This window comes from Paraburkholderia solisilvae (genome assembly GCF_902859875.1).
Classification (GTDB): Bacteria; Pseudomonadota; Gammaproteobacteria; order Burkholderiales; family Burkholderiaceae; genus Paraburkholderia; species Paraburkholderia solisilvae.
In genome coordinates, this window is record NZ_CADIKF010000001.1 from 115,343 (window position 1) to 307,122 (window position 191,780).

General features: G+C 63.9%; 186 protein-coding genes and 3 pseudogenes (1 of these 189 cut by a window edge). 87 read left to right on the forward strand and 102 right to left on the reverse strand.

Translation table 11 applies throughout. The annotated features are described in order from the left end of the window. Both HV675_RS00525 and HV675_RS00530 read left to right on the forward strand, forming a co-directional pair. On the forward strand, positions 1 to 45 hold the 3' end of the coding sequence (locus HV675_RS00525; protein ID WP_175108783.1) for a LysR family transcriptional regulator. It extends 915 nt beyond the left edge of the window; only the last 45 of its 960 coding nucleotides appear in the window; its start codon lies off the left edge, out of view; its stop codon occupies positions 43 to 45. Positions 46 to 275: 230 nt separating this feature from the next. Next, entirely contained in the window at positions 276 to 560 is a 285-nt protein-coding gene (locus HV675_RS00530; RefSeq protein WP_175108784.1) for a hypothetical protein, read from the forward strand. A gap of 54 nt (positions 561 to 614) precedes the next feature. Here HV675_RS00530 and HV675_RS00535 read toward each other — a convergent pair whose 3' ends face one another. Continuing rightward, entirely contained in the window at positions 615 to 1,445 is an 831-nt protein-coding gene (locus HV675_RS00535) for a helix-turn-helix domain-containing protein (protein ID WP_343056743.1), read from the reverse strand. 465 nt (positions 1,446 to 1,910) lie between these two features. Between HV675_RS00535 and HV675_RS00540 the strand changes: the two genes are divergently transcribed. The 3 genes from HV675_RS00540 (at position 1,911) to HV675_RS00550 (ending at position 5,466) form a co-directional block, all read left to right on the forward strand. Then, positions 1,911 to 2,489, forward strand: a complete 579-nt coding sequence (locus HV675_RS00540) for a flavin reductase family protein (RefSeq protein ID WP_175108786.1) — start codon at positions 1,911 to 1,913, stop codon at positions 2,487 to 2,489. A 172-nt stretch (positions 2,490 to 2,661) separates the two neighbouring features. Beyond that, positions 2,662 to 3,525: an alpha/beta fold hydrolase gene (locus HV675_RS00545; RefSeq protein ID WP_175108787.1), complete on the forward strand. Its 864-nt coding sequence runs from the start codon at positions 2,662 to 2,664 to the stop codon at positions 3,523 to 3,525. Positions 3,526 to 3,738: 213 nt separating this feature from the next. After that, the gene (locus HV675_RS00550) at positions 3,739 to 5,466 is read left to right on the forward strand and encodes a tetratricopeptide repeat protein (RefSeq protein ID WP_175108788.1); all 1,728 of its coding nucleotides are present in this window, start codon (positions 3,739 to 3,741) and stop codon (positions 5,464 to 5,466) included. Between the two features lie 27 nt (positions 5,467 to 5,493). Here HV675_RS00550 and HV675_RS00555 read toward each other — a convergent pair whose 3' ends face one another. Next, entirely contained in the window at positions 5,494 to 6,375 is an 882-nt protein-coding gene (locus HV675_RS00555) for an SDR family oxidoreductase (RefSeq protein WP_175108789.1), read from the reverse strand. An 81-nt stretch (positions 6,376 to 6,456) separates the two neighbouring features. Here HV675_RS00555 and HV675_RS00560 point away from each other — a divergent pair, with 81 nt between their 5' ends. After that, the gene (locus HV675_RS00560) at positions 6,457 to 6,948 is read left to right on the forward strand and encodes a winged helix-turn-helix transcriptional regulator (protein ID WP_246270028.1); all 492 of its coding nucleotides are present in this window, start codon (positions 6,457 to 6,459) and stop codon (positions 6,946 to 6,948) included. 91 nt (positions 6,949 to 7,039) lie between these two features. Beyond that, entirely contained in the window at positions 7,040 to 7,663 is a 624-nt protein-coding gene (locus HV675_RS00565) for a glutathione S-transferase family protein (RefSeq protein WP_175108790.1), read from the forward strand. 78 nt (positions 7,664 to 7,741) lie between these two features. Here the strand turns inward: HV675_RS00565 and HV675_RS00570 are convergent, their stop codons facing one another. Together HV675_RS00570 and HV675_RS00575 are read right to left on the reverse strand one after the other, a co-directional pair. After that, positions 7,742 to 8,152: a DUF934 domain-containing protein gene (locus tag HV675_RS00570; RefSeq protein ID WP_175108791.1), complete on the reverse strand. Its 411-nt coding sequence runs from the start codon at positions 8,150 to 8,152 to the stop codon at positions 7,742 to 7,744. Next, positions 8,149 to 9,939: a nitrite/sulfite reductase gene (locus HV675_RS00575; protein ID WP_175108792.1), complete on the reverse strand. Its 1,791-nt coding sequence runs from the start codon at positions 9,937 to 9,939 to the stop codon at positions 8,149 to 8,151. The genes HV675_RS00570 and HV675_RS00575 overlap by 4 nt, the downstream gene beginning before the upstream one ends. 219 nt (positions 9,940 to 10,158) lie before the next feature. Between HV675_RS00575 and ltnD the strand changes: the two genes are divergently transcribed. Beyond that, complete coding sequence (gene ltnD / locus HV675_RS00580; protein WP_175108793.1) at positions 10,159 to 11,049, forward strand: L-threonate dehydrogenase; 891 nt, start codon at positions 10,159 to 10,161, stop codon at positions 11,047 to 11,049. Between the two features lie 111 nt (positions 11,050 to 11,160). On the opposite strand, the gene bamA is transcribed toward ltnD, so the two are convergent. The 3 genes from bamA to HV675_RS00595 form a co-directional block, all read right to left on the reverse strand. Further along, on the reverse strand, positions 11,161 to 13,464 hold the full coding sequence (gene bamA / locus HV675_RS00585; protein WP_377700767.1) for an outer membrane protein assembly factor BamA: 2,304 nt from the start codon (positions 13,462 to 13,464) through the stop codon (positions 11,161 to 11,163). A gap of 116 nt (positions 13,465 to 13,580) precedes the next feature. Next, positions 13,581 to 13,979, reverse strand: coding sequence for a hypothetical protein (locus HV675_RS00590; RefSeq protein WP_175108795.1), 399 nt, complete (start codon positions 13,977 to 13,979; stop codon positions 13,581 to 13,583). Positions 13,980 to 14,398: 419 nt separating this feature from the next. Next, the gene (locus HV675_RS00595; protein ID WP_175108796.1) at positions 14,399 to 15,367 is read right to left on the reverse strand and encodes a D-2-hydroxyacid dehydrogenase family protein; all 969 of its coding nucleotides are present in this window, start codon (positions 15,365 to 15,367) and stop codon (positions 14,399 to 14,401) included. Between the two features lie 359 nt (positions 15,368 to 15,726). Here HV675_RS00595 and HV675_RS00600 point away from each other — a divergent pair, with 359 nt between their 5' ends. Both HV675_RS00600 and HV675_RS00605 read left to right on the forward strand, forming a co-directional pair. Next, positions 15,727 to 17,055: an MFS transporter gene (locus tag HV675_RS00600; RefSeq protein WP_175108797.1), complete on the forward strand. Its 1,329-nt coding sequence runs from the start codon at positions 15,727 to 15,729 to the stop codon at positions 17,053 to 17,055. Continuing rightward, positions 17,056 to 17,949, forward strand: coding sequence for an amidohydrolase family protein (locus tag HV675_RS00605; RefSeq protein WP_246270029.1), 894 nt, complete (start codon positions 17,056 to 17,058; stop codon positions 17,947 to 17,949). 11 nt (positions 17,950 to 17,960) lie between these two features. On the opposite strand, the gene HV675_RS00610 is transcribed toward HV675_RS00605, so the two are convergent. Continuing rightward, on the reverse strand, positions 17,961 to 18,230 hold the full coding sequence (locus tag HV675_RS00610) for a hypothetical protein (RefSeq protein ID WP_175108798.1): 270 nt from the start codon (positions 18,228 to 18,230) through the stop codon (positions 17,961 to 17,963). A gap of 197 nt (positions 18,231 to 18,427) precedes the next feature. Here HV675_RS00610 and HV675_RS00615 point away from each other — a divergent pair, with 197 nt between their 5' ends. Then, positions 18,428 to 19,060: a TetR/AcrR family transcriptional regulator gene (locus tag HV675_RS00615; protein WP_175108799.1), complete on the forward strand. Its 633-nt coding sequence runs from the start codon at positions 18,428 to 18,430 to the stop codon at positions 19,058 to 19,060. A gap of 49 nt (positions 19,061 to 19,109) precedes the next feature. Here HV675_RS00615 and HV675_RS00620 read toward each other — a convergent pair whose 3' ends face one another. Further along, positions 19,110 to 19,850, reverse strand: a complete 741-nt coding sequence (locus HV675_RS00620; RefSeq protein ID WP_175108800.1) for an SDR family oxidoreductase — start codon at positions 19,848 to 19,850, stop codon at positions 19,110 to 19,112. A 235-nt stretch (positions 19,851 to 20,085) separates the two neighbouring features. Then, complete coding sequence (locus HV675_RS00625; RefSeq protein WP_175108801.1) at positions 20,086 to 20,859, reverse strand: alpha/beta fold hydrolase; 774 nt, start codon at positions 20,857 to 20,859, stop codon at positions 20,086 to 20,088. A 227-nt stretch (positions 20,860 to 21,086) separates the two neighbouring features. On the opposite strand from HV675_RS00625, the gene HV675_RS00630 reads away from it, so the two are divergent. The 6 genes from HV675_RS00630 to HV675_RS00655 all read left to right on the forward strand — a co-directional run bounded on the left by HV675_RS00630 (position 21,087) and on the right by HV675_RS00655 (position 26,035). Then, positions 21,087 to 21,788, forward strand: coding sequence for an SDR family NAD(P)-dependent oxidoreductase (locus HV675_RS00630; RefSeq protein ID WP_377700759.1), 702 nt, complete (start codon positions 21,087 to 21,089; stop codon positions 21,786 to 21,788). Positions 21,789 to 22,070: 282 nt separating this feature from the next. Continuing rightward, positions 22,071 to 22,913, forward strand: a complete 843-nt coding sequence (locus tag HV675_RS00635) for an ABC transporter substrate-binding protein (RefSeq protein ID WP_175108803.1) — start codon at positions 22,071 to 22,073, stop codon at positions 22,911 to 22,913. A 77-nt stretch (positions 22,914 to 22,990) separates the two neighbouring features. After that, positions 22,991 to 23,707, forward strand: coding sequence for an amino acid ABC transporter permease (locus HV675_RS00640; protein WP_175108804.1), 717 nt, complete (start codon positions 22,991 to 22,993; stop codon positions 23,705 to 23,707). Between the two features lie 74 nt (positions 23,708 to 23,781). Next, positions 23,782 to 24,432, forward strand: a complete 651-nt coding sequence (locus HV675_RS00645) for an amino acid ABC transporter permease (RefSeq protein ID WP_175108805.1) — start codon at positions 23,782 to 23,784, stop codon at positions 24,430 to 24,432. After that, positions 24,429 to 25,181: an amino acid ABC transporter ATP-binding protein gene (locus tag HV675_RS00650; protein ID WP_175108806.1), complete on the forward strand. Its 753-nt coding sequence runs from the start codon at positions 24,429 to 24,431 to the stop codon at positions 25,179 to 25,181. Before HV675_RS00645 ends, HV675_RS00650 begins: the two co-directional genes overlap by 4 nt. A gap of 113 nt (positions 25,182 to 25,294) precedes the next feature. Next, positions 25,295 to 26,035, forward strand: a complete 741-nt coding sequence (locus HV675_RS00655) for an IclR family transcriptional regulator (RefSeq protein ID WP_175108961.1) — start codon at positions 25,295 to 25,297, stop codon at positions 26,033 to 26,035. A 57-nt stretch (positions 26,036 to 26,092) separates the two neighbouring features. Here the strand turns inward: HV675_RS00655 and HV675_RS00660 are convergent, their stop codons facing one another. After that, on the reverse strand, positions 26,093 to 27,997 hold the full coding sequence (locus HV675_RS00660) for a c-type cytochrome (protein WP_217477985.1): 1,905 nt from the start codon (positions 27,995 to 27,997) through the stop codon (positions 26,093 to 26,095). 173 nt (positions 27,998 to 28,170) lie between these two features. Then, positions 28,171 to 29,025 carry a lysylphosphatidylglycerol synthase domain-containing protein gene (locus tag HV675_RS00665; RefSeq protein ID WP_175108963.1) on the reverse strand — a complete coding sequence of 285 codons (855 nt, stop codon included), beginning with the start codon at positions 29,023 to 29,025 and terminating at the stop codon, positions 28,171 to 28,173. Between the two features lie 207 nt (positions 29,026 to 29,232). Between HV675_RS00665 and HV675_RS00670 the strand changes: the two genes are divergently transcribed. Together HV675_RS00670 and HV675_RS00675 are read left to right on the forward strand one after the other, a co-directional pair. Continuing rightward, positions 29,233 to 30,420: an MFS transporter gene (locus tag HV675_RS00670; protein ID WP_175108807.1), complete on the forward strand. Its 1,188-nt coding sequence runs from the start codon at positions 29,233 to 29,235 to the stop codon at positions 30,418 to 30,420. Between the two features lie 150 nt (positions 30,421 to 30,570). Then, positions 30,571 to 30,948: a DUF427 domain-containing protein gene (locus HV675_RS00675; protein ID WP_175108808.1), complete on the forward strand. Its 378-nt coding sequence runs from the start codon at positions 30,571 to 30,573 to the stop codon at positions 30,946 to 30,948. A gap of 190 nt (positions 30,949 to 31,138) precedes the next feature. On the opposite strand, the gene HV675_RS00680 is transcribed toward HV675_RS00675, so the two are convergent. After that, positions 31,139 to 31,402 (reverse strand): hypothetical protein, encoded by a 264-nt coding sequence (locus HV675_RS00680; protein ID WP_175108809.1) that lies wholly within the window; start codon positions 31,400 to 31,402, stop codon positions 31,139 to 31,141. Positions 31,403 to 31,646: 244 nt separating this feature from the next. Here HV675_RS00680 and HV675_RS00685 point away from each other — a divergent pair, with 244 nt between their 5' ends. Continuing rightward, positions 31,647 to 32,882 (forward strand): MFS transporter, encoded by a 1,236-nt coding sequence (locus HV675_RS00685; protein WP_175108810.1) that lies wholly within the window; start codon positions 31,647 to 31,649, stop codon positions 32,880 to 32,882. Positions 32,883 to 32,964: 82 nt separating this feature from the next. Here HV675_RS00685 and HV675_RS00690 read toward each other — a convergent pair whose 3' ends face one another. From HV675_RS00690 to HV675_RS00705, 4 genes are all read right to left on the reverse strand, one after another. Further along, positions 32,965 to 33,555 (reverse strand): TetR/AcrR family transcriptional regulator, encoded by a 591-nt coding sequence (locus HV675_RS00690; protein ID WP_175108811.1) that lies wholly within the window; start codon positions 33,553 to 33,555, stop codon positions 32,965 to 32,967. Between the two features lie 60 nt (positions 33,556 to 33,615). Beyond that, positions 33,616 to 33,996 carry a tautomerase family protein gene (locus tag HV675_RS00695; RefSeq protein ID WP_175108812.1) on the reverse strand — a complete coding sequence of 127 codons (381 nt, stop codon included), beginning with the start codon at positions 33,994 to 33,996 and terminating at the stop codon, positions 33,616 to 33,618. 158 nt (positions 33,997 to 34,154) lie between these two features. Further along, entirely contained in the window at positions 34,155 to 34,733 is a 579-nt protein-coding gene (locus tag HV675_RS00700; RefSeq protein ID WP_175108813.1) for a TetR/AcrR family transcriptional regulator, read from the reverse strand. 174 nt (positions 34,734 to 34,907) lie between these two features. Next, complete coding sequence (locus HV675_RS00705; RefSeq protein WP_175108814.1) at positions 34,908 to 35,936, reverse strand: LLM class flavin-dependent oxidoreductase; 1,029 nt, start codon at positions 35,934 to 35,936, stop codon at positions 34,908 to 34,910. A 310-nt stretch (positions 35,937 to 36,246) separates the two neighbouring features. On the opposite strand from HV675_RS00705, the gene HV675_RS00710 reads away from it, so the two are divergent. The 3 genes from HV675_RS00710 (at position 36,247) to HV675_RS00720 (ending at position 38,826) form a co-directional block, all read left to right on the forward strand. Further along, the gene (locus tag HV675_RS00710; RefSeq protein WP_377700760.1) at positions 36,247 to 36,630 is read left to right on the forward strand and encodes a GFA family protein; all 384 of its coding nucleotides are present in this window, start codon (positions 36,247 to 36,249) and stop codon (positions 36,628 to 36,630) included. 127 nt (positions 36,631 to 36,757) lie between these two features. Then, entirely contained in the window at positions 36,758 to 37,498 is a 741-nt protein-coding gene (locus HV675_RS00715) for a response regulator (protein WP_175108816.1), read from the forward strand. Beyond that, entirely contained in the window at positions 37,495 to 38,826 is a 1,332-nt protein-coding gene (locus HV675_RS00720; RefSeq protein ID WP_246270031.1) for an ATP-binding protein, read from the forward strand. The genes HV675_RS00715 and HV675_RS00720 overlap by 4 nt, the downstream gene beginning before the upstream one ends. A 162-nt stretch (positions 38,827 to 38,988) precedes the next feature. Here HV675_RS00720 and HV675_RS00725 read toward each other — a convergent pair whose 3' ends face one another. The 3 genes from HV675_RS00725 to HV675_RS00735 form a co-directional block, all read right to left on the reverse strand. Beyond that, positions 38,989 to 39,369 (reverse strand): DUF4148 domain-containing protein, encoded by a 381-nt coding sequence (locus HV675_RS00725; protein WP_175108817.1) that lies wholly within the window; start codon positions 39,367 to 39,369, stop codon positions 38,989 to 38,991. A gap of 77 nt (positions 39,370 to 39,446) precedes the next feature. Next, entirely contained in the window at positions 39,447 to 39,785 is a 339-nt protein-coding gene (locus tag HV675_RS00730) for a DUF4148 domain-containing protein (protein ID WP_175108818.1), read from the reverse strand. Between the two features lie 313 nt (positions 39,786 to 40,098). After that, positions 40,099 to 41,457 carry an FAD-dependent oxidoreductase gene (locus HV675_RS00735; protein ID WP_175108819.1) on the reverse strand — a complete coding sequence of 453 codons (1,359 nt, stop codon included), beginning with the start codon at positions 41,455 to 41,457 and terminating at the stop codon, positions 40,099 to 40,101. Positions 41,458 to 41,681: 224 nt separating this feature from the next. Here HV675_RS00735 and HV675_RS00740 point away from each other — a divergent pair, with 224 nt between their 5' ends. Continuing rightward, positions 41,682 to 42,122, forward strand: coding sequence for a hypothetical protein (locus HV675_RS00740; protein WP_246270032.1), 441 nt, complete (start codon positions 41,682 to 41,684; stop codon positions 42,120 to 42,122). Positions 42,123 to 42,417: 295 nt separating this feature from the next. Beyond that, entirely contained in the window at positions 42,418 to 43,440 is a 1,023-nt protein-coding gene (locus HV675_RS00745) for a zinc-binding alcohol dehydrogenase family protein (RefSeq protein ID WP_175108820.1), read from the forward strand. Positions 43,441 to 43,533: 93 nt separating this feature from the next. Here the strand turns inward: HV675_RS00745 and HV675_RS00750 are convergent, their stop codons facing one another. Further along, positions 43,534 to 44,061 carry a VirK family protein gene (locus HV675_RS00750; RefSeq protein WP_175108821.1) on the reverse strand — a complete coding sequence of 176 codons (528 nt, stop codon included), beginning with the start codon at positions 44,059 to 44,061 and terminating at the stop codon, positions 43,534 to 43,536. 262 nt (positions 44,062 to 44,323) lie between these two features. Between HV675_RS00750 and HV675_RS32720 the strand changes: the two genes are divergently transcribed. The 3 genes from HV675_RS32720 (at position 44,324) to HV675_RS00760 (ending at position 46,435) form a co-directional block, all read left to right on the forward strand. Then, a complete protein-coding gene (locus HV675_RS32720) occupies positions 44,324 to 44,452 on the forward strand; it encodes a hypothetical protein (protein WP_281364001.1) in 129 nt (42 codons plus the stop codon). A 109-nt stretch (positions 44,453 to 44,561) separates the two neighbouring features. Beyond that, positions 44,562 to 45,476 (forward strand): transcriptional regulator GcvA, encoded by a 915-nt coding sequence (gene gcvA, locus HV675_RS00755; RefSeq protein WP_175108822.1) that lies wholly within the window; start codon positions 44,562 to 44,564, stop codon positions 45,474 to 45,476. A 203-nt stretch (positions 45,477 to 45,679) separates the two neighbouring features. Further along, complete coding sequence (locus tag HV675_RS00760; protein ID WP_175108823.1) at positions 45,680 to 46,435, forward strand: hypothetical protein; 756 nt, start codon at positions 45,680 to 45,682, stop codon at positions 46,433 to 46,435. A gap of 140 nt (positions 46,436 to 46,575) precedes the next feature. Here the strand turns inward: HV675_RS00760 and HV675_RS00765 are convergent, their stop codons facing one another. From HV675_RS00765 to HV675_RS00785, 5 genes are read right to left on the reverse strand one after another with little or no spacing between them, the layout of a single operon-like run. Further along, positions 46,576 to 47,511 carry a LysR family transcriptional regulator gene (locus HV675_RS00765; protein WP_175108824.1) on the reverse strand — a complete coding sequence of 312 codons (936 nt, stop codon included), beginning with the start codon at positions 47,509 to 47,511 and terminating at the stop codon, positions 46,576 to 46,578. Between the two features lie 46 nt (positions 47,512 to 47,557). Then, a complete protein-coding gene (locus HV675_RS00770) occupies positions 47,558 to 47,692 on the reverse strand; it encodes a hypothetical protein (protein WP_377700761.1) in 135 nt (44 codons plus the stop codon). 10 nt (positions 47,693 to 47,702) lie between these two features. After that, the gene (locus HV675_RS00775; RefSeq protein WP_175108825.1) at positions 47,703 to 48,863 is read right to left on the reverse strand and encodes a winged helix-turn-helix domain-containing protein; all 1,161 of its coding nucleotides are present in this window, start codon (positions 48,861 to 48,863) and stop codon (positions 47,703 to 47,705) included. A gap of 22 nt (positions 48,864 to 48,885) precedes the next feature. Continuing rightward, positions 48,886 to 49,044: a hypothetical protein gene (locus HV675_RS00780; protein ID WP_175108826.1), complete on the reverse strand. Its 159-nt coding sequence runs from the start codon at positions 49,042 to 49,044 to the stop codon at positions 48,886 to 48,888. A gap of 52 nt (positions 49,045 to 49,096) precedes the next feature. After that, positions 49,097 to 49,843 (reverse strand): SDR family oxidoreductase, encoded by a 747-nt coding sequence (locus HV675_RS00785; RefSeq protein WP_175108827.1) that lies wholly within the window; start codon positions 49,841 to 49,843, stop codon positions 49,097 to 49,099. Between the two features lie 182 nt (positions 49,844 to 50,025). Here HV675_RS00785 and HV675_RS00790 point away from each other — a divergent pair. Continuing rightward, positions 50,026 to 50,409: pseudogene (locus HV675_RS00790) on the forward strand (HTD2 family dehydratase); the annotation flags it as partial. A 73-nt stretch (positions 50,410 to 50,482) separates the two neighbouring features. On the opposite strand, the gene HV675_RS32725 reads toward HV675_RS00790, so the two are convergent. Beyond that, positions 50,483 to 52,048 carry a methyl-accepting chemotaxis protein gene (locus tag HV675_RS32725; RefSeq protein ID WP_175108828.1) on the reverse strand — a complete coding sequence of 522 codons (1,566 nt, stop codon included), beginning with the start codon at positions 52,046 to 52,048 and terminating at the stop codon, positions 50,483 to 50,485. A gap of 443 nt (positions 52,049 to 52,491) precedes the next feature. Between HV675_RS32725 and glcD the strand changes: the two genes are divergently transcribed. The 3 genes from glcD to glcF are packed head-to-tail and all read left to right on the forward strand — an operon-like array spanning position 52,492 to position 56,303. Beyond that, positions 52,492 to 53,991: a glycolate oxidase subunit GlcD gene (gene glcD, locus HV675_RS00800; RefSeq protein WP_175108829.1), complete on the forward strand. Its 1,500-nt coding sequence runs from the start codon at positions 52,492 to 52,494 to the stop codon at positions 53,989 to 53,991. Further along, the gene (gene glcE / locus HV675_RS00805; RefSeq protein WP_175108830.1) at positions 53,991 to 55,058 is read left to right on the forward strand and encodes a glycolate oxidase subunit GlcE; all 1,068 of its coding nucleotides are present in this window, start codon (positions 53,991 to 53,993) and stop codon (positions 55,056 to 55,058) included. Before glcD ends, glcE begins: the two co-directional genes overlap by 1 nt. Before the next feature lie 18 nt (positions 55,059 to 55,076). Then, complete coding sequence (gene glcF / locus HV675_RS00810; RefSeq protein ID WP_175108831.1) at positions 55,077 to 56,303, forward strand: glycolate oxidase subunit GlcF; 1,227 nt, start codon at positions 55,077 to 55,079, stop codon at positions 56,301 to 56,303. A 92-nt stretch (positions 56,304 to 56,395) separates the two neighbouring features. Here glcF and HV675_RS00815 read toward each other — a convergent pair whose 3' ends face one another. Then, positions 56,396 to 57,130, reverse strand: a complete 735-nt coding sequence (locus tag HV675_RS00815; protein WP_175108832.1) for a FadR/GntR family transcriptional regulator — start codon at positions 57,128 to 57,130, stop codon at positions 56,396 to 56,398. 318 nt (positions 57,131 to 57,448) lie between these two features. Then, complete coding sequence (locus tag HV675_RS00820) at positions 57,449 to 58,489, reverse strand: LysR family transcriptional regulator (protein ID WP_246270033.1); 1,041 nt, start codon at positions 58,487 to 58,489, stop codon at positions 57,449 to 57,451. 238 nt (positions 58,490 to 58,727) lie between these two features. Between HV675_RS00820 and HV675_RS00825 the strand changes: the two genes are divergently transcribed. After that, positions 58,728 to 59,024, forward strand: coding sequence for a DUF4148 domain-containing protein (locus HV675_RS00825; protein WP_246270034.1), 297 nt, complete (start codon positions 58,728 to 58,730; stop codon positions 59,022 to 59,024). A 38-nt stretch (positions 59,025 to 59,062) separates the two neighbouring features. Continuing rightward, entirely contained in the window at positions 59,063 to 59,491 is a 429-nt protein-coding gene (locus HV675_RS00830; protein WP_175108833.1) for an ester cyclase, read from the forward strand. 54 nt (positions 59,492 to 59,545) lie between these two features. Here HV675_RS00830 and HV675_RS00835 read toward each other — a convergent pair whose 3' ends face one another. From HV675_RS00835 to HV675_RS00850, 4 genes are all read right to left on the reverse strand, one after another. Then, positions 59,546 to 59,941, reverse strand: coding sequence for a hypothetical protein (locus HV675_RS00835; protein ID WP_175108834.1), 396 nt, complete (start codon positions 59,939 to 59,941; stop codon positions 59,546 to 59,548). Between the two features lie 234 nt (positions 59,942 to 60,175). Further along, on the reverse strand, positions 60,176 to 61,492 hold the full coding sequence (locus HV675_RS00840) for an MFS transporter (RefSeq protein WP_175108835.1): 1,317 nt from the start codon (positions 61,490 to 61,492) through the stop codon (positions 60,176 to 60,178). 201 nt (positions 61,493 to 61,693) lie between these two features. Continuing rightward, positions 61,694 to 62,680 carry a D-2-hydroxyacid dehydrogenase family protein gene (locus HV675_RS00845; protein ID WP_175108836.1) on the reverse strand — a complete coding sequence of 329 codons (987 nt, stop codon included), beginning with the start codon at positions 62,678 to 62,680 and terminating at the stop codon, positions 61,694 to 61,696. A gap of 28 nt (positions 62,681 to 62,708) precedes the next feature. Further along, positions 62,709 to 63,023 (reverse strand): NIPSNAP family protein, encoded by a 315-nt coding sequence (locus HV675_RS00850; RefSeq protein ID WP_175108837.1) that lies wholly within the window; start codon positions 63,021 to 63,023, stop codon positions 62,709 to 62,711. Between the two features lie 93 nt (positions 63,024 to 63,116). Here HV675_RS00850 and HV675_RS00855 point away from each other — a divergent pair, with 93 nt between their 5' ends. Next, the gene (locus HV675_RS00855) at positions 63,117 to 64,106 is read left to right on the forward strand and encodes a LysR family transcriptional regulator (RefSeq protein WP_175108838.1); all 990 of its coding nucleotides are present in this window, start codon (positions 63,117 to 63,119) and stop codon (positions 64,104 to 64,106) included. Between the two features lie 191 nt (positions 64,107 to 64,297). Here the strand turns inward: HV675_RS00855 and HV675_RS00860 are convergent, their stop codons facing one another. Further along, the gene (locus HV675_RS00860; RefSeq protein WP_175108839.1) at positions 64,298 to 64,540 is read right to left on the reverse strand and encodes a hypothetical protein; all 243 of its coding nucleotides are present in this window, start codon (positions 64,538 to 64,540) and stop codon (positions 64,298 to 64,300) included. A 261-nt stretch (positions 64,541 to 64,801) separates the two neighbouring features. On the opposite strand from HV675_RS00860, the gene HV675_RS00865 reads away from it, so the two are divergent. The 6 genes from HV675_RS00865 (at position 64,802) to HV675_RS00890 (ending at position 72,567) form a co-directional block, all read left to right on the forward strand. Beyond that, a complete protein-coding gene (locus tag HV675_RS00865; protein WP_175108840.1) occupies positions 64,802 to 66,196 on the forward strand; it encodes an FAD-dependent oxidoreductase in 1,395 nt (464 codons plus the stop codon). Between the two features lie 170 nt (positions 66,197 to 66,366). Then, complete coding sequence (locus HV675_RS00870) at positions 66,367 to 66,774, forward strand: FKBP-type peptidyl-prolyl cis-trans isomerase (protein WP_175108841.1); 408 nt, start codon at positions 66,367 to 66,369, stop codon at positions 66,772 to 66,774. A gap of 293 nt (positions 66,775 to 67,067) precedes the next feature. Next, positions 67,068 to 68,525 (forward strand): mechanosensitive ion channel family protein, encoded by a 1,458-nt coding sequence (locus HV675_RS00875; protein ID WP_175108842.1) that lies wholly within the window; start codon positions 67,068 to 67,070, stop codon positions 68,523 to 68,525. Between the two features lie 358 nt (positions 68,526 to 68,883). Continuing rightward, complete coding sequence (locus tag HV675_RS00880) at positions 68,884 to 70,419, forward strand: patatin-like phospholipase family protein (protein ID WP_175108843.1); 1,536 nt, start codon at positions 68,884 to 68,886, stop codon at positions 70,417 to 70,419. A gap of 217 nt (positions 70,420 to 70,636) precedes the next feature. Then, the gene (locus HV675_RS00885) at positions 70,637 to 71,158 is read left to right on the forward strand and encodes a hypothetical protein (RefSeq protein ID WP_175108844.1); all 522 of its coding nucleotides are present in this window, start codon (positions 70,637 to 70,639) and stop codon (positions 71,156 to 71,158) included. A 572-nt stretch (positions 71,159 to 71,730) separates the two neighbouring features. Continuing rightward, positions 71,731 to 72,567, forward strand: a complete 837-nt coding sequence (locus HV675_RS00890; RefSeq protein ID WP_175108845.1) for a ferritin-like domain-containing protein — start codon at positions 71,731 to 71,733, stop codon at positions 72,565 to 72,567. Between the two features lie 221 nt (positions 72,568 to 72,788). On the opposite strand, the gene HV675_RS00895 is transcribed toward HV675_RS00890, so the two are convergent. After that, positions 72,789 to 75,008, reverse strand: coding sequence for a 2Fe-2S iron-sulfur cluster-binding protein (locus HV675_RS00895; protein WP_175108968.1), 2,220 nt, complete (start codon positions 75,006 to 75,008; stop codon positions 72,789 to 72,791). A gap of 104 nt (positions 75,009 to 75,112) precedes the next feature. Then, complete coding sequence (locus HV675_RS00900) at positions 75,113 to 75,730, reverse strand: glutathione S-transferase family protein (protein WP_175108846.1); 618 nt, start codon at positions 75,728 to 75,730, stop codon at positions 75,113 to 75,115. A gap of 472 nt (positions 75,731 to 76,202) precedes the next feature. On the opposite strand from HV675_RS00900, the gene HV675_RS00905 reads away from it, so the two are divergent. Then, complete coding sequence (locus HV675_RS00905) at positions 76,203 to 76,619, forward strand: DUF302 domain-containing protein (RefSeq protein ID WP_175108847.1); 417 nt, start codon at positions 76,203 to 76,205, stop codon at positions 76,617 to 76,619. 24 nt (positions 76,620 to 76,643) lie between these two features. Here the strand turns inward: HV675_RS00905 and HV675_RS00910 are convergent, their stop codons facing one another. From HV675_RS00910 to HV675_RS00925, 4 genes are all read right to left on the reverse strand, one after another. Then, a complete protein-coding gene (locus HV675_RS00910; RefSeq protein ID WP_175108848.1) occupies positions 76,644 to 77,459 on the reverse strand; it encodes a hypothetical protein in 816 nt (271 codons plus the stop codon). 203 nt (positions 77,460 to 77,662) lie between these two features. Further along, complete coding sequence (locus HV675_RS00915; RefSeq protein ID WP_175108849.1) at positions 77,663 to 78,508, reverse strand: hypothetical protein; 846 nt, start codon at positions 78,506 to 78,508, stop codon at positions 77,663 to 77,665. Between the two features lie 173 nt (positions 78,509 to 78,681). Next, complete coding sequence (locus HV675_RS00920) at positions 78,682 to 79,632, reverse strand: hypothetical protein (RefSeq protein WP_175108850.1); 951 nt, start codon at positions 79,630 to 79,632, stop codon at positions 78,682 to 78,684. Between the two features lie 211 nt (positions 79,633 to 79,843). Beyond that, the gene (locus HV675_RS00925; protein WP_175108851.1) at positions 79,844 to 80,566 is read right to left on the reverse strand and encodes a GntR family transcriptional regulator; all 723 of its coding nucleotides are present in this window, start codon (positions 80,564 to 80,566) and stop codon (positions 79,844 to 79,846) included. 235 nt (positions 80,567 to 80,801) lie between these two features. Between HV675_RS00925 and HV675_RS00930 the strand changes: the two genes are divergently transcribed. The 8 genes from HV675_RS00930 to HV675_RS00965 all read left to right on the forward strand — a co-directional run bounded on the left by HV675_RS00930 (position 80,802) and on the right by HV675_RS00965 (position 87,218). Further along, positions 80,802 to 82,223: an MFS transporter gene (locus HV675_RS00930; protein ID WP_175108852.1), complete on the forward strand. Its 1,422-nt coding sequence runs from the start codon at positions 80,802 to 80,804 to the stop codon at positions 82,221 to 82,223. After that, on the forward strand, positions 82,220 to 83,575 hold the full coding sequence (locus HV675_RS00935) for an MmgE/PrpD family protein (protein ID WP_175108853.1): 1,356 nt from the start codon (positions 82,220 to 82,222) through the stop codon (positions 83,573 to 83,575). Before HV675_RS00930 ends, HV675_RS00935 begins: the two co-directional genes overlap by 4 nt. Beyond that, positions 83,568 to 84,305, forward strand: a complete 738-nt coding sequence (locus HV675_RS00940; protein WP_175108854.1) for an MmgE/PrpD family protein — start codon at positions 83,568 to 83,570, stop codon at positions 84,303 to 84,305. The genes HV675_RS00935 and HV675_RS00940 overlap by 8 nt, the downstream gene beginning before the upstream one ends. Before the next feature lie 338 nt (positions 84,306 to 84,643). Beyond that, the gene (locus tag HV675_RS00945) at positions 84,644 to 85,081 is read left to right on the forward strand and encodes a cupin domain-containing protein (protein WP_246270048.1); all 438 of its coding nucleotides are present in this window, start codon (positions 84,644 to 84,646) and stop codon (positions 85,079 to 85,081) included. Positions 85,082 to 85,174: 93 nt separating this feature from the next. Next, positions 85,175 to 86,218: a sulfate ABC transporter substrate-binding protein gene (locus HV675_RS00950; RefSeq protein ID WP_175108856.1), complete on the forward strand. Its 1,044-nt coding sequence runs from the start codon at positions 85,175 to 85,177 to the stop codon at positions 86,216 to 86,218. Positions 86,219 to 86,358: 140 nt separating this feature from the next. Further along, on the forward strand, positions 86,359 to 86,577 hold the full coding sequence (locus HV675_RS00955; RefSeq protein ID WP_175108857.1) for a ribbon-helix-helix protein, CopG family: 219 nt from the start codon (positions 86,359 to 86,361) through the stop codon (positions 86,575 to 86,577). Beyond that, a complete protein-coding gene (locus tag HV675_RS00960; RefSeq protein WP_175108858.1) occupies positions 86,571 to 86,936 on the forward strand; it encodes a type II toxin-antitoxin system VapC family toxin in 366 nt (121 codons plus the stop codon). The genes HV675_RS00955 and HV675_RS00960 overlap by 7 nt, the downstream gene beginning before the upstream one ends. A 51-nt stretch (positions 86,937 to 86,987) precedes the next feature. Further along, a complete protein-coding gene (locus HV675_RS00965; protein ID WP_175108859.1) occupies positions 86,988 to 87,218 on the forward strand; it encodes a hypothetical protein in 231 nt (76 codons plus the stop codon). Positions 87,219 to 87,310: 92 nt separating this feature from the next. Here HV675_RS00965 and HV675_RS00970 read toward each other — a convergent pair whose 3' ends face one another. The 4 genes from HV675_RS00970 to HV675_RS00985 all read right to left on the reverse strand — a co-directional run bounded on the left by HV675_RS00970 (position 87,311) and on the right by HV675_RS00985 (position 90,356). After that, positions 87,311 to 88,057, reverse strand: a complete 747-nt coding sequence (locus HV675_RS00970; RefSeq protein WP_175108969.1) for an amino acid ABC transporter ATP-binding protein — start codon at positions 88,055 to 88,057, stop codon at positions 87,311 to 87,313. Between the two features lie 92 nt (positions 88,058 to 88,149). Next, entirely contained in the window at positions 88,150 to 88,809 is a 660-nt protein-coding gene (locus HV675_RS00975; RefSeq protein ID WP_175108860.1) for an amino acid ABC transporter permease, read from the reverse strand. Then, positions 88,806 to 89,450 (reverse strand): amino acid ABC transporter permease, encoded by a 645-nt coding sequence (locus HV675_RS00980; protein ID WP_175108861.1) that lies wholly within the window; start codon positions 89,448 to 89,450, stop codon positions 88,806 to 88,808. The genes HV675_RS00975 and HV675_RS00980 overlap by 4 nt, the downstream gene beginning before the upstream one ends. A 21-nt stretch (positions 89,451 to 89,471) precedes the next feature. Further along, positions 89,472 to 90,356, reverse strand: a complete 885-nt coding sequence (locus tag HV675_RS00985; protein WP_175108862.1) for a transporter substrate-binding domain-containing protein — start codon at positions 90,354 to 90,356, stop codon at positions 89,472 to 89,474. Between the two features lie 450 nt (positions 90,357 to 90,806). Here HV675_RS00985 and HV675_RS00990 point away from each other — a divergent pair, with 450 nt between their 5' ends. Then, the gene (locus HV675_RS00990) at positions 90,807 to 91,373 is read left to right on the forward strand and encodes a MarR family winged helix-turn-helix transcriptional regulator (RefSeq protein ID WP_175108863.1); all 567 of its coding nucleotides are present in this window, start codon (positions 90,807 to 90,809) and stop codon (positions 91,371 to 91,373) included. Positions 91,374 to 91,420: 47 nt separating this feature from the next. Here HV675_RS00990 and HV675_RS00995 read toward each other — a convergent pair whose 3' ends face one another. The 8 genes from HV675_RS00995 to HV675_RS01030 all read right to left on the reverse strand — a co-directional run bounded on the left by HV675_RS00995 (position 91,421) and on the right by HV675_RS01030 (position 100,337). Then, entirely contained in the window at positions 91,421 to 92,725 is a 1,305-nt protein-coding gene (locus tag HV675_RS00995) for an amidase (RefSeq protein ID WP_175108864.1), read from the reverse strand. Further along, positions 92,722 to 93,099, reverse strand: coding sequence for an oxalurate catabolism protein HpxZ (hpxZ, locus tag HV675_RS01000; protein ID WP_175108865.1), 378 nt, complete (start codon positions 93,097 to 93,099; stop codon positions 92,722 to 92,724). Before hpxZ ends, HV675_RS00995 begins: the two co-directional genes overlap by 4 nt. 87 nt (positions 93,100 to 93,186) lie before the next feature. Then, the gene (locus HV675_RS01005; RefSeq protein WP_246270035.1) at positions 93,187 to 94,365 is read right to left on the reverse strand and encodes an oxamate carbamoyltransferase subunit AllG family protein; all 1,179 of its coding nucleotides are present in this window, start codon (positions 94,363 to 94,365) and stop codon (positions 93,187 to 93,189) included. A gap of 18 nt (positions 94,366 to 94,383) precedes the next feature. Then, on the reverse strand, positions 94,384 to 95,217 hold the full coding sequence (locus HV675_RS01010; protein ID WP_175108867.1) for an SRPBCC domain-containing protein: 834 nt from the start codon (positions 95,215 to 95,217) through the stop codon (positions 94,384 to 94,386). A gap of 21 nt (positions 95,218 to 95,238) precedes the next feature. After that, a complete protein-coding gene (locus HV675_RS01015) occupies positions 95,239 to 95,772 on the reverse strand; it encodes a (2Fe-2S)-binding protein (protein WP_175108868.1) in 534 nt (177 codons plus the stop codon). Beyond that, positions 95,769 to 96,599 carry an FAD binding domain-containing protein gene (locus HV675_RS01020; RefSeq protein WP_175108869.1) on the reverse strand — a complete coding sequence of 277 codons (831 nt, stop codon included), beginning with the start codon at positions 96,597 to 96,599 and terminating at the stop codon, positions 95,769 to 95,771. The genes HV675_RS01015 and HV675_RS01020 overlap by 4 nt, the downstream gene beginning before the upstream one ends. Beyond that, positions 96,596 to 99,016 carry a xanthine dehydrogenase family protein molybdopterin-binding subunit gene (locus HV675_RS01025; RefSeq protein WP_175108870.1) on the reverse strand — a complete coding sequence of 807 codons (2,421 nt, stop codon included), beginning with the start codon at positions 99,014 to 99,016 and terminating at the stop codon, positions 96,596 to 96,598. The genes HV675_RS01020 and HV675_RS01025 overlap by 4 nt, the downstream gene beginning before the upstream one ends. 58 nt (positions 99,017 to 99,074) lie before the next feature. Next, positions 99,075 to 100,337 carry an amidohydrolase/deacetylase family metallohydrolase gene (locus HV675_RS01030; RefSeq protein WP_175108970.1) on the reverse strand — a complete coding sequence of 421 codons (1,263 nt, stop codon included), beginning with the start codon at positions 100,335 to 100,337 and terminating at the stop codon, positions 99,075 to 99,077. Between the two features lie 353 nt (positions 100,338 to 100,690). Here HV675_RS01030 and HV675_RS01035 point away from each other — a divergent pair, with 353 nt between their 5' ends. Continuing rightward, on the forward strand, positions 100,691 to 101,218 hold the full coding sequence (locus HV675_RS01035; RefSeq protein ID WP_175108871.1) for a MarR family winged helix-turn-helix transcriptional regulator: 528 nt from the start codon (positions 100,691 to 100,693) through the stop codon (positions 101,216 to 101,218). Between the two features lie 154 nt (positions 101,219 to 101,372). Here HV675_RS01035 and HV675_RS01040 read toward each other — a convergent pair whose 3' ends face one another. The 3 genes from HV675_RS01040 to HV675_RS01050 form a co-directional block, all read right to left on the reverse strand. After that, positions 101,373 to 102,086 carry a DUF1989 domain-containing protein gene (locus HV675_RS01040; protein ID WP_175108872.1) on the reverse strand — a complete coding sequence of 238 codons (714 nt, stop codon included), beginning with the start codon at positions 102,084 to 102,086 and terminating at the stop codon, positions 101,373 to 101,375. 77 nt (positions 102,087 to 102,163) lie between these two features. After that, on the reverse strand, positions 102,164 to 103,435 hold the full coding sequence (locus tag HV675_RS01045) for a M20 family metallo-hydrolase (protein WP_217477987.1): 1,272 nt from the start codon (positions 103,433 to 103,435) through the stop codon (positions 102,164 to 102,166). Next, entirely contained in the window at positions 103,432 to 103,830 is a 399-nt protein-coding gene (locus tag HV675_RS01050) for a hypothetical protein (protein ID WP_175108873.1), read from the reverse strand. The genes HV675_RS01045 and HV675_RS01050 overlap by 4 nt, the downstream gene beginning before the upstream one ends. Before the next feature lie 116 nt (positions 103,831 to 103,946). On the opposite strand from HV675_RS01050, the gene HV675_RS01055 reads away from it, so the two are divergent. Then, complete coding sequence (locus tag HV675_RS01055) at positions 103,947 to 104,576, forward strand: cupin (RefSeq protein WP_175108874.1); 630 nt, start codon at positions 103,947 to 103,949, stop codon at positions 104,574 to 104,576. Between the two features lie 93 nt (positions 104,577 to 104,669). Here the strand turns inward: HV675_RS01055 and HV675_RS01060 are convergent, their stop codons facing one another. From HV675_RS01060 to HV675_RS01075, 4 genes are all read right to left on the reverse strand, one after another. After that, a complete protein-coding gene (locus HV675_RS01060; protein ID WP_175108875.1) occupies positions 104,670 to 105,665 on the reverse strand; it encodes a TIGR03571 family LLM class oxidoreductase in 996 nt (331 codons plus the stop codon). Positions 105,666 to 106,105: 440 nt separating this feature from the next. Further along, positions 106,106 to 106,795 carry an NAD-dependent epimerase/dehydratase family protein gene (locus HV675_RS01065; RefSeq protein WP_175108876.1) on the reverse strand — a complete coding sequence of 230 codons (690 nt, stop codon included), beginning with the start codon at positions 106,793 to 106,795 and terminating at the stop codon, positions 106,106 to 106,108. A gap of 157 nt (positions 106,796 to 106,952) precedes the next feature. Next, positions 106,953 to 107,522: a TetR/AcrR family transcriptional regulator gene (locus HV675_RS01070; protein ID WP_175108877.1), complete on the reverse strand. Its 570-nt coding sequence runs from the start codon at positions 107,520 to 107,522 to the stop codon at positions 106,953 to 106,955. Positions 107,523 to 107,602: 80 nt separating this feature from the next. After that, positions 107,603 to 108,493 (reverse strand): LysR family transcriptional regulator, encoded by an 891-nt coding sequence (locus HV675_RS01075; RefSeq protein WP_175108878.1) that lies wholly within the window; start codon positions 108,491 to 108,493, stop codon positions 107,603 to 107,605. Positions 108,494 to 108,794: 301 nt separating this feature from the next. Here HV675_RS01075 and HV675_RS01080 point away from each other — a divergent pair, with 301 nt between their 5' ends. After that, on the forward strand, positions 108,795 to 109,295 hold the full coding sequence (locus tag HV675_RS01080; RefSeq protein ID WP_175108879.1) for a hypothetical protein: 501 nt from the start codon (positions 108,795 to 108,797) through the stop codon (positions 109,293 to 109,295). 173 nt (positions 109,296 to 109,468) lie between these two features. On the opposite strand, the gene HV675_RS01085 is transcribed toward HV675_RS01080, so the two are convergent. Then, complete coding sequence (locus tag HV675_RS01085; protein WP_175108880.1) at positions 109,469 to 109,864, reverse strand: response regulator transcription factor; 396 nt, start codon at positions 109,862 to 109,864, stop codon at positions 109,469 to 109,471. Between the two features lie 131 nt (positions 109,865 to 109,995). Continuing rightward, positions 109,996 to 110,682, reverse strand: coding sequence for a response regulator transcription factor (locus HV675_RS01090; protein ID WP_175108881.1), 687 nt, complete (start codon positions 110,680 to 110,682; stop codon positions 109,996 to 109,998). A gap of 517 nt (positions 110,683 to 111,199) precedes the next feature. Here HV675_RS01090 and HV675_RS01095 point away from each other — a divergent pair. The 3 genes from HV675_RS01095 (at position 111,200) to HV675_RS01105 (ending at position 115,330) form a co-directional block, all read left to right on the forward strand. Further along, on the forward strand, positions 111,200 to 113,389 hold the full coding sequence (locus HV675_RS01095) for a sensor histidine kinase (protein ID WP_246270037.1): 2,190 nt from the start codon (positions 111,200 to 111,202) through the stop codon (positions 113,387 to 113,389). Positions 113,390 to 113,640: 251 nt separating this feature from the next. Continuing rightward, complete coding sequence (locus tag HV675_RS01100; RefSeq protein WP_175108882.1) at positions 113,641 to 114,663, forward strand: helix-turn-helix transcriptional regulator; 1,023 nt, start codon at positions 113,641 to 113,643, stop codon at positions 114,661 to 114,663. A 253-nt stretch (positions 114,664 to 114,916) separates the two neighbouring features. Then, positions 114,917 to 115,330, forward strand: coding sequence for a DUF3331 domain-containing protein (locus HV675_RS01105; protein WP_175108883.1), 414 nt, complete (start codon positions 114,917 to 114,919; stop codon positions 115,328 to 115,330). Between the two features lie 43 nt (positions 115,331 to 115,373). On the opposite strand, the gene HV675_RS01110 is transcribed toward HV675_RS01105, so the two are convergent. After that, the gene (locus HV675_RS01110) at positions 115,374 to 115,592 is read right to left on the reverse strand and encodes a hypothetical protein (RefSeq protein WP_175108884.1); all 219 of its coding nucleotides are present in this window, start codon (positions 115,590 to 115,592) and stop codon (positions 115,374 to 115,376) included. A 355-nt stretch (positions 115,593 to 115,947) separates the two neighbouring features. Here HV675_RS01110 and HV675_RS01115 point away from each other — a divergent pair, with 355 nt between their 5' ends. Next, positions 115,948 to 116,355 carry a hypothetical protein gene (locus tag HV675_RS01115; protein WP_175108885.1) on the forward strand — a complete coding sequence of 136 codons (408 nt, stop codon included), beginning with the start codon at positions 115,948 to 115,950 and terminating at the stop codon, positions 116,353 to 116,355. A gap of 19 nt (positions 116,356 to 116,374) precedes the next feature. Here HV675_RS01115 and HV675_RS01120 read toward each other — a convergent pair whose 3' ends face one another. Beyond that, entirely contained in the window at positions 116,375 to 117,439 is a 1,065-nt protein-coding gene (locus tag HV675_RS01120) for a cache domain-containing protein (protein ID WP_175108886.1), read from the reverse strand. Positions 117,440 to 117,862: 423 nt separating this feature from the next. Here HV675_RS01120 and HV675_RS01125 point away from each other — a divergent pair, with 423 nt between their 5' ends. Then, complete coding sequence (locus tag HV675_RS01125) at positions 117,863 to 118,783, forward strand: LysR family transcriptional regulator (protein WP_175108887.1); 921 nt, start codon at positions 117,863 to 117,865, stop codon at positions 118,781 to 118,783. Between the two features lie 109 nt (positions 118,784 to 118,892). Here the strand turns inward: HV675_RS01125 and HV675_RS01130 are convergent, their stop codons facing one another. The 4 genes from HV675_RS01130 to HV675_RS01145 all read right to left on the reverse strand — a co-directional run bounded on the left by HV675_RS01130 (position 118,893) and on the right by HV675_RS01145 (position 122,617). After that, positions 118,893 to 119,666, reverse strand: coding sequence for a DUF4410 domain-containing protein (locus HV675_RS01130; protein WP_175108888.1), 774 nt, complete (start codon positions 119,664 to 119,666; stop codon positions 118,893 to 118,895). 229 nt (positions 119,667 to 119,895) lie between these two features. Continuing rightward, positions 119,896 to 120,060 (reverse strand): FmdB family zinc ribbon protein, encoded by a 165-nt coding sequence (locus HV675_RS01135; RefSeq protein ID WP_175108889.1) that lies wholly within the window; start codon positions 120,058 to 120,060, stop codon positions 119,896 to 119,898. A gap of 268 nt (positions 120,061 to 120,328) precedes the next feature. Further along, a complete protein-coding gene (locus tag HV675_RS01140) occupies positions 120,329 to 121,273 on the reverse strand; it encodes an amidohydrolase family protein (protein WP_175108890.1) in 945 nt (314 codons plus the stop codon). Positions 121,274 to 121,306: 33 nt separating this feature from the next. Next, a complete protein-coding gene (locus tag HV675_RS01145) occupies positions 121,307 to 122,617 on the reverse strand; it encodes an MFS transporter (protein ID WP_175108891.1) in 1,311 nt (436 codons plus the stop codon). 162 nt (positions 122,618 to 122,779) lie between these two features. Between HV675_RS01145 and HV675_RS01150 the strand changes: the two genes are divergently transcribed. Beyond that, a complete protein-coding gene (locus HV675_RS01150) occupies positions 122,780 to 123,673 on the forward strand; it encodes a LysR family transcriptional regulator (protein ID WP_175108892.1) in 894 nt (297 codons plus the stop codon). Here the strand turns inward: HV675_RS01150 and HV675_RS01155 are convergent. The 5 genes from HV675_RS01155 to HV675_RS01175 form a co-directional block, all read right to left on the reverse strand. Continuing rightward, a complete protein-coding gene (locus tag HV675_RS01155; protein ID WP_175108893.1) occupies positions 123,651 to 124,031 on the reverse strand; it encodes a DUF190 domain-containing protein in 381 nt (126 codons plus the stop codon). The genes HV675_RS01150 and HV675_RS01155 overlap by 23 nt on opposite strands. Before the next feature lie 2 nt (positions 124,032 to 124,033). Then, positions 124,034 to 124,528: a hypothetical protein gene (locus HV675_RS01160; protein WP_246270038.1), complete on the reverse strand. Its 495-nt coding sequence runs from the start codon at positions 124,526 to 124,528 to the stop codon at positions 124,034 to 124,036. Positions 124,529 to 124,635: 107 nt separating this feature from the next. Further along, complete coding sequence (locus HV675_RS01165) at positions 124,636 to 124,992, reverse strand: DUF190 domain-containing protein (RefSeq protein WP_175108894.1); 357 nt, start codon at positions 124,990 to 124,992, stop codon at positions 124,636 to 124,638. A 270-nt stretch (positions 124,993 to 125,262) separates the two neighbouring features. Continuing rightward, positions 125,263 to 126,045 (reverse strand): alpha/beta fold hydrolase, encoded by a 783-nt coding sequence (locus HV675_RS01170; protein WP_175108895.1) that lies wholly within the window; start codon positions 126,043 to 126,045, stop codon positions 125,263 to 125,265. 106 nt (positions 126,046 to 126,151) lie between these two features. Continuing rightward, positions 126,152 to 126,727, reverse strand: coding sequence for a DUF1349 domain-containing protein (locus HV675_RS01175; RefSeq protein ID WP_175108896.1), 576 nt, complete (start codon positions 126,725 to 126,727; stop codon positions 126,152 to 126,154). Positions 126,728 to 126,857: 130 nt separating this feature from the next. Here HV675_RS01175 and HV675_RS01180 point away from each other — a divergent pair, with 130 nt between their 5' ends. Then, positions 126,858 to 127,010, forward strand: a complete 153-nt coding sequence (locus HV675_RS01180; RefSeq protein WP_175108897.1) for a DUF6496 domain-containing protein — start codon at positions 126,858 to 126,860, stop codon at positions 127,008 to 127,010. Positions 127,011 to 127,094: 84 nt separating this feature from the next. Here HV675_RS01180 and HV675_RS01185 read toward each other — a convergent pair whose 3' ends face one another. Continuing rightward, entirely contained in the window at positions 127,095 to 127,514 is a 420-nt protein-coding gene (locus HV675_RS01185; protein WP_175108898.1) for a GFA family protein, read from the reverse strand. Positions 127,515 to 127,885: 371 nt separating this feature from the next. Beyond that, on the reverse strand, positions 127,886 to 128,110 hold the full coding sequence (locus HV675_RS01190) for a hypothetical protein (RefSeq protein WP_175108899.1): 225 nt from the start codon (positions 128,108 to 128,110) through the stop codon (positions 127,886 to 127,888). A gap of 28 nt (positions 128,111 to 128,138) precedes the next feature. On the opposite strand from HV675_RS01190, the gene phaP reads away from it, so the two are divergent. Continuing rightward, entirely contained in the window at positions 128,139 to 128,696 is a 558-nt protein-coding gene (gene phaP, locus HV675_RS01195; protein WP_175108900.1) for a TIGR01841 family phasin, read from the forward strand. Positions 128,697 to 128,974: 278 nt separating this feature from the next. Here the strand turns inward: phaP and HV675_RS01200 are convergent, their stop codons facing one another. The 4 genes from HV675_RS01200 to HV675_RS01215 form a co-directional block, all read right to left on the reverse strand. Next, positions 128,975 to 129,556 (reverse strand): TetR/AcrR family transcriptional regulator, encoded by a 582-nt coding sequence (locus tag HV675_RS01200; RefSeq protein ID WP_175108901.1) that lies wholly within the window; start codon positions 129,554 to 129,556, stop codon positions 128,975 to 128,977. A gap of 139 nt (positions 129,557 to 129,695) precedes the next feature. Further along, on the reverse strand, positions 129,696 to 131,423 hold the full coding sequence (locus HV675_RS01205) for an ATP-dependent DNA ligase (protein ID WP_175108902.1): 1,728 nt from the start codon (positions 131,421 to 131,423) through the stop codon (positions 129,696 to 129,698). After that, positions 131,420 to 132,520, reverse strand: a complete 1,101-nt coding sequence (locus tag HV675_RS01210; RefSeq protein WP_175108903.1) for a ligase-associated DNA damage response exonuclease — start codon at positions 132,518 to 132,520, stop codon at positions 131,420 to 131,422. The genes HV675_RS01205 and HV675_RS01210 overlap by 4 nt, the downstream gene beginning before the upstream one ends. A 366-nt stretch (positions 132,521 to 132,886) precedes the next feature. Next, positions 132,887 to 133,270 carry a hypothetical protein gene (locus HV675_RS01215; protein WP_175108904.1) on the reverse strand — a complete coding sequence of 128 codons (384 nt, stop codon included), beginning with the start codon at positions 133,268 to 133,270 and terminating at the stop codon, positions 132,887 to 132,889. 584 nt (positions 133,271 to 133,854) lie between these two features. On the opposite strand from HV675_RS01215, the pseudogene katE reads away from it, so the two are divergent. From katE to HV675_RS01235, 4 genes and pseudogenes are all read left to right on the forward strand, one after another. Beyond that, positions 133,855 to 135,972, forward strand: a pseudogene (gene katE, locus HV675_RS01220) (catalase HPII); the annotation flags it as partial. 194 nt (positions 135,973 to 136,166) lie between these two features. Further along, positions 136,167 to 137,093: an ABC transporter ATP-binding protein gene (locus HV675_RS01225; RefSeq protein WP_175108906.1), complete on the forward strand. Its 927-nt coding sequence runs from the start codon at positions 136,167 to 136,169 to the stop codon at positions 137,091 to 137,093. Beyond that, a complete protein-coding gene (locus tag HV675_RS01230) occupies positions 137,090 to 137,851 on the forward strand; it encodes an ABC transporter permease (RefSeq protein WP_175108907.1) in 762 nt (253 codons plus the stop codon). The genes HV675_RS01225 and HV675_RS01230 overlap by 4 nt, the downstream gene beginning before the upstream one ends. Positions 137,852 to 137,932: 81 nt before the next feature. Beyond that, entirely contained in the window at positions 137,933 to 139,147 is a 1,215-nt protein-coding gene (locus HV675_RS01235; RefSeq protein WP_175108908.1) for a sensor histidine kinase, read from the forward strand. Between the two features lie 115 nt (positions 139,148 to 139,262). Here the strand turns inward: HV675_RS01235 and HV675_RS01240 are convergent, their stop codons facing one another. Then, entirely contained in the window at positions 139,263 to 139,391 is a 129-nt protein-coding gene (locus tag HV675_RS01240; protein WP_175108909.1) for an MFS transporter small subunit, read from the reverse strand. A gap of 12 nt (positions 139,392 to 139,403) precedes the next feature. After that, positions 139,404 to 140,807: an L-lactate MFS transporter gene (locus HV675_RS01245; RefSeq protein WP_175108910.1), complete on the reverse strand. Its 1,404-nt coding sequence runs from the start codon at positions 140,805 to 140,807 to the stop codon at positions 139,404 to 139,406. Between the two features lie 502 nt (positions 140,808 to 141,309). On the opposite strand from HV675_RS01245, the gene HV675_RS01250 reads away from it, so the two are divergent. Continuing rightward, on the forward strand, positions 141,310 to 141,531 hold the full coding sequence (locus HV675_RS01250; RefSeq protein ID WP_175108911.1) for a hypothetical protein: 222 nt from the start codon (positions 141,310 to 141,312) through the stop codon (positions 141,529 to 141,531). Continuing rightward, entirely contained in the window at positions 141,512 to 142,231 is a 720-nt protein-coding gene (locus HV675_RS01255) for a GntR family transcriptional regulator (RefSeq protein WP_175108912.1), read from the forward strand. The genes HV675_RS01250 and HV675_RS01255 overlap by 20 nt, the downstream gene beginning before the upstream one ends. 223 nt (positions 142,232 to 142,454) lie before the next feature. Here HV675_RS01255 and sucD read toward each other — a convergent pair whose 3' ends face one another. Beyond that, positions 142,455 to 143,333, reverse strand: a complete 879-nt coding sequence (gene sucD / locus HV675_RS01260; RefSeq protein ID WP_175108913.1) for a succinate--CoA ligase subunit alpha — start codon at positions 143,331 to 143,333, stop codon at positions 142,455 to 142,457. 1 nt (position 143,334) lies between these two features. Next, entirely contained in the window at positions 143,335 to 144,582 is a 1,248-nt protein-coding gene (gene sucC / locus HV675_RS01265) for an ADP-forming succinate--CoA ligase subunit beta (RefSeq protein ID WP_175108914.1), read from the reverse strand. A 480-nt stretch (positions 144,583 to 145,062) separates the two neighbouring features. Here sucC and frc point away from each other — a divergent pair, with 480 nt between their 5' ends. The 4 genes and pseudogenes from frc to HV675_RS01285 all read left to right on the forward strand — a co-directional run bounded on the left by frc (position 145,063) and on the right by HV675_RS01285 (position 148,276). After that, complete coding sequence (gene frc, locus HV675_RS01270) at positions 145,063 to 146,310, forward strand: formyl-CoA transferase (RefSeq protein ID WP_175108915.1); 1,248 nt, start codon at positions 145,063 to 145,065, stop codon at positions 146,308 to 146,310. A 181-nt stretch (positions 146,311 to 146,491) separates the two neighbouring features. After that, a pseudogene (locus HV675_RS01275) lies at positions 146,492 to 146,584 on the forward strand (hypothetical protein); the annotation flags it as partial. An 81-nt stretch (positions 146,585 to 146,665) separates the two neighbouring features. Continuing rightward, complete coding sequence (locus tag HV675_RS01280; protein ID WP_175108917.1) at positions 146,666 to 147,481, forward strand: fumarylacetoacetate hydrolase family protein; 816 nt, start codon at positions 146,666 to 146,668, stop codon at positions 147,479 to 147,481. 45 nt (positions 147,482 to 147,526) lie between these two features. After that, complete coding sequence (locus tag HV675_RS01285) at positions 147,527 to 148,276, forward strand: NAD(P)(+) transhydrogenase (Re/Si-specific) subunit beta (protein ID WP_175108918.1); 750 nt, start codon at positions 147,527 to 147,529, stop codon at positions 148,274 to 148,276. Positions 148,277 to 148,371: 95 nt separating this feature from the next. Here the strand turns inward: HV675_RS01285 and HV675_RS01290 are convergent, their stop codons facing one another. Then, on the reverse strand, positions 148,372 to 148,674 hold the full coding sequence (locus HV675_RS01290; protein WP_175108919.1) for a hypothetical protein: 303 nt from the start codon (positions 148,672 to 148,674) through the stop codon (positions 148,372 to 148,374). Between the two features lie 99 nt (positions 148,675 to 148,773). Further along, complete coding sequence (locus HV675_RS01295) at positions 148,774 to 149,718, reverse strand: LysR family transcriptional regulator (protein ID WP_175108920.1); 945 nt, start codon at positions 149,716 to 149,718, stop codon at positions 148,774 to 148,776. 416 nt (positions 149,719 to 150,134) lie between these two features. On the opposite strand from HV675_RS01295, the gene oxlT reads away from it, so the two are divergent. From oxlT to HV675_RS01310, 3 genes are all read left to right on the forward strand, one after another. Beyond that, on the forward strand, positions 150,135 to 151,472 hold the full coding sequence (oxlT, locus tag HV675_RS01300; RefSeq protein WP_175108921.1) for an oxalate/formate MFS antiporter: 1,338 nt from the start codon (positions 150,135 to 150,137) through the stop codon (positions 151,470 to 151,472). A 25-nt stretch (positions 151,473 to 151,497) separates the two neighbouring features. Next, a complete protein-coding gene (locus HV675_RS01305) occupies positions 151,498 to 152,496 on the forward strand; it encodes a LysR family transcriptional regulator (RefSeq protein WP_175108922.1) in 999 nt (332 codons plus the stop codon). An 84-nt stretch (positions 152,497 to 152,580) separates the two neighbouring features. Then, positions 152,581 to 154,032 (forward strand): aldehyde dehydrogenase family protein, encoded by a 1,452-nt coding sequence (locus HV675_RS01310; RefSeq protein WP_175108923.1) that lies wholly within the window; start codon positions 152,581 to 152,583, stop codon positions 154,030 to 154,032. A 149-nt stretch (positions 154,033 to 154,181) separates the two neighbouring features. On the opposite strand, the gene HV675_RS01315 is transcribed toward HV675_RS01310, so the two are convergent. Together HV675_RS01315 and HV675_RS01320 are read right to left on the reverse strand one after the other, a co-directional pair. Further along, positions 154,182 to 155,159 (reverse strand): 2-dehydropantoate 2-reductase, encoded by a 978-nt coding sequence (locus HV675_RS01315; protein ID WP_175108924.1) that lies wholly within the window; start codon positions 155,157 to 155,159, stop codon positions 154,182 to 154,184. 277 nt (positions 155,160 to 155,436) lie between these two features. Further along, on the reverse strand, positions 155,437 to 156,066 hold the full coding sequence (locus HV675_RS01320) for a LysE family translocator (protein ID WP_175108925.1): 630 nt from the start codon (positions 156,064 to 156,066) through the stop codon (positions 155,437 to 155,439). A gap of 573 nt (positions 156,067 to 156,639) precedes the next feature. Between HV675_RS01320 and HV675_RS01325 the strand changes: the two genes are divergently transcribed. The 3 genes from HV675_RS01325 to HV675_RS01335 all read left to right on the forward strand — a co-directional run bounded on the left by HV675_RS01325 (position 156,640) and on the right by HV675_RS01335 (position 160,209). After that, a complete protein-coding gene (locus HV675_RS01325) occupies positions 156,640 to 157,896 on the forward strand; it encodes a M23 family metallopeptidase (protein WP_246270039.1) in 1,257 nt (418 codons plus the stop codon). Positions 157,897 to 158,080: 184 nt separating this feature from the next. After that, positions 158,081 to 158,389, forward strand: a complete 309-nt coding sequence (locus HV675_RS01330; protein ID WP_175108974.1) for a hypothetical protein — start codon at positions 158,081 to 158,083, stop codon at positions 158,387 to 158,389. A 149-nt stretch (positions 158,390 to 158,538) separates the two neighbouring features. Next, entirely contained in the window at positions 158,539 to 160,209 is a 1,671-nt protein-coding gene (locus HV675_RS01335) for an acyl-CoA synthetase (RefSeq protein ID WP_175108926.1), read from the forward strand. On the opposite strand, the gene HV675_RS01340 is transcribed toward HV675_RS01335, so the two are convergent. Further along, the gene (locus tag HV675_RS01340) at positions 160,184 to 160,822 is read right to left on the reverse strand and encodes a LysE family translocator (RefSeq protein WP_175108927.1); all 639 of its coding nucleotides are present in this window, start codon (positions 160,820 to 160,822) and stop codon (positions 160,184 to 160,186) included. The two genes, HV675_RS01335 and HV675_RS01340, sit on opposite strands and share 26 nt — an antisense overlap. 523 nt (positions 160,823 to 161,345) lie before the next feature. On the opposite strand from HV675_RS01340, the gene HV675_RS01345 reads away from it, so the two are divergent. Further along, the gene (locus tag HV675_RS01345) at positions 161,346 to 161,600 is read left to right on the forward strand and encodes an H-NS histone family protein (RefSeq protein ID WP_175108928.1); all 255 of its coding nucleotides are present in this window, start codon (positions 161,346 to 161,348) and stop codon (positions 161,598 to 161,600) included. 339 nt (positions 161,601 to 161,939) lie between these two features. Here the strand turns inward: HV675_RS01345 and HV675_RS01350 are convergent, their stop codons facing one another. From HV675_RS01350 to HV675_RS01375, 6 genes are all read right to left on the reverse strand, one after another. Next, on the reverse strand, positions 161,940 to 162,974 hold the full coding sequence (locus HV675_RS01350) for a beta-ketoacyl-ACP synthase III (RefSeq protein WP_175108929.1): 1,035 nt from the start codon (positions 162,972 to 162,974) through the stop codon (positions 161,940 to 161,942). Positions 162,975 to 163,007: 33 nt separating this feature from the next. Continuing rightward, complete coding sequence (locus tag HV675_RS01355; RefSeq protein WP_175108930.1) at positions 163,008 to 163,352, reverse strand: acyl carrier protein; 345 nt, start codon at positions 163,350 to 163,352, stop codon at positions 163,008 to 163,010. Positions 163,353 to 163,435: 83 nt separating this feature from the next. Then, positions 163,436 to 163,900, reverse strand: coding sequence for a MaoC family dehydratase (locus tag HV675_RS01360; protein WP_175108931.1), 465 nt, complete (start codon positions 163,898 to 163,900; stop codon positions 163,436 to 163,438). Between the two features lie 8 nt (positions 163,901 to 163,908). Next, a complete protein-coding gene (locus HV675_RS01365) occupies positions 163,909 to 167,829 on the reverse strand; it encodes a type I polyketide synthase (protein ID WP_175108932.1) in 3,921 nt (1,306 codons plus the stop codon). Between the two features lie 17 nt (positions 167,830 to 167,846). Beyond that, the gene (ccrA, locus tag HV675_RS01370) at positions 167,847 to 169,109 is read right to left on the reverse strand and encodes a crotonyl-CoA carboxylase/reductase (protein WP_246270042.1); all 1,263 of its coding nucleotides are present in this window, start codon (positions 169,107 to 169,109) and stop codon (positions 167,847 to 167,849) included. Between the two features lie 138 nt (positions 169,110 to 169,247). Beyond that, positions 169,248 to 170,006, reverse strand: coding sequence for a glucose 1-dehydrogenase (locus HV675_RS01375; RefSeq protein ID WP_175108934.1), 759 nt, complete (start codon positions 170,004 to 170,006; stop codon positions 169,248 to 169,250). A gap of 640 nt (positions 170,007 to 170,646) precedes the next feature. On the opposite strand from HV675_RS01375, the gene HV675_RS01380 reads away from it, so the two are divergent. After that, a complete protein-coding gene (locus HV675_RS01380) occupies positions 170,647 to 171,870 on the forward strand; it encodes a carboxymuconolactone decarboxylase family protein (protein WP_246270044.1) in 1,224 nt (407 codons plus the stop codon). Positions 171,871 to 172,210: 340 nt separating this feature from the next. Next, entirely contained in the window at positions 172,211 to 175,219 is a 3,009-nt protein-coding gene (locus HV675_RS01385) for an FAD-binding and (Fe-S)-binding domain-containing protein (RefSeq protein WP_377700770.1), read from the forward strand. A 27-nt stretch (positions 175,220 to 175,246) separates the two neighbouring features. On the opposite strand, the gene HV675_RS01390 is transcribed toward HV675_RS01385, so the two are convergent. Together HV675_RS01390 and HV675_RS01395 are read right to left on the reverse strand one after the other, a co-directional pair. After that, a complete protein-coding gene (locus HV675_RS01390) occupies positions 175,247 to 175,876 on the reverse strand; it encodes a helix-turn-helix domain-containing protein (protein WP_175108935.1) in 630 nt (209 codons plus the stop codon). A gap of 423 nt (positions 175,877 to 176,299) precedes the next feature. After that, a complete protein-coding gene (locus tag HV675_RS01395) occupies positions 176,300 to 177,052 on the reverse strand; it encodes a winged helix-turn-helix transcriptional regulator (protein WP_175108936.1) in 753 nt (250 codons plus the stop codon). Between the two features lie 419 nt (positions 177,053 to 177,471). Here HV675_RS01395 and HV675_RS01400 point away from each other — a divergent pair, with 419 nt between their 5' ends. Both HV675_RS01400 and HV675_RS01405 read left to right on the forward strand, forming a co-directional pair. Beyond that, entirely contained in the window at positions 177,472 to 178,920 is a 1,449-nt protein-coding gene (locus HV675_RS01400) for a helix-turn-helix transcriptional regulator (RefSeq protein WP_175108937.1), read from the forward strand. A gap of 217 nt (positions 178,921 to 179,137) precedes the next feature. Beyond that, positions 179,138 to 179,779: a peroxiredoxin gene (locus HV675_RS01405; RefSeq protein ID WP_175108938.1), complete on the forward strand. Its 642-nt coding sequence runs from the start codon at positions 179,138 to 179,140 to the stop codon at positions 179,777 to 179,779. Between the two features lie 117 nt (positions 179,780 to 179,896). Here HV675_RS01405 and HV675_RS01410 read toward each other — a convergent pair whose 3' ends face one another. The 7 genes from HV675_RS01410 to HV675_RS01440 all read right to left on the reverse strand — a co-directional run bounded on the left by HV675_RS01410 (position 179,897) and on the right by HV675_RS01440 (position 186,311). Then, positions 179,897 to 180,832 (reverse strand): anti-sigma factor family protein, encoded by a 936-nt coding sequence (locus HV675_RS01410; protein ID WP_175108939.1) that lies wholly within the window; start codon positions 180,830 to 180,832, stop codon positions 179,897 to 179,899. Next, entirely contained in the window at positions 180,829 to 181,377 is a 549-nt protein-coding gene (locus tag HV675_RS01415) for an RNA polymerase sigma factor (RefSeq protein ID WP_175108940.1), read from the reverse strand. The genes HV675_RS01410 and HV675_RS01415 overlap by 4 nt, the downstream gene beginning before the upstream one ends. Before the next feature lie 144 nt (positions 181,378 to 181,521). Then, complete coding sequence (locus HV675_RS01420; RefSeq protein ID WP_175108941.1) at positions 181,522 to 182,634, reverse strand: catalase family peroxidase; 1,113 nt, start codon at positions 182,632 to 182,634, stop codon at positions 181,522 to 181,524. 360 nt (positions 182,635 to 182,994) lie between these two features. Then, complete coding sequence (trpC, locus tag HV675_RS01425) at positions 182,995 to 183,786, reverse strand: indole-3-glycerol phosphate synthase TrpC (protein WP_175108942.1); 792 nt, start codon at positions 183,784 to 183,786, stop codon at positions 182,995 to 182,997. Between the two features lie 241 nt (positions 183,787 to 184,027). Beyond that, the gene (locus HV675_RS01430; protein WP_175108943.1) at positions 184,028 to 184,846 is read right to left on the reverse strand and encodes a molybdopterin-dependent oxidoreductase; all 819 of its coding nucleotides are present in this window, start codon (positions 184,844 to 184,846) and stop codon (positions 184,028 to 184,030) included. After that, positions 184,843 to 185,496: a cytochrome b/b6 domain-containing protein gene (locus HV675_RS01435; RefSeq protein ID WP_175108944.1), complete on the reverse strand. Its 654-nt coding sequence runs from the start codon at positions 185,494 to 185,496 to the stop codon at positions 184,843 to 184,845. Before HV675_RS01435 ends, HV675_RS01430 begins: the two co-directional genes overlap by 4 nt. Positions 185,497 to 185,678: 182 nt before the next feature. Then, positions 185,679 to 186,311: a hypothetical protein gene (locus tag HV675_RS01440; RefSeq protein WP_175108945.1), complete on the reverse strand. Its 633-nt coding sequence runs from the start codon at positions 186,309 to 186,311 to the stop codon at positions 185,679 to 185,681. A gap of 145 nt (positions 186,312 to 186,456) precedes the next feature. Here HV675_RS01440 and HV675_RS01445 point away from each other — a divergent pair, with 145 nt between their 5' ends. From HV675_RS01445 to HV675_RS01460, 4 genes are all read left to right on the forward strand, one after another. Then, positions 186,457 to 187,128 carry a heavy metal response regulator transcription factor gene (locus HV675_RS01445; RefSeq protein WP_175108977.1) on the forward strand — a complete coding sequence of 224 codons (672 nt, stop codon included), beginning with the start codon at positions 186,457 to 186,459 and terminating at the stop codon, positions 187,126 to 187,128. Further along, positions 187,125 to 188,519, forward strand: coding sequence for a heavy metal sensor histidine kinase (locus HV675_RS01450; protein ID WP_175108946.1), 1,395 nt, complete (start codon positions 187,125 to 187,127; stop codon positions 188,517 to 188,519). Before HV675_RS01445 ends, HV675_RS01450 begins: the two co-directional genes overlap by 4 nt. Before the next feature lie 243 nt (positions 188,520 to 188,762). After that, a complete protein-coding gene (gene amaB / locus HV675_RS01455; RefSeq protein ID WP_175108947.1) occupies positions 188,763 to 190,262 on the forward strand; it encodes an L-piperidine-6-carboxylate dehydrogenase in 1,500 nt (499 codons plus the stop codon). A gap of 141 nt (positions 190,263 to 190,403) precedes the next feature. Beyond that, on the forward strand, positions 190,404 to 191,576 hold the full coding sequence (locus tag HV675_RS01460) for an NAD(P)/FAD-dependent oxidoreductase (protein ID WP_175108948.1): 1,173 nt from the start codon (positions 190,404 to 190,406) through the stop codon (positions 191,574 to 191,576). Positions 191,577 to 191,780 lie beyond the last annotated feature (204 nt).

Here is a 191,780-nt window from a genome sequence, read left to right on the forward strand (position 1 = left end):
CTTGTCAGAATGACGGCGGGTGCGGGCGCGTCAGACGCGGTGTGAATGCGGCACGGTTTGCCGGTTGACAACGCTGTCGAAGAACGGCGGCCACGCGAGCTTACCGTTCCTCGTATGGCAGGGCGATAACGAAATGGAATGACGTCCATTCATGAGCTTTCGATAAACAAAGAAGTGAAAACTTCGTTCTTAATCTTAAATGGCCTCTTACCTAGAATTGTGTTCAAGCGATGCGGACATGGGTTCGCAAAGCAATGCGATCAACGGAGGTCATCATGAAATCGCTTATTCGTTCAATGGTTGTGGCTGGCGCGCTTGCGATTCCCGCCTTTGCGTTCGCTCAGGCAAATGATTCAGCGGTCTCGCAAGGCGCGGCAGCGACCGCTGTGCAGCAAGGCGACAGCGGCTATGGCGGGAGCGTCGACGGCTCGTCTGCCGCAGGCGCGGCTCATCATCACTGGTACAACCTGGCGGGTCGCGGCAAGAGCACGGGCAGCAACAGCCAGCAGGATAAGTGTGTGGGTCCGGTCAGCTTCTGCAACATCTACTTCGGCAGCTGAAGAGGTTGTTGCGACCCGCGGATGGCGTTGCGTAGCGAGGATCGCTCGGGGCAGCTAGTCCGCCTGTGAGTTTGCCTGAGCTACGACGTCGCGCGCTGTCAGCTGGACGTGCTTCGGACTCTCGCCGAACTGTTGCTTGAACGCGCGGCTGAAGTGCGCCGGGTTGGCGAATCCGCATTGCCACGCGACATCGGAGATGCGAAGGTCGGCAGCGCTATTTGTCAGCAGCGCCTGCGCGCGTTCGAGACGCGTTCTCCACACATGGCGCATCACCGTGCTGCCTTCCGCGGCGAACAGTTTGGCGATATAGCGGGTCGACACGCCGGCCGCTCTTGCGACGCTATCGAGATCGAGCGCTTCATCGCCGAGGTTTCGCTCGATGTAGCGCTTCGCGCTCGACAGCGCGACTGCCGTGCTTCGCACGCGTTTGGGCGCGGATGGATCGTCGGCGAGAATCTGCATCAGGTCGATCAGATGATCGGCAACGAGCTTGCGACTCGCCGGACTCGACCGTTCACCATGCGCGGCGGTCGATGCGATCAGCGATTTCAGCATGCGGACATCGGGCGACGTGGCATCGGGAACAAACATGTCGCGCCCGGTGAAGTGCAGGCCGCGCGCTTCGAGCGCGGACTTCGGGATGCGAATCGCCATGCCGCGCGTGTTGCTGTCGCCGGTCTGCACATACTTTCTGCTGGGGTCGAGAAGCAGCAAGGAGGCGTTCGTCAGGCGCGTCTTTACGCCGCATTGTTCCAGTTCGATCACGCCGCTCTGGGTCATGAACGCGACGATGGTTTCGTTGCGCCAGTTGTTTTGCCCGGCACCCGCCAGCGAGGTCCATTGCTGTGCGGAAACGTCGGCCGCCGCGAATGACAGTTCGCCCATGCGCCAACAGGTGCCTTTGAGTCTTTGCGGATCCAGGCGGTCGAATGAGCACTCCATATGCCAATAGCTGTGGACCATGTCGTGCCAGCACTTGACGGGGCGAGCGGTTTGATGATTGAGGGCGCTCGTAACGTCGGGTTCCATTTGGGGTTCCATTTGAGCTCCAGGGAACCGCGTATATCGCGGTGATTAAACCCTCTTTCTAAACAAGCCGCCGGACGATTTATTCCGGAGCCGGTAAACAAGCGGTTGCGGATCCGATCATCAGGCAGCGCGGCGTCATGGAGCGTCCCCCTTCAGGAATGACATGCCTGCCGGTCGCGCGAGTGACTGTGCGAGCACCATTTTTTGTCCAGCACGGCACTGACAATGCGGCTGCGCGGCTTACGGCCGCAGGGGGGGCGCGAGCGATTGAAGCGCAACCGCTTTACAATGCCTGACTCTTTTGTTCACCGTGACAATCCGATGACCCCATTCCAAGCCGTTGCACTCGAGCATGCGAGCCGTCTGATCAACCACGGGCCTACGGTGCTCGTCACCAGTCTCGATGGCGAGCGGCGCAATATCATGGCCGCGGCGTGGTCGATGCCCGTCGAATTCAAGCCGCCGCGTATTGCCGTGGTGATCGATAAGAACACCTTCACACGCGAACTCGTGATCGCGAGCGGCGTGTTCGGTATCTGCATACCAGGCGCGGGCGCGATCGATGTCACGTATGCGGTGGGATCGTCCAGCGGGCGCGATACGGATAAATTCGCCGAGTTCGGTATTACGCCGGTCACGGGTCCGGTGCTCGGGCTGCCGCTGATCGAAACGAACTGCGCCGCATGGCTCGAATGCAAGCTGATTCGCGAGCCGCACACCGAAGACGCATACGACACCTGCTTCGGTGAAGTGGTGTCCGCAGCGGCTGATTCGCGAGTGTTCAACAACGGTCACTGGGTATTCGATGCATCGAACGAGTCGCTGCATACGCTGCATCATCTGGGCGCCGGAAATTTCGCGCGCGCGTCGAATGTGCTGCGCGCAAGGCCGCTGCCGTAAGCTTTCTTTCTGACAGAACAGTCGCGCTGCGTGCGATGCGATGTGCGCCGGCACGCAGCGCGCGCACGTTCGCCATTGCGCCATTCCGCACGTCGGTGCGGGCCGGGTGGAAGCCGCAGCCGAACTCCGTGCCAGCATGGCCGGGTCATGCAACCGAAACGGGAACTGACCCATGGATATCGGCCTTTCTTACCATCGTCGCGCCGTCAACGGCATCAAGCTGCACTACGCGATTGCAGGCGATGGCCCGCCGGTTGTGCTGCTGCATGGATTTCCCGAAACCTCGCATACGTGGCGGCGACAGATTCCGGTGCTCAGCCGCTATTACCAGTTGATCGTGCCGGACCTGCGCGGCTACGGCGCATCCGGCAAGCCGGTGAGCGGTTATGACAAGCGCTCGATGGCCACTGACATCAAGGAGTTGCTGGCGACGCTCGGCATCGCGCGCGCGGCGGTGCTCGGGCATGACCGCGGCGCGTGCGTCGGCACGCGGCTCGTCAAGGATCATCCGTCGTGCGTCGCGCGTTTCGCGGCACTCGATCACATTCCGACCCGCATGATCTTCGACCGGGTGAATGCGGATGTTGCGCAAGCCGCCTGGTTTTTCTTCTTCAACGCCGTGCGCGATCTGCCGGAGGCGCTGGTGCAGGGGCGCGAGGAAGTGTGGCTGCGCCATATCTTCACGTCGTGGCTCTATGACATCAGCGCGATCAGCGACGCGGACATCGAAGTCTATCGGCGCGCCTACGCGGCGCCGGGCGGATTGCGCGGGGCGTTCGAAGACTACCGCGCATGGCCGGTGGACGTGGAACAGGACCGGCTCGACGCGGACGTGAAGATGGCGTGCCCGACGCTTGCGCTATGGGGCGCCGAATTCGATGCCGCGAAGAGGGTCGATATGCGCGAGATATGGAGTGAAATGGCGACCGACCTGACTTGCGTGGCGATCGCGCAAGCGGGGCACTTTCCGCACGAGGAGCGGCCGATCGAAACCAACGAGGCGCTGCTGGCTTTTCTGCGCGACTGGAAAGGGTGATCGCAGTCTGAAGAAAGCATTTTGTTTGCTTTGCGAAGGGCAAGCGATGGTTTGACGTCAAACCAAGGCCTTGATGGCTCGAATAACGCGGCTCAAAGCGCTTAGTTCGCGCGAATGCGGCCTGTGCCGCTGGCTTAAGCTTCTCATGTGGGGCCACGTCCGGCGCCCGGGCGGGCGCTTTTGCAGCGCCCGCAGCTTTCCCAATCGAGATCCATGGCCACACTTCCGACGGGCGAGCCCAGGCGCCCAGAACAACACCCTGCATCGTCAGCCGGTTCATCGCCCTCCGACGCGAAGTATGCGGACGCACTGGCGAAGGTGAAACCGCTGACCGATGCCAATGCGCCGTTGAGCCTCGCCGATCGGGTGCAGGCGTTGCATATTGCCGCGATCAGTTCGCTAGGACTCAGCAAGCCGGACGATGCGCAAAGCTATTGGCGCCGGTTGATCGACATCCAGCCTGATTTCTTCGACGCATACAACGGCCTTGGCATTCTGTTCAAGGGACTCAATCGTCTGCAGGACGCGGAAGCGATCTATCGCCAGTTTCTGTCGGTTTCCCCGGAACATCCGGACGCGCTCAACAATCTCGGCACGGTGCTGTTCGATCTGAAGCGGTTTGCCGAAGCGGAGTCCGCGTATCGCGACGCATTGGTGTGGCGCCCGCATTTCGCGGAGGCTTACCACAATCTGGGCAAAGCACTGCATGAAACGGGGCAACTGACCGAGGCGGACGCCGTCTATCGGACCGCATTGGAACTGCTGCCCGACAGCATTGAAGTTCATATTCATCTGGCCAACACGCTGCAGCAACTGGGTCGCCTTGCCGAAGCGGAGGAGATCTACCAGCGCGCGCTTGCGATCCGCTTCAATGTGCCCGAAGTGCATCACAATCGCGCGATCGTATTGAAGGCGCTTGGGCGTCTGCCGGAGGCAGAGGCGTCCTGGCGGCGTGCTCTGGCATTCCGTCCGGATGCGCATCTCTCGCAATTTTCGCTTGCGACGCTATTGCTGAGTCTCGGCCGGTACGAAGAAGGCTGGCCGTTGTACGAGTCGCGCTACCAGCAGGAAGGGCGTATCCACCACCATAGCGCGGCGACGTTGCGCTGCCCGCGCTGGCGCGGCGAGCCGCTTGCCGGCAAGACGCTGCTCGTGTGGCAGGAGGATGGGCTTGGCGACATGATCCAGTTCGGCCGCTACCTTCCCGTGCTCAAGGCGCAGGGCGTCACGCGCATTACGTTCGCCTGCGCGAAGCCGCTGCGGCGCCTCTTTGCCAGCCTTGATTGCGTCGACGAAGTGGTGACCCATGGTGAAGGCTTGCAGCGCTCGTCCACTTACGACACATGGACGAGCCTCATCAGTGTTCCCGTCTATCTGCGTACGACGCTCGCGACGATTCCGCCCGCCTTGCGTCTGACGCCCGACGGGGGATTGATGCGGCAGTGGGCCGAACGTCTCGCGGCGCTGCCGCCGGGGCGCAAGATCGGTCTGGTGTGGCGGGGCAATCCGAAGCATCACAACGATGCATTCCGCTCGGTGCCGTCGCTTGCGGCGCTCGCGCCGCTGTGGAGCGTGCCGGGTTGCCGCTTCGTGAGCTTGCAGAAGGGGCAGGGCGAAGACGAAGCGAACGCGCCGCCGGAGAACCAGCCGCTGCTGCATCTCGGTTCGGATGTGACGGACTTTGCCGATAGCGCGGCGATCGTCGAGCAACTCGATCTGCTGATCTGTGTCGACACATCGAGCGCGCATCTCGCTGCGTCGCTCGGCAAGCGCTGCTGGATGATGCTGCCCGGGCACGACGTCGACTGGCGCTGGATGCATGAGCGAACCGACTCGCCGTGGTATCCGCAGACGCTGCGTCTGTTCCGGCAAGCACAGGACGAGAGTCGGGATGCGGTGATCGAACGGGTGCGCGGCGCGTTGAGCAGCATCGAGTGGTGAGCGCCGCGCGATCCTTCGCGTTGACCCTTAGTGCTTGAACGTGGCAAGCGTTGCTGCGATTGTCGATGCAAACGGGGTTGTCGGATGGCCGATCAATTTGCGCAATGTACCGCTGTCATCGAACAGGCCGCCTTGGGATGCACCGCTGTCCGAATCGGAAATCAGTGCGGCAACCGGCTCGGGCAGACCGGCGCCGATCAGCGCCGCCTTGTATTCCGCTTCCGTGAGGTTGCGATACTCGACCGGCTTCTTTGCCTGCGCGGACACTTCCGCGGCAAACTGCGCGAGCGTGTATGAATCGTCTCCCGCGAGTTCGTAGATGCGCCCAGCTTGCTCGTCAGGCGCGCTCAATACCGCCGCGGCCGCCTGTGCATAATCGGCGCGCGCGGCCGACGAAATGCGCCCATCGCCGGCGCTGCCGGCCAGCACGCCCCGTTCGACCGCCGCCGCAATGGTCGCCGCATAGTTTTCCGTGTACCAGCCATTGCGCAGCAGCGCAAACGGCAGTCCTGACGCTTGCAGCAACGTTTCCGTCTGCACATGTTCGCGGGCCAAACCCAGCGGCGACGTGTCCGCATGCAGCAGACTCGTGTACGCGAGCAAGCGCACGCCCGCGCGTTTTGCCGCATCGATCACATTCGCGTGCTGCGCCGTACGCGCGCCGAGATCGTTCGATGAGATCAGCAGCAGCCTGTCGATACCGGCAAACGCGGCGTCGAGCGTGCGCGGGTCGGCATAGTCGCCGATGCGGGTTTTCACGCCGAGTGGCGCGAGACTGGCGGCCGCTTTTGCATTCCGTACCAGCGCGTGAATACGCGTTGCAGGTGTGCTCTTCAGTAACGCGTCGATTACCAGGCGGCCGAGTTGGCCACTGGCTCCCGTTACGAGGATGGTCGTTTCGTTCGACATATCGTGCTCCTATACTGTCTTGAAGTGAAAGTCGTTCTACTATAGGCATCCACCCCCGAACGCGTAAGGAGGCAGTTTTCCGTGTCCAGGTTACCTCTTAGTAACCCGCCCGATTTGCCCAGTGCGCCGAGTGCGTCCGGTGCGATGCCGGATGCCGGGGTTGCAAGCCGCTTCGGCGAGTGGCAGGAGCAGGGTTTCGATGCGGTGCGCTGCCCGGTGCGCAACGTGCTCGACGTGATCGGCGACAAATGGTCGACGCTGATCCTGATGTCGCTCGCTAGCAAGGCGCGGCGCTTTAGCGACATGCATCGCGTGATACCGGACATCTCGAAGCGCATGCTCACGCAGACGCTGCGCACGCTCGAACGCGAGGGGCTGGTCACGCGGCATGTGTTTCCGACCAAACCGCCGAGCGTCGAGTATCGGCTTTCGCCGCTCGGGCGCTCGGTGCTGGTGCCGCTCGGCGGGTTGATCGAATGGGCGGAAGCGTCGTTCGACGAGATCGTCGCATCGAGAAGGCGCTTCGATGTGACGGAAGTCGGTCTGTCCGCCGTGCAGGCGAGCGGTAGTTGACGCGTTGTTATCCGGGCTCGAACGTGGTGATGCCGAACACGCGCGCAAGCGCTTCCAGAATGATGCCGTCCCTACTCGAAGAGAACGATTCATGCTGAACATTCTCGGCAAGGCGACGTCGATCAACGTCCGCAAGGTGCTGTGGACGTGCGCGGAACTGCAGATTCCGTTCAATCAGGAAGACTGGGGCGAAGGTTTCCGCTCGACCCGGACACCGGAATTTCTCGCGCTCAACCCGAACGGACTCGTGCCCGTCATCCGCGACGCAGACTTCGTGCTGTGGGAATCGAATTCGATCATCCGCTATCTCGCGTCGCGCTACGACGGAGCATGGCTTTATCCGGCTGATCCGCTCGCGCGCGCCAGCATCGACCAATGGATCGACTGGCAGGCCGCCGATCTGAATCGCTCATGGAGCTACGCGTTTCTCGGCCTCGTCAGGAAATCGCCTGCACATCAGGACGCAGGTGAAATTGCCGCTTCGCTCGAGCGTTGGACGACGCATATGCGCATCCTTAACGGCCGGCTGGAAGCAACCGGTGCATTCGTCGCAGGCAGTCCATTCTCGCTGGCCGATATTCCGATCGCGTTGTCCATCAATCGCTGGTTCGGCACGCCGTTCGATCATCCTCGTTTTCCGGCAGTCGCGGCATATTTCGAGCGTCTCGAGCAACGTCCGGCGTTTGCGCGCTACTGCAGAAATGGGCAACCGTAATTGTCATTGAGCGCCTTCGCCGGCTGCGTGGCGAATGGAAATGATCAGGCAGTCGCAATGAAATTGGTGTCGTCAGCGCTAGTGCGATTGTTGCCGGCGGAACGGCGCATTGTGCGACGCATCGCCCTGATAAAACGCGGCGAAACGTTGCAGCTCACGCTGTGCGTCGGCAACGTCGACGTCGTCATGCAGCACCGCGCTGGAAAAGCCGGTGCGTTCCATTTGCATCAACTGGTCGGCGAGCACGTCGCCGGTTGCGCGCAAGTCGCCGGTGAAGCCGAGCCTGCGCCGTATCAGGTACGCCTGACTGTACGCGCGCCCGTCGGTGAAACCCGGAAAATGCAGTTCGACACGCTGTGCGGCGGCGATGGCCTCGCGCTGCGTCAACGGGTCGATATCGTTCGCAAGCGATACGACGCGTTCGCCCCGTTCAGTGTCGGCCGCGTGCGCGGCAGCGCTCAGAAGCCGGATGCGGGCAGGGCCGTTCATGCCAGATCCTCCGCCAACGTTCGCACGCGGTTTGCTGCCGCCTTGAACGGTTCGACGCCGACGCGCCGGACGGTTTCGATAAACCGTTCCTCGCGCGCACCCGCGCTCGTGCGCAACGACAGGTACGTCTGCAGTATTGCCTGAACCGCTTCTGTCACTTCATCGGCGGAAAACGACGGGCCGATCACCTTGCCGGCTTGCGCGGCGCCGCTCGCCGCCGATCCATCGGAACCGCCGAGCGTCACCTGGTACCACTCCGCGCCATCCTTGTCGACGCCAAGAATGCCGATATGGCCGCTGTGATGGTGACCGCATGAGTTGATGCAGCCGCTGATATGCAGATCGATCTCGCCGATGTCTTCGAGCTCGTCCATATCCTGGTAGCGCTCGGTGATCGCTTGCGCGATTGGCAGCGAGCGCGCATTCGCGAGCGCGCAGAAATCGCCGCCGGGGCACGCGATCATATCGGTCAGCAGGCTGACGTTCGCGCTCGCGAGCCCCGCTTCCCGCGCGGCGTTCCATAGCGCGAGCAGATCGTCCGCGTGCACCCATGGCAGCACGATATTCTGCGTATGCGTGACACGCGCTTCGCCGGCTGAGAAGCGGTCGACGAGGTCCGCAACGAGTTCGAGCTGATTTGCCGACGCATCGCCCGGCGCCTGCAGCAAGCGCTTGAACGACAGGGTCACGATACGCTGCGCAGGGTCTCGATGCGCGGCGACATTGCGCTCGAGCCAGCGTGCAAGCTGCGGCGTGCGTGCCGCAGCGTCGCGCAGCGCGATGGCTGCGCGCGGGTCGGGCTGCTTGCGCGCGTCGCGCTCCTGCGGCACGACAAAATAAGCGCGAACACGTTCGAGCTCGGCGTCCGGAATGGTATGCGGGCCGCCGTCATGCTCGACGATCTGGCGGAATTCCTCTTCGACGTCGTCGATGTATTGCTGTCCTTCCGCTTTCACGAGAATCTTGATGCGCGCCTTGTACTTGTTGTCGCGGCGGCCGTACTGGTTGTACACGCGCACCACGGCTTCGATGTAGTTCATCACGTGCTGCCACGGCAGGAATTCGCGCAGCACCGTACCGATGACCGGCGTGCGCCCCATGCCGCCGCCGACGGTCACGCGAAAGCCGAGCGCGCCGTGCTCGTCGTGGTGCAGACGCAGCCCGACGTCGTGCCACTCCGTCGCGGCGCGGTCTTCGCTTGCGCCGGTTATCGCGATCTTGAACTTGCGCGGCAAGTACGCAAACTCGGGGTGCAGCGTGGTCCACTGCCGCATGATCTCGGCGAACGGGCGTGGGTCCGCGACTTCATCGGGGGCGACGCCTGCGCGCTCATCGCACGAAATGTTGCGGATGCAATTACCGCTCGTCTGGATGCCGTGCATATCGACGGTCGCGAGCAGGTCCATCACGTCGGCCGCTTTCGAGAGCGGAATCCAGTTGAATTGCACATTGGTGCGCGTCGTGAAATGCGCATGATGTGTCGGCAGGCGCGTGGTGCCGAGCTTGCGCTGCGCGTCGAGCGCACGGCGGTACACGTCGGCTTCGGGCGCGTCGTACTCGCGCGCGACGCGCGCCAGCACGCGCAGCTGCGCGCCCGATAATTCGCCGTACGGCACCGCGACCCGCAACATCGGCGCGTGCCGCTGCACGTACCAGCCGTTTTGCAGGCGCAGCGGGCGGAACTGGTCTTCGCTCAGCCGGCCGTCCTGCCAGCGTTCGATCTGGTCGCGGAACTGCGCGGCGCGGTGGCGCAGGAATGCCTTGTCAAACTCGTTGTATTTATACATGACCAATGCGGATTGGGAGGCGCATCCACCACCTCCGTTTCATGGATTGCGTGTGCGTCACATGACGCTTGGGCCGAACATACCGGCGATGGCCCGGTACGGACAGGGGCAGATTCGAGCGAAAATATCGCAGCAGTTGCGATGTTCGCCGCTGAACCGGTCTACAGTACCGTTAAGCATCGATTTTGACCGTTGCATGTTCGATCGGGAGAAAGTCGCATGAAAAAGCAGGTGGGAGTGATCGGCCTCGGCGCAATGGGGCTCGGCGTCGCGCGTTCGCTGTTGAGGGCGGGGTTCACCGTGCATGCATACGATCTGCGCGGCGACGTGCTGCAGCGCTTTGCGAGTGAGGGCGGCGTCGCAGCGGCCAGCCCCGCGGCGCTGGGTGCGCAGTGCGATATCGTGCTGACGCTGGTCGTCAACGCGCAGCAAACCGACGCGGTGCTATTCGGCGAAGACGGCGCCGCGTCTGCGATGAAGCCGGGCAGCGTGGTGCTGGCAAGTGCGACGGTGCCGCCGTCGTTTGCGGTCGACCTTGGGCGGCGGCTCGAAGCCAGCGGGCTGTTGATGCTCGATGCGCCGGTATCGGGCGGAGCCGCGCGCGCGGCAAGCGGCGAGATGACAATGATGACCTCGGGCCCGTCCGATGCGTACGACCTCTGCGAGGACGTGCTCGGCGCGATTGCCGCAAAGGTGTATCGCCTCGGCGCCGGGCACGGCATCGGCTCGAAGGTGAAGATCATCAACCAGCTGCTGGCCGGCGTGCATATCGCCGCTGCGGCGGAGGCGATGGCGCTGGGCCTGCGCGAGGGCGTCGACCCGGAGATGCTGTACGAGGTGATCACGCACAGCGCGGGTAATTCATGGATGTTCGAGAACCGCGTGCCGCATATCCTGCATGGCGACTATGCGCCGCTGTCGGCGGTCGACATCTTTGTCAAAGATCTCGGCCTTGTGCTCGATACCGCGCGTGCAACGAAGTTTCCGCTGCCGCTATCGGCGGCTGCGCATCAGATGTTCATGATGGCGTCGACCGCCGGCCATGGCAGCGAGGACGATTCCGCGGTGATCAAGGTGTTTCCGGGTATCGGGTTGCCGAAGTCCGCGTGATTTTTCGCGCTGCGCTGCGCCGCGCCGCGCTGTGTATGCAGGGCGCTGCGCGGCGCTTCGCCACAAAAGCCTGTGCCTGCCACGCAGTCCGGGCCGCCGCGGCGCAGCACGTCAGAACGCGGTGCCGATCTGGAACTGGAACTTCTGGTACTGATCGCCGGTGTGCTTGACGAGCGGGAAGCCCAGGCTGAGCTTGAGCGGGCCGATCGGCGAAATCCATGCGAGGCCGAGACCATAGCCGTAACGCAGACCGTTCGCGCCGGTCGTCGTGCCGCCCTGGCCCGGGTCGCCCCACACGTTGCCGCCGTCGAAGAACGTGAAGATGCGCAGCGTGCGGTCATACCCGGTGCCCGGCAGCGGGAAGGTCAGCTCGATATTGCCGACCGCCATGCGCGAGCCGCCGATCGGGTCGTTTGTGCTGGCGTCGCGCGGACCGAGCGAACTCGGCTCATAGCCGCGCACCGAACCGATACCGCCCGCGAAGTAGTTCTTGAAGATCGGGAAGGTCTGGCCCGCGAGTCCTTTGCCGTAACCGCCCTGAAAATTCAGGCCCAGCACGAAGCCGCGCGCAAACGAGTAGTAGTACTGGGCCTGCGCGTCGAACTTCACGTAAGTCGTGTTTCCGGCGGGCGTGCCGTATTCGCTGTTCGCTTGCGCGAAATAGCCGCGGCTCGGCACGAGTGCGCTGTCGCGATTATCGCGCGACCAGCCGACGGTGACCGGCACGTTGTTCACGACGCGGCCGAATTCCTTCACGTAGTCGAGGTACGCTTGCGGCGTTGCGCCGTCGACGTCAAGACGGTTCTGCTCGACGCCGATGCCGAAGAACACGGTGTCCGCTTCCGAAAACGGAATGCCGAACTTCGTGTCCGCGCCGACGGTGATGATGCGGAAGCTCGAGTCGGTCGAGAAGAGCAGCGGCTGCACGGTGCGGTAGTACGCGTCGGTGATGCGTTTGATGCCGTCCACCGTGAAGTACGGGTCGACCTGCGTGACGGTCAGCGTGCGGAACGTCTTGGCCGTGTTCACGTTGACGGACAGGCTGGTGCCGGAGCCGAACACGTTGTCCTGCGATACGCCGGCGGACAGCACCACCTTGTCGGTGGACGAGAAGCCCGCACCGAGCGTGATCGCGCCGGTCGGCTTTTCCGTCACGTCGACGTTCACGTCGACCTGGTCGTCGGTGCCTTCGACCGGCGCCGTCGTCACGTCCACGTTGGTGAAATAGCCGAGCCGGTTGATGCGGTCTTTCGACAGCGCAAGCTTGCCCGAGTCGAACCACGAGCTTTCGAGCTGACGCATCTCGCGGCGTATCACTTCGTCGCGCGTGCGTGTATTGCCGGTTACGTTGATGTGGCGCACGTACACACGTTTGCCTGCATCGACCTGCAGCGTGAGGTCGACCTTGTGATGCTCCTGGTCGATCTTCGGCACCGCATTGACGCTGGCGAACGCATAGCCGTATTCGCCGAGCTTGTCGACGATCGCTTTGGTCGTGGCCTGCAGCTTGTCGGCCGAGAAACGCTCGCCTTTGCGCACGCTGATCAGCTTCTTGAGCTCCGCTTCGCGATCGAGCAGGTTGCCCGCGAGCGTGATGCTCGAAATCGTGTACGGCTCGCCCTCGTGCAGCGTGATCGTCAGGTACATTTCCTTCTTGTCGGGCGTGATCGACACTTGTGTCGACTCGATATTGAACTCGAGGTAGCCGCGATTCAGGTAGTACGAGCGAATATGATCGAGATCGCCGGTGAGCTTTTCCTTCGAGTACAGGTCGTTCTTCGTGTACCAGGAAAACCAGTTCGGCGTCGACATCTCCATTTCATCGAGCAGCGTGCCGGAGCTGAATACCTTGTTGCCGATAAAGTTGATCTGGCGAATTTTCGCGCTCGGACCTTCGATGACCGAAAACAGCAGCCCGACGCGATTGCGGTCGATCGGCGAAATGGTGGTTGTGACTTCGGCCGCGTAGTAGCCGCGCGTCAGGTACTGGCGCTTCAGTTCCTGCTCGGCCTTGTCGACGAGCGCCTTGTCGTAATAGCGGCCAAGCGACAAGCCGACCGAGTTCAGCGCTTTGAGCAGGTTGTCTTTCTCGAACTCGTGAATGCCGGCGAAATCGATCGTGCCGATCGCCGGACGCTCGGCCACGGTGACGACGACCGTGTCGCCGTCAGTGGAAATTCTCACGTCGTTGAAAAAGCCGGTCGCGTACAACGCGCGGATCGCGGCGGACCCTTTGTCGTCGGTGAAGGTATCGCCTTTCTTGATCGGCAGATACGAAAAAACGGTGCCTGGCTCGACGCGTTGCAGACCGTCGATGCGAATGTCGCGAACCACGAATGAATCGGCCGCGTGTGCCGACATCACCGTTACGCTCAAGCCAACCCACGTGAATGACTTCGCGCAGCGAGATAATATTATTCGTGGCTTCATGCAGGGTAATCGAAAAGAAATTCGGTCAGACGTGAAAAGCGCGGCCGCATTACGTCAGGTAAAAAACGGCGGCTCGTGCAAGGGAGCGAAGGTTCGTTGTTCTATTGCAATCGCAGTCGTGAAAGGTCGCTGCCCTGGGCAAGACCGGTTGCGAGCGCAAGCACCTCGGTCATATGCGCGGCTTGAGAGCGGTGTAACTGAAAGGACAGCTCCGCGCCCCCGGGCAAACGGAACGTGAAAATCAGGTAGGGCTTACCGCCCGCATCCTTTCCGAGTGCCCACGCCTCGCAGGGCATCGCGAACTTGACACTCTTCTTCTTGTGGCGAATACGTTCCGAGGAGCCGATCGCATTTGAAAGCGCCGCCAGCAACTCATGCATCACCGAGCAATGCAATGCGATGCGCTCGGGCTGATTGCTGTTCAATATCAGGTACTGACCATCCGCTGTCAGTTCGAACCCCTTGAACGAATCGATTGCTACGGCGGAGGGCGGGGCCATACATTCACTCCATGACGAAGCCAGTCACGGAGCATAGGCGAGAATGGCCGCGTTCATGTTACCTGCGGGTTACTGCAGATTTCTTCCAGTCAGGTGAGGGATCGGGGGTGATGCACTCGTCTAATTGCAAGCATCCGTGCAATGTTCGTGCAATCGGAAAGTACTGCAAGCGCGTGCTTTGGTGAGCTTGCGCGCATTACGTTTGCCTGAAGCTTCGTTGACGGGGCGGCAATGGACTGGCCCGCATAAAGATGCGAGCGAGTGTGTTCGAGCGATAGCCATGCGGCTGCGGAGGGTGCTCGCGCATATCGTTTCGCAAGCTCAGGCGGTTGCCTCGCGAAGGCCGCATCGACGATGCGGCCTTCACGGCAAATGTTTTGACCTGGCGTTGGGCGCAGAGACGCCGCTATGCTCAGACCTCAGACCTGCAGTTCGCGAATCGGCGCACCCGCGAGCCACGCATGAATGTCTTCGACGATTTGCGGATAGGCGCCGCGATAGGTGTTTTCCGTCACGTACCCGATATGCGGCGTCGCCAGCACGTTCGGCAGAAAGCGGTATGGATGCGTGAGCGGCAGCGGCTCTTCATCGAAGACATCGAGGGCGGCGCCTGCGATGCGTTGCGCTTGCAGCGCTTCGATCAGCGCGGCCTCCGAGACGATCGGTCCGCGCGACGTATTGACGAGATACGCGGTCGGCTTCATCGATGCGAGTGCCGCCGCATCGACGAGACCGCGCGAGCGGTCGCCGAGTTTCAGATGAATCGACACGACGTCCGCTTCGCGAAAGAGCGTTGCCTTGTCCACTTGCCGCGCTCCGGCTTCGGCCGCGCGCTCGGGCGTCAGGTTCGGGCTCCACGCAATTACCTTCATGCCGAATGCGGTGCCGAAGCGTGCGACTTGCTGGCCGATCTTGCCGAGACCGAGCAGGCCGAGTGTTTTGCCGTTCACATCGACGCCGACGCTGGTTTGCCAGCCGCCCGCGCGCACCGACGCCGATTCACGATGCAGATTGCGCGTGATGGCGAGAATCAGGCCCCACGTCAGCGCGGGCGTCGCGGCCGGTTCGCTCGCATCGGTGCCCGATACGATGATGCCGCGCGCTTTGGCCGCGTGCAGATCGATTGCCGCGTTCCACATGCCGACCGTGGTGATCAGCTTCAGTTTCGGCAGGCGCGCAATCAGATCCGCGTCAAAGGGTGTACGTTCCCGCATCAGCACGACGGCGTCGAACGGTGCGAGTCGCGCGACGAGCGCGTCGCGGTCCGCCACGTGATCATGGAAAAACACGGTAGTCGCGCGCGGTTGCAGGCTCGCCCAGTCAGCGAGTGTCGGCGCGGTGTGCTGGTAGTCGTCGAGTATGGCAATGCTGGTCGAAGCAGGGGTCATCGCGTCTCCTTCGGGTTGGGATGGGTACGGCCGGTTCAGGTACGGCCGCTTCAGGCACGGTCGGTTCGCGCGTGCCAGTTTATTCAGGGCAAGTGCCTTTCGAACAGCCGACATACGCCGTTGCGCGGCGTGAAGCCGCAGCACAGGAAGCACGATAGCAGCAGCGCAAATTTCGTGCGGGACCCCAGGCGGCGCCGGCGGTCAAAATGATTGACAACCGCGACACACATCCGCAGACTCAATTCATCACACAATAAGACAGCAACTCAGCATGCGCAACTGAACCGCCCGAACGTTGCAACCCTGTTGCATCGGCTCCGGCGCGGCGTTTCTCGATCAGAAACGAAGGAGACAAGCGGATGGTGCATCTTCGCAGCAGAGGACAAGGAACGGCTGCCAGTGACGGCCACGCAGTGAACGCGCCGGCGCCGGACGACAACGACAGCAGTCTCGCGGCGTTCTATCGGCAGATGGCGCCGCGCGAACGGCGCACCTTCTGGACCTGCTTCTCGGGCTGGGGGCTCGACGCGCTGGACTTCATGATCTACCCGCTCGTGATCGGCACGATCACCGTGATGTGGCAGGTCGAGCCCGGGATGGCGGGTCTCGCGGTAACCGTCACCTTGCTGACATCGGCGATCGGCGGGTGGCTCGCCGGCTATCTGGCGGATCGCATCGGCCGGGTTCGCACGCTGCAGATCACCGTTGGCTGGTTCTGTCTTTTCAGCCTGGTTTGCGCCGTCACCCGGAATTTCGATCAGTTGATGATCGCGCGCGGTCTGCTCGGTTTCGGCTTCGGCGGCGAGTGGGCCGCGGGCGCGGTGCTGATCGGCGAAACGGTCAGGCCTGCGTATCGCGGCCGCGCGGTCGGGTCGGTGCAGTCCGCGTGGGGCGTCGGTTGGGGCGCGGCGGTGCTGTTGCAGGCAATCACATTCTCGCTGCTGCCGCCGCATCTCGCGTGGCGCGCGATGTTCGCGGCCGGCGCGGTGCCCGCGGTGATGCTCATTTACGCGCGCCGCTATGTGCATGAGCCGCGTATCGCCGAGCACGCGCTCGGCGCCGGAAGCCATCATGCACAGGCGCCGTCGCTATGGGAAATTTTCAGCGGACCGCGCTTGCGCACGACGCTGCTGGGCGCGCTCTTCGTGATGGGCTGTCAAGGCGGCTACTACGCGATCTCGACATGGATTCCGACGTTCCTGAAGACCGAGCGGCATCTGAGCGTCATCAATTCGACCGGGTATCTGGGCTTTCTGATTGCGGGGAGTATCGCCGGCTATCTGACTGGCGCGTGGATCTCCGACCGCTTCGGGCGCAAGACGCTGTTCGTGTCCTTTTCGGTTATCGCAATCGTCGCGGTGCTTGCGTACACGCAGTTGACGATTGGCAATGACGTGATGCTATGGCTCGGCTTTCCGCTGGGTTTCTTCGGCAGCGGGTATCTCGCGGGCGTCGGTCCATTTTTGACAGAGCTGTATCCGACCCGCTTGCGCGGTTCGGGGCAGGGCTTCTGCTACAACTTCGGCCGCGGCATGGGTGCGTTGTTTCCGACGCTGGTCGGCCTGTTTGCGAAGCATCTCGGACTCGCGAGCGCCATCGCGATCTTCGCCGTATTCGCGTATGCACTGATGCTCGCCAGCGTCGCGTTACTTCCTGAAACCCGCGGTATTGCCCTGGAGGATATCTGAGTGACTGCAACCGATATTGACAGCAATGCGCCGCGTTGCCCCGCACCGCCCACGCAACAGAGCGGCCCGAGCGCTTTTACGATGCCGGCCGGCGTGGTGGATACGCATGCCCATGTGATCGGCGAGCCGCCGCGGTATCCGTGGATGCCGGATCGCGCTTATACGCCGCCGGCGGCGCCTGCTGAAGCGTATCTGCGCATGCTCGACGATACGGGTTCGACGTACGGCGTGCTGATTCAGGTCAGCGTGCATGGGCAGGACAACACACTGATGCTCGAGACGCTGCGCGCGAATCGTGCACGGCTAAGAGGCGTGGTTGTGCCCACGCTCGGGCTGGCGGATGCCGCGTACCAGGCGATGGTCGATGCCGGTGCGGTCGGAATGCGGATCAACGTGCTGTATGGCGGCGGTGGCATCACCTTTGCGCAACTCGAAGAATACGACGCGCTTGCACGCGACTGGGGCTGGCACATCCAGTTTCTGCTGGATGCGCGCGATCTGCCGGAACTGGGGCCGCGCCTCGCGAAGCTGAGATCGACGATCGTCGTCGACCATATGGGACATCTGCCGGCTTCGGCGGGCGTGCAGTCCGACGGTTTCCAGCGCCTGATCGCGCTTGTGCGCGACGGCGCGTGGGTCAAGCTGTCCGGCGCATACCGCTTGAGCGGCGCGGAGCCGCCGTATCGGGACACCATCGCCTACGCGCAGGCGCTCGCCGATGCGGCGCCGACGCGTTGCGTGTGGGGTTCGGACTGGCCGCACGTTGCGCAGTGGCGCACGATGCCGACCGTCAGCCAGCTGCTCGATACCCTGGCGCTATCGGTGCCGGACGCCACGTTGCGTAGCCAGATTCTGACGACGAACGCGCATCGGCTGTACGGCTTCCAGCCCTAGCCAGGCATTCCTTACTTCGCCGACACCGTGTCGACCTCCGGCACCGTGGTCAGCACGGTCGACGGCAGATGCTGGGCTTGCTGCTTCGATACCGCGCCGGCAAATTTCCATCCGGTGGGCAGCTTCACAAACGTGTAGCCGGTCGGCTGATCGACGAACACCGCATACATCGCGGCCGAATCGTGCAATACAGCGGGGGCCGGCGCCGTGGTCTGGGCATGTGAGACAAGCGGGCTCGCGACGAGCAGCGCGGCAGCGAGTGCGGACAGGGTGGCTTTCATCTTGAGATTCCTTGAATGGTTGAACGGCCGGCGCCGGCGCGCAGACTGTAACGTCTGCAGAAACACGCATTTGAGGCTGGCCGCTTATTTGTGTATCGGTTAATACAGATTTGACCATCACAATCAAATGGTGTCCAGCTATTTCTGTTAAGATCGATACATAATTAAATTGCGGAAACTGCAACAGGAGGCGCGACATGGCTGGCATCCAGCAGCAACATATTGCGAGACCGCGCGGCAGACCGCGGGAATTCGACCGCGCGGCTGCGTTGCGTCACGCGATGGAACTGTTCTGGGAAAAGGGCTTCGATGCGTGCTCGATCAGCGATCTGGGCGGCGCGATGGGCATCAATTCACCGAGTCTTTATGCCGCATTCGGCAGCAAGGACGCGTTGTTTCGCGAAGCCGTCGAACTCTATGCGAACGCGGAGGGCGGCGCCGCATTGAGGCAGTTGCATGCCCACGAATCGGTGCGCGACGGCTTGCGGGCGATGTTGCGCACCAGTGCGGAGCTGTTTGCCGGGACGCGTCCGGCAAAAGGCTGCATGGTGTTTCTCGGCGGCATGAACGTCGGCGCCGGGCACGAGGATTTGCGTGCGTTTTTACGCGGGTTGAGGCGCAAGGTAGCCGCGGCGCTCGTCGAGCGCTTCGCGTACGCGAAGGCGAACGGCGAGCTTGCCGCCCGAGCGGATCCGAAGGCGCTCGCGAGCCTGTGTATCACGGTGTTCGCGGGCCTGTCGGTCGAAGCGGTGGATGGCGTGCGCCGGGCCGTGCTGTTCGATGCCATCGATCAGTTCATCGATGGGTTGCCGTGGCGCAGCCACGGCTGAATCGCACGATGCGCGCGCGAGCGAATCGCGCGGCGGCGGGCGCCCTGGTTTACGCGAATCCGCCGTTGGCTCGCAGAATCTGGCCGTTTATCCATGCACCGTCCGGACCGGCGAGGAACGAGACGACACTCGCGATGTCGGCGGGTGTGCCGAGGCGTTCGAGCGGCGCCAGTTCGGCGAGCGTCCTGATCTGCTGTTCGCTCTTGCCCTTGAGGAACAGCTCGGTGCCGACCGGGCCGGGCGCGACGCAGTTGACCGTGATGCCGCGTCCGCGCAGTTCGTTGGCCAGCACGCGCACGAGTCCTTCAACACCCGATTTCGATGCAATATACGCGCCGTAGTTCGGAAACGATTTGCCGAGCACGCTGCTCGAAAACGCGATGATGCGCCCGCCGCTCTCCAGCGCGTTGGCGGCGGCCGAGAGAATCAGATAGGTGCCGCGCAGGTTGGTGGCGATCACGCGGTCGAATGTCTCGACGTCGCCGGCCGCGATTGGTCCGAGCGGCATAATGCCGGCGCAATTGACGACCGCGTCGACGCGCTCGAACGTTTCTCGCGTGCTCGCGAAGAGTTGCGCAACGTCATCCTTATTCGCAATATCGGCTTTTATCGCAATCGCACGGCGGCCCAGTTTCTTCACATCTGAAACGAGTGCGTCCGCCGCGGCCGAGTGGCCGGAGTATGTCACCGCGATGTCAAAGCCATCGCGCGCAAGGCGCGCCGCAACCGCGCCGCCGATGCCGCCGGATGCGCCTGTCACGATTGCAGCTTGAGCAGAAGTTTGAGCCATATGAACGCTCCTTGTCTTTTCACATTGTCGAATAGGTCGATTCGATTTTAGACATCCTGTGTGAAATCGGCGAGGACAGTTCGGTATCCGTTGCAATGGCCGGGTCCTCGCATTGAACGGAGGCGGCGGGAATCGTCTACTACTGTGGTGCGTGCCATCGTTCGACGCATTGCACGTCGAACGATGGCGTCGAGACGCGTCGTGCAGACCAGCGGTCGCCGGCTGTGAGAAGGGCTTACGCGGCGCGCGCGGCGATACGTATCAGCAAATCGGCGAGCAGGTCCGGGTGCAGCACCATGGCGTCGTGGCCCGATGCGAGTTCTTCCCAGTTCCAGCCGGGCAGTGAGCGGATCCGCTCGCGAACCCGCGCAAGCGTTTCGTAAGAGGGTTGCGTGCAGTGCACATATGTGCGCGGCAGGCCATTGCCGAGCGGGTGGCGCAGCGTGAGCGGCGTGCGATACGTGGCGAGCGGATGCGGCGTCAGTCGGCGGCGCACCCAATCCGCGTGCGGGTGGTCATCCGGTATTCCCATCGCGCCGACGCTCGGTACGGGCATGGCCAGCGGTTGGCCGCTCGCGGCGATCGCTTTCATCCGCTCTTCGACGATCTCTCGCGGCAAGATGTCCATCGCGCATTCACCGTTTTCAACGAGCGGGCTGTCGAGAAACACCAGTGAGCGCAGCGCGGCGGGACACCGGTCGGCGACGCCGGCGGCCACGAGACCGCCGTAGCTGTGACCGACCAGCACCACATCGTCGAGTTCTTCGGCTTCGAGCAGGTTTTCTATATCGGCAATCGGCACATCGAGCGACGTCGCCGCACTGAGCAGATGATGCCGTTCGCCCTGGCCGGTCAACGTCGGCGCGAACACGCGATGTCCTTGTGCGCGCAACGTGTCCACGACGAACCGCCAGCACCAGCCGCCGTGCGATGCGCCGTGAATCAGCACGAACGTATGGCCGTGCGCGGAACCGGCGTGTGTGCGTGAAGATGAAGTCCTGGTGTTCATCGTTGTCTCCTTTATCGGCGGCCGGTGGCGGTCTCGAGCCGCGATCGGCCGTGCCGTTTCGTATCGTGCCTGCTGTGCCGCGGGCCGGCAAGATGCGGCGTTATCATGGAGGGCCGGATGAGCGGGTTGAACGACGGGCTGAACACCGGCTGCACAGCCGACTGCACGTCCATGCGAGTGCTATCGCACCCAACCCGGTCGCGGGTTTTGCAACAGGAGTGAGCGTGATGGATAACCTGCAAGGAAAAATCGTCGCCGTGACCGGCGCATTCGGCGCGCTCGGTTTCGTGACCGCTCAAGTGCTGGCGCAGCGCGGCGCGCAAGTCGCGCTGATCGGCCGCGGCGCCGCGCCGGCAACGCTACCGCTGGAGCTTGCGCAGGCGTGTGTCGTCGAACACGTGGATCTGACCGATCCGCAAGCGGCACAGCATGCGATCGCAACCATCGCGGCCCGCTTCGGCGGGCTCGACGCGCTCGTCAACATCGCCGGCGGATTCCGCTGGGAGACCATTGCCGATGGCAGTGCGGACAGCTGGGAGCGGATGTTCGACGTCAACGTGAAGACGGCATTGAACGCATCCAAAGCGGCGCTTGCGCAACTCGCTGCGCGTGCGGGCGGCCGCATCGTCAATCTCGGCGCGATGGCCGCGCTGAAGGCGGGCACCGGCATGGGCGCCTATGCCGCATCGAAATCCGCGGTGATGCGCCTCACCGAAACGCTGGCGGAGGAGCTGAAGGACAAAGGGGTGACCGTCAATGCGATTCTGCCGTCGATCATCGACACGCATCAGAACCGCGCCGATATGCCCGATGCGGATTTCTCGCGCTGGGTGACACCTGAGCAGATTGCCGCTGTCATCGCGTTTCTGCTGTCGCAGGACGCGCAGTGCATTACCGGCGCGTTGATTCCGGTGACGGGACGTGTTTGACACCCGTGTCATGCATCGCACGCATCACCGATACTCGACGTAAGTGCGGGTGCAAAAACCCCGTTTGATGCGCGTGCCTCGTCTCTTTTCCTGCCGCTTTAAGCGGGTTCGCCGTCCAGATTGACCTGCTGCCGGCGCGACCGGCTGTCTCCGCGTTTTCCCCGTTGCAGAGAAATTCTGTCCATGAAACACTCGCTGCCATCTGCCGTGTCGGATCGTAATCCGATATATCGGACAGGCAGCAACGGTGAACATTTCCTTCTCCAGATCGGGATGCCAACAATGAGACTCGCCAAGGTCGCCACCGCAAGCGTAAAACTCCTCTGCCTGTCCGCTCTCGCCGGTTTGCTCGCGCTTGCCGCGTGCACGAAGGTCGATGCCCCCGCGCAGGGCAGCGCGGCCGACTCGACGCTCAAGCAGGTTTTGCAGCGCGGCACGCTGCGCGTCGGCGACTGCCTGAGCTTTGCGCCATTCGGCTTCTACGATCAGTCCGGCGCGCCCGACGGCTACGACGTCGACCTCGCGAAAGAACTCGCGAAACAGATGGGCGTGAAGCTCGAAATGGTCAATACGACAAGCGCGAACCGCATTCCGAACCTGCAGACCAGCAAGGTCGACGTGGTGTTCTGCAACTTCACGCGCAATCTGGAGCGCGCGAAGGAAATTTCATTTACGAACCCGTATGTGGTCGCGAGCGAGGCGCTGCTCGTGAAGAAGAGCAGCGGCATCCAGTCGATCAAGGACATGTCGAACCGCACGATCGCCACCGTCAAAGGCTCGACCAACGGCGACGAAGTGCGCTCGCTGAACATGCAGGTGAAGATCCAGGAGTACGACAGCTCGCAGGCCGCAATTCTCGCGGTCAAGCAGGGCCAGGCCGACGCGATGATCGAGGACAACAACTTCCTCGCGTATCAGGCGAAGCTCGACCCCGAGCTGACCGTCACCGATGAAGCGCTGGTGCCGCTCGAATACAACGGATTCGGCGTGAAGCAGGGCGATCAGGTGTGGCTCGACTATCTGAACCTGTTCCTGTTCCAGATCAACGCGTCGAAGCTGAATCAGCAGCTTTACAAGAAGTGGTTCGGTGTCGATCCGCGCTATCCGCTGAATCCGCAGTTCTAGGCCGCAACCGGCGGCCGGTCGCGATATCGGGGCCGCCGCGGAATCGCTTTGCGCACCGGTTTGCGTACGGAGAAGTGATGAGCTACCAATGGATGACCCTCGCCGGCTACCTGAGCGACTTCGTTCGCGCGGCATGGCTGACGCTGCAGGTCACGCTGCTCGCGTTCGCATTGGCGATGACGCTCGGCCTGCTGACGGCGCTCGCCGGTTCATCGCGTGTCGCGCTGTTGCGCTGGATCGCGAGCGTCTATATCGAGGCGATTCGCAACACGCCGGTGTTGCTGCAAATCTTTATCGTGTTCTTCGGCTTGCCGACGCTCGGTATCACGCTCGATGCGTATACGGCAGGCGTGATCGCGCTCGGCGTAAATGTCGGTGCTTACCTTGCCGAAGTGTTTCGCGCGGGCATTCAATCGGTTCCGCGCGGCCAACTGGAGGCCGCGTCGATTCTCGGCATGGAGCGCTCGCAGATCTTTATCGACGTCGTGCTGCCGCAGGCCGCGCGTGCGGTCTACCCGGCGATCGTGAACAACCTGATCCAGCTGCTGCTGGGTACGTCGTTGCTTTCCGCGATTGCGCTGCCGGAACTGAGCGGCACCGCGACCGTGATCAACGCGCGCACGCTGCTCTATATACAGACCTTCACGATTACGCTGGTCATCTATCTGGTGCTCAGCAACGGTCTTTCATGGATGGCCGCACAAATCGGCGCGCGAATCTTCCACCCGCCGCTCGAGATGAGGAAACGCACACGCCGGGCGTTTTTCTTTGCGCGCCGGGCGGACCGCACCTGAGCAAGGCAGGCGTTTGATTACCTGAATATCCGCGCACTATGCGTGCACTGCGCATACCGCGCACGAGACTGAACATGTCGAGCGAACTGCTATTCACGAGCCTGTCGATTCTGCTGCAAGGTTTGCTGGCGACCTTGCTGCTATCCGTCGCATCCATCGCGGGCGGCACGCTGATCGGCCTTCTCGCCGCGGTGTTGCGATCGTTCGGCCCACCCGGCGCACGCTACGCGGCCAAACTCTATACCGAACTCTTTCGCGGCTCGCCGGTGCTGATCACGCTGCTTTTCATCTATTTCGGCGTGTCGTATTTCGGCTATGCGATCGATGTGTTCGCGGCCGGCGTGGTGGGCCTGTCCGTGTATCAGGGCGCGTATATCGCCGAAGTGTTCCGCTCCGGCATCGAAGCGGTGCCGAAAGGGCAGTGGGAAGTCGCGCAGATTCTCGGCCTCTCCAGATGGCAAACCTTCTTCTCGGTGATCCTGCCGCAGACCGGCAGGATCGTGCTGCCGCCGCTGATCGGCCAGTACCTGTCGCTGATCAAGGATACGTCGATCGTCAGCATGATCGGCATGTCGGAACTGATGCACGGCGGGCAGGCGATTGTCGATCGGGTCGGCAAGCCGGTCGAAATCTACGGGCTCGTCGCCGTGCTGTATTTCATCGTGTGCTTTCCGCTGTCGCAGTGGGTGCGCCGCCATGATCGAAGAAGGAGCGTGCTGTCATGAACTCGGTTGTAACGGGCAAGCCGGCCATCAGTCTGTCCGGCGTCAGCAAGTCATTCGGCGCGACGCAGGTGCTGCGCGACGTGAACCTCGACGTGCGGGCCGGCGAGGTGCTGGTGCTGATCGGCGCGTCGGGCTCGGGCAAAAGCACGGTGCTGCGCATTATGAGCGGACTCGAAACCGCGGACTCGGGCGAGGTCTGGGTCAACGGCGTACCGCTGCATGACGCGAAGCGCGCGCGAGACATTCGCGGCCACGTCGGCATGGTGTTCCAGCAGTTCAATCTGTTTCCGCACAAGAGCGCACTGGGCAATGTGACGCTCGCGCTGATCAAGGCGCGCAGGATGAGCCCCGCCGATGCACGCAAGCGCGCGCTGGAAGCACTCGATCGCGTCGGTCTTGCCGATCGCGGCGAACACTATCCGAGCCAGCTGTCGGGCGGTCAGCAGCAGCGCGTCGCGATTGCGCGCGCGCTCGCGGTCGAACCCGGCATCATGTTCTTCGACGAGGCGACGTCCGCGCTCGATCCGGAACTGGTCGGCGAAGTGACCGAAGTGATGCGCGGCCTCGCGCGCGACGGCATGACGATGGTCGTCGTCACGCACGAGATGGGTTTTGCGCGCAAGACCGCGGACCGTGTCGTGTTTATGGACCAGGGCGTGATAGCGGAGCAGGGGGCGCCCGAGCAGATTTTCGTGAATCCGGGAAACGAGCGCACGCGCCAGTTCCTGCACCGGGTGCTCGACCATTGAGCGCGAACCTGAATTCGAAGCCTGCGCGTGGTGGCGGACGGCATGGCGGCGGTCGCGATCGCAGCACGGGTGCGGCGCCGGCCGCCGTTTCTGATTCCGTTGCGGGGGCATCGATACGTGCGCGAGGCGTCGACCGGGTCGTCACGCTGCTCAGGCAGTTGCACGACGCGCGGCGTCCGATGACGATGCGCGAGCTGATCGACGCGTCCGGCGCGCCGCGTTCGAGCGTCTACGAGCTGGTGACGATTCTGACCGACGCGGGCTGGCTCGAAACGCGTCCGGACGGCGGCGTGTTTTTCGGCCGCGAGATGCATTACTACGGGGCGGACTACGCGGTGCACAACGATCTGATCAGCCGCGCGCATCAAACCCTGCTCGCGCTCGTGAAGGTGCACGACGAGACCGCGCAGCTATGCATGCTGGAAGGCAACAAGTACACGGTGGTGTTGTCGGAGAACAGCGCACGGCCATTCAACATCAGCTCGGAGATCGGCGTGAAGGTGCCGATTCCGTGGACCGCGACCGGCCGGCTGCTGCTCGCCCATCTGAATGCGGACGAGATCCGCGCGCTGATTCCCGCTGAAGACTTCGTGCTCGACGACGGCACGCGCATCGGGCTCGACGACTTTCTGTGCGATATCGAGCGCGCGGCGCAACTTGGCTACTGCTGCACGGAAGGCCTGTCGCAGACCTTCCGCTGCTGCATGGCCGCGCCGATTCGCGACCGCTCGGGCGATGCGGTCGCGGCGCTCTGTTTCATGACCGGGCGCGATACCGATCCATCGAAGCGCGCCGCGATGCTCGACGATCTGATCCGTTCGGCGAAGGCATTGTCGCAGGCTTACGCACGCTGACGCATGCTGATGTGCGCTGATTGATGTGCACGTAAGGCCTGCGCGCGGCGCGCGGCATCAATGCGACTGATGTCCGAGCGCCCATACATACGCGGTCACTGCCTTCAGATCGTCCTGCGACAGTTGCACGCCGCCCATCGGCGGCATCGCGCCGTTGTGCTGTTTCGGATGCGGCACGCCCTGGGTGATGGTCTGCTGGATGCCGGACAGGCTGCCGTCGCTCCATAGCCACGTGCCGGCCGTCAGGTCCGCGCCGATCCCGGAGCCTTTGCCATCCGAGCCGTGGCAGCCTGAGCAGGTCGCGCCGCCCACTTTGCCTTCGAACACGCGCGCGCCGAGCGCAACCTGCTGCGCCGACGAGCCAGGCGGCACGGGCAGGCCGGCCGCGGCCCGCCCCGCGTCCGGATGAATGCCCTCGGGCGGGAGTTCTGCGCGCGACGCGGATTGCGCGCCGGGCGGTGTCGCGGCCGCCGCGACCGGCGCAGCTGGATGGCCGCCGCGATACGTGACGCGCCAGATGCGGCCGTGTATGTCGTCGGAAATAAAGAGCGCGCCGTCTTGCGCGACGACCACACCCGATGGGCGAAACGCGGCCTGGCCGGGCTCTTTCACGGCGCCCGCGAAGCCATCCGCGAAGACGGTGAAGGCGCCTGCGCCCTTGCCATTGCGAAATGGCTGGAACACGACGTTGTAGCCGCCTTGCGGACCCGGCGCGCGATTCCATGAACCATGGAATGCGATAAACGCGCCGCCGTCATACGCATGCGGAAAGCTGCCCGCGCCGCTTCCGGTCTTGTAGAACACCATATCGTTCGGCGCCCAGTGGCCGGGGAACCATGCGACCGGCGCGGTGCGTCCGCTGCACAGGCCGACCTTCTTTCCGTCACCGCCATATTCGGGTGCGAGCACGAGCTTTTTCTGCGCCTGATCGAAATAGCATTCGGGCCAGCCGTAATCGGCGCCCTGTTTCAGTTCGACGATTTCTTCCGCGGGCAATTCCTGCCCTTGCTTTGCGTTGAAGTATTCCGGCCAGTCTTCGTGAAGCTGATCGCGGCCGTGTTGCGTCGAAAAGATACGGCCTGCCGCATCGAGCGCGATGCCTTCGCCGTTGCGCAGGCCGCTGACGTAGCGCCCGGCGGGCGAGAATGTCTGGCCGGTCCGGTTAGCGTCGTATCGCCAGATGCCGCCGCGCGTTTCTTTTTCGGTGCAGGGTTGATTGCCCTTCGAATGCGGCGTGCGGTTCTGCTGCTCGCATGCGTTGGTCGCCGAACCGAGGTCGACGAGCAGGTCGCCTTTCGGCGTGATCGCGAACGGATGCATCGGATGGTCGCCGGTAGTCGGCAGGCCCGATACGATCACGTCGCCTTTGCCGGACGGCGCGACGTCGCCGGACTTCAGCGCATAGCGCATGATGCGGTCGTTGCTTTCCGCGTAGATCGCGTTGTTGTAGAACGCGATGCCCGTGCCGCCGTGAGCGCCGTCCGCGACGCTTTCACCAAAGCGCTGCACGACGTCCGCCCGGCCGTCGCCGCGGGTGTCTTTCAGCGCGACCAGAAAGCCGCCCGGCGGCGGCGTGTTCACCTTGTAGTAGTTGCCGCTCCATGTATTCACGTATAGCGTGCCGTCCGGGCCGACCGCCATTTGCCGCGCGTGGCCGATATTGTCCGCAAAGACCGTCGCGCAAAAACCGGGCGGCAGCGTGATGCCGGTTGCTTCGTTATTGCAGGTCTGCGCGACGCTTTCGGCCGCGTGCACCGCTTGCGCGATCGGCACATCGGGTGCGGCGAGTGCAAGCGCCAGCGCGGCAAGACCGGCAGCGCCGGCCAGTCGCAGGAAGCGCATGACGGAACGGGCAGATGACGCATGCGTGACGCGCATTGAGCGATCTCCTTCAAATGGCGGCAAGCGATTGCGATGCGTGTGCGTCGTGCGCACCGGTGCGTTGGCCGCGATGGTCTTCATGTTTCGCTCCGCGAGTTCGCACGGACGTGCGTATCCCGGCCGCGTGGCGCGCGCCAGCGGCAGCATGGATTGGGTTCGGAGGAGGCCTCAGAATGAAGAGGCTGAATGAGTATAGGTGATAGTTAAGCAGGCTGCGAAGAACATAGCCTTTATTTGCGATCTTGCTTAATGTTCTATGCCGCCGGCATTCGCGCTTGCGCCGGTGCTTGCATTTGCAACGTTTTTTCTGTCGATGAGCTTGCATGGGGTAGGGAAGCGGGAACAGAAGCGGCAATGCGCGATTCGGCGATCTGCCATGCGAGCAGGCCCGGCACGAAGATCACGAGATCACGTACGCGGCGCGCACCCGCAAGCGCGAGACAGGTTGCCGGCTCGAGGCCAGGCAGGCCGCCGACCAGCACAAAGCCGCCTTCCTGTACGTCAAGCGCGGCCGGCACGAAGAACGCGGCGCTGCTCACCGCCTGCACGAGCGAATCGATGACGATCGCGTCGACAAGGTTGACAGGCTTGCCAAAGAAGTAGAGCGCTAGCCAGATCTCGAGCGAGGTGCCGAGCGATTGCAGCGGTTGCCAGATCAGCAGATAGCGCGGGATCACCGCGCGGTGACGCCAGATCCGCTTGATCGCCGCGTCGATTTCCGCCGATTTGCCGACCAGCTCGGCGAGCTTGCCGCTTGCGATCCGGTCGAGCACGCGCATCATGCGTTCGAACGGCTTTGCGTGATGGATTAGCGCGAAGACGGCGAACGCCGGCGCAACGATCGCGATACCCCATGCGAGATCGCTGACGATGCGCAGCGTCGCCCATTGCACATGAACGAACAGGTAGCCGATGCTCGCCGCCGCGAACAGCAGTTGCGCGATCACCGTGAGCTGCATGTCGACAATCAGGCTCGCCGCGGCCATCGAAGCCGGGAAGCCGCTTTTCAGCAGCAGTCTGAACGACACGAGGTCGCCGCCGATTCGCACGACCGGCAGCAGGCCGTTGACCGATATCGAAGTTGTCGAACATTTGCGGTTCGATGACAGAGTTGTTCATACTGCCGGCTCCCGCTCGAGCTTCGAGCTGCAGGGCCGGCAAGCGTCCGGGTGCATCTCGTCAAGCATGTGGGGAGGCTTAGTTCGCCGCATCCTCGAAGGTTGCCGGCAGCGCCGCATGCCGGGTTTGGAATTTGCACGGGTGATTGCGCGATCTGGCTGATCAATGCACGTTTCGTTAAAAAAGGATAACCACGAATGAATCGGTCGATTTATTGGGTGATGGCGCTGGCCGCGGGTCTCGTCGTCGCGAACAACTACTACAACCAGCCCTTGCTCGTCGATTTCGCGCATACCTTCGACGTGACCGAACGCGCGGCCGGTGCCGCATCGGTGGCCGCGCAGACCGGCTATGCACTCGGCCTGCTGCTGTTCGTGCCGCTCGGCGACATGGTCAGACGCACCACGCTTTTCACCGTCACGCTGCTGGCGGCGGCCGCGTCGCTGGTTGCGACCGCGTTGGCGCCGACGCTCGCATGGCTGATCGTCGCGAGCTTCGTGACGAGCCTGACGAGCGTCGCGCCGCAATTGCTGACGCCGCTGGCCGCGCAGCTCGCCGGCCCGCAGCAGCGCGGCAGGGCGGTCGGCACGGTGATGTTCGGTCTGCTGTGCGGCATCCTGTTGTCGCGCACGGTGTCGGGCGTGCTCGCCGCGTCGTTCGGCTGGCGCGCGGTGTATGGCATGGCTGCGGTGGCGATGGTGGGCGTGGTCGTGATGTTGCTCGCGCTGATGCCGCGCACCGAGCCGGCTTTTTCGGGCACCTGGCGCGAGTTGATGGGCTCGTTGTGGACGCTGTTGCGCGATGCGCCGCTGATCCGCCAGACGTCGTGTATCGCCGCGTTGCAATTCGCCGCATTCAGCGCGTTCTGGACGACGCTTGCATTTCACCTGCACGCGATGAACGCCCACTATGGCAGCGCGACCGCGGGGCTGTTCGGACTGGTCGGCGTGGTCGGCGCGAGTGCATCGACGGTCTCCGGCAAGTGGACCGATCGCGGCGATGCGCGCGGCATCGTGCTCGCCGGCGGCATAACGATGCTGGCGGCGTACGGCGTGTTCGCTCTGGTCGGCGGTTCGATCGCGGGCCTCATCGCCGGCGTGATCGTGCTCGACTTCGGTGCGCAGATCGGGCACGTCGCGAACATGTCGCGCAATATGGGGGTAAGCGCGGGCGCGATGAATCGCATCAATACGCTTTATATGACGATTCGTTTCGCGGGCGGCGCGCTCGGCACCGCGGTCGGCACGTTCGCATGGAGCATCTGGAGCTGGGCGGGCGTGTGTGCGGTCGGGCTGGGGTTCGCAGCGGCGTCGGTGCTCGTGCAACTGCTCGCCGAGCGCGGCACGCTCTCACTGTTTGCCGGGCGCGACGAAACAAACGGCTGATCTGCTCACGAGCGTGGCGGCGGCCCGGAAGACCTCACAGGTACGCAGGTTTTCAGATCGGCCTATGATGTCCGCTTGTCGCGATCGGGCCGTGTTCAGGAAACGGCCGGCCCGTCGCGTGGTGATTCGCTCCTTCGAGGGAGGCCGCATATGCAAAAACCGGTGAAGGTTCCTGGGCCCGACCATCCGATCGCGGTGACGAAAAGCCCGCAACACGTCGTGGTGGTCGTGGCCGGCAAAGTGATCGCCGATACAACGAACGCGCTCGTCTTGCGCGAAGCGTCGTATCCGGAAGTGCTTTATATCCCGCGCGAAGACGCCGATATGTCGCAGCTCGAGCGCACCGCGCACGCAACGTATTGCCCCTACAAAGGCGATTGCAGTTACTACAGCATTCCCGCGGGCGGCGAGCAGGCGGTCAACGCGGTCTGGACGTATGAAGACCCGTATGACGCAGTGAGCATGATCAAAGGGCATCTTGCGTTCTATCGGGACCGCGTCGACGCGATCCAGATCCAACCGAACTGATTCCACCTGGCGCCACGAAAGTGTGCGCCCGGCGGGTGCGGTATATCCGGGTGCGGTATATCTTCGTGCGGCATTTCCGGCCGCATATCCATCCGCTTGCGCAAATGAAATCTGCGCGCAAGGCGCGACAGCGTACGGCGCCCCGCGCCACGCGCGGCGCGTCGGGAAGCGCGCGGCCTGAACCCCGCTGCTATTCCGCGCGCGGCAACGACAGCATCGGCACCCACGCGGCAGGCAACCACGGCTGCCATGCGCGCATCATGTCCGCCCATAGCACGAGCGGAGCGGCTAGCCCCAATACGCCGGGCTGCAGCAGCCAACGCGCCGCCGCATCGAACGACGGCGTCGCGGTGATATGAATCGTCACGACCTCGCCGTTCTGCTCCGGCAGATCACGCCGGATAAGCTCCACATCGACCGTCGGAAAGTGAGCTGTCAATTTCGTGTGATCCATCTTCAATCTCCATTTCACAGTGCAACCGCGGTCAGTCGTCCGGAATCCTGCGGACTAGTCTAACGCGATTGCCTCACACGCGGCCAGCGCCGTGGTGTCACGCGCGCGTCACGCGACGCGCACGGGCGCCGGGCCGGGATTCCCCGCCGCTCGTGCGGAGCGCGGTTGGGGAATAGAGGTCGGCGCTCGAGTGTTCAGTTCTGGAAGTATGGCTTCCCCCTATCATGGAATACCTCATCGGAGAATGAACTTGGATACGACGACGCAGCCGTCTGTCGAGGAGGAGCGCGTGTCGGCCTGGCTTGTGCTGCTGCTCGCCTTTGCATGTGGCCTGATGGCCGCGAATGTTTACTACGCGCAGCCGCTCGCCGGACTGATCGGCTCATCGCTCGGCGTCGCAGAGGGCGCCACCGGTTTTATCGTGACAGTGACGCAGATCGGCATCGGCGCGGGCATGCTGTTCGTGGTTCCCCTCGGAGACCTGATCGAAAGCCGGCGTCTCGTACTGACGCTGCTTTGCATGACAACCCTGGGTCTGCTTGGCTCCGGCCTGTCGCGGCACGTTGCGCCGTTTATGGTGGCGGCCTGTCTGCTCGGCATCGGCAGCGTCGCGATTCACGTGCTGGTGCCGTACGCGGCGCATCTCGCGCCGGAGCGGATTCGCGGACGGGTGGTCGGCAATGTCACGAGCGGCGTGCTGCTCGGCATCATGCTTGCGCGTCCGGCGTCGAGTTTCGTTACGCAGCTTTCGTCGTCATGGCACACCATCTTCTATCTGTCGGCGGCGCTGATGGCCGCATTGATGATATTGCTTGCGCTTGCATTGCCGCCGCGCAGGCCGTTATCGAAGCTCGGTTATTTCGAGCTGCTGGCGTCGATGCGGCATCTGGTGTTCACGCAACCCGTGGTGCGGCGCCGGTCGTTCTATTCCGGCTGCCTCGGCGCGGCGTTCAGTCTTTTCTGGACGACCACGCCGCTGCTGCTTGCCGGGCCGGCGTTCAGGCTTTCGCAAAGCGGCATTGCCCTTTTTGCACTGATCGGGGTGTCGGGTTCGGTCGCCGCGACGGTGTCCGGCAGTCTTGCGGATCGCGGCTGGACGCGGCCGGCCACCGCGTTGGCGATGCTGGCCGTGGCCGGCGCGCTGTTGCTCACGCGCGTGGTCGAACCGGGTGCGTCGTTCTCGCTGACGCTCCTGGTCATTGCGGGCGTCGTGCTGGACTTCGGCGTGTCGTCGAACATGTCGCTGGGTCAGCGCGCGATCTTTTCACTCGGCGCGCAGTTCAGGTCGCGTGTGAACGGCATCTATATGACGACGTTCTTCGCCGGCAGCGCACTCGGTTCCGCGCTAGGCGGCTGGACCTACGCACAGGGCGGCTGGCCGCTGGCGTCGCTGGTGGGGCTGGTGTTTCCGCTGATGGCGCTCGTCTATTTTGTGACCGATCGCGAACATTTCGCGAAACGCGAATCGTCGGCTTCGTGAGCAGGGCGCGAGCCGCCAACCGCCGCGGTTCGATGTGACGCCGGTCGGCGCGGTTCGCGCAGCGTGCGCGTTCTGATTTCGCTCACGCGAAATCGGTGTGCAGCGCTTCGCGAGCCGATGCCAGAATCTCGTCGGACAGCGGGTCGTCGCGCACTGCGCGCGCGAGCGTCAGCGCGCCGATCAGCATCGATAGTCGCGCGATCGCGCGTTGCCGCACTTTCTTCGAACGCCGTGCACTCGAGAACGACATCAGCACGTCGAGCATCGAGCGGATGCCGCGTGCGTAGACGCCGCGAATCGGCTTGCCGGCGGGCTCGCGGCCGACATCGACCGCAAGTCCCGCCGCCGCGCATGACAGGCCCGGACGGTCACGCTGCGCGGCAGTCAAATAGTGCTTCGCCAACGCATCGACGCGCGACTGCTCGTCTGCACCGTCCTTGACCAGCGAACGCCACCGCGAGACCGATTCCTCGAACGCCTGCGCGCATGCAATTGCGGCCAGTTCGTCTTTCGAGTCGAAATGGCCATAAAAGCCGCCATGCGTGAGGCCGGCCGTCGCCATGATGTCGGCCACCGAGATGCCGTTGAGCCCATGCTCCTTGAACAGGCGCGCGGACGCGGCTTCGATCACGGCACGGTTTTTATCGGCTTGTTCGCGGGAAACGCGCGGCATGACAATTCTCCAGAAGGAATGCCATGAGCATAACTCAGACAGCCGGTGCGGGGGGCGAGACTACGTATATTGCGCGATGCCGTTTCCGAACGACCAGTTTTCTTTTGCAACCTCGACAAGATTGACAAACAGGTCTTCGCGCCGCAACCCGATGCGCGCATGCAAGCCGTCCGCCAGTGCCTGGTAGAACGCACGCTTCTTGTCAACGTCGCGCCCGGCATTGAGCGTGATCTGGATCATCACGCATTGTCGCGAGCGGCTGATGCCGAGATAGGTCGGATCGGCAATGAAATCACTGGACTTGTATTCGCTGATCACCATGAAGCGGTCGTTGGCGGGCACGTTCATCGTGCTGGTCATGGCCTTGTAAACTTCATCGGCGATGGCGCCGCGGTATTCGGCGGATTGTCCTTCGACAAGATCGATGCGTACGAGCGGCATGGTGAGTCTCCTTGTATCGGGGCGCAGTCGAGAGGGACGACGTGCGTGTGTCTGGCATATTAGATGACGGACAACATTTATTCAATAAATGTTGGTCGTCATTTATTAGCGCGAGAACGCGGTAATTCATCTGTTTTTTGCTTGAGGCGGGATAGCAGCTACTTCGCCGTGGCGACGCTGTTCCAGAACATATCGAAGCCAAGCGAGCGGTAGTCGACCGGCTTCACGCCGAAACAGGCGACAAAGCGCATGGTCGTCTCGGCCATTGTGGCGAGCATCGTGCCGAGAAATTGCGCCGGCATCTTGCGGATGACCTTGCGGCGGATGCAGTCTTGCGCAAGCCGTTCCAGCTCGACGTATTGCTGCTGCGCGAAAGAGCGGCTTTCCGCGGTGACATGATCCGATACGTTCAGCTGCGCGAGCACCTTGAACTTGTCGGGATTGTCGACCCCCCAATTCACGTATTCGTTCCAGATGCTGCGGATCTTCAGGCGGTCGTCGGCGTCACGCGGATATGACGACAGTATGACGTTGGCAAGCTCGCCCTTCAGTTCGCAATAGAGCGCATTGACAAGATCGGCTTTGGTTGCGAAGTAGATGAAGAGCGTGCCTTCGCCGACGCCGGCTGCCTTCGAGACAGCGGATGTGGGAGTGGACCATACGCCGCCGGCCGCAAATACCACGGTGGCCGCACCGAGAATCGCTTCACGTTTATCAACGGCTTTGGCGCGCACCATGCAACTGGCTGTCGGAGATGATCGAGCGCTCGATACTAGGGGCAGGCGGGTGCAGGGTCAAGTGAAGCGTCGGGAATGCGCGGCGCGCGTTGCGCGGCACACGACGGGATCGGCGCACTGCGGGGAAAACGCATGCTTGTTCGCACAACTTTCATATAGATCTGTTAAACGCTGCTATTGCGCGATGGCTGCGCGGCGCGCATTGAGGCTGTCGCGAACCTTGCCGATGATTTCAAGCGAACGGCGCCGCGCGTCGAGATCGTGGATGAACGAAAGCACCATCACTTCATCTGCATCGGTTTCGTCGATCAACGTCGCAAGCTTCTGCTCGACTTGCTGTGGGGAGCCGGTAATTGCCGCGCGCACGGCGACGGCGAGACGCGCGCGCTCGTCGTCGCTCGTCAGCGTGTCGAAGTGGCTGACGGGCGGTGCGAGGCGCATCATCGGTGTTCCGCGCAAACGGCCAAGCGACAGTTGCTGCAGCGACGAAAACAGGAACTGCGCGTCTGCCTCGGTATCCGCCGCGGTTACCACGCCGGCAATCATCACATACGGCCTGTCGAGCACGGCCGACGGCTGAAAATTCGCGCGATACGCGGCGATCGCGGTGTCGCGCGCATCCGCGCCGATATGCGTCGCAAACGCAAGCGGCAGCCCGAGCTGCGCACCTTGCTGCGCGGAAAACGGCGATGACGCGAGCACCCAGATCGGCACGTCGAGCCCGGCGCCGGGCACCGCGCACACCGGTTTTCCGGGCTCGGGCTCGCGAAACAGCGACTGCAGTTCGCGCAGATCATCCGGGAAGCGCTCGCGTGCTTCCGGCGTCGAACGCAGCACTTTGGCGACATCGTCATGGACGCTGCCGGCCGCGCGGCCGACGCCGAGATCGATACGGCCAGGATAAAGCGATTCGAGTGTGCCGAACTGTTCCGCGATCACGAGCGGCGTGTGATTCGGCAGCATCACGCCGCCTGAGCCGACGCGAATCGTCGACGTGCGTCCGGCTATATGACCGATCACGACGGCCGTCGCCGCGCTCGCGACGGTCTGCGCGCCGTGATGTTCGGCGACCCAGTAGCGTGCGAAGCCGAGCGCTTCGGCCGCGCGGGCCATCTCGACGCTCTGGTTGAGCGCGTGCGCGGCGGTTTCGCCGGCACGGATCAGCGAGAAGTCGAGCACGGAGAAGGGGACCGGGTTACGCATCGCGCGTCTCCTGAGAAAAAACGCACGAACCGGTGCGCACTGCAGCGAATGTAGTCGCGCGGCACGCGCCGGCGTGCGCATTTGCGAACCGATCATGCGGCGGCGCGAATCGGACGGCACGCGATGCGTGCGATGCCCGCATGCGGACGGGGTTGCTTACCCGCGGACAACGCTTGCGTGAATAGCGGGCGATGCCGGGTACCGCGGAAACAGATTGGCCCGGCCGCGCACCCGCCGTACGTTGAGATACATATCCGCTACCTTGCGACATCGGGCGGTGCGACGCGCGTGCGACACTGCATTCCAACCGATGGAGCATCCCGTGACGACCACGACCTATGAAGGATCATGTCATTGCGGCAAGGTCCGGTTCGAGGTCGATACCGACGTCGCGCCCGCGCTGCGCTGCAATTGCAGTCTGTGCCGGCGCCGCGGCGCGCTGATGACGCCAGTTTTTGCCAGAAGCAATCTCCGTATAATCAGCGGTAGCGACGACCTCGCGGTTTATCAGTTCAACACACGGGTGGCGAGGCATTTCTTTTGCCGCCATTGCGGTGTTTATCCGTTTCATCAAACGTGGAAGGACCGGGGTCGATGGCGCGCCAATATCGGCTGTCTGCACGGAGTAGATCCCTATGCCCTCGACGCGACCGTCAGTGACGGTGCCAGCCTCAGCGTGGTTGACGACGCATGAACCGTATCTTTGCAGCGCTTTGCCTGATCTTCGGCCTGGCCGCGGCCGAACTTGTCCGTCCGTTGAACTGCGCATGCGCGTACTCCGAAATGGAGACGAAACCGCGCAAAGGCGGCGGGGCGGCTAAATGGAAAAAGTCGAGCACGTGCTGATCGTCGATGACGATCGTGAGATTCGCGAACTGATCGGCGCCTATCTGCAGAAAAATGGCGTGCGGGTTTCGAAGGCGTCCGGCGGGCGTGAGATGTGGGCCGCGCTGGGTTCCGAGCCGCCGGACATCGTCGTGCTCGATGTGACGCTGCCGGGGGAAAACGGTCTCGCGCTGTGCCGCGATCTGCGCGCCGGGCAATGGCGCACGATTCCGATTCTGATGCTGACGGCGCTTGGCGATGAAACGGACCGCGTGGTCGGTCTCGAAGTCGGCGCGGACGATTACCTCGTCAAGCCGTTTGCGGTTCGCGAACTGCTCGCGCGCATCCGTGCGATCTTACGTCGCTCGCGGATGGTCGCGCCGGGCTTCGAGCACACCGCATCGGCGCAGTTTCTGGTGTTCGGCGAATGGAAGCTCGATACGGTAGGCCGCCATCTGCTCGACAGCGAGGGGACGATGGTCGCATTGAGCGGTGCCGAGTACCGCTTGCTGCGTGTGTTCGTCGATCATCCGCAGCGCGTGCTGACACGCGACCAGTTGTTGAACCTCACGCAAGGCCGGCAGACCGAACCGTTCGACCGCTCGATCGACCTGCTCGTCAGCCGCTTGCGTCAGCGGCTCAAAGACGGCGCGAAAGACCCGCGCTACATCAAGACACTGCGCAATGAAGGCTACGTGTTCTCGGCTGCGGTCGTGCCGCAGGAAGGCAACCAGTGAAGGTATCAACCCTGTTCAGAGGTCCGCGCACATTGTTCCTGCGCCTGACCCTGATCTTTTTCGCGGGCCTCGCCGTTGCGCAGTTTCTTGCGTTCTGGGCGACGATGTCCGAGCGCAATGACGTGCAGTACACGTTCATGATCAGCAACCTCGAACGTGAAGTGTCGACGGCGGTCGCGCTGCTCGACCGGCTACCGGCAGCGGAGCGCCCGCAGTGGCTGCCGCGGCTGGTGCGCCGCAACTACAGCTTTCTGCTCGGCCCGGGCGTGGGCGGTATGCCGCCGGACAGGAAGCTGTCCGAAGAGGTCGGCGCCGCGATCGAGCGCAGCATCGGCGAGCGTTTTCCGGTGTCGGTCAACGCAGTGCCCGATACGCGCGAACATTTGCAGGCGCATCTGCGCTTGAGCGACGGTTCTCCGCTCACCATCGATATCCAGCCGGTCGCACGGATGCCGCTGTCGTACTGGCTGCCGGTGGTGCTCGGCGTGCAGCTCGTGGTGATCGCGATCAGCGCATGGTTTGCGGTGCGCCTTGCCACGCGGCCGCTGAACCAGCTCGCGAAGGCCGCCGACACGCTCGGCCCGGACATGACCGCGACACGGCTGCCGGAAAGCGGGCCGGCTGAAGTGGCGCACGCCGCCAGGGCATTCAACGCGATGCAGGACCGCATCCGTCAGTACATGAAAGAGCGCATCCAGATACTCGCGGCCATTTCGCATGACCTGCAAACGCCGATCACGCGCATGCGGATTCGCACCGACCTGCTCGACGATGAAGGCGAGCGCATCAAGTTCCAGCAGGATCTGACCGAGATGGAAGCGCTGGTGCGCGAAGGCGTCGCGTACGGGCGCACGCTGCACGGCGCGGCGGAGGCGCCGCGCCGCATCGATCCGGACGCGTTGCTCGAAAGCCTCGTTTCCGATTATGAAGATGCCGGTGCGAACGTGACGTTCTCGGGTTGGATCGGTATGCCGATCGTCACGCGGCCGGTTGCGTTGCGTCGCATTCTGGCGAACCTGCTTGACAACGCTGTCAAGTTTTCCGGCGCCGGAGAACTGCAGACCGAAGTGTCGAAGGACAATCGCATTTCGATCAGCGTGCTCGATCGCGGCCCCGGCATTCCGCAGGATCAACTCGAAGCGGTGTTTCAGCCGTTTTTCCGGCTCGACGCGGCGGGCCAGCGCACGGGCGGCAGCGGACTCGGTCTGGCGATCGCGAAACAGCTCGCGCTCGCAATGAATGCGACGCTCGAACTGAAGAACCGCGCCGGCGGCGGGCTCGAAGCCCGACTGGTGCTTGAAAGGCCGCACCAGGCGAAACCTGCATGAACGGGGCGGGAAACGGGCAACGGACGCGCCTTCTGCTACGCGCGCTGACGCGCCTGCATCAAACGATCATGCCTGCAGCCGCTCGGGCTTGCAGGCATGGCGCGCAATGAATGGCCGTGCATTCTCGGGTCGATGCAAAGCCTCGCTGTGAGGCCACGCACGTTAGCTGCCGAAGTAGATATTGCAGAAGCTGACCGGTCCGACACATTGCTGCGCGGGCTTCGCATGCGTGACCGGCTTGCCGGAATCCGTTCTGCCGTATTCGGACATGCCGCCAACGGAGTCGGCAGCCTGAGCAGCGTTAGCCGCGCTTGCCGGATTCGCCGCACCTTGTTCAGCAGCGACGTTTGCTTCGGCAACCTGAAAGGCCGCCGGATATTGCGCGTCGCCGGCGGCGTAAGGGTTGGAGCCGGACTGTTCGAGCTGCACCAGCTCGGCGCGCACTTGTGCACGGGTGAGGCCTTGATTCGCGCTTTGCGCGAAGCTGAGCACAGGAACGGTAACTGCAGCGGCGGCGACGAGGAGGGTGGCGAGCGTTTTCATGATGAGGTTCCTATAAATGGGGTGAGCCGTTATTGCGCGACGCGCAGCGGCGCCGCCGGATTCAGACGGGCGGCCGGTTAGCTGCCGAAGTACGTCTGGCAGAAGCTGACCGGGCCGACGCACGTTCCATCAGCCGCCGGCGTGCTGGCGACGCGCCGGCCCGACTGGCTCGTGCCGCTCATGCCGGCGCCGACACCGCTGTCGTTGCGTTGCTGCATGTTTGCGACCTGCTGCGCGAAGATCGGGCTGACCTGCGGGTAAGACGCGTCGGTAACAAAGCGCGAGCCGTTGTTCTGCGCTTCGATCAGTTCCTGGCGCACTTCGGCGCGCGTCTTTTCCGCAGCCGACGCACTGTTGACGATGCCGAACGACGTGAAGGCGATCAGTGAAAGGCCGATAAGCATTTTCGTGTTCATTTCGAATTCCTAATTAGTTTGAAAAAGATTTGCCGTTTCATCGAGGCGAACACGGCGGGTTAGCGGTTTATTCCACCTATTCCGATTGCGCCGTAGCACTTGCGCAAGACGTTACGAAGAGCAAAACACCGTATCGTCTGAATTTATTCCCGACTGCACTTCAAGCATCTGACTGCTGTGTGCTACGTAGTGACGAACAGGGCGAAACCGTTCTTTATTCCCGTTTTTTTCAACTAAATACATTTCGCATCAGCGCAGCGAGGCGCCGCGGCGCGCGCGGTCTTCCGCCTGCGCGCCGCGAGGCCTGTCAACACTACGAAGAGGCGGTCTGCTTTTGCAGCGCCTCGACACGCTGCTGGAACTCCGGCGTGTGCAGCAGATTGCCCGGTTTGAGCATGTGCCGGACTTCGACCATCAATCGATGCACATCGGCGTCCTCGACCGCGAGCTGGGTGATCGCGGCCTGATAATCGAGCCGTTGCTGGATATCCGGAATGCGCTCGCCGCGCGTTTTCGGATAAGCGAGGTCGAGCGCGGCGGCGGTCGTCCACGGCGAATTCGCCAATTTTTCGATGCCTTCCAGAAATTGCGGGCCAAGTCCGTCGAGCGCTTGCGCGTCGCCGTTCGATGCGGCGAGCAGGCCGTCGAGCAGCACGGCCTCTTTGGCCGCAATCGTCATGCCCTGGCCGAACACCGGGTTGATGTTGCAAACGGCGTCGCCGACCGGCAGCAAACCGGCCGGAAAATCGGGGAGGCGCGCGAAGTGCCGGCGGCGGCTTTCCGGGTAGCCAAAGCGGATCACCGGCGTTTCCCGCTGGCCTTTACGCAGCGCGTCGGCCAGCGTGCGGGTCGGCAGACTGTCGGCGAATGCAAGAAACGCCGGCTCGTCGACGGGCGGCATATCGCCGTTGCGGCTGGCCAGCACCAGGTCCCAGAGACCGTTTTCGCGCATCGTCAGGTAGCCGCTGCGGCCGTCCTCGGGCGCCTTGCCGATCGTGACCCCGATTTTGAAGCCGGGTGCGGCGCCGTGTGGAAACGTATAAAGCGTGGACGCATAGGCGACGTCGGCGCCGATCACGGTTTCCTCGGGCATCGGGCGGCCGGTGGCCTTCAGGAACGAAAGCGTGGGCATGCCGCGTCCCGATGCGTCGATCACGAGGCTCGCGTCGACCGTCTCGTGTCTGCCTTCGCGCGTTTCAAGGCATGCACCGATTGCGCGACCGTTCTCATCCGCAACGATTTCGATCACGCGGCTCGCATCGCGCAGCTGAATGTTGTCGCGCTTGGCCAGTTGCTCGCGCAACACGGCTTCGAGCATGGGTCTGGAAAGCAGGAAGGTGTGCACGCCCAGTTTGCGGCGAGGCAACGCAGGCATGCCTCCCACTTCGAAGTGCGCATCTGCGCCGGCATCCGACGTCTGCGCACCGGCCGCCAGAAGGTGCGTATGGAGTCCGGGGAACAGTTCGGCGAGCGCAGCCGAACCGCCGGCAAGCAGCCCGTGAAGATGCCTGCCTTGCGGGACGCCCGGTCTTGGACGCACGTCGGCCGGCAGCGGATCGCGCTCGAGCACGACGACCTGCCCAAAATGGCGCGCGAGGGCCGCTGCCATGGACAATCCGCCGATACCCGCGCCGATGACGACCGCACGTTGATCCTTCAAACGATGTTTCATTCCGGCTCCCTGGAGAATGGGCCGATCAGCAAAATGGAGGCCGATCCGCTCAGGGTTGTAACACCCATCGCGCAGGGTTATTCCGCGTGCACGCGCGGCCGGATGTGCTACGGCATCCTATTTATTGTCATGTATGTGAAAGAAATGCCGTGCAATGAACGTTCGCGCGCAACGTCGATCGGATACGTCGGATAGAATGGTTTGCTTACATCGGGATATCACCGATGAACGGTGGGGCGTACGAGGCGAATATGGAAGGTAACTGGAAGTTTCAATTGCGGGTGATCGTGTCTGCGCAACTGGGTTCGATGTTGCGCGGCGACCCGTCCTGCGCGGCGCACGTTGCGCTGCATGACGTGCTGCGCCGGCATCGCGCGTCGGCGCTGTGTCAGTACGATGTGTTCGCCGAATACGTGGATGAGGCCGAGCGCCTCGGGCCGGAGCAATATCCGCTGTACGAGTGGACGCGCGACTCGATCGGAAACCCCGAAAAGAAGCCGAAATACCTCGAAACCTTTGTCGTGTATGTCGAAGACGAAGCAGTCTATGAAGGGCGGATTGCCGATCCGCTGGAGGCCGAACTGGCTGAGCTCGTCGATCACGACGAAATCCGCAGCATCTCGCGCGTCGATACCAATCCGGCGAATTACGCAGGAAAACGCTAGCGCCAAAGCGAAGCCGCTTCGCATCCGGTACGTCCGCTCACCCGGTCGTTCATACTGCAACCGGCGGCCGGGGCCGCATCCGACGATGACCGGAATTGACCCTGATCGGCGCTGGGTCTGCCTTGACGGGCATCGCGCACGCTGACAGGCTGTCGGTCGGCGCGGATGGCGGACTGCCGCATGTGAAACCTGCGCGACGGTGTTCTACCCCGTGCGCCGGCCTTCCGCACCCGCGCACGGACCGCACCGTCCGCGCGCCACGAACGAAAGACAACCTGAATTCCGGAGAACCACAATGAAAGCAGTCGGTTATCACCAGCCCCTCGCCATTACCGATCCCAATGCGCTGATCGACCTCGAATTACCGGAGCCGAAGCCCGCCGAGCGCGACCTGATCGTCGAGGTCCGCGCGGTGTCCGTGAACCCGGTCGATACCAAAGTGCGCAAGAGCCGCAAGGCCGAAGGCGATGTGCCGGTCGTGCTCGGCTGGGATGCGGCGGGCGTCGTGCGCAGCGTCGGGCCGAAGGTCACGCTGTTCAAGCCGGGCGATCGCGTCTGGTATGCAGGCACGTTGATGCGCCCGGGCACCAATAGCGAGTTGCATGCGGTCGATGAGCGCATCGTCGGGCGCATGCCGGCGAGTGTCGACTTCGCTTCGGCCGCGTCGCTGCCGCTCACCGCGGTGACCGCGTGGGAAATGCTGTTCGACCGGCTGCAGGTGCCGACCCTCGGCGATACGGCCCGCGGCGGCGCGTTGCTGATCGTCGGCGCGGCGGGTGGCGTCGGTTCGATCATGGTTCAGCTCGCGCGCAAGCTGACGGGGCTGACTGTGATCGGCACCGCGTCGCGTCCCGCCACGCAGCAGTGGGTGAAGGATCTCGGCGCGCATCATGTGATCGACCACGCGAAGCCGCTCGCCGCGGAAATGGCGCGCATCGGCATTCGCGAAGCGCAATATGTCGCGTCGCTCACGCATACCGACCAGCATTTCGCGCAGATCGTCGAGGCGCTCGCGCCGCAGGGCCGGCTCGGCCTGATCGACGACCCGGAGATGATCGACGTGCGGCTGCTCAAGCGCAAGAGCGCCTCGCTGCATTGGGAACTGATGTACACGCGCTCGATTTTCGACACGCCCGACGTGATCCGGCAACACGACATTCTCTGCAACGTTGCGGACCTGGTCGACAGCGGCATGCTGAAGGCCACCACCGGCGAGCATTTCGGCAAGATCAACGCGGAGAATCTGCGGCGCGCGCATCAGCTGCTCGAAAGCCATCGTGCGAAGGGAAAGATCGTGCTCGAAGGGTTCGGTCAGTAACATTACACGCCCTCGCCGCTTCGTTGCGCGTGCAACGAAGCGGCGACGCAAGTCAGTTCGCTAAAGCAATCGCGCCCGGCGCGACAATCGCACTCAGCGCGATGCCGATGCCGCCGCAGTCGCGACGAAGCGAATCCCCTGGTTGATTGCGCATCGATATGCGCCGCGCGGCGTGGCGGTATCGGCGCCGTCGGGTGCGAATGCGGTGTCGATGGTCGCTGTGTTGTCCGGCATCACGTGATAGCGGACGTATTCGGTGACCGGGCGGTTCTTCGGGTCCAGCGTCCGGTGTACGTCGATAAACGCGATATAGCGGCCGTCCGGAATCAGCCAGGAGTCGATGCGCAGTCCGCCGCGAAACGCCGGGCCCGGCTTGCCGCTGTCGGCGGCGGTACAGTGGTTCATGTCGATTCTCACGCTGACCGTGCGTCCGTCCGACAACGCATTTTCAAGCGCCGTGTAGTCAGCGAGCGCGCCGTCGACGCTGGCGGCGTGCGCGGTTTCCCCAAAGATCGCGAGCGCGGCGACGAGCGCGATGCCCGCAGCGCGGGCGCAAGCGGGCAATGGAGTGGATTGCCGGTTACTCGGGTTTCGTTGTGCAGCCGGTCGACGGATCATCATGAACGCCCTCGTGAGTGGTAAAGCGAAAGAAGTGGAATACGGCGGTGTCGACTTCGTTGAACACGCGCACCCACAGGTTTATTCCTTCGCGACATGCCACCGCAGATTGCGCAACCATGGCATGACCCGCCTATACGCGCGTATGCATTGGCTATGCACATGAACGATCGGATGACACTCAACGACAATGGTTAGGCGCGCAGACGATGTCTAAGCTGGACTCATCGGGCCTGATATCCGGACCTGCAAGTGGGGAGCTGTCATGTTGAACGCGCTGCATCACTGGATCTATATCGGCTCCAACGCCTACGACGAGTACACGTTCGTGCCGTGGCTGAACAAGAACGTGTACAGGCGCACCGTCGCGCTCGACCAGATCTGCATCCAGTAAGCAAGCTGCCGGGCGCGCCGCGTGTCGCGTGCCGCCCGGGCGTGATTGACGCGGCGCGGGCGGACTGCCAACATGAAGCGCTTCTGCACAACAGGACTTCCTCCTTCGCATGCGCGCACCTCAACACCTGAATGCGCTGCGAGCCTTCGAAGCCGTGGCGCGCCACCTGAGCTACGTCGGCGCCGCGGACGAATTGCACGTAACGCCCGCGGCGGTCGGGCAATTGATTCGTGGGCTCGAAGAGACGCTCGACGTCGAGCTGTTCCATCGTGCGCCGTCCGGGCCGTCGCGGCTGATGCTGACCGATGCGGCGCGCGCGGTGATTCCCGACTTGCAGGCCGGCTTCGATCTGTTGTCGACCGCGGTCGAACGGTTGAAGGCGAGCAAGGCGCGCATTGCGATTACGGTGACGGTGCCGCCCGCGTTTGCGCACAAGTGGTTTCTGCAGCGCGTCGAACGCTTCCAGCAACGTCACCCGTACTACGAGCTGCGCATCGACACGAACGGTCAGCTGGTCGATTTCGCGGCGGAGCGGGTCGACGCGGGCATTCGCTATGGCGCGGGCCATTGGCCGGATCTCGATGCGACTTTCCTGTTGCGCGACGAATACTTTCCGGTTTGCAGCCCGGCGCTGCTCACGGGCGAGCATCCGCTGCGCACCCCGCAAGACCTGTGTTTTCACGCGCTGATTCACGACACGTCGATGCGTGCCGCGCCGGTGTTTCCGACCTGGCGGTCGTGGCTGCGATGGTCGGGGCTGCCGGAGCTGGTCGATTGCGATCGCGGCTTGCAGATCAACGATTCGGCGGCGGCGCTGCAGACGGCGATCTCGGGGCTGGGCGTCGCGCTCGGCCGCACCACGCTGGTCGAGCGGGATCTCGCCGAAGGACGTCTCGTGCGGCCGTTCGGCGACGCGCAGAGCTGCGAGCTGGCCTACTATGTAGTGCATCGGAAAGAAACAGCGGGGGAGCCGCCGATCGTCGCGTTCAAGGAGTGGCTGATCGACGAGGCCGGCATCCGCTAGCCGGCGCGCGGTTGCCGCGTCTGTCGTGCGCAGGCGGCGTGCTTCCAATAGACTGTGCGCTGCGCGCGGGCGCCGTCGGATCGGTCGACGGCCGCGGGGGCGCCTTGCGCGCCGGTCGCCGCCGCGGCGGTCCGCATCTGGCGACCGCGTGGCGCGTCTTGGGTCATAACAAACGAATACGGACGGGGGGCGTTGTGCAGCGGATGATCATCGTACGGCCATGGACTCGCGTCGCGGCGCTCGCGCTCACGCTGCTGTTTTACGCAAGCAGCGTCGCCGCGCAGCAGAAGCCGGCCGCCGCATTTCACAGCGACGACCCCGTCGCCGTGCGCGCGGCGCTTGCCGGCAAGCCGGAAGAAGCCGGCAAGCCGACGCTCACGAGCCGGCTGCGCGAGCTGGTCGCCGGGCTTCCGCGCGGCGCGTCGCATAGCGCTTCAACCGGTATGGCGGCGTCCGGTGTCGACCCGCAATCGCGCAACTTCGTGTTCGTCGTCGACGCGCCGCTCGGCATTCTTTATCGCGCACAGTCGCATCTGCTGAAAGTCGACGTGCCGCTCGCGGACGACGAACGCCCGGGCTACATTGTGCTGAAGAAATCGGTCACCGGCTCGAGCGGCCGGCGTCTCGTGATCGCGCCCGATGCGAAGGCGAAGGGCTATGTGCAGTATGTCGACCGGATCGAGCTTGAAGAGCCCGGCAAACGGACCAACGCGCGCGGCCGGCTGAAGCTGTCGCAGCAGGCGTTCGCGGCGGCAAATGGCGATTTCGCGATCGCGCTGGTGTGCCACCTGGTGCCGCCGTATATGTCCGACCGCCGTGTTCATGAGGAACCGACCGACGAGGAGCCGACCGACATCACCACGCGCACCTCCACGTTGCACGCGGAGGTCGACGAAGTGTGGCTGGTCGATATGAGCGACGGTACCGTGTTGTCGACGAAGCTGCGGTTGTCGAAGTAACGCTGCGCTATTGGTGCAACTGCGCAGTTAGCCGCGCGGTCAGCCTCTCCATTAGCCGCACATTCAGCCGCGTGTTTAGCCGCTCGTTCAGCCGGGGCCGGCTCGCGACTCGCAGTCCGGCTGACGCCCCCGTCGCACGATCACGACGAAGCGCCTTGCGCCGGGCGTCCCGCAAACTTTTCCACCAGAAAGTCGACAAACGCGCGCACCCGCGACGACAGGTGCCGCGCGTGCGGATACAGCAGAATGAACGGCCGCGAGCGGCCGCCCTTGTCCTTCATCACTTCGACGAGCCGTCCTTCGCGCAGATCGTCCTCGACGACGAACCGGTACGTCTGAAAGAGGCCGGCATGATGGCGCGCGAGGGTCGCGCCGGCAAGCACGTCGCCCGACGCGCTGCAACCGCCGTGCGGCACCAGTTCGAGTTCTTCGCCGTTGTCGTTGAAAATCCACGGTACCGGCCGGCCGCTGCTTGGCAGTTCGAACTGGATGCAGTCGTGCATCTGCAGTTCTTCGATCGATCGCGGGGTGCCCGCGCGTTTCAGATATGCGGGCGACGCGACGATCACGAGTTCGGCATCTTCGAGCTTGCGTGCAATCAGGTTCGAGTCGACCGGCGCCCGGCCGCGAATCGCGAGGTCGAACGCTTCGTCCGCGAAGTCGATATTGCGGTTGCTCAGATGCGCCTGGATCTGCACGTTCGGGTAGCGCTCGCGAAACTCGGCGAGCACCGGCAGCACGCGGCAATGCCCATACGGCGTCGGCATGCTGATGCGCAACAGGCCGCTCGGCGTGGTCTGCTGGCCGGTCACTTCGCGCTCGGCGTCCACCAGCTGGCTCAGTGCCGCGCGGCATTGCTCGAAATAGATGCGGCCTGCGTCGGTCAGGCGGATCTGGCGCGTCGTGCGCACGAAAAGCCGCACGCCGAGCCGTTCCTCGAGCCGCGCGATCGAGCGGCTGACGGCCGCGGGCGTGACGCTCGCGGCGGTCGCGGCGAGCGTGAAACTGCCCAGTTCCGCGGCGAGGCAAAAGAGTTCGATACTGCCCAGCAGAAGGTCGTCGAATTGTCGTTGCATGGAAGAGGCCAGGGGCTAAGCCGACGCGTACAGCAGGTAGCCGAGCTTACCACTTGCCCGCGGCGGCGCCGCCATCCACGGTCAACACCGCGCCGGTCGTGAATTGCGCATCGGTCAGGTAAAGCACCGCGTCGACGATATCGGGGAATGCGAACAGTGCACGCGTTAGCCGCGAGCGCACAGCGGGCGCGTCACGACGCGAACTGGAACTGCTCGAAGTCGTGCAGCCGGCTTTCGATGGCGGCCTTCAGGCCCTGGCGCTTGCGCGTGCCGATCCAGTTCCATTGCTGGATGTGCAGTGCGCGGCGCTCGCGGTCCGCCTTCAGGTCGATTGCCGCGACAATCTCGCCATCGACGAGCACCGGCAACGCAAAGTAGCCGTACACGCGCTTTTCCTTCGGCACATACGCTTCGAAGCGATGCTCGTAGCCGAACAGCAGATGCAGCCGCTTGCGCTGGATGATCAGCGGATCGAACGGCGACAGGATATGCACGCCTTGCGCCTGCACGGGCCGCTCGGCCAGGGTTTGCGGTTCGGCCCAATGCGCGGCTTTCCCCGCGCCTTCAATCGTGACGGGCACCAGCAGCCCTTTCTTCACGCGCATGTCGATGGCGGCGCGCACCAGCGGTTTGCGTTTCGCGTTCAGATGACACGCGGAGTCGAGGCTGACCACGCCTTGCGAACGCAACGCGCGGTCGAGCAGATAGTCGGTGGTCTCTTTTTCGGTTGCGCGCCGCGGCGGCCGTTCCCAGTTGAAATGCCGTTCCATCAGCTCGTACGTTTTCAGCATGCCCGAGCGCTCGCTGATGGTCAGCTTGCCGATATAGAACGCCAGTTGCAACGCGCGCTTCGAAGGCTTGCGGCTCGCCCACGGATGATCTTTTTCGACCGGGATATCGTCGTCGATATCGCGGATCGACAGCGCGCCGTGCTTGCGGATACGCGTGACGATCTTGCGCAGATCGGCCGGCGTGACCGAATCGTACCAGGCTTTCGGCGCGGTCTGATGCAGCTTCATGTCGGCGAGGTAGTACTTCAAATCGCGGGTCGGCACGTAGGAGAGCGCGTGTGTCCAGTACTCGAAGACGGTCTTGTCGACGCTTTGCGCATGGTGCAGATGCTCGCGCCGGTACGCGGGAATGCGGCTCCACAGAATATGATGATGGCAGCGTTCGATCACGTTGATCGTGTCGATCTGCACATACCCGAGATGCTCGATCGCGGCGAGCGTCGCGCTCGCGTCGGCGCCGAACGGCTCGGGCGTATCGAGCCGCTGCGCGCGCAGCCAGAGATGCCGTGCTTCGGTTTGCGTGATCGAAACAGGGGAAGCGGATGCGGACGGGCGCGGCATGAGCATTTGCGGGCGATTCGGGTTAAATGACTACCGGTCGATCGATATTGATCAGCATGACGATTTTACGCAAAACGCCGCCGCCGCGCGCAAGGCGCGACGGCGGCAACAGCAGTGGCAACAGCAGTGGCAGCGTCACCAGCAACAGCAGCGGTGTCGCGCTGCAGTGCGTCGCATCCAATACACGGGCCGCGTTCAGTCGCGCCCCGCTTCGTTGCATCTGCAACGGCGTGCTAAATCTGCGTCAACCCGCCATCGACAACCAGCTCGGCGCCGGTCACATACGACGCGTCGTCGCTAGCGAGGAACAGCGCCGCTTTCGCGACTTCCGACGCATTGCCGAGCCGCTTGAGCGGCACGCGCTCCTGCAACGCCGCAGCGCTTTGCGACAATTGCTCGTCGGACAGGCCGAGCTTGCCGTGAAACGGCGTCGCGATCGGCCCTGGGCTCACCGCATTCACGCGGATGCCGCGCGGCGCAAGTTCCGCCGCCAGCGAGCGGACCAGCGATCGCACCGCGGCCTTGGTGGCGGACAGAATCGATAGCCCGGGCGCGCCGACCTCGTTGAGAAACGACGTGGTGACCACGATTGCGCTGCCCGCGCCCAGATATGGCGCGGCCTTCTGCACAGTGAAGAAAAGGCCCTTGAAATTCAGCGCGAACTCCGCGTCGATCTGTGCGTCGCTGACCGCGTCGAACGGCGTCACTGTCGCGGCGCCCGCGTTCGCATAGACGATATCGATACGCCCGTGCCGCGCGACGGCCTGCGCGATCGCCGCGTCGATATCCTGCGGGTTGCGCAAGTCCGCGCGAACCGTGAGCGCGCCGCGGCCGAGTTCGTGCGCCGCGTTGTCGAGCCGCGCGAGATTCGTACCGACCACCACCACATGCGCGCCTTCAGCCTTGAACAGCTTCGCGGCTTCCAGCCCGATACCCGACGTGCCGCCGGTGATCAGAACGACTTTGTCCTTGAGCTTCATTTTGCTGCTCCATCAGTTGAGGGGAGAAGAGAAAGTCAAATGCGCTTTCGATGGAGAGCACTATCGGTTTTGCGAGCGATAGTCGCAAACGAGAAGAAGTCAGCGGCTGCGATAGAAAACCTTTTCCGCCGGGAACGCGACGCGCGCACGGTCGTCTCACGTTGACGTGACAGTGGCGACGCGCACCGGCCACGCAGCGGGCGCCGTCCGGCGAACGCTGGCGCCGCGAGATTCATCCGGACCCGGTGATGCTGTTCCGCTACTCGGCACTGACCTTCAACGGCCATCGGATCCACTACGATTACCCGTACGTGACGCAGGTGGAGGGGTATCCGGACCTGATCGTGCATGGGCCGCTGATCGCGACATTTCTGATCGACCTCGTGCATCGCGAAGCGCCGCAAGCGGTCGTGCGGCGCTTCGAATTTCGCGCGCAGCGTCCGACCTTCGCGAACCGGCCGTTTACCGTATGCGGCATGCCGTCCGCCGACGGCCAGACGGTCGCGCTCTGGGCGAAAGACCACGAAGGCTATCTGACGATGCGCGCGACCGCGCAACTGGCGTGAGTGTGCGGCGGCCTCGTTATTCCGCTTGTCCAATCCTGTATCGACGCGCGCCGGCGTATGCGATTCCACCCATTCAACCACGCACGCGAAACACCGACACCGCCTCCGACAACCGCTGCGTCTGGCCTTCCAGCGACGCGGTGGCGGCGGCGGCCTGTTCGACGAGCGCCGCATTCTGCTGCGTGACGAGATCCATCTGCGACACGCTCTGGCCGACCTGGCCGATGCCCGCGCTCTGCTCCTGCGACGCGGCGGCGATCTCGCTGATGATATCGGTGACCTGCTTGACCGAGCGCACCACGTCGGCCATCGTGGTCGCCGCGCGTTCGACCTCGGTATTGCCGGCGCTCACGTCCTGCGCCGCGCCGTGAATCAGCGCCTTGATTTCCTTCGCGGCGGTCGCGCTGCGCTGCGCGAGGCTGCGCACTTCCGATGCGACCACCGCGAAGCCGCGGCCGTTTTCGCCGGCCCGTGCGGCTTCGACGGCCGCGTTCAACGCGAGAATATTCGTCTGGAACGCAATGCCTTCGATCACCGAGATGATGTCGACGATCTTGTCCGAGCTCTGCGCAATCTTCTGCATCGTCTCGGTGACCTGGCTCACCGCTTCGCCGCCGCGCGTCGCCGTGTCGGATGCGCCGATCGCCAGCCGGCTCGCCTGCTGCGCATTGTCGGTGTTGTGACGCACGGCGGCGGTCAGCTGCTCCATGCTCGACGCGGTGGTTTGCAGCGACGCCGCCTGTTCTTCCGTGCGCGACGACAGGTCGGTATGGCCGCTCGCGAGTTCGTGCACGCCGGTTTCGATCGAATGCGTGCCCTGGCGCACCGCGCTGACGATGCCGGTGAGGTTCGTCTGCATCGTCTTCATCGCGGCGAACAGGCGGCCGATTTCATTGCGCGACTCGTGCGAGATCGGCCCGGTCAGATCGCCTTGCGCAACGCGCGTCAATTCGTCGACGGCGACCGTGAGCGGCTGCACCAGTGCGCGGTTCAGCAGGTGATAGACGAGCACGATCAGTGCGGCGGCGGCAACCAGCGCGCCGCTCACCGTGTACACCATGGTCTGGTAGCCGCGCGCCTTGGCCGCGCGGATCGCCGCCGAGTCCGCCTGGACCAGTTTGAAGAAATCGTCGGTGGCGCGGCCGAACGCGGCGCTCGTGTCGGTCATCTCATGCTCGTTGACGGTTGCGTATCCTTTCAGGTCGCCGGCGCGCAGTGCGGCAAACAGCTTGTCGAGCGCGGCCGCATGCGCCTTGAAGGTGTCGCCGACACGGTCGGCCGCCGCGCTGCTCGCGTCGCTCCACTTCGGCACCGCGGCGAACGCCGCGTAGTCTTTCTTCGCGAGGTCGAAAAAGCCGGCCCCCGCAGCGAGCGCCTCCTGTTCTTCCTTGCTTTCGTCGTCGCCGTTGGACAGCAGCGCGATATATGCGCGCGCGGTCGCGCTGCGCGCCTGCAGCGTGTCGAGGTACACGTCTTTCAGGCCTTTTACCTCGGTGTCCTGCACGCTGATCTTTGCGGAAGCGGCATTGTTCTGCTGCAGCGAAACGACGCCGAGCGCGCCGATGATCAGGATCAATGCGCCGAACAGCGCGAGTACGCCGATAAACCCGGTGCGTACCGGGAAATTCTTCAAGCTCATTGTTTTTATTCCAGAAATCGATGACTGGATCGGTCCGCGCGGGGCGCGAGACCGGGGATGACGGGTAAACGGGCAGCCGCCGTGCGCGCCGCCGCCGTTCATGTCGCCGACGGCGACATTGGGCCGCATACCCGACCAACGCTATATAACGGCCTCGAACCGCCGAATCTTGACAGCTGTGTAACGGAATCTTGACAGTCGTGTAACGCCGCCGGCGGGCAGCGCGGAGGGCGAGCGGGCCGGGCGATGCCAGGGTTTCTACTGGTATGCGGGGGAATGACGCACCTCTAGCATAGGCAATCGGTCGGGTGGTCGACCAGTAGACCAAACGGCGCGGTCCGTGCGGTAGCGGGCGCGGGTGTATTGCGCATGAAAGAAAAGCGCAGCCGATGCGGCGCGTCCGCGGCGCACGGCGGTTCGCCTGCCGGGCCGAAGGAGAGGTGATGAGTTATCAGTACGACGAGCAGCTCGACGGCGTGCTCGCGTCGCATGACCGCGACGCGGTCGTGGCGGAACTGCAGCAACTGCTGCCGGACCTGCAATTGCTGCACTCGCGCGAGGAAGTGCGCCCATTCGAATGCGATGGGCTGTCCGCGTATCGCACGGCGCCGATGCTGGTTGTGCTGCCCGAGCGTGTCGAGCAGGTGCAGGCGCTGCTGAAGTTCGCGCACGCGCGGCGTATTCCGGTGGTCGCGCGCGGCGCGGGCACCGGGCTCTCCGGCGGCGCGATGCCGCTCGAAAAGGGCATCCTGCTCGTGATGGCCCGCTTCAACAAGATTGTCGAAATCGACGCGGATGCCGGTATCGCGCGTGTGCAACCGGGCGTGCGCAATCTGGCGATCTCGCATGCCGCGGCGCCTTACGGCCTGTACTACGCACCGGACCCGTCGTCGCAGATCGCCTGCTCGATCGGCGGCAACGTCGCGGAAAACTCGGGCGGCGTGCATTGTCTGAAGTACGGCCTGACCGTGCACAACATCCTGCGCATCGACATCGTCACGATCGACGGCGAACGGCTCACGCTCGGCTCCGAAGCGCTCGACAGCCCGGGCTTCGATCTGCTCGCGCTCTTCACCGGATCGGAAGGCATGCTGGGCGTCGTCACCGAAGTGACGGTCAAGCTGCTCACGAAGCCGCAGAGCGCGAAAGTCCTGCTCGCGAGCTTCGACGACGTCGAGCGGGCAGGCGGCGCGGTGGCGAAGATCATCGGCGCGGGCGTGATTCCGGGTGGCCTCGAAATGATGGACAACCTGTCGATTCGCGCGGCCGAAGACTTTATCAAGGCCGGCTACCCGGTGGACGCGGAAGCGATCCTGCTGTGCGAGCTCGATGGCGCGGAGTCCGACGTCGACGAGGAGATTGCCTGCGTCGATGCGATTCTGCGCGAATCCGGCGCCACCGACGTACGCCTCGCGCAGAACGAAGCGCAGCGCCAGCGTTTCTGGGCGGGCCGCAAGAACGCGTTTCCGGCGGTCGGCCGCATCTCTCCGGACTACTACTGCATGGACGGCACGATTCCGCGCCGCGAGCTGCCGCGCGTGCTCAAAGGCATCGGCGATCTGTCGGTCGAATATGGCTTGCGGGTCGCGAACGTGTTTCATGCGGGCGACGGCAATATGCACCCGCTGATCCTCTTCGATGCGAACGTGCCCGGCGAAATGGACCGGGCCGAAGCGCTCGGCGGGCGCATTCTCGAGTTGTGCGTCGAAGTGGGCGGCAGCATTACCGGCGAGCATGGCGTCGGCCGCGAAAAGATTAACCAGATGTGCTCGCAATTCAGCAGCGATGAACTGACGGTGTTTCACGCGGTGAAGGCCGCGTTCGACGAAAAGGGACTGCTGAACCCGGGCAAGGGCGTTCCGACGCTGCATCGCTGTGCGGAGTTCGGCGCAATGCACGTGCATCAGGGCGCATTGCCCTTTCCCGAACTGGAGCGTTTCTGATGCGCCGCGATTCCGAATCCATCGACGACAGCATCCGGCTGATCGACGCGGTGCGCGCAGCCGCTGAGCGGCGCGTGCCGCTGCGCATTCACGGCGGCGACAGCAAGGCGTCGCTCGGCCGGCCCGTCGAAGGCGAAGCGCTCGATATGCGCAGTCATAGCGGTGTGGTGACCTATGACCCGACCGAACTCGTCATCACGGTGCGCGCGGGTACGCCGGTCGCGCAGCTGAACGCGGTGCTCGACGAAGCCGGCCAGATGCTGCCTTGCGAGCCGCCCGACTTCGGCGGCGCCGCGACGGTCGGCGGCGCGGTCGCGAGCGGCCTGTCCGGGCCGCGCCGTCCGTGGGTCGGCGCGCTGCGCGACTTCGTGCTCGGCTGCCGGCTGATCACAAGCGAAGGCAAGTATGTGCGTTTCGGCGGCGAGGTCATGAAGAACGTCGCCGGTTACGATCTGTCGCGTCTGATGGCCGGCAGTTTCGGCTGTCTCGGCGTGCTTGCCGAAGTGTCGCTGAAGGTGCTGCCCAAACCGCGCGCGCATCACAGTCTGCGCATCGGCATGAGCGCGGCGGATGCGCTTGAGCGCATCGTCGAATGGCGCCGCGCGGGGTTGCCGGTGAGCGGCGCGTGTCATCTCGGCGACGCGCTGCATGTGCGGCTCGAAGGCGGCACGGCGTCGGTGCAGTCCGCGGCGCAGCGCATCGGCGGCGACGAGATCGATCCGGCGTTCTGGATCGCGCTGCGTGAGCGGCGCCTGCCGTTTTTCAACGGTCCCGAATGCCTGTGGCGTCTTTCCGTGCCGAACGGCGTGGGCGTCGAAGCGTTGCCCGGCGACGTGGCGCTCGACTGGGGCGGCGCGCAGCGCTGGTTGAAAAGCAATGCGCCCGCGTCGAGCATCCGGCGCATCGCCGAATCGGCCGGCGGACATGCGACGTGCTTTACGCCCGCGGCGGGCGTCGAACCGTTTCATCCGCTGCCCGCACCGCTGCTGCGCTTTCACAAACAGCTGAAGCAGAAGCTGGATCCGCACGGCATTTTCAACCCGGGGCGGATGTACGCCGAACTGTGAGCCCATTCGAGGGACAGCATGCAGACGAACCTTTCCGATCGCGCACGCAGCTTGCCGCGTGCCGAGGAAGCCGATGAAATCCTGCGCTCATGCGTGCATTGCGGCTTCTGTAACGCGACGTGTCCGACTTATCAGATTCTCGGCAACGAACTGGACGGACCGCGCGGACGCATCTATCTGATCAAGCAATTGCTCGAAGGCGAAGCCGCGACGGAGAAAACGCAGCAGCATCTCGACCGGTGCCTCACGTGCCGCAACTGCGAAACGACCTGCCCGTCGGGCGTGCGCTATCACTCGCTGCTCGACATCGGCCGCGCGGAGCTCGAAAGCCGCATCGAGCGGCCGCTGCGCGAGCGCGCGCTGCGCGCGGGCCTGCGCCACGTGATTCCGCGTCCTGGTGTGTTCAATACGCTGCTGAAGGCGGGCCGCGCGGTGCGGCCGATGCTGCCGAAAGCGCTCGGCGAAAAGATTCCGACGCAGCAGATTGCCGCAAAGGCGCGGCCGACGCGGCGCCATGCGCGCCGCATGCTGATGCTCGAAGGCTGCGTGCAGCCGTCGCTGTCGCCGAACACCAATGCCGCGACCGCGCGGGTGCTCGACAAGCTCGGTATCAGCATCGACCATGCGCCGCGGGCGGAGTGTTGCGGGGCGACCGACTACCACCTGAACGCGCAGCAGGCGGGCCTTGCCCGCGCGCGCCGCAATATCGACGCCTGGTGGCCGGCGATCGAAGCGGGCGCCGAGGCGATCATCCAGACTGCGAGCGGGTGCGGCGCATTCGTCAAGGAGTACGGACATCTGCTGCGCGACGACCCGCACTACGCGCGGAAGGCGGCGCGCGTCAGCGAGCTCACGCGCGATCTGGTCGAAGTGCTGGCCGCCGAAAACCTCGACACGTTGCGCACCACCGAGGCCCAGCGCCGTCTCGCGTTTCACTGCCCGTGCACGCTGCAGCATGCGCAGAAGCTCGGCGGCGCGGTGGAGGGGGTGCTGCAGCGCCTTGGCTTCGAACTGACCGCGGTGCCCGATGCGCATCTGTGCTGCGGCTCCGCGGGCACGTATTCGTTTACCCAGCCGGAATTGTCGAAGCAGTTGCGCGACAACAAGCTCGATGCGCTCGAAAGCGGCAAGCCGGACATGATCGCGACCGCGAATATCGGGTGTCAGACGCATCTGGGCGGTGCGGGCAGGACGCCGGTGCGCCACTGGATCGAACTCGTCGAAGAGGCGTTGGCGCCAGCGTGAGTACGCGGTGGGATGCGCGAGCGGCGGTGTGCGCCGGCGTGCGCGTATCCGTTTGTCTTCAGATGTATTCGCGCCTGTTCACGCCTGTTCGTCTACCGCGACGCGTTTTCGCGAATGAATTCGAGGTGCGTGCCTAACGCGCTGCGCGCCGCAGCGGGGTCGTGCTTGCGGATCGCTTCGTAGATCGTGCGGTGTTGCTGCACCAGATAGAACAGGTCCGCGTTGCGTTTCTTGAAGGTCGCGTAGGTCTCTTCGATCGACTTCTGCACGAGGTTGTGGATGCCGTGCATCACATGCACGAGCACGAGATTGTGCGTCGCATCCGCAATCCGCAGATGGAATGCCGCATCGAGCTGCGGCAGCGTGGTGCCGCCATCGGCGATGTCGTACGGATGATCCTTGCTGAACGCCGCTTCCAGTTCGGCGAGCGCTTCCTTGATGTTCTGGATGTCGGTCTTGGTGGCGCGCACCGCCGCGAGTTCGACGGCGACCGCTTCGAGCCCTTCGCGCATTTCGAGAATATCGCCGGCCGCCTTGCGATGGCGCGCCATCAAATGCGCGAGCGGGTCCGCGATCAGCGGCGCGGTGGAATTCGCGACGACATAGCCGCCACCTGACTTCGCCTGAATCAGCTTGCTGCCCTCCAGACGCAAGAGCGCTTCGCGCAGCGACGGCCGCGAGACATTGAGCTTCTGTGCCAGATCGCGCTCGGACGGCAGCGATTCGCCCGCCCGCAGCGTTCCGTCGACGATCAACTGCTCGAGCTGGTCGCAGACCGCGTCGGAGAGCCGAAAGCGTGGTGGCGGAACGATTGGCGAGTAGGACATCGGCAAGGTGCTCCCTCGGTGCATGCGGTTTATGTGCCGGCGCGGCAGCGGGCCTTCGGGCCCCGGGGCCCATGAAGGCAGCGTACGCCGGCGACGATTGATCGACCGCGCGCGCGGAAACAGCGAAAGCGCGGTCATTTTTCACGGGGAACTGTAGCCAGTAACCGGAATCCGGTCAATTGCGGCCGACACGTGTGAGGAAAGGGCGCAGAGGAAAGCGCGGAGTGGCTGCCGCGCAAGCCGGGCGGTCGGGGCAGTCGTGCGCCGGGCCGATGGACCCGGCCGCCGATGAACCGGTTCGAACGCTCTGTGAACGAATCAGTGAACGGTCTGTACGGACGCAGCCGATGGTTGCGGCGCCGGCAGATCTGCCGATCCGTCGGCCAGCGCCGCGTAGCGGCGGCCGGATTGCGCAATATCGTGCTGCGCGAGCGATTCGACGTCCTGTTCGAATTGCGCAAGCGCGGGCGTCAGCCGCTGACGCAGAAAGTCCACGAGCGTACGCGTTTTCGCATCCAGATAGCGGCGCGACACATAAAGCGCATAGATGTTGAACGGCCGCAGCCGCTGTTGCGGCAGCACGCGCACGAGCGCGCCGCTGCGCAAATCGTCGAGTACGTTATACGCGCACATCATGCCGATGCCGGCGCCGGACAACAGCGCGACGCGCAATGCGTCCGGCGAACTCGTCTGGAACGGCGAATATTTGACGGTGACGAGTGTCGAGCCGCCGGCGCCTTCGAGGTGCCATTCGTCAGCCGGTGCGATCGGGCTCGACAGACGCAGCAACGTATGCTGCGCGAGGTCTGCGGCGCTGGCGGGCATGCCGTGCGTGTCGAGGTATTCAGGCGACGCGACCAGCAACCCGTGACTGGTGCCGAGCGTTTGCGCGATATAAGCCGAGTCGGACAATTGCCACGAGCTGACGAGCGCCATGTCGTAGCCGTCTTCAACGAGGTTCGGCATGCGCTGTTCGATGTCGAGATCGATCGACACGTCTGGATGCGCGGCCTGATAGGCGAGCAGCGCCGCCGTGACCGCACCGCGTGCGAGCTCCGGCGATGCATGCACGCGAATGCGCCCTTGCGCATGCGACATCGCATTGCGGGCTTCGACGTTCGCGTTGTCCAGCTCCGCGAGAATCAGTTTGGCGCGTTCGAAGTATTTCGCGCCTGCCTCGGTTACCGACAGATGGCGCGTGGTGCGATGAAGCAACAGCGTCTGCAGCTCATCTTCGAGCAGCGAAACCGCACGCGATACCTGCGCGGTGGTCACGCCGGTTTCTTTTGCGACGGCCGTAAACGTGCCCGCTTCGACGACACGCACGAATGTGCGCATGCTGTGAATCATGTCAACCATCGCAGACTCCACCCGTGACCTGCTTTTGCCACGTCGAACGCATGCTGACATAGTTGGACACTATTGTCAAGAATGGGGCGAACACAGACCATGGATGACGGCGATTACTGCAATGTGTGTAAAGAGTCCTTGCCGGTATTTACCCTTAAACGGCGGGTGCGCGATGACTACACTCAGTCCAACGACGAAATGCGAAGGCGCATTGATCGTCGAGCAAACTCTATGAGAGGAAATCATCATGAACATGCGACAAGTTTTGACGGCATCCGTGGTTGCTTCCGCGCTGGCTGTACCGGCTGTGACGTTTGCCCAGCAACATTCGGCGCTCACGCGTGCGCAAGTGCGCGCGGAACTGGCGCAACTGCGTGCTGTGGGTTATCACGGCGATAGCGAAACTTCATACCCGGTTCAGATTCAGGCTGCTGAGGCGCGGGTAGCGGCGCGGCAGGGCCAAACGGCAGCGGCCAGCTCGTATGGGCCGGGCGTGGGGGGATCGACGGCGGCCGGTGCGGGGGCCAGCAGCGGCGCGAAGTAAGCCAGGGTTTCGCCCATTTGCCGTAGTGGAGGAGACACATGAACACGCGCAATTCCGTCCGGATTGTCGAGCACTTCTGGCAGCGGTTGTGGCAGGCTCGCCATCCGGATGCGATCGACCAGCTGGTCGCCGAAGATTTTTCGATCACGACCGGCGGTGTGACGATCGGCTCGCGCGATGCATTAATGGCGTGGGTCTCGGCCTTTCTCGAGAGTATCGACGACTTCGAGTTTCACGTGATCGAGATGTTTCAGAGCGCGTCCGGCGACCGTGTGATCACGCGCTGGCGAGTGACCGGCAAGAACCGCGGTTTGATTGGTTTCGAGCCGGACGGCGCGCCGATCGATATGACCGGCACCGCGGTGTTTCAGGTGCGGGAAGACGGGTTGCTGCAGCACAACTGGATGGAGCGCAGCGCGCTGGAGGTGGAGCGGAATATGGAGAAGTTCAGCGTAGTCGCTGTGTGATCCGGGCCGGCTGGCCGGTGGGTCGACGAGACACGCGGACGCGCGCGTCCCCGCTCACAATGGCGCATCCATCAGCGAAGACGCCTTCAACTGACGTATCCGCTGATCGACAAAATACCCGCCGCCTTCAACGTAGCGCAAATAGCATCGACCGCACACCGTGCATTCGACCACGGTGCAGCGGTTATACGGAAAATAGCGCGGTGCGATCGGCGCATCGGCCGACCAGTAGCGCGTGCCGTGCGGATGATATTCAGCAAACGTCGCGTCGTCGGGCGAGTGCTCGGCCAGCGTGCCGGCGTCGCGCAATTGCGCTTCGGGCATCGACAGCGGCAGCGTTTGCCAGCCGTCGGTGGGCGTCGCGTGGCATGCGCAGTCGACGGATACGGCTTCGGAGCGCGTCGCGAGTTCGGTCAGCGCGGCGAAATCGAGCAGGGTAGGTGCGGTCATCGGAGGGTAAAGGGCTTGCGTGCGAGCAGTGCAACAGCGCGGCGAAGCGTAGCAGGCTAACTTGCCGCGCGCCGCGTCGAACAGCCGCAAGCTTCGCATATTCCAGCATCGTTTGCGCGCTGCCCGCGAGGCGCGACGCATTCGTGCGCCGCCTGATCCCGTCGTCCAACGCGGGCGGCGGCACACTGCGCAAGGGCGCGCACGAAAATCGTTTCGCGCACGGCGCTCCTCGCGTTACTGCAACGCGCTTGATTCCGGCAGCGCCTTGCGTTCCCTCACCACCTTGCGCTCAGGCAGCAGGAATGCGATCAGCGCCGCCAGGAACGCGGCCACCGCGAGCGCGATCAGCGCCGCGCCGAAGTGCCCGGTGAAGTCCTTGATGATGCCGACCAGCCACGGTCCGAGCAGCCCGCCGAATTGCCCGATCGTGTTGATCAGCGCAATGCCGATCGCAGCGGCCGCGCCGGTCAGGAATTCGCCGGTGAGCGTCCAGAATACCGCGAGGCAGCCCCAGATGCCGGCTGCCGCCACGCACAGCAGCACGAGCCCGATCAGCGGTTGCGACACGAACGCGCAGGCGAGCAGCGCGAGACCGCCGATCGTCATGCAGATCGCGATATGCATGCGCCGTTCGCCGACGCGGTCCGAATGGCGCGCGACGAGGTACATCGACACGGCCGCGCAGCAGAACGGCAGCGCGCTCACAAAGCCGACCTGCAGGTCCGACAGCGAGCCCATGTTCTTTACGATTTGCGGCAGCCACAACAGCACGCCGTAGAACGCGGTGAGGAAGCAGACGAACAGCGCCGACAGGCTCCATACGCGCGGCATCACGGCAATCTTGATGAACGGCAGGCTCGCGGTCTTCGTGAGCTTCGAGGCCTCGGCTTCCAGTTCGCCGATGAGCCACGCGCGTTGATCGTCGCGCAGCCACGTCGCGCGTTGCGGACGGTCGGTCAGCCAGAACAGCACGAAAAAGCCGAGAACGACCGCGGGCGCGGCTTCGAGCAGCAGCATCCAGCGCCAGCCGGAGTAGCCGTGCACGCCGTCGAGCGCATGCATCAGGATGCCGGAGAGCGGCGAGCCGATCGCCGATGCGACCGCGGTGGCCATGATCACGCCGGCGTTCGCGCGCGACCGGTAGCGCACCGGAAACCAGAACGCGAGATACGCGACGACGCCCGGAATGAACCCCGCTTCGGCCACGCCGAGCAGAAAGCGCAGCACGTAGAACGAAGTTTGCGAATGCACGAATGCCAGCCCGGCAGAGACGAGCCCCCATGTGATCATGATTCGCGAAATCCACATCCGTGCGCCGAATTTATGCAGCGCGATATTGCTTGGCACTTCGAACAGCGCATAGCCGATAAAGAAGATGCCGGCGCCAAGGCCGAACACCGACGCGCTAAAGCCGAGTTCATGGTTCATGCGCAACGCGGCGAAGCCGACATTCACGCGGTCCATGTAGTTGATGATGAGCAGCACGAACAGCAGGGGCACGAGGCGCCGGTAGACGCGGCTGATCGTCGATGCTTCGAGAGTGTGGTCCAACGTCGTCTCCTATATATGCAGCGAGTTGACCGGAGCGGAGCTTGAGCCGCGACGCCGGTTCGATGCTGTGTATACGCGGCCTCTCTGCGGGCCGCGCGATTCCGGGTTTGTAGCGCAATCAGGCAATGCGTGCAGCGAGCGGTGCGCAAGCGAGGCCATCGCGACGCACAACCTGCGCCGTGACGGGCCGCTTATGTCCCTTTAACGCGCCGCCGCGCCGCTCACCGCTTGCGGATTGAGCACGTTGATCGGCGTTCCCGCGCGCCATGCGAGCAACTGGTCGATCGCAATGCCGAAGTAGTGCTCGTACGTGTCCTTCTCGACATAGCCGATATGCGGCGTCGCGAGCACGTTGTCGAGCGCCAGCAGCGGATGGTCCGCACGGTAAATCGGCTCGTGATCATAGACGTCCACGGCGGCGAAGCCCGGCCGGCGTGCGCTGAGGGCCGTTTCTAGCGCGCCCGGCGCGATCACTTCGCTGCGGCTCGTGTTCACGAAGAGCGCAGTGGGTTTCATCGCCGACAGGTCCTGCAGCGTGATCGAGCCGCGCGTGGCCGGCAGCAGCCGCAGATGGCAGCACACCACATCGGCCTGCGCGAAAAACTTCTGACGGTCGCTTTCGCTTTCAACGCCGTCGGCAAGCGCCGCCGCGCGCGAGCTTTCATGGTCGTCGAGTGCGACCACGCGCATGCCGAATGCGCGACCGTAGCCGCCGACCACGCTGCCGATCTTGCCGTATCCGGCGATGCCGAGCGTGCGGCCCTTGAGCCCGATGCCGAGATGTCCCTGCCATAGGCCCGCTTTCAGCCGGTTCGCTTCGACATGCACCTTGCGCATCGAGGCCATCACGAGCGCCCAGGTCAACTCGGCGGCGGCGGTCGTGGCCGACCCTTCCGCGGACACCGGTATGCCGCGCGCGGTGCAGGCGGCCAGATCCACGTGATTCGCCGCGCGGCCGGTCTGGCTGATGAACCTGAGCTTCGGCAGGCGCGCGAGCAGTTCGGCCGTGACCGGCGTGCGTTCGCGAATCAGCAGCAATGCGTCGGCATCGGCAAAGCGCGACGTCAGCGCATCGACCGATTGCAGCGTGTCGTGATGAATCTCGACGTCGAACTGGCCTGCGAGCTTCGCATAGCAATCGAGCGTGCGCACGCAGTCCTGGTAGTCGTCGGAAATAATGACTTTCATGATCGGGTTGGGTCTCCTGTCGGCCGGCTCAGATCTTCGACCACGGCGCCGACATCACCAGCTGGTTTTCCTGGCGCTCGATAAAGCCTTGCGCGGTCATCTTCTTGTATTCGGTCCAGTCGGGGTCCGCTTCCATCGCCGCGCGGCGGCGCTGGCGGTCTTCGAAGCTTTCATAGCCCCACAGGTGCACGACCTGGTTCAAGGTGCCCACTTCGGAGATGAAGTAGCCGAGCGGGTCGCCCACGTGCCGGCGCTGCACCGGCAAGCCGTACTTCTCGTACAGGCCCAGATAGGCCTTCAATTGGCCCGGTACGATCGTGTAGCGGCGCAAATCCACCAACATCCGTGTCTCCTTTCATCAATCATGCGGCGAGTCTAGTGGTGCCCGAAGGGGTAATACAATCGATTAAAATCGCTTGATTCACGAGCAGAATCGATGAATGACAAAAACCTCAATTTTCCTTCCAAACGCCTTTCGATCCGGCATATCCGTGCATTCGTCGCGGTCGCGCTGCATCGAAGCCTGACGCGCGCGGCGGAATCGCTGTTCGTCACGCAATCGGCGCTGAGCCTCACGATCCAGCATCTCGAGGACGATCTCGGCGTCACGCTGTTCGACCGCTCGACGCGGCGTCTCGATCTGACGCAGGCCGGCCACGAATTTTTGCCGTCCGCTGAAAGGCTATTGCAGGATTTCGATTCGTCGATCCGCACGATGCGCGCGCTCGGCAAGCGCGAGCGCGGCAAAGTCGGCGTGGCGGCGGTGCCGTCGGTGATGGCGTTGCTGTTGCCGGAGGCGGTCGCGGTTTATATCGATGCGTACCCGAACATCGACGTCTATCTGCGCGAAGACAATTCGGAAGCGGTGCAGCAGCGCATTATCAGCGGCGATGTCGACTTCGGCATTTGCAGCCCGTGGGAGCACGACCCCGAGCTCGTATTCGAGCCGCTGTTCGAGGACAGTTTCGGCGTCGTATTCGCGTCTCACCATGCGCTCGCGCGAAGCGACGGCGAGCTGTCGTGGCAGGACGTGGCGGGCTACCGGATCATCGGCTTCAGTTCCGACCTCGGCATGCAGCACCAGTTGAGCCGCACCGCGGGCCTGAGCGTCGAAGTGCGCGAGCCGCGTTATCGCGTGTCGAATACGTCGACGATCGAAACGCTCGTCGCGCGCGGCGTCGGCGTGTCGATCATGTCCGCGCTCGCGGCGCAGCGCGCGCCGCTCGACCGGTTGCGGCTGCGCCTGCTGTCGCGGCCGGTGGTGACGCGTACGGTCGGGGTGCTGCGCCGCCAGGGCAAATCGCTATCGCCGGCCGCGCAGGCGATGCTCGAGTACGTGCGCGCCGCGGTGCCGCAGCTCGCGCGTTTTCCGGGCGTGCGCGTGGATGCGTCGCTCGCGAATGACGCGCCGCGCGGGTCGGCCTGAGCAAGATGCAGCGGCACGATGCGCCGGCCGGCATGGATGACCGGGCAACGCACGCGATGGTCCGCACTGCAGCAGCAGATTATCGAGCGTACCGAAACGCCGCGGCAACGCGACGAACGCATGACGCGTCGACGCGGGAAATGCGTGAAAAACCGCGCACGGATCGCGCGTTCACCGGAATGACGTTCACGTCAGTCCGCGATCTTCGTCGCGGCGAGTCCCATCGCCATCGCGCGATAGCGGTCGTTGCGCTTCTCCCATGCGTGCTGTGCTTCGCCTGCCTGACGCGCGCGACGTGCGGCGAGCGCCTTGTCGCACGAGCGTTGTGCAAGCCATGTATCGATCCGGTGGAACGCGATTGCGATCAGGGTCGATACGGCGCCGGCCATGACTCCGAGTCCAATGAACAATGAAAGAGAAGGGGTAAAGCTCATTTTCCACTCCTGAATGCGACGTCGATGCGTCCGAATCATCGGTCCGGCGCAGCACGGCGCCGACCCCGGATACTGACTAGCGTAGTGCCGCTCAATGAGGGCAGAGTGAGGGGACGCGATGCCCAATGCAGGAACCCGAAAGGTGCAATCCGGCAAAACTCGCGCGTTTTGCGGAACGCGCGCGCGATCCGGTCATGACAATGAGTTGCCCGTTGTGAATTCGCACGGGCTATTTCATCCAGTCACGACGGAGATGAGGGAATGTCCAAACCGGAACGATTCGACACGCTGATTCTCGGCAGCGGTCAGGGTGGCAAGCTGCTCGCGTGGCATCTCGGCCGCACGGGGCAGCGTGTGGCGGTGGTCGAGCGTCAATGGGTCGGCGGTGCGTGCCCCGCGGTCGCATGCCTGCCGAGCAAGAACGAAATATGGAGCGCGCGGGTGGCGCATCTCGCGCATCATGCGGCGGACTTCGGCACGATCACGGGCGCGGTGAGAACGGACCTCGCGAAGGTTCGGCAGCGCAAGCGCGACATGGTCGCGCGGGAAGTCGCCGCGCATCTGCACGCGTATCGATCGAGCGGCGCGGAGCTGATCATGGGCACCGGCCGGTTCGTCGCGCCGAAGACGATCGACGTCGCGCTCAATGATGGCGGCACGCGCACGCTCAGCGGCGGCCGGGTGGTGATCAACGTCGGCTCGCATGCGGCGATACCGGACATCGCCGGACTCGCGCACGCGCAGCCGCTTACGCATATCGAAGCACTCGAACTGGATGCGGCGCCGGACCATCTGATCGTGCTCGGCGGCGGTTATATCGGCGTCGAAATGGCGCAGGCGTTGCGGCGTTTCGGCAGCCGCGTGAGCATCGTCGATCACAACCCGCACCTGATGCATCGCGAAGATCCGGACATGGCCGAAGCCGTGCAGAGCGTGCTGCGCGGCGAAGGCATCGACTTGCTGCTCGGCGCGCAAACCTCGAAGGTGGCGGGGCGGTCCGGCAAAGAGGTGCGCGTGACGGTGCGCATCGACGGCAAGGAGCAGACGGTTGACGGCAGTCATCTGCTGGTCGCAACCGGCCGCATTCCGAATACCGCGGGCATCGGTCTCGAGCATACCGGCGTCGAACTGGACGAGCGCGGCTACGTGCGCGTCAACGAGCGGTTGCAAACGGGCGCGCCGGACATCTGGGCGATCGGCGAATGCGCGGGCAGCCCTCACTTCACGCACGTGTCGGTCGACGACTTCCGGATTGTGCGCGACAACATGACGGGCGGCGAGCGCAGCACGCAGGACCGGCTCGTGCCGTACTGCATGTTCACCGATCCGCCGCTCGCACACGTGGGCCTGAACGAACGGGAAGCGCGGCGCCTGCAGATTCCGGTGCGGGTCGCGAAGCTGCCGATGAACAACGTGCTGCGCGGCGAAGCGACCGACGAGACGCTCGGCTTCATGAAAGTGCTGGTCAACGCGAACGACGACCGGATCGTCGGCTTCACGATGCTTGGCGCCGAGTCGGGCGAGGTGATGACGGCCATGCAGACGGCGATGCTCGCGCAACTGCCGTATCCGAAGCTGCGCGACGCGGTGATCACGCATCTGACCTACGCGGAAGGGCTCGGGGCGCTGCTCGGCAACGTGCCGGCGCGCGCCTGACCCGTCACAGGGTGACGGCGCTGCCGACCGGAATGCGGCCGGCAGCCGTCGCGCCAGTTGTACCCAACTTTGTTCATCAGCGCTTCATCCAGCGCAGGCAAGCTCCGCGTGCAATTAACCGGCCGGACCCGATTCGATACAATACGCCGGCCAATCACGAGGAGAATCAGATGAAATTTGCATCGTTTGCATTGACCGCCGCCATTTTCGCCACCGCTGCCGGCAGCGCGTGCGCTGCGCCGGCGACCGAGAAGCTGCCGTCGGGCGTGGTCGTCGAACATGTGTCGCCGGGCACCGGCGCGCAGCCGACCGCGGCCGACGTCGTGCGCGTCAATTACCGCGGCACGCTGAAGGACGGCACCGAGTTCGACAGTTCCGCCAAACATGGCGGTCCGGCGGAATTCCCGCTCGGCCGCGTGATTCCGTGCTGGACGCAGGGCGTCGCGACGATGAAAGTCGGCGAGAAGGCGAAGCTCACGTGCCCGGCCGCGACCGCGTATGGTCCGCGCGCCGTCGGTATGATTCCGGCGAACAGCGACCTGGTGTTCGAAGTCGAACTGCTCGGCATCGTCAAATAAGCGGCGGTTTTCCGTTCCGCTTTTCTCACGCTTCTCTTTTTTTCCCGCTCCCTATCCGTCGTCCCGTACCCCAGCCGCATGCGCGCCGTGCAACGCGACGCGCATGCGGCTGATCCGGCGCGGGACGGCCGCCTGCGTTGCCTGTCGAGCCACCCGGCGTGCGCCGGGGCATGCGGCAAAAAAGGCCCATTGCGTGATACTGTGAGCGGTCGCGCGCCGGCGCGGCAGCCTGCCGCCCAGCCGGCCTGAGAGCCGCGGCCGGCGTCATCCTCACGACTTCGCATGGAGGCGCCTTGGACCATCCTTTGATCATCGGCTATGTGATCTGCGTGGCCGACCTCGCGGTATGGCGTTTCCGTCTGCCGCAACAGGAAGTACCGCGTCTGGTTGCACGCCTCGTGCTGTTCGCGGCGCTCAGCTACGTGCTGTTCAGTTCCGGGCTGAGTCCGTTTTCGCAAGCGCCCGACTACGGGTCGATGCCGCAGCACGTGGCCGGCCAGGTGCTCGAAATCATCTGGTGGCTGTTCGGCGCGCGCTTGCTCGGTCAGGCGCTGGACACGCTGCTGCTGCCGCGCGCGTGGCGCCGTCAGCGGCTCTTTCAGGACGTCTTCGGCGCGCTGGTGTTTCTCGCCGCGGTGGTCGCGTCGCTCGGTTTCGTGCTCGAACTGCCGATCCGCGGTCTGGTCGCGACTTCCGGCGCCCTCGCCATCGTGCTCGGCCTCGCGATTCAAAGCACGCTGAGCGATGTGTTCGCGGGCATCGTGCTCAATACGACCGAGCCGTATCAGATCGGCGACTGGGTGTCAGTGGACGACGTCGAAGGCCGGGTCGTCGAGATGAACTGGCGCGCAACGCACTTGCTGACGTCGCAGGGCAATGTCGTGATCGTGCCGAACGCGGTGGCCGCCAAGACGAAAATCACCAATAACAGCCGCCCGGGCGCGCTGCACGGCGTGAAGGTCAGCCTCGAAATCTCGCCGCAGGAACGCCCGGCGACCGTGATCGGCGCGCTCGAGCGCGCCGTGGCAAGCGTCACCGCGCTGATGGCGGACCCCGCGCCGTATGTGAGCGCGAAGCACAGCACGGTGAATTCGGTGCTGTACGAGGTGATCGGCTATGTCGATGACATGGGCAAGAAGACGTCGGTCACCAACGAGCTGTTCGATCTGTGCTACCGGCATCTGGCGGCCGCGGGCGTCGAACTGCGGCCGCTCAGCGTGCCGGCCGCGCCGTCGATGGTCGACGATCCGCGCGAGGCGTTGCTGCGGCGCGTCGACCTGTTCTCGACGCTGACCCGCGAAGAACTGCGCGATCTCGCGCCGCTGCTGCAGCGCAAGGAATACGAAGAAGGCGACGTGCTGGTGACGAAGGAGACGGTGCCCGAGCATCTGACGATCATCGAGTCCGGCATTCTGAGCGTGACCATGGACGAGGCGGGCGGAACCATCGAAGTGTCGCGGCTCGGTCCCGGCGATACAATGGGCGAGCAGGGTTTGCTCGCGGGGCTGCCGGTGCGCGTGAAGGTCACCGCGTCGAGCCGGGTGATCGTCTACCGGTTGAAGAAGGATGATCTGACGCCGCTGCTCAAGCGCAACCCCGAAGTCGCGAAGCAGATGTGCGAGTTGCTGTCGCGGCGGCAAGACACGCTGAGCCGGATTTCATCGTCGGCGGCGCCGGCCGAGCATACCGAGCAGGGTGTGTTCCAGTGGCTGCTCGACGGCATGCGCAAGCTGCACGATCTCACGTTTTAAGCGCGATGTTGGCTTGGCCGCTGCTGGCTTGCGTTAGCCGCTGCCGGATTCTAACGGTTTCATTCGATTCGCTATCCGAACTGTTCTGACGCAATACGCGCATTGGCCGTGAATGATATACGAGAGGAATAAGCACGGTTTTACGCGTGTTCTCGACAAGTGACCGGAGCCGGGGGCAATCTATCTGAGACTTGCTTGGCGCCCTGTCCGATTGGTTGAAGACAGAACTCGCGCTATGGCAGATCAGGGATCGAATTGCATACATCTTTCCTACACACTTCGCACACTTCGCACACTTGCGCAGCGCTCGCGTCGCGGCGCGCGCCGGCATATACGCAGGTGCGCGTCGGTGCTGCTAATGATCGCCGGGGCTGCGCTGCTTGCCGCCTGCGGCAGTTACACGTTCGCGTCAGGACCGGCTAGCACATACACGAGCAATGCGCTGCTGGAAAGCCGGCCCGCGTCACGGCCGCTCGTCGGCGTGGCAATTTCAGGCGGCGGCAACCGATCGGCGTTGTTTGCGGCCTATGTGCTCGAGCTGTTTGGCAGTCTGCCTGTCGCCGCGCCGGCGGGCACTCCTACGCCGGGTCGACCGATCAGTTTCCTCGACACGATCGACCATATATCGAGCGTATCGAGCGGCAGCTTTGCCGCATCGTACTTCAGCATGCACGGCATCGGCGGCTACAGCGCGATGCTAACCGGACAAACGGTGCCTGTGCGGTATGCGCAGTTCTTTTCGGAATTCAAGCGGCGGATGAATTTCAACTGGAAGCTCGCGCTATTCAAAAACAAGCTTCTTACGTTCAGCTCAAATGCGCATGGCTGGACCGAAGCGATCGACAGGCAGTTGTTGCAGGGCGCCACATTCGCGGACCTCGACAAACGTGAGGCTTCCGGTGCAAGCCCGTTTCTGATTCTGAATGCAACGCACTACGATACCGGCCGCCGCTTCGTGATGACGACGATTCCCAACCGCGCGTTCTGCCTGAACACCGAGCAATTGGCGCTCAACGTCATCTATACGCCCGCGGCAGAGGAGCAACGCGTCGACAATGCACAGGAGGCGAAGCTGGACCGGTGCGACCTTCATGACGCGTTGACCCCTGAGGGTTTCGACAACTTCTGGAACCCCGACGAGCAGTCGGTTCAGAGCGCCCAGGTGCCGCTGTCGCACGCGGTCGCGGCGTCGGGGGCGTTTCCGTTGATCATAGGGCCGATTGCCTACAGGCTGACTGGCAATCATGAACTATTGCACCTGGTCGACGGAGGCGTGACTGACAACAGCGGTGTCGAATCGATTCAGCAGCTGTTCCTGCGCGATTTGCTGAAGAACCGGTCGCATCGCGACCTGATCGTGTCGCTTGACGCGTCGTTGCCGTTCAACGGATACGGCACGACCATCTCTGGCGATCAATCGCCGCTTTCCACGTTTATCGATGACCCCACGCGCCTGTCCGATATTCAGGAGGAGCGTGCGTCGACGTACCGTCGGGACTTGTGGAATGTCACCACCTACGCGGCGCAGACGTTAAAGCGTGCGGACGGCGCGGTCACGCGGCTTGACGTCATCAGTCTGAAGCCAGATGATCTGAACGTCGGCTTGCAAATCAATACGCCCGATTGCCATGTGCATTACGACAGCGCGCAAGCGATGTATGCCGCGGCGCGCGATATCCCGACCGCCTATCACCTCGCCGGTTGCGATCTGCAACTCGTCCGGATTGCCGCCTGCTGGAGCGTGCATCAACACGCACGGCAAATCCAGCAATTCTTCGATCCTGCGCCTGCGGACCGCCGCCGCGGCGACAGCCCGGTAGCCGACCCGACCGGCATGCTCACTTCGCGCATACGACAAATGTGCCCGGAACTCGTCGCCGCGCACGCGCTCTGAGGACGTTCAGCAGATCGCGCAACGCGCGTCAACACGTATTGGACAATGAGCATTCGCCTCGCCGAACCGCTCCGAGGCAAGCCCTGTTTCGGAAGCTGCCGATCCGGCGAGCGAAAGCATTCATCATTTCGTGAAACGGAATAGAAAGTTTCGGAAAATGTTGGGTGAAGCGATATGGCCATTGCTCTCGTCGAACGGTCAATGCAATGATCACGGCATGGGCGATCGACATTTGCCATGGAATATATTTGAAGTTCCGCTGTTATATGCGTGGACCCGATTCTTTGGCGACATACCTGTGACCCACTGGCATAGTATTATTTTTCCCGCTCTGGTGCTGGCAACATGGACATGTATCTGGCTATGGGGAATTAGCCTGGCTGAATTCCTGTTTTTGACGATTATCGGAATCCCTGCGAGGAGAAGCGCCAGTTGGACCCGAACTCGTGTAACGGTGTTTGGCGCGCGCAGCGATGGGACATGGATTGCTGCCGATCGATCGGGATTGCTGCACGCCCCGATAATTTTCTATGTTTTTTCATTGGCGCTCGTCACAACGCACCGCGGCAATGGATTTGATTATTTTATCGCGTGGTGCTACGCGCTGTTACGCATCGCCTGTAGCTTAAGTGAAGTCCTTCCGGTCGGGGCTGCAAAAAAACAGATTCTGTTTTTTTCTTCAATTGCGGCTTTGAATATTCTATCGGTTCATGTAATTTTGGAAATGGCGACCGGTTAAATGATGTTAGTCATTTGAATGATCGATGATGACTTTCACGACAATTTTTTTGATCAGGAAACAATCCTCCTTCTTAAATCCGACTCATGCGCTGCGACCGCGATGAGCATGATAGCGCCAGGGAGGGATGCCATTACCTCACCGCAGAGGAGACCTTGGGGGGCAAGGCGGCCTTTCAATGATCAACGGATTCAGGGCAAGTCGCATCGCGGCTATCTGCGTCATTCGAAGCCTGTTGAAAAGGGTTTGCAAGTCACGCGGAAATTGGTGCCCCAATGGAATTTTTACTCCAGGGCGGTGTCTTCACATCACAGGCGCGAGCTCGTCAAACACGGTCGGGAATTTCGTTTGACCTGTCATTGGAAAGAAAGACGAACGTCAGGTGGCGTTATACGGACAAGCGAGCGAAGACGGCATGCCAATCAGCGAACTGTACAGCGAGCGCTGGTTGGCGAGCGTCCACATCTGGCGCTCTCCATTTTTTGGCTTGAAAGTGTCAGGGGCGCCCGGCGGTGCTCGCGACCTTGGGCTTTCATCGTGGATGAGCCGACATTTTTCAGGAAACTCCGCACATGCATAGAGAGACTGGCCATGGTTTGCCGTGGCGTATCGAAGATATCGACCTTACCCGTATCGACCGCGAACGCGCCACCGCCGCCGAGGACCTGTTGCTGGTGCTATGTGCGGCTTCCTTTATGGAGACCGGTACCGAACTATACGCAAGCGACCTGAGCACCTTCTTCGACGGCGATCCGGAAGTGCTCGCGTGGCTCAACAACGAATGGAAGCCTGAGGAACTGCAGCATGGCCGGGCGCTGAAAGCGTACATCGAGCACGTGTGGCCCGATTTCGACTGGGACACGGCATTTCGACGCTTCTTCGACGAGTATTCGACGTATTGCAATACCGAAGCGTTTGAGAAAACGCGTGGGCTCGAGATGGTCGCGCGCTGTGTGATCGAGACCGGCACGGCATCGCTCTACCGTGCGATTGGCAAATGCGCAAACGAACCCGTGCTGAAGCAGATTGCCGACAACATCAGTTCGGACGAGGTGCGGCATTACAAGCATTTTTTGTCGTACTTCAAGAAGTACAACAGGATCGAACGCAACGGACGGCTTGCCGTGCTCATGGCGCTGCTGCGCCGTGTGATCGAGATCAAGAGCGAAGACCTGAAGATTGCGCTGCGGCATGTGTTTGCGATGCGCTATCCGGAGCGGACCGGCGACTCGGCCTACAACAGGAAGCTCGCCGAGCAGATCAACAGGCGCCTGCGCCGGAATGTGTCAGCCGAGATGTGCGTGAAGATGGTGCTAAAGCCGCTTGACCTGCCTGCGAAGGTCCAGCCAGGCGTGCAATATCCGCTCGAAAAGCTCTTGAAGTATGTATTTCTTCGTGAGTATGGTTGATCGATGCGGCTGAATGATGCGCTAATCCCCGATAGCGCGGCGCGATTGGCAGCGATCCTGTTGCTCGAACGCTCGCCGTCGGGGACCGCGCTTCCAACGCTGCGCGTCCTGAAGTCGGCCCCGACTGCGCGGTTCTATTGTCGTGTGCCGAACAGTCTTGCTCGTTCATAACGTCGCGTCCCGCCATCACGCGACGTGCAATGCGCGCTTTAAACGCGGCGTTACAGATCGAGTATCAGCCGGCCGTCGCCGCCGGCTTCCGGACTCGCCGGCACCGCGCAGCAGATCAGCGCTTCGTCTGCGCGGACCGGATAGTCCGGCGGGTTCGCATAGGCGACTGCGCCGTCGACTATCCGCGTGCGGCAGCTTCCGCATTGGCCTGCGCGGCAGCTGAATTCCGGTGACAGCCCGCGCGCTTCGGCCAACTCCAGCAGCGAGCCGCTCGACGGGTTCCAGCGCGCTTCCTTGCCCGACTTCGCGAACACCACCGGCGTCGGCTTGCTCGCTGGCGCGCGTGGCGCGACGGCTGGTGTCGCGTCTGCGGTGGCATCCGCAGTGGCATCGGTCATGGCCGTGTCCATGCGCGCGCGCTGTGCGTCGCGCGTGCGGACGAGTCCTGAAGGCCCGAACGCTTCCGCATGAATCCGCGCGTCGGCGATATTCAGCTTGCGCAAGCCGTCATACAGCGATTGCATGAACCCCGCGGGTCCGCATAGATAAAAATCGTAGTCGTTGAACGGCAGCGTGTCGCGCAGCAGCGCGACGTCGAGCCGCCCCGCGTGATCGAAGTCCTTGCCCTCGCGGGCGCCTTGCGGGTCCGAAAGCGTGCGCACCACCTGTATCGCACCGCCGGAGAGACTCGCGAGATAGTCGATCTCGTCGCTCAACGCGCGTTCGCGCAACGTGCGCGCCGACTGGAACAGCCACGTCGGACGCATGCGCCGCTTGCGCAGCCCTTCATAGACGATATGCCGCAGCATCGCGATCATCGGCGTGATGCCGACGCCCGCGGCAAGCAGCACCGCCGGCCGCGCTTCATGCGCATCGATCGTGAAGCTGCCCGCGGGCGCGCGCGCTTCGATCACGCTGCCCACTCGCAATGAGTCGTGCAGATACTGCGAGACGGCTCCGTCGCGTTTGACGCTGATCCGGTAAGCGCCATCCGCGGGTCCCGACGAAATCGTGTAGGTTCTGATTACGCTCTTCACGCTCGTCGTGGCAGCCGAGGCGTTCGCCGCCGTGTCCGGCAGCGCGACGCGAATCGGCAGATGCTGACCCGCGGCATGCGGAATCAGGCCGGCGCCATCGAGCGGCTGCAGATGAAACGACCGGATCGTCGTGCTTTCGTCGACGATCTGCGCGACCCGGAACGGCCGCCATGCGTGCGCGAGCGCAGCCGCCTTCACACGGCTCTCCGCTTCCTGCCAGTTGCCGGTCATCAGCGAATTCAGCGACCAGCCTTCCTGATTGAATATCCAGCGTAGCGGCAGCGCGCCCGCGCGATATACGACGCGGCGCGGCTTGACGCGCCACACACGCTCGGCGCCCTGAAACGCGGCAATTTCCGGCGAATCGAGATCGACCGTTGCATCGCCGGTGATCTGCAGCAGGTCGCCGGTCGCGAAGTCGACGAATGCGAGCCCCGCGTGCCCGTTCATGAGGATGTTGCCGAGCGTCGCGAAGAACAGGTTGCCCGCGAAGTCGGGAATGGTCAGCGTGCCGTCCGCGCCGACGCGCACGAAGCCCGTGTTGCCGCCGCGATGCGACACGTCGACTTCGCGGCGCACACCGGCAGTCACTTCGGCGCCGTCGCCGCCAGCATTGCCGCTAACACTGGCACTGCCGCGGTCCGCATACGACGCGACGAAAAACGTATCGGCGCCCGCAATGATCTCGCGCGCGCGCCCGGACAGCTCACTGCTGACAATCGGCTGCGCATCCGCATGTACGGCCGGGTCGCGCGAGAAGGTGAAATTGCGGATCTGAATGTACTGCGGGCAATTGCCGAAGCTTTGCCCGACATCGACCGCGAATCCGCCCGCGCTGCGCTCGCGCACGACGCCGTTCATCCGGTTGCGCCGGCGCGTATGCAGTTCGATGCCGAGCAGGCCGACGGCCGCGCCGTCATGCACGCCGGCCGCGGCCGGGTCACGCGGGTCCGGCGATGCGCCGACGTTCAGGCGGTGCGCGTCCGGCGCCTGCATGAAGCCCGGCTTGCCGGCGATGACGGTGGCCCACACGTCGCCATCGCGGTCGACTGAGCCGAGCGCAACAAACGGCAGCTGTGCGAAAAACGCGCGATGCTGGTCCGGCATATGGTCGCGCAACACGCGCCGCCCGAGGTCCTTCATCTGGTCGGCGACACCGACCTTGCGCTGCAGCGCGAGTTCGCCCGCGTGCCACGGCGAAGCGGCGTCATCGAACAGGTCAGGTCGGGTCATGTCCACGATTGCACTCCTTTCGAACCGGTGCGGCACTCGCTGATCCGGCACGCGGCGCTTGCGCATTGCCGGCCGCTCGCTTCGCGCGTGCTCCGCTGGTTCACTTACTGGTTGACTGCGAGTCCGGCCGCGGTCTTTGTGAAGTCGACGAAGCCCGGCAAGGCTTCGATGCGGCGCAGCCACGCGAGCACCTGCGGGTAGCCGGACAGGTCGACGTTGCCTTCGGGCGCGCTCGAGATGTAGCTATAGAGCGCCACGTCGGCAATCGTCGGCGTCGCGCCGGTGATATGGTCGCGACCGTTCAAGGCCGCGTCGATCAGCCCGAGAATGCGGTGCGCACGGGCAATCACTTCGGCCGTGTTGAACTGGCGGCCGAACACGGTCACGAGGCGTGCGGCGCACGGTCCGTATGCGATCTCGCCGGCGGCTACCGACAGCCAGCGCTGCACCGCCGCTTCGCCGGTTGCGGTCTGCGGCAGCCACCCGGTCTTGTCGAACTTGCGCGCCACGTACACCAGAATCGCGTTCGAATCGGCAATCACCGTGTCGCCGTCGACCAGCACCGGAACCTGTCCGAACGGGTTCAGCTTCAGGAACTCGGGCGACTTGTGTTCGGCCGTCGCCAGATTCACCTCGACCAGTTCGTGCGGAATGCCGAGCAGCGACAGACCCAGGTGGGCGCGGTGCGAATGGCCGGACAACGGGTGGTAATACAGTTTCATGGTGCGAGTCTCTTGTCAGTTGAAAGCCCGGACCCAGCCGGGTGGTACTGATCGAAGTGTAGGAGCGCACAGCGCGGTTCTGAAGACGCGGCGGGCCCAAAGCATTTTTCTCGTTGCGAGAACAATGGACGGCGCGACACGCGGCGCCGCCGGTTCTGAGCCGCACGAGCATCCGGATGAGCCGTTCGGGCATGCCGCGGCGCCGCGCGCGCGGCTACACTCGTAGCGCGCCTTCGTGCTTGATAAAACGGATATGCCGATCGATGAATCGCGGGTTTGTTTCAGTGCCCACGGGACCGCGGGTGCTTGCCGCCGGCGCGATCGTGGCGCGCGTGCTGCGCAAAAACAGGGGCGCGCGGTGAGCGGCCCTGGCGCGGATGCGAGGCTACGGCTGCGCGATACGGGTTGTCGCGTGCTTCGTTTTATCGTTGTCGCACTGGTGGTTTTCTTTACCGGTTGGATGGAGCCTGTCATGACTGCACAAGCCGAAACACCGAATGCCGTTCCCGCATCGTTCGTCACCGTGCAGAGTCGGTACGACTTTGCGACGACTGTCACGCGTCTGCGCGACACGCTGGCCGCGCGCGGCCTGACGCTGTTTGCCGATATCGACCAGAGTGAAGCCGCCGCGACCGTCGGCATGCCGTTGCGGCCGACGCGGCTGTTCCTGTTCGGCAACCCGAAGTCGGGCACGCCGGTCATGGCCGCGTATCCGCATGCGGCGCTGGAATTGCCGCTGCGCGCGGTGGTGTGGGAAGAGGCCGGCCGGCACGTGCATATCGACTATCAGGATGTGACGAAGACGCTCGCGGCATATGGCGTCGATGCGCCGCTGCTCGCGCCGTTGCAGCCGGTGCCGGGCTTGCTGCGCGCGGTGGCGGGGCAGTAGCGGCGCATTGGCGCCGCACGTGCGTTACATGGCCGTGCGTGGCAACCGGCTCAGTTGTTGCTCGACATCGCGCAGCACGCCGACCTTCGCATACTGCTCATTTCTCACTTGCCGCAGCGTATTTTGAGCCTGGGCGACGTCGGCATGAACCTGTGCTACTTGCGCCATCGCGTTCCGGTCGTCGCTGCCGTGCGCCCGTAGCGCATTCAACTGGCCGTCGAAAAAACGCGCGACTGAGTCAAATCGTTCAACGAGCATAAGCGCGTCGCGTTCAGCGTGGGTCAGCGACACCAGTTCGCGGTTCAATTCATCGCGGCGCCGCTCCAGATCCTGCCGCATCATCATCACGTGAGAATCGTTCGGGCTGCCGCCGGGCAAACCGACGCCTGCATCGGGCTGCCAGTTGCCCGATCGATCCTGCCGGATCGGAATGCCCGGTTTGGCCGGGTCCTGCAACTGCACCGCGCGCCATGTGCCGTTGGTTGGATCGTTGCGCACCGCGTAGTAGCGGTTGTCGAGCGCCACGTACGGCTGCCCTGATGCATCGATGACGATGCCCGCGTGGCGCGGGTCCGCGCGCAGGTCGCCTTGCGGCTGGCCGATGTACGCATCGGGCAGCGGCGGCGTCGAGCCAGTTTGATGCGCGCCGGACGCGCCTCGTCCACGTATCTGAGATCTGCTTCCCGCTGTCGTTCCTTGTTGCGGGCTTACCGGTTTCCCAGCATTGAAGCGATCCGCGCTCGATGGACGCGTTTCGGGCGGTGGAACCTGCGGCTCGACCGGGTGCGGTGATTGGGTTTCGATATGAACGCGACCGCCGGTCGCATGAATTGGGGGCATCGGGCAATCTCCGTGAAAATTGAACGCGCGATTCGTGCGCAGCATGCCGTCGCATGCTGCGTCATTCATCGAATCACGTAACGTTGATTAAGTCAGAGATTGGCGCCGCGATGTAATGCGATAAGCCATACGGCGGCCGCGACGCCGACGCAGGCATCTGGCGCGGCATACGTGGGCCGCTTCGCCGCGCGCGTGGCGCGTGCTTACGGCGAGCGCGGTGGCAGCAACGCCAGGTTCTGCTCGATGTCGCGGACCATGTTGCGTATGGCATAGAGTGCGTCAAGTACCCCGCGCAGCGATCGTTCCGCGTGCAACAAGCGCTGTTCTATCTGATGCAGTTCTCTTTCCTGCTCTGCCGCGTCCTCTGCGCGGTCCTGTATTTCGCGCAAGCGATCTTCGGCGCGTTGCCGTTCGCCGTCGGTCATATCGATCAGCAAAAGTGCGGCGCGCTCCTGCGTGGTGAGCATTTGCACATAGTCCAGATACCAGTTACGTGAACTCTCGAGGGACCGTCGCTCTGCTTCGATACGAGGATCGTTCGGACTGCCGCCCGGCAAGCCGGTGTCGTTGTGTGGTTTCCAGTTGCCGGTGCGATCGCGCACGAGCGGGATACCGGGTTTTGCCGGATCCTGCAATTGAACGGCGCGCCACGTTTCGTTCGCGGGATCGTTGCGTACCGCGTAGTAGTGCCTGCCGATCGATACGTAACGCTGGCCCGATGCATCGATGACGAGACCCGCGTGCCGCGGGTCCGATCGCAGGTCGCCGCTCGGTGTACCGATATAGGCGCCGGAGATACCACCCGGCGTACCGGCGATGCCTCGTGTGGCGATCTGCGCGCGCCGTCCCGCTGAACGAGGCCCGTCCGGCGGGCGGCCGGACGACATCGCGCTGCCGCCGCGCGGCTCGGGTTCGCGTTGCGCGGGTGTCTGGCAGCTGCGCGCGCGGCTGTCGGCGGCAGCGTGCGGCGCAGCGGGTTGTGTTTCGAGGGAGCCCGATTGGCAAGGCTCGGGATGAATCCGGTCGGCTGCGACGGGGAGGGCGATCATGACGGAACTCTCCATGAAAAGCGCGACGCGCGATCCGCATGCAGGCGCCAGCTTCGTGCGATGGATCCGGGCGAAACGCGCGACGACGAGTGGGACAGGGGTTTGCGCTGCGATGTCGCGCGATCGGCAAGCACGATGGCTGCGCAACAGCAATCGCGCGGCGGTGCGCGCCGTTACTCGAAATCGTCCAGTTGATGCCGAAGCTGATCGAGGCGCTGTCTGGCATACACGATCGACTCGACGATTTGCCTGAGCTCCGCATTGGACGTTGCGATGCGTGACTGGAGTGCGTCGATATGCATCTCCGACTCGTCGATCAGGTGCAGGAGACCTGTCAATGCGCTTCTTGCGTGTTGTACGCGACCTTCGGCCTGTTCCAGTGCGGTCCGGAAAGAGGGGTCAGCGTCGCCGCGCGCGACTTGCCTCGCGAAATAGTCGGCCATGCCTTGCGACAGATCGAGGTGGTCGCGCACGCTTTGCAAATCGGCGAGCGTTTCCTGCTGAAAAGCTTCGTGCCGATGCAATACGTCGCGCGACGCCTCGACCTCCTGCCGCAGGTCAACGTGCCGTTCAATCAGATCGTCCAGCGAGGCTCGCGTCGCTTGCAGATCCTGATCGATTTGCGCGCGTGTCGGGACAGGCCGTCCGCCCGGCGCACCCACGTCGGCGTGCACTTGCCAGGCGCCGGCCGGATCGCGCCGGACCGGAATGCCTGGCTTGGCCGGATCCTGCAACTGCACCGCACGCCACGTTCCGTTTGCCGGGTCGTTTCGTATTGCGTAGTAGTGGCCGCCGAGCGGCACATAGGGCTGGCCTGATTCATCGAGAACCACGCCCGCGTGACGCGGATCGGAGCGCAAGTCGCCCTTCGGTGTGCCGATATAGGCGTCGGGCAGCGGTCCGCGCAGATTGACCGCGGTGCCGGTCGCAAGACGCGTTTGCCGTGCGGGCGCGCTGAATCCGGCGCCGCGCAGTCGCTGCGGCAGCGGGCGCCCGGTGCTCTGCCGTGTATTGCGATCCTGCGGCGGCGACTGGCGCTGAAACGGCGGGACACCGGTTTCCGGCGCGCCGGTTATATCGGGAGTGACATGCGCGTCTTCGTGCAAGGCGGGGAGTCGGATCATCGCGGAACGCTCCGGGCAATGGGCCATGCAGCAATGCAACGGCGGCCCATGCGATCCGGCTGCACGCCCGCGTGTCGAGCGCGAGCAACCGCATCGCTTCAGAGCGATTAACCCAGAAGTGCGCCGCGGCGAGGTAGTGGCGAGGTAGTGCCGAGGTCGTGTTATAGGCAATCGACAGCGTCACCGCGCCAGGGCCGCCGCTCGCGTTCGCCTACTCGAACTTCGCCGGCTCCTTTTCCCACGCAAGCTCGATCGCATGCAGCGCGCCGAGCACGATCGAGCGGTTCAGCGCGGCCGCCAGCGTGCCGTCGCGTTCCTCGTAGGCTTCGCATAAGCGCTGGTGATCGGCGCACGAGCGCTGCAGACGGCCGGGCAGCGACGTGCTCAGATGCCGCAGCCGGTTGGTGCGCATCTTCAGCGTATCGAGCACTTCCTTGAAGATGTTGTTGCGGCTCACACGCAGTTCTTCATCGCGAAACGCGACGTTCGCCCAGAAATAGCCATCCACGTCGTCGCGTTCCGCGACATCGGCAAGACGCTTGTGCACGCGCCACAGCGCGTCGATGTCGTCGTCGGTGGCCTGCTCGACGATCGCGTACGACACCTGCGCATACAGCACCGCGCGCAACTGGTAAATCTCGCGCACGTCCTTGATGTTCAGTGTCGACACGCGCGGCCGGCGGCGCGGCGACCAGTCGACCAGCCCCTCGCGGCTCAGCACGAAGAGCGCCTCGCGCACCGGCGTGCGGCTCACGCTGAAGCGTTTCGCGAGGTCGACCGAGTTCAGGTCGTCGCCCGGCCGCAGGCGCCCCTCGATGATGCCGCGCGCGACCCAATCGACGATCTCCGCGACACGCGGCGAATCGGCTTCCTCCAGCGACGCCGCAGCCGCCCCCGCGCTGCCCGCCGGGCTCCTCTCCCCATCTCTGATCATGATTTGTTTCCTCGCTCAACTGCTGCCGGTGCGTTGCACGGCGCCCGATTCTAGCAAACCGGGCGCCGGCCGCCGGTACGCGATCCGGCTGATGGCCCGCGCGTTCCGGAACTTAAAGTGTGCACACTTCAATAACATTTAACTTGAGTTAACTGAAAAGTACCACCATACTCACTTCAAGTGTCGACACTAAAAGCAAATCAAAACACACGCATTTCATTGACAGGAGACGTCGATGTATATGGACAAAGAGCTCGCGAGGTCCGGGTATGGCAATGCGAGCGTCTCGGCCCGCCTCGACCGGCTGCCGCCCACGCGTTATTTCAGGGGGCTGGTCGCGCGCATCGCAGTCGGCGGCTGGTTCGAGTTCTATGAACTTTTTATGGCAGCGTATGTGTCGCTCGGACTGATTCACAGCGGCCTGTATCGCGCGACCACCGCGGGGCTGTTCGACATCAACGGTTTCGCGAGCTTTCTCGGCTCGTTCTTCGCCGGCATGTTCATCGGCACGGTGGCGCTCGGCGGCATCACGGACCGCTACGGCCGCCGCGCGGTGTTCACCGCGGCGATGGTGATCTACTCGATCGCGACCTTCATCGCGGCTTTCCAGACTTCGCCGGAGGCGCTCGACGGGTGGCGCTTTATCGCCGGCGCGGGCATCGGCGTGCAACTGCTGACGGTCGATACGTACATCTCCGAACTCACGCCGTACAAGACGCGCGGCCGCTACATGGCGTTCAGCATTCTCGTGATCCTGACGTCGGTGCCGGTGGTCGCGGTGCTGGCTTATGCGCTCGTGCCGCAAACGGTGCTCGGCCTCGAGGGCTGGCGCTGGGTGATGATCATCGGCTCGGCCGGCGCGATCGCGATCTGGTTCGTGCGGCGCGGCCTGCCCGAGTCGCCGCGCTGGCTCGAAAGCAAGGGACGGCACGCCGAAGCCCACGCGATCGTCGATGCGATCGAAGCCCGCGTGGTCGGGGAAACCGGCCGGCCGCTTTCGGCGCCGCAGGCCGACGCGGATGCGCACGCACCCGCGGCCAACCGGCAGAAAGGCTCGTGGGGCGAGATGTGGAAGGGCCGCTATCTGCCGCGCACGATCATGCTGTCGCTCTTCAATTTCTGTCAGACCTTCGGCGTGTACGGCTTCGGCTCATGGGTGCCGGTGCTGCTGTTCTCGAAGGGCATCACGCTCACGCACTCGCTGCTCTACACGATGGTGATTGCGTTCGCGACGCCGCTCGGCGCGCTCGGCGCGATGACCTGCGCGGAGCGGCTCGAGCGCAAGTGGCAACTGGTCGGTTGCGCGCTGGTCGTCGCGGTCGCCGGCGTGCTGTTCGGCCAGGCGCGCGAGCCCGCGATGATCCTGCTGTGCGGCTGCGCGGTGACGATCGCGAACAACTGGCTGATCGGCATTTTCCATACGTACCAGGCCGAGCTGTATCCGACCCGCATCCGCGCCCGCGCGGTCGGCTTCGTGTTCAGCTGGAGCCGGGTCAGTTCGATTTTCGTCGGTTTCTGGGTGGCGGCGCTGCTCAAGCAGTCGGGCGTGACCGCCGTGTTCGTGCTGATTTCGTCAGCCATGTTAGTGATCGTCGTGATGGTCAGCGTGCTCGGCCCGAAGACCAACGGCGTTCGTCTCGAGGAGTTGTCTCAATGAGTTTTGCCGCCGCCGCATTTGCGCAGGGCCTGCATGCGCTCGCGCAGCGTCCGCTACCTTCCGCGGTTCAACGGGAGGCCCAGCGTTCGTTTATCAATGTGGTCGGAACGTCGATTGGCGCGTCGCGCCATCCGGGTGTGGACGCGATTCTCGGCGCCGCGCGCGACCTGCGCGTCGCGGCGCTGGCGCCAGTGCCGGGCCGCACCGAGCGCGTCGATGTCCATTTTTCGGCGCTCGCCACGGGTTTCGCCGGCCATCTCGACGATTTCGACGACACGCATCTCGCGACGGTGATTCACCCGGCCGCGTCGATTCTCGCGGTGCTGAGCGCGCTCGCGCCGGAAACGAAGCCGGCCGGTGCGCAGGCGCTCACCGCGTTCGCGCTCGGCTGCGAGTCGCAGTTGCGCGTCGGCGTGTCGATTTCGCCTGAACACTATGACCGCGGCTGGCATATCACCGGCACCTGCGGCGTGATCGGCTGCGCGGTCACCGCGAGCCTGCTGCTCGGCCTCGATGCGCAGCAGCTCGAGCACGCGGTGGGCATTGCCGCGTCGATGTTCGTCGGCCATCGCGAAGCGTTCGGCACGATGACCAAGCCGTTTCATCCGGGCAAGGCGGCCGCCAACGGCATCGCGGCCGCGCGTCTTGCGCAGCAAGGGCAGAAGGCGCAAGCGGATATCTTCGAAGCGCAGGGCGGCTATTCGCATTCGATGTCGACCAAGGTCGATTTCGAGCTGATGAACGGCGGCTTCGGCGAGCGCTGGGAACTGCTTTTCAACACTTACAAGCCGTATCCGTGCGGGATCGTCGCGCATCCGGCGATCGACGGCGGGCTGGCGCTGTCGGAGAAGATCGCGAACCCGGCGGATATCGAAACGATCACGCTGCGCTGCCATCCGCTCGTGCCCGAACTGATGGGCAACCCGCAGCCGAAGGACGGCTTGCAGGCGCGCTTCAGCGCGATTCACGGCGTGGCCGCGGCGTTGTGCGACAAGGTGGTCGGCATCGCGCAGTATGAAGACGCACGCGTCGTGCAGGACGACGTGAGAGCGGTGCGCGCGAAGACGACGCTCGCGCCCGATACGTCGGTGAACCGCGACGAGGTATTTATCGAAGCGCGCCTGAAGGATGGCACGGCTGTCAAACATCATGTCGAGCATGCGCGCGGCAGTCTGGCGCGTCCGCTCACCGAAGACGAACTGTTCAACAAGGTGCGTTTGCTGGTGGATCCGCTGCTCGGCGACGGTACGGCGTTGAAGCTGACCGCGGTGGTCGACGGTCTCGCCGACGCGCAGAATCTCGATGCGCTTTTCGCGCTTTGCACACCGACGAAGGAATCGAATCATGCATAACCCCGCCGCTCATTCCGCCGTTTCCGACGCACTCGTCAAGTTCGCGTCGGCGCCGCTCGCCGAACAGGGCGCGCCGGCTGTTGCCGCCGCTGCGCGTGCCGTCGCGCATGCGCAATCGAAGCTCGGGTCGCTGAGTCACGCGGGCCGGCAGACCGCCGCGTTGCTGCGGTCGCAGGGCAGCGGCCCGAAAGACACGCGCGTGCAGGCGTGGGCGCTTGGCGCGACGCTCGCCAACGAGCAGCCGGCATCGACGGCGACGCCGGTGCTGGCGGCGGTGGTCGCGGTCGGCGAGCTGCTGTCGGCGGATGCCGAAGAGCTGGCCGCGGCTGCCGCGATCGGGATCGAAGCCGCGCTGCGCATTCGCAACGCCGTGGACAGCGACGAGTTTCGCGCGCGCTGGAATGTCGCGTCGGCGCTCGGCGTGCTCGGCGCGGCGCTGGCGGTCGCACGGCTGCTGAAGCTCGACGAGACGCGCGTGCGCCACGCGCTCGGCATTGCGGCGACCCAGGCGGCCGGGCTCGCGCACAATGCCGGGGAGCCGCTCGCGGCGCTCGAGGTCGGCAAGGCGGCCGCCGATGCGATCGAGGCGGCGCTGATGGCCAAGCACGGCTTCACCAGCGCGCCGGCGTCGATCGACGGCCGGCGCGGCCTGGCGGCGCTGATGGCGTACCGGTTCGACGCGGCGTCGATTACCGAAGGTCTTGGCGACGCGTGGGTGTCGCTGCGCTGACGCGCCACCATCGGGAGTAACACGCGGGACGGCGCGCGGCCGGCAGGTTCGGGCCGCCGCCGCCCGCTTCGGCACACATTGAAGGGAATGAACGATCCATGCCGGACGTTTCATTCGATGTGCGGCTTCGATGACGCCGGTTCGCTCGAACCCGGCTCCGCTCGAACCGCCTTGTCCGCCTTCATGGAGTGAACGAAATCATGCAAACCGTTGTTGCTTCCCGTGTCCGCTTTTCTTCTGCCTCGTACCGTTTCGACGACCGCGCTTCTTCCCGCCTGTCACACCTGTCCCGCTTGTCCTGTCTGTCCCGCCGTTCTCCGGATGCCCGTCGCCCGTTGGTGCGCGCAACGCTTGCCGGTGCGCTTGCCGCACTGATCGCCAGCATCGGCATCACGTTCGCGAGCGGCGCCTTCGCGCAGCAGCAGCCTGCCGCCGGGATCAAGGTCGAAACCTTGCTGAAAACGGACAACGCATGGGACGGCTCGCGCTACAAGGCCTACCCGTCGGGGCAACCGCAACTGTCGGTGTTGAAGATCGAGGTTCCCGCGCATTCGGTGCTGCCGTGGCATACGCATCCGATGCCGAATGCCGGCTATGTGGAAAGCGGCGAGCTTACCGTTGAAAAGCAAAACGGCGAGAAGCAGACCGTCAAAGCCGGGCAGGTGCTGCCCGAAACGGTCGGCAGCGTGCATCGCGGCATGACCGGCGACAGCCCGGTCACGCTGATCGTCTTCTATGCGGGCGCCGACGGCATGCCGCTTTCCCAACATCCGTGAAGCGGCTTCGCGAATAATAGCGGGCGACCGGCTGCGCAATGCGCAGCCGTCAGCGAGAATGACGCCTGTTTCGCGACCTTCAACGGAGAACACATGACTGGTAAGACGGCTCAAGCACGTCGAATGACGGCCGGGCGCGCTGCGTTCGCTGCGGCAGCAGTACTGGCGTTATGGCACGGCGCGCCGCAAGCGGCGCACGCGGACACCACGCTGCTCAACGTGTCGTATGACGTGGCGCGCGAGCTCTACAAGGACATCGATCCGGCCTTCACCGCCGAATACAGGCAGAAGACCGGCGAGACCGTCACCGTGCGCCAGTCGCACGGCGCATCGAGCGCACAGGCGCTGTCGGTGCTGCAAGGCCTGCCGGCCGACGTCGTGACGATGAACCAGCAGAACGATATCGATCTGCTCGCGCAGCAAGGGCACCTGCTGCCGGAGAACTGGCGCACGCGGCTGCCGCACGATAGCGCGCCGTACACGACGACGATGGTGTTTCTCGTGCGCAAGGGCAACCCGAAACACATCCAGGACTGGGACGATCTCGCGAAACCCGGTGTGCAGGTTGTGATTCCGAATCCGAAGACGGCGGGCAACGGCCGCTATTCGTATCTGGCGGCGTGGGGCTATCGAAAGCTGCACGGCGGCACCGATGCGCAGGCGCTCGACTTCGAGAAAGCGATTTTCCGCAATGTGCCGGTGCTCGATACCGGCGGACGCGGCGCGACCACCACGTTTACGCAGCGCGGCATCGGCGACGTGCTGGTGACGTTCGAGAACGAGGTGGCGCTGATCGACAGCGGCGTGGGCGGCGGCGGTTTCGATGTCGTGTATCCGTCGATGAGCATTCTTGCGGCGCCGCCGGTCGCGGTGGTCGATAAGGTGGTCGACAAGCGCGGCACCCGCAAGGAAGCGCAGGCGTTTGTCGACTTCCTGTATTCGCCGGCCGGGCAGGAGATTATCGCGAAGCATCATCTGCGGCCGACGGATCCGGCGGTGCTGGCGAAGCACGCGAGCGAGTTCAAGCCGATCAGGACGTTTACGGTCGAACAGGTGTTCGGCAACTGGCAGAACGCGCAACAGGTGCATTTCGCGGATGGCGGCACGTTTGACCGGATTATTGTCGACCGGAAGTAGCGGGGAAGTCAGCCGCAAGGCCACAGTGCGCGGCGGCCGTTGCGCGCCGCGCTTTCCGCGTGCCTTGGCGCTATCCGCGATCAGCTTGCAGAGAGGCATCGAATGATATACGATATGTATATCATGAAATGGAGATGCCAATGAGTCGAATCCTGGTTGATTTGCCCGACTCGCAGGTCGAAGAGTTGGCGGTACTCGTGGCGGCTGAGCAACGCCCGCGTGCCGCCGTCATCCGTGATGCGATCGAGGCGTATATCTCGCAGCACAAGGCGGCGCTTGGGGCCGACGTTTTCGGTCTGTGGAAGCGCAAAAAGGTCGATGGCCTCGAGTACCAGCAGGAACTGCGCGCGGAATGGTAAAGGCTCTTTTCGACACCAACATTCTGATCGACTATCTTGGTGGCGTCAGCGCAGCGAAAAAAGAGCTTGCACGATACGAGTACAAAGCGATCAGCACGATTACCTGGATGGAGGTTCTCGTTGGGACAACGCCGGATGACGAGGCAGCAATTCGTGCATGGCTTGGATCATTCGACGTAATCGCACTGGACACCGCGATTGCGAATCGTGCGGTCGAGATCCGCAAGCACAAGCGGATTCGCCTGCCCGATGCGATTGTCTGGGCGTCAGCCCAGGTCAATTCGCTGTTGCTGGTTTCGCGCAACACGAAGGACTTTCCTGCAGATGAACCTGGCGTGCGTGTACCGTACAAACTTTAAGTCGATGTTTCGCATCCCGTTGGGAACGATCCACAAGGAAGAAGAGCAGCAATGAAGAAAGCGATTTATATAGCGGTTGCAGTGGCACTGAACCTCGGCGCCGGTCAGGTGATGGCGGCGGGCTGTCTCAAAGGGGCTGCCGTTGGCGCCGTCGCGGGGCACGTGGCAGGGCACCATGCGGTTGCCGGGGCGATCGTCGGTTGCGCGGTGGGGCATCACATGGCGAAAGAGCAGGCAAGGAAGGCCGCGGACGAACATGCCGCGATGCATGAGCACACCTGATATTCGATTCGGGAGCAGGCGCGAGAACACACATTCGGGAACGCACATTCGAGAACAAACCCGCCTGCGCCGACCATCCGTGAAGCGTTTTTCTACCCCTTGTTGAACCGCGCCAGAAACTGCTGCGCCCGCAGCGACGCTGGCGCGCTGAAGAACTGATCCGGCGGCGCGCTCTCCACAATCTGTCCGCCATCCATAAACACCACGCGCGTCGCGACCTGGCGTGCAAATTCCATCTCATGCGTGACGATGATCATCGTCGCGCCCTCCGCGGCGAGCGACTTCATCACCGCGAGCACTTCGCCGACCAGTTCCGGATCGAGCGCGCTGGTCGGCTCGTCGAACAGCAGCACGTCGGGCTTCATCGCGAGCGCGCGGGCGATGCCGACGCGCTGCTTCTGGCCGCCCGAGAGGCGCGACGGAAACTGGTCGCGCTTGTCGGCCAGGCCCACGCGCGCAAGCAGCGCTTCCGCTTCCGAACGCACCGTCGCGCGGTCGCGTTTCAAGACATGCAGCGGCGCTTCCATCACGTTTTCGATGACCGTCATATGCGGCCACAGCGCGAAGTGCTGGAACACCATGCCGATCTTCGCGCGCATCTGCGCGAGGTCCGCATCGCTCATCTTGATGCGCGTGTTGTCGCGCACGCCCATCCGTTTGCCGGAGATATGCACGCTGCCCGCATCGGGCGTCTCGAGCCAGTTGACGCAGCGAAGCAGCGTCGACTTGCCGCAGCCGGACGGTCCGAGCAGGCAGATCGTTTCGCCTTGCGCGACGTTGAGCGAGACATCGCGCAGCACCGTATTGTCGCCGAACGACTTCGAGACACCGTTCAGCATCACGACGGGGCGCGCATCGTCCTGTGCGGCGAGTGCGGCCTGGTGCAGGGCCTGCGTGGTTTTTTCAGCGGCCCACGAAGCAGAAGGGGAGTTCACGCGCGGCGTTCCTCAGCGAGTTGGTTCAGCATGCCGGTGCCGGCCTCGATCGCGAGGCACACGCACCAGTAGAGCAGCACGGCCGTGACGAAGGCCGCGAACGGAATGAAGTAGGTGGACTGGATGCCGGTCATTTCATGCGTGAGCTCGTTGACGGCGATCACAGTGAGGAACGCACTGTCCTTCACGATCTGGATAATCTGGTTGCCGATCATCGGCATCGCGCGCAGAAAGATTGGCGGCAGGATGATCCGGCGCAGCAGCGTGAAGCCGGAAAAGCCGAACGCCTTGCCCGATTCGATCAACGCAACGGGCAGTTCGCGCCACGCGCCGCGCAGCAACTCCGCCATATACGCGGTGTTGTACAGGATCAGCGCAATCGCACCGGCCCACCAGTTCGACAGGCTGATGCCGAGTGTCGGCAGGCCGAAATAGATCAGGTAGACGAACAGCAGGAACGGCGCGCAGCGCATCGCATCGACATAGGCGGTGGCCGCGCGCGCGATCGCCTTGCGTTTGGACATCAGGAGCGGCGTGAGCAGCGCGCCGAGCACGAGCGATGCGAGTGCGGAGCAGGTCAGCAGAATCACCGTGTTGAGCAAGCCGGACAGCACGTCGGCGCGCTGCGACCAGATGGTCGCGAAGTCGTGAATCATGCGGCTTCTCCTTGCCGCGTGCGCGATTCGATCACGCGCTGCACGCGCAGCAGCGCATACACGATCACGCCATACAGCACCAGTGCGAACACGAACGGCGGCAGCGGTTCATACGTGTTCGAGCCGACGCGCAGCGCCGCGCGCGTGATTTCGACAATGCCGATGACCGCCACCGCCGGCGTCGACTTGATCTGCAGCGTCATCTCGTTGACGAGGCCCGGCAGGCTCGCGCGCCAGACCTGCGGCAGCACGATGCGGCGCATGCGCGTGAAGCGCGGCATCGCGAACGACAGCGCCGCGTCGTACTGATCGCGCGGAAACGCGACCAGCGCGCTGCGCCACACCTCGCAATTGAACGCGGCGGTGCTGATCGTCAGCGCGACGATCGCGGCGGGCACGGGGTCGAGCGAGAGGCCGAATTGCGGCAGCGCGAAGAAGATCAGCAGCGTCAGCGTGACCGTCGGACACGAGCGCACGATGCTCACGTACGAGTACACCGCGCGGTCGAGCACCGGCACGCGCGCCCAGCGGATCAGCGCGAGCGCGAGGCCGAGCGGCACGCCGAGCACGATGCTCGCGAGCGACAGCGAGATCGTCGCGAGCGCGCCGCGGGTAATGCTCCAGTAGTCGAATGCGGTCATCGGGCAGGCTCGTCTACAGAATCAGTTGATCGACTGCGGCATCGATTCGAAGCTCGCGCCGAACCACTTCTTCTGCATCTGGTACATCTCGCCGCTCTTGCGCAGATCGAACAGCACCGCGTTGATCATCTGCAGCGCGGCGCTGTTGCCTTTTTTCACCGCCCACGCGATATACACCGGCTGGCCGAGTTTCTGGCCGAGCACGAACGTGTCGGGGCGCGTCTTGATCAGCGAGTTCAGATTGATCTGCGTATTCGCAACCGCGTCGAGGCGCCCGACGCCGAGATCCTGATACGCCTCCGGATACGACTGATATTCGACGATCTGCTTGATGCCCTGGCCGCCGTGCTTCTTCTTCAGTTCCTCGTCATACGCTTTCAGGTCCGCGAGCATCGCGCTGCCGGTTTGCGCGCCGACCACCTTGCCGACCAGATCGTCGCCCGACTTGATGCTCGAGCCTTTCTTCGTCGCGTAGTAAGTCGTCGATTCGACGAGCGGCGTCGTGAAGTCGAACGTGTTCTTGCGCTCCGGCGTGACCAGCACCGCGGTCACCGCCATGTCGTACTTGCCGGTCGTTACGCCCGGCAGAATGCCCGGCCACGGCATGATCTGCTGGCGCACCTCGACCGGCAGCTTCTTCTTCACGAGCGCGAGCATTTCGTTGTCGTAGCCGGTCGGCTTGCCGTCGTCGACGAATTCGAACGGCTTGAAGTCGTCTTCGGTCGCCACCGTCAGATAGCCGCGCGCCTTGATCTCGTCGGCGCTTGCCGCGTGCGCGGGTTGCGTGAAGCCGAGGCCGAGGCCGGCTGCGGCGAGCGCCGCGAACAGCGTAAGCACGACGGCACGACGCGCGGCGGCGCGCGGTTTCGCCGGAAGGGCGTTCACTCGATAAATACGGGACGGCATGTGTTTCCCCTTTGCGGTTGGATGCGGCGGTCGATCAAGCATCGCTGCGAGCAGCGATTTTTGTTTGCACACTGACGAGTTCGTGTCGCGACGATGCAAATGACATGCCAGTGACCGGTCTCACGCGGGCGGCGCGATGCGCGCGCGTGACGTGCGTCAGGAGAACCGGCGGGGCGCGCGCACAGCGCACCAAAGCGTCGCGGCAATGCACGCTGCGCTGCGCGTTTTGCACTTGTTTGGACGGTGCGGCGGCGCTGTTTTGAACGCTCGCTGCGAGCGTGGCGCGCCGTCCGGCGAACTCGTGGAAAACGCGCTGCGAGATATGTCGCGAGATGCGCCGCCGCAGCGCATCTTCCTGATACGATGTGTACTGACGAAATCGCGAACGAGAGGAGCGTTGACCATGACTGAAACCATCGCCTGGCGTGTTCCGGCGAACACCGCCGCGCCATGACCGTCCGCGCCTCCAGCAAGCGAACGGCCGCACATGCCGCCGCCGCGCCGGCGCATGCGGCCGACGCGTCCGAATGGCGGCATACCTCGCTCGACGCGCGGCCCGGCTTTCTGATTCGCCGTCTGCATCAGATTCACGTCGCGCTGTTTATCGAGGAGTGCGCGCCGGAAGGCATCACGCCGGTGCAATACAGCATCCTGACCGCGCTCGATCAGATGGGACCGTCCGAGCAGATCGCGCTGTCGAATGCAGTCGGGCTCGATCGTGCGAATACCGCGGACGTGATCGCACGGCTTGCCGAGCGGCGCTTTATTCAGCGGCGCGGGTCGCGCACGGATAAACGCAAGAAGGTTGCGGAATTGACCGATATCGGGCGCGCGCTGCTGGCGCGGCTCGAAACCGGCGTCGAGCGCGCGCACGAACGTACGCTCGCCGCGTTGCCGGAAAAAGACCGCAAGCAGTTTATGGCGTACCTGGTGCGGCTCGTCGATACGAACAACGAATTGAGCCGCACACCGATCAGACGCGAACGCAAGCGGAGCGACGCGCAGTCTGATGCGTAGTTGCACGCGCAATCAGACGCGCAATCGCAGCGCAGTCGGACACATCATCAGCCGTCCGTCTGCGCGCTTGCCAGCATGTCGTGCACCGCGCGCGCCACCGCAAGCACGCCTTCGTCGTCGCCGCGCGTGCCGATCACCGACAGCCCGAGCGGCGCACCGTCGAACGATGCCCACGGCAGGCTGACCTGCGGCAAGCCGGCCAGCCCGGCGAGGGACAGCATCTGCTGCGAGCGCACCCGCACTTCGTCGATTTCCGCGCCGGAGGTGCCGATCAGCGGCGCGATCCACGGCAGCGTCGGCATCACGATATAGGTGTCCGGTTCGTCGAAGATGCGCGCGAGCGTACGGATCGCATCGCTGCGCATGCGGTTCGCGGCATGCACTTGCGCGTCGCTGATCGTGACCGCGGCCTTCAGGCGCGCGCGGACGTCGTCGCCGAAACTATCGAGATGCCGCATCGCCCACGCGCCATGCTGTTGCGCGATTTCGGCCGCCTGCAGCACGCGGAAACATTGCGACCACGCTTCGGGCGCGAGGCTGGCCGATGTCAGCAGGCTGGTTTCGAAGCGCCCGGACAGCGTATCGAATGCGGTCGCGAACGCGGCCCGCACGCGCACATGCAGCAAGGTCACGAGGTCGTCGGGCAGGCACAGCATCACGCGTGCGGGCAATGCCTGCGTCGTGCTGTGCGCGAGCACGTTGAACACGTCGGTGAGCAGCGCGCCATCGCGGGTGAGCCAGCCGATCGTATCGAAGCTGTGCGCGAGCGTGAAGCAGCCGTTGGCGGCGATGCGGCCGTGCGTCGGCCGGATGCCCCAGATGCCGCAGTAACTCGCAGGCAGCCGCACCGAGCCGCCGCAGTCGGTGCCAAGGCCGATGTCCGCGTGGCCGGCGGCGACCGCGACCGCCGAACCCGACGACGAACCGCCGGGTATCCGGCGCGGATTGGCCGGATTGCGCGGCATGCCGTAATGGACATTGACGCCGGCGAGGCTGTAGGTCAGCTCGTCGGTGACGGTTTTGCCGACCCACTGTGCGCCCTGCTCGAGCAGCCTTTCCACGACGAGCGCGGTGGATTTCGCGAGCGGTTGTTGCGCGGCCCACGTCGGGTTGCCGCCGCCGGTGCGCAGCCCTTCGACGTCGAATACGTCCTTGACCGCGAGGCGCTGGCCGGCGAGCGGCGCGCGCGCCGCGTGTTGCGACGCGGCTTGCGCGGCATGATGCGGAGCAGGCGCGGGCACAGCGGCAAGCGGCGGCGCGAGTTTCGCGGCCAGCGCGACCGGCAGGGCGCCGAAGCCGTCGCGAACGAAGGCGCCGTTCAGGCCCGGTTCAAGCAGCATGTCCTGTGTCATTTTTCCATCCAGCTAACGTGTGCGGCGACCACGCGCCAGTGTTCGCCAATCTTCACCCAGGTCTGCGACTGGCGGCCGATGCGCGCTTCGCCGTCGCGTGTGAACGTGATGTTCGCGACCGCATAGTCGTGACCGAAAGTCGTGATCGAGCGCTCGACCACGGTGCGCATCAGGTCGCCGCCTGGCCGCTGTGCACGAAACGCACGGATTTCGTCATATCCAACCAGGTTCTCCGTTGCGCCGTAGCGCAACGTATGCGGACTGTTCCAGAACAGCGCGTCGAGCATCGCGACATCGTTGGTTGTGAGCGCGGTCTCATAAGCGTCGAATGCGGCGCTGACGGCGGCGTGCGTGGCGGGGTCGTTGATCAGCATGTTCAAGGCAATGAAGCGGTTGCGGGCGAATCTGCGTTCAGTCTCGCAGAAAAAGCGGCCGGCGTGCAAACCAGGCAATGCGCGGAGTTAGTGGTTTCGCAAAGCGGCTTCGAACAGCGCAACCGGCGCTGCGTAGACGCCGCGGCCCACGAGACCGGTGCGGCCGTCCGCGCCGATCATCGCGATGGCGGCGAGCGGTGCGAGGCTTCTGTCGGCAACGGCGGCTGCGTCGAGGGCGCAACGCAACATTGGGAATGCCGGATGCGCGCCTGGGAAAAGGGTAGGTTGCGCATCCTGCCAGCCGGCCGGCAGCCACGTCGCAAATGCGTGCGCGGGTTCGGGTGCGAGCGCGAACGCGTGTGCGCCGAAGCCGGCGGCGTCGATCACGCCGCTGTCGCCGGTCAGCGGCGCGGCGATCGCATCCGCGGTATGAGCGAGGCGCGGTCCCGCCGGCGCGGCGGCCGGCTGTGTGGTCCATGCGTGCGGGTCGCCCGCGACCCGTACGCCGACATCGCGGCCATTGCCGGCCAGCGCGATAACCAGGCTGGCCGCCGGGTCGGCGCCGTCCGCCGCCGCGGACATCATCAGGTGACACGCGGCCATCCACAGTGTCAGAAAGAACAGCGGCGTATCGGCCAGCATTGCATCGACCGGCAACTCGGCGATATGCGGCGATAGTTGCGCGCGCAATGAAGCAGTGGCCGCCGTGGTGCGCGCATGCAGATCGTCACCGCCGGCGAGGCCGGCCGCCGCATGCGTGAACAGGTCGATCGGGCCGCTGCGCTCGAGCGCAGCGGTGAGCGCGGACGCGAGCAGCGTGTCGCGCCATGCAAGTCGCGGCAGCACCGCGGGGTTGCGGCTGCCGAAGCGGATCTGCGCGCCCGTGCCGCTGCCGAGAAGCGACCATGCGCGGCGCGATGGGGCTTGCGGGTCCGCGACTTCAACAAGCGTCGTCGACGGCGAGATGACCGCGGCAAGCGGTGTGACCACGCCGAACGATTGCGCGGCGACCAGCCGGACCTGACCGCTCGCGATCAGCTGCTCGGCCTGCGCTTCGGTCGTTGCCCAGTTTTCGTACAGGCAGCACAACACCGCCGACGACAACACCGGTGCGGCCGGATCGCAGGGGTCCGCATACGGCGGGCCCGCGTGCAGCAGCGTGAAGTCGGGCAGTCCGAGCGCGTCGCGGGCGCGCGCCACGCGTTGCCAGTGCGGACGGACGGCGTACAGACGTTCGAGTGCCGGGTGGTTGGCGTCGGTTGTCACGGGTATGTTCATTTCGGGTTACCGCGAACTCGCGCGGACGCGCAGCCAGCCGCGGATGCGCGACCACAGCATTTTCCAGAACAGATTGCCGAGGTCGAGCGGTGCGTTGGCCGGCTGCGCGACGCGAGCAGCGGGTGGCGCGGTTGGGGGCGACGAGGCGGCGACGGCAGGCTGCGTGTGCGGTGTCGCGTCGTTCGTCGCGCGCGTCGCGGCAGGCGCGGGCGTGTTCAGCGTGTGCGGCGTGTCCACGGATGCGATCGCCGGCGCCGCGGCCGACGTGGGCGCTGCGTCGGCATTGGCGGGTGCGATCTGCTGTGCTTCGGTGCGCGCCTCGGGAACCGATGTCTGCCGCTCCGCGGTTGGCGCCGGCGTAGGCGCCAGCGCGGATGCAGCGTTCGCGCTTTGCGTATCGAGCTTCGTTTTGAGATTCTGCGCGAACGCTTCGGTCAGACGCGTCGCGAGTTCCTTCACGATGCCGCCGCGCGAAAACTGCGCGAGACTGCCGGCGATGGTGTAGTCAACCTTCACGTCGACGCGCGTTTCGTCAGGCGCAGTGGCATGCAATGCAAACCCGGCGACGCCTTTCACGCGCGATGCGCTCTTGCGGTCGACGCCGCCGCCGCTGACGCTGCCACATCTGCTGTTTTCGTCGAGCGTGATCGCGCCGTCGCCGGCGAAGCTCGCGACGATCGGGCCGAGCTTGACGGTCATCGCCAGTTTGAGCGCGCCGTTATCGGGCGGCGCGGTGAGCGATGCGCCGGGCAGGCACGCGACGATGCCGGACGTATCGTGAAACGATGCCCATACGTCGTCGAGCGGATAGGCGACGGTAAAGCTTTGTTCGATTTCCATTGAGCCTCGCGAGCGAAAGTGTCAGGCGGCCGTGGCAGTGACGGCGGCAGCGGCGGCGAGCGGCCGGGTGCTCGCCGCGCGACGCGCATCGAGCACGCGGCGAATCGCGCGGACAATGCCGACATAGCCGGTGCAGCGGCATAGATTGCCCGCGAGTTCGTAGCGCACGCGCGCGTCGTCGGCGTCGGGCAGGCGGGTCACGATGTCGCGCGCGGTGACGATCATCCCCGGCGTGCAATAGCCGCATTGCAGCGCATGCTCGGCCGAGAATGCGGCGCGCAGTTCGTTCATCAGCGCGTCGTCGTCGAAGCCTTCGATGGTGCGCACGTGCGCACCCGCGCACGCGATTGCCGGCGTGATGCACGAGCGGGCCGGCGCGCCGTCGATCTGCACCGTGCACGCGCCGCACACGCCCTGTTCGCAGCCGATATTGGTGCCGGTCAGCAGTTGCGCCTCGCGCAGGAAATCGGCGAGATGCGTGCGCGGTTCGACGAACGCGGCGACGGGCGCGTCGTTCACGGTGAGTTGCAGCGGCTTTTTGCGCGCGTCGGTCATGGCGTATTCCTGCCGTCAGTGCGGAGCGTCGCGGCCGCGCGTTCGAGCGCGACGTGATGCACCTGGTATTCGTAGCTGCCGGGTTCGAGGCCCGCGTCGCGCAGCGGCGGTTCAAGGGCCGCGGACGTGGGGTCGTCGAGCAGCGCGCGCGCGTCGGCAATCAGATGCGGCGGGCCGTCGAGCGCGCCGATCACCGCGCGGCATACACCGGCGGCGGCATCGTCGATGAAAAGCGCGATCGCTTCGGCGAACTCGCCGGGCTTGTGGTTGAACTTGTAGTAGCTCCAGCGGGCTCCGGCGCTGAGCTTTCTGATGCGTACGCCGGTGAGGATCTCGTCGGGTTCGAGTGCGGTCGTGAATGCACCGGACATCCAGTCTTCACTGTTGACGACGCGTTCACCGCTTCCGCCCACCACCAGAAAGTCCGCGTCGAGGCCGCGCATCACATTGATCCAGTCGGCGGCCGGGTCCGCGTGCGCGAGGCTGCCGCCGAGCGTCCCGCGATTGCGCACCGCGCGATACGCGATGCCGCGTGCGACATAGGCCATCAACCCTTGCGTGTAGTCGTCGACGGCGCGGTCTTCGATCTGCGCATGCGTGATCGCCGCGCCGAGCACGCCGTACGCGCCTTCGTCGCGGCAGGCGCGCAGCGCCGCGATGCCGCGCACGTCGACCAGCAGTTCGGGCTGCGCGAAGCGCAGGTTCATCATCGGCCCGAGCGACTGGCTGCCGGCGACGAACTTGCCGGCGCCCGCGCTCGCTGCGACGACGCGCACCGCTTCGTCGCAACCGGCCGGCTTTTCATAGTCGAATGCGGCGGCTTTCATGCGGGCACTCCTTTCGCAACATCCGCACGCGCGGCGGCGGCCTGCGCAATCGCTTCGAGCACCGCGCGCGGCGAGATCGGCAGGCGCGTGACTTCGGCGCCGAGCGGGCGCAGCGCATCGTTGACCGCGTTCGCGAGCGCCGCGGTCGAGCCGATCGCGCCGGATTCGCCGATGCCTTTCTGGCCGAACTCGGTATAGGGAGCCGGCGTTTCCATATGCTCGATACGGATCGGCGGCACTTCGGTCGCGCCGGGCAGCAGATAGTCGGCGAGCGTCGAGGCCAGCGGCTGGCCGTCTTCGCTGTACGGCATCGCTTCGTAGAGCGCGGTGCCGATGCCTTGCGCCGCGCCGCCATACACCTGGCCGTCGACCACCATCGGATTGATCAGCACGCCGCCGTCTTCGACAATCACGTAATCGAGAATCTCGGTCAGCCCAAGCGCGGTATCGACGGCGACGACGACCGCATGGCACGCGTAGCTGAACGTGCCGGTGTCGCGCTTCGCCTGATAGCTGGTCGCGACCTCGAGGCCGCGCGGATCGACGTCGGGCGGCAGCAGCTGCGGTTTCAGGTACCACGTGTGCGCGATCTGCCCGAGCGTGCAGCGTGCGCCATCGGGGCCGACGGCCGCGCCTTGCTGCCACGTCACGTTATCGACCGGCGCTTTGAGCAGCCACGCACCGATTTTCAGCAGGCGTTCCTTCAGTTCCTTCGCTGCCTGCCCAACCGCGCCGCCGGCCATCACGATCGAGCGCGAACCCCAGGTGCCGGTCGAGTACGGCGTGACGCCGGTATCGCCGAGCACGACGCGCACGCGGTCCGTGTCGATGCCGAGCACGTCGTGCGCGATCTGCGCGAGCGTCGTCTCCATGCTCTGGCCGTGCGAGTGAACGCCCGCGCGCACTTCGAGCACGCCGTCGGGCGTGAGGCGCAGCACCGCGGGCTCGCGGCCCGGCACCATCGGAATGCCCCAGCCGTGATAGACGGAGGTGCCGTGCGCCCCCTGTTCGCAGAACACCGCGATGCCGAAGCCGATGCGGCGTCCATCGGGTTCGCCGCGTCGCTGTCGCGCGCGCACCGCGGGCAGATCGATGGCCGCGACCGCGCGGCGCACCGCTTCCGGATAATTGCCGCTGTCGAAGTGCTTGTTCGTGATGTTGTCGAACGGCATTTCATGCGGCTCGACGAGATTGCGCAGCCGCACTTCATGCGGTTCGAGGCCGGCGGCCACCGCGATCGCGTCCATCATCGTTTCGATCGCGTAGCAGACGCCGGTGCGCGCGACGCCGCGATACGGCAGGATCGGCGGCTTGTTGGTCGCGACCGACCAGGTGCGGCAGCGGTAACGGTCCATCTTGTACGGCCCGGGCAGAATGCTGCCGACCTGCGCCGCTTCGAGGCACGCGGAAAACGGATACGACGAATACGCGCCGGAATCGACGGTCGCTTCGCATTCGACGGCGATCAGACGCCCGTCGCGCGCCGCATAGGCGGTGATGTCGTAGTCGTGCTCGCGGCAGTTGGCGTTCGCGGTCAATTGCTCGCGGCGGTCTTCGAGCCAGCGGACCGGCCGCTCGAGCCGCATCGCCAGCCAGCCGCAGCACACTTCCTCGGGCAGCAGAATGCCCTTGTAGCCGAAGCCGCCGCCGACGTCCGGCGCGATCACGCGCAGTTGCCCTTCGTCGAGGCCGAGGCACTGTGCGAGGCCCGTGCGGTTGATATGCGGCATCTGCGCGGACGTGTACACGACTAACTGCGCGAGGCGCTTGTCCCAATGCGCGACGACGCCGCGGCCTTCCATCGGCGCCATGCTCTGGCGCGATGTGCGCAGCGTGCGCTGTACGCGAATCGGCGCGTTTTTGCGGATTTCGTCGAGGTCGGTCTCGCTTGCCGTGGCCGCCGCGACATCGACGAAGGTTTCGAGAAAGACGTTGTCGCCCCAATGGTCGTGCACGAGCGTGGCGCCTTCGCGACGCGCGTCCAGCATATCGACGACGGCCGGCAGCTCCTCGAAGTCGACGAATACCTGCGCGGCGATATCTTCCGCTTCGGCGCGCGTCGCGGCGACACACATCGCGATCATCTCGCCGACCTGACGGACCTTGCCGCGCGCGAGCACCGGCTGTTCCGACGACTTGAACCCCGGCAGCGCCGAGTTCGCGACGATCGGCTGCACGCCGTCGAGATCGCCGTGCGTGTAGACCGCGTGTTCAAGTCCCGCCGGCTTTTCGATGCCGACGATATGGCCGTGTGCGATCGGGCTGCGCACGAACGCGACGTCGAGCATGCCGACCATGCGGATATTGCCGACGTATTCGCCGCGCCCGTGCATGAAGCGCGCGTCTTCCTTGCGTGTGAGCGACGCGCCGATGCCTTGCGGGCGGTCGGGCGGCTGCGGTGAGGGGCGTTTGATCATTTGCGGAATTCCTCGCGGCGTGGCATGGCGTGGCGTGAACACTTCGCCGGAGCGCCGCTCAAGCGGCCCGCGCGAGCGGCAGGCTCGGCGAGTTCGCGTCGTAGCGCACGCCGTCGCGTACGCACAGCACCGGCGAGAGCATGCGGTCGGTGACGATTTGCGTGCCTTCGTTGTCTTCCAGCACCCAGCGGCCGCGCCGGTCGTCGAGCACGCTGATGTCCGCGACGCCGCCCACTTTCAGCGTGCCGAGTTCGCCTGCCATGCCGATCATCTTTGCCGCGTTCGACGTGACCATTCGCACCACGTGGTCGAGCGGCAGGCCGAGCGCGAGCATGCTGGTCATCGCGCTGACGAGGCTGAACTGCGTGCGGCCGAGGAACGAGTGCTCTTCGTCCGGGTGACTGTCCGGCGTGCCGGCCGGCGCGGGCAGATGCGTGTTGTAGCCGTGCATGTCCGCGCCGAGCGTATCGGGCACGACGCCCGCGTCGAGCACGACGCGCGCGGTCTTGAAGCTGAAGTGCGAACCATGGCCGACGTCGACCTTCAGGCCGCGCGCAATCGCTTCCGGCACGAGCGGATGCAGCTTGCCGTTTTCTTCGACGAAGCCGCCCGGATGGCGGCTGAACGGGTGCGCGAGAATATCGCCGGGCTTCAGCGTGTCGACGACCTGGTTGAAGATCGAGTCCGGATTGACCGGCAGGCCGCCGCGTTGCGGCTTCGGCCACAGTTGCCCGAAGTGGATGTAGACCGGCAGTTGCGCGTCGCGGCCGATCTGCGCGGCGATCTTCATCACGTCGAGCCCCCAGCGCGCGAAGCCGCCGATCTCGGCATGCGCCTTCACGCCCTTCACGAGGTCGGTATTCGCGTGCGCGGCCTTGACGGTCGCCGCGGCATCGAGGCATTCAGGCCGATAAAGCTCCGGGTAATAGTGCCCTTCGAGGCCGCCGACGATATACGCGGAAATAAACGCGAGCACGCGCGTCTTCGACGGCTGCGCGATGAAATGCCGGAACCCCGGAACCGTGATGCAGCTCGGGCCGCCCTGATCGACCAGCGTCGTGACGCCGGAGCGCACGCCGCACATATCCGGGTTCAGTCCGAAACGGCCGGTCACATACTGATAAACGTGCGCATGCGTATCGATCAGGCCCGGCAGCACGAGCTTGTCCTCGCAGTCGACGATCTCGGTGATCGGTGCGGTGGCGGCGAGATCCGGGCCGATCGCGGCAATGCGCGGGCCGTCGACGAGGATGTCGAGGATCGCGTCGACGCCGGCTGCGGGATCGATCACACGGCCGCCTTTCAGGAGAACCTGGGTCATCATAGGTAACGGGGTCGGTAGGGGGTCTGGGAAAATGCGTGGTGTACCGCAAATACCGTGCCGGTCGATGAGCAGATTGCACCTGGTGCGCCGTTGACGGTGCCGGCGCGGGCCGCGCGCAGGTTGCACGGCAATTGCATGCGTTCGGGTTGGCGCGCGCGTATGCACAGCGGTCATGCGTGTGCGGTGCGCGCGTGCACCGGATCAACGCGTGGCGCATGATTGTGGTGAATAGCGTGGTGTACCCCGATTATTTTCCGCGCTGTGCTTTCGTTAGAATGCAGTCCGTCCAGTCATGCAGCGATTCGCACGACGTGGCCATGCGGCCGCGCGTTCGCGAGGGAAAGCAACCTATGTCGACCACCATCAACGATGAAACCGCCACGCGCTCGGTGCGCGAAGAACTGCGTGCATGGCAGGCGCGCTCGCCGCTCTTTAGCCGGCCGGGCTTTCTGATTCGCCGCATGCATCAGATTCACGGTTTTCTGTTCGCCGAAGAAACGGCTGACTTCGACGTCACGCCGGTGCAATACAGCTTGCTGACCGCGCTCGATGCGCTCGGCGAAATCGATCAGAACTCGCTTGCGGTCGAAATCGGGCTCGAGCGGTCGAGCGTGGCGGAAGTGATGCCGCGTTTGCAGGGACGCGGGCTGATCGAGCGCCGCCAGGCGGACTATGACCGGCGCGTGAAGCTCGTCAAGCTGACGCGGCAGGGCAAGCGCCTCGTCGCGAAGATGGCGCCCGCGGTGCAGCGCGCGCATGACCGCACGATCGAACATCTGCCGCCCGCCGAGCGCGATCTGTTTATGCTGCAACTGATCCGGCTCGTCGAAGCGACCAATGACAACAGCGTGGTGCCGTTCCGCTTGCCTCAAGATTGAGCGGCGATGGTGCGCATGGATTGCGTGCGCGGACGGGGCGGGGCGGCCCGGCACGGCCGTGGTGCCCGCCATGCTGACGTGTGTCGCGCGCGTGCCGTGCGCGGGCCGCGTGCCGCCATTGCGGTATCCGCGCGGTGGCTGACCGTACTTCCCGTTACGCGAGTACCTTGAACTCCACTTCGACCGGGTTCAGTGCATTGATCGGCACGATATCCTGCGGGCACGCCGAGAACACGACCACGCAATCCATTACCGCCTTGATGTCCACATAGTCGCCGGCCTTCGATACCGGCGGCAGCCACTCGATCGAATAGTCGGACTTCACCGGAATGTTCATCCACAGATTGAACGGCTGCGGCACTTCGCGGGCACGCAGGCCGATCGCCTTCAGCGCGAGCCGCATGTTGTCCGCGCAGTTGTCGTGATAGCCGGTCACGCCGAAATTCTTGTAGCGGTGCAGGTCGCATGCGGCGATCAGCGTGTCGTGCACGCCCGGCGACGTGTCCGCGATGAGTTCGGCGATCGGGCGGCGCTGGTTTGTCACGAGCGGATCGCCGGGCTGCGGAATCAGCTTGTCGATATACGCGCGCGTGTGCTCGAACGACAGGAACTCGTTCAGATGCGCGGCGTTGAAGATCCACGTATCGCAAACCTGCGTGCCATGGGTGTTCGTGACGCGGATCGTCTGGCCGGTTTTCACACGCACCGCGCGGCCGCAGCGCGCCGGAACCGTATACGTGCGGCCGGGTTCGGGTGTGCCGTCGGCCGAAATCGGCTCGTGCAGCGTGGCGTTTTCGCCGAGCGCACTGCCGTTGTCGTCGTGCGCGTGGATCGCGGCTTCGGTGTGGGAATGGGGGGTGGCGGTCATCGCGGGGTCCTTGGGGTCGGGTAGCGGGGCGGAAAAGCGGGCTCGCTCATATGGGTGGTCGACTGGCAGCGAGTGGCTCAGCGCGCTTCGTTGCATAGCTCGACGAGGCAGTGCGCCAGCGCGCGCGTGCCGAGCACGAGGTCGGCGTCGTCGGTCGCTTCGAGCGGGTTGTGGCTGATGCCGCCGCGGCTGGGCACGAAGATCATCGCGGTCGCGCAAACCTTCGCGAGATGCAGCGCGTCGTGAAACGCGCCGGAGACGATTGGCTGGGAGCGCGCGCCGAGCGCATCGCAGGCCTCGTGCACCCTTGCGATCGCGGTATCGGCGAAATGCACGGGGGCGTGCTCGAACAGCGGTTCCAGACGCACATCGGCGCCGTGCGGCGCGAGGCAATTCTTGAGCGCCGCATCGAAGCGCGCGAGCACCGCGGGGTCGGGATGACGGAAGTCGACGGTGAAGGTCACCGTCGACGGAATCGTGTTGATCGAGTTCGGCTCGATGTTCCAGCTGCCGAACGTGATGCGCGCGGCGTCGCCGCCGAGCGCGAGCGCGCATGCTTCGATTGCGCCGCGCACGCGGACCGCGAGCGTCATCGCGTCGCGCCGCACCGCCATCGGCGTCGTGCCGGCGTGCGCGGCTGCGCCCATGCAGCGCACCGAATGCCAGCGCACGCCCTGAATACCGGTCACCACGCCGAGCGGTGTATCGGCCAGTTCGAGCAGCGGCCCCTGTTCGATATGCAATTCGATAAACGCATGCGCGTGTTGCGGCGCGCGCGTATCGAGCGCGGGGAAGGCGGTGCGATGCGCGTCGAGTGTGGCGCCGAACGTGACGCCCGCGGCGTCGCGCACCGTGCGAAAGCCGTCGAGCCGTGCCGGATCGACGAACGTGCTCGAGCCCATCGCGCCGGGCTGGAAGCGCGAGCCTTCCTCGTTGGTCCAGATCGCGACTTCAAGCGGGCGGCGTGTGCGCACGCCCGCGTCGGCGAGCGCCGCGAGACACTCGAAGCCGGCCAGCACGCCGTACGCGCCGTCGAGCCGGCCGCCGGTGGGCTGCGTGTCGATATGGCTGCCGGTCATCACGGGTGGTAGATCTTCATCGCCGGCGCGGCGGAAAAACAGGTTCGCGCATGCGTCGGTGGTGACGGTGCAGCCGAGCGTTTGCGCGCGCTCGATCAACGTTCGGCGTGCTTCGATGTCGAGTGCCGATAGCGCGGGGCGATCGACGCCGCCGTCGCTGCGTGCACCGATCGTTGCGAGTGCATCGATCGCGCCGATCAGGCGCGCGGGGTCGACGTGTTCGGCTGCATGCAATGCGTGGGTCTTGTCATAGGAGGAGGTCATGTTCATCGGTTGTCCGTGCGCGTGCGGCGCGTGCTGGGTTCGATCCGCTGTTCGACGATTCCGTGGGTGTGCGCTTCACGCATGGTGTCGGTCGATGGCAAGTCCGATGCCGATTCAAGCATAGTGAAGGGGACACGAATGGTGCAGAAATAGACGAGACGATGGTCGAAGCATGATGCATGCCGGGTTTGGAACATCTGATCTGAAGCGGCGTTGGCGCGAGGCGGCGCGATGGTGGTGAGCTTTGTGATGAGCCGTGTGTCACGCTTTGTGTCGGGCGCGTGTCGGTCGGGGGACGCGTTTGATGCACCGCGTTCGTGACTGCGAGCACGCGTGGTGCACCACGGATGTGAGCGGATGCGCTGGTCACCGGTCGGTGTTCGTTGTTCGCGTCGCAGCATCGGCCTGGCCGCCATCGCCGCATCGCTCTATCATCATCGTCGCCGCCGTTGTCAAAGATGGCCCCGATAATTTTCGTCTAAGCTGAATCACCCTGATCCAACCATGGAGCGCGTCGATGACGAACACGAAGCGCCGGCGCATCAGCGCCGCACTTGCCGCCGGTGGTCTGCTGCCCGCGGCGCTCAGCGAGGCGGCCGGCGATGCCTTCGCCGGTAGCGCAGCCCCCGCGCATCCGGTACAGCCGCAGACGCTCAGCTTCGACCCCAACGGCTGGATTCCGAATAACCAGCGGTTGCCGGTGCTCGTGTACCGGTCGGCCGTGCCGTTGTCGGGTGGCGACCCCGCCGCGTTGTTCGAACAGGCTTTCGCGCGCAACGGCTGGCCGCCGCAATGGCGCAACGGTATCTACGACTTCCATCATTTCCATCCGGCCACGCACGAGGTGCTCGGTTTCGCGGGCGGCAGCGCGCGGCTCGTGCTCGGCGGCCCCGCGCCGATCGGGCGCGAGGTGCGGGTCAAGGCGGGCGACGTCGTCGTGCTGCCGGCGGGCACCGGTCATTGCAAGCTCGAAGCGAGCGCGGATTTTCTCGTGGTCGGCGCGTATCCGCCGGATGAGGATATCGGTATCAGTCGCGTCGGCTTGTCCGCTGCGCAGTTGCACGCGATGCAGCAGGTTCTGTTTCCGGCGTCGGATCCACTGACCGGCCGTGACGGTCCGCTTGCGAAATTGTGGCGCGCGGCTTGACCGGATCGCCGCAGCGGACCTTTCGGCTGACGCGGGCCAGCGATCGCGATGCGGCAGGGCGGTCGGCTGCACGCATCAGTGTGCCCGCCGTTATCAGCTTTCGCGATGAAATTCAGGCAACACGGTTTCAGCCAGTTCTTCGATGACTTCGAGCGGCGCGCGCGGCGAGGCAGGCAGATTGAGCGACACGTGATGCGTGCCCTGTTCGCGCATCGCGCGTAGCAGCGCGGCGAGCGCACGCCGGCCGGTGCGGTAACCGAGCGCGACTGGCGTCGCGGGTTCATCCGGATCGCTGCTCAGTTCGAGTCGCAACGCGGCGCCGAATGCGCGGAACGCGCCCGGCGCGCTGCGTGCGACGGCCGCGCGCCACATGCTGCGCCGCGCCTGCTGCGCGTCGGGTTCGCGATGGTAGGTCATCCAGCCGATCGCATGACGCGCGATCCAGTCGACGCTCTGACCGCCCGAGCCGACCGCGAGCAACGGCACCGCGCGCGGCGGTTGCGGCAACAGAAAGAACGCCGGCGCGTCTTGCGGCGCTTCGTCTGGAATCACGCGCGAAGTCGGCGCCAGTGCGGCTGCGAGCGTCTCCCAATGACGGCGGTACAGTTCGCGGCGTGCGTCGCCGTCCGCGCCGAAGGCCGCATATTCGGGCGGCCGGTCGCCGGAGCCGAGGCCGAGAATGAAACGGCCGCGCGACAAGGTCTGTACCGAGATCGCGGCCTTCGCGATATGCAGCGGATGACGCAGCGTCAGTACGATCGCGCCGCTCATCAGCGCGATACGCGTGGTGTTCGATGCGAGTGCGCCGAGCAGTACCCATGGGTCCAGATGACCGACCGGGTCCGGATAGTCGGCGCTGTTCAGCGGCACGTCGCGAATCCACAGCGCGCGAAAGCCGAGGGCATCGGCGCGTCGCGCGAGCGCGATCTGCTCGTTGAAGTCGGCGACGATCTGCCCGGCCGGCAGCAGCGGCAATGTCAGGCCGATCGAAAGATGGCCCGCGCGGAACACGCGCTGCTCGATCGGCTCGCCGGAGCCGCTGGATGGTGATTCGTGGGTGCGGTCGTCTTCGTCTGCTTGGGCGGGCATCGGCGTGTTGATTCGGGGCGGAGCGGTTGGGGGAGCGTCGAACCCGAGGCTTGGGATGCGGGCGGATGTCGCGACGTCGCGCGGAGCATTGCGGCGTACGGCGAAACCGTGTGCACGTGGCGACGTTCGCGGCATCGATGCGCGGTGCTCGACGTGCATCGATGTTATCACCGCGTTTTATTGCGTGACGGCGCGTGCTTGCGGCGACGTGATGCTTATCGATGCGCGGCAGGCGTCAAGCGGTGCCGGCTTGCTCCGCTTGCCGGATTATGTGGCCGCTATCGCGTGTCTTGAACATCACATGTCGCGCACCGTTGCCAGGCAAGTCGTCAGCGAGCCGCTGCCCCGCTGCGCTTGCCGCATCACATGGCCGCTATCGTGCGTCCTGAACACCACGTGCCACACACCATCGCCCGACAACGATCGTCAGGCAGCAATCGTCAGGCAACCGCGGGTTGTGCAGCATGCCGGCTCAGCGCGCGAATATCGCGTGTCTCGAGCACCGCATGCGGTGCGCCTTCACGCGCGAGCGTGAGCATCGCCAGCCCGATGTCCTGCGTCGACAGCACGTAATTCGGCAGCAGCATGCGTAGCGGCGTCAGCAAGGGCGTGAGCAGCGCATAGGCCGCGCGATAAATCCATGTTTTCGAGCGGATGCCGTGCAAAGGCTGAATCACACCCGGACGCATCAGGTAGACGGCCTTGAACGGCAGGCGCTGCAACGCATTTTCCGCGCGGCCTTTGACGCGCGCCCACATCGTGCGGCCCAGCTCGGTGCTGTCGGTGCTTGCGCCTGACACGAACACGAATGTCATGCGCGGATTCAGGCGCGCGAGCGTCTGCGCGGCGGCCATCGTGTAGTCGTAAGTGATGCGCGTATAGTCCGCTTCGCTCATGCCCACCGACGATATGCCCAGACAGAAGAAGCATGCGTCGAAGCCGCGCAGCGACCCTTCGATCGACCGGTAATCGGTGAAGTCGCGGTGCACGAGTTCGTACAGGCGCGGATCGAGCTGGCCGGTCGGCGTGCGGCCGACCGTTTGCACATACTGCACGTCCGGCGCGCGCAGACATTCGCGCAGTACGCCGTGGCCGACCATACCGGTCGCGCCGAAAATCAGGATTCTCATAACAGGCCTCCAGGCCTTGTGACACGGTTCATTGGAACGCGTTGCGCGTGCGCCGGCAATGCGGCTTCGGAGCCGTCCGCGGCGCATTCGGTCGACGCATCAGGTGTGGTTGTCCATCCATATGAATGTGTACTCACTCAATTAAAACCGCAAAAAATCACTTCGAAATCGCATTCCAGAACGCCTCGAAGCCGGCATTGCGATAGCGGTCCGCATGATCCGGGTCGCGTGTCATGAAGTCCATGGTGGTTTCGGCGAGCGCGCTCATGATGGCCGAGATGAAGGCGGGCGGATGGTCGCGCAGCACGCCTTTCGCGATGCTTTCCTGCACGAGCAGATTGACGTCCGCGAACGCCTGCATGCCGGTTGCCTTTGCCTGGGCGGAGACGCGCTCCGACACCGACAGTTGCGCAAGCGCGCGCCGCTTCGCGGGATGCGCGACGCCCCATTCGACAAACCGCTGCCACACATGGCGCGCGCGCGTTTGCAGCGTGCCTGCCTTCGGATACTGCGCCATCATCACCTCGCGCATTTCAGCCTTGAGTTCAAGGTAGATCTGGTTGAGCAGGTCGTCCTTCGTGTCGAAGTAGGTGAATAGCGTGCCTTCCGCGACGCCGGCCAGCTTCGCGATGCGCGAGGTCGGCGCGCCCAGCCCCTGCCCGGCGATCACGTCGATCGCGGCGGCAAGAATGGCGTTGCGTTTGTCTTCGCTTCTCGGACGGGCCATGCTGACCGGTAGTGAAAAATGAATGAGTGAAGACTCAATAATAACGTGAGTGGTGCGCGGCCCGCAAGTGCAGCCGGCGTTTACCGGCGGTTGGCCTCGATCACGAAATCGACGAAGCGCCGCACCCGCGACGGCATCTGCGTGCGCTGCGGGTAGTACATGAACACCGAGAGCCGCGCGCTCGACAGTTGCGGCAACAGGGGCACCAGCGTGCCGTCGTCGAGATCCTGCTGGACCATGTAGGTGGCCAGCTGGCCGATGCCGATGCCGCTGCGCACCGCCTCGACTTCAGTTGCGACGTCGTTGAAAGTCGCGACCGCGGGCACGGCCTGGTAGACAATCTCGCCGCCTTTCTGCAGTTCCCACGGCAAGGTCTTGCCGGTGTTCGGATGACGGAAGCCCGTGCAGCGGTGCTTGAGCAATTGCGCGAGCGATGCGGGCTTGCCGTTCTCGCCGATATACGCGGGCGATGCGCAGATCACGAGCCGCACGTCGCGCAGCTTGCGCGCGACCACGTTGCGTTCCGCCGATACGCCGACCCGGAAGCCGACGTCGACCCGCGCTTCGACGAGATCGGTAAAGTGGTCGTCGAGCAGGACGTCGAAACGTACGGACGGATGCCGTTGCTGATAGTCGCGAATCAACGGCACCAGCAGCTTGCCGCCGAGTGACGCAGCGGCGGCGACGCGCACGACGCCGCCCGCCGCTTCGCGGCTCGCATGCACCTGGTCGATCGCCTCATCGAGCATGCGCATGCCCGGGTCGGCCAGCTCGAAGAGGCGCGAGCCTTCATCGGTCATGCTGAGCTTGCGTGTGGTTCGATGCAGCAGGCGCACATTCAGATGCTCCTCGAGCTGGCGCACCGCCTTGCTCATCGCTTGCGGCGTGAGGCCGGCTTCGATTGCCGCGCGGCTGAAGCTGCCTGCGCGCGCGACCGCGAGAAAGAGCGTCAAGGCACGGGTTCGGTCCACTGCGTATGCGCCGCTGAGTTTGAAATGCCTGCCAGTCTACTCGATCCGCCTGCGCGGCAAGACTCGTACGCGGCCTTCGCGAGGCTGCTTCGCAAGCGAAGCGATGTCAATCGTTCGGCCACCTGGAAGCCTGTTCGTATGCGTGCGCCGCGACGGCAAGCGGCGCGCCGATGATGCGCAGAAAACCACAATCAAACGGAGATTGCATGAAACGATCGGCATGTCGAATCAGCCGTTGGCCGAAACAATGCATGTGCGGTACCTGTCCTGCGTGGATGGGCGTCGTCGTTGGAGCATGCCGATGATGACCCATGAAACGCTCGAGTCCGCGATTCGCGCCTATTGCTACGCGCAACGCTGGGCCGGCGCGATCGGTGCGATTGTCGCAGTCCTGATGTTTATCGCCGCGGCGGCGCTGTTCTGGCGTGGCGACGCATTCGTGCGCGGCCTGTCGGTCGTGCTGATGGTCGTCGCGCTGGCCGGTGGCGGTTGTTGCGCGACCCTTGCGATGCGCGGCGCACCGCGTGCCGATGCGATGATGCGCGTGCGCGACGGCTTCTCGATTGCGCAGGAAGCGGCGCGCATGGAGCGCGTGATCAACCGTTACCGCTACTACCATGTCGCGCTCGCGGGCGTCGCCTGCACGGCGGTGATGCTGCTGCTCCTGACGTTGGCGCCGACCTGGCAGGGCGTCGCGGTCGGCATGCTGCTGCTTGCGGGGCTCGGCATCACATTCGAGCATTTCGATCGTCAGCAGGCCATCATGTACCTCGCCGCATTGAAGCCTTCGCGTTGTGTATAGCGGCCCATAACGACTCGTCACGCACATCACGGCGGCATATGATCGCGCGGCCGCGCATGTTTGCGCGGCGTGACAAGAATGCTTGCCGCGCTGCGAATACGATGCGTCTATACCAATGTATAGTTCGCGCGCTCGCGGCGAGGCGGCCGGGCCGCATCGCCGCACGCATTGCGTCAGTGTCCGCCGCAGGCTTTGCGATTGATCGCGTGGTCGATGCACGCGAGGATGGTTTCGCCGTCGACCGGCTTGGTCAGAAAGCACGTGGCGCCATTGGCTTCGGCGATACTGCGCAACGCGTGATCGGGAAACGCGGTGATGAACACCATCGGAATCCGCAACTGCCTTTCGCGCAACGCGGTCTGCAGGTCGATGCCGCTCATGCCCGGCATCTGCATATCGGAGATCACGCAGGCGGTGTGGTCCACGCATTCCGACGCGAGAAACGCTTCCACTGAGATAAACGTGCGGCTTTGCACGCCGAAGGAACGGAGCAGATTGGCGGTGGCAAGACGGACCGATTCGTCGTCGTCGACAATTGACACCACCTGAGAGGGAAGCAAACTCGACATTGCGAACCTGGATTACAAAATAATACCGTTGCTGCCGCAACGGACCATCACAGGTTACCGGACGCGTTCCGCTTCACAACTATATGTAGGTATAACCGCGCGACGATGCATGCTGCGCCGCGCGCCGCGCATCACACGTGTGCTTCGCGAATTTTCAACACGACTGCCTGATGCAGCAAGTCGGCGAGTGTACGCGCGCCCATTTTTTTCATCGCCTGGCTGCGATGAACTTTGACGGTGATTTCGCTCAAGCCGAGTTCGGCTGCGATCTGTTTGTTGAGGAGACCCTTTGCGACCATCGTCATCACCTGCTGTTCGCGCGCCGACAGCGACTGGAAGCGCTCCTTCAGTTGCGCGAGCGACTTCTGCGATTCGCGCCGCGCGCGGTCGTTGCCGATCGCGCGCGTCACCGCGTCGAGCAGGTCCTGGTCGCGAAAAGGTTTGGTGAGGAAGTCGACCGCGCCGGCTTTCATCGCCTGCACAGTCATCGGGATGTCGCCGTAGCCGGTCATGAAGATAATCGGCAACTCGACGCCGGCGCGGGCGAGGTCGTTTTGCACCGTGAGCCCGCTATCCGCTTTGAGCCGCACATCGAGCACGATGCACGCGGGCGCATCGGGCCAGTTCGCGGTGAGCAGACTGTGCGCGGACGCGAATGCTTCGACATGCATGCCGACTGAGCGCAACAGGTTTGTTAATGCGCCGCGAAAGGAATCGTCGTCGTCGACGATAAAGACCACGGGGTCGCGCTCGACCGGGTTGCCGTTGCCGTCGCGAGACGCGCCGGGCCTGGCGGGTGCATGCGGAAGTTGGGCCATAATGAGTTTCGCGAGTCGCGGCCGCCGCCGGGGCGCCCCGGTGCCGCGATGCGGTGGGAAGCCCGGCTGCGGCTGGCCGCACGTTGCCGGAAAGAAGTTGCCGGAAAGAACATGGCGAAATCAGCCTGCCGCACTATCTTCGCATGTCTGACCGTTGCGCGCATCCAGACTGTAAGCATTGCGCGTTCGATGCGGCCGACCATTCTGGAGACGCCGAAATATGTCTGATCTAAACGGCCGCCCCGCGAATGCGCACCCGAATGCGCACCCTATGCGCGCCGCGTCGTCATCGCCGTCACCATCGCCATCGGCGGCGGATCCGGCGCCTGCTTCGATTACCGCGACGGCCGCGCGGGCGAACCGCGCCAGCGGCGGCGCTTCGATGACGCAGGCGCATCAGGCGCCGCATCATGCGCCGCGTCAGACATCTACGCCGCGCCTCGCGTCGGTTGGCGCGCACCTGCGCCGTCCACGTTGTGCGCCCCCGGGTTCAACCCCTGATTCACCACGCAAGTCAGTGTCGCGCATTGCAACCGCGGCGGCGATCGCTGTCGCGATCTTCGTGCTCGATGCCATGACGCCGCTCGATATCGCGGTCGCGGTGTTGTATGTGGTCGTGGTACTGATCGTCGCGCCGGTCTGTTCGCGGCGCACGATGCTCGCCGTCTGCTGCGCGCTGATGTCGATGACGGTGGTCGCGTTCGTGATGTCGCACGGCAGTGCATATCTTGCGGCGCCGGTCGGGCGCTGCGTCGTGAGTCTCGCGGCGATCGCGATCACGGGCTTCATCACGCTGAAGAACATCGCCGCGACCGACGTGCTGCGCGAGCAGGTGACGCTGCTCGATCTGACGAGCGATGCGCTGGTCGTGTACGACATGAAGCGCCGCATCCGCTTCTGGAATCGCGGTGCGCACGCGCTGTACGGCGTGCCGGCCGAAGCGGCGCTCGGCCGCGCGCCGCATGAAGTCGTGCGGACGGCGTTTGCGCGTCCGCTCGCGGACATGCTCGCGGAACTGCTGCGCACCGGCCGCTGGGAGGGCGAACTCACGCAGACCTGCCACGACGGCCGCGAACTGATCGTCGCGAGCCGCTGGACGCTGCAGCGCGACGCGCACGGCCGGCCGCTCGCGGTGCTCGTCACGAACAACGACATCACGCAGCGCAAGCGGATGGAGATCGAGATCCAGCAGCAACAGCAGGAGATTCGCGCGGCGATCGATGCGATTCCGGCGATGGTGTGGGTGTCGGCGCCTGACGGGCGGCCGGTCTTCGTCAATGAGCGCTGGTCGGAACTCGGTCTGCCGCTCGAGCGGATCGGCGACAACTGGCACACGCTCGTGCACCCCGACGATCTGCCGCAGATGCAGCGTGCCTGGCGTCACGCGCTCGCGACCGGCACGTCGTTCGAAAACGAGTCGCGCGTGCGGCGCGGCGACGGCACATACCGCTGGTTGCTGTTGCGCGCGACGCCGCTTGTCGGCGACGACGGCCGCATCGTGCGCTGGTATGGCGTGAACGCGGATATGGAGGAGCACAAGCGCGCGGCTGAGGCGCTTGCGCGCAGCGAATCGTTTCTTGCCGAAGCGGAGACGCTGAGCCAGACCGGCAGTATCGGCTTCTCGGTGCCGCACTTCGAGATGTTCTGGTCGAAGCAGGCGTACCGTATCTTCGACTTTCCCGATACGGCCGAGCCGTCCGTTGCCGGGATGCTCGCGCGCGTGCATCCCGACGATCTTGCGCGGGTGTCGGCGCTGCTTGCGGCGGCGGCCGCGGACAGGCGCGAGATCGACGCCGAATTCCGTTTGCTGATGCAGGATGGCGCAGTCAAACGGGTGCATCTTGTTGCGCATGCAATCCACGCTGGCCGTGACGCGAGCGAATATCGCGGCGCGTTGATGGACGTGACCGAAGCACGCAATGTGCAGGACGCATTGCATCGCTCGCTGGCGGAACTCGCGCATGTGACGCGCATTACCACGCTCGGCGAACTGAGCGCGTCGATCGCGCACGAAGTGAGTCAGCCGATCGCCGCGATCATGACCAACGGCGATGCGGGCATGCGTTGGCTCGAACGCGACGAGCCGCAATTGCATGAAGTGCGCGAGGCGCTCGGCAATATGCTGCGCGATGCGCGGCGCGCGGGCGGCATCGTGCAGCGCATCCGCACGCTCGCCAGGAAGAGCGCGCCGAATCGCGCGCCGTTCGAACTCAATGCGTTGATCGAAGAATCGGTCATGCTGATCCAGCGCGAAATCGGCGTCCACGCGGTCGAGCTCGACCTGCAACTCGCGCAAGGTGAACTGATGATCGTCGGCGACCGTGTGCAATTGCAGCAGGTCCTGATCAATCTGATGATGAACGCGATCCAGGCGATGGCGTCGATGGTGGCGGTAGCCGGCCGGCCGCGCCGGCTTGCGCTGCGTTCGTCGCGCACGGCGGACCACGAGGTGCGGGTCGACGTCGAAGACAGCGGGCCCGGCATTGCCGAGGCCGACCTGCAGCAGCTCTTTCAGCCGTTCTTTACGACGCGCGCCGAAGGCATGGGCATGGGGCTGTCGATCTGCCGCTCGATCGTCGAGTCGCATCGCGGCAGGATACGCGCTGCGGCGCAGCCGGGCTGCGGTGCGACGATGAGTTTCGTGCTGCCAATTTCCGCTCAGGAAGAAACGGCGGCCGCGGTGATGACGGAGCGCGCGCGGGGGTGAGCGCGTCTTGCCGGAGGTCATCCGCACGTACAGGTTCAACGCGAACGACCGGTCGCCTCAGTGCGACCCCTGACTGCCCTGCGCCTTTCAGTTGCGATGGATGGCACCAAAGTATAGGTCGATGACACGTATACACCGATGCAGGGAACCTTTGTACGATAGAGCGCCACGCTTTTCTCCACTACCTTTGAATCCATACGGCGGCGCGTGCGCCTCGGCATTCGATCGTGGAGATTCAAGGAGCGTGGAGCATGGAAGCACCCTCTCTATCCGCCGGCAATGCGCTGGCGGATTCACTGCAATCCTACATACGTAACGAGGACGCGTGGCGGCTGCCGGTGTCTGTGTCCGGGGCGCCGTCGGCGGCCCCGGCCGGGCGGGGCGGCAGGCTCGCACGGGACGCGAGCGCGGCGTCGGCCGCACGTCTGTCGCTATCGCGCTGGAGCCTTGCCGGCATCGGCGCCGGCGCTGGCGCTGGTTCGAAAGAGCTGTCGGCGACCACCCCGGAGGACAGCTACACGCTCGGCGTGAATCTGCGTTCGACCGACATCACGTTTCTGCACGACGGCCGCCTGATGTTCGAAGGTCGCGTGATGCCCGGCATGTTCCAGGTGACCGGCCCCGGCCATTCGGCGCGCGCGGTGTTTCACGCGGCGTGCGACGTGCTGCATCTGTTCGTGCCGCAAGCGGTGCTCGATGCGTGCCATCGTGAAGTGTCCGGCAACGACCATGATTCGGGTGTGCTGATCGACGACCCGCTCATCACGCACGATCCGTGCATCGAGCGGCTCGGCCAGGCGTTGCTGCTCGCCGATGAAGCGTTCACCGCGTTCGGGCAGATGTATGTGGACAGTATCAATCTCGCGCTCGTGAGCCGTTTGCTCGAACTGCGTTCGCGCGCACGGCAAGCCGGCGGTCATCCTGCGATGCGCAAGTCCGCGTTGCCCAAATGGCGGCTCAAGCGCGCAGTCGACTATATCGACGCCCACCTCGCCGAAGCGATCGGTCTCGAAGATGTAGCGGGCGCGGCGGGTCTCACGCGCATGCACTTCGCCGCGCAGTTCCGCGCGGCCACCGGTTTGCGCCCGCATGAGTATCTGCTGCGGCGGCGTATCGAATGCGCGCAGCAACTGCTCGTCGACGAAGAGTACTCGCTGCTCGACGCCGCGCAACTCGCGGGCTTTCGCTCGCAAGCCCACTTCACGACGGTGTTCAAGCGGATCGTCGGCGCGACGCCGAAACGCTGGCGGGACACGCAATATGCCGGCGCATGACATGTTGCGCGGGTTGCGCCGCGCGCGCTGCGGATTACTTGTGCCGTCGATGCACGCCGCGCGCGCGTGCACGCATCGTCGGGAATCCTGTCCTGTTCGCCCGCTCGACGAAAGCAGGCGCGCTCGATGCCGATGCGGCCCGCCTGGCCGCCGGCGCCCGGACGCCAACCGCATCGCCGCGGCTGGCCGTTGCTGTGCTGATATGTGACACGGCGGCGCCGCTTCGAAGCGGCCGCTGCCAGGAGCCTGGAAAATGTCGGACGTTGCCCGTTGTGATCCGTGGTTGCAAACCTTGAACCTGTTGTCGGCGCTGTCGCACGGCGCGGCCGGCTTGCCGCGTGCGCATCGTGTGCGATGCGGCGCGGCGCGCGCGGCAACCGATGCTTCGTGCACCGGCACCGCGCGGCTCGTCGAGCGGGTCGGCGAGCGTCTGCTCACCGTCAGCTGGAGCGATCCGACCTCATGCTGCTACCCCGATCAACCGTGGGTGGTGGCGATTGCGCGGCGCGACGGCGTATGCGCGTTGACGGGCCGGCCGATTTCGTACGGCGACCCGATCTTTCGCCCGCGTGCCGCGAAGCTGATGCCGACCAACTCGCAAGCGATGATGCTCGCGAGCGCGGTGAATGCCGCGATGCCCCCGCCGCCTGCCGGATGCTGGCTCTGATCGAGTGTGCATCAACGCCGGCCGCGGAGCCGGCGCGCGTCACTTACGAAACCGCATCCTCGGCCGGTGCGCAGTCTTTCACGGCACGGCTGCCGGGCGGTGCCGGAAGATCCTCGCAGCGCACATGCTGTTCGATCAGCGCACGCGCGAAGTTGACCAGCGACGACACAGAACCGTGCACGCTGTGATATTCGGCATTGCCGATGCGTGCGTCCAGCACGACCTGCATGCCGGATTGCCGTGCCAGTTTCAGGATATCCATGTACCTCTCCGAAATATTGCCGGTACACACGCAAGAAGCGGGCCGGCATTGTCGACGGATTCATCGTGAGGCAGATCGCCGCTGTGCCGTTACGCAAATGAAATCTGCATTTCGTGAATGCCTTGTCATGCGCGAGCGGTGTTCGCTGTGCTGGTCCGCGCGCCGCTGATGTGTGCTCTTTGCGGCGCGCGGCGGCCTCGTATGCTCTGCGCTGGTCGAGCGGGAAAGGCCGTCGTGCGAATTGTGAAGTTGCCTCAACTATAAAAAATCACCCTGAGCTTTGTCGTCTACTGTGATGGGTAGGGGATTCATCGCGCCGCTTCCGGCGGGCGCGGAGCAATCTGGAGGGGCTGTCATGTTCCTGTCGTTGAATGACCGACACCGTCGCGGTCTGACCGCGCTGCAGTACGCCACGCTCGGCGCCGTGCTGTGCTGGTCGCTGATCGAAATGCCGTTCGAGCTGGCGGCCTCGGCATCGGCGACCGAGAGCGCGGCGCTGATCTTCTCGAAGCTGCTGCTCGTCGTTCTGATCGCCTGCGCATGCAGCCGCGCGGCGCTCGCGCCGTTCGCGCGGCTGATTGCGCTGTTCGGTTGTGGCGCGAGTGTGCTGGCGATCGTGCCTGCGCTGCCGGGTGAATTCCGCTACGACCGGATCGCATTCGTGCTGTCCGCCGTCGAATGCGCGCTGAAGGCGTTCGCGATCGTCGTGCTCGCGTGGCGCGACGACGGCGTTTCGCTGTGGGGCCGCTGGCAGCGCTCATGACGTGTTCGGCGCGTCGCGCTTACGCGGCGCCGGCAGCCTGCTGTTCGATGACGCCGTACCAGCCCATCCCGCGATAGGTCTCATAACCCGGTGTCAGCGCGTAGCCGACCAGCGATCCGCCGCCGGTGCGGTAGTTGCCTGTGTTCTGCGTGCCGGCCGGCAGTTCGAAGCGCGCCGTGTCGCGGCCCGCTTCCTGAGAATCCGCGATCACGCGGCCGTCCGCATCGATAATCATGCAGCGCGTGCGCGCGCGTTCGTCATCGGTGAGCCGCACGCTTTTCACGACCGCGGACGCCTGCTTCGCCCAATCGAAAAATACCGCGAGTACGCCGACTATCCGGCCGTCGCTTGCGCCGTGTTCGCGGATGGCGGTCGCGTAAGTGGCTACCTGTGCGTTGCCCAGATGGTCGAGCGCGTCGACGTTCGCGGTTGCGTATTCGTCGCCGGAGCGCGTGCGCAGCGCGGCCGCGAACCATTCGTACTGCGCGGCGTTCACTGCGCCGGTGACGGGAAATTGCGCGGGCCGACCGTTGGCGACGACCCGTCCTTGCAGATCGAGCACCCAGATGTCGAGATAAACGGTGTAGCTGTCGAGAATCACCGACAGGCGCTGCGACGCATAGGCGGCGGCATGTTCCGCCGCTTCCGGCGCGCTCATCATGCAGTCGACGAGCGCCGCGTCGGTGGCCCACCAGCGTACGTCGCACGAGCGTTCATAAAGGTTGCGGTCGATCACGTCGATCATGTTCAGCGCGAGATCGGTGAGACGCTGACCTTGCTGGCGCTCGAGTTCGGTCACCATCCGTTCGCTCAGGCCGTTCAGTTCCTTGCCGAGCTCGCCGGTGAGCTGACCGATGCGGCCCGACACGCTCTTCACCTGGTTGGCGACGACCGCGAAGCCGCGGCCGGCTTCGCCGGCGCGCGCCGCTTCGATCAGCGCGTTGATCGCGAGATAGGTGGCTTCGCGGTTGATCAGATCGATGTCGGAGATCTTGTCTCGGGAGATCTTGCGGACTTCTCGGGTCAATTCGGCAATGACCGAACCTTGTGAAGATTGACGACGCTTTTCCAACAGAGTGGCCATGGTATGGATCCGTTCGCGCAACGTGCAGACGGGTGACGTCTTCGATTGATTAATCGGCGTTTACGGCATGCCTGACTGAATACTTAAGCTTCCCTGAATAATTCGGCTTTATAAATTTCAGTCGTTGCGAATTGCACCGGGCTTGTGCGAAACGGGAATTGAGCCGACGCGTTTCGTGTGCATGTGTATCGAAATGGGGCGCACTGCATTGGGGCGCTTGCGCGACGCGTCCCACTTGTCGGGAACGCTATCCGGCACGGCTTGCCGCGCGGGCCATGAGTTTTCGGTCACGCTGGCGTAAGATCTTGCGTAATAAGGGATGAAACCGCTTCGATCGCCGGGTCGGGCGATTGCGCGTTTTATCGAGCGTCCGGGTTTTCCGGCTAATACGCGTACAACGCGAATCAACGATAGGGCAGATAAATGGACCGCTTGGAGGCAATGGAGATATTTACGCGGGTGGTGGAAGCCAACAGCTTTTCGAAGGTGTCGGAATCGCTCGAATTGCCGCGAGCCAAGGTCAGCCGAACCATTCAGGCGCTCGAGGAGCACGTCGGCGTGCGGCTCCTGAACCGCTCGACACGTCAGGTCAATGTGACGGAAGACGGTGCGCTCTTTTACGATCGCTGCGTGCGCATTCTCGCCGATGTCGCGGATGCGGAATCGTCGCTTTCGAACAAGCGCGAGACGCCGGCGGGAACGATTCGCGTCGATACGTCGGGCACGCTTGCGCGCGCGTTGCTGTTGCCGGCGCTCGACGATTTCTACCAGAAGTTTCCGCAAATCGACGTGCGCCTCGGGCTTGCGGACCGCAATATCGATCTGATCCAGGATGGCGCCGACTGCGTGATCCGTATGGGCCGGCTCGAAGAGTCGAGCCTCGTCGCGCGCCGCATCGGCAATGCGCGCATCGTCACCTGCGCGGCGCCCGCCTATCTGGAGAAGTTCGGTACGCCGACCACGCTCGACGATCTCGCCGAACATCGGGCGGTCAATTATGTGTCGGCGCGCAGCGGCAAGACCTTTCCGTTCGAGTATGAAGTGGGCGGCGAGACCGTCAAGGTGCAGATGAAAAGCGTGCTGGCGGTCAACGACGGCAGCGTTTATATCGGCGCCGCCGCGCTGGGTCACGGCATCATCCAGCCGTCGCGTTTTATGGTGGCCGAACTGATCGACAAGGGCGCGCTGACGGAAATTCTCACCGGTTTCGCGAGCCCGTCGACGCCGCTGTCGATCGTCTATCCGCATCGTCGCAATCTGAGTTCGCGGCTGCGCGCGTTTACCGGCTGGGTGAGCGAGCTCGCGCAGCAACACCCGGATCTGAATGGCGCCGCGCAGGATTGATGCCGTGTGGCGTTGAAGAACGCGGCTTGATGAAACGGCTAAGCGGCGCGGTGGGTGGATCATGCCGCGCCGTGCCGCATAAAATCGCACCGCACCGCACTGCGCCGCATTACCGGACGCTATCCGTCGACAGCCAGCCTTCGCTGACGCCGATCTGCGCGATCTGCTTGGCAATCTTGTCGCCGAGCCGCTTCGCATCTTGTACAACGGTGTCATGCTTCGTTTCGGACACCGCATGCATACCGCCGCCCAGCGCCGCCGAGGTCGCGATATGCCCGGCCGCTGTGCCGACACCCGCTGTTTCGACGACGCCCGGCGCCTTGCCGCTATCCGCGTTCGCAGCGAAGCTCTGCACGAGCGCCGGCATACCGCCGGCCGGCTTGTAGAGAATCTGCACGGTGCTGCCCACATCGCTCTCGCCGGCGCCGAAACCGATCATCGTGCGGCGGCGGCGATTGCCCGCGTCGATCTTGTCGAAGCTGCCTTGCACGAGCAGCACGTTCTGATCGGCGGGCGGCGGCACGTCGGCGCGAACCGCGTGCACGCCCATCGACTGCAGTTTGTGCACGATTTCATCGGCGACCTGTTCGCGGACCTGAACCGCGTCGGACGCTTGCTGCGCATCGTCGGAGCTGCCCGACACATGCGAGACCAGCTTGTGCGCAAGGCCGCCGCTGTCGAGTTTCACCTGCCCGGCTGAACTGGCGAACGGATACACGTAGACGGTATCGGGGCGGATCTGCTGCGTAGCGACATACTCGCCCGCGTTCGCGACGTTGGTGATGCCGCTTGCGCAACCGGTCAGCAGGATCGTGCTGAACAGCAGGGCGGAGGATGCGCGGCGCGCGCTTTTCAGGCTGAGGGATGGGAGCGTCGTGAACATGGCTGACCTTGTGGGCTGGGCGTAAAGGGCTTGAACGTATCGTCCGATGTTTTCGGCGATGTCACCGGTTGCGTGACTTGCCTGATCGGGTTCAGCGCTTACGCTTTCTCATGGCCGGCACGCGGAAGCGAGTATGGTCGACGCGCTCCGTTAGCGCCACGCATCAGTTATGTCGTGCCATGTCACCGGCTCGCGGCCGTTGCTGGTCGGCCTTCCCAGCGGATTCGACTCAGCTCTTGCGCGAGGTCTTCGCGACGAATGGTGTAGGCAGGTGCTGAACTTTCTCGCTGCCGCATTTGGGACAGGCGGGACGCGCGCTCGTGTGCTCGCTGACGTGTTCGGCGTGCTCGAACTTTTCGCCGCACGATTCGCAGCGGTATTCGTAGGTCGGCATGACAACCCTCCTGGAAGCGATGCGGTGCGACGCGGAAAAGACGCGCGATACACGCGGTGTCTGCGACGTGTGCGGTGTCTGCGCCCACGCGCGGCGGCTACAGCGTGCGTACAGTGCGCAGCGCATGACCGAGGTCAGCCATCTGCCGACGCAAAATTCATTCTAGTGCGTGGGGCGGTACGTGGTGCGACGTATCGCGCGCTGTCTCACGCGCTACGTCATGCAGAACGCCGCGCAATGCGAGGCCGCGCAAAAAACGGCGAGACGCTTAGCGCGCGGACGCGTCGAAGCGGTAGAGCGTTTGCGGCGAACGCGTGAGGATCGTCTCGCGCTGCGCGGCATCCGGCACCCAGCGCTCGAGCGCCATGCGCGTCGCGTCGTAGTCGACCTGCTGCCGATGCTCGGTGTGCGGCCAGTCGCTGCCCCACACGAGCCGCGCGGGTGTGAACGCGGCGATGAGCGGCGCGGCAAGGCGCGCGCCGAGTTCGGCGCCGTCGGCATCATGCACGCTGTCGGCGGGCACGCTGCGGTATGCGCCGGAGAGCTTCACCCACACGCGCCCGGTCGAGGCGACCGACAGCAGATAGCGGAAGCCCGGGTCCCGCTCGCCCGCATCCGGTGACGGCCGCCCGAAATGGTCGACCACGACCGTGCAGCGATGCTCGAGCAGCGGGCCGATGATCGCGGGCAGGTCCGCCGCGGCGCGATGCACCTGGACATGCCAGCCGAGCGCGTTCACGTGCGACAGCAGATTGCGCCACGCGGGCCGCGACAGGTCCGGAATCGGCAGGCCGACCAGATTCAGCCGGATACCCACTACGCCTGCCTGCGCGAGCGCGTCGAGTTCAGCGTCGCCGGCCGACGGGGCGACGACCGCCACGCCGCGAAAGCGCGCCGGATAGCGTTTCAGCACCTCGACGAAGAAGCGGTTGTCGGTGCCGAGAAAGCTCGGCTGCACGAGTACGGCATGCGACACGCCGTTCGGCTGCAAGTAGCTCGCATACGCTTCGAGCGTTGCGTCGTATTCGGGCGCATGCCGGCGTTGCGGGGCAAGCGGCAAGCCGCGGATGAACACGTGCGCGTGCGAATCGACCGCCGCAAGCGGCGGGTGCGTCGCGCCAAGCCAGCCGGGCGGGACGCCGGCCGGCGCCGGCGCAGTGGCAGGTACGGCCTGCGAGAGGGGAGTCGGCCATTCTGTGACTTTGCTGTTCATGAAGATCGTGGAGTCAGATACGTCGCGCACCGGTCAGGCGCGATGGGCTTGCGCGGCCGGCTTCTGTTCGGACGGCGCGGGGGCGCTCGAGAGGCCGGGTTCGCCGCGCGCATGGACTGGGGCGATCGTGCGTCCACGGGTTTCGGGCAGCAGCAGCGCGGCGATCACGACGAGCCCGTAAGCCGCGCCCGCATCGATGCCGAGCGCCGAGCCGATCGGCATCGAATTGCCCATATGGCCGACCAGCACCGGAAAGCCCGCCGATACGATGCGGCCGAAGTTGTAGCAGAAGCCGACGCCCGTGCCGCGCACGCCTTGCGGATAGAGCTCGTTGAAGAGCGCGCCGAGCGTCGCCGGAATGCCCGCGGAGAAGAAGCCGAGCGGAAAGCTCAGCATCAGCATCGCGGTGTCGCCGATCGGCAGGAACACATACAGGTTGACCGTTACCGCGCAGCACAGCGCGAACAGGATCAGGTTCATGCGCCGGCCGATCCGATCCTGCAGCCACGCGCTCACGAAACACCCGCAAATGAACGCGACGATCACAACCGCCAGATAACCGCCGGTGCCGAGCACCGACAGATGCCGCTCCGTTTTCAGATAGGTCGGCAGCCATGTGGTGATCGCGTGATAGCCGCCATGCGCGCCGAGGCCGATCAGACCGCCGACGATGGTCGTGCGGATCACCGAGCGGTCGAAGATGCCGAGCACCGGCAGCTTCGCGTCGAGCTTGCGGGCGGTGGCGCTCGACGTGTCGCGCGGCGGTTCCGGCACGTTGCGGCGCACGTACAGCAACAGCAGCGCGGGCAGCGCGCCGAGCGCGAACAGCACGCGCCACGCCCATTGCGGCGAGGCCCAGGAAAACACGATCGCGTAGAGCAGCACCGCGGCGGCCCAGCCGAACCCCCAGGCGCTTTGCACGATGCCCATCGTTTTGCCGCGATGCTGCGCGCGTATCGTTTCGCTCAGCAGCACCGAGCCGGCCGTCCATTCGCCGCCGAATCCGAGACCTTGCAGCGACTTCAATACGAGCAACTGCTCGTAGTTCTGCGCGCACGCGGAAAGCAGCGTGAACAGCGAAAACCACAGCACGGTGATCTGCAGCGCGCGCACGCGGCCGTAGCGGTCCGACAGCACGCCGGCCAACAAACCGCCGAGCGCACCCGCGACGAGCGTCGCACCGCCGATCAGGCCCGCCTGGCCCTTGCCGATCCCCCAGGTGGCGATCAGCGCGGGAATCACGAGGCTGAATGCCTGGGTGTCCAGCGCGTCGAGCGCCCAGCCGCCGAAGCATGTCCATAACGTGCGCTTTTCCGTTGGCGAGATTTCCCGGTACCAGTTCATCGTGTCTCCGTCCCGTGCCGGCCGCCGATGCGGCCTGGCTGGCGGGTTGTTGGAAGCGTATCGGAGGCGGCCGCCGCGTGACGGACGCCCATGCGACGCATTCTATGGACTCAATGGATATCGTTGTATTATGGAATCAATCAATATTCATATTGCGGCGATATGGAAACGCGCAGCCTCAAATACTTTCTGGCGATTGCGGATGCGGGCAGCGTGACGCGTGCCGCGGATCTGCTCGGCGTGGCGCAGCCGGCATTGAGCCAGGCGTTGACGCGTATGGAGAAGGAGTGGGGCGTGAAGCTCTTCGAGCGCAGCCGGCGCGGCGCCGCGCTGACGCCCGCGGGCCTCGCCATCGTCGACGATATTCGCCTCTCGGTCGCGCGCATCGATGCGGCGTCGCTGCGCGCGCGTGCGATCGGCGCGGACCGAGCGGGGCGCCTGACGATCGGCTTCGCGTCGGCGGCGCTTTTCGATGTGCTGCCGCGCACCATCGGGTTGCTGCGCGAAGCGGTGCCTGGCGTCGAACTGGTGTTGCGCGAGATGAGCAACGCGGAGCAGGTCAACGCGCTGGAGAAAGGCGAAATCGACCTTGGCCTGCTGCACACGCCGGTCGCCGTGAACGGCAGGATGAAGGAAAAGCTGATTGCGCGCGAGAAGCTGCTGGCGGTGCTGCCCGATTCGTTTCCCCGCAACGGCGATGCGCCGGTGTTCCTGCGCGACCTCGCCGCGCACGGGTTTGTCTGGTTTCCGCAAGATCAGTTGCCGGTGATTCGCGCGGGCATTCTCAGCGCGTTTCGCCAGGCCGGTTGCGAGATCGGGACCGTGCAGAACGCGAACCGCTCGCTGACCGTGCTCGCGTGCGTCGCCGCGGGCTGCGGCATCTCGCTGCTGCCGCGCTCGGTGCGCACACTGCAGTTTAGCGGCGTGCGCTTATGCGAAATTGCCGATGGCGATGCATTGCCGCGTTTCGAACTGAGCGCGATCTGGCCGGCCCGCGCAAGACCGACGCTGGCGGACCGCTTCGCGGAACTGATCAGGCCTTACGCGCCGGAGTAACCGGCGCATGGCTCGACGGGTTGTCAGGCGCCGCATGCGGCGGACGGCCGCCGATCAGCCCGAATTCGACCGGTGCGCGCACGTAGAACACATGCACGTTCGCGGCCCGCACGATCTCGAGCACACGCTCGGCTTCGTCTTCGGTGACGGCCATCACGATCTGCAGCGGCTGATCGGCAAGCCGCAGCGCATGCGCCGCGTGATGCGCGCCCGCATGGCCGACCCCTTGCGCGCAGTTGATGACCGTCACGCCGCGAATGCCGAGCTTGTGCACCTGCCCGAGCAGCCATTCGCAGACGCTCAGATGGCCGTGGCGGCGATCCTGGCCGGTGTAAAAGGTCAGTTGATAGCCATGCATTGCTACCTCTTTGCGCGGGCGTGCGCGCCGTGCGATATCCCGCTCCATGCGGGTTCGACGCCGCGGGGTTCGCTGTTTTGTGCGCCGCTTTTTGCACTGGTTTTTGCGGTGTTTTTTCCGCTTGCATACGGTGCGTGGCCAATTGGCTCGTCACGCGTGCTGCCACGCGCGTATTCGATCGCATCGACGAGCACCGGCGTGAGCTCGGCGACGCGCTCGCGCGTGATGCGCACTTCGACCCATTCGCGCATCGGCGCTCGCCCGTACGGTTGAAACGCGAATGCGCGGCCCGCTTCGACCAGGCGCGCGGCCTTGTCGGCCGGCAGCTTGATCCCGATGCCGCTGCCGTACACGCAAAAGGCGAGATGCGTACCGACAAAAGCGGCCGGGCAGCCGAACATCGTGCCTTCGCGCACAGCGGGATCGAGATGCCGGACGCGCGCGAACACCGCGTCGAAGAGGCCCAGATCGTGCAACAGTCGAGGCGCGTCTTTCATGTCTGTCTCCTTTTCTGCTGGAGCCCGCGGGTGCGTGTTGCGTGCGGCGCGATGCGATGCGATGCGCGAAGGGCCATGTGCGCAACGCTTTGCGACGCTCGCGGTCTCTAGCGGTATTGCGTCGTTTCGGATGCCGTGCCGCCGGGTTCGTCGCCTGGCAGCGCGAACTCGACCGGGCTACGGGTGTAGAAGAGCGTGATTTCGCACTGCCGCAGACGCTCGAGCAACGTATCGATGCGGGATTCATCGGCAGCGACGGTGATGGCGACCGGCTGATCGACCAGTTCGAAGAAGCGGGCCGCATGGTATTTGCCGTGCCGGTCGATGCTCTCGCTCGCCTCGATCACGGTGGCGCCCTGAATGCCGGCCTTCGCGGTTTCGTCCAGCACCCATTGGACGACTGTCATGTGGTTCGTGCGGACGCAGCGGCTGTCCGCGTACACCGTCAGCTGGCTGCCTTTCATGGAAGGCTCTCCGGTAAGACCCGAACGGATGCATCGGCCGCGCAGGCGGTATGCGCGTTGCCGCGGTCGCGGTGCTCAACGCAGATTACGCCTCGCGATCTGGCGAAACAAGCGGACTTGTATGTGCGGGCCTGCGCGGCCGGTTGCTGGGGCTATGGCCGTTGCTGCCGCGACGGGGGCTGGTAAGCGAACTGCGAGGGGCGGCTGCGAAAGCTAACTGCGAAAGCTAACTGCCAGGGCCAGTCGCAAAGGCACGCGCCACGAAATCGGTTACCAGGCCGACAGGAACTCGCCCAGCACAGTCAGATAAAGCTCGGGCTCCTCGATGTTCGGAAAATGGCCCGAGCGCTTCATTTCGATGAATTCCGCATGCGGAATCCGCTCGGCGCAGTCGCGTCCGTCCTGCACGGAGTTGAGCACGTCGTACTTGCCGGACATCACGAGCGTATGCGCCTTGATGGCCGGCAGCATCGGACGGAAATCGAAACCGGTCAGCGCGCCGCTCGCAGCCGCCATGCCGGTCTCGTCGAGTGGCATGCTGAATACCCGCTGCGCGCATGCGGCCTTGAGTTCCGCACTCGCGTAAGGGCCGAACGCCCGATCCATCAGAAAGCGCTGCTTTTCTTCGAATGAGCGGTTCGCCAGTTCATCGGCATGCTCGGCGAGCAAGCGCGCCGACGACGACGTTGTGCCGTGGCTCTTCGGTACGATCAGCGCGACGCTGTGCACGCGCTCCGGTTGGGCGGTCGCGACGCCTTGCGCGGTGTAGCTGCCCATCGACGCGCCGATCAGGTTGATTTCGCCGTAGCCGAGCGTGTCGGCGAGCGCGAACACGTCGTCGATGTGATCTTGCAGCGTGTAGTGCGCGGGCTTCGTCGAGGCGCCATGACCGCGCGCGTCGAACGCGACGGTCGTGAAGAACGGGCTGAAATGGCGGACCTCTTCTTCCCAGATCTGCAAACGGTCGCCAAGGCCATGAAGCAGCAGCAGCGGCGGCCCGTTTCCTTCGATCGATACGTTCAGGTCGATACCGTTCGCGCGGATGATTGGCATGCTGGAAGCGGATGAGTGGTGAATTGAAGGGGCTGACGCGCGGCGCCGGCTCTCCCAATACCGATAACAACCGGTCGCGTGCAAAAATTCCGCGGCCGCCGCGGGCCTACGTCAAATCGTGAAGCGGCTTGTCAGTCGGTGCGCCGACGCGGAACTGGTCGAATTCGACGTTAAGGCCGTCGCGCTCCGGCGTACAGCACATGGGCCCGACGAAATAACTGGCGGCATGCGGGAAGGGCGCAAGCCGCAGCAGCGGCCAGTGCGCGCCGTCGGTCGAGTACTGCAGACGCAGCACGCGTTCGGCGACGGTTGCGCGCAGCCAGAAGCCATCGACGGGATCGATGCGCGTGCCGGTTGCCCAATCGGACTGATCGACGGTCAACACACTGCTGAGCATCAGCGCGCCATCGGTGAATTCGACACCGGCCTTGACCCATTGCGCCGCATCGATGCGCACCATCAGGCCGGCCTGGTCATAAAGCGTTTCGAACCGGCCGCGCACGCGGACCTGCGCGGTGAATCCGCCCATGGTGCGCGTGCCGAAGCAATGACCGGTATCGCGCGTGAAGCCATAGTGGGTCTCGCGCCAGAAGTCCGTTGCGCGGTCGGTCGTCACGTGCAGCCGCTCGCTTTCAAGCGACCAGCTCGCGGGTTCGTTCAGCCATTCGCATTGTTCGAACACTTCCGTCTCCTCGATGTGCGGGCAATCCGTGCGGGCAATCGCAAGGATAAAGCAAGCGTGCTGCGTGGGAATAGCGCTTGCTTGATGCGATATCGATCAAGCGCCGCGTGCGCGCAACAGGGAGAGCATCATGCCGCTGAAGAGAGGGACGTCGAAGGAAACCGTCGGCCAGAACATCAAGACCGAAAAGAAGCAGGGCAAATCGCAGAAGCAGGCGGTCGCGATTGCGCTGAATCAGGCGCGCAAGTCGGGCGCGAAGATTCCGAAGAAGAGCGAGAAGTGACAGGCGCAAGGCACGGCCCGGCCGTTCGATAGCCGTGCTGCGCGCGCTTCGTATGATGGATTCGGTGCTGCGTTATTTTCCGGTTCAGGTGCGGTCCTTGTCGAACTCGGTGCGCACGCCGGCCGGCAGCCACGGCTCGCGATGGCAGCACCAGAGTTCGTACGTCGGTTCGAAGATGCCGGTGCGATCGAACGAGCCGAGCGGTATGTCGAGCTCCGACCCGTCGCCGTATTCCATGTAGGCAACCGACCCGCACGCCGGACAGAAATGCCGGCGGCCCAACGGCGAACTCTTCCACGCCCGCGTGTCGCCCGACCATTCGATATCGTCGCGCTCGTATATCGCGTATGAGCCGAACGCCGAACCGTGGATGCGGCGGCACGTCATGCAATGACAGATCCCGACGCGCTTCGGTTCGCCCTTCGCGCGAAAGCGCAGCGCGCCGCACGCGCACCCGCCGTCATACAGCGGCTGTTGCGAAGGTGTGTATGGGAACGTTTCCATGCGGCCTCCATATTGAGGATAGCGAGTTCATTAACCTTAGACGATAAGGATTCCGTTCAATTTCGGATGTGCATTGTTATGACATGCCAGTGACAGCGTGCGCTTAAGTTGGTGCGGTATGACGGCAGGAATTGCCGGGCACCGTCGCCTGCTGGGGCAGAAGTTTCCGACAGCTGGACGCATATCAAAAAGAAGTACGAGGCGGGATGCGTACGGATTGAAATAACCGATTTGCCGCATTAGGATGGGGTCCCCGGACGAGGACCTGTTCTTGCTGAGCGCCTTGCAGGACAACGGGTATCGTCAGATTTAAACGTTGCCGTCGCAGCCATCCGGCAGACGGCTCACCCGTCGATCAGGAGACTCGCATGCTAAGCCCCCATGAGTTTGCAACGCTCATGCTCGTCAAGCACGCCGAACAATCTGTGAATTTCGATCTGGCTGACCTTCATACACTCGTCGAACGCAAGCTCGTCGAGTTCGAGAGCGGCGCCTCCATAGCCGAACAGCCGCGTATTACCGACCGCGGCCATGCGTTGCTCGCGCGCTTTCACGCGCTTCGTTAAACCGATATAGCGGCGCCGCGCTTGCGTCACCGGCGCCCGCCTCAATGAGGGCTGTGAAATGACTTATCTTTCCCCCGAACAATTCGCCGACGCGCAAAAGGCGAACATCGACGCGACCTACCGGTTCGCAAACGAAGCCTTCAACGGCTTCGAAAAACTCGTGTCGCTGAACTTGAAAACGATCAGGACGTCGCTCGATGTGCAAGCCGCGCGCTGGCAGAGCGCGCTGTCGGGCAACGGGATGCAGGCGTTCTTCGAGGTCCCGCCCGGCACAGAGCCGCTCGCCGAGCGGATAGCCGCGTACAACCGTCAGGTGTTCGAGATCCTGGCGAGTGCGCAAGCCGCGCTCGCGGAGCAAGCCGGCGCTCAATACCAGCGCGAGGCGCGCAAGGTCCAGACGGGCATCGACGAAGCGGCGAAGAGCGGGCCGGTTGGGTCCGAGGCGGCGGTAGCCGCGTTGAACTCGATGATCCACGCAACCAACTCGTGGTATGACAGTTTGTTCAAGACCGCGCGTCAGGCGGTGGAAACGGCGGAATCCAATATGAATGTCGTGGCAAACACGGCGAAGCGCGCGCAGTCGGCGACGCCGCATGCCGCGGCCGGCAGGAAGTAACGGCGCGGCGACGGCGAGCGACGTAACGCGGCAGACAGGTTGGCGTGCGTCGCGCGGCAGTGCGGCTGAACCGCCCGCTGCCCGCGGCAAGCTGCGCGCGGCAAGCGATGAGGATTCGACGATCAAGCTTCGATGACCGTGTAGTAACCCGGGCGCGATCCCCGCGTCCAGGCGCTTTTCGGGCCCGCTATCTGGTGGGCCTTTTTTTATCTGAACGGATCATGCTGTGCGGCCGCACGGCCGGCGTGCCCGTGCCGGCCGTGTGTGCCGCTTTCCGGCTAGCCGCGCGGCACGAGTGCATCGACCAGCGCGGTCGCGGTTTGCCGCAAGCGCTTCGGATCTTCGTAGACCCGTTCCATTACCGCGATTCCGCGCGTCATCGTGATGATGATCGAGGCGGCCTGCTGCGGCGGCACCGCGAGTTGCGCACGTGCTTCCTTCGTATTCAGCACCGCGAGCACCGTGGCTTCGAGTTCGTTCAGCATGCTTTGCACCGCATCGCGCACGCGCGGTGAATCAGGGTCGATCTCGACCGCGGTCTTGGTCGACAGGCACCCGCGCGTGGGTGTGCCATGCGAGATCGAACGGATTGCAAACGTGAAAAACGAAACCAGCGCGTCGCGCAGGTCTGGCTTGTCGAGCGCCTTGCGTGCGTCCGCGATAAAGCGCCCGGTGTAGCGCTCGAACACGCGGATAAAGATTTCTTCCTTGTCGCCGTATGCGTTGTACAGCGAACCGCGCTGCACGCCGGTCGCCTCGGCGAGGTCGAGCATCGACGTCGAGCGGAAACCCTTGCGCCAGAAAACCTCGAGCGCGTCGGTAAACGCGCTGTCTTCATCGAACTGTCGGACTCCTGCCATGGTTTTCCTCTTCTGACGAACCGGTACGCGGCTATTTTGACATCGTTGCCGAAAATGCGCAAAGCTCAATTTTCATTGAAGCGATGCGAACCCTTTCGTGCGATTTGATGCCCGGCATCGGCGCCAACGATAGCAAAGCTTATGCAGTGGCCGGGTCGATGAAACCTTTGAGCATAGCCAATGTATCGGCGTCCTCGATGTGTTTGTCGGTGCGCCAGCGCAGCATGCGTGGGAATCTGACAGCGACGCCGGATTTATGCCGCGTGCTCGCCTGGATGCCTTCAAAGCCGATTTCGAAGACGAGCGTCGGCGTGACGCTGCGCACCGGTCCGAATTTTTCGACGGTCGTTCTGCGCACGATCGCGTCGACCTCGCGCATTTCGTCGTCGGTCAGACCCGAGTACGCCTTCGCGAACGGCACGAGCGTGCGCACGCCGTTCGCTTCGTCCCACACGGCGAAGGTGAAATCCGTATAAAGGCTCGCACGGCGGCCATGACCACGTTGCGCATAAACGAGCACCGCATCGACCGCATAGGGGTCGATTTTCCATTTCCACCATGTGCCGGCCGCTTTGGTGCGACCGACGCCGTACAGCGATTGCTGTTCCTTCAGCATCAATCCTTCGACGCCGCGGGCGCGGCTTTGCGCGCGCAATGCGGCGAGCATCGACCAGCTGCTCGCGTCGACGCGTGGCGATACGCGCAGCAGATCGCGCGCAAGCGTATCGGCTAGCGACGTGGCCAGCGCGTCGAGCTGCGCGCGCCGGCCGATGAGCGGCGTCATCCGCTGATCGGCGCCGTGCGCTTCGAGCAGGTCGTACGCGAGAAACGCGGCGGGCGAATCGGCCAGCACCTTTTTTGTCAGCGATTTGCGCGTGATGCGGGGCTGCAGGCGCGCGAACGGCAGCGGCGCTTGCGCGCCGGGTTGCCAGGCGAGGATTTCGCCGTCGAGCACGAAGCCATCGGGAAGCGCATCGCCGAGCGCGACGACTTCGGGAAAACGCTCGGTGATCAGGTCCTCGCCGCGTGACCAGATCCATACGCGGCCATCGCGCTTTACGACCTGCGCGCGTATGCCGTCCCACTTCCATTCGACAAGCCAATGCGTAGGATCGCCTAGCGTCTCGGGTGCGCTCTGCAGCGGATGCGCAAGAAAGAACGGATACGGCAGCGCGCGTTCGGCTTCGTGCGGGTCCTGCGCGGACTGCGGCGTTCCTGTGGCGCCGGCCGCGTGAGCACTGTCCGTGTCGCCGCGGCTCTTCTGGCCGGAGGTCCCGGCGGGCGCGATCAGCCGCAGATAACGGGCTGCGTCGGGCGGCTGCCGCGCATCGGTCCAGCCGACCATTCGTTGCGCGATCAACTTGTGGTCGACACCCGCGACATCGGCGAGCGCGCGCACCACGAGCTGCCGCGCGACGCCGACGCGAAAGCCGCCGCCGATCAGTTTCGTCAACAGGAAGCGGCCGCTCCAGTCGAGTTCGTCCCAGTATGCGACAAGGCGCGTACGCAAGGTGTCGGGCGTGGCGCCGCGCAAAGTCAGCACGCGCTCCTCGATCCATTGTGTGAGGCCGAGCCCGGATGTGCGTGCGGCGGGCGGCAGGACATGCGCGATGGTTTCGGCGAGATCGCCGACTGCCTGGTACGACTCGTCGAAGAGCCATTCCGGCAGGCCGGCGCGCTCGCGTGCGATCTCGGTCAGCAGGCGCGTGGGCACCGTTTGCCGCGGCTTGCCGCCGGCGAGGAAGTACGACGCCCACGCGGCATCTTCCGGCGGCGCGACGGAGAAATAGGTGGTCAGCGCATCGAGTTTGTCGCGCGTGGACGTCGTCGCGTCGAGCGCTGCGTAGAGCGCGGCAAAGCGCTTCATCGGGCGGGCGCCTCCGGGTCGGTGAAGCGCGTCGCGGGTGATGAGGCCGCCGAGGGCGGGGTCGCATCGTCGGTCGAGCCTTGCGCGTCGGCCTCGACGTTGTCGCCGCCGTATTCGGTTGCGAACGCGCTCGCGTCGAGTCCCCGCTCGCGCAGCCAGCGCACCATCGGTTCCACTTGGCCATGCGTGACGATGACGCGCCCGGCGCCGGTGGCCTCGATCGCGGTCTGCAGCGCCGGCCAGTCGGCATGGTCCGACAGCACGAAGCCGCGGTCGACGCCGCGCCGCCTGCGTGTGCCGCGCAGGCGCATCCAGCCCGATGCGAACGCGTCGCTGTAGTCGCCGAAGCGGCGCAGCCAGGGGCTGCCTTGCGCGGAAGGGGGCGCGATGACCAGCGCTTCGTTAAAGGCGGCCTTGTCTTTGGCGGGCACGCTGGATGGACTGCGCACCTCCGGCAATACGACACCGGCTGCGCGGTAGGCGCGGTTGAGCGGCTCCATCGCGCCGTGGCAGAAGATCGGGCCGAGCGCCGCGTCGACGCCGGCGAGGATGCGCTGCGCTTTGCCGAACGCATAGCAGAAGAGCACCGACGCGCGGCCGTTGGCGGCGTTGTGACGCCACCACGCGTCGATGCCGGCGAACACCGTTTGCGGCGGATCCCATCGATAGACCGGCAGGCCGAAGGTCGATTCGGTAATGAATGTATCGCAGCGCACCGGTTCGAATGCCGCGCAGGTCGGGTCGGCGTCGAGCTTGTAGTCGCCGGATGCGACCCACACGTCGCCGCGGTATGCAACGCGCACCTGCGCGGAACCGAGCACATGGCCGGCCGGATGGAGCGACACGTCGACGCCGTTGATCGCGATGCGTTCGCCGTATTCGACGGCCTGCAGGCTGATGCCGGGCAGGCGCGACTGCAGGACGCCCGCGCCCGGCGTCGACGTCAGGTAATGGCGGTGGCCGAAGCGCGCGTGGTCTGAATGCGCGTGCGTGATGACCGCCCGTTCGACCGGTTGCCATGGGTCGATGTAGAAATCGCCCGCGGGGCAATAGAGACCTTCAGGGCGCGCGACGATCAGATCGGTTGAATTCGTCAATCGCGTTCTCCGTGCTGTGCGCGATCATCGCGCGCGTGCGGTCAGTTTAACTGTGTGCTGGCGGTGGCGAGACCGGGATGCGATGGTCGGCCGGTGCGGGTGGTTATTCGGCGCGAGGGTTCTTTTTGCGTATCGTTGAAGACGCGCAAACGCGCGTCGCGTCATCCAATTTACGCAAACGCACTGATGCAATCGCAAAGCGGCGCGCCAGCATGGGAACCGGCGCGCCGCCCTTGGCGTGGCATCAGGCATGGGTGCGTTCATGCAGCAGTGCGTTGCATATTCAGTCCGCGAACGTTGCCTGATGTCAGTCGCGATTGTCAGTCGCGAGTAACGCGGGCTATCGGCGCCCGCGTCATGCATGCGTCATTGGCTGCCGCCTGGCGCCGTGCCGCGATTCATTGGCGCCTGCTGCGGCGTTGCACCGGTGCCTGTGCCGACGCCGCCTCCGGTGCCGGTCGAACCGGGTGCGCCGTAGCCGCTGTCCGAGTTATTCATACCCGGCCGGTTCATCCCGCGGTTGGCGCCCGTGCCGGGCGCGGCCATGCCGCCTGCGCCGCCGGTATTCCCGCCGCCCGCTCCGACGCCGGCGCCGTTACCCGCTGCGCCTCCGCCCATCCCGCCTGCGCCGCCGCCACCCATCCCGCCCCCGCCTCCGCCCGCACCACCGGCGCCGCCTTGAGCAAAAACGCCGCCGGATAGTGCCATCACCAGCGCTGATGCAAGAAGCTTCTTCACAGTGCTTTTCATCGTCGGATCCTCCGAGAAGTGTTCATGAAATGCGAGCGGTTGTAGCTCGCCTCGGTTTCTACCGTGCAAGCGGTGTGCCGCGTATTGAATCCTGTATGCGAGGGCGGCGGGAACGGCGGTTGCGGGTTGTGTTGGAATCGCGTTCTTCTTGTCGCCGCCGCACGGCGCGCGTGGCCGCGATGCGCGGGCATGAAACGGAAGTGATGCGTCGTCGCGGGCGCGCTGCTTTGCACGATTGAGCCGGGAGAGTCGATATGGATCCATCGATCGATATGCAACAGCGTTTGACTGAACTCGAACACGCATTGTCGCGACGCTTTGCATCGTCGACTTCAGTCGCCCATCTGGCCGACTCGGCCGGTCGTAAGCGAACCGATGCTGGAGGAGGCCGCGCGCGCGTGATCGTACAGACGCATCGCGGCTGCAGGAGATGCGGCAGTGTGCCGTTGCCGGATTATGAGCGGATGCACCGACCGGGCCTCGTCCGCACGCTGGAACGCCCATTGCAGCAGTGTCAGCGGATGCAGCGCCGCAGCCAACCCGCCGATGCGTTGTGACGCGAATTACTACGACCCGATAAAGAAACCAGGAGTCCCTCGATGGCAAGCAAACCCCGCAATCGTCAATCCGGTTCGTCTGCGAAAGACGCGAAATCCGACGCGCTCGAAGCGTCGCGCGCACGCCCTGAGAACGAGGCACTGCGTACCAACCAGGGCGTGAAAATCGCCGATAACCAGAACTCGTTGCGCGCGGGCCCGCGCGGCCCGTCGTTGCTCGAAGACTTCATCATGCGTGAAAAAATCACGCACTTCGACCACGAACGGATTCCCGAGCGCATCGTTCATGCGCGCGGTTCGGCCGCGCACGGTGTGTTTCAGCCCTATGAGTCGATGGCCGAATTTACGAAGGCGGCATTTCTGCAGGACCCGTCGGTGCAAACACCGGTTTACGTGCGTTTCTCGACGGTGCAGGGACCGCGCGGCTCAGCCGATACGGTGCGCGACGTACGCGGCTTTGCGGTGAAGTTCTACACGAGCGAGGGCATTTACGACCTGGTCGGCAACAATATGCCGGTGTTTTTCATTCAGGATGCGATCAAATTTCCCGACTTCGTTCATGCGGTAAAGCCCGAAGCGCCAAACGAAATGCCGACCGGCGGCTCCGCGCACGACACGTTCTGGGACTTTGTGTCGCTCGTGCCCGAATCCACGCACATGGTGCTGTGGACCATGTCGGACCGCGCGATTCCGCGCAGCCTGCGCACAATGGAAGGGTTTGGCGTTCATACGTTTCGCTTCGTGAATGCGCAGGGGCGGTCGCGTTTCGTGAAGTTTCACTGGCGCCCGGTGCTGGGGTCGTATTCGTTGCTGTGGGACGAGGCGCAGAAGATCGCGGGCAAGGATCCGGACTTTCATCGACGCGATCTGTGGGAAGCGATCGAGCGCGGCAATTTTCCCGAGTTCGAACTCGGCGTGCAACTGATCGAGGAGAAAGACCAGCATACGCTCGGCTTCGATCTGATCGACCCGACCAAGCTGATTCCGGAAGAGATCGTGCCGGTGCGGATCATCGGCAAGATGACGCTGAATCGCAATCCGGACAATTTTTTCGCCGAAACCGAACAGGTCGCGTTTCACCCGGGGCACGTCGTGCCGGGCATCGATTTCTCGAACGATCCGTTGCTGCAGGGCCGTCTGTTCTCATACACGGATACGCAGATAAGCCGCCTCGGCGGCGCGAATTTCCATGAGATTCCGATCAACCGGCCGCTCGCGCCGAACGTGAACAATCAGCGCGACGGCATGCACCGGCAGACGATCAACGTCGGGCAGGCGTCGTATGAGCCGAATTCGCTAAGCGATGCGTGGCCGAAGGAGACGGATCCCGCGCCGCACGATGGCGGGTTCGAGAGTTATCCGGAGCCGATGGAGGGCACGAAAATTCGCGTGCGCAGTGAGTCGTTTGCCGATCACTTCTCGCAGGCGGCGTTGTTTTATCAAAGCATGAGCGAGGTCGAAAAAGAACATATTGCCGCCGCGTATCAGTTCGAACTCGGCAAGGTGACGCGGCCGGAAATCCGGGCGCGCGTCGTCAATGAGATTCTCTCGAACTACGACCTGGAACTCGCGAAGCAGGTCGCCGAAGGACTCGGTCTTCCCGCGCCGTCGAGGGGTTCGAAAGCCGTCGGCAAACAGCAGCCGTCGCCGGCGTTGAGCCTGCTCAATCGCGTGAAGCCGGGCATCAAAACGCGCAAGGTTGCGCTGCTCGCGGCGCCAGGCGCGGACGAGGCGTCCGTCAAGGCGATTCGCAAGGCACTCGAAGATCAAGGCGCTGTGCCGGTATTGATCGCGCCGACACTTGCGCCGATCGACGGCATGCATCCCGACGCGACGATTGCCGGGATGCCGTCGATCATGATCGACGCGGTGATCGTATGCGGCGGCGACGCGAGTGCAAAGGTGCTCGCGCAATCGGGGGATGCGCGGCACTTCGTGCTCGAGGCGTTCAAGCATCTGAAGGCGATCGCGGCGCTCGGCGCGGGACGCGACGTGCTGAACGCCGCGCACTTGCCGGACCATGCGGATGGTGTCGCAACGGGTGCGGACGCCGACCTCGACGCGGTGCTCGAAAAATTCATCGATGCCGCGGGTCAGCACCGCGTGTGGTCGCGACGGTCGATCGCCGAATCGGTGCCGGCCTAGTTCGGCCGGCACAGCGCGACGTCGATCGGCCGTGCCTATTTGCGCATGGTGCGCGCATCGCGCACTCTGCGCGGCGATGCACGCGGGGTAGTCGAAACATCGCGCACCGATGCCGCGTGCGCGACGTGCACTTTCAGTGACGCTTCGATGACGACGTCGCGCAAGGCGGGGCCATATCTGCTATCTTCGCGGGCATGCCGCCAATCATATCGATATCCAATCTATCCAAAACCTACGCATCCGGTTTCCGCGCGCTCAACGGGATCGACCTGTCGATCCGGCGCGGGGAAATCTTCGCGCTGCTCGGGCCGAACGGCGCGGGCAAGACGACGCTGATCAGCATCGTCTGCGGGATCGTCAGGGCATCCGAAGGGTCCGTCAAGGTCGATGGGCACGACATCCAGAATGACTTCCGCGCCGCGCGCGAGCTGATCGGCCTCGTGCCGCAGGAACTCACCACCGACGCGTTCGAAACCGTGTGGGGGACCGTATCGTTTAGCCGCGGCCTCTTCGGTAAGCCGAAAAATCCTGCGTACATCGAAAGGGTTCTGCGCGACCTGTCGTTATGGGAGAAGCGCAATAACCGCATCATGACGCTGTCCGGCGGCATGAAGCGGCGCGTGCTGATCGCCAAGGCGCTGTCGCACGAACCGCGCGTGCTGTTTCTCGACGAGCCGACCGCCGGCGTCGACGTCGAACTGCGGCGCGATATGTGGCGCCTCGTGCGCTCGCTCACCACAAGCGGTGTGACCGTTGTGCTGACCACACACTACATCGAGGAAGCGGAGGAGATGGCCGACCGGATCGGCGTGATCAATGCCGGCGAGATCGTGATTGTCGAGGAGAAGGCGGAACTGATGCGCAAGCTCGGCAAGAAACAGTTGCTGCTGCATCTCGAGGCGCCTTTGACGGCCGTGCCCGCGGCGCTCGCGCACTATGGGCTCGAACTCGCGAACGGCGGCGCCGAACTGATCTACACCTACGACTCGGAGCGCGAACGTGCGGACATCGTCGCGTTGCTCAACGATCTGAACCATGCGGGCATCCGCTTCAAGGACCTGCAGACGACGCAAAGCTCGCTCGAAGACATCTTCGTGAGCCTGGTGCGAGGGCAATCATGAATCTTCACGCGATCCGCGCGATCTACCGTTTCGAAATGGCGCGCACCGGCCGTACGTTGATGCAGAGCATCGTCGCACCGGTCATCTCCACGTCGCTGTACTTCGTCGTGTTCGGCGCGGCGATCGGCTCGCGCATCCGCGAAGTCGAAGGCGTCAGCTACGGCTCGTTTATCGTGCCGGGACTGATCATGCTGTCCCTGCTGTCGCAGAGTATTTCAAACGCGTCGTTCGGCATTTACTTTCCGCGCTTCACCGGGACCATTTACGAACTGCTTTCTGCGCCGGTGTCGTATCTGGAGATCGTGGTCAGTTACGTCGGCGCGGCGGCGACGAAGTCGCTCGTGCTCGGCCTGATCATTCTCGCGACCGCGGGGCTGTTCGTGCCGCTGCAGATCCAGCATCCGCTCTGGATGGCGCTATTTCTCGTGCTGACGTCGGTGACGTTCAGCCTGCTCGGTTTCATTATCGGCATCTGGGCCGATAACTTCGAGAAGCTGCAGATCGTCCCGCTGCTGATCGTCACGCCGCTCACGTTTCTTGGCGGCAGCTTCTATTCGGTCGCGATGCTGCCGCCCGGCTGGCGCGTGGTCGCGCTTTTCAACCCGATCGTTTATCTGATCAGCGGTTTTCGCTGGAGCTTCTATGGGCTCGCGGACGTGAGCGTCGGCATCAGCCTCGGCATGACGGCGCTGTTCCTTGCGATTTTTCTGGCCGTGATCGCGTGGATCTTCAAAACCGGATACCGGCTCAAGTCGTAGTACGATGGTCGATCTTGATGGGGCCGCGGCATGCGCCGCCGGTCCCTTCGCCTTCGCTGTGCTTCATCGCGAGGTTTTGTTATGGCCAAACCGTACGGGCCGATGCGCCTGTTTGCCGACGCGCTTCGTCGGGAGCGCGTCAATCTGACTGAACGGTGGATGAAGGCGGTGTTCGATGATGCCGAGCTGTCGGAGTCCGATCGGCTCACGTACGAGCAACTGTCCGACCACGTTCCCGCCATCCTCGAGGAAATCTGCAGTGCGCTCGAGGAGCAGGACCTCGACCAGGTCGAACCGTCGATCGAGCGCAATGCGAAGCAGCACGGCAAGCTGCGCTTCAAGCAGGGTTACCGGATCGACGAACTGGTGCGCGAGCTCGATCTGCTGCGTCAGATGTTGATGGGGGCGATCGTCGGGTTTGCGGAAGGGCATCCGGTGTTTACGCGGCGCCATGAGGAACGCGCGCGGCATTTCGTCGACGAGGCGATCAGCTTTGTCACGTTCACGTCGATCCGCGAGGTGATGACCGAACGCGATCGCAAGATCGACGAATACACCGGCCGGCTCGAGCGCGCGAATCATGAACTGATGCTCAAGCAGAAGCTCGTCGGCGAATTGTATGAATCGCGGATGCAGATCACGCGCAGCGTGGTGCACGATCTGCGCAATTTCCTGAACGTGTTCTCGATGGCGCTGCAGATGATCGCGCGCGCGCCGGCGAAGACCGAAGCCGCGCTTGCGCTCGCGAACCGGCAGGCGGCGGATATGAAAACGCTGGTCGACGAGCTGGTCGAATATTCGGTGGTGCTTGGCGATACCAGTGCGCTTGCCGTGCAGGCCTTCGACCTGCGGGCGCTGTTCGACGAACTGGTCGCCGCGTGTCAGCCGGCAATCGACGCGAAAGGCCTGCGCCTCGTGCATGGTTTCGATCCGGGTCTGACCATGGTCACGTCGAACCGGCTCAAGCTCAAGCAGATTGCGCTCAATCTGCTGACCAACGCGGCGAAGTATACGAAGGCGGGCGAGGTTGAGTTCCAGATGCGCGCGCGGGGCGATGCGCATTGGTGTCTGCTTGTGTCCGATACCGGCGTCGGCATTGGCGCGGCGGATCAGGAGCGCGTGTTCAGGGAGTTCGAGCGCGCGAATCAGGACGATGTGCCCGGCGCCGGGCTTGGCCTTGCGATCGTGCGCGAACTGTGCCGCGTACTGCACGGCGAACTGCGTTTTGCCTCGCACGAAGGCGCGGGCACGACGTTCGAGATCACCTTTCCGCTGCATCTCGATCACGACAGCTGATGCTTCGATGAGCGCGCCCGCGCAAGCGGCCGGGCATTGGCGTTAGGGCAAAAAGAAGAGGCCGGGCATCACGCCCGGCCTCGTTCGTTCAACTGCCTGCTTGACCTTGACGCGATCAGCCGAACAGCTTGACCGCCTGCAGCAGCGTGTTGATCACGCCCCATGTGAGCGGAATCAGCACGTAGAGCCAGAAGATGACGAGCAGGCCCTTGCTGGACGGATGCTCCTGAGTCGGGTTGTTCATAGCGATGTCCTCTTATTTCTCAGCGGCCAGTTCCGCTTCGGTCATGTAGTGTTTGTCGTCGACGCGCTTGACGAGCAGGTTGCAGATGAAGCCGACTACCAGCAGCACGGCCATCAGGTGCACGGTCAGCGTGTAGGCGTCCGCCTTCGCGACGCCGTGCGCGACTTCATACGCACGGATGTAGTTGACGAGCACCGGGCCCGCGACGCCTGCGGCGGCCCACGCGGTCAGCAGACGGCCGTGGATGCCGCCGACGAACGCGGTGCCGAACATGTCGGCGAGATAGGCGGGCACTGTCGAGAAGCCGCCGCCGTACATCGACAGGATGACGCAGTACGACAGCACGAAGAGGGCGATATTGCCCGCGTCCGCGAAGGTCGGCACGAAGTAGTACAGCACCGAGCCCAGCACGAAGAACACGAAGTACGTATTCTTGCGGCCGAGCCAGTCCGAGCCCGACGCCCAGATGAAGCGGCCGCCCATGTTGAACAGCGACAGCAGGCCGACGAAGCCGGCCGCGGCCGAGGCCGTCACCGTGCTCTTGAAGCTCTCCTGAATCATCACCGACGCCTGGCCGAGAATGCCGATGCCGGCCGTCACGTTCAGGAACAGCACGAGCCAGATCAGATAGAACTGCGGCGTCTTCAGCGCCTGATCGATGTGCACGTGATTGCGCGTGATCATCCTGGTCGTGCTCGTCGCGGGCGGCGTCCAGCCGGCCGGCTTCCAGTCCGGCGCCGGCACGCGGATCGCGAGCGAGCCGATCGTCATCGAGATGAAGTAGGCGATGCCGAGTACGACGAACGTTTCAGCGACGCCGATGCTGGTGGCGCTCTTGAAGTGATTCATCAGCGCGACCGACAAGGGCGCTGCGATCATCGCGCCGCCGCCGAAGCCCATAATGGCCATGCCGGTCGCCATGCCGCGGCGGTCCGGGAACCAGCGGATCAGCGTCGACACCGGCGACACGTAGCCGAGGCCGAGACCGATCCCGCCGATCACGCCATAGCCGAGATACAGCAGCCAGATCTGATGGGTCCACACGCCGATCGCGGAGACGATGAAGCCGCCGCCGAAGCAGCATGCGGCGGTAAACATCGTGCGGCGCGGGCCGACGTGTTCGAGCCATTTGCCGGCGAACGCGGCCGACAGGCCGAGGAACACGATCGCGAGCGAGAAGATCCAGCCGAGCGTGGTCAGCGACCAGTCGTCCGGTGCCGATTGCGTGATGCCGATCACCTTGGTGAGGGGTCCGTTGAACACGGAAAACGCATACGCCTGGCCGATACACAGATGCACGGCAAGGGCGGCGGGCGGCACCATCCAGCGCGAGAAGCCCGGGCGGGCGACGGTAGCCTGCTTGGAAAAGAACGGGGGCGAACCGGCTTTATCGCCCGGTTTTGCAATACTGCTCATATGGTCGGTCTCCGGTGGGGTACGTCTTGTACGTTATCGGTCTTCAGATGCTTTAACTTGAGCTTTCGTTGTAACCCGTCCGTTAGCGGGGTGAAAAACTCATAAGTCTTATATGCTGATTGACCGCATATGACGGCACGACGCAAAGCGCCAACGTGGCGTTTTGCGAGACAATATTGCGCTAGATCAAGCTTGGCAATATGAGGAGCGGGAACATATAAGATATGTGCTGTCCTCATGATGCAATGCAAACGTCACACTACCCGGGCGGGCCAGGGCCGCGTGTAGCGGGGCGATTGCCGGTGCGGCGGGGCAGCAACGTGCCCTTTTATGTCGATGCTGTTTGCATGGTTTGCGTGCGCGTTGGTCGACGGCATGTTAGGTTTTTCACCGAGTTCGGAAAACAACACGAACTGATATACTACATACAAAGTTATTGACGTATGTGGCGGTGCAGCATATGATTGAGTCATTCCGATCACTCAATCGTATGGAGCTCGAAATGGATTTCGTCTCGCTGGCGTTGCTTGCCATTGGTTTCGTGGGTCTCGGCGCAGCCGCGACCGTTCTGCTGTCAAATCTCGTGCCGCAGCACGTTGCATCGATTGCTGCGAAGCACGGCCGGTACGCCGGCCTTGCGGGCGGTAACGGTGATGGAGTTGTGCCGGCGCCGTACCGTGCATCTGTCAAGAAAGAGGCGATGAATGTCGTCGGAACTAACTGAAAATGCAGTGGGCGCGCCGTTGACGCTGGCGTTGCAGCCGATCAACGCCAGCGCCAGTCTGCGGGACCAGGCGTATGCGATGCTCCGTCAGGCGATCGCCGACGCGGACATCTATCAGTCGAAGGAAGAAATCCGGTTGGACGAGCGGTTGCTGAGCGAGACGCTCGGCGTGAGCCGTACGCCGGTGCGCGAAGCGATGACGCTGCTCGAGCAGGAAGGTTTTCTGCGCATGGTGCCGCGGCGCGGCATTTATATCGTGCGCAAGAGCAAGCGTGAAATCGTCGAGATGATCCAGATGTGGGCAGCGCTCGAAAGCATGGCCGCGCGTCTTGCCACGCTGCATGCCACCGACGCGGAAATCGCGCGGCTGCGGCATATGTTCGACAGCTTTCGCGATGCGACGCCCGCCGAACATATCGAGGAATACTCGGACGCGAACATCGCGTTTCATCAGTCGATCGTCGAGTTGTCGAAGTCGCAGATCATCCTCGAGACGATCAAGAACATTTTTATTCACGTGCGGGCGATTCGCCGCCTGACAATTTCACAAAGCGATCGCGCGTCGCGTTCGATCGTCGATCATCTGCGCATCATCGAGGCGCTCGAGCAGCGCGATACCGAACTCGCGGAGCGGCTCGTGCGGCAGCATTCGCTCGATCTGGCGGATTTCGTCGACGCGAATTGCGATTTTCTTGATTGATCGGCGTCGCTGGGTGAGGGCGCTTTGCGTGGCTGGCGCCGGCGTGTCGTTCGTTCTGCTTTAGGGCCGCCGCTCCGGGCGGAGCAGGAAAAGGAAAAGCCAGCGGGTCGATGACCCGCTGGCTTTTTTGCATCTGCGAACCCGCTTGTCTTTGTCTTATGTGGGCGCGACCGCGATCTGCGGTGCGCCTGTCTGTTTTATAGGTGCTGCCGTCGCGCGATTCTCAAAGCGCGCGTAGCGCCTGCAACATCGTTTCGCCCAGTGCCGCCGGCGACTGCGACACGTGGATGCCGGCCGAACGCATCGCGTCGATCTTCGCACCGGCCGTTCCCTTGCCGCCCGAGATGATCGCGCCCGCATGACCCATGCGCCGGCCGGGCGGCGCGCTCGTGCCCGCGATAAAGCCGACCACTGGCTTCTTCGTGCGCGCGTCCTTCAGGAACTGCGCGGCGTCTTCCTCGGCCGAGCCGCCGATTTCGCCGATCATGATGATGCCGTGCGTGTCGTCGTCGGCGAGAAACATCTCGAGGCAGTCGATGAAATTCGTGCCGTTCACCGGGTCGCCGCCGATGCCGATGCAGGTCGTCTGGCCGAGGCCCGCGGCGGTCGTTTGCGCGACCGCTTCATAGGTCAGCGTGCCCGAGCGCGACACGACGCCGATCTTTCCCGGCCGATGAATATGGCCGGGCATGATGCCGATCTTGCACTGGCCCGGCGTGATCACGCCCGGGCAGTTCGGCCCGATCAGACGCGTTTTCGAGCCGGCGAGCGCGCGCTTCACGCGCACCATGTCGATCACCGGAATGCCTTCTGTGATGCAGACGACGAGCGGCACTTCGGCGTCGACGGCTTCGAGAATCGCATCGGCGGCGACCGGCGGCGGCACGTAGATCACCGACGCATTGGCGCCGGTTGCATCGATTGCGTCGGCGACCGTGTCGAACACGGGCAGGCCGAGATGCATCGAGCCGCCTTTACCCGGCGTCACGCCGCCCATCATGTGTGTGCCGTACGCGAGCGCCTGCTCGGAATGGAAGCTGCCTTGCGACCCGGTGAAGCCCTGGCAGATCACTTTCGTGTTGCGGTCGATCAGAACGGCCATATCAGTGTGCTCCCGAGTGTTGGGCGGCGAGTTGAGCGGCGGCGGTTTGCGTGTTCCCTTTTTCGCGGACGGCCGCGACGACCTTGCTCGCGGCGTCCGCGAGATGGTCGGCCGACAGAATGGGCAGCCCGGAGTCGCGCAGAATCTGCTTGCCGAGTTCGACGTTCGTGCCCTCGAGCCGCACCACGAGCGGTACGTGCAGATCCACTTCGCGCGCGGCACTGACGACGCCTTGCGCAATCACGTCGCAGCGCATGATGCCGCCGAAGATGTTGACCAGAATGCCTTCGACTTTCGGATCGCCGAGAATCAGCCGGAACGCGGTCGCGACGCGTTCCTTCGTCGCGCCGCCGCCGACGTCGAGAAAGTTCGCCGGCTCGCCGCCGTACAGCTTGATGATGTCCATGGTTGCCATCGCAAGGCCGGCGCCGTTGACCATGCAACCGATATTGCCGTCGAGCGTCACGTAGTTGAGCCCGTGTTTCGCGGCTTCGAGCTCGGCCGGATCTTCTTCGGCTTCGTCGCGCAGCGCTTCGATCGACGGATGACGGAACAGCGCGTTGTCGTCGAAGTTGATCTTCGCATCGAGCGCGACGACATCGCCCGACTCGGTGACGACTAGCGGATTGATCTCGACGATCGACGCATCGAGTTCGACGAACGCGCGGTACGCGTTGACGATGAACAGCGTCGCCGATTTGATCTGATTGCCGCTCAGGCCGAGCCCGAATGCAATCTGCCGTGCGTGGAACGCTTGCAGGCCGGTCGCCGGGTCGATGGCGACTTTCAGGATCTTGTCGGGCGTGCGCGCCGCGACTTCCTCGATTTCCATCCCGCCTTCGGTCGACGCCATCACCGTGATGCGCGACGTGGCGCGGTCGATCAGCATGCCGAGATACAACTCGCGCGCAATCGCGCAGCCTTCCTCGATATAGACGCGCTTCACTTCGCGGCCGGCGGGGCCGGTCTGCTTCGTCACCAGCACGGACGACAGCATCTGGGCGGCGTTCTTCGCGACGTCGTCGACCGACTTCACGACCCGCACGCCACCTGGGCCGTGGCGGTCGTTCGTAAAGCGGCCCGCGCCGCGGCCGCCCGCATGAATTTGCGATTTGACGACCCACACCGTGCCACCGAGTTCGCGCGCAGCCGCCGCGGCATCGTCCGGCGTAAACGCGACGCGGCCGTTCGGTACGGCGACGCCATAGCCTTTCAGCAGTTCCTTCGCCTGATATTCGTGAATGTTCACAGACTCCTCACTGGGTTCGTTTCGAGATCGGGGCGTGGGGAAAAGACGATCTTGACGGGCTGTGAAATATGGTATGTGATATATCAGAATGGTTCAAGGGATGGGAGTGGTCGGTATTTTCCCTCGGTCGAGGCTTTCGGGTGGCTGTCGATCAGCTGCAGAGTCAAGCTGGCCAAGGGTTTACCGCAAATGACGATGGCGCGACGCAGCATCAAAATACGCTTGATGCATGGTGATATATCACATACCGTATTGATCGGAGCATGTGAAATCGCTCGCCGCGTACAGGCCATGAAGACCGGCTACGTCCATCGCTGAATTCAGATAACGATCGACCAGGAGACGGCTATGTCCGCACCCGTTTTACCCGCCAACACCGGCATTGGGGCGCGCGTTCGCGCGCAGTTCGACGCGCGCGGTCGTGCACGCCGCGCGATTCACCCCACCATGAACAAGTGAAGCGAAGGAGGGAGACAGATCATGGGCAAGGCACTTGACGGTGTGCGCATCCTCGATTTCACGCATGTGCAGTCGGGTCCGACCTGCACGCAACTGCTGGCATGGTTCGGCGCCGATGTGATCAAGGTGGAGAAGGCCGGCACCGGGGACATCACGCGCGAGCAACTGCGCGACATCCCCGAAGCGGATAGCCTTTACTTCACGATGCTCAACCATAACAAGCGGTCGGTGACCATCGATACGAAGAACCCGGAAGGCAAGAAGGTTCTCGAAACGCTGATCAAGAGTTGCGATGTGCTGGTCGAAAACTTCGCGCCAGGCGCGCTCGACCGGATGGGCTTCTCGTGGGAGCACATTCAGGAACTGAATCCGCGGATGATCGTTGCATCGGTGAAGGGCTTCGGCCCCGGTCCTTATCAGGACTGCAAGGTTTATGAGAACGTCGCGCAATGCGCGGGCGGCGCCGCGTCGACGACCGGCTTCGACGATGGCCCGCCGGTTGTCTCCGGTGCGCAGATCGGCGACAGCGGCACGGGCTTGCATCTCGCGCTCGGCATCGTCACCGCGCTGTACCAGCGCACGATGACCGGCCGTGGCCAGAAAGTGCTGGCTGCGATGCAGGACGGTGTGCTGAACCTGTGCCGCGTGAAGCTGCGCGACCAGCAACGCCTCGAACGCACGGGTGTGATGAAGGAGTACCCGCAGTATCCGAACGGCACGTTCGGCGAGGCGGTGCCGCGCGCGGGCAACGCATCGGGCGGAGGACAGCCGGGCTGGATCCTGAAGTGCAAGGGCTGGGAAGCGGACCCGAATGCGTACATCTACTTCATTACGCAGGCGCCGGTGTGGGCAAAGATCTGCAACGTGATCGGCAAGGAAGAGTGGGCGACCGATCCGGACTATGCGACGCCGGCTGCGCGCCTGCCGCACCTGAAGGACATTTTCGCGGAAATCGAACGCTGGACGATGACGAAGACCAAGTTCGAGGCGATGGAAATCCTCAACAAGTACGACATTCCGTGCGGCCCGATTCTGTCGATGAAGGAGATCGCGGAAGACGAGTCGTTGCGCAAGACCGGCACGATCGTCGAGGTCGATCATCCGGTACGCGGCAAGTATCTGACCGTTGGCAATCCTATCAAGCTGTCGGATAGCCCGACGGACGTGACGCGCTCACCGCTGCTTGGCGAGCATACCGACGAAGTGCTGACCGAGATCGGTTATTCGATGGGACAGATCGACGCGTTGCGTACCGCGGGTGCGATCTGAGCGCCGGTGGTTTCGGCGATGGTTTTGCCTGTCCATGCCGGCAGCGCGCAGTGGGTCTCGCGCGTTGTCCGCCGACGCTTTAACCGGCAGATAGCAGGCCGGGTGGCTTCATAACCAGCATCGGAGACGACGCGATATGGCCTACGAAGACTCCCTTTCACTACAGGATCGCGGCGGCGCGCACCGCGTACCGGCCTATGCGTATTCGACTCAAGTTCCGGTGGCGGTACGCGGTGCGAAATACAAGTGGGCGCGTGGCGCAGGGAAAATCTGACGCGTGCCGATGGTTGTGTCTGCAACAAGCAACAGCGCGGCATTTCCAACGAATGTCCTGCTGTCTCGCAACGGAGTCGGTATGGAAACCTGGATGCGTTTCTTGTCGAATGACGATCGGATCGTCTTCGGTAAGGTGGAAGACGGATATCTGCATGAGCACCTGAGCCTCGAGCACCCGGTGCCTACAGGTGCGGTGTTGCCGGTGAGCGCGCTTAAGGCGCTTGCGCCTTGCGCGCCGCGCAAGGTGGTGGCGCTATGGAACAATTTTCATGCGTTGGCCGCGAAGCTCGAGAAGCCCGTGCCGGCGCATCCGCTGTTTCTGATCAAGCCGGCCGAATCGGTGATCGGCGCCGCTGAGCCGATTCTGCGGCCCGCGCACTATGCGGGGAAGATCGCGTATGAGGGCGAGCTCGGCATCGTGATCGGCAAACGTTGCCGCGATGCCAGCGTGGACGAAGCGGCGGAGTCGATCTTCGGCTACACGATCGTCAACGACGTGACAGCGGCGGAACTGCTCAACGAAAATCCGCACTTTCCTCAATGGTGCCGAGCGAAAGGCTTCGATACGTTCTGTTGTATCGGGCCCGCGATCGCGACGGATTTCGACTGGCGATCGGCGCGCGTCGTCACCACACTCGACGGTGTCGAGCGTCAGAACTATCCGCTCTCGGACATGGTGTTTACCCCAGCGGAGCAGGTCAGCATGATCTCCCAGGATATGACGCTCGAGCCCGGCGACGTGATTGCGTGCGGCACGTCGCTGGGCGTCGGCTCGATCAAGGATGGCGGGTCGGTGTCGATCACGATCGACGGCATCGGCACATTGACGAACAGGCTGACGGCAGCGGGCGATACGGCGCGGCAGGCCGTACCGGCCGCCGCGAGCGCAGTCTGAGTACGGCATGAACACAAGACCGGCAACCCGGATCGAGGAGCAAGCATGCCGAATGTAGTAGCTGGCTCGGGCCAGCGCGGTATTGACGGGGCAGGTGGCCGGCGGCGTCAGTCGCTGGTTGCGCTCGCAACCATCGGTTGCTGCGGCGTCGGGCTTTTTGCGCTGGCTGGCGCGTTCACACGGTATTTCAGCTCGGCGTCGAGTCTGGCGAGGAATAGCACCGAGCGGATCGGCCTGTACGTGACGGTATTTTCCGGCGCGCTGTTGCTGGCGGCATCGGCGCTCGCATTCCTCAGGCTACGTAACACGATGCGCGACGCGGTGCGCGCGCATGTCAGCGCGTGCCCGGGTTGCGCGATCGTCGATCTGGCCGCGTTGCTGCTGTGTGTCTGGCTTGGCTATGGATTCGTCACGGAGGCTTCGCCGGTCCTCGGGTTTTCTGTTCTGCTCGCGTCCGGCGGGCTGGCCGCGGCGCTGGGCGTGCATCTGGCGGCGACCGTCGATGATCGTTACGGCTTGCTGAATGTCGTCGCGAATGGACGCCGCACACGCTCGAGCCATCGTGCGGCGAGCCCGCGATGCGGATTGCCGTGGCGGCGAGCGACGTTGTTCCATGTCGAATGGCGCGCCGATGCAATGAACCTGCGTCCCGCCGACGACTTCACGCAGCGCTGGACGCTGACTGTCGCATCGAAGCACGCCAGAGCGGGCGAAACCCGCGGAACCGGTGCGACCCGCAAGCGCGGCCGCGCTTGCAGGCATCGCGCACGAAGCGAGCGGAGCGCTGCACGATGAAGCGACGCTTGCCTGAATCGGCTGATGACGGACGGGCGCCTGCGATGATGCGACCCGTCCCGTATGCTCGCGCGGCGCACGCGCCGCGCGCCGCATCAATCGGCCGTCACTCCGCGGTAGTACTCGGTCTTCTTCTGGAAGATCAGTTGAGCGAGAAAGTCGGCGTCGTACGCCTTCAGCAAATGCGCGTGAAAGCGCTCGATATACGCGGTGATGCGTGCGATTTCGCTATTGAACTCCTGCCTCAGCACGTCGAGCGTATCGCTGTCCCAGCGAAACCGCAGGCCGAGGTCGCTGAAGGCGCTGTTGTAGGCGCAGAGATTGGCGTCTTCGGCGTTGTTCGCGGCGACGCGAGCAGCGGGCGAAGCGGTGAGCGTGGCAACCGAAGTGTGATCCATGACAGGACTCCTGAGCTGACGAGTGATAAGACTCGCCTCAAGCATAGAAGCCCTGATGGATTTGCAATAGTTAAAGTTTTATTTGGATTCCATAAAGAATCACTTATAGGTAATCAGCCGCGTGACGCGCGTAATGTCTTCGATCTGGTTCGCGCCTTCTTCCATCAGGAATTGTTTGAACGCAAGCGCGACCGGCGGCAGGCGCTTGTTCTTGCGATGCACGACGTACCAGCTGAGCATGACGGGAAAACCCTCGACGTCGAGCACGACCAGGTTGCCGACCTGCAGTTCGAGGCTGATCGTATGGGCGGAGAGGAACGCGATGCCCATGCCGGCGATCACCGCCTGCTTGATCGTCTCGGTGCTTTTGATCTCCATCGCGATCTTGAGGTTGGTCAGGCGTCCGGCGAAGCCTTCCTCCATCGAATTCCATGTGTCGGAGCCGCGCTCGCGCACGATGAACGCCTCTTCGGCGAGCTGCACGAGCTTGATATGGCGTTGGCCCGCGAGCGGATGGTTCGGCGCCGCGACGATCACGTACGGGTGCGGCGCGAACGCTTCATTGATGGCGTCCGTTTCGTGCGGCGGGCGAACCATTACCGCGAGGTCTGTTTGATTCGTCGCAAGCTGATGCAGCAGCTCTTCGCGGTTGTGCACCGAAAGGTTGAGCTCGACGCCCGTGTAGCGGTGCGTGAATTCGGCAAGCAGACGCGGAAAGAAGTAATCGCCTGCGCTGATCACGGCGACGTTCAGCTTGCCACCGGACACACCCTTGAGCTGGCTCATCGCTTCATCCACTTCGTGGAACTGCTGGATGATCGCGCGGCTGTAGTGAAGCATCTCGTTGCCGGCCGTCGTCAGATAGATTTTTTTGCCCAGTTGTTCGAACAGTGGCAAGCCGGCGTGCTCTTCAAGCTGCCTGACTTGTGTGGAAACCGCGGGTTGCGTCAGATGCAATTCTTCCGCAGCGCGCGAGAAGCTGAGATGCCGGGCGACAGTCTCGAACACCTTCAATTGGCGGAGTGTCGCGTTTCTCATCGTCATGGCCGATGTATAAGCAGGAGTGAATCCACATGGTAACAAACTTTAATTATCAGTAATTCAGCAATCACCCTAGCATCGTCATAAAAGGCACTTTTTGCCGGTGCGTGGCCCTATGCATTGCGCGTCGTGCTTGAGGGTTTACGCGTAGACGTCATGCATCGCAGCAAAGAGAGCAAGCAAACGGACAGCTCGTTTGAACATTTCTGGCTGGTGATTTGTTGGACTAACGGAATCAGACGTCAGGTAAAAATGAATCAGGCGGGAATGAAGTGACGTCGCACACCGTTTCGTACTAAAGGAATCGGAAATTACCGTTTCCCAAACCTGATGCAGGTCCGGTCGGGACACAACTATAAGTTGGCATGTATGTAATCCGGCAATCCGGCCGGTTGCAGAAACATATCGGAGACAAAGCAATGGAAGACATCTCTCGGCAGGCTCCGGCCCCCGCGATCTGGCGGAATCGCTGGTGCCAGCTTTTCATCGGCATCTTGTGCATGGCGCTGGTTGCGAACCTGCAATATGCGTGGACGCTGTTCGTCGCGCCGATGAATGCGCGGCATCACTGGGGCCAGGCGTCGATTCAGCTTGCGTTCTCCATCTTCATCCTGACTGAAACCTGGCTCGTACCGCTCGAAGGCTATCTCGTCGACCGGTTCGGTCCGCGTCCGGTCGTGGCGGTCGGCGCGATCTGCGCGGGTCTTGCATGGGTGATGAATTCTTTTGCGACTACGCTTCCCGAGTTGTACATCGCATCGGTGATCGCCGGTATCGGTGCGGGCGGCGTGTACGGAACCTGCGTCGGCAATGCGCTGAAGCTGTTTCCGGATCGCCGCGGTCTCGCTGCGGGTCTGACGGCGGCGGGCTTTGGCGCTGGTGCGGCCGTCACCGTGGTGCCGATCGCGAATATGATTACCGCGCAGGGCTACGAGCACACGTTCCTGTTCTTCGGCATCTTGCAAGGCGTGTCGATCTTCATCCTCGCGTTGCTGCTGATGAAGCCCCAAGCCCATAAGGGCCCGGCAATCAAGCGCAAGTTCGCGGTAGCCAAGACCGACTACACGCCTGGCCAGATGATCAAGGCGCCGGTGTTCTGGGTCATCTATTTGTGCTTCGTCGCGGTAGCGGCCGGCGGTCTGATGGCGACCGCGCAAATCGGTCCGATCGCGAAGGATTTCGGCATCGCGAAGATTCCGATGACCGTGTTCGGCGCGACGCTGCCGCTGCTCACGATGACGCTGTCGATCGACAACATCTGCAACGGCTTTACGCGTCCGCTGTGCGGCTTCATTTCGGACAAGATCGGCCGTGAAAACACCATGTTCGCGATTTTCATCGGTGAGGGCCTCGCGCTGCTCGGGCTGATGGAATACGGCACGAATCCGTATGCGTTCATGACGTTCGCTGCATTGATCTTCCTGTTCTGGGGCGAGATTTTCTCGATCTTCCCGGCAATCTGTGCGGACACGTTCGGCAGCAAGTTCGCGGCAGCCAACGCGGGCACGCTGTACACCGCGAAGGGCACGGCGTCGCTGCTGGTGCCGATCGCGTCGGTGCTCGCCGCGACGGGCGGCTGGAACCTGGTGTTCATCGTGTCGGCAGTGATCACGATAGCGGCAGGCGTCTCGGCGAAATTCGTGCTTGCGCCGATGCGCGCACGCTGGATCGAAGCGAGCGAGCCGCTGCTGAACGACGCCGGCAAAAGCGGCGCACCGTCGCGATTGAGCACGTGGCCGGAGCAAACCGGCGAGTAGTTCGACAGGGCCAGGCGGCGGACACATGAATGTTTCCTTGCAGCAGCTTAAGGTGTTCGTCGCCGTGGCGCGTCAGCGCAGCTTCACGCGCGCGGCGCGCGAGTTCGATCTGACGCAGTCGGCCGTAAGCCGTTGCGTGCGCGAACTCGAAGAAGCGATCTCGCTGAGACTGTTCGACCGGACCACACGCCAGGTCGAACTGACGCTGGCCGGCGCGAGCCTCGCGCGCCGCATCGGGCAACTGCTCGATGAAATCGATCTGACGCTGCGCGAAGAGCGCGCCGCGCATCACGGCCACACCGGCGTGGTGACGATCGCGAGCAACCCGGTTCTGTCGTCGCGCTGGGTGCCGGAATGCATCGCGCGCTGCGCGGCGCTCTTTCCGGGGCTGACGGTCGAGGTGAAGGATCAGCCGCAAGATGAGGTCCTCGCAAGCATCGAGCAGGGCGACGCCGATTTCGGCATCGTCTCGGACCTCGACATGCAGGACGCTGACACGTTGCTCGCGCAACCTCTTTTCTCCACACCGCTCTACGCGGTTCTGCCGGACACGCACCCGCTCGCGCGCGGCACCACGCTGATGTGGAGCGCGCTCGCCGATAACGCGCTGGTGACGCTCAATGCCGACGCCGGCAGCCGCGCCGCGGTCGAGCGCGCGATGAGCTCGCACCGGGTACACGCACGCCGCATGCAGGAATGCGGGCATGTTGCAGCGGCGATGCGTATCATCGAACTCGGGCTGGCGATCGGCGTATTGCCGATTGGCGCGCACTGGCCAGCACCGACTGCCCGCCTCGTGGCGCGTCCTTTGCTCCCTGAGGTATCGTTCACGACGATGCTCGTGCGGCACCGCAACCGGACGTTGCGGCCCAATGCCGAGGCCGCGTGGTCGCTCTTCTGCGACCGCGGCCGCGCATCCGGCCGTGCCTCCGGGGCGGCGCTTGCTGACGGGTACTCGCCGTCCGGGTCTACGCCGGCCACGCCCGGCGGCGCGGCGCCGCTGCGCACGTCCCGCCGGGCCTGACACTCGTCCTGTCGCGCACAAGAGAACGTTCGCGCTTCACGCTCCTGGCAGACTCGGGGACCTCTCTTTGCAAGGAGTACCACCATGGGCACTGAATCCGACCTTCCACGCCATGATCTGCTGATCAATGGAGAACGTGTGCCGCCGGCGAGCGGCGAATACTCGATCGATATCGACCCGGCCACCGAGCAGCCGATTGCACAGGTTGCACGCGGCAACGCTGCGGACGTCGACGCCGCGGTGCGTGCGGCGCGCGCCGCGCTACCGGTATGGAACGGCATACGCGCGGCCGAACGCGGGCGGATTCTCACGCGCTTCGCGGATCTGCTGCGCGCGAACCAGCAGGAAATTGCCGGCATCGAAAGCCTTGACGGCGGCAAGCCGATTGCGGGCGTTCTGCGCCAGGATATGCCTGCGGCGATCGACACGCTCGCGTACTACGCGGGCTGGTGCGACAAGATCAACGGCCAGGTGGTGCCGGTGCGGCCCGATGCGTTGACGTACACGGTACGTGAGCCGGTCGGCGTGGTTGCCGCCATCGTGCCGTGGAATTTCCCGCTGATGATCGGCATGTGGAAAATCGCGCCGGCGCTCGCATGCGGCTGCACGTTGATCGTAAAGCCCGCTGAGATCACGCCGCTGTCGGCGCTGCGCATCGCCGAACTCGCGCTCGAAGCGGGCGTGCCGCCTGGCGTGTTCAATGTTGTGACGGGCAAGGGCAGTGTGGTGGGCGATGCGCTCGTTGCGCATCCGGGCGTCGACAAGGTGACGTTCACAGGGTCGCCTTCGGTCGGCCGCGGAATTCTGCAGGGCGCGGCGAGCAACTTCAAGCGCGTCACACTCGAGCTCGGCGGCAAGTCGGCCAACGTGATCTTTCCGGACGCGAACCTCGATAACGCAGTGCGCGCGGCGGCATCGGGCGTGTTCTTCAACACGGGCCAGGTATGTTCGGCGGGCTCGCGGATTCTCGCGCATCGCGACGTCTACGACGACGTCGTCGAACGGCTTGCCGCGCGTGCGAAATCGATCAAGGTTGGTGACCCGGCACAGCGCGAAACAACGATGGGGCCGCTTATTTCTGCCGCGCAGATGAAGACCGTGCTCGGTTATGTCGACACCGGCAAGAGCGAAGGCGCATCGCTCGTGACGGGCGGCGCGCGGATCGGCGAGCGTGGCTTCTTCGTCGAGCCGACCGTGTTCGCGAATGTCGAGCACGAAATGCGCATCTCGCAGGAAGAGATCTTCGGACCGGTTGCGAGCGTGATCCGCTTCGACGACGAGGCAGACGCCATTCGCATGGCCAACGGCACGCTGTTTAGCCTCGCGGCCGGCGTATGGAGCGCCGATATCGGCCGCGTGCATCGCGTCGCACACGCGCTGAAAGCGGGTACCGTGTGGATCAATACGTACGGCTATACCGATGTGCGCCTGCCGTGGGGCGGCTCGGGCGATTCAGGGTTCGGGCGCGAACATGGCGATGTCGCGATCGAGAACTTCACCGAGCCTAAATCGATCTGGCTCGCCATCGGTCATTGACCGCGATGGACGGCTGAAAAGAAAAAGGATCGAACGCGGCGCTGAAGTGACCCCCAACGGTTGGATTCATGTCCAACTCCTGGGGGGCACTTCAACGCGCGTTCGATCCTTTTCTGGCGCGGCGGCGGGGCACGCCGCCGGGCAACCGGTCAATCGTTGCGCAGCGCCATCCGCTCGCGCATCTTGACGAGCGCGAGCACGACATCGATGGTCGGCGTCGGCTCGCCGACGAGGCGGCCCATTTCCTGCACGACAGTCAGCAGCGGATCGATTTCCATCGGCCGGCGGTTCTCGAGATCGACGAGCGTCGACGTCTTGTGCGCGCCGACCGCGCCGGCGCCGTCGATGCGTCGCTCGATATCGACACGAAAGCGCACGCCGAGCGGCTCGGCAATGCGTTGGGCTTCGGCCATCATCGTGCGGCACACATGGCGCGTGCCGGGGTCGCTCGCGAGCAGATCGAGCGTGGCGTGCGTGACGGCGCTGATCGGGTTGAAACACAGGTTGCCCCACAGCTTCAACCAGATTTCATCGCGGATGTTGTCGCGAACCGGCGCATCGAAGCCCGCTGCCTGCATCATGTCGTGAAGCGCCTGAATGCGCGGCGTACGCTCGCCGCTCGGCTCGCCGATCGGGAATTTCTTGCCGTATACGTGCTTGATTACGCCGGGCTCGATAATTTCCGCGGCCGGATAGAGCACACAACCGATCGCACGCTCCGGCCCGAGTTTGGTCCATTGCGTGCCGTCCGGATCGACGCTCGACAGACGCGTTCCCGCGAACTTGCCGCCATGCTGATGAAAGTACCAGTACGGGATGCCGTTCACGCCGGTAATCACAGCAGTATGTTTGCCGAGCAGCGGTTGCATCGCGTCGACGACAGCGGGCACCGAGTGCGCCTTGAGCGTAATGAGCACGTAGTCCTGCACGCCCAGTTCGCTCGGGTCGGAGGTGCAGCGCACGCGGGCCGACACCTCTTCGCCGTCCATCAACACACGCACGCCGTGTTCGCGCATGGCGGCAAGATGCGGGCCGCGTGCGACGAAGCTGACGTCCGCTCCGGCGCGCGCCAACTGCACGCCCATCAACCCTCCAATTGCCCCTGCTCCGAATACACAGATCTTCATGATGTTCGTCCCATGACATTGAAAACCCGCTTGCCCGCCGTGCCGGTCTGATGTTCCTGCCGATGCCGACACTCTGCGGTGCGTGCCGCGTGCGCGAAGCGCGCATGCAGCGTCACGCAACCGTAACGAGCGATATTGGGAGCATAGGGGGCGGCATCGATTGAGGACAGTTAAAGTTTCTCGCGAAATTCATTAGTCATTGCTTATGCATGCCTGGCAACGTGGGAATGTATCGCGATGCAACATGGCTTTCACAAGCCCTGTGCTGCCCGGCGTGTTAGCTTTGCGCGCGCCGCACGAGCAGAAAGCTCACGCCGATAGCGCCGAGGAACAGCGCGCAACAGCGGTTGAACCAGCGCCGCACCGCGGTACGCGTCAGCCATTTGCCGAGGTACATACCGGCTCCGGAGTAGAGCGCAATCGCGAGCCACTCGAGGACGAGAAAGCTTGCGCCGAGCACAGCGAACTGCGGCAGCATCGGCCTGGCGATATCGACGAACTGCGGCAAAAACGCGGTGAACACGAGAATCGCCTTCGGGTTGCCCGCTGCGACGAGGCACTCCTGCCGTGCGATACGCAGCAACGACGCATCCTGTCCTTCACTGCGTGTATCGAGCGGCGCGCCATCGCTGCGCCACAGCTGAATGGCGAGCCAGATCAGATAGGCGGCGCCGGCAAGCTTGATCGCAAGAAAAAACATTTCTGACGCGTGCAGCACGACGGCGAGACCGGTAGCCGCCAGCGTCAGCATCAGCGCGAATGCGACGAGGCGGCCCGTGCCGGCGACGAACGCCGTCATAAATCCATGTCGCGCGGCAACGTTGATCGACAACAGATTGTTCGGACCCGGCGCCATGTTGATGGCAAAGCATGCGGGCAGGAAAAAGAGCCAGGCGGTAAAGGACATGATGAGTGTGCGCGTCGATTGACGAGTGAAAAACCGCCTTGCGCGCCATGGCGCGGTGTGCGCGCCGGATTGCACAGGCGTTCCGAATTGTAGCGGCAGCGTAGGCGTTTTCTCGTCGCTTTCGTCTGTGCTGCAATGGTATGAATGTATGCAATAGCTCATACATCTCAGGATTTGTCCTATTTCCGCGGCACTCCTGCACCCCTAAACTGTCCGTTTCCTTTGCCGGGCTGCGCGGCGCGAAGAGGTGGATTCAGATGATGATATTCGCTGGCTGAATGCCGATTCACTTCGTTCGTCGTACGTCGCGCCGCTGCCGTGCGTTTTTCGCACAGCCGCTCACGCCCCGCAGCCTTCCTGTTTCGACTGCGAGATAACCACGTGACGGTACGCCTACGTTTCTCTCTCGCGCATCGGCAGCGCACGTCTTGCAAGACAGCGCGTCCTGCGCCTTTTAAGCCTCATCCGCTATTCGCCGCCGCCGGGCGTACAGCGCTTCTGATCGGCATCGCGGCCAGTTGCGGGTTGCCCGCCGCATCGGGTGCGCCGACGCTTGCCGCGGATCGCGCCCCGTTGCACGCAACGTCCGATACGATCGAGAGCGGCACGCCGCGCATCGAGGCGTTCACTGAATCTTCCAACCCTGCGGAGACACCCCAGCACGATGCGGACGCGTCCGCCGACGCGTCCGCCGACGCGTCCCGGACGCCGTTCGACATGGCCGATTTGCTGTGGGCGAGTCGCGGCAATGTACCCGTCCCGTCGGACACGACGCTGCGCTACGGCGCGCCGATTCTCGCATCGATGTGCGGCGCGGCACCCACACTGTGCGTGCCGGACGAGTATCTCGAAGCGGCGCGCGACGGCTCGCATTCGTCGAGTACGAACGGCACGGCAGATGGCCATGCCGACGGCGAGGCCAATCGCTTCCCACTCGCGGGCGCATCGCCGTGGATGAGCGCCGACTCGGCGGACTACGACCCCCGTTTTATCGCGCGCACGGGCCGCATCGAGAGCACGCTGCACGACGCGCTGACGCAGGCCGACTTGCCGGCCGACATCGTTGCACAAGCCGAGCGTCTCTTCGACGGACGGTTCGGCGCGAAGGCGGCCGCGTTGCCGGGTGACGGCTTTCGCCTCGTGTATGAACGCGGCGACCCAACGGATGCGGTGACCCGCCATCCACGCGTGACGGCCGTCGAAGTGCGGTTTGCCGACCGCACGTACACGGCGCTCTGGTTCGTCGCGCCCGGCAGTGCGCATGGCGAGTACTACACGTTCGACGGCAGTCTGCTGCCGGCCGAACCGTTCGCGATGCCGGTGAATTACGACCGGATCAGTTCGCCGTTCGGCGCACGGATGCACCCGGTGTCGGGCGAGCAGCAAATTCATACTGGAGTCGATCTGACCGCGCCCGTCGGCACGCCGGTGTTGTCGGCGGCGGCCGGGACGGTCGCGTTCGTCGGCGTGAGCAGCGGTTATGGCCGCAATGTCGTGATCGATCACGGCGACGGCTATACGACCTGTTACGCGCATCTTTCCGCATTCGCGCGCGGCCTTCATGCGGGCATGCAGGTCGCGCAAGGGGAGCGCATCGGCTCCGTCGGCCGTAGCGGCGTCGCGACCGGGCCGCACCTGCATTACGAGGTGCGGGTGGCGGATCGGCCGGTCGATCCGCTGACGTTGACCGAACGCGATTTTGCGCCGCCGCTCACGCCGGCGCAGCGTTTTGCGCTTACCCAGGCTGTCAGCACCGCGCACGAGCAGCTGGCGGCGATAGCCGATACCGGCACGCGTGTCGCTTCGGCACGGCCCGCGCCGTTCTTCTGAACGGTATTCGCCGGCAAGGCCTCATGGGCCTGATGCACTGGCGCGCCGGCGCGCCGTGAGCATCGAAATTTCCGTCCTCCTTATAAATCTGCGCTGCGCGCGGCATTCGCCGCCCGGCCGCAGGGGTGTTCGTTCCGCATCGCAGAAGTGCTACGATGCCCTGACGACGATGATGGAGGTGGAAATGGCGACCTATGCTATCGATGCCGTACGCATTAACCCCACGACCGACCGTGTCACCCATGTTCGCTGGGCGCTCGTCAACCCGAAAACGAACGAATGGTTGTCGCCGCACGAGATCGTGGAAGTCGCGGACGTCGTGCATGCCATCCACGCGGGAAATGCCGTCTGGTCGCTGTTCACGCTGGGCGGCATGAAGCTGCTCGGACCGAAGATCAAAACGGTTTCCCACACCGACGGCCGCGACGGTATCGATACCGACATTCCCGACGGCCACGTCGAAAAATTCATGGATGACCTGCCAAGGGTCTGATTCTCCGCTTGCCCGTATTATCGTGGCGCGCAACGAAGCGTTCGCCACACACGCGGAAACCGGCGCCGTTTGCAAAGCACGCGCATTGCGTCGCACAGCCAGGCAAAAAAGAGGCGGCACAACGGTGCGAGCGTTCGAGGAGAGACGCGATGACGCACATGTTCGACGAAGGTCTCGGCCGCCGCGACGCGAACTATGTGCCGCTTACGCCGATCGATTTCATCGCGCGGACCGCGGACATATACGGCGAACGTCCCGCGATGGTTCATGGCGATGTGCGGCGCACCTGGCGAGAAACCTACGAACGCGCGTGCCGTCTTGCAAGCGCGCTCCAACAGGCGGGCATCGGTCGCGGCGACACGGTGGCCGCGCTGCTGCCGAATATTCCGCCGATGCTCGAAGCGCACTTCGGCGTACCGATGGCCGGCGCCGTGCTCAATACGATCAACACGCGCCTCGACATCGCATCGATTCTGTTTATGCTGCGCCATGGCGAAGCGAAGCTGCTGATCGTCGACACCGAATTTGCCGCGCTCGCGCAGCGTGTCGCGCTGGAGTTGCCGGCGCTGCGTATCGTCAGTGTCAGCGATGCGCTGCCCGCCGACCCTCAAGCGTTCGCACGTGCGACCGATTACGAAGCATTCCTGCGCGACGGCGATCCGAGGTTCGCGTGGATGCCGCCCGTTGATGAATGGGATGCGATCGCGCTGAATTACACGTCGGGCACGACCGGAGACCCGAAGGGTGTGGTTTATCACCATCGCGGCGCGTACCTGAATGCGCTGAGCAACATCCTCGAATGGGATATGCCGAAGCATCCGGTGTATCTGTGGACGCTACCGCTTTTTCATTGCAACGGCTGGTGTTTTCCGTGGACCATCGCGGCGCGCGCGGGCGTCAATGTGTGCCTGCGCAAGTTCGATGCGAAGACAGTGTTCGATCTGATCCGCGACGAACGCGTGACGCATTACTGCGGCGCGCCCATCGTGCAGAGCGCGCTCGCGAATGCACCCGCGCAGTGGCGCGAAGGAATCAGGCATCAGGTGTCGACGATGGTGGCCGGCGCGCCGCCGTCGCCCGCGGTGATCGCGCGGATGAAGGAGATCGGTTTCGATCTCACGCACGTGTATGGCTTGACCGAAGTGTATGGGCCGGCGTCGGTGTGCGCGAAACAGCAGGGCTGGGACGCGCTCTGCGAAGACGACCGCGCCCGGATGAATGCGCGGCAGGGCGTGCGGTATCACCTGCAGGCCGCCGCGGCGGTGCTCGATCCGTCGACGCTCGAGCCGGTTCCTCGCGATGGGCAGACGCTCGGCGAAGTGATGTTTCGCGGCAATATCTGCATGAAGGGCTATTTGAAAAACGAGCGCGCGACGGACGAGGCATTTCGCGGCGGCTGGTTTCATACCGGCGATATCGGTGTGCTGATGCCGGACGGCTACTTCCGCATCACAGACAGAAGCAAAGACATCATTATCTCGGGCGGCGAGAATATTTCGAGTATCGAGGTGGAAGATGCGCTGTACCGGCACCCGGCAGTGTCGGTTGCGGCGGTGGTCGCCATGCCGGACCCGAAGTGGGGCGAAGTGCCGTGCGCGTTTGTCGAGCTGAAAGAGGGCGCGCAGGTATCGGCGGACGAAATCGTCGCGCATTGCCGCATATTGCTCGCGGGTTACAAGGTGCCCAAAGCCGTGTTCTTCGGTGAGTTGCCGAAAACCTCGACCGGCAAGATCCAGAAATTCGAACTGCGTGCGCGCGTCAAGTCGGCGCACGCAATCGATACCGCGGAACTCGTCAAAGCCCCGCGCGGTGCGCGGTGAAAATCAGCCGCAAGCCGAGTGCGGCGATTGCCGTGGCGGCGAGCCGGTCGATCGCCTTCTTTGCCTTCACGTAAAACTCGCGCGCATGGCGGCTCGAGAAAAACACGGCGACGACGGTGTACCAGCCGGCTTCGATCGCGAACACCGCGGGCGGCAACACCGCATAACACCATGCCGGCGGATGCTGCGGCAGCAGCGCGGCGAAGATACTGCCGTAGAAAATTGCCGTTTTCGGGTTACTCAGTTGAGTGGACAAGCCGACCCAGAACGAGCGCCGCGCGTCGGCACGAGCACTGGTCTTGATGCCGTCGAACGACAGCGGCGCGGCCGCGCCTCGCCAGATTTTCGACGCGATGTAGATCAGGTACAAACCTCCCGCAATCTTGAGGCTCACATAGAGCCACTCGACCGCCGCGAGCACCGTGTAGAGGCCCAAAAGCGCGATGCCGCTAAAGAACACGCCGCCGAAACCCATGCCGAGCGCGGTGGCCAGACCATCGCGGCGCGACAGGCCGATTGCATTGCGTGCAACGACGAGAAAGCTGGGGCCGGGACTCATGGCACCGATCAAGAGCGCGCCGAGAATGGCGGCGATGGCGGCCTGGGCTGTCATGGCGAGGTTCTCCTGAAGATACGTATCGGGACTTGCACGATAGCACGAGCCGAAATGACAGTCGCCCCAACTCTGTGCGCGAACGTGAAATTCCGTTTGGGCGTGCGAAGAAGCACTGGGCGAAACCGGCGCGCTGCCCGCAGACGTCGAGCCGGTGCGGCTCTCGCCGTTGCGCCGCACGATTGCGGCATATCTGGCGCGCCGTAAAATGAGTGTAGAATCGCAGGCAAATCAGAGAAGCAACCCGCGACGCACCAGGGTTCCATCAGCGAACGCTCGCACCAGCCATGCGGCACATGACTCACACACACGACTCATCTGACGCGAAAGGGCGATCACGGGCGCGCGTTCGCTGTCAGTCAAACGTGTTGGGCATGGCGTGTATTCCTGCATCGTCAGGGCCGCTAGCCGTGTCCATCAGATTCGTATAAGGGCTTCGCTGAATGGGCGAAGCCTTTATGTTTTATAACGCGCGCGGAATTCAATTCCGGCCGAATAAGTCCGGCCGCGATATCGATACTTTATGAAACAGCGAGAGGAACATCGATTGTTCGACGCCGACGGTGAGGCGCGCGAGCGGCTGATCGTCTGGATCAGGCGCCGCATGGACGAGTACGGCATTTCGATCGAAGATCTGGCGGCCGCGCTGACTGAAGATGCGGCCACCCCCAAATACCGCGACGCCTACGGCAACACATGGGACGGCAAGGGCGAGCGCCCCGACTGGCTCACGCGCGCTATCAACGCAGGTCAGGATATCGAGCATTTCCGCTGCTGAGCGAGACGTTTCGCGCGATCGTTGTGCATGCGTGCAGAACCGCATGCACGAAAAAAAAGCCCGCTTATGCGGGCCTTAAAAACTGCTAGGAGTTTCGTTGCGAGATAACTCGCAGCGAGACTGTACATCCGCAATATGAAAGCTGCGTGAATCCCGTTGGGGTGAACGGCGGCGACGCGCGCAAGGCATGCGCGCGGGCTGTCGGCCGCAACCGGGCTGGGTGACGCTTCCGTCCCCTTGCATTCCTGTGCCCCATTTGTGCAGCGTGACACGGGCGAGGCGGAGAAAGGGCGCACGCGAAAAGAGCACAGTTGACTCGCGCTTTCGGCTTGCGCATCGCTACCACCGGATCAACGCCGATCCCCAGGTAAAGCCGGATCCCATTGCCGCCGCGAGCACGAGATCGCCTGCCTTGATGCGGCCGTCATCGACCGCTTCGGCCAGCGCCAGCGGAATGGACGCCGCCGAGGTATTGCCATGGTGGTCGACGGTCAGCACGATTTTTTCTTTCGGCAGATGCAGCTTCTCCCCCAATGTCTCGACAATGCGCTGGTTGGCCTGGTGAGGAACGACCCAGTCCACGTCGTCCTGCGTGAAGCCGTTTGCGGCTAGCGCGTCCTGCGACGCTTGCGCCAGGTTTACCACTGCGTGCAGAAAAACTTCACGCCCGGCCAGGTGCATCTTTCCCGCGCTTTGCGTCGACGACGTTCCGCCGTCGGTGTAGATCTTGTCCTGATGCCGGCCATCCGAATACAGATGAGTCGACAGGATGCCGCCCGGTTCGCCGGCTTCGGCGTGCTCTGCACGCAACACCACCGCGCCGGCGCCGTCGCCAAAGAGCACGCAGCTATTACGGTCGTTCCAGTCGATGATGCGCGACATCGTCTCGGCGCCGATCACCAGTGCGGTGCGTGCCTGCCCGAGGCGCAGCATGTTGTCGGCGACCGCAAGTGCGTATACGAACCCGGAACAGACGGCCTGCACATCGAATGCGATGCCGCGGGTCATGCCGAGTTCAGCCTGCACGCGGGTGGCGGTCGAGGGCAGCGTGCGGTCCGGCGTGCACGTGGCCAGCACAATCAGATCGACGTCGGCGCCCGTCAGGCCGGCGCGTTCCAACGCGGAACCCGCTGCGCGAATGGCGAGATCGGACGTGTTTTCGCCGGCCGCAGCGATGCGTCGCTCCCTGATGCCGGTACGCTGGACGATCCACTCGTCCGACGTGTCGACCATCGCCGCCAGTTCATGGTTCGTCATTCTGCGATCGGGAAGCGCCGAACCGTAGCCGACCACACGCGAGATCCATCCGGCGGCCGCCGTTCGGTTGAAATGCCGTGCAGGCCGTTGGTCGTGAAGACCGATCGCATCCGTCATTTTTGAGTACCCCAGTCGAGCTCGATGAGATGACTACCAGTCGGTAGCGTTGGCAGCGGGTTGCTGCTGCGTCACGCCGTTGCCGGACCTGGTTTCCACAACGGGCCCGAGCCGACCGACAAGATAGTCGGCAAGCGAAGCGAAAGTCGGATAGTCGTATAAAACCGTCTCGTCGACCTTGATGCCCAGTTTCTCTTCGAGGAAAAAGGCCAGTTCCACGGAGTGCAGCGAGTCGAATCCTGCATCGGAGAACGTCTGGTTGAGATCCGCCGGTACTTTCAGATCGCGCGACTCGGTCCACTCGCCGATCCATGACATGATTTTTTCGGCAGTCACGCTGACGCCGTTCGCGGATGAAGTTTCAAGTTCGCTGCTCATAGCGCACTCCGAGGGGTTGAGATAAGTTGAAGTAAAGGTGAAGCCAACGTAGCGAACCACAAACGGCTAAAAGTGAACGATCTTCACGTTTCGACAATCGGCAACGATGCCTTATCGTCGATCCTGGATGTCGTCGCCATCACCAGCGCGCGACCCGATATGACAATCTGCCCGGCCACCTTGCAGACCGTGCTCAATACCACCCGGCGCTTCGCCGGGTCGATTTCCGACACGCTGACCGCGGCGACCACGGTTTCCCCCAGTCTGACCGGTCTGACGAACTTCAGGTCTTGCGACAGATAGATCGAACCCGGCCCGGGAAGCCGGCTGGCGATGGCCGCGGAGATGACGCTCGCGCTCAGCATGCCGTGCACGATCCGGCCGCCGAACTGCGTTGCACGTGCATACTGCTCGTCGAGGTGAACCGGGTTCCTGTCGCCGCACGCGTGGGCAAACAGCAGCACGTCGCGCTCCACAAGCGTCTTGCAATACGTTGCGCTCATCCCGACAAACAGATCTTCGATGTGGTAACCGCCGAACTCGTTCATTCTGGTTCCTATGCTTGCGTCACACGCAGCAGATGCTGATCGTCGTTTGTTTCGCCATTCAAGAAGTGCGCGACGCGCAGAACAGACGGGCTGCGAACGATCGAGTTATGGTCGTCATCGAAGACGTTCACGGTAATCTTCCCTTGGGTCAGCAGGCGCAGATGCTCAGTGACCTGCTCGCTGGACGCCCCGGCATGATTTCGCGCAGCCAGTGCATAGGTAATGCGCGTACGCACCTGCTGCGGCCGGTGCATCGACGCGGCGGCCGCACTTGACGCATGGAGTCGCGCGATATGCGCGAATACGCCGGCATCCGCACGACGGCGCACGTCGGCGAGGTAAAAGTCCTGATCGAGAAGGGCGTCGAAGCGAGCATCCGCCAGCAGCCTGTCGACGAGGCGCGGACCGTCGTCGCCATCGAGTTCGCCGACAATCTGCCTGAGCCGCACAGCGAAGCCGCTTGCGGCAGACGGGCTGTCGATCATCAGCAGCGGCGGCGCAACGATGCCGTCCGACTCCCACTGCGCCGCCATTTCATGTGCAAGCAGGCCGCCGAACGACCATCCGCCGAGCAGATCCGGAACCCGGCCGACCGCGTTGACCAATGCACGTCGGTAGAGCGAAGCCAGTTGCGCGATCGACAGGTACGCCACTTCCCGATCCTGATCCGCGTACGGATGACGGATCGCGACGACGGCAGGATCGCCGGGCCAGATCGCGGCCAGGTCCTGATAACAGAGAACATCCCCGCCGACCGGATGCACGAGTGCGATGACAGGTCCATCTCCGTCGCGCAACGACACCACAAGCGGGCGTTCGTCGATCTCCGTGTGCGCGCCGGCGGGTGGCTCGGCTTGAGCGGATCGATGGAGCACGGAAGGTGCCGCAGCGACACCCGTTTCGCTCGTCGAACGCCATCCCGGCGACGCGAAATAGCCAGCCAGCGACGCTAACGACGCGCCTCTCGCGAGCATCGACATCGGCGGCATTTTTCCGAACGCTTGATGTAGACGCACGCGCAATTCCGTCAACGCGAGCGAGTCCATGCCTTGCTGCACGAGGGGCAACGCGTTTGCGAGCGAGACGTTGTTCGTCGCGACCGACGCAGCGATAGCGCGGATCTGTTCGAGCAGCGCTTGCCTGTCTTCGGCCGCGGAGAAATTCGCTTCTCCGCGTTCAGCCGGATCGATACGCGTCGATGCGTGCGTGACGGCACTGTCGATGTCGGCTATCGCCTGCTGAAGCGCTGCGGTGTTGCGGCCGTGCGTAACCGGCTTGCGATCCGGGAACGGCAGTTCAAACCTCTCGCGATCGAACGGATAAGTGGGGAGGTCCGCGGGCGTGGGCGCATTGCCGTAGAGCTTTCCCCAATCGATGGTGCGTCCCACGCTATAAAGGCGGGCACACGCATGCGCGAAGCCGGTCAATTCGGGCTCTTCGTCGTCGTCCGGCCCGTCGGCCAGCGACGACACCGCACACTGCCAGTCGCCCTCCGCGGCGCGCGCGAGTTTCGAAAGCGCCGCTCCGGGTCCGGCTTCCAGAAACGTGGTATTGCCGTCAGCCGCGGCATGTAACGCGTGATGGAATCTCACCGGTTGCTCGACGAGATCCAACCAGTGCTCCGCGCTCGCGATGCTGCCCGTTGCGAGTTGCCCGGTCAGCGTCGATATGATCGGAATTCGCGCAGGCGCGAACCTCAACGGCTGCAACGCGCTTCGAAACGCGTCGCGCATCGTTTTGAGCATCGGCGAATGCCCGGGCGTATCGTAGGTCTTCAGCAAAGAGACGCGCTTGCCCAGCGCCACCATCGCATTTTCAACCTTGGCCACCGCGTCGCGCGTTCCGCTCACGACGGTCTGCTCGGGTCCGTTGATACCCGCGATAAACAGGTTCGTACCGAATTCGAACTGTGCGGACAGCTCGTCGACGCTGGCGGAAACGGCCAGCATCGCGCCTGCAGGCGTGTGCGAATCGAACAGTCTGCCGCGCGCCTCGACGGCCTTCAGACCGTCGGCGAGCGTCATCACGCCACCGATGACCGCCGCCACATGCTCGCCGAGCGAATGACCGATCAGAAGGTCAGGCATCTGGCCCAACTCGATCCAGGTGCGGGCCAGCGAAAAGCAGACGATGAAGTGCGCGAGCTGGCCAGGATGGTGGCGAACGGACGACGGGTCGCGTCCGTTGACCGCATCCAGCACGTCACGCGCCGTGCTCTCATCGAGTTCCCGGAAGCACGAGTCGGCGAAGCTGCGGAACACCGAATTGCCGGCGTACAGTTGCGCGCCGATACCCGGCTGCCAGGCGCCCTGGCCTGGAAAGAGAAATGCCAGCCGCCGCTTCTTCGGCATGTCGCCCGCGTGCCATTTTCCGGAAGCTTCGGAGGCCAGAAAGTCGTCGATGGCGGCTACGAAATCGTCGTTGCTTGCGCCGACCAGCGCGAGCCGATGATCGAAATGATCGCGTTTGACGCTTGCCGTGTAGCAGATGTCGCGCAACGGCATTGCGTGGTTGCGCAGCATGGCCGCGTACGCGCCTGCGAGTCGCCGTACCGCATTCGGCGATCGCGCCGACAGCGTCAGAACACGTTCACGCATCATGCCCGGGGCGGGGGGCGGCTCGTTCTCATGAGCGGCCAGGACCAGATGCACATTCGTGCCGGTAATGCCAAAGCCGCTGACGCCGACCATCGGGCGCTCGCCCTCGAGCGCCGTGCCATGCCGCGGAATCTCGAGCTGGGCGCCTTCCCAGCGAAACCGCGGATTCGGGTTCGCAAAGTTCACCTGGGGCGGCACATGGCGGTGACGCAGTATCAGGATCGCCTTGATCAGGCTGGCCATTCCCGCGGCGCCCTCGAGGTGTCCGACCTGCGATTTGACAGACCCGACAAGCATCGGACGCTGCCGCTCGACCGGGCGGGTATAGACGTTACGAAGCGCCGACAGCTCGATCGGGTCGCCTAGCGAGGTTCCCGTGCCATGCGCCTCGACATACGACACGGCTTCGGGATGCACGCCGGCCCGTGCGATTGCCCGCCTGATGACCGATTCCTGCGCCGCGCCGTTCGGTGCGGTCAGACCGTTGCTGGCGCCGTCGCTGTTGATGGCCGACCCGGCCAGCACGGCGTCGATGCGGTCGCCTTGCTCGAGTGCGTCATCGAGCCGTTTGATGACGATCGCACCGCCTCCTTCGCCGCGGATGTAACCGTCGGCTGCAGCGTCGAATGGCCGGCAGTGTCCGGTGGGCGACATGGCCTGAAGGCGCGCCACGCCGATGGTTTCCTCCGGTCCGAGAATCAGGTTTACGCCGCCGGCGATCGCGATGTCGCAGTCGCCGGCGCGCAAGCTCTGCGCCGCAAGATGCACGGCCACCAGTGACGACGAGCAGGTGGTGTCGACGAATATCGCGGGCCCGCTGAAGCCCATCACGTGCGCCACCCGCCCGGGCGCCATGGCCCGCAGATTGCCGAGCTTCGAGTAGGTGGTGATGCCGTGCGGGTCGCCGGACCAGATCGTTCTGCGTCCGTAATCGGCCTCGCCGGTGGTCATGAAAAGTCCGACCTGCTTGCCGCGCAGCTGGCTCGGCACCAGACCTGCGTTCTCGAGCGCGGTCCACGTCAGTTCGAGCATCCACCGCTGCTGCGGGTCCATTTCCAGCGCTTCGGCCGCGGACGTGCGAAAGAATTGATGGTCGAAGAAAAAGGGATCGTCGACGTAGCCCGCGACACGCGAATACGTTTTGCCGGGTTCATCCGGGTCCGGCGAATAGAAGGCCGCGATATCGAAACGATCGGAAGGCGTGTCGCAAATCGCCGAACGCCCCGAATTGAGAAACGACCAGTACGCCGCCGCAGTGGAACTTCCACCGGGAAACCGGAACGACATGCCGATGATGGCGAGTTGTCCGGCAGCTGCATTCGCTTGGCTCATATCAGTGTCAACCTCATTCAGCGCCGCTGCGCGGCGTCGCGATCTTCACTGCTGTTCGCCTGCACCAGCACGGCCATATTGCCCGGCAGATGCTGATTCGTGCGCATCTTGGCGTGCGCCTGCGGCAACTGGCTCCACGGAAACACTTCCGACAGACACGGATCGATGCGACCGTCGATCACAAGGCGGTTTGCTTCCGCAGCTTGCTTCAGATTGGCGAAATGGCTGCCCTGGATGCGCTTCTGACGCATCCAGATGTAGCGCGCGTCACATGTGAGGTCGTAACCGCTCGTCGCCGCACAGAAGACCACCATGCCGCCGCGCTTCACGACATAGCAGGAGGCAGCGAACGTATTGCGGCCCGGATGTTCGAACACCATGTCGACGTCGCGCTTTTCGCCGAGCGCTTGCCAGATGGCCTTGCCGAATGTCTTCACGCTATCGATGTATGCGGCGTATCCGGCGCCCGAGTCGACCGGCGGCGGCGCACCCCAGCAGGAAAACTGCGAGCGGTTGATCACCCCTACCGCGCCGAGTCGCTTGACGAATTCCGTTTTCGAATCGTCCGACACCACGGCCACCGGACGCGCGCCGGCCAATGCCGCGAGCTGGATGGCCATCGAGCCGAGGCCGCCTGCCGCGCCCCAGACGAGCACCGATTGCCCCGGTCTCAACCCATGCGGCTCGTGGCCGAACAGCATGCGATAAGCGGTGGCAAGCGTCAGTGTGTAGCAGGCGCTGGCCGACCAGCTCAGGTGTTTCGGACGCGGCATCAATTGCGTTGCCTGGATTCGCGCAAATTGCGCGAACGACCCGTATGAGGTCTCGTAGCCCCAGATGCGTTGCGAAGGCGAGAGCATCGGATCGCCTCCGTTGCACTCTTCGTCCTGGCCGTCGACCTGCGAGCAATGCGCGATCACCTCGTCGCCGACCTTCCACTGCCTGACATGGCTCCCGACCGCCCAGACGATGCCCGATGCGTCCGAGCCGGCGATATGGTACGGATCCTGATGCAGGTCGAGGACCGAGAACGGTTGGCCCAATGCGGCCCACACGCCGTTGTAGTTGACGCCGGCTGCCATGACGAGAATCAGCACCTCATTGGGACCGATGGCCGGCACACTGACGATTTCCCGCGTCAGCGCCGTTTGCGGCTCGCCGTGGTTTTCGCGGCGAATCGTCCACGCATGCATCCTGTCCGGCACCACGCCCAAGGGGATCGGGGCGCCGATTTCAAAAATGTCCGGGCGGCCGCCTCGTGCATCAATGCGAGGTTCCAACAGATCGGTATCCATAACGTTCCTGTTTGAGCCGGTTGCGTCGCGCGATCTTCGCCGGCAACCGAATGAGCGCCCGATAGCGCTGTTTCACCGGACCTGCGTGGCGGCAGTGCCGGGTGCTGTTTCACACGTCACGCGTCAGATGGCCGCCATCCCGCCGTCCACGGATAGCGCGGTAGCCGTAATAAAGGACGATGCATCGCTCGCAAGAAACAGCACGGCTTGCGCGATCTCATCCAGCGTGCCCAGCCTGCCCACCGGATGAAGCGCCTTGATCTGGTCGGTCTGGCGCGTTTCTTCGAGAAAGTTTTCGACCATCGCCGTGGCAACGAAAGCAGGGCAGATCGCATTGACCCTGATGTGCAGCTTCGCGTATTCGAGTGCGGCCGCTTTCGTGAGCCCGATGATTCCCGCTTTGGACGCGTGATACGCGCATCCGCCGAACGCGGACGCGATGACGCCGTATGTCGACGACATGTTCACGATTGCCCCTCCGCCCGCCTTGAGCATCTCGGGAATCTCATGTTTCATCGACAGGAACATTCCCTTCAGGTTGACGTCGTTCACGAAGTTCCACGTCGACTCGTCGGTCTCGGCAACCGGTTTGCCGAACACCTCGACGCCTGCATTGTTGAACGCCACGTCGAGCTTCCCGAACGCATCCACGGTTCGCGCGACCGCGTTCGCACAGTCATCGGCCTTCGAGACGTCTGTCTTGATGAAGATTGCCTCTCCGCCCGCCTGACGGATCTGTTCGACGACACGCTGCCCAGCATCTTGCCGCCGGGCCGCAACGGCGACCTTCGCGCCTTCCGCTGCAAATAGCAAAGCCGTGGTTTCGCCGATTCCAGCGTTGCCCCCGGTGACAAGGGCCACCTTTTCCCGAAGCCTTAACAAAATTGCTCTCCCGTTTATAGTGACAACGATGTTCGACTGAATCCAGCCTCGCTAGTGAAGATGGGGCTTGACCGCTTTGTGCCCGGCACTGGCTGAAATGAGTTACGCCGATTGTATTGGCTGCCGTATTTTTAACAATCGCAGTTCACAAAAATTCATAATTGAATTTGTGTGCGAGATGCTTATCCTGGTTGTGTGAAATGTCCAGGATTCCGATATTGAATAATCACGTTATGCGGGAGCGCGTGCCTGACTGGCGTGAAGTCTCGTTGACCATCGAGGCGCCATGCTGTCGTGTGACAAAAGTTCAGTTTTGACTTCTGGCGATCGGGTAGGATGCCTTTGAGTTCCTTGGGCAGGCGCTTTTCGGGATGACGCCCGGCAAGGGCGTGAGCACCAGAAGCAACCGATGTTGCGCGACACCGCTGGCAAAGTCATTGTGCGCCGGCGTAAAAAACACTGAGTCGCCCACTGAATCCGATCAATTCTATTTGATCGACGTATAGGATTTTTTTAACAGGAAAAATTGTCGAAGCGGAATGTGCATTACTGAAAGTGTTTTTTGGTAATTTACATTTAATTTCCATACCACATCGTCGCTATGCGGACCACTACGGAACTAACCTCGGGCAGAGCCGACATGATCGAACATGACAAATCGCTACACGACGTGGGAATGGCCGTTATCCATGCAATTGGAGATGCCGGTTTCGACAGCCTCAGTTCGGCATTGGATGGCCTCGATCCAGGCTTCAGGCGTCTGCTTGTCGAAGGTGCGTACGCGGGAATTATCGCGAGGCCTAACCTCGCCCTGAAGCACCGCGAACTCATTACCGTTGCCGTGCTGACCACGATGGGCAATGCCGAATCTGCGCTCAAGTATCACGCTGCCGGTATGTTGAACACCGGGTGGAGCGCTGACGAGTTGCTCGAAACGGTGTTGCATACACTTGTGTACGCAGGTGTCCCAACCACCGTGGCCGCCGTCCGGATTGTGTCGAAGGTCTTTTCTGAGCGTGGCATCGAGATCGGGCATGAGATGCGCCCGGCGCCGCGACGCGCTGAACGTTGCGACCCGCATGTCGCATGGCTGGTCACGCGTGAAAGCGAGCGGTCAGGTGCATTGTCCGCGCAAGTGCACGACGACTTCACGAAGCGCGTGTATGCAGCGGCCTGGAGCAGATCCGCATTGAGCCTCAAGGATCGCCAGCTCGCTACGTTGGCGGTTGCGATTGCGCAGGAAAATCAGCCTGATGCCGTCCGGCTGCATCTTGACGCATGCTTGCGGATCGGCTGGACGCGCAGCGAGCTGACGGAGGTCCTGATTCAGCTTACCGGCTATATCGGCTGGCCGCTGATTTTGCCGATCACCCGCATGGCACTGGACGTATTCGAGAGAACCGCAAAAGAGGGCTTGTCCCAAGCCCGGTCAGCGGATGAGCCGACGGAAGAGAAAACCGAAGGGAACACCGAGGAAGCGATTGAAGGGCTGGCCGTTTCGCGCTTATCGGTCAGCGGACAGTTTGCGTTGAGCTTACCGGAGGGACTTGCGCAAATATCCCCCGTTGTCGCTCGCTATCTTGAAGACCTCGGATTAGTCGGGTACGTTTACGAGTCGGCTGAAGAGACGAAGGCCCGGCGGTTGACCGACATAGCCTGTCTGGCATGCGTTGCAAGACAGGCCGATGCAGAAATGTTGTCCGAACATGTGAAAGACGCGCTGTCTTCAGGCGCATCAAAGCGGGAAATCGTCGAAGCTATCCTGAGAGCATTGCCTCACGCCGGCGTGTTTGCGACACGGCATGGGCTGGACATGGCGACAAAGGTGTTCGAGGAAATGGCACACGCGGACCTCCCCGCGTAAAGAGCCGTCCCCGCTTCGAGGAACAGAAAAACGGCCGACGTACCGGGGCCACACCGGCTTGCCGCAGGCCGCGTAACGACGCATTGCCTTCAGGCACGGCGGCATTTGCGCGTATCCTTTGTCCATTGGGGTTTCGCATCGCCGGACGCTACCCGTTCGACCGGCCCGGCATGACCGGGCCGCGCATGACGGGGCATCGTCACGATGAAGGCTGGGCGGCTCCTCGGCAGCCCGCATCAGCGAGGACAGAGTGAATTCAATCGAAGAACAGCTTACGGATGAAGCATCACGCGCGCGCGGCGCGCGCCCGGCAACCTCGCCGTTCAACAGCAGCGCGGCCGTGCTGCAGCGGCTCGAAGCCGATCTGCGGCAGCATGTGCGCGGCGAAGTGCGTTTCGATCAGGGCTCGAAAGCGCTCTATGCCGCCGACGCGTCGAACTATCGGCAAGTGCCGATCGCGGTCGTCGTGCCGCGCGATATCGACGATCTGATCGCGACGCTTGGCGCGTGCCAACGCAACGACGTGCCGTTCCTGCCGCGCGGCGGCGGCACCTCGCAAAGCGGGCAGTGCGTGAACGTCGCGGTGGTTGCGGACGCAAGCAAATTCGTCAACCGTATTGTGTCGGTCGACCCGGCGCAACGCACGGCGATCGTCGAACCCGGGGTGGTCTGCGACACGTTGCGCGACGCGGCCGAGCAGCACGGCCTCACGTTCGCGCCGGACCCTGCCACCCATAGCCGCTGCACGCTCGGTGGCATGATCGGCAACAACTCGTGCGGCGCGCACTCGGTGATGGCCGGCAAGACGGTCGAGAACATCGAGGCGCTCGAAGTGCTGACCTACGATGGCGCGCGCTTCTGGGTCGGCCCGACTTCCGAAGAGGAACTCGCGCGCATCATCGCGGCGGGCGGCCGCCAGGGGGAAATCTATGCAGCGCTCAAGACATTGCGCGACCGGTACGCGGATTTGATTCGCGCAAAATTCCCGCAGATCAAACGCCGCGTGTCCGGCTTCAATCTCGATCAACTGCTGCCTGAAAACGGCTTCAACGTGGCGCGCGCGCTGGTCGGCACCGAAGGCACCTGCGCGGTGACGCTGCAGGCAAAGGTCCGTCTCGTGCATAGCCCGGCGCAGCGCGTGCTGCTGGTCGTCGGCTTCGACAATATTTACGTTGCCGCAGACGCCGTGCCGCATTTCATGCGCTTCAGGCCGATCGCGATCGAAGGCCTCGACCGCGTGATGATTCGCGGCTTGCAGGCGCGCGGGCTGAAGGCGGAGGAAATCGCGCTGCTGCCGCCAGGCGACGCATGGGTGGTGCTCGAATTCGGCGCCGATACGCAGGAAGCGGCGATCGAGGCCGCGCAGGCGGCGGCGCGTTATTTCGAAGCAGGCGAGGCCGGTCCGAATGTGTCGACGAAGCGTGTCGACACGCGCGCGTTGCAGAACAAGGTGTGGTCGATTCGCGAGACCGGTGCGTCCGCGGTCGCGTTGACGATCGAGCCCGGCAGTCCCGACCCGGTGGTCGGCTGGGAGGACGCAGCGGTCGATCCGATGCGCCTTGGCGATTATCTGCGCGCGTTCCAGGCGCTCGTCGACCGTTACGGTTACCAGACCTCGCTGTATGGCCACTTCGGCGACGGCTGCGTGCACGCCCGCATTACCTTCGATCTGCGCACACCCGAAAGCATCGGCACATGGCGCCAGTTCCTGCGCGAAGCGGCGCATCTGGTGGTCGAGTTCGGCGGCTCGCTGTCCGGCGAGCACGGCGACGGCCAGGCCAAGGCCGAATTCCTGCCGGTCATGTACGGCGCGGAACTGATGCAGGCGATGGAACGATTCAAGGCGATCTGGGATCCGGCTCAACGGATGAATCCGGGCAAGGTGGTCCATCCGTACCGCGTCGATGAGAACTTGCGGATGGGACCGGCCTATCGGCCTGTCACGCTGCAAACGAAGCTGACTTTCACGAGCCGCGAAGGCGATGGCTTTCAGCGTGCAGTCGAACGCTGCATCGGCATGGGCAAATGCCGTTCGCTCGAAGGCGGCACGATGTGCCCGAGCTATCGCGCGTCGCGCGAAGAGGCATATTCGACGCGCGGGCGCGCCCATCTGTTCTGGGAGATGCTGCAAGGCGAGACGATCAAGGGCGGCTGGCAAAGCGAGGAAATTCGCGATGCGCTCGATACCTGCCTTGCCTGCAAGGGCTGCAAATCCGATTGTCCGACGCACACCGATATGGCGTCATATAAGGCCGAGTTCCTGTCGCACTACTACGAGACGCATCGCCGTCCGCGACAGGCGCTGTTCATGGGGCGCATCGGCGAATGGGCGCCGCTTGCCGCACGCTTCGCGCCGCTCGCGAACCTGATGACTTCCGCGCCGCTCGTCGGGCCGCTCGGAAAATGGGTGGCGGGCATTGCGCAGGCGCGCAGGCTGCCTGCGTTCGCACGCCGCACGTACCGGCAGATTGCGCGGCAACAACAGCAGTCTGCGACATCGCGCGGCGCGCGTGATGCGCGCGATGCATCGGCAAAGAAGGTGATTCTGTGGGTCGATACGTTCAACGATCATTTCTCTCCGGACATTGCGTCGGCTGCCGCCGACGTACTGACGCGCCTGGGCTTTCAGGTCGTCCTGCCGAAAAAGCGTCTGTGCTGCGGCCGGCCGCTCTATGACTACGGCCTGCTCGATCGCGCGCGCGAACTGCTCGTGAATGTGCTCGACGATCTCGCCGGCGAGATCGCCGCGGGGGTGCCGCTCGTCGGCCTCGAACCGGGTTGCCTGTCGGTATTCAAGGATGAGTTGCTCAAGCAGTTGCCCGACAGCGACGCGGCGCGGCGCCTGTCCGCGCAGACCTTCCTGTTTTCGGATTTTGTCGCGCGTCAGCCGTTCGATTGGCCGGCCCTGGATGCACAGGTGATCGTGCACGGCCACTGTCATCAGAAGGCGCTATTCGGTATGCAAGGCGATACCGCGCTGCTCGAGCGCCTCGGCGTGCAGTGGAAGCTGCTCGATACCGGCTGTTGCGGGATGGCCGGATCGTTCGGCTTCAACGAAGCGCACTATGCGATGTCGGAGAAAATCGGCGAAGACAAGCTGTTTCCGGCAGTGCGCGCCGCGTCTGAACAGACCATCGTGCTGACCAACGGCTTTAGCTGCCGCGAGCAGATCGAGCACGGCACCGGCCGGCAGGCGCTGCATATCGCGCAACTCGCGCAGCGGGCGCTGGTGGGGGCGTCGCGCGACGGTGCTGTGCGGGGCGCCGCCGGCGCCGGCGAAGCAGGCACGAACGAAGCGGGCACGGGTGGCGCACGGCGCGAGGCCGGTTCTGCCGCTGTGTCTCACTGAACCGCGGTATAGCGGGGCGCCGCAGGTCTACTTTTTAGCCGGCGTCTCGGCGGGCGGCTGCACGAGATCGGCGCCGGTCGCCATCCACAGCACTTCGGCGTCTTCTTCGCTCGTCGATACGGCCGCGTGGCCCGTGCGGCTATCGAAGTAGAGGCTGTCGCCGGCATTCAGATGGGTCGGCGCGTACAGCTCGGAATACAGGCACACACTGCCGCTGATCACGTACAGAAACTCTTCGCCCGCGTGGCGGCCCCAGTCGTCGAATGCATCGAGCGTATGGGCGGAAATGCGGATCCGGAACGGCAGCATGGCCTTGTGCGCGAGGTCGGTCGCGAGCAGTTCCATCTGGTAGCCGCGATACGCGTGACGTTCGCCGGCATCCTTGCGCGTGAGCGCGCGTCGGCCGCCCGCGGTCAGCTTCGTGGTCGCGCCGAACAGGTCGGCGAGGTCGATCTGCAGCCCGAGCACGATTTTTTGCAACACGTCGAAAGTCGGCGACATCAGGCCGTTTTCCACTTTCGACAGCGTCGAGCGCGACACGCCGCACAGGCGGCTCGCATTTTCCAGCGTCAGCTCGAGCGCGATCCGGGCAGCGCGCACGCGCCGGCCGAGGTCGGTCGTCGCTGACTCGGCGGGTTTGGCTGACGTGGTATCCATGGTCTGGCGTAGCGGAAAGACGGTTCGCGGCGTGCGCGCTTGCGGGTTTTTCGCGCGACCGGTTGTTTCCGATCATAACATCCTGCCGGCGTGCAACCGACGACGCTTCAGCACAAACCGCGAGACGGCCGATGCGATAGCGTTTCTCATCGGAAATTCGTGCGCGTCGACCGCTATCCGCATGCCGTCGCGCACCGGGGTCGCAAGAGGGCAGCCTGCACGCACTCCGGCGAGCCGCCCTATCAACAGGCGGCGAGCGCCACTATTCCGCAGGATTGTCCCAAACAGGCAAGAAGGTTCGCCAAAACGCGCGCGCCTTCGCGACTGGACAGAATACGCCTGGTCGATGGGCTAAAAATGCACCTAAGCGAGTCGGGTGCCGAAACCTGGCGGGGCCGTTCACCCAACTCGCTTCACGTGCAATCAGTAGGGATGGGCGGCGGCAAGCGCCTCACTCATCCTCGGAGCCGGGCTTGCTGCGGGCCGCGTCCTGACGAGGTCGAAAACGTAGCCGATCGAATAGACGGTTTTGAGCTGGAGGTTGCTGTGTTCACCGAGCGACAGTTTGCTGCGGAGCTTGTAAATATGCTGCTCGATGGACCGGCTGGCGATCACCGCCTCCTTGCCCCACACCGCGCGGGCAATCTGTTCGCGCGTGAGCAGCGTGCCCGCGTTGGCGAACAGCAGCCACGCGAGAGTCAGCTCGCGCGCGGTCAGCTTGATGTGCTGGCCGTTTACGCTGATCGCGCTGGTCGAGCGGTCGATCGTGTATTCGCCGAGCGAAATGCGGCTGTCGGAGTTCGCGCCGCCGCCGCTCTTCGCAATCGTGCGGCGCGCACGCGCCAGCACTTCCTTCGCGCAAGGCGAGCCGACCGCGATTTCATCGACGCCCGCGTCGAGCGCTTCGATGATGCTGTCCGAGTCCCACGCCTGCCCGATCATCATCACCGGCAGGTCGCGGCGGAAGTGGCACGCGCGCCACGACAGCACGCCGCGGCCGGCCGCGCAACTGCGGCCCGAGTCGAACAGCACGAGCGCGGTGTCATGGCGCTCGAGGAAGCGGATCAGCGGAAGCTCGCTCGTAAAGCGGATGCAACGGTAATTGCCGTCCTCTTCGAATGCCTTGTCGATCTCGCGAAACAGATGGTCGTTTTGTGTGTAAAAGGCAATCTGCATGATTTCTCCGTAACGGTCGCCGCGCTTCGCGTGGAAGCGCAATCCACCCCGGCAGGTCAGGTCTTGAGTCGTTTGGTCACGAGCAACATCGCGTCGTGCCCTGCTCAACACAACACGCGATAGCGGGGGCGTATTCCCACTTCGCATCTGAAACCCGCACATCAGATCGCTCCACTTGCCGATTCGCCAGCGGGACCGAAAGACATTCGGCTGGCGTATAGGAAATGAAAGGGAGTACTGGAAAGCGAAGCGCGGATGGCCGGCAAATCTCAACAATGCTCAAGTTCATTTAACGTGCCGGATTATTGAGAATCCTGGCCAACGGTTTGGCTACATTGGGTTCCGTTGCTGTGTTCGGGTTTGTCCTGAGCACTTCGGACGCTTGCCGCGTCTGCATCGGATCGCCAACGGAGCCCGCCATGCTTGCCACTTTCTACTTTCCCTACGTCTCGATGTTGACGTCGACGTCGATTCCGCCCGCGTTGACCGAACTGATTTCCGAGGGTCGGATTCAGGCCGCCGCCGCCCAGGCGTCGCGCCACGCCGATACCTGCGATCCCGATCTGTTACCGGGCTTGCTGCAATTGCACGGCGATCTGCAAATGGCGGTCGGGATGGACGTCGACGCCGAAGAGTCGTACCGCGAAGCGCAGAAACTGATGCGCGCATCGAAGGAACAGGTTCGCTTCGCATCGTGCCGCAACGCCGGCTGGCAGGCGCTGTTCCGCTGCCGCTACGGCACCGCGATGTCGTGCTTCATGCGTCTCGTCGACCAGCCGGGCAGCGACTTGCCGCTGCGTCTGGAAGGCTACTTCGGCATGTTCGGCGTGCTGTTCGGCCTCGGCCGCCTGCGCGACGCGGATGGCGTGCTCGACGCGCTCGACGATCTGATCGACGATTCGATGACGACGCTCACGAACGCACGCGGTTGGCGCGAGCTGCTGACCGCGGTGCGTTTCGACGTCGCGACGCAAAGCGAATTGCGCTCGCACCCGGAACTGAGCGATCACGTTTACTGGCAATCGAACCTTGCCGGCGAAGGCACGCCGCGTATCGCGCCGATGCAGGGCACGACGCCGCGCGTGAGCACGTACACCGTGCAGACGCCGCTGCTGCGCGCGCGCACCGACTACCTGAAACAGCTGATGCAGCTTGCCAACGGCCAGCGCGACGTCGGCCATGTGCTCGGCGCGCACGCGGACTGGGCCGGCAAGCAGGGTATCGCGAGCTACCAGGGCGCGGTGCGCATCGAGATCGTGCTCGCGAGCCTCGCGGGCGGCGCGCCGGCGCTCGCCGAGTCGATTCTCACGCTGCTCAACGCGGAAGTGCGGATGCCGCAAAGCCATCGCCAGCTCGAATATCTGTATTGTTTTGCGAAGCTGCGTCATCAGCAGGAGCGCAACGCGGAATCGCTGCGCGTCTATACGCGCTATGCGTTGACGGCGATGCGCTGCATTCGCGACGAAGCGGGCGCGCTCGCGCGCTACGCGCAGCGCACGGTGCGTGTGCCGGAGCAACTGGACGATATCGGCGCACGGCTGCCGGCGCGTTATCGCCGCGCGTACCGGTATCTGGTCGACAACCTCGACCGCAAGGATCTGTCGATTCGCGAGATCGCCGGCGAAATCGGCGTGACCGAGCGTGCGCTGCAAAGCGCGTTCAAGAGCAGCCTTGGCTCGACGCCGAGCGAAATCGTGCGCCGGTTGCGCATGGAGCGCATTCGCGCCGAGCTGCAGACCTCCGACGGCGCGCACGAGAACGGCATTCTCGCGACGGCGAACAAGTGGGGCGTCAGCAACCGCTCGACGCTCGTCAACAGCTACCGCCGTGAGTTCAACGAAGCGCCTTCCGATACGCTGAACCGCTAGGCCTCGATTCGCTGCAACGGTTGTTCCCGTGGTGATGGCGCGCAAGCGCCATCACCTTCTTTTTTGGCCGTCGTGTGAATGATGGCGGCCGCAGATCGCGGCGCCGCATCTGCTGCTCATATTTGAACGCGCTCTGCTGCTTGAGTGAAAAAATGCGCGAACGGTATGGTGAAGGGTGATACCGCTCCGTCCGGAGCATTGATCCTGGAGGCAGCAGATGAGCACGCTTTACCTGGGCGACACCGTGCCCGATTTCGAGCAGGACACCTCGATTGGCCGGATTCGTTTCTTCGATTGGGCCGGCGATTCATGGGTGGTGCTGTTTTCGCACCCGGCCGATTTCACGCCGGTTTGCACGACCGAGCTTGGCCTGACCGGCAAGCTGCAACCGGAGTTTGAAAAGCGCAATGTAAAGGCGATCGCGATTTCGGTCGACGATGCGGCTTCGCACCGCTCATGGATTGCCGATATTGAAGACACGCAGAAGACGGTGGTGGGTTTTCCGATCATCGCCGACAAAGACAAGACCGTTGCCGGGCTGTTCGACATGATTCACCCGAAGCAGTCGGGTACGGCCACCGTGCGTGCCGTTTTCATCATCGACCCGCAGCGCAAACTGCGTTTGACGCTGACCTATCCGATGAGTATCGGCCGCAACTTCGACGAGATTCTGCGTGTGATCGACGCATTGCAACTGAGCGACGCGCATGGCGTTGCGACGCCCGGCAACTGGCGTGCAGGCGACGACGTGATCATTCCGCTGTCGGTTCAGGACGAAGAGGAAATCCGGCGGCGTTTTCCGAAGGGGTATCGTGCGGAGCGTCCGTATTTGCGCTTTACGCCGCAACCGGACAAATAACCGCCGGTGCGGCCACCGGCGATTCAATGCGGCCGCTTCATGCAGCGCCCGGCGTGGGCGTTGCATGAAGCGCGTTGCAGCAGGTTGAAGTGCGAAATAAGTTGAAGGTCGCGTCGGCTAGCCGATCGTACCGTGTCCGATGGACGCGGAATTGGCCTTGCCGAATAGCTGATCGACGCCTTGCCCGGAAATCTGCTTGCCGATCGCCGTCAGGTCCATGTTTTTATTGTCGCCGCCGACCAGCGCGTAATGCAGTTCGTCCTGGCGCCACGTCACCACATGCATATCGGACACCTTTGAAGCGGCGACTGCCTGGTCGGGGCGCACGTCCTTCATCACACACAGTGCGACCGGCGGGCCTTCGGCCGGCAGGTACTCGATCTGCACGAGCGGCTTGCCCTGGAAGCGCAGACGCGTCACGCGCTTGAATGTGAGTCCCGCCGAGCTCAGATCGGGCACGCGCAACGATAGTTTGTCGTCTTGACGGATTTGCGCGACCGTCTGCGCCGACCCTTCGGTATCGACCGGCGTGAACGCGACCGTCTCGCGCGTGAATAGCTTCTGGTAGTCGACCACCGCGCGAATCCACGGCGACGGAGCGTCGTTCGACGCCGTCGCGAATGCGCCGCCTTGCCCTGGGCTCAGGCCCGGTGCGAGACGCAATACCGCGCCGAAGCAGAATGCACCGGCGACAAACGCGACCGCGAGCCACGCAGGCGCGATGCGCAGGCGCGAACGCACCGGCGCGGACGGCGGCATCTGCGCGTCGTGTTCGATATGCGCGTCGTTCGCGCTGCGGTCAGCGGACGGTGCAGCGGCGGGAGCCGCATGCGCGCGCGTCAGCGCTTCGATTTTTTTCGTTAAGCTTTCAGGGACGGGGGGCAGCTTCTGGTCGGCGAACGCCTCGTCATAGGGTAGGCGCGACGCTGAGAAAAGCGCGACACGCTCCGCTGCTTCGGGTGACGTCGCAAGCTCTTTCTCGATTTCCTGGCGTTCGTTGGGCGATAAATCACCGTCGACATACGCCATCAATAGCATGTCGTCCAATTTCATGAAACTTCGCCCTTACTTTTTACCGTGTTCTTCATTTTCTGGCCTTCTCGCACGCCGAAATGCGCGCCTATGGCCTGGCGGGCCCTCGACAAACGGCTCATGACCGTTCCGACGGGCACCTCGAGGACTTCCGCAGCCTCGCTATAGCTCAGGCCTTCCACCGCTACCAAAAGCATAACGACGCGTTGTGCTTCCGGCAAGCGTGCGACAGCATCGATGACCTGTCCGTTCATCACATGATCTTCAGGCGAACGCGCGGCTGGATCGGCGACGGTTTCGAGCAGCGCATCGTCCCATTGCATGCTGGAACGGCTACGCACGCTACGTGCCCGCAATTCGTTGATCCAGGTCGAATGCACGATCGAAAACATCCAGCTAAGCGGCGCCGTGCCGGGCCGTAGCTGGTGAGCACGCTCGAGAGCGCGCACGCATGCGCGCTGTACGAGATCTTCCGCATCGTGCTGATCACCGGTGATGCGCAGCGCGAATGCCCACAGGCGCGGCAGCATGCCCGGCAGGAGGCTGGGTAAGTCTGCGTCGGTCATCGACGGAGTTCCTCGTTTGTCCCTTGTAGTAATCGAAGCGCGTCGTCCAAGGCGACGCTTGATGCGACCGCGCGCCGGAGCACACGATAACGTACGAGTTTAACTTCTCGTAATAAAGTCTGCTGAGCATTGCTTGTTCTGAGGCTAACGTTTGCTTGCGTAACGAACTTCTTCCGACATGCGGCGGTAAAACGATTCCATATAGGTGGCCGCACGGGCGGACAGGAGCGGGTCCCCGGACGGTTCAATGCCCGCCGGCAAAATCAGCGGATCGAAATCGATATTGCGGCAACGCCCATCGATCTGCGCCTGCGCACTCTCGACCACCAGCGTGCCGGCATCGACGCGCAGGCGATCGGGCGTTTGCACCCACAGTTGCGTCGAATCGTCGATCGCGTCGCCGGGCCGCGCGACTGCGAGTATCAGATGCCAGCGCAACGGACCCTGCCGAAGCGTGTTGACGAGCCGGTGCGCGAGAAAATCCGGATCGCGTCGCTGTGCCGCGGCAACGGGCTCATAGGCCACCTCGGGCACCATGCTCCAGCGCACGTATTGCGAAGTACCGTCCGCCTTCACGAAGCGAAACGCACTGACGCCGTAGTACGTCGCGTTGTCGAAGCCCGACGACGCCGGATGCGTTCGCGTCCACGCGCGAAAGGCGCGCGCCTCCGGATGCTGCGCCTCGAACTCGGCGACGCGCGCCGGGTCCGGTTTACCGGTTCCTTTGTCCTCGCGTTGCGCTGCGAGTTCCGCGACGAACTCGTCCGGCGTCCTGACCGAAAAGATCGGCACCGAATTCATTGCGGTTCGCCACTCTTCGCCGTCCGGCACCGCGAAGCGAAGCGCAAGACTGCGCAATCGCGATTCGCCGTCCGCGACGGACGGATTCGTGCCGGGCACCGAGAAGCGTCCGACGATCGGCACCACGCCCGGCGCAAATACGCGGGCACGCGAAAGTGCGGCGCCTGCGCCGTTGCTGTCGAAGTGCCCGGCAATGCAGATACCTTTCGCGTGATTGCGGCGAAAACCCGGGTGCGGGCCGGTGGTCGCCTCGAACGCGTTGACGACGCGCGTGGCGGAAAGCGGCGCGCGATGCACGGGCCAACCGACCCAGCCCGCTGAAAAAGCATATGCGAACGAAATCCCGCCGATCGCGACGACGATGATCGCGTAGCGCAGCAGAAGCGATGGAGAGGCCCATCCTGCGCTCGACGCGCCGCGCAGCACTTGGTTCAGGTACTCGAGCGTTTTCGCCATCAATAATTTCCAGCCTGGCCCGGCCTTCAGCGCCTTGAGTGGCCCGTCGTCAATTCGTGCGGGAATGCTCGAGGCGACCTTCAGACGCTTACGCGCGCCAATGAAGCGGATAAGCGTCGGTAAGCGCAATCAAGCGGGCCAGTATAGCCGAGCGCCGCCTTTACTGCAGCCGCGTCAGCGCATTTCAATTAGGGCTGGAATTGCGGCGGACGAATGTGATGGATGGCGAATGAATCAGGTCATTAAGGATGCTCAGGCGCTTTTGAATTTCACGCGCGGCGCGTTCGCTTTTGGCTGGCCTTGTTTAGCGATATGGTCGCGCGTGTTTAGTTGCCGCGGCTTCGCGCCGCGCAGCGATTTTTATTCGCTGAAGAAAAGTCGCGCGAGTTCCGCGCCCGGGTCTGCAGCACGCATGAAAGCCTCGCCGACGAGGAACGTGTCGACGCCCGCGCCGCGCATCCGGTCGACGTCGGCGGGGCGCAGAATGCCCGACTCGGTGACGACGATGCGGTCGTCCGGAATGTCGCGCAGCATGCCGAGCGTTGTGTCGAGCGTCACTTCGAACGTGCGCAGATTGCGATTGTTGATGCCGACAAGCGGTGTCTTGAGCGTCAGCGCGACGTCGAGCTCTTCGCGCGAGTGCACTTCGACGAGCACGGCCATGTTCAGCGAATGGGCAAGCGCTTCGAAATCGCGCATCTGCGCGGGTTCGAGCGCCGCGGCGATCAGCAGGATGCAGTCGGCGCCCATCGCGCGCGCTTCGTGAAGCTGATACGCGTCGACCATGAAGTCCTTGCGCAGCACGGGCAGTTCGCATGCGTTGCGCGCGGCGGTGAGATCGGCGGCGGAGCCCTGAAAGAACGTGTTGTCGGTCAACACCGACATGCATGCGGCGCCATGCCGCTGATACGACGCGGAAATCTGCGCCGGTTCGAACGGATCGCGAATCAGCCCCTTTGACGGGCTCGCTTTCTTCGCCTCCGCGATCACCGCGGGCAAGCCGCTCGCGTGTTTTGCGCGCAGTGCGCCGACGAAATCGCGCACCGGCTGCGCCGCGCCGTCGCGCTGCAGGACTTCGATCGGCTTCGTTTGCCGGCTCGCGGCGATTTCCTCGCGCTTGACAGCGATGATTCTGGTCAGAACATCGGACATGGTGGACTCGTTGGCTTCAAGGTAAATCGTGAACTGGCCGTCGATTCATTCGGTCGGCGCCCTGAGTGTCTGAACAGCCGTCGCGCACCCGATATTCCGATGGAATTCGCTTACTGACCGCTTCTTCTCGTATTGCGTACTCCGTTTCGCGTGACGCGAAAGGAGACGCTCATTCATCCGCGCCATGCGCGGCCGCAATGGAATGGCGCGACACATCGACGCGATTCGTCAGAATAATATGTCAGGAGCCGCTAAACCAGTTGTAGCCCTGGTCTTCCCAATAGCCGCCCGGATACTCGTTGGTCACGAAAATGGCCGCGATATGCTTCGGGTTCTTGAAGCCGAGCTTGGTCGGCACCCGTAGCTTGAGCGGGTAGCCGTATTTGGGCGGCAGCGGCGCGTTGCCGAAGTCGAGCGTGAGCAATGTCTGCGGATGCAGCGCGGTGGCCATGTCGAGGCTCGTGTAGTAATGGTCCGCACACTTGAAGCCGACGTAGCGCGCCGACGTGTCCGCGCCGATCCGTTGCAGAAACGTGCGAAACGGCACGCCGCGCCATTCGCCGATCGCGCTCCAGCCTTCGATGCAGATATGCCGCGTGATCTGCGACGTTTGCGGCAGCGTGCGCAGCCGCGCGAGATTCCAGTCGCTCCTGTCGGCCACCAGACCGGAAATTTCGAGCGCGTAGTCGGAGCCGTCGATATCCGGCACGTTGTACTCGGGGTAGTACGCGTTGAACGGAAACGGCTTCGTGATCTGGCTGGCCGCATAGGTCGGCGCGAGCCGGTTCGGGTTGAAGAGCCAGCCCTGCACGCGGTCGTTCCAGCGGGACATCGCCCACAACACCTTGTCGACCGAATCGCCGTCCTGCATGTTGCAGCCGGACAGCATCGCCAGCGCGCCGAGCGAGAGCGACGAGCGCAGAAAGAGGCGCCGCTGCACGCGCTCGAGTTGCGGCTTGTGCTCGGCGAGCACGATGCGCTCACGCTGCGATTGCGCACGCGAATCGCGCAAGGCGTGACCGGTATCGGCCGGGTTGATCGGTTTGCGCGGATGACTCATGCGTCGGCGGCTCCTTCGTGAACGACGCGCCGCGCGCGGCCGGTGATCATCGACGGCAGCGTGCGCGGGACAAGAATGACGAGTGCGAGATGCACGACGACGAAACCGACTACGCCCGCCATTGCCGCGAAATGCACGCGGCGCGCGAAGTCGTAGCCGCCGAACAGATTGACCAGCCAGTCGAATTGCACGGGTTTCCAGATCGACAGGCCTGATGCGACAAGCAGCACGCCGAGCAGCAGCACGACCACATAGAGCAGCCGCTGCACCGCGTTGTACACGCCGGTTTCATGAGGCAGGCGAAAGGTCAGCGCGAGGCGGACGTCGCGCACCACGTCGCGTGGACGGAGCGGCAGGAAATGCTGGCGGAAATGCCGCGTCGCGAATCCGTGCGCCACATAGATGAGGCCGTTTCCGACGAGCAGCCACATCGCCGCGAAATGCCACGCGAGCGAGCCCCCGAGCCAGCCGCCGACGGTCGCCCACACCGGAAAACTGAACGGAAAGAGCGGCGACGCGTTGTAGATCGCCCAGCCGCTCATCACCATGCAGACCATCGCGAACGCGTTGATCCAGTGCGTGATGCGCACGACGAGCGAATGCACGACGATGCGCGGCGCGCGCGTGCGGTTCGACTCTTTTGCTGCCATCGCATGTACCCGCTTCGAAACGAAATGAAGAAAAGGCGAAGCCGGCGGCCGTTCCCACAGCGGGTCCGGCGGCCGGCGTTTCTGCTGCTGTGTCGCCGCGGTGATGTCCCTGCAGTCATGTTCCTGCAGTTGCGTACCCGCGGCTGCGTATCAGCGGTTGAGCACCGCTGTCGCGACGCGATTTACATCGGCGGCGTGACGCCGTTCTTGCCGGCGGAAATGAAATTGGCTGTCAGCGATCCGTCAGCTTCGTTGTGCGCAAACAGCACGACCTTCGCGCCGGGCACCAGCAGCGACGCGTCGCCCGGTTCGAGATCGACGATAGGCACATCCTCCGGCACGAAGATCTTCTTCTCGCCGCCCTTGTACTTGACGGTGATCGTGCGGCCGTCGCTGACCACGACGTTGCCGACCGTGCCGTTCGTCATCGAGCTGTTCGGGCCGAGGTCCCACGGACGATGGCCATCGCCGCTGCCGCGCATGCTTTCGGGGAAGACGTGCACCTCGAGCGCCTTCAGCGTGCCGTTCGCCTGCGGCACGGCGGCCGTGCCGATATAGCTGTTCGACTTGATCTCGGTGATCTTCGCGATCGTGACTGCGCGGATCGGCGTGTTCGGCGCGACCTTCACATCGAGATCCTTACCGTCGCGCGTATGCACTTTCAGGTCATTGCCTGCGAACGACGTAATCGTGCCGCGTACGCCGGTCGGCTGGGCATTCTGCGCATACGCGGCGGTGCCGGCGGCGAGCAGTGCACCGGCCATCAGCGCCGGCGTGACGAGACTGCGCATGAAACCGCGAGGAACGAGCTTCATCTGTTGCCTTATCAGTGGTTGAGGATTTTTCGAGCGTAATGGCCGGATTCGCTCGCGAGGGTGACCGCCGGATGACAAAAACGTCATGAACGTGATGAAAGCCGGGCATAGAATCGCGGAAGGCAAATCAATGACAGCAAGCAATATGGGCATTCTCGTGATCGAAGACGATCCGAAGACCGGCGACTACCTGAAGAAAGGGTTGCGCGAGAGCGGCTACGCGGTCGATCTCGCGCGCACCGGCACCGATGGCCTGCATATGGCGCTCGAGCAGGCATACGACCTGGTCGTGCTGGACGTGATGCTGCCGGGCATCGACGGCTGGGAGATCATGCGTTCGCTACGCGCGAAGCGCGACGTGCGCGTCATTTTTCTGACTGCGCGCGACCATGTCAGCGACCGCATTCACGGACTCGAACTCGGTGCGGACGACTATCTGGTCAAGCCGTTTTCGTTTACCGAACTGGTGCTGCGCATCCGCACGCTGCTGCGGCGCGGGGTGATCCGCGAGCGCGATGTGTTCGAGGTGGCGGACCTGAAGCTCGACGTGCTGCGCCGCAAGGCGACCCGCGAAGGCGTCGAGATTCCGCTGACGAACAAGGAATTCATGCTGCTGCATCTGCTCGTGCGCCGTCAGGGCGAGGCGCTGTCGCGCTCGCAGATCGCATCGGAAGTGTGGGACATGAACTTCGACAGCGACACCAACGTCGTCGATGTCGCGGTGAAGCGGCTGCGCGCGAAAATCGACCATCCGTTTGAAAAGAAGCTGATTCATACGGTGCGCAGCATCGGCTATACGCTTGACGACGGTTCATGAGATTCTGGACAGCACGCTCGCTGACCGTCCGCACGACGGTCTTTTTCGCGTTGATCGCGTGCACGGTGATCGCCGCGCTCGGCGCGTATTTCTACCATTCTGAGCGCATCGCGCTCGAGCATCGCGCGGACATCGCACTGATGAGCCGTGCCGAGCACTTCAGCCGGCTCGCGCGGCAGATGTACACCGTCAACGAATTGAAAGCACGGCCGCTCCTGTTCGAATCGATGCTCGGCGCCGAGCAGGACGTGCTGATTTTCAAGCGGCCGGGCGAGCCGCCGTTTATCGACGTCAATCCGCAGCGCGTACCGGTGCCCGAGCTTGGCGATAATCGCGCGCACGAACCGCAGCGCTCCGATATCACCGAGACGTCGCTGCCGGATGGCGTGCGCATGCACTGGACGTACGCCACGACGATCGCGCGCGAGGATGGCCAGCCGGTCACGGTGATCGCGGGGCATCCGCTCGCCAGCGAGGCACGCGTGCTTGCCGAATACCGCGCGCGGATCATTCTGGCCACGCTTGCCGGCGCGCTGGCCGCGACACTGCTTGCGTACGGCGTGCTGCGACGCGGCTTTCGCCCGGTGCATGAAATTGCGGAGCGCGCCGCGCAGGTCAGTCCGACGAGTCTGTCGGTGCGCCTCGATAGCCGTCGGGCGCCGGCCGAATTGCGGCAGCTCGCCGACGCTTTCAATGCGATGCTCGATCGTCTTGCCGAAGGCTACCAGCGCCTGTCGCAGTTCTCCGCCGATCTCGCCCATGAAATTCGCACGCCGGTCAATGTGCTGATCGGCCAGACGCAGGTGACGCTCGCGCAAACGCGCGATGTCGACGAGTATCAGCAGACGCTCGAATCGAATCTCGAAGAGCTGAACCGGTTGAGCCATCTTGCGGAAAACATGCTGTTTCTCGCACGCGTGGATCACGCGGCGCTCGCGATCGACCGCGAGCCGGTCGCCCTGGCCGACGAGCTCAACAAGATTGCCGAGTACTTCGAAGGGATTGCCGACGAGCGCGGCATGCGCTTCGATGTCGACGCGCGAGGCGCGCTGTGGGCGAACCCGATGCTGTGCCGGCGTGCGATCAACAATCTGGTCGTCAATGCGGTGCGCTACGGCGCGAGCGATACGGTGGTGCGGCTCAAAGGCGAAGAGAACGAGCGCGGCTCGATGGTCGTCGTCGAGAATGAAGGGCACATTCCTGCCGATCTGATGGCGCGTCTGTTCGACCGCTTTTATCGCGCGGATGCCGCGCGCAGCCGCTTTACCGAATCGAGCGGACTCGGGCTCGCCATCGTCAAGGCGATCATGAGTCTGCATGGCGGCACGGCGTTGGTGTCGTGTCCGGTACCGACTGTCGTACGCTTCGAGCTGCACTTTCCGCACCGCTGATCGCAGCGGCTCGCGTTGCCGTAATTTCCAATAAGAAACATTTCTGTGCACGCGGACGGCATGCGCGCCCGGCTCCGGGCCGTGCTCCGCTAATACTCGGGAAAACCCTTTATTTTGCCGATTTAAAGGGTACTAATCTGCGCCACTCCCGCGTTCTGTCATCGACCTTGCCGCGCTAAAACCCGGCGTGTATAGTCTGCGAACCGTCTTTTGTTTCGTATTGGAAATTAAAAGGGAGCCAAGATGAACGCCTCGACCATCCTCGCCGAACTCGGCATTGCCGACGCGGTGCAAGCAGGCGACATCGCCGTCCATTCGCCGATCACGGGCGAGTTGATCGGCCGCGTGCCGAATTGCCCGGCGGCGCACACCGAGGCGGCGCTCGCCGCCGCGCAGGAGGCGTTCGCCGTCTGGCGCAACGTGCCTGCGCCGCGGCGCGGCGAGCTCGTGCGTCTGCTCGGCAACCGTCTGCGCGAGAAAAAGCAGGCGCTTGGCAGCCTCGTTTCGCTCGAAACCGGCAAGATCCTGCAGGAAGGGCTCGGCGAAGTGCAGGAGATGATCGACATCTGCGACTTCGCGGTCGGCCTGTCGCGACAACTGTATGGCCTCACGATCGCGTCCGAGCGTGCGGGGCACCGGATGGCCGAGTCATGGCATCCGCTTGGCGCTTGCGTGGTGATTTCCGCGTTTAATTTCCCGGTTGCCGTGTGGTCGTGGAATGCGGCGCTCGCGCTCGTATGCGGCAACGCGGTGGTGTGGAAGCCTTCCGAGAAGACGCCGCTCACCGCCGTCGCGGTCGACCGCATCCTGAACGACGCGTTGCGCGAATTCGGCGATGCGCCGGCCGGGCTCACCGCGCTCGTCACCGGCGGGCGCGAAGTCGGCGCGAAGCTGGTCGCCGATCCGCGCGCGTCGCTGGTCAGCGCGACAGGCAGCACTGCCATGGGCCGCACGGTCGGCGTTGAAGTCGCGAAGCGTTTTGGACGGTCGTTGCTCGAACTCGGCGGCAATAACGCCGGTATCGTCACGCCGAGTGCGGACCGCGAACTCGCGTTGCGCGCCATTCTTTTTTCGGCGGTCGGCACTGCGGGGCAGCGCTGCACGTCGCTGCGGCGTCTGTTCGTTCACGAGAGCGTCTACGAGCAAACCGTCGAAAGGCTCAAGCAACTGTATGCGAAGGTGCCGATCGGCAATCCGCTCGAGAAAGGCACGCTGATGGGGCCGCTGATCGACAAGGCCGCGTACGAGCGGATGCAGGCCGCGCTCGAACAGGCGCGCGCGGAAGGCGGCACGGTGTCCGGCGGCGAGCGTGTCGAAGTCGAAGGCTATCAGGGCGGCTATTACGTGCGTCCGGCGTTGGTGGAAATGCCGTCGCAAACGGCAGTCGTGCTGACGGAGACGTTCGCGCCGATTCTCTACGTGCTGCGCTACAAGGATTTCGATGCGGCCGTCGACGCGAATAACGCGGCGTCGCATGGGCTGTCGTCGTGTGTGTTCACCACGGACCTGCGCGAAGCGGAGCGTTTCCTGTCCGCGTCGGGCAGCGATTGTGGAATCGCGAACGTGAACATCGGACCGAGCGGCGCGGAGATCGGCGGCGCGTTCGGCGGCGAAAAGGAAACCGGCGGTGGTCGCGAGTCGGGCTCCGACGCGTGGAAGGCGTATATGCGCCGCGCGACGAACACCGTCAACTATTCGTCGGCGCTACCGCTCGCGCAAGGAATCGACTTCAATCTCGGCTGACGCGCGATGCTTGGCGTTGCCTGGCCTGGTGCGATGCCAGGTCATCGGGTGCAGCGCCGGGCGGTCCCGTTGGGTCTCGTTGGGGTCTCGTTGGTCATCGTTGTCATGGTTGGCAGTGTTGTCATCGTTGGAGCGTGACAGGTGAGTCAGAAAGTCGTCATCGTCGGCGGGGGCGTGATCGGCAGCGCGGTCGCGTATTTTCTGCGCGCCTCCGATCCGACGGTGGACGTGACCGTGATCGAGCGCGATCCGAGCTATGCGCGCTCATCGTCGGCGCTATCGGCCGCGTCGATCCGCCAGCAGTTCTCGACGCCGCTATCGGTGCAGATGTCGCTGTTCGGCATCGAGTTTCTGCGCTCGATCGGCGAGCGGCTCGCGGTCGGCGGCACGCGGCCGTCGATCGATCTGCATGAAGGCGGCTATCTGTTCCTCGCGACGCCCACCGGCGTGGGGACGCTGCGCGACAATCACGCGCTGCAGACGCGGCTTGGCGCCGATATCCGGTTGCTCGACTCGCAGGCGCTCGCGGCGCGCTTTCCGTGGCTCAATACCGACGACCTTGCCGCGGGTTCGCTGGGCGAAAGCGGCGAGGGCTGGTTCGACGGGTACGGGCTCGTGCAGGCGCTGCGCAAGAAGGCGCAGGCGCTCGGCGCGCACTACATGGCTTACGACGTGACGGCGCTCGAGCGGGACGGCCGGCGCGTGACGCAGGTGGTGACCGCGAACGGCGCGGCCTATCCGTGCGACGTGGTGGTCAACGCGGCCGGCGCATGGTCGCGCCGGGTCGCGGCGATGCTCGATATCGACCTGCCGGTATTCGCACGCCGCCGCAGCATCTTCAATGTGAGTTCGCCGGCGCGCCTCGAACGGTGCCCGCTTCTGATCGATCCGAGCGGCGTGTACTTCCGTCCGGAAGGGCAGACCTATATTTGCGGTACGTCGCCGGGCGCGGACAACGACCCCGACGACTTGCCGCTTGACGACGTCGACCACGCGCTGTTCGACGAGGTGATCTGGCCGACGCTCGCGCATCGCGTGCCGCAGTTCGAAGCGTTGCGCGTGCTTCATGCGTGGTCCGGGTACTACGAATACAACGTGTTCGATCAGAACGCGATTATCGGTTTGCATGCCGACGTCGATAACTGCATCTTTGCGAACGGGTTCAGCGGCCATGGGCTGCAGCAGGGGCCGGCCACCGGGCGCGGCGTTAGCGAACTTATCCTGCACGGGCGATACACGACGCTCGATCTGTCGATGCTCGGTTTCGAACGGGTGCTGGCCAACCGGCCGTTCGTCGAGAAGAACGTTGTCTGAACAACGGTGCGATGCGGCTCGGCTTGCCATCTGCGGCCGTGCACGGTTTGCAGCGTGGTACCCGAATATCAATCGCTTCAAGCACTTGGCATAGTCTTGCGCAGGATGTCCACAGGCTTGCGCACGGGAACTGTGGATAACGCGGACCTACGACGAACGGGCGTTGCCGTATGGCGAGCACGGGCACGAATGTGAGGCGCATCA

Bases quoted from the DNA above. Each gene is read 5' to 3' on its own strand.
- HV675_RS00530 (WP_175108784.1), top strand. From the start codon at position 276: ATGAAATCGCTTATTCGTTCAATGGTTGTGGCTGGCGCGCTTGCGATT.
- HV675_RS00535 (WP_343056743.1), bottom strand. From the start codon at position 1,445: ATGGGCGAACTGTCATTCGCGGCGGCCGACGTTTCCGCACAGCAATGG.
- HV675_RS00540 (WP_175108786.1), top strand. From the start codon at position 1,911: ATGACCCCATTCCAAGCCGTTGCACTCGAGCATGCGAGCCGTCTGATC.
- HV675_RS00545 (WP_175108787.1), top strand. From the start codon at position 2,662: ATGGATATCGGCCTTTCTTACCATCGTCGCGCCGTCAACGGCATCAAG.
- HV675_RS00550 (WP_175108788.1), top strand. From the start codon at position 3,739: ATGGCCACACTTCCGACGGGCGAGCCCAGGCGCCCAGAACAACACCCT.
- HV675_RS00555 (WP_175108789.1), bottom strand. From the start codon at position 6,375: ATGTCGAACGAAACGACCATCCTCGTAACGGGAGCCAGTGGCCAACTC.
- HV675_RS00565 (WP_175108790.1), top strand. From the start codon at position 7,040: ATGCTGAACATTCTCGGCAAGGCGACGTCGATCAACGTCCGCAAGGTG.
- HV675_RS00570 (WP_175108791.1), bottom strand. From the start codon at position 8,152: ATGAACGGCCCTGCCCGCATCCGGCTTCTGAGCGCTGCCGCGCACGCG.
- HV675_RS00575 (WP_175108792.1), bottom strand. From the start codon at position 9,939: ATGTATAAATACAACGAGTTTGACAAGGCATTCCTGCGCCACCGCGCC.
- ltnD (WP_175108793.1), top strand. From the start codon at position 10,159: ATGAAAAAGCAGGTGGGAGTGATCGGCCTCGGCGCAATGGGGCTCGGC.
- HV675_RS00590 (WP_175108795.1), bottom strand. From the start codon at position 13,979: ATGGCCCCGCCCTCCGCCGTAGCAATCGATTCGTTCAAGGGGTTCGAA.
- HV675_RS00595 (WP_175108796.1), bottom strand. From the start codon at position 15,367: ATGACCCCTGCTTCGACCAGCATTGCCATACTCGACGACTACCAGCAC.
- HV675_RS00600 (WP_175108797.1), top strand. From the start codon at position 15,727: ATGGTGCATCTTCGCAGCAGAGGACAAGGAACGGCTGCCAGTGACGGC.
- HV675_RS00610 (WP_175108798.1), bottom strand. From the start codon at position 18,230: ATGAAAGCCACCCTGTCCGCACTCGCTGCCGCGCTGCTCGTCGCGAGC.
- HV675_RS00615 (WP_175108799.1), top strand. From the start codon at position 18,428: ATGGCTGGCATCCAGCAGCAACATATTGCGAGACCGCGCGGCAGACCG.
- HV675_RS00620 (WP_175108800.1), bottom strand. From the start codon at position 19,850: ATGGCTCAAACTTCTGCTCAAGCTGCAATCGTGACAGGCGCATCCGGC.
- HV675_RS00625 (WP_175108801.1), bottom strand. From the start codon at position 20,859: ATGAACACCAGGACTTCATCTTCACGCACACACGCCGGTTCCGCGCAC.
- HV675_RS00630 (WP_377700759.1), top strand. From the start codon at position 21,087: ATGGATAACCTGCAAGGAAAAATCGTCGCCGTGACCGGCGCATTCGGC.
- HV675_RS00635 (WP_175108803.1), top strand. From the start codon at position 22,071: ATGAGACTCGCCAAGGTCGCCACCGCAAGCGTAAAACTCCTCTGCCTG.
- HV675_RS00640 (WP_175108804.1), top strand. From the start codon at position 22,991: ATGAGCTACCAATGGATGACCCTCGCCGGCTACCTGAGCGACTTCGTT.
- HV675_RS00645 (WP_175108805.1), top strand. From the start codon at position 23,782: ATGTCGAGCGAACTGCTATTCACGAGCCTGTCGATTCTGCTGCAAGGT.
- HV675_RS00650 (WP_175108806.1), top strand. From the start codon at position 24,429: ATGAACTCGGTTGTAACGGGCAAGCCGGCCATCAGTCTGTCCGGCGTC.
- HV675_RS00660 (WP_217477985.1), bottom strand. From the start codon at position 27,997: ATGAAGACCATCGCGGCCAACGCACCGGTGCGCACGACGCACACGCAT.
- HV675_RS00670 (WP_175108807.1), top strand. From the start codon at position 29,233: ATGAATCGGTCGATTTATTGGGTGATGGCGCTGGCCGCGGGTCTCGTC.
- HV675_RS00675 (WP_175108808.1), top strand. From the start codon at position 30,571: ATGCAAAAACCGGTGAAGGTTCCTGGGCCCGACCATCCGATCGCGGTG.
- HV675_RS00680 (WP_175108809.1), bottom strand. From the start codon at position 31,402: ATGGATCACACGAAATTGACAGCTCACTTTCCGACGGTCGATGTGGAG.
- HV675_RS00685 (WP_175108810.1), top strand. From the start codon at position 31,647: ATGAACTTGGATACGACGACGCAGCCGTCTGTCGAGGAGGAGCGCGTG.
- HV675_RS00690 (WP_175108811.1), bottom strand. From the start codon at position 33,555: ATGCCGCGCGTTTCCCGCGAACAAGCCGATAAAAACCGTGCCGTGATC.
- HV675_RS00695 (WP_175108812.1), bottom strand. From the start codon at position 33,996: ATGCCGCTCGTACGCATCGATCTTGTCGAAGGACAATCCGCCGAATAC.
- HV675_RS00700 (WP_175108813.1), bottom strand. From the start codon at position 34,733: ATGGTGCGCGCCAAAGCCGTTGATAAACGTGAAGCGATTCTCGGTGCG.
- HV675_RS00705 (WP_175108814.1), bottom strand. From the start codon at position 35,936: ATGCGTAACCCGGTCCCCTTCTCCGTGCTCGACTTCTCGCTGATCCGT.
- HV675_RS00710 (WP_377700760.1), top strand. From the start codon at position 36,247: ATGGAGCATCCCGTGACGACCACGACCTATGAAGGATCATGTCATTGC.
- HV675_RS00715 (WP_175108816.1), top strand. From the start codon at position 36,758: ATGGAAAAAGTCGAGCACGTGCTGATCGTCGATGACGATCGTGAGATT.
- HV675_RS00725 (WP_175108817.1), bottom strand. From the start codon at position 39,369: ATGAAAACGCTCGCCACCCTCCTCGTCGCCGCCGCTGCAGTTACCGTT.
- HV675_RS00730 (WP_175108818.1), bottom strand. From the start codon at position 39,785: ATGAACACGAAAATGCTTATCGGCCTTTCACTGATCGCCTTCACGTCG.
- HV675_RS00735 (WP_175108819.1), bottom strand. From the start codon at position 41,457: ATGAAACATCGTTTGAAGGATCAACGTGCGGTCGTCATCGGCGCGGGT.
- HV675_RS00740 (WP_246270032.1), top strand. From the start codon at position 41,682: ATGAACGGTGGGGCGTACGAGGCGAATATGGAAGGTAACTGGAAGTTT.
- HV675_RS00745 (WP_175108820.1), top strand. From the start codon at position 42,418: ATGAAAGCAGTCGGTTATCACCAGCCCCTCGCCATTACCGATCCCAAT.
- HV675_RS00750 (WP_175108821.1), bottom strand. From the start codon at position 44,061: ATGATGATCCGTCGACCGGCTGCACAACGAAACCCGAGTAACCGGCAA.
- HV675_RS32720 (WP_281364001.1), top strand. From the start codon at position 44,324: ATGTTGAACGCGCTGCATCACTGGATCTATATCGGCTCCAACGCCTAC.
- gcvA (WP_175108822.1), top strand. From the start codon at position 44,562: ATGCGCGCACCTCAACACCTGAATGCGCTGCGAGCCTTCGAAGCCGTG.
- HV675_RS00760 (WP_175108823.1), top strand. From the start codon at position 45,680: ATGATCATCGTACGGCCATGGACTCGCGTCGCGGCGCTCGCGCTCACG.
- HV675_RS00765 (WP_175108824.1), bottom strand. From the start codon at position 47,511: ATGCAACGACAATTCGACGACCTTCTGCTGGGCAGTATCGAACTCTTT.
- HV675_RS00775 (WP_175108825.1), bottom strand. From the start codon at position 48,863: ATGCCGCGCCCGTCCGCATCCGCTTCCCCTGTTTCGATCACGCAAACC.
- HV675_RS00785 (WP_175108827.1), bottom strand. From the start codon at position 49,843: ATGAAGCTCAAGGACAAAGTCGTTCTGATCACCGGCGGCACGTCGGGT.
- HV675_RS32725 (WP_175108828.1), bottom strand. From the start codon at position 52,048: ATGAGCTTGAAGAATTTCCCGGTACGCACCGGGTTTATCGGCGTACTC.
- glcD (WP_175108829.1), top strand. From the start codon at position 52,492: ATGAGTTATCAGTACGACGAGCAGCTCGACGGCGTGCTCGCGTCGCAT.
- glcE (WP_175108830.1), top strand. From the start codon at position 53,991: ATGCGCCGCGATTCCGAATCCATCGACGACAGCATCCGGCTGATCGAC.
- glcF (WP_175108831.1), top strand. From the start codon at position 55,077: ATGCAGACGAACCTTTCCGATCGCGCACGCAGCTTGCCGCGTGCCGAG.
- HV675_RS00815 (WP_175108832.1), bottom strand. From the start codon at position 57,130: ATGTCCTACTCGCCAATCGTTCCGCCACCACGCTTTCGGCTCTCCGAC.
- HV675_RS00820 (WP_246270033.1), bottom strand. From the start codon at position 58,489: ATGGTTGACATGATTCACAGCATGCGCACATTCGTGCGTGTCGTCGAA.
- HV675_RS00825 (WP_246270034.1), top strand. From the start codon at position 58,728: ATGAACATGCGACAAGTTTTGACGGCATCCGTGGTTGCTTCCGCGCTG.
- HV675_RS00830 (WP_175108833.1), top strand. From the start codon at position 59,063: ATGAACACGCGCAATTCCGTCCGGATTGTCGAGCACTTCTGGCAGCGG.
- HV675_RS00835 (WP_175108834.1), bottom strand. From the start codon at position 59,941: ATGACCGCACCTACCCTGCTCGATTTCGCCGCGCTGACCGAACTCGCG.
- HV675_RS00845 (WP_175108836.1), bottom strand. From the start codon at position 62,680: ATGAAAGTCATTATTTCCGACGACTACCAGGACTGCGTGCGCACGCTC.
- HV675_RS00850 (WP_175108837.1), bottom strand. From the start codon at position 63,023: ATGTTGGTGGATTTGCGCCGCTACACGATCGTACCGGGCCAATTGAAG.
- HV675_RS00855 (WP_175108838.1), top strand. From the start codon at position 63,117: ATGAATGACAAAAACCTCAATTTTCCTTCCAAACGCCTTTCGATCCGG.
- HV675_RS00860 (WP_175108839.1), bottom strand. From the start codon at position 64,540: ATGAGCTTTACCCCTTCTCTTTCATTGTTCATTGGACTCGGAGTCATG.
- HV675_RS00865 (WP_175108840.1), top strand. From the start codon at position 64,802: ATGTCCAAACCGGAACGATTCGACACGCTGATTCTCGGCAGCGGTCAG.
- HV675_RS00870 (WP_175108841.1), top strand. From the start codon at position 66,367: ATGAAATTTGCATCGTTTGCATTGACCGCCGCCATTTTCGCCACCGCT.
- HV675_RS00880 (WP_175108843.1), top strand. From the start codon at position 68,884: ATGATCGCCGGGGCTGCGCTGCTTGCCGCCTGCGGCAGTTACACGTTC.
- HV675_RS00885 (WP_175108844.1), top strand. From the start codon at position 70,637: ATGGGCGATCGACATTTGCCATGGAATATATTTGAAGTTCCGCTGTTA.
- HV675_RS00890 (WP_175108845.1), top strand. From the start codon at position 71,731: ATGCATAGAGAGACTGGCCATGGTTTGCCGTGGCGTATCGAAGATATC.
- HV675_RS00895 (WP_175108968.1), bottom strand. From the start codon at position 75,008: ATGACCCGACCTGACCTGTTCGATGACGCCGCTTCGCCGTGGCACGCG.
- HV675_RS00900 (WP_175108846.1), bottom strand. From the start codon at position 75,730: ATGAAACTGTATTACCACCCGTTGTCCGGCCATTCGCACCGCGCCCAC.
- HV675_RS00905 (WP_175108847.1), top strand. From the start codon at position 76,203: ATGACTGCACAAGCCGAAACACCGAATGCCGTTCCCGCATCGTTCGTC.
- HV675_RS00910 (WP_175108848.1), bottom strand. From the start codon at position 77,459: ATGCCCCCAATTCATGCGACCGGCGGTCGCGTTCATATCGAAACCCAA.
- HV675_RS00915 (WP_175108849.1), bottom strand. From the start codon at position 78,508: ATGATCGCCCTCCCCGTCGCAGCCGACCGGATTCATCCCGAGCCTTGC.
- HV675_RS00920 (WP_175108850.1), bottom strand. From the start codon at position 79,632: ATGATCCGACTCCCCGCCTTGCACGAAGACGCGCATGTCACTCCCGAT.
- HV675_RS00925 (WP_175108851.1), bottom strand. From the start codon at position 80,566: ATGATCAGAGATGGGGAGAGGAGCCCGGCGGGCAGCGCGGGGGCGGCT.
- HV675_RS00930 (WP_175108852.1), top strand. From the start codon at position 80,802: ATGTATATGGACAAAGAGCTCGCGAGGTCCGGGTATGGCAATGCGAGC.
- HV675_RS00935 (WP_175108853.1), top strand. From the start codon at position 82,220: ATGAGTTTTGCCGCCGCCGCATTTGCGCAGGGCCTGCATGCGCTCGCG.
- HV675_RS00940 (WP_175108854.1), top strand. From the start codon at position 83,568: ATGCATAACCCCGCCGCTCATTCCGCCGTTTCCGACGCACTCGTCAAG.
- HV675_RS00950 (WP_175108856.1), top strand. From the start codon at position 85,175: ATGACTGGTAAGACGGCTCAAGCACGTCGAATGACGGCCGGGCGCGCT.
- HV675_RS00955 (WP_175108857.1), top strand. From the start codon at position 86,359: ATGAGTCGAATCCTGGTTGATTTGCCCGACTCGCAGGTCGAAGAGTTG.
- HV675_RS00960 (WP_175108858.1), top strand. From the start codon at position 86,571: ATGGTAAAGGCTCTTTTCGACACCAACATTCTGATCGACTATCTTGGT.
- HV675_RS00965 (WP_175108859.1), top strand. From the start codon at position 86,988: ATGAAGAAAGCGATTTATATAGCGGTTGCAGTGGCACTGAACCTCGGC.
- HV675_RS00970 (WP_175108969.1), bottom strand. From the start codon at position 88,057: ATGCTGAACGGTGTCTCGAAGTCGTTCGGCGACAATACGGTGCTGCGC.
- HV675_RS00975 (WP_175108860.1), bottom strand. From the start codon at position 88,809: ATGATTCACGACTTCGCGACCATCTGGTCGCAGCGCGCCGACGTGCTG.
- HV675_RS00980 (WP_175108861.1), bottom strand. From the start codon at position 89,450: ATGACCGCATTCGACTACTGGAGCATTACCCGCGGCGCGCTCGCGACG.
- HV675_RS00985 (WP_175108862.1), bottom strand. From the start codon at position 90,356: ATGCCGTCCCGTATTTATCGAGTGAACGCCCTTCCGGCGAAACCGCGC.
- HV675_RS00990 (WP_175108863.1), top strand. From the start codon at position 90,807: ATGACCGTCCGCGCCTCCAGCAAGCGAACGGCCGCACATGCCGCCGCC.
- HV675_RS00995 (WP_175108864.1), bottom strand. From the start codon at position 92,725: ATGACACAGGACATGCTGCTTGAACCGGGCCTGAACGGCGCCTTCGTT.
- hpxZ (WP_175108865.1), bottom strand. From the start codon at position 93,099: ATGCTGATCAACGACCCCGCCACGCACGCCGCCGTCAGCGCCGCATTC.
- HV675_RS01010 (WP_175108867.1), bottom strand. From the start codon at position 95,217: ATGGAAATCGAACAAAGCTTTACCGTCGCCTATCCGCTCGACGACGTA.
- HV675_RS01015 (WP_175108868.1), bottom strand. From the start codon at position 95,772: ATGACCGACGCGCGCAAAAAGCCGCTGCAACTCACCGTGAACGACGCG.
- HV675_RS01020 (WP_175108869.1), bottom strand. From the start codon at position 96,599: ATGAAAGCCGCCGCATTCGACTATGAAAAGCCGGCCGGTTGCGACGAA.
- HV675_RS01025 (WP_175108870.1), bottom strand. From the start codon at position 99,016: ATGATCAAACGCCCCTCACCGCAGCCGCCCGACCGCCCGCAAGGCATC.
- HV675_RS01030 (WP_175108970.1), bottom strand. From the start codon at position 100,337: ATGACCCAGGTTCTCCTGAAAGGCGGCCGTGTGATCGATCCCGCAGCC.
- HV675_RS01035 (WP_175108871.1), top strand. From the start codon at position 100,691: ATGTCGACCACCATCAACGATGAAACCGCCACGCGCTCGGTGCGCGAA.
- HV675_RS01040 (WP_175108872.1), bottom strand. From the start codon at position 102,086: ATGACCGCCACCCCCCATTCCCACACCGAAGCCGCGATCCACGCGCAC.
- HV675_RS01045 (WP_217477987.1), bottom strand. From the start codon at position 103,435: ATGAACATGACCTCCTCCTATGACAAGACCCACGCATTGCATGCAGCC.
- HV675_RS01050 (WP_175108873.1), bottom strand. From the start codon at position 103,830: ATGCTGCGACGCGAACAACGAACACCGACCGGTGACCAGCGCATCCGC.
- HV675_RS01055 (WP_175108874.1), top strand. From the start codon at position 103,947: ATGACGAACACGAAGCGCCGGCGCATCAGCGCCGCACTTGCCGCCGGT.
- HV675_RS01060 (WP_175108875.1), bottom strand. From the start codon at position 105,665: ATGCCCGCCCAAGCAGACGAAGACGACCGCACCCACGAATCACCATCC.
- HV675_RS01065 (WP_175108876.1), bottom strand. From the start codon at position 106,795: ATGAGAATCCTGATTTTCGGCGCGACCGGTATGGTCGGCCACGGCGTA.
- HV675_RS01070 (WP_175108877.1), bottom strand. From the start codon at position 107,522: ATGGCCCGTCCGAGAAGCGAAGACAAACGCAACGCCATTCTTGCCGCC.
- HV675_RS01080 (WP_175108879.1), top strand. From the start codon at position 108,795: ATGATGACCCATGAAACGCTCGAGTCCGCGATTCGCGCCTATTGCTAC.
- HV675_RS01085 (WP_175108880.1), bottom strand. From the start codon at position 109,864: ATGTCGAGTTTGCTTCCCTCTCAGGTGGTGTCAATTGTCGACGACGAC.
- HV675_RS01090 (WP_175108881.1), bottom strand. From the start codon at position 110,682: ATGGCCCAACTTCCGCATGCACCCGCCAGGCCCGGCGCGTCTCGCGAC.
- HV675_RS01100 (WP_175108882.1), top strand. From the start codon at position 113,641: ATGGAAGCACCCTCTCTATCCGCCGGCAATGCGCTGGCGGATTCACTG.
- HV675_RS01105 (WP_175108883.1), top strand. From the start codon at position 114,917: ATGTCGGACGTTGCCCGTTGTGATCCGTGGTTGCAAACCTTGAACCTG.
- HV675_RS01110 (WP_175108884.1), bottom strand. From the start codon at position 115,592: ATGGATATCCTGAAACTGGCACGGCAATCCGGCATGCAGGTCGTGCTG.
- HV675_RS01115 (WP_175108885.1), top strand. From the start codon at position 115,948: ATGTTCCTGTCGTTGAATGACCGACACCGTCGCGGTCTGACCGCGCTG.
- HV675_RS01120 (WP_175108886.1), bottom strand. From the start codon at position 117,439: ATGGCCACTCTGTTGGAAAAGCGTCGTCAATCTTCACAAGGTTCGGTC.
- HV675_RS01125 (WP_175108887.1), top strand. From the start codon at position 117,863: ATGGACCGCTTGGAGGCAATGGAGATATTTACGCGGGTGGTGGAAGCC.
- HV675_RS01130 (WP_175108888.1), bottom strand. From the start codon at position 119,666: ATGTTCACGACGCTCCCATCCCTCAGCCTGAAAAGCGCGCGCCGCGCA.
- HV675_RS01135 (WP_175108889.1), bottom strand. From the start codon at position 120,060: ATGCCGACCTACGAATACCGCTGCGAATCGTGCGGCGAAAAGTTCGAG.
- HV675_RS01140 (WP_175108890.1), bottom strand. From the start codon at position 121,273: ATGAACAGCAAAGTCACAGAATGGCCGACTCCCCTCTCGCAGGCCGTA.
- HV675_RS01145 (WP_175108891.1), bottom strand. From the start codon at position 122,617: ATGAACTGGTACCGGGAAATCTCGCCAACGGAAAAGCGCACGTTATGG.
- HV675_RS01150 (WP_175108892.1), top strand. From the start codon at position 122,780: ATGGAAACGCGCAGCCTCAAATACTTTCTGGCGATTGCGGATGCGGGC.
- HV675_RS01155 (WP_175108893.1), bottom strand. From the start codon at position 124,031: ATGCATGGCTATCAACTGACCTTTTACACCGGCCAGGATCGCCGCCAC.
- HV675_RS01160 (WP_246270038.1), bottom strand. From the start codon at position 124,528: ATGAAAGACGCGCCTCGACTGTTGCACGATCTGGGCCTCTTCGACGCG.
- HV675_RS01165 (WP_175108894.1), bottom strand. From the start codon at position 124,992: ATGAAAGGCAGCCAGCTGACGGTGTACGCGGACAGCCGCTGCGTCCGC.
- HV675_RS01170 (WP_175108895.1), bottom strand. From the start codon at position 126,045: ATGCCAATCATCCGCGCGAACGGTATCGACCTGAACGTATCGATCGAA.
- HV675_RS01180 (WP_175108897.1), top strand. From the start codon at position 126,858: ATGCCGCTGAAGAGAGGGACGTCGAAGGAAACCGTCGGCCAGAACATC.
- HV675_RS01185 (WP_175108898.1), bottom strand. From the start codon at position 127,514: ATGGAAACGTTCCCATACACACCTTCGCAACAGCCGCTGTATGACGGC.
- phaP (WP_175108900.1), top strand. From the start codon at position 128,139: ATGACTTATCTTTCCCCCGAACAATTCGCCGACGCGCAAAAGGCGAAC.
- HV675_RS01200 (WP_175108901.1), bottom strand. From the start codon at position 129,556: ATGGCAGGAGTCCGACAGTTCGATGAAGACAGCGCGTTTACCGACGCG.
- HV675_RS01205 (WP_175108902.1), bottom strand. From the start codon at position 131,423: ATGAAGCGCTTTGCCGCGCTCTACGCAGCGCTCGACGCGACGACGTCC.
- HV675_RS01215 (WP_175108904.1), bottom strand. From the start codon at position 133,270: ATGAAAAGCACTGTGAAGAAGCTTCTTGCATCAGCGCTGGTGATGGCA.
- HV675_RS01225 (WP_175108906.1), top strand. From the start codon at position 136,167: ATGCCGCCAATCATATCGATATCCAATCTATCCAAAACCTACGCATCC.
- HV675_RS01230 (WP_175108907.1), top strand. From the start codon at position 137,090: ATGAATCTTCACGCGATCCGCGCGATCTACCGTTTCGAAATGGCGCGC.
- HV675_RS01235 (WP_175108908.1), top strand. From the start codon at position 137,933: ATGGCCAAACCGTACGGGCCGATGCGCCTGTTTGCCGACGCGCTTCGT.
- HV675_RS01240 (WP_175108909.1), bottom strand. From the start codon at position 139,391: ATGAACAACCCGACTCAGGAGCATCCGTCCAGCAAGGGCCTGCTCGTC.
- HV675_RS01245 (WP_175108910.1), bottom strand. From the start codon at position 140,807: ATGAGCAGTATTGCAAAACCGGGCGATAAAGCCGGTTCGCCCCCGTTC.
- HV675_RS01250 (WP_175108911.1), top strand. From the start codon at position 141,310: ATGGATTTCGTCTCGCTGGCGTTGCTTGCCATTGGTTTCGTGGGTCTC.
- HV675_RS01255 (WP_175108912.1), top strand. From the start codon at position 141,512: ATGTCGTCGGAACTAACTGAAAATGCAGTGGGCGCGCCGTTGACGCTG.
- sucD (WP_175108913.1), bottom strand. From the start codon at position 143,333: ATGGCCGTTCTGATCGACCGCAACACGAAAGTGATCTGCCAGGGCTTC.
- frc (WP_175108915.1), top strand. From the start codon at position 145,063: ATGGGCAAGGCACTTGACGGTGTGCGCATCCTCGATTTCACGCATGTG.
- HV675_RS01280 (WP_175108917.1), top strand. From the start codon at position 146,666: ATGGAAACCTGGATGCGTTTCTTGTCGAATGACGATCGGATCGTCTTC.
- HV675_RS01285 (WP_175108918.1), top strand. From the start codon at position 147,527: ATGCCGAATGTAGTAGCTGGCTCGGGCCAGCGCGGTATTGACGGGGCA.
- HV675_RS01290 (WP_175108919.1), bottom strand. From the start codon at position 148,674: ATGGATCACACTTCGGTTGCCACGCTCACCGCTTCGCCCGCTGCTCGC.
- HV675_RS01295 (WP_175108920.1), bottom strand. From the start codon at position 149,718: ATGACGATGAGAAACGCGACACTCCGCCAATTGAAGGTGTTCGAGACT.
- oxlT (WP_175108921.1), top strand. From the start codon at position 150,135: ATGGAAGACATCTCTCGGCAGGCTCCGGCCCCCGCGATCTGGCGGAAT.
- HV675_RS01305 (WP_175108922.1), top strand. From the start codon at position 151,498: ATGAATGTTTCCTTGCAGCAGCTTAAGGTGTTCGTCGCCGTGGCGCGT.
- HV675_RS01310 (WP_175108923.1), top strand. From the start codon at position 152,581: ATGGGCACTGAATCCGACCTTCCACGCCATGATCTGCTGATCAATGGA.
- HV675_RS01315 (WP_175108924.1), bottom strand. From the start codon at position 155,159: ATGAAGATCTGTGTATTCGGAGCAGGGGCAATTGGAGGGTTGATGGGC.
- HV675_RS01320 (WP_175108925.1), bottom strand. From the start codon at position 156,066: ATGTCCTTTACCGCCTGGCTCTTTTTCCTGCCCGCATGCTTTGCCATC.
- HV675_RS01330 (WP_175108974.1), top strand. From the start codon at position 158,081: ATGGCGACCTATGCTATCGATGCCGTACGCATTAACCCCACGACCGAC.
- HV675_RS01335 (WP_175108926.1), top strand. From the start codon at position 158,539: ATGACGCACATGTTCGACGAAGGTCTCGGCCGCCGCGACGCGAACTAT.
- HV675_RS01340 (WP_175108927.1), bottom strand. From the start codon at position 160,822: ATGACAGCCCAGGCCGCCATCGCCGCCATTCTCGGCGCGCTCTTGATC.
- HV675_RS01345 (WP_175108928.1), top strand. From the start codon at position 161,346: ATGAAACAGCGAGAGGAACATCGATTGTTCGACGCCGACGGTGAGGCG.
- HV675_RS01350 (WP_175108929.1), bottom strand. From the start codon at position 162,974: ATGACGGATGCGATCGGTCTTCACGACCAACGGCCTGCACGGCATTTC.
- HV675_RS01355 (WP_175108930.1), bottom strand. From the start codon at position 163,352: ATGAGCAGCGAACTTGAAACTTCATCCGCGAACGGCGTCAGCGTGACT.
- HV675_RS01360 (WP_175108931.1), bottom strand. From the start codon at position 163,900: ATGAACGAGTTCGGCGGTTACCACATCGAAGATCTGTTTGTCGGGATG.
- HV675_RS01365 (WP_175108932.1), bottom strand. From the start codon at position 167,829: ATGAGCCAAGCGAATGCAGCTGCCGGACAACTCGCCATCATCGGCATG.
- HV675_RS01380 (WP_246270044.1), top strand. From the start codon at position 170,647: ATGATCGAACATGACAAATCGCTACACGACGTGGGAATGGCCGTTATC.
- HV675_RS01390 (WP_175108935.1), bottom strand. From the start codon at position 175,876: ATGGATACCACGTCAGCCAAACCCGCCGAGTCAGCGACGACCGACCTC.
- HV675_RS01395 (WP_175108936.1), bottom strand. From the start codon at position 177,052: ATGCAGATTGCCTTTTACACACAAAACGACCATCTGTTTCGCGAGATC.
- HV675_RS01400 (WP_175108937.1), top strand. From the start codon at position 177,472: ATGCTTGCCACTTTCTACTTTCCCTACGTCTCGATGTTGACGTCGACG.
- HV675_RS01405 (WP_175108938.1), top strand. From the start codon at position 179,138: ATGAGCACGCTTTACCTGGGCGACACCGTGCCCGATTTCGAGCAGGAC.
- HV675_RS01410 (WP_175108939.1), bottom strand. From the start codon at position 180,832: ATGAAATTGGACGACATGCTATTGATGGCGTATGTCGACGGTGATTTA.
- HV675_RS01415 (WP_175108940.1), bottom strand. From the start codon at position 181,377: ATGACCGACGCAGACTTACCCAGCCTCCTGCCGGGCATGCTGCCGCGC.
- HV675_RS01420 (WP_175108941.1), bottom strand. From the start codon at position 182,634: ATGGCGAAAACGCTCGAGTACCTGAACCAAGTGCTGCGCGGCGCGTCG.
- trpC (WP_175108942.1), bottom strand. From the start codon at position 183,786: ATGTCCGATGTTCTGACCAGAATCATCGCTGTCAAGCGCGAGGAAATC.
- HV675_RS01430 (WP_175108943.1), bottom strand. From the start codon at position 184,846: ATGAGTCATCCGCGCAAACCGATCAACCCGGCCGATACCGGTCACGCC.
- HV675_RS01435 (WP_175108944.1), bottom strand. From the start codon at position 185,496: ATGGCAGCAAAAGAGTCGAACCGCACGCGCGCGCCGCGCATCGTCGTG.
- HV675_RS01440 (WP_175108945.1), bottom strand. From the start codon at position 186,311: ATGAAGCTCGTTCCTCGCGGTTTCATGCGCAGTCTCGTCACGCCGGCG.
- HV675_RS01445 (WP_175108977.1), top strand. From the start codon at position 186,457: ATGGGCATTCTCGTGATCGAAGACGATCCGAAGACCGGCGACTACCTG.
- HV675_RS01450 (WP_175108946.1), top strand. From the start codon at position 187,125: ATGAGATTCTGGACAGCACGCTCGCTGACCGTCCGCACGACGGTCTTT.
- amaB (WP_175108947.1), top strand. From the start codon at position 188,763: ATGAACGCCTCGACCATCCTCGCCGAACTCGGCATTGCCGACGCGGTG.